The sequence below is a fragment of the Pseudomonas farsensis genome (genome assembly GCF_014268805.2).
Taxonomy (GTDB): Bacteria; Pseudomonadota; Gammaproteobacteria; order Pseudomonadales; family Pseudomonadaceae; genus Aquipseudomonas; species Aquipseudomonas farsensis.
Genome location: NZ_JABWRF020000004.1, coordinates 286,002 through 516,687 on the forward strand (window position 1 = coordinate 286,002; position 230,686 = coordinate 516,687).

A 230,686-nucleotide genomic window follows, 5' to 3' on the forward strand; every position below is an offset into this window, starting at 1 on the left:
GTGCGCTGCCAACTCATTTACACCCACCACCATGTGTTGCTGGACGGTTGGAGCAACGCTCAGTTGCTGGGCGAGGTGCTGCAACGTTACCAGGGCCAGGAGGTCGCGGCCGCTCCAGGACGTTTCCGGGACTACATTGCCTGGCTGCAAGCCCAAGGTACTGCTGGCAGCGAAGCGTTCTGGCGCACGCAGTTGGCCGTGCTCGACAGCCCAACCCGCCTGGCGCTGGCTTTGCCGCGTTGCGCACCGGGCGGGGGTTTTGGCGATCACTACCAGCGGCTGCCCGCTTCGGCGTTGCAGCGCCTCGAGCATGTTGCCCGGAACCACAAGGTGACCCTCAATACGCTGGTACAAGCTGCCTGGCTGCTGCTGTTGCAGCGCTATACCGGGCAGGCCGCTGTCTGCTTCGGCGCCACCGTGGCCGGGCGTCCGGCGCAGTTGGCGGGCGTCGAGCAGCAGATCGGACTGTTCATCAACACCTTGCCTGTGATCGCCAGGCCCGACGGCAGCCATACCGTTGCGCAGTGGTTGCAGCAGGTGCAGGCGTTGAACCTGAGCCTGCGCGAGCATGAGCACACACCGCTTGCCGAGGTGCAGCGCTGGCATGGCCAGGGTGGCGAGGCCCTGTTCGACACGTTGGTGGTGTTTGACAACTACCCGGTCGCCGAGGCCCTCGGCCAGGCGGGGTCGCAGGTGCGCTTCGCAGGCCTTGAGCATCGCGAGCACACGCACTACCCGCTGACCCTGGCGGTGGGGCAGGGCACTGGCCTGGAGCTTCACCTGAGCTACGACCGTGCCCAGTTCGATGACGCCGCCGTCGCGCGTCTGGCCGTTCATCTGCAGCAATTGCTGGACGCTTTTTGTGCGCAGCCGCTGCAACCGCTGGGCACCCTCAGCCTGCTGGCGACCGAGGAGATGCGCCAGTTGCGAGGCTTCAACGCCACAGCTACCGAATACCCGCTGGATACGCCAGTACAACGGCTGATCGAGGCGCAGGTCCAGCGCACACCGCAGGCCGAGGCGCTGGTCTTTGGCGATGTTCGCCTGAGCTACGCCGAGCTGGATGCCCGCGCCAACCAGCTTGCCCATCACCTCGTCGGGCAGGGCGTTGGCCCTGATGTACTGGTCGGCATCGCCGCCGAGCGCAGCATCGAAATGGTGGTTGGCTTGCTGGCAGTGCTCAAGGCCGGCGGTGCCTACGTGCCGCTTGACCCAGAGCTGCCAGCCGAGCGATTGGCGTACATGTTCGAAGACAGCGGTATCGAACTGCTGCTGACCCAGAGCCACCTGAGCCTGCCGATGCCGGCTGGCCTCAAGTTACTCGCCTTGGACCAGTTGGACCTGAGCGCCTACCCAACGACCAACCCAAACATCACCGTCGCCCCGGAAAACCTGGCCTACGTGATCTACACCTCCGGCTCCACCGGCAAGCCCAAGGGCGCCGGCAACCGCCACAGCGCGCTGACCAACCGCTTGTGCTGGATGCAGCAGGCCTACGGGCTGGATGGCAGTGACACCGTGCTGCAAAAGACCCCGTTCAGCTTCGACGTGTCGGTATGGGAATTCTTCTGGCCGCTGATGACCGGCGCACGCCTGGCCGTTGCCGGCCCAGGCGATCACCGCGACCCGGCGAGGCTCGTTGAGCTGATTCAGCAGTACCAGGTCACCACGCTGCACTTCGTACCTTCGATGCTGCAGGCCTTCCTGACCGACGCTGGGGTGAGCAACTGCACGGGCCTCAAACGCATCGTTTGCAGTGGTGAAGCGCTGCCGGTGGACGCCCAGCAACAGGTCTTCGCCAAGCTGCCGCAGGCAGGCCTGTACAACCTGTACGGCCCAACCGAGGCCGCCATCGACGTCACCCACTGGACCTGCCGCGAAGAAGGCGCCGACACCGTGCCGATTGGCCAGCCCATCGCCAACCTTGCCACCTACGTGCTGGACAGCGAGCTGAACCCAGTCCCAACCGGCGTGATTGGCGAGCTGTACCTGGGCGGTGAAGGCCTGGCGCGCGGTTACCACCGCCGCCCTGGGCTGACGGCCGAGCGCTTTGCCACCAGCCCGTTCGGTTGTGGCGAGCGCCTGTACCGCACGGGCGACCTGGCCCGCCAGCGTGCCGATGGGGTCATCGAATACGCGGGGCGCATCGACCATCAGGTGAAGATTCGCGGGTTGCGTATCGAGCTGGGTGAAATCGAAGCGCGGCTGATGGAACAGCCGCAGGTGCGTGAAGCGGTGGTGCTGGCCGTGGAGCTTGCCGGCAGCCTGCAACTGGTCGGTTACGTGGTACCGGTTGAGCAGGGCGCGGGCGAACCGGCGCTGCGCGACACCCTCAAGGCGCAACTCAGTGCCAGCTTGCCGGACTACATGGTGCCTAGCCACTGGGTCTGGCTTGCGCAGATGCCACTGAGCCCAAACGGCAAGCTTGAACGCCGCGCCCTGCCAGCGCCAGAGGCGGCAGCGGCACGTGGAACCTACCGCGCCCCTGCCAGCGATGTGCAAATCCGCCTGGCTGCGATCTGGCAGGAAGTGTTGCAGGTCGAGCAGGTTGGCCTGGACGACGATTTCTTCGAACTGGGTGGCCATTCGCTGCAGTTGGTGATGGTGCAGTCACGCCTGCGCGCAGCGTTCAGCTGCGAGATGCAGCTCAAGGACATTCAGGCATTGCGCACCCTCGATGCGCAGGCGAACTACATACAGGCAACGACGATCACCGACGATCGTGAAGCAGAGCTCGACCTGATTTTTGGCGTGCTCGACGAACTGGAGGAACACAATGCATAAGCAAGGGCCCGCTCGCACCGAAGAACTGGTCAGCCGGATCAGAGGGCTGGACAGCGGCAAGCGCCGGCTATTGTTCACTCGCCTGCAACAGATGGGCGTCGACGTCGCACGCTTGCCTATTGTGCCGGCCGTCGAGGGCAGCGCTACACCGTTGTCCTATGCCCAGCAGCGCCAGTGGTTTCTTTGGCAGCTTGAGCCAGAGGGCTGTGCCTACAATATTCCTGCAGCCTTGCGCCTGCGCGGAGCCCTTGATATTCAGGCGTTGAGCAACAGCCTGAAGTGGTTGAGCCAGCAACAGGCCAGCCTGCGCACACGCTTGGACGAGACTGACGGCGAAGTGCATCAGCGCTTCGACGAGGATGGCGTCGCAGTGCTGGAGTTTGAAGACTGCACATTGCCGCTGGCTGAGCGCGACGACAAGGTCAACGCGTGCCTTGGCGCGGAGCTTGCTATGCCCTTCGATCTGACCGCGGGCCCGCTGTGGCGGGTGCGCCTGGTGCGTCTGGGCGATGACGACCATCTGTTGCTGCTGTCTCTGCACCATCTGATCACCGATGGTTGGTCGATGAACGTGTTGGTCGAGCAATTGCTGGGCGGCTACAGCGCATTTGCCAACAATGCCAAACCTGAGCTTGTCGCACCCTGTATCCAGTACGGCGACTATGCCAGCTGGCAACGCGAGTGGATGGAATCAGGTGAGCGCGAGCGCCAACTGGCATGGTGGACGACGGCGTTGGGCCGAGAGCTCCCGGTGTTGGAGTTGCCAACCGACCACCCCCGCCCCCCGCGCCAGAGTTATCGGGGCGCACGGCTGGAGGTCGCACTGCCCGGCAAACTGAGCGAGGCGCTACGCCAGTTGGCGCAGGCCCGTGATGTGACGCCGTTCATGCTGCTACTGGCGTCCTTTCAGGTGCTGCTGCATCGCTACAGCGGCCATGACGACATTCGTGTTGGGGTGCCCAACGCCAACCGCAATCGTCTGGAAACCGAATCACTGATTGGCTTGTTCGTCAACACGCAGATCATGCGCGCACAAATCACCCAGGGCCTGCGCTTCGACGAATTTCTCGAACAGGTTCGGGAGATGGCCCTTGGCGCTCAGGCGCATCAGGACCTGCCGTTCGAACAACTGGTGGAGGCCCTGCAACCAGAGCGCAGCCTGGCCATAAACCCGTTGTTCCAGGTTATGTACAACCACCAGCATGCTAACGCCGACCGAGTAGGTCAGCAATTGCCAGGCCTGCAGGCCGAGGCGTTGCGTCTGGATAACCGCACCGCACAGCTTGACCTGGCGCTGGAAACCTATGACCTGCGCGACGGCTTCAGCGCGGTGCTGATTTATGCCACCGACCTGTTCGAGGCGAACCGTATCGAGCGGCTTGCAAGTCATTGGCTGAACCTGTTGCATAGCATTGTCGATAATCCGCATGGGCGTATAGATCAGTTGCCGATGCTTGATACCGATGAACGCCAGCAGGCATTGCTCGGCTGGAACGCCACCGCTACCGAATACCCGCTGGATACGCCAGTACAACGGCTGATCGAGGCACAGGTCCAGCGCACGCCGCAGGCCGAGGCGCTGGTCTTTGGCGATGTTCGTCTGAGCTACGCCGAGCTGGATGCCCGCGCCAACCAGCTTGCCCATCACCTCGTCGGGCAGGGCGTTGGCCCTGATGTACTGGTCGGCATCGCCGCCGAGCGCAGCATCGAAATGGTGGTTGGTTTGTTGGCAGTGCTCAAGGCCGGTGGTGCCTACGTGCCGCTTGACCCAGAGCTGCCAGCCGAGCGTTTGGCATACATGTTCGAAGACAGCGGGATCGGACTGCTGCTGACCCAGAGCCACCTGAGCCTGCCGATGCCGGCTGGCCTCAAGTTACTTGCTTTGGACCAGTTGGACCTGAGTACCTACCCAACGACCAACCCGAACATCACCGTAGCCCCGGAAAACCTGGCCTACGTGATCTACACCTCCGGCTCCACCGGTAAGCCCAAGGGCGCCGGCAACCGCCACAGCGCGCTGACCAACCGGCTGTGCTGGATGCAGCAGGCTTACGGGCTGGATAACAGTGACACCGTGCTGCAAAAGACCCCGTTCAGCTTCGACGTGTCGGTATGGGAATTCTTCTGGCCGCTGATGACCGGCGCCCGGCTGGCCGTTGCCGGCCCAGGCGATCACCGCGACCCGGCGAGGCTCGTTGAGCTGATTCAGCAGTACCAGGTCACCACGCTGCACTTCGTACCTTCGATGCTGCAGGCCTTCCTGACCGATGCTGGAGTGAGCAACTGCACGGGCCTCAAACGCATCGTTTGCAGTGGTGAAGCGCTGCCGGTGGACGCCCAGCAACAGGTCTTCGCCAAGCTGCCGCAGGCAGGCCTGTACAACCTGTACGGCCCAACCGAGGCCGCCATCGACGTCACCCACTGGACCTGCCGCGAAGAAGGCGCCGACACCGTGCCGATTGGCCAGCCCATCGCCAACCTTGCCACCTACGTGCTGGACAGCGAGCTGAACCCAGTCCCAACCGGCGTGATTGGCGAGCTGTACCTGGGCGGTGAAGGCCTGGCGCGCGGTTACCACCGCCGCCCTGGGCTGACGGCCGAGCGCTTTGCCACCAGCCCGTTCGGCCGTGGCGAGCGCCTGTACCGCACGGGCGACCTGGCGCGCCAGCGCGCCGATGGGGTCATCGAATACGCGGGGCGCATCGACCATCAGGTGAAGATTCGCGGGTTGCGTATCGAACTGGGTGAAATCGAAGCACGGCTGATGGAACAGCCGCAGGTGCGCGAAGCTGTAGTGTTGGCGGTCGAGATCCTGGGCAGCCAGCAGCTGGTGGCCTACCTGGTGCCGCAGCAAGGGGCCGACCCCGAAGGCCTGCGCGAGGTCCTCAGGGGCAGCCTGCTGACCCACCTGCCGGACTACATGGTGCCCAGCCACTGGGTGCTGCTTGACGCGCTGCCGCTGAGCCCGAACGGCAAGCTGGAGCGCAAGGCGCTGCCGCGCCCGGACGTCAGCCAGGCGCAAGCCAGCTATGTGGCGCCACAAAGTGAACTGGAGCAACGTATCGCGGCAGTCTGGGAAGAAGTTCTCAAGCGCGAACGCGTGAGCCTTGCCGATAACTTCTTCGAGCTGGGCGGCGACTCGATCATCTCCATGCAGTTGGTCAGCCGGGCACGTCAGGCCGGCATCCGCTTCACTCCAAAACAGTTGTTCCAGCACCAAACGGTGCAGGCACTTGCTGGGGTGGCACGCTTGGAAGAAGCGGCAGTACAGATTGACCAGCAACCGCTGAATGGGCCTGCGCACCTGCTGCCGTTGCAGGGCTGGTTCTTCGACACCGCTATCCCCGAGCGTCACCACTGGAACCAGTCGGTATTGCTCAAAACCACTCAACCCGTTGACGCGGCTCGCCTGGACGCTGCATTGCAGAAGTTGGTGCAGCACCACGATGCGCTGCGTCTGCGCTTCAGCGAAGCAGGCGATGGTTGGCACGCGCACTTTGCCACGGCGCAGGTCGACACCTCGCTATTGTGGCAGGCGCCGGTGGCCGATCTTGCTGCGTTGCAACAGTTGGCAGAGCGAGCACAAGCAAGCCTGGAGCTGGCTCAAGGGCCGCTGTTGCGGGCGGTGCTCGCCCACCTGCCAACAGGTGAGCAGCGCCTGCTGCTGGTCGTTCACCACCTGGCAATAGATGGGGTGTCTTGGCGCATCCTGCTTGAGGACCTGGAACAGCTTTATCGCGGCGCCACCTTGGCCCCGCGCAGTCATTCGGTTCAGACCTGGGCTGCACTGCTGCACGATCATGCCCGCGAAGTGCTGCCTACGCGCGAGCTTGACTATTGGCGCGCGCAGCTCGACGGCGTAGCTAGCGCCCTGCCCGGCGCCCGGCAGGGCGTCATCGGCTTGCGTCGTGATGCCTGTGTAGTACATACCCGCCTGGATGCAACACTGACTCGGCAATTGCTGCAGGAGGCGCCTGCGGCCTACCGGACCCAGGTCAACGACCTGCTGTTGACTGCGCTGGCACGCGTGCTGACGCGCTGGGCCGGCACCCCTTCGGCCCATGTGCAACTGGAAGGCCATGGACGCGAGGATATCTTCGACGGCATCGATCTCACCCGTACGGTGGGTTGGTTTACCAGCCTCTACCCGCTGAAATTGACGCCCCAGGCTGACCTCGGCTGCTCGATCAAAGCGATCAAGGAACAGCTACGCGCTGTGCCCGACAAGGGCGTGGGTTTTGCTGCACTGCGTTACCTGGGCGAGCCGAAGTTGCGCCAGCAACTGGCCACCCTGCCGATGCCGCGCATCACCTTCAACTACCTGGGCCAGTTCGACAACAGCTTCCAGGCGCAGGGTGAGGGGTTGTTTTTGCCCAGTGGCGAGGCAGCAGGCGCCGAACAGAGCCCGCAGGCGCCGCTTAGCAGTGACCTGAGCCTCGACGGCCAGGTGTATGGCGGTGAATTCGACATGGCCTGGACTTTCAGCGCCGCGCAGTTCGAACCGTCGACGATGCAAGCTTTGGCCGATGAGTACGGTGCGCAGTTGCGCTCGCTGGTCGAGCACTGCCTGGTGCCGGATAACCAGGGCCTGACGCCCTCTGACGTGCCTTTGGCCGAGCTTGACCAAGCCGCGCTGGATGCACTGCCGGTCGCGGCTGCGCAGCTTGAAGACCTCTATCCGCTATCCCCGATGCAGCACGGCATGCTGTTCCACAGCTTGTATGAGCCGGGAGGCGGTGACTATCTCAACCAGATGCGCGTTGATATCGCCGGGCTTGACCCTGAGCGCTTTGCCCAAGCCTGGCAATACGCCTGCCAGGATCAGGCTCTGCTGCGCACCGGTTTTCTTTGGGAAGGCTTGCCGCAGCCGCTGCAGGCGGTGCTCAAACGCGTGAAGGTGCCGTTTGACTGCTGCGAACTGCCGCTGCATACCGATCCCCAGCAGGCGCTCGACGCACTGGCTGCGGCCGAGTTGGAAAAAGGCTTCGACCTCGCCTGCCCGCCGCTTCTGCGTGTGCTGCTGGTACGAACCGGGGATGACCACCACCATTTGATATACACCCATCATCACCTGTTGATGGATGGCTGGAGCAATGCTCGACTGCTCGGCGAGGTGCTACAGCGCTATGCCGGCCAAGTACCTGAACGCACTGCCGGGCGCTATCGCGACTACATCGAATGGTTGCAGCGCCAGGATCAGCAGTCCAGCCAAACGTTCTGGCAGCAGCAATTGGCTGCCTTGAAGCAATCGACCTTGCTGGCCCGAGCCTTGCCAACGCGGCGCGGCGAGTTGCCGATGGGTCAGGGCGAATTGACTCAGGCCATCGACGCCGTGAGCACGCAACGTCTGGCCAGCATGGCCCGCGAACACAAGATAACCCTCAACACCCTGGCGCAAGGCGCCTGGCTGTTGCTGTTGCAGCGTTACACCGGGCAGGCCTGTGTTGCTTTTGGCGCGACTGTCGCTGGCCGCCCGCTCGAGCTCAGGGGGATCGAGCAGCAGGTCGGCCTGTTCATCAACACCTTGCCAGTGGTCGCCGAGGTTGACCTTGCCCAGCCAGTGGCGCAATGGCTACAGGCGCTGCAGGCTGCCAACCTAGCGTCCCGCGAGCACGAGTACACGCCACTTGCGGACATCCAGCGCTTGGCAGGGCAGGCCAATGAAGGGCTGTTCGATACGTTGCTGGTGTTCGAAAACTATCCGGTAGCTGACGCCCTGCGCGAAGCGCCTGCCGGGCTTGAGTTCGGCGAGGTCTACAATCACGAACAGACCAACTTCCCGTTGGCGCTCTCGGTAAGCCTGGCACAGACCCTGACTTTGCATTATCGCTTTGCCCACCAGGCCTTCGATGAGCAAGCCATCGTCCAGATAAACCGCCACATGACGCAATTGCTGGCCGCCTTAGCTGAGGCTCCTCAGGCCTGCTTGCGCGATGTCGTCATGCTGGCGGCCGATGAACGCCAGCAGGCATTGCTCGGCTGGAACGCCACCGCTACCGAATACCCGCTGGATACGCCAGTACAACGGCTGATCGAGGCACAGGTCCAGCGCACGCCACAGGCCGAGGCGCTGGTCTTTGGCGATGTTCGCCTGAGCTACGCCGAGCTGGATGCCCGCGCCAACCAGCTTGCCCATCACCTCGTCGGGCAGGGCGTTGGCCCTGATGTACTGGTCGGCATCGCCGCCGAGCGCAGCATCGAAATGGTGGTTGGCTTGCTGGCAGTGCTCAAGGCCGGCGGTGCCTACGTGCCGCTTGACCCAGAGCTGCCAGCCGAGCGATTGGCGTACATGTTCGAAGACAGCGGTATCGAACTGCTGCTGACCCAGAGCCACCTGAGCCTGCCGATGCCGGCTGGCCTCAAGTTACTTGCTTTGGACCAGTTGGACCTGAGCGCCTACCCAGCGACCAACCCGAACATCACCGTCGCCCCGGAAAACCTGGCCTACGTGATCTACACCTCCGGCTCCACCGGCAAGCCCAAGGGCGCCGGCAACCGCCACAGCGCGCTGACCAACCGCTTGTGCTGGATGCAGCAGGCCTACGGGCTGGATGGCAGTGACACCGTGCTGCAAAAGACCCCGTTCAGCTTCGACGTGTCGGTATGGGAATTCTTCTGGCCGCTGATGACCGGCGCACGCCTGGCCGTTGCCGGCCCAGGCGATCACCGCGACCCGGCGAGGCTCGTTGAGCTGATTCAGCAGTACCAGGTCACCACGCTGCACTTCGTACCTTCGATGCTGCAGGCCTTCCTGACCGACGCTGGGGTGAGCAACTGCACGGGCCTCAAACGCATCGTTTGCAGTGGTGAAGCGCTGCCGGTGGACGCCCAGCAACAGGTCTTCGCCAAGCTGCCGCAGGCAGGCCTGTACAACCTGTACGGCCCAACCGAGGCCGCCATCGACGTCACCCACTGGACCTGCCGCGAAGAAGGCGCCGACACCGTGCCGATTGGCCAGCCCATCGCCAACCTTGCCACCTACGTGCTGGACAGCGAGCTGAACCCGGTGCCGACCGGCGTGATTGGCGAGCTGTACCTGGGCGGTGAAGGTCTGGCGCGCGGTTACCACCGCCGCCCTGGGCTGACGGCCGAGCGCTTTGCCACCAGCCCGTTCGGCCGTGGCGAGCGGCTGTACCGCACGGGCGACCTGGCCCGCCAGCGCGCCGATGGGGTCATCGAATACGCAGGGCGCATCGACCATCAGGTGAAAATCCGCGGGTTGCGTATCGAGCTGGGCGAAATCGAAGCACGGCTGATGGAACAGCCGCAGGTGCGCGAAGCTGTAGTGTTGGCGGTCGAGATCCTGGGCAGCCAGCAGCTGGTGGCCTACCTGGTGCCGCAGCAAGGGGTCGACCCGGAAGGTCTGCGCGAGGTCCTCAGGGGCAGCCTGCTGACCCACCTGCCGGACTACATGGTGCCCAGCCACTGGGTGCTGCTTGACGCGCTGCCGCTGAGCCCGAACGGCAAGCTGGAGCGCAAGGCGCTGCCGCGCCCGGACGTCAGCCAGGCGCAAGCCAGCTATGTGGCGCCGCAAGACGATATGGAGCTGGACCTTGCTGCCATCTGGCAGGACGTTCTGCAAGTCGACTGCGTAGGCAGCCGCGACAACTTCTTTGAGCTCGGTGGTGATTCGATCGTATCCATTCAACTGGTCAGCCGGGCGCGTCAGCACGGGATACGCTTCTCTCCCAAGGCGCTGTTCGAATACCCCACGGTCCATGCGCTGGCACAGGTCGCGCTGCGTGACGGCAGCGTCACCCAGGTGGAGCAGGGGCCGCTGACGGGGGCCACGCCATTACTGCCGTTCCAGCAAGCCTTCTTTGACACTGCCATCCCTGAGCGCCATCACTGGAATCAGTCGGTGCTGCTCACCCCAGTCACTGCACTGCAATTGCCGGTGTTGCAACAGGCTCTGGATGTTTTGCTGCTACAGCATGACGCCTTGCGCCTGCGTTTCAGCGAAGCTGATGGCCAATGGCAGGCGCGTTGCGCCGCACCGGGCCCTGCCGCGAGCCTTGCTTGTGTGACGCTGGATGCGCCGGACGAACTGGCGTGCCATGCGGATGCGCTGCAACGCAGTCTCGACTTGGGCGAAGGGCCGTTGTTCAAGGCACTGCTGGCGAACCTGAAGGACGGTGAGCAGCGGCTGCTGCTGGTCGCGCACCATCTGGTAGTCGATGGCGTCTCCTGGCGTATCCTGTTGCAAGATCTGCAACTGCTCTGCCAGCAGCTGTCACGGGGCCAGGCGCCCGGCCTGCCGGCGCGCACCACCTCATTGCGTCAATGGGGCGAGCACCTGAAACAACATGCTCGGGATGCCCAACCCGCCGTTCTGAAGCATTGGCAAGGCTTGCTGGACGGTGTGGATGGCGACCTGCCACGCGACCACGCGGTAACCACCGCGCAGCGGCATCAGGCGCGGACCTGCGTGTCACGCTTCGATGCCCTGATTACCCGCAGCCTGTTGCAGGATGCGCCCGGCAGCTATCGCACCCAGGTCAATGACCTGCTGCTGACCGCATTGGCCCAGGTAATTGCGCGCTGGACCGGGCGCCAGGATGTGCTTGTGCAACTCGAAGGCCATGGCCGTGAAGCACCGGATGAGGCGCTCGACCTTTCTCGAACTGTCGGTTGGTTCACCAGCCTGTTTCCGGTACGGCTCAGCGTGGCGGAGCAACTGCCTGCCACGATCAAGCAAATCAAGCAGCAACTGCGTGCCTTGCCAGGCAATGGCCTGGACTTCGCTGCCGTACGCTACCTTGGCGATGCGCCTGCCCGTCAGGCACTGGCTGGGCTTGCCGTGCCACGCATTACCTTCAACTACCTGGGGCAGTTCGATGCTAGCTTCAACCGCGCCGACGGGATGTTCAACCTGGCGGTGGAGGGCCGAGGCGATGAGCTATCGGCTGCGGCACCGCTGGCCAATTGGCTGAATATCGAAGGCGGCGTGCAAGGTGCGGAACTGAGCCTGGCCTGGACCTTCAGTGCGGCGATGTTCGATGAGACGACCATCGCCGCACTGGCGGCCGATTACGAGCGCACGTTGACAGCGCTGGTCATGCATTGCCTGCAACCGGGTGTGCATGGAGTAACACCGTCTGACTTTCCACTGGCCGGGCTCGATCAGGCTGCCCTGGACCGTCTTGCCCTGCCATTGCCGCGCGTGGAGGATTTGTTCCCGCTTTCTCCAATGCAGCAAGGCATGCTGTTCCACACGCTGTACCAAAAGGCCGCCGGCGACTACATCAACCAGATGCGGCTCGATGTCGATGGCCTCGACCCCGAACGCTTCATCCAGGCATGGCAAGCTGCACTTGATAGCCATGAAAGCCTGCGCAGCGCTTTCCTGTGGCAGGGCGAGCTCGAACGGCCGCTGCAGATGGTGCTGCGGGGCTGCCCATTGCCGGTTCGCCAGCTTGATTGGCGTGGGCGTGCAGACCTGCTTGGCGAGCTTGATGCGCTCGCCGCCGAGGATCGCGCCCAGGGCTTTGCCTTGGACCAGGCGCCTTTGCTACGGCTGATGCTGGTGCGCACTGGCGACGATCGGCACCAGTTGATCTATACCTGCCATCACATACTCATGGACGGCTGGAGCGTTTCGCGCCTGTTCGCCGAAGTACTGCAACACTATGCTGGGCAACCGCCGCAGCGTAGCGCCGGGCGTTACCGGGACTACATCGCCTGGCTGCAAGGCCGCGATACGCAGGCCACCGAAGCGTTCTGGAAGGCTCAGTTACGTGCGTTGGAGTCGCCAACCCGCCTGGCCGATGCCTTTAGTGTGCCCCCAGCCACAACCCAAGGCGCTGCGCAGCAGAGCTTGATGGTAGAGCTGGACGCCGGTCACAGTGGCCGTCTACAGGCATTCGCCCGCAGCCAGCAGGTGACCGTCAACACGTTGATCCAGGCAGCCTGGCTGCTGTTGCTACAGCGCTACACCGGGCATGCCACGGTTTGCTTCGGCGCCACCGTGGCTGGACGCCCGGTGCAAGTGCGCGGAGCCATGGAGCAGATCGGTCTGTTCATCAACACCCTGCCGGTTATCGCCAGCCCCTCTGCACAGACGGGCGTGGGGGAGTTCCTGCGCGGATTGCAGGCCAGCAACCTGGACCTGCGCGAGCACGAGCACACACCGCTGTATGAAGTGCAGCGCTGGGCCGGGCAGGGCGCTCAGGCGCTGTTCGACAGCTTGCTTGTGTTCGAGAATTATCCAGTCTCCGCAGCCCTGGCCCAGGCCGGCTCGCAAGGCCCTCGTTTTACCCTGCTGGCCAACCATGAGCAGACCAACTACCCGCTGGTTCTTGCGCTGAACCTTGGGCAAACCCTGCACATGCAATACAGCCACGACCCGCGTCTGTTCGACAGTGCTACGGTCGAGCAACTCAACCGGCATTTACTGCACTTGCTGGCGCAGTTGTGCGAGGACGGCACGCGCGCCCTGGGCGAACTTGCTTTGCTGCCTGCAGGCGAGCGAGAGCAACTGCTGCAACGCTGGGCTCCGTGCGCGCCTGATCTGCCGCTGGTCCACGAACGCATAGCGCAATGGGCTGAGCGCACCCCGGATGCCATCGCCCTGCATGCGGCTGATGGAAGCGTTACCTATGCAGAGCTTGATGCCCGTGCCAACGCCCTGGCCCATGCATTGGTGGCCCGTGGTATCAAGGCCGAGGATCGAGTCGGCGTGGCCATGCCTCGCGGTGCCGGGCTGATTGTCTGCCTGCTTGCTGTGCACAAGGCCGGCGCCGCCTATGTGCCCTTGGACCCAGAGTACCCGGCGCAGCGGCTCGCCTACCTGATGGCAGACTCCAGCATGGTGCTGCTGTTGTGCGATTCCCGGCTTGAAGGCTTGCCGATACCGCAAGGCCTGGCGCTGCTGCATCCGGACCACCTCGACCTTGCTGCCCAGCCGCAGGGCCTACCTGCGGTCACAGTCCGTGCCGGGCAATTGGCCTACATCATTTATACCTCCGGTTCGACCGGCCAACCCAAGGGAGTCGCGGTTGAGCATGGGCCACTGGCCATGCACTGCCAGGCAATCGGTGAGCGCTACGAGATGACGGCAGAGGATTGCGAACTGCACTTCATGTCGTTCGCCTTCGACGGTGCCCATGAGCGCTGGCTGACTAGCCTGACCCACGGTGGCAGCTTGCTGATTCGCGACGATAGCCTGTGGACCCCGCAGAAAACCTACGAGCAGATGCACCGCTTTGGCGTCACCGTGGCAGCCTTCCCGCCGCTGTATCTGCTGCAGTTGGCCGAGCATGCCGAGCGCGATGGCAATCCGCCGCCGGTCAGGGTGTACTGCTTCGGTGGCGACGCGGTGCCCAATGCCAGCTTCGAACTGGCGCGGCGTGCGCTGCGTCCGCGCTTCATCATCAACGGCTACGGGCCTACCGAGACGGTGGTCACTCCACTGATCTGGAAAGCCGGTCGCGAGGCCTGCTGCGGCGCTGCCTATGCCCCTATCGGCACCCGCATTGGCGAGCGTAGCGCCCAAGTCCTGGATAGTGACCTCGACCTGCTGCCAGTCGGCGTACCCGGCGAGCTTTATCTGGGGGGTAGCGGCGTCGCACGCGGCTATCTGGACCGTCCGGGGCTGACTGCCGAGCGCTTCGTGCCAGACCCATTCGGCTGTGGCGCCCGCGTTTACCGCAGTGGAGACCTGGTGCGGCAGCGCGCTGATGGTGTGGTCGACTACCTGGGGCGCATCGATCACCAGGTGAAGATTCGCGGTTTCCGTATCGAATTGGGCGAGGTCGAGGCCAGCCTGCAGGGGCTTGCTGGTGTGCGAGAGGCCGTTGTGGTTGCGCGTGATGGTGGCAACGGGCCGCAGCTGGTCGGTTATCTGCTGTCCGAAGACCCGGCGGCGGCCCACCCCGGCCCGCTGCAGCAGCAACAGCGCGACGCCATCCGTGTTGCGCTCAAACGCCAGTTGCCGGGCTACATGGTACCCAGCCAGTTCGTGTTCCTCGAACGCTTCCCGCTGACCCCAAATGGCAAGCTCGACCGCAAGGCCCTGCCTGCACCCGACAGTCCGCAGGCTGGTGAGTCCTACGTGGCTGCGCAGACCGAGCTGCAACAGATAGTCGCTGCGGTGTGGCGTGAGGTGCTCAAGCTTGAGCGGGTAGGGCTGGGCGATAACTTCTTCGAATTGGGAGGGCACTCCCTGTTGGCCACCCAAGCCACCGCACAACTGCAATTGGCACTCGGCGGCGAGGTGGCCTTGGAGCTGCTGTTCGCCACGGGCTCCCTGGCCGAGTACGCCGAGGCTGTGGCCAACACCCTGACGACACATAGCGAGGACGATTTGAGCGAGATGTTCGATTTCATGGCCGAACTGGAGGCTGACTGAATGAGCGTGATGGACAACCTGGCGCTGGTACAGCGCTTCATCCGCCTGCCGGAGCACCAGCGCAAGGCGTTCTACGAAAAACTTGCCAGCAAGGGCATGAGCCTTGCGCAGCTGCCTATCCCGGCGATGCGCGCAGAGTTCACGCGGTTACCGTTGTCGTTCGCCCAGCAGCGCCAATGGTTCATCTGGCAGATGGAACCCGAAGGCGTCGCCTACAACTTGCCAGTGACCCTGCGGCTGCGAGGCCCCCTGCATATCGTAGCGCTGCAGCGCAGTGTCGAAGCTCTGGTAGGCCGGCATGAGAGTTTGCGCACGCTTTTCGATGAAGACAGCCAGGGTGCCTGGCAGATCGTAGGCCCCGCCGCAGTGGCGCCGATCGAGGTGCAGGCGGCGGTGTCGGGCGAGCAGAGTGCTCAGATCAGGGCGTTCGTCGAGGGTGAGGGGCTGCGCCCGTTCGATTTGCGTAGAGGCCCGCTGCTACGTTTGAAGTTGCTGCGCCTGAATGATGACGATCACGTGCTGGCCATGACCTTGCATCACATCGTCTCCGACGGCTGGTCGATGCAGGTCATGGTTGATGAGCTGATTCAGGGTTACGCGGCCTTCAGCGAAGGGCGCGAGCCGCTGTTCGCTGAGCTGGCGGTTCAGTACGCCGACTACGCATTGTGGCAACGCGCCTGGATGCAAGCGGGCGAGCAGGCTCGGCAGTTGGCTTACTGGACCGCGCGCCTGCGTGCCGACCAACCGCTGCTGGAGTTGCCCGGGGATCGCCCGCGCCCTGCGCTGAGAAGCAGTGCCGGGCGCCGGGTGGACATCGCGCTGCCACCGGCGACTGTAGCGGCGCTCGGAGAACTTGCCAGGCGCCAGGGGGCGACGCTGTTCATGGCGCTGCTGGCGTCCTTTGAGGTGCTGCTCTATCGCTACAGTGGCCAGCAAGATCTGTGCGTCGGAGTACCTGTAGCCAATCGTAACCGCAGCGAGACGCGCGGCTTGATCGGTTTTTTTGTCAATACTCAGGTGCACCGTGCCCAGCTCGACCCGGCGCAGGGCTTCGAGCTGCTGCTTAGCCAGGTCAAGGACGGTGCGCTGGGGGCTCAGGCCCATCAAGATCTGCCCTTCGAGCAGTTGGTCGAGGCTTTGCAACCCGAACGCAGCCTGAGCCATAGCCCGTTGTTCCAGGTGATGTTCAATCACCAGAGCCAGTCGCGCGGGAGTCAGTCCAGCCAGTCTTTGGCGGCGATCGCAGTGAGTGCCGTTGATTGGGAGGTGAAAAGCAGCCAATTCGACCTCACGCTGGAGACTTTCGAGGCCGATGAAGGCGTGACGGCTGCGCTGACCTACGCCTGCGATCTGTTCGATGAAGAACGCATCACGCGCATGGGCCGGCACTGGTGCAACCTGTTGGGCAGCATCGTTGCTGATCCTGCCCAGGCGTTGGCAGAGTTGCCGATGCTTGAGCCCGAAGAGCGCGAGCAGGCATTGCTCGGCTGGAACGCCACCGCTACCGAATACCCGCTGGATACGCCAGTACAACGGCTGATCGAGGCACAGGTCCAGCGCACGCCACAGGCCGAGGCGCTGGTCTTTGGCGATGTTCGCCTGAGCTACGCCGAGCTGGATGCCCGCGCCAACCAGCTCGCCCATCACCTCGTCGGGCAGGGCGTTGGCCCTGATGTACTGGTTGGCATCGCAGCCGAGCGCAGCATCGAAATGGTGGTTGGCTTGCTGGCAGTGCTCAAGGCCGGCGGTGCCTACGTGCCGCTTGACCCAGAGCTGCCAGCCGAGCGATTGGCGTACATGTTCGAAGACAGCGGTATCGAACTGCTGCTGACCCAGAGCCACCTGAGCCTGCCGATGCCGGCTGGCCTCAAGTTACTCGCCTTGGACCAGTTGGACCTGAGCGCCTACCCAACGACCAACCCAAACATCACCGTCGCCCCGGAAAACCTGGCCTACGTGATCTACACCTCCGGCTCCACCGGCAAGCCCAAGGGCGCCGGCAACCGCCACAGCGCGCTGACCAACCGCTTGTGCTGGATGCAGCAGGCCTACGGGCTGGATGGCAGTGACACCGTGCTGCAAAAGACCCCGTTCAGCTTCGACGTGTCGGTATGGGAATTCTTCTGGCCGCTGATGACCGGCGCACGCCTGGCCGTTGCCGGCCCAGGCGATCACCGCGACCCGGCGAGGCTCGTTGAGCTGATTCAGCAGTACCAGGTCACCACGCTGCACTTCGTACCTTCGATGCTGCAGGCCTTCCTGACCGACGCTGGGGTGAGCAACTGCACGGGCCTCAAACGCATCGTTTGCAGTGGTGAAGCGCTGCCGGTGGACGCCCAGCAACAGGTCTTCGCCAAGCTGCCGCAGGCAGGCCTGTACAACCTGTACGGCCCAACCGAGGCCGCCATCGACGTCACCCACTGGACCTGCCGCGAAGAAGGCGCCGACACCGTGCCGATTGGCCAGCCCATCGCCAACCTTGCCACCTACGTGCTGGACAGCGAGCTGAACCCAGTCCCAACCGGCGTGATTGGCGAGCTGTACCTGGGCGGTGAAGGCCTGGCGCGCGGTTACCACCGCCGCCCTGGGCTGACGGCCGAGCGCTTTGCCACCAGCCCGTTCGGTTGTGGCGAGCGCCTGTACCGCACGGGCGACCTGGCCCGCCAGCGTGCCGATGGGGTCATCGAATACGCGGGGCGCATCGACCATCAGGTGAAGATTCGCGGGTTGCGTATCGAGCTGGGTGAAATCGAAGCGCGGCTGATGGAACAGCCGCAGGTGCGTGAAGCGGTGGTGCTGGCGGTCGAGATCCTGGGCAGCCAGCAGCTGGTGGCCTACCTGGTGCCGCAGCAAGGGGTCGACCCGGAAGGTCTGCGCGAGGTCCTCAGGGGCAGCCTGCTGACCCACCTGCCGGACTACATGGTGCCCAGCCACTGGGTGCTGCTTGACGCGCTGCCGCTGAGCCCGAACGGCAAGCTGGAGCGCAAGGCGCTGCCGCGCCCGGACGTCAGCCAGGCACAGGCCAGCTATGTGGCGCCGCGAACTGAGCTGGAGCAGCGCATTGCAGCTATCTGGCAAGAGGTACTGCAAGTCGAGCGCGTTGGGCTTGACGATGACTTCTTCAGCCTTGGCGGTCATTCATTGCTCGCCACCCAGGTCATCGTACGCTTGCGTGAACGGCTTAACCTCGACATGCCACTCAAACAGCTGTTCACCGCAGTCAACCTCGCCACCTTCTGCGAGCAGGCCGCGCAGCTCAAGGCTGGCGGCCAGTCTATCGAAGACGAATTGGCTAAATCTTTAGAGGCCCTCAAACGTTTATCTGGAGGTGAGCTTGAAGAGCTAATTTCCTAGCGAGGAGTGTGGGTGTGCAAGAGTTGATCGGGGCGGTAGGGAAGCTTTCGCCAAAGGAACGCAAGGCTTTGGCGGTTTTGCTGAAAAACAAGGGGATCAACCTCTTCAGCGTCGCTCCGGTTTTCCAGCGCCATGGTGATGAGCCATTGCTGCTGTCCTACGCCCAGGAGCGGCAATGGTTCCTGTGGCAGCTTGACCCGCAAAGCACCGCCTATCATGTCCCCGCAGCCCTGACCTTGCACGGCGAACTGGACCTCACGGCCCTGAGGCAAAGCTTTCAGGCCTTGGTCCAGCGCCACGAATCCCTGCGTACCACGTTCGTGCACAATGGCCATCAAGCCCTGCAACACGTCGCCGCTGAGGCCGATGTGCAGATGTCGGTGGACGACCTACGCGCTGCCCGTCCAGACCCCTTGGCGCTCAAGGCCTTGGTCGAGAGCGAAACCCAACGGCTGTTCGATCTTGAGCGAGGCCCGTTGTTGCGTGTTCGCCTGCTACGTCTGGCCGACGAAGAGCAGGTGCTGGTGCTCACCCAGCATCACAGCGTCTGCGACGGCTGGTCGATGCAGATCATGATCCAGGAATTGATGCAGGCCTACGCGGCCTTCAGCCAGGGCCAGCAGCCGCAGTTCACCGCGCTGACCGTGCAGTATCCCGATTACGCGCTGTGGCAACGGCAATGGATGGACGCTGGCGAGCGACAGCGGCAGCTGGACTACTGGGTACGCCAGCTGGATGGGGAGCAGGCTGTGCTGGAACTGCCGCTGGACCGCCCGCGCCCGGCCGAGCGCAGCCATGCTGGGGCGCGGCTCGATATACCGTTGACCAGTAATTTGGTTGCCAGCCTGCGCGCCATGGCGCAACGCGAAGGCGTCACGCTGTTCATGCTGCTGCTCGCGTCGTTCCAGACCTTGCTGCACCGCTATAGCGGCCAGGCGTCGATTTGCGTCGGTGCGCCCACCGCCAACCGTAGCCGGGTTGAAACCGAAGGCCTCATCGGCTATTTCGTCAACACTCAGGTACTCAAGGCCGATTTCACCGTAATCGACAGCTTCCGTGCGTTGCTGGCCCAAGTTAAGCAGACCGTCCTTGATGCCCAGGAGCATCAGGACTTGCCGTTCGAGCAGTTGGTTGAAGCGTTGCAGCCCGAGCGCAACCTCAGTCACAGCCCGTTGTTCCAGGTCATGTTCAACCATCAGCGTGACAGCGCTGGCGAGCAATCGCTCGCCCTGGGCGGGCTGCGCATCGAGCAGATGCCACTGGAACGCACCACCGCGCAGTTCGACCTGACACTCGATACTCAAGAGGGCAGCAGCGGCCTTTATGCCAGCCTGACCTACGCCACCGACCTGTTCGACGCCAGCACCATCGCTCGCCTGGCCCGCCATTGGCAGCAGTTGCTGGCCTCGGTGGTGGCCGAGCCTGGCCAGCGCATTGGCGCCCTGGCACTGCTTGATGCCGAAGAGACCGCTGCCCAACTTGCGCAGTGGAACCCCAACCCTGCCCGTTTCGAGGTGGGGCAGTGTCTGCACCAGTTGATCGCCGCTCAGGCCGCAGCCCGCCCTGAGGCGATTGCGCTGACTTACCAGGGCGAACATTTGAGCTATGACCAGCTCAACCGCCGCGCCAATCAGTGGGCGCATCGCCTGATCGAGTTGGGTGTCGGCCCGGATGTACTGGTGGGTGTTGCCGTGCAGCGCAGCCTGGACATGGTGGTTGGTTTGCTGGCGGTGCTCAAGGCCGGTGGTGCCTACCTGCCGCTGGACCCGCAATATCCCGAAGACCGCCTGGCCTACATGATCGAGGACAGTGGCATCGAGCTGGTGCTCAGCCAGGGCGAAGTAGCTGGCCAGTTGCCGCTGCCGGCGACGATGCGCTGCCTGCTGCTCGAAGACGCCCCGCAGGGGCTGCCGGACAGCGACCCGCAGGTGGCTACTGGGCCTGACAACCTGGCCTATGTGATCTACACCTCAGGCTCTACTGGCAAGCCCAAGGGCACTTTGCTGGCACACCGTAACGTGCTGCGCCTGTTCAGTGCCACCGAGCACTGGTTCGGCTTTACTGGCGACGATGTGTGGAGCCTGTTCCACTCGTACGCCTTCGATTTCTCGGTGTGGGAGTTGTTTGGCGCGCTGCTGTACGGCGGGCGCGTGGTGGTGGTGGCCCAGGATGTGAGCCGTTCGCCTGAAGACTTCTACCAACTGCTGTGCGCTGAAGGCGTGACGGTGCTGAACCAGACGCCCTCGGCGTTCAAGGCGCTGATGCCTGTGGCCTGCGAGGCGGCTTCGGCCAGCAACGCGTTGCGTCATGTGGTGTTTGGCGGCGAAGCGCTGGATGTCTACAGCCTGCGGCCGTGGTTCGAGCGTTTTGGCGATTGCCAGCCGCAGTTGATCAACATGTACGGCATCACCGAGACCACGGTGCATGTGACCTACCGGCCAATCAGCCTGGCGGACCTGGGGCAGGCCGCTAGCAGTCCGATTGGCGAGCCGATAGCGGACCTGAGCTGGTACTTGCTGGATGCCGACCTGAACCCGGTGCCCAAGGGCTGTGTGGGGGAGTTGTACGTGGGTCAGGCGGGCTTGGCGCGGGGTTACCTGAACCGCGCAGCGCTGACCGCGACGCGGTTTGTTGCCGACCCGTTCGGCCCGGCGGGTGCTCGGCTGTACCGTACCGGCGACTTGGCGCGCAACCGCGCTGACGGGGTGATTGAGTACATCGGTCGGATCGACCATCAGGTGAAGATCCGAGGTTTCCGCATCGAGCTGGGTGAAATCGAAGCCCGTCTGCAACAGCAGCCAGAGGTGCGCGATGCGCTGGTGCTGGCAGAAGACGGCCAGTTGGTTGGCTACGTGGTAACGCAGGAAGTGGTGGTGTCAGAGCAGCAAGGCGCACTGCGCGATCACCTGCGCATGGCGCTACGCGGGCACCTGCCGGATTACATGGTGCCTGCGCACCTGTTGTTCCTGGCGAATTGGCCGTTGACGGCCAATGGCAAGCTGGACCGACGTGCGCTCCCCAAGCCTGATGCGAGCGTGTTGCAGCAAGACTATGTGGCACCACAAAGCGAGCTGGAGCAGCGTATTGCGGCTATCTGGCAGGATGTGCTCAAGCTTGAGCGGGTAGGGCTGGACGATAACTTCTTCGAGCTGGGCGGGGACTCGATCGTTTCCATCCAAGTAGTCAGCCGGGCGCGGCAGGCCGGCATCCGCTTCACCCCCAAGGCGCTGTTCCAGCAGCAGACCGTCCGCGGTCTTGCTCAGGTCGCTGAGCAAGGGGTGGGTGCCCGGGTCGCCGAGCAGGCGCCCAGCAGCGGTTCGCTGATTTTGCTGCCGATCCATCAACACTTTTTTGCCAGTGCTATCCCTGAGCGTCACCACTGGAACCAGTCTGTGTTGCTCAAGCCGACCCGTCGCCTTGAAGGCAGTCGCTTGGAGCAGGCATTGCAAGTGCTGGTCAAGCACCACGACGCCCTGCGTTTGCGCTTTAGCGAACAGCATGGCCAGTGGGCAGCACGCTTTGCCTCCGTTGATACCGCGCAGGCGCTGCTCTGGCAGGTTGACCTGGATGACCTTCAGGCGCTGGCTGCCGTTGGTGACCAGGCCCAGGCCAGCCTGGACCTGAGCAACGGCCCACTGTTGCGCGCGGTGCTGGCGACCTGTGCCGATGGCGAACAGCGCTTGCTGCTGGTCATCCATCACTTGGCAGTAGACGGGGTGTCCTGGCGAATCCTTGCTGACGACCTGCAGAATGCCTACGCCGGGCACGCCTTGCCGGCGCGCACCAGTTCACTGCAGCATTGGGCCGCGCGCCTTGCTGAGCATGCGCAAAGCCCGTCGGTGCAGGGCCAGTTGGGCTTCTGGCAGCAGCAATTACAAGGCTTGTGCCCTGATTTGCCGCAGGCGCGCTCTGGCGCATCGCTCAGCCAGCGCATGGCGCACAGCGTGCAGACCCGCCTTGATAAAGACCTCACCCGGCAGTTGCTGCAGCAGGCGCCCGCAGCCTATCGCACACGCATCAATGACCTGCTGCTCACCGCGCTAGCGCTGGTGATCACGCGCTGGACTGGCCAGTCATCGATGGCTGTGCAGTTGGAGGGCCATGGTCGAGAAGCGTTGTTCGACGACATTGACCTAACCCGCACCGTTGGCTGGTTCACCAGCCTCTACCCGTTGCGCCTGGTTCCCGCCGAAGGGCTGGGTGCGTCGCTCAAAGCGATCAAGGAGCAATTGCGCGCGGTCCCTGAAAATGGCCTGGGCTATGGGCTGTTGTGCCATCTGGGCGGCGCACCTGCGGCTGCGGCGCTGGCCGGTCAAGTGATGCCACGCATCACCTTCAACTACCTTGGGCAGTTCGATGCAGGGCACGATTCCGCGGACACATTGCTGCTGCCCGTTGGTGAAGACGGAGGTGCCGAGCGCAGCGCCGACGCGCCCCTGGACAACTGGCTGACGATCAACGGTCAGGTCTATGACGCAGAGCTGCGCCTGGGCTGGACCTTCAGTCGCGAAATGTTCGACATCGAACAGATGCAGGCACTGGCAGACGCCTACGGCGATACTCTGGCCGAACTGGTCCGGCACTGCTGTGATGGCCAATCGAGCGGCCTGACGCCTTCCGATTTCCCGTTGGCGCGCCTGACCCAGAAGCAGCTCGACCAGTTGCCCCTGGCCGTGAGCCAGGTCGAAGACCTGTATCCAATGGCGCCGATGCAGCAGGGCATGATGTTCCACACCCTGTTCGAGGACGCTGCCAGCGACTACATCAACCAGATGCGCCTGGATGCCGACGGCCTTGATCGCGAACGCTTCATGCAGGCCTGGCATGACACACTGGCCGCGCACGATATCCTGCGCACTGCGTTCCTCTGGGAAGGCGAGTTGGCCGAGCCGCTGCAGGTGGTGCACAAACAGGTGCTCATGCCGTTCCAGCAGCACGACTGGCGCGGCCGTGCCGACCTGGCGGCAGCGCTGGACGCGCTGGCCGTTGCTGACCGCGAGCAAGGCTTCGACCTGGCGCGCGCGCCGTTGCTGCGCATGGCGATGGTGCGCACGGGTGAGCAGTCCTACCACCTGATCTACACCAACCACCACATCCTCATGGACGGCTGGAGCAATTCGCGCCTGCTCGGCGAGGTGCTGCAGCGTTATGCGGGCCAGGCATTGCCGCCCGCCAAGGTGCGCTACAGCCAGTACATCGAGTGGCTGCAAGGCCAGAACATGGCCGCCAGCAAGGCATTCTGGGGCGCGCAGCTGGCGAGCTTGGAAGAGCCGACCCGGTTGGTGGACGCGTTGCCACGCCCTGGCGCAGGCCGACATGGTCAGGGCGAATGCCTGCGCAGCCTCGATGCTGCGCAGACCGCGCGGTTGAATGCCTTCGCGCGCGACATCAAGGTGACCCTCAATACGTTGGTGCAAGGCGCCTGGGGGCTGCTGCTGCAACGCAGCACCGGCCAGGATAGCGTGTGCTTTGGTGCGACCGTGGCCGGGCGTCCGGCCGACCTGAAGGGGGTCGAGGAGCAGATCGGGCTGTTCATCAATACTTTGCCGGTCGTGGTCGGGCCATCCCCGGCGCAGCCGTTGGACCAGTGGCTGCGGGCGCTGCAAGGGCAAAACCTGGCGTTGCGCGAGCATGAGCATACGCCGTTGTTCGAGATTCAGCGCTGGGCCGGGCAGGGCGGTGAAGCGTTGTTCGATAACATTCTGGTGTTCGAAAACTACCCCGTGGCCGAGGCCTTGCAGAATGCTGCACCGCCCGGGCTGAACTTCGGTGCCATTGCCAACCACGAGCAAACCAACTACCCCTTGACCCTGGCCGTAGGCCTGGGCGAGCACCTTGCCCTGCACTTGAGCTACGCCCGTAACCTGTTGCGTGACGATAGTGTCGAGCAGATGCTCGGCCAACTCTGTCGCTTGCTGCTGGCCATGGCCGAGCATGGCCAGGGCGCGGTGGGCGACCTGGTTCAGCTTGATGCGCAGCAGATTGCCCAGACCCTGGCGCTGGGTCAGGTCGCGTTCACCTGCCCGGACCCGCGGCCGCTGCATGAGCTGTTTGAAGCGCAGGTGGCGCGTCAGCCGCAGGCGACTGCGCTGATTCATGGCGAGCAACAACTCAGCTACGCCCAACTCGATGCGCGCGCCAACCGCCTGGCCCGGGCTTTGGTCGCCGGCGGCGCCGGCCCCGAAGTGTTGGTCGGGGTAGCGGTTGAGCGTAGCCTGGAGATGATTGTGGCTGTGCTTGCGGTGCTCAAGTCCGGTGCGGCCTATGTGCCCCTGGACCCGGAATACCCCGCCGAGCGCCTGCAATGCATGATGGAGGACAGTGGTATCCGGCTGTTACTGGCGCAGACCGCGCTGTTGCCGCGCCTGCCGGTAGCGGATGCTGTGCAGGTGTTGTGCCTGGACCAGGATCAAGCCTGGCGCGACGCTGACCCGACGCCCTTGGGGCGCACGGTGCATGGTGACAACCTTGCCTATGTGATGTTCACCTCGGGCTCCACCGGCCGCCCCAAGGGTGTTGGCATCAGCCAGTCCGCTCTAACTCGGCATGCCTGGGTGTCGGTGGAGTTCTTCGGCCTGCGAGCCGACGACTGCATGTTGCAGTTCGCGACTTTCAATTTCGATGGCTTTGTCGAACAACTCTACGCACCCCTGGTGTGCGGGGCTGCGGTAGTGCTGCGCGGCCCACAGATCTGGGACAGCGAAACCTTCTATGAGCAACTGATCAGCCACCGCATCAGTGTGGTCGACTTGACCACGGCTTACTGGCACATGCTTGCCAAGGATTTCGCTGCGGCAGGCCCGCGTGACTATGGGCGCCTCAAGCAGGTGCACAGCGGTGGTGAAGCTATGCCCGCCGAAGGCTTGGCGGCCTGGCGCGAGGCAGGGCTCGGGCATGTTCGCCTGCTCAATACCTATGGGCCGACCGAGGCCACAGTCACGGTCAGCAGCCATGACTGCAGTGACTACGTGAACGGTTTGCAGCCTTTACCGCTGACACTGCCGATAGGGCGCGTACTGCCCGAGCGCAGCTTGATGGTGCTGGACAGCAGCGCTGCGCTGGCCGCTCCGGGTGTGGTCGGTGAACTGATGATCGGCGGCGATCTTTTGGCACGGGGTTATTTCCAGCGTCCGGGCCTGACCGCCGAACGCTTCCTTCCCGACCCGTTTGCGCAACGCCCGGGCGGGCGCATGTACCGCAGTGGCGACCTGGTGCGTAATCGGGTTGATGGAGTAATCGACTACGTTGGCCGGGTCGATCACCAGGTCAAGATTCGCGGGTTGCGCATTGAATTGGGTGAAATCGAAGCGCGGTTGCTGGAACAGGCGGCGGTGCGTGATGCCGTGGTCTTGGCTCAGGAATCGACCAACGGCCTGCAATTGGTCGCATATGTGGTTGCCGATGGGCAGGCAGAAGCGGCATTGCAAGAGCGCCTTCGCGCACATCTTCGCCAGCATTTGCCTGACTACATGGTTCCCGGCTACTTGCTGCTGCTGGAGCACCTGCCGCTGAGCCCCAACGGCAAGCTTGATCGCAAAGCGCTGCCCAAGGTCGATGCGCAGGCGGCGCAGGCTGGTTTCGTTGAGCCGCGCACAGCGCTGCAGCGCCAGGTCGCGGGCATCTGGCAGGAGGTGCTCGGTGTCGAGCAGGTCGGCCTCAGCGACCGATTCTTTGCCTTGGGCGGCCACTCGCTGCTGGCCACCCAGGTGGTCTCGCGCCTACGTCATGCACTAGGCATGGAGGTTGCGCTGCGCAGCCTCTTTGAACACGACACGCTACAGGATTTTGTCGCCAGCCTGCAGCAGCCCGCCCAGGATACCGCGCCTGCGCTGGTGCCACGAAGCGAGCACATCCAGCCTGTGTTGTCCTACGCCCAGGAGCGGCAGTGGTTCTTGTGGCAGCTTGACCCGCACAGCGCGGCCTACAACGTACCTTGCGCTCTGCGACTGCGCGGCCCGTTGCAGGTAGAGGCTTTGCAACAGGCGCTCAATGCGCTTGTACAGCGCCACGAGAGCCTGCGCACGACCTTCGTTGCCGATAGCCTGCAACCGGCTCCTTTGATTGCCGCGCAGTCTTCGCTTGCGATCACCCACCACACGCTGCCGAGCCCCAGTGGCGAGGCTGCGCGTGACGCATGGCTGGAAGCATTCCTGCACACCCACATCAGTGAACTGTTCGACCTCAGTCAGGGGCCGCTGACGCGCGTGCATCTGCTGCAGCTTGCCCCCGACGAGCACATCCTGCTGCTGGTGCAACACCATATCGTCACCGACGGTGCCTCACAGCAAGTCATGGTCAATGACTTGGTGGCGATGTACACAGCCTTCACAACCGCGCAGCCGCTGCAGTTGGCCCCGCTGGCTTTGCAGTACGCCGACTTCGCGCTGTGGCAGCGCCAATGGATGGATGCCGGTGAGCGTGACCGTCAGTTGCGCTACTGGGTCGAACGTCTGGCCGGGGATCAGGCGCCCCTTGCGCTGCCCACCGATCGACCGCGTCCACCAGTACAAAGCCACCGTGGGGCGCGGCTGGACCTGCGACTGCCAGTCGGCCTGGGCCAGGCACTGCAGCGCCTGGCGATTGAGCACAATGTCACCGTGTACATGGTGCTGTTAGCCTCATTCCAGGCACTCCTGCACCGTTATAGCGGTCAGGACGAGGTGCGTGTCGGCGTCCCGGTTGCCAACCGCAGCCGTCTTGAAACCGAGGCTCTGGTGGGCTTTTTGACCAACACCCAGGTTCTGGATGCACGTTTTGCACCACGCCAGACTTTCAGCGAGCTGCTCAAACAAGTCCGCGCCACTGCGTTGGCGGCCCAGGCGCACCAGGATCTACCGTTCGAGCAGTTGGTCGAAGCCTTGCAACCGCAGCGCAGCCTGAGCCACAGCCCGTTGTTCCAGGTACTGTTCAACCACCAGCGCGAACCTGTGCAGAGCCGCGCCCCGCAGCGCGTGGCTGATTTGCAGGTTGAGACCCTGGCCTGGCAGACCCACACCGCGCAGTTCGACTTGGCTTTGGATACCGTAGAAGCCAGCGATGGCTTGAGTGCCTCGCTGACCTATGCCACCGATTTGTTCCAAGCGGCGACCGCAGCGCGTATTGGCCGCCACTGGTGCAACCTGTTGCAAGCGATTATCGCTAACCCGGCAGCGGTGGTTGATGAATTGCCGCTCCTTGATACCCAGGAGCGCCAGCAGGCATTGCTCGGTTGGAACGCCACCGCTACCGAATACCCGCTGGATACGCCAGTACAACGGCTGATCGAGGCACAGGTCCAGCGCACACCGCAGGCCGAGGCGCTGGTCTTTGGCGATGTTCGCCTGAGCTACGCCGAACTCGATGCCCGCGCCAACCAGCTTGCCCATCACCTCGTCGGGCAGGGCGTTGGCCCTGATGTGCTGGTCGGCATCGCCGCCGAGCGCAGCATCGAAATGGTGGTTGGCTTGCTGGCAGTGCTCAAGGCCGGCGGTGCCTACGTGCCGCTTGACCCAGAGCTGCCGGCGGAGCGGTTGGCGTACATGTTCGAAGACAGCGGTATCGAACTGCTGCTGACTCAGAGCCACCTGAGCCTGCCGATGCCGGCTGGCATCAAGTTACTCGCCTTGGACCAGTTGGACCTGAGCACCTACCCAACGACCAACCCGAACATCACCGTAGCCCCGGAAAACCTGGCCTACGTGATCTACACCTCCGGCTCCACCGGTAAGCCCAAGGGCGCCGGCAACCGCCACAGCGCGCTGACCAACCGGCTGTGCTGGATGCAGCAGGCTTACGGGCTGGATAACAGTGACACCGTGCTGCAAAAGACCCCGTTCAGCTTCGACGTGTCGGTATGGGAATTCTTCTGGCCGCTGATGACCGGCGCCCGGCTGGCCGTTGCCGGCCCAGGCGATCACCGCGACCCGGCGAGGCTCGTTGAGCTGATTCAGCAGTACCAGGTCACCACGCTGCACTTCGTACCTTCGATGCTGCAGGCCTTCCTGACCGATGCTGGAGTGAGCAACTGCACGGGCCTCAAACGCATCGTTTGCAGTGGTGAAGCGCTGCCGGTGGACGCCCAGCAACAGGTCTTCGCCAAGCTGCCGCAGGCAGGCCTGTACAACCTGTACGGCCCAACCGAGGCCGCCATCGACGTCACCCACTGGACCTGCCGCGAAGAAGGCGCCGACACCGTGCCGATTGGCCAGCCCATCGCCAACCTTGCCACCTACGTGCTGGACAGCGAGCTGAACCCGGTGCCGACCGGCGTGATTGGCGAGCTGTACCTGGGCGGTGAAGGTCTGGCGCGCGGTTACCACCGCCGCCCTGGGCTGACGGCCGAGCGCTTTGCCACCAGCCCGTTCGGCCGTGGCGAGCGGCTGTACCGCACGGGCGACCTGGCCCGCCAGCGCGCCGATGGGGTCATCGAATACGCAGGGCGCATCGACCATCAGGTGAAAATCCGCGGGTTGCGTATCGAGCTGGGCGAAATCGAAGCACGGCTGATGGAACAGCCGCAGGTGCGCGAAGCTGTAGTGTTGGCGGTCGAGATCCTGGGCAGCCAGCAGCTGGTGGCCTACCTGGTGCCGCAGCAAGGGGTCGACCCGGAAGGTCTGCGCGAGGTCCTCAGGGGCAGCCTGCTGACCCACCTGCCGGACTACATGGTGCCCAGCCACTGGGTGCTGCTTGACGCGCTGCCGCTGAGCCCGAACGGCAAGCTGGAGCGCAAGGCGCTGCCGCGCCCGGACGTCAGCCAGGCGCAAGCCAGCTATGTGGCGCCGCAAAGCCAACTGCAACAACAGGTCGCAAATATATGGCAGGACGTGCTGCAGGCTGAACGTGTCGGCCTTGGCGATAACTTCTTCGAGCTGGGCGGGCACTCGCTGTTGCTGGTGACCATCGTCTCGCGCATTCAACTTGAGCTTGGTATGAAACTGACTCCGCAAATGCTATTCCAACACCCGGTCCTGGGGGACTTCGTCGATCATCTGCAGCAGTCTGGCGAGCAACTCGATGATGCCAAGCTCGACAGGCTCGAGGCGCTGTTCGATGACATGGAGGAAGTGTAATGGACCAGACTACCGCCCAGCGTATCGCCAAGCGCTTCATCACGTTGCCACTCGACAAGCGCCGTCAGTTCCTCGAAAAGATGCTCCAGGAAGGCGTATCGCCTGCCAACCTGCCGATCCCGGTAACCCGCGATGCAGTGGCTCCGGTCCCGCTGTCCTATGCTCAGGAGCGTCAGTGGTTCCTTTGGCAGTTGGCCCCCGACAGCGCCAACTACAACCTGCCTACTGCCCTGAGGTTGCTCGGCACGTTGGATCTTGAGGCGCTGCAGGCAAGTTTCGATGCCTTGCTGGCCCGCCACGAGGTCCTGCGCACCACATTCACCGAGACGCCTGAGGGCGTTGTGCAAGTTGTGCATGAGGCTCGCCCGGTCGCCATTGTGCGCCACCAGTTGCCGGCACAAAGCGCAAGCGAGCAGCGTGAGCGCGCCGTGCAGGCGTTTCTGCAGGCTCAGGCGCAGCGCTGCTTCGACCTGAGCACAGGGCCGCTGCTAGAGGTTGAGCTCTTGCAAGTAGGGCCAGATGAGCATGTCCTTGCGCTGACCCAGCACCATATCGTCTCCGACGGTGCTTCGCTGAAGATCATGGTCGAAGAGCTTGTCCAGGGGTACGCAGCCCACGCTCTGGGCCTTGGTGAGGCACTCGTAGCGCTGCCTATCCAGTACGCCGACTATGCAATCTGGCAGCGCCACTGGATGCAAGCAGGCGAACGTGAGCGCCAGTTGGCGTATTGGACTCAGCAACTCGATGGCCAGCAGGCGGTGCTGGAACTGCCGTTGGATCGCCCGCGCCCGGTGGCGCAGAGCTACAGAGGCGCCCGCCACCACGTGGCGCTGGACTCAGGCCTGGGGCAGGCCTTGGGCGAACTGGCGCAACGCGAAGGCGTCACGCTGTTCATGCTGCTGCTGGCCTCGTTCCAGACCCTGTTGCACCGCTATAGCGGCCAGTCGTCGATCTGCGTCGGGGTGCCAAACGCCAACCGCAACCGAGTCGAAACCGAAGGGCTGATCGGCTTCTTCGTCAACACCCAGGTACTCAAGGCTGATTTCACCGAAATCGACAGCTTCCGTGCCTTGCTGGCCCAGGTGAAGCAGACCGTCCTTGATGCCCATGACCATCAGGAACTGCCATTCGAGCAGTTAGTTGAGGCGTTGCAGCCTGAGCGCAGCCTGAGCCATAACCCGCTGTTCCAGGTGATGCACAACCATCAGCGCGAGGCTGCCAATCAGCAGCACCAGCCCTTGACACTCCCGGGCCTGAGCGTTGAGGGGGTGTCGTGGGAGCAGCAGACTGCACAGTTCGACCTGACCCTTGATACGTTCGAAACCCCAGAGGGGTTGAGTGCCAGTCTGACCTACGCCACCGACCTGTTCGACGCCAGCACCATCGCTCGCCTGGCCCGCCATTGGCAGCAGTTGCTGGCCTCGGTGGTGGCCGAGCCTGGCCAGCGCATTGGCGCCCTGGCACTGCTTGATGCCGAAGAGACCGCTGCCCAACTTGCGCAGTGGAACCCCAACCCTGCCCGTTTCGAGGTGGGGCAGTGTCTGCACCAGTTGATCGCCGCTCAGGCCGCAGCCCGCCCTGAGGCGATTGCGCTGACTTACCAGGGCGAACATTTGAGCTATGACCAGCTCAACCGCCGCGCCAATCAGTGGGCGCATCGCCTGATCGAGTTGGGTGTCGGCCCGGATGTACTGGTGGGTGTTGCCGTGCAGCGCAGCCTGGACATGGTGGTTGGTTTGCTGGCGGTGCTCAAGGCCGGTGGTGCCTACCTGCCGCTGGACCCGCAATATCCCGAAGACCGCCTGGCCTACATGATCGAGGACAGTGGCATCGAGCTGGTGCTCAGCCAGGGCGAAGTAGCTGGCCAGTTGCCGCTGCCGGCGACGATGCGCTGCCTGCTGCTCGAAGACGCCCCGCAGGGGCTGCCGGACAGCGACCCGCAGGTGGCTACTGGGCCTGACAACCTGGCCTATGTGATCTACACCTCAGGCTCTACTGGCAAGCCCAAGGGCACTTTGCTGGCACACCGTAACGTGCTGCGCCTGTTCAGTGCCACCGAGCACTGGTTCGGCTTTACTGGCGACGATGTGTGGAGCCTGTTCCACTCGTACGCCTTCGATTTCTCGGTGTGGGAGTTGTTTGGCGCGCTGCTGTACGGCGGGCGCGTGGTGGTGGTGGCCCAGGATGTGAGCCGTTCGCCTGAAGACTTCTACCAACTGCTGTGCGCTGAAGGCGTGACGGTGCTGAACCAGACGCCCTCGGCGTTCAAGGCGCTGATGCCTGTGGCCTGCGAGGCGGCTTCGGCCAGCAACGCGTTGCGTCATGTGGTGTTTGGCGGCGAAGCGCTGGATGTCTACAGCCTGCGGCCGTGGTTCGAGCGTTTTGGCGATTGCCAGCCGCAGTTGATCAACATGTACGGCATCACCGAGACCACGGTGCATGTGACCTACCGGCCAATCAGCCTGGCGGACCTGGGGCAGGCCGCTAGCAGTCCGATTGGCGAGCCGATAGCGGACCTGAGCTGGTACTTGCTGGATGCCGACCTGAACCCGGTGCCCAAGGGCTGTGTGGGGGAGTTGTACGTGGGTCAGGCGGGCTTGGCGCGGGGTTACCTGAACCGCGCAGCGCTGACCGCGACGCGGTTTGTTGCCGACCCGTTCGGCCCGGCGGGTGCTCGGCTGTACCGTACCGGCGACTTGGCGCGCAACCGCGCTGACGGGGTGATTGAGTACATCGGTCGGATCGACCATCAGGTGAAGATCCGAGGTTTCCGCATCGAGCTGGGTGAAATCGAAGCCCGTCTGCAACAGCAGCCAGAGGTGCGCGATGCGCTGGTGCTGGCAGAAGACGGCCAGTTGGTTGGCTACGTGGTAACGCAGGAAGTGGTGGTGTCAGAGCAGCAAGGCGCACTGCGCGATCACCTGCGCATGGCGCTACGCGGGCACCTGCCGGATTACATGGTGCCTGCGCACCTGTTGTTCCTGGCGAATTGGCCGTTGACGGCCAATGGCAAGCTTGACCGACGTGCGCTCCCCAAGCCTGATGCGAGCGTGTTGCAGCAGGACTATGTGGCACCACAAAGCGAGCTGGAGCAGCGTATTGCGGCGATCTGGCAGGATGTGCTCAAGCTTGAGCGGGTAGGGCTTGACGATAACTTCTTTGGCTTGGGCGGCCACTCGTTGCTGGCGACACAGGTTGTGTCGAGGGTTCGTGCCCTGGGCATCGAAGTTTCGCTCAAGGCCCTGTTCGAGCAGCCCGATTTGCGCCGGTTCAGCGCCTCGCTGGGGGCTTCGGTCAAGGTTCAGAGCCGTATTCAGCCGGTCGGTCGCGGCCAGCCCTTGCCATTGTCGTTTGCCCAGGAGCGTCAATGGTTCCTCTGGCAGCTTGATCCGCAGAGCACGGCCTACAACATCCCGTTGGCACTGCGCCTGTGTGGTGAGCTTGACCTTGCTGCGCTGCAGCGCAGCTTCGACACCCTGGTTGCCCGTCACGAGAGTTTGCGCACGCGGTTCCTGCGCAACCCTGCCGGAAGTGCCTGGCAGGTGATCGACAGCCAGGCCCAGTTGGCCCTTGAACTCGATGAACTCCCTGGCGCGGACCAAGACCAGGTTCGCGCCTGGGTCGAACGTCATGCGGGCCAGGTATTCGACCTTGAACAGGGGCCGCTGGTGCAGCTGCGCGTGTTGCGTCTGGCTGCCGATGAACATGTTTTGCTGCTGGTGCAACACCACATCGTTTCTGATGGTTGGTCGATGCAATTGCTCATCGACGAACTGGTCCGGCTGTACGGCGCACAATGCCGTGGCGAGGCGCTGCGTTTGCCGGAATTGGCAATCCAGTACGCTGACTATGCGCAGTGGCAGCGCCAGGAACACAGTGAACACGCGCGCCAACTGGCGTGGTGGACCGCCCAGTTGGGCGAGGCCGATGCGCTGCTGCAATTGCCGTTGGACTTCGTGCGGCCGGCCGAGCAGAGCTTGCGTGGCGCGCAACTGGACCTGGCCTTGCCGCAGGCGCTGGTTGCACGTCTGCAGCAGCTGGCCGGGGCCCATAACGCCACCTTGTTCATGCTGCTGCTGGCCTCGTTCCAGGCCTTGCTCCACCGCTATAGCGGCCAAGCCCTGATTCCGGTCGGGGTGCCGGTGGCCAACCGCAACCGGGTCGAAACCGAAGGTGTGGTGGGTTTCTTCGTCAACACCCAAGTGCTGCAGGGGCGTTTTGACAATGAGCTGCGGTTCTCGCAATTGCTTGAGCAGGTTCGTGACTTGGCAATGGGCGCGCAGGACAACCAGGACCTGCCATTCGAGCAATTGGTCGAAGCCTTGCAACCGGAACGCAGCCTGAGTTTCAGCCCCTTGTTCCAGGTGATGTTCAACCACCAGAGCGAGCAACGCCAGGCAAACCAGCCGCTGCATCTACCTGGGCTGCAGGTGCAGGGCTTGAGTTGGAACGACCCGACTTCGCAGTTTGACCTGACCCTTAACACCTTCGAGTCAGGTGAGGGCTTAAGCGCCACCCTGACCTATGCCAGCGATCTGTTCCGTGCCGCTACGGTGGCGCGCATGGGTGAACACTGGCTGAACCTGTTACACGGCATCGTCGAGAATCCGCAGCTGCGCATCGACCAGTTGCCGTTGCTGGGCGACCGTGAGCGACAGCTAATCTGCCGCGACTGGAATGCCACCTTCAGTCCATATGAAAGTGAAGGCAGCATTCATCAGGCGATCCAGGTGCAGGCTGCGCTGCAACCTGAGGCGCTGGCCCTGGTCGACGGCCAGCGCCGCTACAGCTATGGCGCCATTAACGCCTGGGCCAACCGCCTGGCCCGTGAACTGGTGGCACAGGGCGTTGGCCCGGAAGTACGGGTTGGCGTGTGCATGCAGCGTAGTGCCGAGCTGCTGGTGGCATTGCTGGCTGTGCTCAAGGCAGGCGGCACTTATGTGCCGCTGGACCCCGACTACCCCGGCGAACGACTGGCCTACATGCTGCAGGACAGCCAGGCATGCCTGCTGTTGACGCAGGCACAATTGGCAGGCGAACTGCCCGCCAGCCAGGCGCGCGTGCTGCTGGTCGGCAACGATGGCGTTGGTCTTGAGCATTTCGATGATATTGATCTGCCACCGCGTGCGCTGGTTGATAACCTGGCGTACGTGATCTACACCTCCGGCTCTACTGGCAAGCCAAAAGGCGTGGCGATCGCCCACCGCAACGTATTGGCGCTCAGCCACTGGAGCCGCCAGGTCTACAGCCAGGCCGACATTCAGGGCGTGCTGGCTAGCACTTCGGTGTGCTTCGACCTGTCGGTATGGGAGCTGTTCGTCACGCTGGGCAATGGCGGTTCACTGGTGCTGGCGCGTAACGCCCTGGAGCTCCCGGAGCTGGCAGCACGTGATGAAGTCAGGTTGATCAACAGTGTGCCGTCGGCGGTGCTTGCGCTGCAGCGCAGCGGGCAGATCCCGTCTTCGGTGCGAATCATCAACATGGCGGGCGAGCCGCTCAAGCAAGGGCTGGTCGATGCGCTGTACCAGTCGAGCAGCGTGCAGCACGTCTACGACTTGTACGGGCCTTCGGAAGACACCACGTATTCCACCTGGACCCGGCGCGAAGCGGGTGGCACCGCCAATATTGGCCGACCGCTGCACAATACTCGTGCGTACATCCTGGATGGCCAGTTGCAACCAGTCCCTCAGGGCGCGGCAGGTGAACTGTACCTGGCGGGGGACGGCGTCACCCGTGGCTATCTGCTGCGGCCTGGCCTTAGTGCCGAGCGTTTTGTGCCCGACCCGTTTGGCGCCGATGGTTCGCGCTTGTACCGCACGGGCGACCTCACACGCTATGGCGCTGATGGTGCCATCGAATATGTCGGGCGCATCGATCACCAGGTGAAGATTCGCGGCTTCCGTATCGAATTGGGTGAAATCGAATCGCGCTTGCTGCAGCAACCGGAGGTGCGCGAAGGCGTGCTACTGGCAGTGGAGGGCGCCAATGGCCAGCAATTGGTCGGCTATGTGGTGAGCCATACCCCACCCACTGACTCGGCAGCGTTGCGCGACACCCTGCGGGCGCGGCTGCGGGCTGTGTTGCCCGAGTACATGGTGCCGACGCACCTGATACTACTCGACGCCCTGCCATTGACCCCCAATGGCAAACTGGACCGCAAGGCGCTACCTGCGCCACAGCTGTCTGAACAACCGCTCTACCTCAAGCCGTATAGCCCGCTGGAGCAGCGCATCGCGGCGATCTGGCAAGACGTGCTCAAACGCGAACAGATTGGTCTTACCGACAACTTCTTCGAGTTGGGCGGTGACTCCATCGTGTCCATGCAGGTGGTCAGTCGGGCGCGCCAAGAGGGTATCCGCTTCACCCCCAAACAGCTGTTCCAGCACCAAACCGTGCAGGGGTTGGCGGCAGTCGCCCGGCTAGAGGAGGGTGGCCCGGCAATCGATCAAGGGCCGGTGCAGGGTGCGCTGACATTGCTGCCCATTCACCAGCACTTCTTCGCCAGCGCCATTCCTGAACGCCATCATTGGAACCAGTCGGTGCTGCTCAAACCGGTGCAGCCCCTTGATGGCGCACGCCTTGAGGCCGCCTTGCAGCGTCTGCTGGAACAGCATGATGCGTTACGCCTGCGCTTCACCGAGGACCATGGTAATTGGCAGGCCAGCTTTGCTGCGCCCCAGGCGGGCACGTCGTTGTTGTGGCACCAGGCAATCCCAGACGTGGAGGCATTGCAGGCCTTGGGCCAGCGGGCTCAGGCCAGCCTCGACCTTGCGCAGGGCCCACTGCTGCGCGCCGTGCTGGCCGAGTTGCCCGGCGGCGAGCAACGTCTGCTGCTGGTGATCCATCACCTGGCCGTGGACGGGGTGTCCTGGCGCATTCTGTTCGAGGACCTGCAGCACGCCTACAACGGGTTGCCATTACCGGCCAAGACCAGCTCGCTGCAGGCTTGGGCCAAGCGCCTGCATCTGCACGCCAGCAACCCTGCGCTGCTGAAGCAGGCCGACTACTGGCTGGCTGCGGGTGCCAACGGCGCCGGCGAACTGCCCCGTGACGTACCGGTGCAGCAGGCGCTCAATCGCGATGCCAGTAGTATCAACAGCCACTTTGACAAGACCCTCACTCGGCAATTGCTGCAACAGGCCCCGGCGGCCTATCGCACCCAGGTCAATGACCTGCTGCTGGCTGCTCTGGCACAGGTGATCAGCGCCTGGACTGGGGATGCTGCCGTGCGTATCCAGCTTGAGGGTCATGGCCGTGAGGCATTGTTCGATGACATCGACCTGACCCGTACCGTTGGCTGGTTCACTAGCCTCTATCCGGTCAGCCTGAGCCCGGCGCATGACCCGGCTGCCACCATCAAGACGATCAAGGAGCAACTGCGCGCAGTCCCGGACAAGGGGCTGGGTTATGGCCTACTGCGTCATCTGGGCGAGCCGTCGCTGAGGGCACGACTGGCCGAGCAGCCTGCTGCGCGCATTACTTTCAACTACCTCGGCCAGTTCGACGCAAGCTTCGATCAGCCGGATGCGCTGCTGCGCCCGGCTGGCGAGGCCGCCGGCCAGGATCAGAGCGCCGAGGCGCCTTTGGGTAACTGGTTGATGGTCGATGGCCGGGTGTATGACGGCGAGTTGAGCCTGAGCTGGACCTTCAGCCAGGCGATGTTCGCTCCTGCCACCATCGAACGGTTGGCACGGGCTTACGAAGTTGCACTGGCGCAGCTGGTTGGCCACTGCCTTGAAGAGGGCGCGCAGGGCTTCACGCCGTCGGACTTCCCGCTGGCTGCGTTGGGCCAGACGCAATTGGACAACCTTGGCCTCGTGCCTGATGCGGTGGAGGATATCTACCCGCTATCACCGATGCAGCAGGGCATGCTGTTCCACACACTGTTCGAGCAGCGGGCCAGCGAGTACGTCAATCAGATGCGCCTGGACGTGGAGGGCCTGGAGCCCGAGCGCTTTGCCCAGGCGTGGCAAGCTGCCATCGATGGCCACGACATCCTGCGCAGTGGGTTCATCTGGCAGGGCGCAGTGGAACGCCCCCTGCAAGTGGTCTACCGCTCCGCCAGGCTGCCATTCCAGTTGCTCGACTGGCGCCAGCAAAGCGACCCTGAAACTGCTCTGAATACCCTCGCTGCCAGCGAGCTGGCATGCTGTACCGAACTCGCTTGCGCGCCGCTTCTGCGTATTGTGCTGGTGCGGCTGGGCGAAAGCAGTTATCAGCTGATCTACACCCATCACCATCTGCTGCTCGATGGCTGGAGCAACTCCCAACTGCTTGGCGAAGTACTGCAGCGCTACAATGGCCAACGCCCGCAACTGGGCAGTGGGCGCTTCCGTGACTACATTGCCTGGTTGCAGGAACGTGATGTTGAAGCCAGCCAGCGCTTCTGGCGCGAGCAATTGGTTACGTTGCAGGCGCCGACGCAACTGGCTACGGCACTGCCGGCTCCGACGCAGCCCAAGGCTGGCCAGCAGCATCTTCACAGCGGCCTGGACCACCAGCAGACCGCGCGGCTCGGTGAGTTCGCCCGGCAGCAGAAGATTACTGTCAACACCCTGGTGCAGGCCGCCTGGTTGCTCCTGCTGCAGCGTTACACCGGCCAACCCACGGTTTGTTTCGGCGCCACGGTCGCGGGGCGCCCGGCTGAGCTCGACAACATCGAGCAGCAGGTGGGCCTGTTCATCAATACCTTGCCGGTCATTGCCGGCCCAGTGCCGGAGCAACCCGTCGGCGGGTGGCTACAGGCCTTGCAAGAGCAGAACCTGGCGCTGCGTGAGCAGGAGCACACACCGCTTGCCGACATCCAGAGTTGGGCCGGCCAACGTGGCGAGGCGTTGTTTGACACCCTGTTGGTATTCGAGAACTACCCGGTTGCCGAGGCGCTGCAAGAGGCCTCACCGCAGACTGTGCGCTTCGGCGCGATTGTTCATCACGAGCAGACCAACTATCCGCTGACCGTGGCGGTCAACCTGGGCGAATGCCTGGAGTTGCACTTCAGTTACGACGCTGCCCGCTTCAGCGATGCCCAGTTGCAGCAGATCGACAGGCACCTGCAAACCCTGCTGCTGGCTCTCGCCGAGGATGCCCAGCGCTACGTCGGGCAGTTGGCTGTGCTGCAAACCCAGGAACGTCTGCAACTGACGCAGTGGAATGCCAGCGATGTGCGGTTTGAGCAGGCTCAGCCGGTACACCGGCTGGTGCAGGAGCAAGCCCTGCGTACACCGGATGCGGTGGCGGTTCGCGCCGGCGCCGAACAGCTGAGCTACGCCGAGCTGGAGGCCCGTGCCAATCGCCTTGCCCATCGTCTGCTGGCTGCCGGCCTTGGACGCGACCAACTGGTCGGGGTCGCCGCCGAGCGCAGCCTGGAGTTGGTCATCGGATTGCTGGCCGTGCTCAAGGCCGGCGCAGGCTACGTGCCGCTGGACCCGGCTTATCCGCGCGAGCGGCTTGCCTACATGATCGAGGACAGTGGGCTGAACCTGCTGCTTACCCAGGCTCATCTGCATGAGCGCCTGCCGTCCCTCGCCGGCCTGCAGGTGTTGGACCTGGCGGATGAATGCAGCGCGCAGCCGGCACACGACCCAGATGTGCCGGTCAATGATGAAAACCTGGCGTATGTGATCTACACCTCAGGTTCCACCGGCCAGCCTAAAGGTGTTGGCCTGCGCCATGGCGGCCTGACCAACCACATGCTGTGGATGCGTGGGCAATTGGCGCTACAACCCGATGACCGGGTGCTGCAAAAGACGGCCTACAGTTTCGACGCTTCGGTGTGGGAGTTTTGGGCTGCGCTGATTGATGGTGCGCAGTTGGTCATGGCGGCGCCTGGGCTCAACGATGATCTGACGCAACTGTGGTCGATCGTCGCCGAGCAGGGTATCAGCGTGTTGCAGATGGCCCCGTCGCTGCTTCAGGCCTTGTTGCCTCATGCCGATGCCGCTCAACTGCAAGGGCTCCGCCAGCTGTACATGGGCGGCGAAGCGTTGCCAGCGACGTTGGTCGAGCAACTGCGCAGCCGTTGGCAGGGCCGCTTGTACAACCTGTATGGCCCCACCGAGGCAACTATCGACAGCAGCATTCATGAGCTGGGCAGCGCCGCGGACGGCCTGGTCACGCCTATAGGCCGGCCGCTGTCCAACGTGCAGTTGTGGTTGTTGGATACGTCGCTGCAGCCGGTGGTGCCGGGCGTGGTCGCGGAGCTGTTCGTTGCAGGCCAATCCTTGGCCCGTGGTTACCACCGACGCCCCGGTTTGACCGCTGAGCGGTTCCTGCCCAACCCCTTCGGCGCGCCAGGCAGCCGCCTGTACCGCACCGGTGACCTGGCACGTCAACGTGCCGACGGTGTGATTGAGTATGCCGGGCGTATCGACCATCAGGTCAAGGTGCGCGGCTTGCGTATCGAACTGGGCGAAATCGAAGCTTGCCTAAACCGCCAGGCCGAGGTGCGCGATGCCTTGGTGGTGGCTCAGCCGTTGGAACAGGGCCAGCAACTGGTGGCCTATGTAGTGGCACAGCAGCACTGCGAACTGAACGTGCTGCGCGACAATCTGCGCAGTGCGCTGCTGGAGCAGTTGCCGGCGTACATGGTCCCTGGGCATTTAGTGTTCCTTGAAGCCTTGCCGCTGACCAGCAACGGCAAGCTTGACCGCAAGGCGCTGCCACTGCCGGACTGCCAGCCTGCAGCGCAGGCTTATGAAGCGCCACGCAATGCACTGGAACAACGCCTCGCAGAGCTTTGGCAGGATGTGCTCAAAGTCGATCAGGTAGGTTTGAACGACAACTTCTTTGAATTGGGCGGCGACTCCATCGTGTCCATTCAGTTGGTCAGTCGTGCCCGCCAGGCAGGCATCCGCTTTACCCCCAAACAGCTGTTCCAGCAGCAGACGGTGCAGGCTCTGGCAAGCGTGGTGCAATTAGGCGATGCGCCCGAACCCGCGGTTCAGGGGCCTGCCAGCGGGGCGCTGACCCTGCTACCCGTGCACCAGGTGTTCTTCGCCAGTGATATTCCCGAGCGCCAGCACTGGAACCAGTCGGTATTGCTTAAACCGGTCCACGCGCTGGATGGCGTGCAATTGCGCCGGGCGCTGGGTACGGTCCTTGCGCACCACGATGCCCTGCGGTTGCGCTTCAGTACCACTGATGGCGCCTGGCAAGCCGATTTTGCCGGCGCCGCTGACGAGGACGTGCTCTGGCAGGTTGAGCTGGAGTCGTCCGAAGCACTGGCCGCAGTTGCCGAACAGGCGCAACGGAGCCTGGACCTGGCCAATGGCCCGCTGTTGCGCGCAGTACTGGCCAGTTTTGCCGACGGCGAGCAGCGGTTGTTGCTGGTCATCCACCATCTGGCGGTGGATGGGGTGTCATGGCGAATCCTCTTCGAGGACCTGCAGCTGGCTTATCATGGCCAGGCGCTGCCTGCGCGAACCAGCTCGATTCAGCTTTGGGCCGAGCGGCTTCAGGCCCAGGCCCGCGGTGAGCGGCTGCTGGCTGAACGTGATTACTGGTTGGCCCAGCTCGATGGGGTGGTTGGCGAGTTGCCACGCGACCGCTTGGTAGCCCAAGGAGAAAACCGGCATGCGCAGACTGTGCATGTACGCCTGGACCCTGCGCGGACCCGACAGCTGTTGCAGGAGGCTCCCGCGGCCTATCGCACCCAGGTCAACGACCTGCTGCTGACTGCATTGGCTCAAGTGATCAGCCAATGGACCGGTGAGTCTTCGGCCCTTGTGCAGTTGGAAGGGCATGGTCGCGAGGCGCTGTTCGATGATATCGACCTGACCCGCACGGTGGGTTGGTTCACCAGCTTGTATCCGGTAAAACTAACCCCGGCGCAGGAACCAGGTGACAGCGTTCTGGCGATCAAGGAACAGCTTCGCGCAATCCCGGACAAAGGCATCGGCCATGGCTTGCTGCGCTTCCTCGGCGACGATGCGACGCGCGACGCATTGGCGGCGATGCCGGTGCCGCGCATCACCTTCAACTATTTGGGCCAGTTCGATGCAAGCTTCGATGCCGAGCAGGCACTGTTCCTGCCGGTTGCCGAAGACAAGGGCCAGGAGCAGTCGGCGCATGCGCCACTGGATAACTGGCTGACCATCAACAGCCAGGTTTTCGACGGTGAACTGGGCCTTGCCTGGAGCTTCAGTGGGGAAATGTTCGATGCCTGCACCATCGAGCGCCTGGCAGAGGCCTATGTGACCACGCTGACGGCGCTGGTGGAGCACTGCCTGCTGCCCTCCAGCGGCGGAGTCAGTGCCAGTGACTTCACCAATAGCGGCCTTGTCGGCAGCCAGTTGCGCACATTGCCGTTCCCTCCACGGGACATCGAAGATGTCTACCCGATGTCGCCGATGCAGCAAGGCATTCTCTTCCACAGCTTGGAGGCGGCGGGTAACAGCCTGTACGTCAACCAGCTCAGCGTGCCAGTGGAGCATCTTGACAGCGCGCGTTTTGTGGCCGCCTGGCAGCAGGTTGTCGAGCGTCACGAGATTTTGCGCAGCGCGTTCTGGACCAGCCCGGAGCTAAGCCAGCCCCTGCAAGTGGTCAAGCGGCGCGCGCCGCTGACCGTCGAGGTGCTTGACTGGCGGGGGCGCAGTATGGCCGCCGACGCCATCGACAGCCTGGTGCAGGCTGACTGCACGCGGGGCTTCGACTGGCTGGCACCGCCGTTGATGCGCCTGACGTTGGTCCGTCTGGACGAAACGCGCCATCACTTGATCTGGACCAGCCACCATATCCTGATGGATGGCTGGAGCAGTTCGCGACTGTTTGGCGAGGTGCTTGAACTCTATGCTGGCCGACCGCTGCCTGCCAAGCGCGGCCGTTACGGCGACTACATCGCCTGGCTGCAAGCGCAGCCGCAACAGGTCCTTGAGCAGTTCTGGAAGGCGCGCCTGGCATTGTGCGAGGGGCCGACTAGCCTGGCAGATGCGCTCCACCCCAAGCCCGAGCCGCACGTGCCGGGCCATGATGCGCTCTACCTGCGCTGGGATGCGACGCGCACTGCTGCGTTGCGTGAACGCGCACAGGCCCTTCGGGTGACCAGCAACACGTTGGTACAGGCGGCATGGCTGTTGCTGTTGCAGCGTTATACCGGGCAGCAGACTGTCTGCTTTGGCGCCACTGTTGCCGGACGCCCTGCGGGCTTGCCGGGCGCTGACGAGATGCTGGGGCTATTCATCAACACCTTGCCTATCATCCATCGGCCCGAGCCTCAGGTTCAGGTCAGTCAGTGGCTGCAGGCGTTGCAAGCGCACAACCTGGAAGTGCGTGACCACGAGCACGCATCACTGGCCGATATCCAGCGCTGGTCGGGGCAGGGCGGGCAGGCGCTGTTCGACAGCATTCTGGTGTTCGAGAACTACCCCGTGGATGAGCGCTTGCAACAGCCTGACGCCACGGGGCCGCGTTTTGGCAAGGTGCAGTCGCGTGATGTGACCAACTTTGCCATGGACCTTGCAATCAAGCTGGGTGATACCTTCGAGGTGGAGTTCCTGTATCTGCGCAACCGCTTTACCGTCGAGGCGGTGACGCAGCTTCGCGCAGACTTCGAGGCATTGCTGCAGGGCTTGCTGCAGCCCGGCGAGCGCGCTATTGGCGCCATGGCTGCGCTGCATGCGTGCGACGCCCAGCCGGAAAAGGCCCAGGCGCCGACCCAGCTGGTCGCGCAACGCATCGCCAGGCATGCTTTCGAGCAGGCAGATGCGGTGGCGGTGGCCTGCGCGGGCACACAACTTACCTACGCGCAGCTTGAACTGCGTGCCAACCAGCTGGCAGCTCGCCTGCTGGCACTTGGCGCGGGGCCTGAAACGTTCGTCGGCGTGGCGCTGGAGCGTTCGGTCGAGAGCGTGGTTGCGCTGTATGCAGTACTGAAGGCGGGCGCCGCCTTCGTGCCGCTGGATATCAGCTACCCGAGTGAGCGCTTGCAGTGGATCATGCAGGATTCGGGCATGAGCATCCTGCTCACGCAGCGTGCGTTGGCTCAGCGGCTACCGCAGGTCGAAGGTGCACTGCGGCTGTATATCGAAGATATCGATTCGCAGGCGCCAGGCCTTGCCGTGACGCCAGCGGTGCACGCCGAGCAGCTTGCCTACCTTATCTACACCTCTGGCTCCACCGGTGTGCCAAAGGGGGTGGCGGTCAGCCACGGCCCGATCACCCAGCACTGTGAGGCAATCATCGCCCGTTACGGTATGGACTGCATGACGCGCGAGCTGTTGTTCATGTCGTTCGCCTTCGATGGCGCCCAGGAACGCTGGTTGTCGACCCTTGCTGCGGGCGGGCGTCTGGTGCTGCGGGATGAACGCTTGTGGACCGCAGAGGAAACCTGGAATGCGCTGCACGAGCACGGCATTACCATCGCCTGCTTCCCACCTGCCTACCTGCAACAGCTTGCCGAGTATGGCCAAGGCCGTGAAAACCCACCTCCGGTGGATACCTACTGCTTTGGTGGCGATGCCGTGGCCAACAGCAACTTCGAATTGGTCAAGCGCACCTTGCGCCCACGCCAGTTCACCAATGGCTATGGGCCGACCGAGACGGTGGTTACCCCGTTGCTGTGGAACGCCGGCGCCGATGCAAGCTGCGAGGCAGCCTATGCCCCGATTGGTAGTGCAGTAGGGGCACGCAGCCTGCACATTCTCGATGCGCAGTTGAACCCTGTGCCCGACGGCGTGGCCGGTGAACTGTACATTGGCGGCTATGAGCTGGCGCGGGGCTATCACCGTCGCGCCGGGCTGACCGCCGAGCGGTTCGTCGCCGACCCGTTCAGCGCTGATGGCGGGCGTCTGTATCGCAGCGGCGACTTGGTGCGCCGTCGTGCCGACGGTATCGTTGACTACCTGGGCCGTCTGGATCATCAGGTGAAGGTGCGCGGCTTCCGGATCGAACTAGGCGAGATCGAAGCACGCCTGGCAGCGCAGCCTGGCATACGTGAATCGCTGGTAATCGCCCGAGACGGCGGCGCTGGCAAGCAATTGGTGGGTTATGTGGTAGCCGATGCGCAGGACGGACTGGGCGAGCAACTGCGCCGAGCGCTGGCCCAGGAGTTGCCGGACTATATGGTGCCCGCACACGTGGTGGTGTTGGCAGCGTTGCCGCTGAGCCCCAACGGCAAGCTAGACCGCAAGGCACTGCCGGAGCCGGACTTCCAAGGCCGCAGCTATGTGGCACCGCGCAATGCGGTGGAGCGTCGTCTGGTGCAGATCTGGCAGGAGGTGTTGGAACTGGATCAGGTGGGGGTCAGCGATAACTTCTTCGAGATCGGCGGCGACTCGCTGCGGATTCTCAAAGTGTTGGGCAAAGTTCGCGGCGAACCGCAGTTGGGGCTGGACCTGAAATTGCGCGACATCATCGGCAAGCCGACCATCGCCGAGTTGTCAGGCTATCAGGCCGGGCCTGACAGCCTGGACCCACTGTTGTTGCTCAATGCGCGCGTACCGGGTGTGGCGCCGTTGTTCTGCTTGCATGCAGGGTTTGGCACGGTATTCGACTACGAGCCGCTGGCCCGCCGCCTTGAAGGGGCGCGCAGTGTCTATGGCGTGCAATGCCGCATGTTGCTTGACCGCGGATGGAACGATGACTGCCTGCAGTCGATGGCCATCGATTATGCCCAGTACATCCGCCAGAAACAGGCCGAAGGGCCGTATCACCTGCTCGGATGGTCGCTTGGCGGTACGCTGGCGGCATTGGTCGCTCGCGAGCTGCGCGACCAGGGTCAGCAGGTGGCATTGGTGGGGCTGGTGGACAGTTTCGTGCCGCAGGCCGGCATTGATCGTTCTGCCGGCGGTTGGCAGGAAGACTTGCCGGGCTACCTGGCGGTTGTCTTCGACTGCCATGCCGACGCGTTGCCCGCGCTGGATGCCGTGGCCGAGGGGGATGTCGCGGCTTTGCAGGCGCTCATCGAGAGGCTCCAGGCAATGCACGGTGCAGCCGGCCATGCAGGCTTTGCGGCAGACGAGTTGGCTCATACCTTCGTTGTGGCGATGCGCCTCAAAGTGTTGGCCGAGCGCTTGCAAACCATGCCAACCCTGGACTGCTCGGTGCGCCTGTGGTGGGCCGAGGGCCAGGACAGCGTGCAGATCGCTGAATTCGAGCAGGCTTTGGGCGCTGTGAGGCAATCGCAGGTGATAAATGGGGTTTCCCATTATCAGATTCTGCGCAGCGAGACGTTGTTGCACGCCTTGGTGGGCCAGCTGAAGCTGGCGCAGAACGTCGACGGCTGATGGCGAGAGCCGGTTCCTGGATGGGAACCGGCCTTTTGCTTTATTGGCGTACGGCTTGTTCGTCTACACAGAGTCATCCTCAGCAAGGATTTATCCGATGCCATTGCATCCTGATCTGGCGGGCTTTCTGGAGCTCGTCGAACTTGGCCGCCTGACCGGCAAAAGCAAACCCATGCATGCGCTGGATGTGGTGCAGGCTCGCGTGGAATTTGAAAACGCATCGCAAATACTTGATGCCAGCCCGCCGCAGGCGGTGGATATACAAGCCTTGAGCATCCCGGGCCGCGATGGCCACAGTATCGCTGCACGGCTGTACCGTCGCCCGAACGGCGCCAGCACTGCGCAGCCGGTGCTGTTGTATCTGCACGGCGGTGGCTATGTGGTCGGCAGCCTGGATTCCCATGACGTAGTGTGTCGACGTCTGGCGCTGGCCGGCGACTTTGCCGTGCTCGCACCGGCCTATCGGCTGGCGCCGGAGCACCCGTTTCCGGCGGCTGTGCATGACTGCCTGGACACCGCCAACTGGCTGGCTGCGCAGGGTGTGACGCTGGGCCTGGATAGCGAGCGGGTGGCGGTGGGGGGCGACAGCGTTGGCGCAACTTTGGCCACGGTGCTGGCCATCGCTGCGGTGCACGAGCCTGAACTACAGCGGTTGCGGCCTAAGGCACAGCTATTGTTCTACCCGGTAGCCGAGGCCAGCACCACACGCGCATCGCATGCCCGCTATGGCGAAGGTTACCTGCTGGAAACCGCTACGCTGGATTGGTTCTACCGCCATTACGCGCCTGCCGCTGCTGACGACTGGCGCGTATCGCCGCTGCGCCTGGAAGGGCTGCGTGCACTGGCCCCGGCACTGGTGTCGCTTGCCGAATACGACCCTCTGTTCGACGAAGGCCAAGCCTGGGCCGAGCGCCTGGCTGCCAGCGGCACACAAACTACCTTGCAGGTGCAGGCAGGGCTGACGCATGACTTTTTGCGGATGCACGGTATGGTTGCAGAAGTGCAGGGCATCTATGCGCACCTGGGGCAGTGGTTGGCTGAACGGCTCTGACCCGCAGCGGCGGCATAAAAAAACGCCCCCGGACCGATGTTGGTCCGGGGGCGTTTTTTTGTGCGCTTAGTAGGTGGCGCGAACAGTCAGGGTGAAATTACGCGGTTCGCCATAGAAGTTGCCGTTGGCTGAGGTGCCGACGGTCTGATAGTACTTTTTGTCGAAGATGTTGTTGGCGTTGACCACTGCGGCCCAGTGCTCGTCGATCTTGTACTCGACGCTTGAGCTCCAGATGGCATAGCCGGCCTGGATAAACTTGAAATCCTCGGCCGCACCGTCGTACTGGCCGGTAACCGGATTGTAAGGCCTGATGGTGCCGCTGCGGCCATTGTTGCTCTGGGCGGTGACGCCAAGGCCGAGCTTCCACTTGTCCAGCTCGCCAGGCAGTTTGTAAGTGCTCCACACTTTGAGCAGGTGTTTGGGGGTGACATAGGCGAAGATATCGCGGCTGGAGTCCGAAGCCTTGTCCACCGTGTGGTTGTAGGTGTAGCCGGCGAACAGATCGAGCCCGGTCAGCACCTCACCGCTTATTTCGGCATCAAACCCTTCACTGACGACCTCACCTTGGTTCAGGTAGCAGCAGTTGGTTGCGCCAAACGTCTCTGGGTAGCGGGCATCCTGGATGGCAGCGCCCTCTTGCTCGATACGATAGATTGCAAAGCTGGTGTTGATCCTGTCGTCGAACAACTGCCCCTTGATGCCGACTTCGTAGTTTTTCGAGGTGGCAGCGTCAAGCGTCTTGTTGTCAGCTGCTACCTGCAGAAACTGCGGTTTGTAGGTCTCGGCATAACTGACATAGGCGGTCCATTCTGGCGTCAGGTCGTAGGTCAGGCCGGCGTATGGGGTGGTGACACCCTGTTCCTTGAGCGCCCGGTGGTAGGGCGCTGGGTTGTCCAGAACATTGCCAAAGTCGTCGAAGAAGACTTCGGTGTCACGGTACTTGTAAGTGGCTACGCGGGCGCCAAGGATGAGCTTGGTGCGGTCGTTCAACGACAGCCGGGTCATGCCGTAGTAGCCGTATTTTTCGGTGGTATTGTCGTGGGTCTTGTTTGGCGTGGTGCCTGGGTCGGCCGGCTGGGTTGGGTTGAATACATCCACCGGGGTGAAATTGAGCAAGCCCCAGCGTTGCACGGTGTAACCGTCCGAATGTGAGTAGTCGCCGCCAACCAGCACATCATGGTGCAGATCGAACAGGTCAAAGCCACCTTTGACGTAGCTGTTGATACCTTTGCGCTCAAGCCCCGTCTTGGCCGGGTAGTTCAACCAGCTGGTGCCTGCCCCGGTGATAGGGTCGACCGCACCGTTGGCGAACAGCGAGTTGGCGTCGCGGTCCATGTCCATCCAGGTCAGGTCAGTAGTCCAGACCCATTCTTCGCCGAGATTCTGGTCGAGCTTCAGATAAGCCTGCTTGGTTTTCTCAAGCGACGAACCCCAATTGGTCAGGTAGGCCGTCTTGCGCGACAGGCCTATGTCGGTGCCGTCCTTGTAGCGCGGCAGGCCGCCGAAGTTGGGCACGCCTTCGCCCTCCTGGTAGCTCGCACCGACGGTCAGCAGGGTGTCCGGGCTCAAGTCGAATTCCAGCGACCCGTAGAACAGGTGTTTTTCGTTGTTGGCCGTGTCGTAGAAGAAATCGTTGCTTTGATAGGCGGCGCCGGCGCGGCCGCGCACATTGCCGGTCTCGGTCAGCGGGCCGGTAACGTCAATCTCGGTGCGATAGGTATCCCAACTGCCAGCCGATGCAGAGAACTTCAGTTGGTTGTGGGCCAAGGCGCGCTTGCGTACCAGATTGATGGTGCCGCCAGGGTCGCCACTGCCGGAATACAGGCCGTCAACGCCACGCAGGAACTCGACATGGTCGTACTGTGCGAGGTCCAGCTGGCTGACCTTGCCGTAGCCGGAAATTGTGCTGTCCATTGGTGCGCCGCCATCGAACTGGATGTTCGAAACGGCAAAACCACGGGAAAAGAAGTTGGTGTCGTTGCCCAAAGACGAGCCAGAGGCTCCGTTCTTCTGCAAAGTCACGCCGGTGGTCTTGTCCAACGCATCACTGAGGGTCGTGAGGTTCTGGTCTTCGATACGCTGGCGGGTCACCACCGTTACCGAGTGCGGAACTTCCTTGATCGACTGGGCGACCTTGCTGCCAACCGTGGTGGCGCCGGTTGTGTAGGAACCGGTGTTTTCGGTGGTCTGGCCCAAGGCCGAGGCATTCACCGAGGTGGCGCCGAGGCTTATGGCCCCTTCGCCGGCATCGGAGGGTACTGAAAATATCACCGTGTTGCCGTCCAGCGTGTAGCTGATACCGGTACCGCGAACCATCTCAGCCAAGGCTTGCTCGGGCTCGTAGGTGCCCTTGACCGCGTGCGAGCGCAGGTGGGTGAGCATGTCGGGGCTGTACACGAACTGTAACTTGGTGCTTTTACTGATTGCCTGCAATGCGCCAGGTAGCGGTTGCGCAGGAATGTCGAAAGCTTGCGGTGCGGCCTGCAACTGGGCGCTGTAGCCCAGTACCAATGCGGCACTCAAGGCCAGAAGTGCTTGTGGTGGGCGTAACAAGGTCCGTTTTTTCAGCGCTGGTGAATGGCTCATGTGACTGCCTGTTGTAAAAAGGTGTTGTGGTAATTGCGAATGGTTATGGTTATGAGACGCAAGGCGAAAAAAAACCGGAAAAGGAATTTCCGGTTTCTAGTTCAGGCTCAGGCGTTGACGCGTTCGCTGATGACTTGGCCAGCCTCCATCCGCACCAACTGATCGGCGCAATCGAAGTAACGATCATCATGCGAGATCACGATGATGGTCTTGCCCAGGCGTTGCAGATCGGGCAGCAGTTCGGTGTAGAACACTCTGCGGAACGTCGGGTCCTGGTCGGCGGCCCATTCATCGAACACCAGCACTGGGCGCCCCTCGACCCAGGCGTTGACCAATGCCAGGCGCTTACGCTGGCCGGTCGACAGGTCGGTGGTGCTGAAGCGTCCGTTCTCCACGCTGACCTTGTGGGCGATTTCCAGGCGGCGCAGATACTGATCAGCTTGTGCCGGTAGCGCCTGGTCGGCCTGGATAACGTCGTCGAACAGGTAGTAGTCGGCAAAGATGGTGGTGAACAGTTGGCGATAGTCGTCGCGGCTGGCGTGATCGACGGCCTGGCCATCGAGCTGGATCACTCCCTGTTGCGGTGCGTACAGCCCGAGCAGCAGCTTGATCAGCGTGGTCTTGCCGCAGCCATTTTCGCCAACGATGAATACGATTTCGCCTTGAGCGATCGTCAGGTTCACTGGGCCCAGGCGAAACGGTAGTTGCTCGCCGACCGGCGGGAATGCGTAGGTCACATCGCGCAGCTCCAGCTCTCGGATGCTGCGTCCGGTCTGCACTGGGGCGTCCAGCACCAGGTGTGGCTCGGGCGATGAGAACCGCTGCGAAAGCTCGGCAATACGGGCAAACGCGATCCGGGCCTTGCTCACGATTGGCAGGGTGCCGATCAGGTGCTCCAGCGGGCCTTTCATGTACAGCAGCACCAGCACGAAACCGCTCATCACGCTTTTGTCGTTGCTCGGCCAGAACGCCTGCAATGCCAACGCCAGACCAATGACTACGAAGAACAGCATTGAGCCAAAGGCCTTGGCCACCACAAAGGTATTGATTGCCTTGACCTGGGTGCTGCAGATGAAATTGGCGGTGCCCACGATGCCTTGGTTGAACATACGCTTGCGCCGCGGGCGGTGGATGCGCAGTTCCTTGGCGCCTTCGGCGATGGCGCTATAGTTCTTCTGCAGCTCGTCCTCGGCTTCGCGCGCCGCCTCGAAACCGCGCAGCCCCCGCGATTGAGCGATGAACTGGGCGCTGCAGCCGATCACGATGGCTGCCAGCATCAACAGAAACATCGGCCAGGACAGCATTGCCAGGTAGCCCATGCAACCCAGTGTCACCGTCAGTGAAATCGCCAGCGGCGCGAAGGCGAAGGCGAAGTCGCTGATGGTGTCGACATCGTGGGTCAACACCGGGATAAGCCGGTGGGTACGGAAGCGCTCGATCTGTTCGATCGGGGCTGCCAGCACCTTCTCACCCAGTTCACGACGCAGTTTGGCAATGATGTTCTGGCCAACATGGTTAGTACCCATATCGGACAGGATGGTACTGAGCAGCGCCAGGGCACACAGCCCCGCGAAGCCCAGTACCAAACCCTGGCTCATGCCACCGTCGCTGTGCAGGCCGTTGTTGATGGTGGCCAGCAGGGCGGTGACACTCAGGCCACCGACCATGCCCAGCACTATCGACAGGGCGACCACCGGCCAGAACGGCCGCAGCAGCGCCAGCAGCTCGCGCATGGCGCCGCGGGGTTGATTGCTCATCGAAAGGTTTCCCGTGGTCAGGCGCTGGTTGCGCGCAGGGCGGTCGGGGCGTTGCTGGCCTGGTTGCCGAGGTGCTGGTACAGCGACTGGCCAATTTCCAGGGCGCGGGCCGGCAGTACCGAAAGCAGCGTGTCGGAAAGCCCGTGGGAGGCCTCGCAGAAGCCTTGCAGGTAAACGCCGGCAGCGAACTCGGGGCTGGCCAGGGCGCGGTAGTCGCGGTCCACCTCGAAGTCCTTGAGGTGCTGTTGCAGCGGCGCCAGCAGCTCGCGGTGCGAGCGGCGCTCGTAGCCGGTGGCCAGAATCACGGCGTCGTAGCGGTGGGTCTGGCGCACATCGGTGGCCAGGTCGCGCAGGGTCAGCTCGATACCTTCGGCAGTGTTGACCACTTGTTCGATATCGCGTCGGCACAGCACGTGGTGGCGATACTGATGGGCGACTTTCTGGCGATACAGAATGCCGTAGATGCGCTCGATCAGGTCGACGTCGACCACCGAATAGTTGGTGTTGTGGTACTCGTTGACCAACTTTGCCCGCTCGGCGTGGGGCTGGTTGAACACCAGGTCGGTGTATTCAGGGGCGAAAATTTCGTTGACGAACGGGCTGTCGTCGGCAGGCTTGAGTGCCGAGGCGCGCAGGATCATGTCGACCTTCACCGACGGGAAACTGTCGTTCAGGTCGATGAACGCTTCGGCGGCGCTCTGGCCCGAGCCGATGACGGCAATGCGCATGGGCTTGCCCTGGGTGCACGGCAGTTTTTGCAGGCCGGCCAGGTATTGCGAGTGGTGGAACACCCGCGGGTCATCCTTGAATGCGCGGAACGCCTCTGGGATTTTCGGCGTGCCGCCACTGCCGACTACTACGGAGCGGGCACGGCGGGTGTATTCGCGGCCTTGCTGGTCACGCGAGACCAGGCGCAGGTGGTCGACCTTGCCATCGTTGAGTGCCGGCTCGATGCGCAGCACTTCTTCGCCATACACCGCCTGGGTGGCGAAATGGTCGGCGGCCCAGCGCAGGTAGTCGTTGAACTCCAGGCGGCACGGGTAGAAGGTGCCCAGGTTGATGAAGTCGGCCAGGCGCTGCTTCTGGTGCAGGTAGTTGACGAAACTGTAGGGGCTGGTGGGGTTGCGCAGCGACACCAGGTCCTTGAGGAAGGAAATCTGCAGCTCGCTCTGGGTGGCCAGGGTGTTGCCGTGCCAGCGGTAGTCGGTCTGCTTGTCGATGAACAGCGCGTCGAGGGCGTGGCCGTTGGTTTCGGCAAGCTCTTCCAAGGCGATTGCCAGCGCCAGGTTGGAAGGGCCGAAGCCGACCCCGATGAGGTCGTGGATGGTATCGGGCGAAGAGGTCTGGCTCATGGTTGCGGTTCCTTGGATGGTGGGTGGGGGCGCCGTAGGGGCACCCCCGGTCCTCTGCAAGTACACCGATAGGAACGAGCCTGGGTTGGCAGAATTTACCGCCGTACGGCGCTCAAAGTTCGCGGGCCACGCGCAGCCCAATCCAGTCGCCGCGGTTGGCAGGGTCGGCCTCATTGCGATTGCCCGAGCGTGAGAAAATGGGTGCTTCGCCCCAGTCATTGCCGCGAATGCTCACCCGCTCGCAAGCGCCTTGCATCCAGGCGCTGCCGTCGCTGGGCGCGCCTTGGTAGGTGTCGTGGTAACAGTCGGCAACCCATTCGTAGACGTTGCCGTGCATGTCGTACATGCCGAAGGCGTTGGCCGGGAAACTGCCCACCGGAGAGCTGAAACTGAAACCGTCCTTGGGGCCGTAGACGTTGGCGTGCTGGCTGATTTCGAAGTTGGCGTCGGCTTCAAATGGGAACATGCCGGTACTACCTGCGCGGGCTGCGTACTCGCGCTGGGCTTCGCTGACCAGGCTGTAGCGCTGCCCGGTCGTTTTCGACAGCCATGCCGCGTAGTCCACGGCGTCGTGATAGCTCATGCACACTGCGGGTTGGCGTGGGCCCTGTTTGTAACTGGGCTTGCCATTGCGGCAGAGGCGTCCGGGGCGTTCGTCGCCGTCAGCGAGGGTGACGCCTGCCGCTTTCTGATAAGCCTCCCATTCCCCGGCAGTCACCTGGAAGCGGCTAATGGCAAAAGGCTTGGCGAAGGTCACCGGGTGCTGCGGGCTTTCGTCGTCCTGGCGGCCCATTTCATCGTCCGGTGTGCCCATGGTGAACGTGCCGGCGGGCAGCACGACCATTTCCGGGCATGCCTTGCTGCAATCGCGAAACACGGTGCCGGGTTTGCCGGCAGGTTGTGCAGCCAGGGCTGGCAGGCTGCATAAGGCCACTGCGGCGGCCAAGGTCAGTCGATACAACGGTGCGTTCATGATGCTGCCTTGTTCAAAGTTGTTGGGTGATCAGGGCCATGGCGCGGTCGATCTGCTGTTCATCGTTGAGCAGGCTCGGCGCCAGGCGGATGACCGGGCCGACATCGCGGTACACCGCATCGCACATCACCTTGTTGGCGGTGAGGTGGGCGGCGACGGCGTCGGGGTCACGGTCCTTGATACGGAAGAAACTGAAGCCTGCCGAGTAGCGTTCGCTGCGCGGCGTCACCACCTGGATCTGCCGGTGCTCGCTCAGGCGCTCCTTGAACAGGCTGTTGAGTTGGTGGATGCGCTGCTGCACGTCGGCCTTGCCCAGTTGCAGGTGCAGCTTGAACGCTTCGCCTGCGGCCCAGCGGTGCTCGAAGGCGTGGTAGCCGCCTGGGGTCATGATGGTGGCGAAGTCTTCGTCGCGGGAGAACGTGGCGATGGTCGGCGTAAGGTGTTCCATGCCGGTCGAGGCCGCGCAGATGATGCCGGTGCCGCGCGGGCCGAACATCCATTTGTGGGTGCCGGCAATGAAGTAGTCGCACTTGAAGTCGGCAAAGCGGGCGTTTTCGACCCCAAAGCCGTGCACGCCGTCGACCACATACAGAATACGCTCGGCTTCACTGCGGTTGCGGTTGTGCTGGCGCACCAGTTCGCCGATCTCGCCCACCGGCAGTTTGACGCCGCTGCCCGAATGCACCCAGGTCATGCCCAGCACCCGGGTGTGGGGTTTGATGGCTTTGTCCAAGGTGCTCAGCACCTGGTCGGTGGACACTGTCCAGGGGTCGTCGAACAGGCGGATGGTGCGCACTGCGGTGCCTTGGCGCTGGGTGCGGAAGGCCAGGGCCTTTTGCGCTGAATAATGCTCGTGCTCGGTGACCAGAATTTCCTGGCCAGCGCCGACTTGCAGGCCGCCGTAGATCAGCGCCAGGCCCTCGGTGGTGCTGCCGGTCAGCGCGATCTGCCGCGGACCGACTTCCAGGTAGCGCCCGGCCCACTCGCGCACCTCGTCTTCGCGCTGCCATTCGTACTGGCTTTCCCAGTCCATCAGCGCCGCCGGGTTGCGGTCCAGGTCGGCGCGGTGGCGGTCGATGGCCGCTTGCACCGGGCGCGGGTGAGCGGTGACCAGAAAGTTGGCGAAGTGGGCGATGCTTGGGTCCAGCGGGAACAGTTCACGCAGGTTGCGCCACTTCTCTGCACCACTCAGCGGTTTGCTGGCAGGGGTTTGCCCATGGGCCAGCAGTGGCAGGCTTGCGGCCAGTACGCTGGCCTGTTTGAGAAAGGTGCGGCGGTTGCTCATCGGGTAATGCTCAGCGGTTGGCGACGGGGCGGGCGGATTTTTGTACCTGTTCCCAGGTGCGCAGGAAGTTGCCTGCCCAGAGCTTGGCGATGTCGGTTTCGCTGTAGCCACGGGTCAGCAGCTCGGCGGTGACGTTGCGGATTTCGCTGACGTCCTTCCAGCCTTCCAGGCCGCCGCCGTCGTTGAAGTCCGAACTGATGCCGACGTGGTCGATACCGACTTTTTTTACGGTGTAGTCGATGGCATCGACGTATTGCTTGAGGGTGGCCTTGGGTTCTTCTTCAAGGATGCCGTACAGGGAGCCTGCGTATTCGCCAAAGCGCGCCTCGGGCCAGATGGCGATGACGGCATCGCCTGGCATCAAGGCATTGGCCAGGCCTTGCAGCGGTTGCAGGTCAAAACGCGCGCGCAGCGCGTCGAGTTTGTCCAGCACCGGCTTGCTCAGGGGCTTGAGGTACTGGCCGAAACCGACCACCTGGATCACGCCGCCGCTGTCGCGGATCAGCTGCATTTCCTTGTCGGACAGGTTGCGCGGGATGTCCACCAGGGCGCGGGGCGCCGAGTGCGAAGCCACCAGCGGCGCGCGCGACAGGCGGGCGACGTCTTCAAGGGCCAGCGTGGACATTTGCGAGACGTCGATGATCACCCCAAGGTCGTTCAGCCGCGCAACCGCCTGCTCGCCCAGCGGCGACAGCCCGCCCAAGGCGTCGGCGGTGTCGTTGAAGAACGGCAGCGGGCGCGACGAGTCGGCCCAGTCATTGTTGCCGGTGTAGCTGAAACCGAACATGCGCATGCCGCGCGCAGCCCACAGGTCGAGCTGGCTCAGGTCATGGCCCAGTGGGTAGGCGTTGAGCATACTGATGAAAATGGCGAACTTGCCTTCGCCATTGAGGCGGCGGAAATCTGCCGGGGTGTAGGCAATGCCGACCTGGTTGGGGAAGTCGCGGACCATGCCGGTGATGATCTTGTAGCGCACTTCCTGCTCGTGCCGGGCGGCGTCGACAAAGCCCGGGGTAGGGCGGTGCGGGGCGTTCTCGCCGTTCCAGATTTCCGGCCAGCCGAACACCGTCAGCGCGGCCCCCGACAGGCGACCCCGGCCAGCCTTGACCAGGTCGAACTGGCCTGCCCCGTCCTTGTCCAGCTCGTTGCCGGCGCTGCCCAGGTCCAGCGGCACGGTAACGTGGCTGTCGAACGACAGCATATGCTCATGCAGGGCTGTGGCCTGTTCGACGATCTTGTGCGGGTAGCCGGCGTCCTTTTGCTGCCAGTAGAGGTAGCCGGCGGCGCTGCCCAGGGCGACCGCCAGGGCCAGGGGCAGGCCGATGTACAGGGCTTTGCGGGAACGGGTCTTGGTCATTGCCATCTCGTGCTGGGCTGATCGGAGCGCCCGGCCGGGGCCTTGACGGCACCCGGGCAGGGCTTGGGTATCAGGTGGACGAATGGGCGGCTGGCAAATTTATCGCGCGCTGGCGCTCAAGCCTGGCGTGGCGCTGCCGATAGTGCGCTTATCGACACGTCCAATTTACGGAGATCAGGGGCATGGCAGGTATCAGTGGTATCAGCATCAGCAACCCGGCCGCCACCCAACCGCTCACCACAGCGGCTGCGGATGACAGCAGCGAAGGCAAGCAGACCTCGTTGCAGATCGACGGCACCGCGCTGGCGCTGGGGTCTTCGGTGACCGAGGCGCAAAAGAAGGCTGCGGCCAGCGAGCCGCAAAGCGACGAGCCTGCGCACATCAAGCAACTGCGCGAGATGATCAAAGAGTTGCAGAAACAGATGGCCGAAGAGCAGAAGCAACTGGCAGCGCTGATGGCGCAGAAGGTCGATGACAGTATCAAGCTGCCGCAGGTCATGGCTAAGCAGGCCAGCATCGCCACCTTGAGCGGCCAGATCCAGGCGGCCACCGCGCAGTTGCTGCAGGCCCTGGTCAAGCTCGGTAGCGGCAGCTCGGGCAGTATGGTCGACACCCAGGCCTGAACCCGCCTGGCGGCGCCAATGACCGGGTTCAGCAACTGGCCCGGTCAGGCCCGCCCGTCCGTGAGTATCAGCGCTGCAAACACCCAGCAACACTTCCCGGCAAAAATCCCGGATAATGCGCGGCATTTTCCGCCCCGCTTTCTGGTACCCCTTCGCATGGAAATCAAGGTCAATTTTCTCGACAACCTTCGTCTTGAAGCCAAGTTCGACGACTTCACGGTAATCGCCGACCAACCCATCCGCTACAAGGGCGATGGCTCGGCGCCTGGGCCGTTCGATTACTTCCTTGCCTCCTCGGCGCTGTGCGCGGCGTACTTCGTCAAGCTGTACTGCCAGACCCGCGATATCCCGACCGAGAATATTCGCCTGTCGCAGAACAACATCGTCGACCCGGAAAACCGCTACAACCAGATTTTCAAGATCCAGGTCGAGCTCCCCGAGGACATCAGCGACAAGGACCGCCAGGGCATCCTGCGCTCCATCGACCGCTGCACGGTGAAGAAGGTGGTGCAGACCGGCCCCGAGTTCATCATCGAGCAGGTCGACAACCTCGACGCCGATGCCCAGGCGCTGCTGATGCCGGTGTCCGACACGCGCACCTGCATCCCCGGCAAGGACCTGCCGCTGGAGCAGACCATCGCCAACATGTCGGCGATCCTGGCCGGCCTCGGGATGAAGATCGAGATCGCCTCGTGGCGCAATATCGTGCCCAACGTGTGGTCGCTGCATGTGCGCGACGCGCAGTCGCCGATGTGCTTCACCAACGGCAAGGGCGCGACCAAAGAAGCCGCGCTGGCCTCGGCGCTGGGCGAGTTCATCGAGCGGCTGAACTGCAACTTCTTCTACAACGACCAGTTCTGGGGTGAGGACATCGCCAATGCGGCGTTCGTGCATTACCCCAACGAGCAGTGGTTCAAGCCTGGCCCGAAAGACGCGCTGCCGGCAGAAATTCTCGATGCCTACTGCCTGGAAATCTTCAACCCCGACGGCGAGCTGCGCGGTTCGCACCTGTACGACACCAACTCCGGCAACAAGGAGCGCGGCATCTGCTCGCTGCCGTTCGTGCGCCAGTCGGACGGTGAGACGGTCTACTTCCCGTCCAACCTGATCGAAAACCTCTACCTGAGCAACGGCATGAGTGCCGGCAACACCCTGGCCGAGGCGCAGGTGCAGTGCCTGTCGGAGATCTTCGAGCGGGCGGTGAAGCGCGAAATCCTCGAAGGCGAGCTGTGCCTGCCGGATGTGCCGCAGGAGGTACTGGCCAAATACCCTGGCATCGTTGCCGGTATTCAGGGGCTGGAGGAGCAGGGCTTCCCGGTGCTGGTCAAGGATGCGTCGCTGGGCGGGGAATTCCCGGTCATGTGCGTGACCTTGATGAACCCGCGCACCGGTGGCGTATTCGCCTCGTTCGGCGCCCACCCAAGCCTTGAAGTGGCGCTTGAGCGCAGCCTCACCGAACTGCTGCAAGGGCGCAGTTTAGAAGGCCTCAACGACTTGCCACAGCCGACCTTCGAAAGCCACGCGCTGACCGAGCCGAACAACTTCGTCGAACACTTCATCGACTCCAGCGGTGTGGTGTCGTGGCGCTTCTTCAGCGCCAAGGCAGACTTCGAGTTCGTCGAGTGGGACTTCAGCGCCAGCGGCGAAAACGCCAATGCGCAGGAGGCCGCCACGCTGTTCGGCATCCTCGAGGAGCAGGGCAAGGAGGTGTACATGGCCGTCTACGACGACCTGGGGGCCACTGCGTGCCGCATTCTGGTGCCGGGCTATTCGGAAATCTACCCGGTCGAGGACCTGATCTGGGACAACACCAACCGCGCGCTGGGTTTCCGCAGTGACATTCTCAACCTGCACAAGCTCGACAACCGCTCGCTGAAGCTGTTGCTAAAGCGCCTGGACAACGCCGAGGTGGACGATTACACCACCATCACCACGCTGATTGGCGTCGAGTTCGACGACAACACGGTGTGGGGGCAACTGACCATTCTTGAGCTGAAGCTGCTCACGCACCTGGCCTTGCAGCGCTTTGACGATGCCAAGGAGCTGGTGGAGATGTTCCTGCAATTCAACGACAACACCGTCGAACGCGGCCTGTTCTACCAAGCGCTGAACGTGGTGCTGGAGGTGGTGCTGGACGACGATCTGGAAATGGCCGACTACGAAGCCAACCTGCGCCGCATGTTTGGTGATGTGCGCATGGACGCGGCGTTGGGTTCGGTCGATGGCAGCGTACGCTTCTATGGCCTGACCCCGACCAGCACCAAGCTTGAGGGCCTGGACCGCCACCTGCGCCTTGTAGAGAGCTACAAGAAACTGCATGCAGCGCGGGCCAGGGCTGCCGGTTTGCACAGCTCGCGCTGAGCTTGGCAAGCTCCCATAGGCCGCAGCCCGCTGCGACAGTGATGGATGGCGCAAAATCGCCATCATCTCTGTGTGGCGAGCGGGCTTGCCCCGCGTTGGGCTGCTAAGCAGCCCTGATGGCCTCCCGGTGGCTACCGTAACGTTACTGCCCGGTGCCCCACCCCAGCGATAAACTGTGCCCAGGCGCCAAGACTGCAACTGCGCACGCAGGTGGGTGCGGTTGCTTGCCGTTGCTGGGATGCCGTATGGCAACAACGCAGATACACGGATGTAGCGAATTCAGTCACACGGCATGCGCACCATTTTCCATGTAAGGACGCAGAGGAAATTCATGCCATGGCTGATGCACATCTAACGTGTATTGGACGCGATCGCGTTGCCGTTGAAGACATCCGTGCGGCCAGGGACGCGCTCTTGGCCAGTGATACGTTTCACAAGTCTCCGCGAATGAGCCGGTTGTTGGCGTATCTGGTCGAACGGGCCATTACCGATTGCGCCCGGGACACCAGCGAATACGCCATCGGCATCGGCGTTTTCGACCGCGATCCGCTGCACTACAGCCCCGGCGAAGACCCAGTCGTCAGGGTGCAGGTCGGGCGCCTGCGGACGAAACTGAAAAACCACTATGCAGCCCCTGAATGCCTGGCATGCATTGAAATCGTGGTGCCTCTGGGCTGCTACATGCCGGTTTTCCAGCGCAGGCGCGCCCCCGCGCTCAATCGGCCTGATGCGGGTGCATTCGCTGTCAGCCCGTTCAAATGCGTGTCCGCGGATGCCCATGGTGAGTATTTCGCCCTCGGGCTGCACGAGGAACTGACCCACCTGCTGTACAAGAATCTCGGCCGGCGAATCATCATCGAACACGGTAGCGAGCGGGCGTTGGAGGACAAGTCTTGCCACCGCCTTGAGGGCAGTGTGCATGTCGATGCCGAGCGGGTTCGGACCTGTGTGCGGGTGATCGAGGTGCAGTCCGGTTGCCTGGCCTGGTCAGAGCAGTTCGACGGCGCCGCGCACCTGGCGCTTACCCACCAGCAGGCCATGGCGTTGTCGATCTGCGACGCCTTGCAAGCGTTTCTCAACGCGCCCACCCACAGTGCGCAGGCGTTACGGTAACGCTACTTATCCCGCTGCATGACGCTTGTTAGGTTTGCTCTCGAACCCACCGGTCTGGCCAGGGAAGGATGTAGGCCAGGCGGTGGTTCGATCGTCAGCCAGGAGCAATCAAGGGCTGGCAAACCTCAATGTGTTAAGGATCGACAGGTGACGCCATGACTACATTCGCGATGAATTTCGACTTCAATTCGGCCCCGGAAATGGAGGTGCTGGAGCAGTTGCAGAAGCAGGGTTACTACTTGCTTGGCTTCAAAGGGGCAGAGGGACCCAACCAGCTCACTGCCGGTGTACCCACCTGGTTCTCGGTGCCCTTTGGCGATATCTTCGGCAAGGTCGCTATCGAATACACCCCCAAGTACAAGCTGTACGTGACCACTCAGCGTGATATCGCGGCCAATACCACCATCGAAATGGAGAAGACTTCCGGCGAACTGTCGCTCGGCAATGCCCAGACGTTCAATCCCAGCGGCGGCTTCGTTTCGGGTGGCGTGACGGGCGTACCGGCTGACAGCCTGGGGTTGTTCAACAACCGCCCGGCCGGCACTCCGCCACTGACCGTGGGGCTTGCAGGGTTGGTGGCGACTCCTCAGGGGGACAAGTACCTGCCGTTCTGTGCATTCACCTTGAACCCGCAAGGGTCCATTGTGATGAAACCACTGGATAACATTTTGCTCGTGGCCGCGCAGAGGTCCCTGAAGTCCGGCAATGTGCAGGCAAGCGTATCGGCGCCAGGCTGCACCTTCGCTTTCTCTGCCAGCGCCATCAAGTATGAGCTGCAGGTTCTGCCAAGCACCTATGCCATCAGCAACCGGCCTGGCGCTGCGTCGGTGAACCCGGTCAGTTCTGGGTCGACCATCGGCACCATCATCAACTCGCCGCGCTGATCGGCCTGTTGTGTTGCAACGACACCCGTATACGCCTGGGGCGCATACGGGTGTCTTTCTTTCGGGCAGAGGTGTGCATGTCTGTTTACCGGCTGCGGATTGCCTTGCTTGCCTGGTTTCTGCTGAGCCCGGCAGGCATGGCGGCGCCCCTGCAACTGACCTTGTCTGTCAACGATGAGGCCAGGCAGTTTCTCATCGATACAGGGCAGCAGATCATCGTGGTGCTGCCGGAACCGTCGTCGCCAACCGAGGCGATGGTGGTGGCGGTGGCACTGGAGTTGCCACTGGTGGACAGCGCCGAGCTGATACTGGAACTCGATCGCGAGCTGTACGTTTCCAACCAGTGGGTTTTGCCCCTTGGGGAGGTGGTCATGAGCGCCTCCCATAGCGCACAAACTGGCCGTGCCTACCGTTTCGATGGCCGAAGCATCAGTGAGGACGGGGCCGGCTTGCCTGGTTACCTGAGCCTGTACTTCGACGCGCCGCCCAATGCGCGGCCCGTGCAGGCTGGCCTTGCCGGTTTTGTCTACTGGAAAGCGGCGGGCCGGGCCGAGCACCCCTCGCCATTGCGCTACTTCACTGCCCAGCGGATGCAGACCCAGATCGTGGCCAGCACCGAGCCGCTGCTATGGGTGTTCGTGGGCAGCGGAATCGGTAATGGCAGCACGCTGCCACGGGCTCTGCTGAGGCCGGCCGCCCCCGTATTGACCAGCGCCCCGCGCGTGGCGGCAAGGCCGACAAGCCTGCAATTCGGCCGTTATGCCGCGGTGAAGCCGAGTGCCGGTAACACGACCATCCTGCATTTCGACCTGGCCCTTGGGGCGTTCGTTGAAGGCCCGTATCCCCAGACCCCCTGAGGGTTACGGTAACGCTACTTCACCGGGTTGCGGCAACTCGATAGCGTGAGGATGTGGGCCAGGGATGCGCGGGCGGAGTCAGCGCCAGACGGAGCTCCGGAGACCCACAGCTACCTAACTTGACTGGAAGGAAACCAACATGACGACTGAAATTTATGACTCGAGTGTGCCCGCTGTCATCGCCACAGGGCTAACTGGCCGCAAAAACAATGGGGTCTGGGAAGTGGATAACTGTGTGGCCGTGCCCCCACATGCCGGCGTTCAACCGAATGGGTGGTACATGCTGCGGATGCAGGATGGTTACTTGTCCATATCGGTGATATGCACCGGTGTGGGCATTCCCGGTGCCGTCCCGGCAACGTTCGTAGAACGCTGACCTGAGTGAAGGCTGGCTTGGTATGCCCGGTGGCAGGCCTACCAAGCCAGCTTATTTGGTTAGGCCTGGCGGGATTCGATTGAGGATGATTGATTCGCGTGAAGACCAGCTACCACCTCAGCTGCGGTAGTGACCTGGCCGAAATGGTGCTTCCAAAGTTCGATGCCGATCTGGCCGGAGCGGTCCAGCGACGAGCCCATGGTCAGGTCGGTCACCAGCGTGGGACACAGCCCTGCATCGAACAGGGCAAAACCTGCGGCGAGCACGCAGGTTTCGGTTTGCAGCCCGCACACCAGCACGCGCTCCACCCCCAACCCCTTCAGGTAGGCAATCGCTTCCGGGCTTTGCCCGTAGCCGTGTTTGACGAACACCTGGTCGGCTTCCACCAGCGCGATATCGTCGCTTGCCGGGTGCCAGCCAAGCTGGCGCTGGAACGGCGTGACCTGCTCGTCATGCAGCTCGATGGAGGCGATGGCGGGAATGTTGGCCGACAGTGCGCGGATGCCATCAACCAGTTTTTCCGAAGGGCTGAAGGTGGATTGCACGTCGACAATGAGCAGGGCTTGGCGCATGGAGAGGGCGGGTCCGGGTTGAAGAGGCCGCCGAGTATACCGTTGTCTGCGAGATCGAGCGCCGCTGCGCAGCGCATCGCAGGCTATCGCCAGCTCCCACAAATACTGCGCCAGCCCGAGATAGAGATATCTGACTGACATCCTGTGGGAGCTGGCGATAGCCTGCGATGCGCCGCACAGCGGCGCTGTGTCTCAACAACGCCTCAAGCAGCCAACCGGCCGCTGGCAATCGCTTCCGAAGCCGCCAGCATCGCCCGCAGCAACACCGCACAGCCTGCCGCCAGGTCCTGCGGTGTGGCGTTCTCGATTTCGTTGTGGCTGATACCCCCTTCACACGGCACGAAAATCATCCCCGCCGGCCCTAGCTCGGCCAGGAATATTGCGTCATGCCCTGCACCACTGACGATGTCCATGTGCCCCAGGCCCAGCGCGCTCGCCGACTCGCGCACCGCATCGACACACCCTCGGTCAAAGTACAGCGCCGGAAAATCAGCAGTGGGTACCAACTCGTAGCTCAACCCATGCTTGGCTGCAGTCGCCTCGATGACGGCTTGCACTTCGCTGATCATCGCTTGCAAGTGCTCGCTCTCGAGGTGGCGAAAATCGAGCGTCATGCGCACCTCGCCGGGGATCACGTTGCGCGAGCCTGGGTAGGCCTGCAGGCAGCCGACCGTGCCGCAGGCATGCGGCTGGTGGGCGAGGGCGGTGCGGTTGACTGCTTCCACCACGGCGGCAGCGCCAACCAGGGCGTCCTTGCGCAGGTGCATCGGGGTGGGGCCGGCGTGGGCCTCGACGCCGCGCAGGGTCAGGTCGAACCATTTCTGGCCGAGGGCGCCGAGCACCACGCCGATGGTTTTTGCCTGGTCTTCAAGAATCGGGCCCTGCTCGATATGCGCCTCGAAATACGCACCCACAGGGTGGCCCAGCACGGCGCGTTCGCCGGCATAGCCAATGGCGTTGAGCGCCTCGCCAACGCTCACGCCCTGGGCGTCGCGCTTGGCCAGGGTTTCTTCGAGGGTGAATTTACCGGCGAACACCCCCGAGCCCATCATGCAGGGCGCAAAACGTGACCCTTCTTCGTTGGTCCACACCACCACCTCCAGCGGTGCCTCGGTTTCCACGCCAAGGTCGTTGAGCGTGCGCAGCACCTCAAGCCCAGCCATTACCCCGAAGCAGCCGTCGAACTTGCCGCCGGTGGGTTGGGTGTCGATATGGCTGCCGGTCATCACCGGGGCCAGCTTGGGGTTGCGCCCCGGGCGGCGGGCAAAAATGTTGCCCACCGCATCGATGCTGACGCTGCAGCCGGCCTCAGTGCACCATCTCACGAAGAGGTCGCGGGCCTGGCGGTCGAGGTCGGTGAGTGCCAGTCGGCACACCCCGCCCTTGGGCGTGGCGCCCAGTTGCGCCAGGTCCATCAGCGATTGCCATAGCCGAGCGCTGTTGACGTGGTGTTCGGTGGACTGCAAGACGTGCTTGGCGGGAGTGCTCATGGGTGTCTCTCCTCAGGCTGTTTTTATCTGCAAAAGCAAATGCGCGTTAGGGTCGGCTGTTGATCAGGGCAGCGGCTTGGCCACTGGCACCGGCCCGCGTACTGCGAGGCGACCGAGGGCGTAGTACAACCCGCCACCGAGCAAGGAACCTGTGAACCAGCCGTAGTCGTAGAACCAGCTGAAACGGGCGTTGCCGATAGCCAGCACGGTCAGTGCCACCGGCACGGCAAAGGCGATAAACCCTGCGCGGTTCCAGGCTGGGTACACGTCGTCACGGTACAGCCCGGCCAGGTCCAGGCGCTGGCGGCGAATCAGGAAGTAGTCCACCACCATGATCCCGGCGATGGGCCCAAGCAGGCTCGAATAGCCCAGCAGCCAGTTGGAGTACACACTCTCAAGGCTCAGGTCGGAGACGATCCAGCCGAGTTTCTTGAGCAGCTCATGGCCCATCAGCGCCAGGCCGATGAAACCGGTCAGCCACACCGCACGGGTGCGGCCGATCAGGCGTGGGGCGATGTTCTGGAAGTCGTTGGTCGGCGAGACGATGTTGGCCGCGGTGTTGGTCGAAAGCGTGGCGATGACGATCAGCGCCATGGCCAGCGCCACCCAGCCTGGGCTCTGAATGCGGCCAATCAGGCTGACCGGGTCGGACACCGTTTCGCCCACCAGCGACGCCGAGGCGGCGGTCATGATGACCCCAAGTGCCGCGAACAAAAACATGGTCAGCGGCAAACCGAAAATCTGCCCCAGAATCTGGTCTTTCTGGCTTTTTGCGTAGCGGCTGAAGTCGGGGATGTTCAGCGAAAGCGTCGCCCAGAAGCCCACCATGGCGGTAAGCCCCGCGCAGAAGTAACTGACCACGCTGGCGCCTTCCGGGCGCTTGGGCGGCTGGGCCAGCAGTTCAGTCATCGACATGTGCGGCAATGCCCACACCAGCAGGCCAAAGCCCACCGCCACCAGCAGCGGTGCCGATAGCGTTTCGAGCCACTTGATCGACTCGGCGCCGCGCAGCACCACCCACAGGTTCAAGGCCCAGAACAGCATGAAGCCGATCACCTCGCCAGTGCCGCCCAAGGCCTTCCATTCCGGCGATATCGAGCCCAGGAACAGGTGAATGGCCAGCCCGCCGAACATCGTCTGGATACCGAACCAGCCGCACGCCACCACGGCGCGAATCAGGCACGGTACGTTGGAGCCGATGATGCCGAACGAAGAGCGCAGCAGCACCGGGAAGGGGATGCCGTACTTGGTGCCCGGGAAGGCGTTGAGGGTCAGCGGGATCAGTACGATCAGGTTGGCCAGCAGGATCGCCAGCAACGCCTCGCCCACGCTCAGCCCGAAGTAGGCCGTGAGCACGCCGCCCAGGGTGTAGGTGGGCACGCAGATGGACATGCCTACCCACAGCGCGGTGATGTGCCACTTGTTCCAAGTGCGCTGGTGCACCTTGGTGGGGGCGATATCGTGGTTGTACCGAGGGCTGTCGAGGACGTCGCCGGCGGCGTCGAGCTCGAACAGGCCGTGCTGCTCGATCACTTTCGATCTGCTCTGTTGCATGGGGCTCTCCAGGTTTTTTCTTATCGTTGTCGCTCATCGGGCTGTTGCGATGGCCGGAGTACACGCACCACAAATACTGCACCTCCAGTCCGGCCATGGCGGTTGGCCTGCGCCTTCAACAAACGTGCCGGGTTGGCAATGGCCTTCCCGGCGCACTGCCGCCGACCGGAGGTAACTCACTGACTTGCAATCAAATTCAGCATCGCTGGCAAACGCACCGGATCACGGGCCGGGTGCTTGCTGGCCGAATGGGCCGCCACGCTGTGGTTCAAAGCGGTGCGGCCGGTAAAACCTCAGGCGTGATCTGCGCCTTGCCGAAGGTTTTCAAACAGCTGAATTTGCGTAGAAAATCTTGCTCATTTTGGCTTCCTGTCAAGTGCGTCAAAATGGTGAGGGCCTGCTTCGTTTTGGTGATTTGTATAAATATTCCTTGTTTATCAGTTAGTTATCTAAATTGTAATTTGCTTATATTTTTTCTTGATCAATATCCGATCAGCAACTAGCCTCGAATCTTGTCAGGCCTGACAGGATTGCTTCGAGCCCCCAGGCACTGGCAGAAAATTCCAAGAACCGGCCAAGACCGGTCAGCCTGCGAGGAAGACGGCATGTCCCTGTTGATCCGTGGTGCCACCGTGGTCACCCACGAAGAAAGCTACCCCGCCGATGTTCTGTGTGCCGACGGGCTGATCCGTGCCATTGGTGCAAACCTCGACGCCCCTATCGGCTGCGAAGTGCTCGACGGCAGCGGCCAGTACCTGATGCCCGGCGGCATCGACCCGCACACCCACATGCAGTTGCCGTTCATGGGCACGGTGGCCAGCGAGGACTTTTTCAGCGGCACCGCTGCAGGCCTTGCCGGCGGCACTACCTCGATCATCGACTTCGTCATCCCCAACCCCCAGCAGTCGCTGCTCGAAGCCTTCCACACCTGGCGTGGCTGGGCGCAGAAAAGCGCCAGTGACTACGGATTCCACGTTGCCATCACCTGGTGGAGCGAGCAGGTCGCCGAAGAAATGGGCGAACTGGTGGCCAACCACGGGGTGAACAGCTTCAAGCACTTCATGGCCTACAAGAATGCCATCATGGCCGCCGACGACACCCTGGTGGCGAGCTTCGAGCGCTGCCTGCAACTGGGTGCGGTACCAACGGTGCATGCCGAGAACGGCGAGCTGGTCTACCACCTGCAGAAAAAACTGATCGCCCAAGGCATGACCGGCCCCGAAGCCCACCCGCTGTCGCGCCCGCCGCAGGTTGAAGGCGAGGCCGCCAGCCGCGCCATCCGTATTGCCGAAACCCTCGGTACGCCGCTGTACCTGGTGCATATTTCCAGCCGCGAGGCGCTGGATGAAATCGCCTATGCCCGGGCCAAGGGCCAGCCGGTATACGGCGAGGTGCTGCCAGGCCATCTGCTGCTCGATGACAGCGTGTACCGCGACCCCGACTGGGCCACTGCCGCCGGCTACGTGATGAGCCCACCGTTCCGCCCGCGCGAGCACCAGGAGGCGCTGTGGCGCGGCCTGCAATCGGGCAACCTGCACACCACCGCCACCGACCATTGCTGCTTCTGCGCTGAGCAAAAAGCCATGGGCCGCGATGACTTTAGCCGCATCCCCAATGGCACCGCAGGTATCGAGGACCGCATGGCGGTGCTGTGGGACGCAGGGGTGAACACCGGGCGGCTGTCGATGCACGAGTTCGTTGCACTGACCTCCACCAACACGGCGAAGATTTTCAACCTGTTCCCGCGCAAGGGCGCCATCCGCGTGGGCGCCGATGCCGACCTGGTGCTGTGGGACCCGCAGGGCACGCGCACCATCAGTGCCAGCACCCACCACCAAAAGGTCGACTTCAACATTTTCGAAGGCCGCACGGTACGCGGGGTGCCCAGCCACACCATCAGCCAGGGCAACCTGCTTTGGGCCGATGGCGATCTGCGTGCCACGCCCGGCGCTGGGCGTTACGTGCAGCGCCCAGCGTACCCCTCGGTGTACGAGGTGCTGGAGCGGCGCGCCGAGCAGCAGCGCGCCGTGCCGGTCAAGCGCTGACCAGGCACTGCGCCACCCCATAACAATAGAGCTACACCTGTTGACTGCCATCCCCCAACAACGGACGGGCGGGTAACCGCCGCCTGTACCCATAAAAAAGAGAGAGGCTAACAACCGTGATCGACGCCCTGAACCATTTGCCGCGCCCCCGGGCCGGCGCCGACCAGCTCGCCGAGGCCTTCAGCGACCTCGCGCCACCGCTTACCGCCCGCCAGGCCGCCGTCGAGAGCGCCCGCTGCCTGTACTGCTTCGACGCACCATGCGTCAACGCATGCCCCAGCGAGATCGATATCCCATCGTTCATCCACCGCATCAGCGATGACAACCTGCAAGGCGCTGCCGAACGCATCCTTTCGGCCAACATTCTGGGTGGCAGCTGCGCCCGGGTGTGCCCCACCGAGATTCTCTGCCAGCAAGCCTGCGTGCGTAACAACGCCCAGGAGTGCGCGCCGGTGCTGATCGGCCAGTTGCAGCGCTACGCCATCGACAACGCAGGCTTTACCCAACACCCATTCCAGCGCTCCCCGGCCACCGGCAAGCGCATTGCCGTGGTGGGTGCCGGCCCTGCCGGGTTGTCCTGTGCGCACCGGCTGGCCATGCACGGCCACGAGGTGGTGGTGTTCGAGGCGCAGGAGAAGCCAGGCGGCCTGAATGAATACGGCATCGCCCGCTACAAGCTGGTGGACGACTACGCCCAGCGTGAAGTGGAGTTTCTGCTGGGCATTGGCGGCATCGAAATACGCTACGCGCAGCGCCTGGGCGCCAACCTCACCCTGACCGAACTGCATCAGCAATACCATGCCGTGTTCCTCGGTCTGGGCCTGAACGCCGTGCGCCAACTGGGCCTGCCCGACGAAGATGCCCCGGGCTTGCTGGCGGCCACCGACTATATCCGTGAGTTGCGCCAGGCCGACGACCTCAGCCGCGTGCCGCTCGCCGACCGTTGCCTGGTGCTGGGCGCCGGCAATACCGCCATCGACATGGCCGTACAGATGAGCCGCCTTGGCGCCCGTGATGTGAATGTGGTGTACCGCCGTGGCATTGCCGAAATGGGCGCCACCGCCCACGAGCAGGATATCGCCAAGCATGACCAGGTGCGGCTGCACACCTGGGCGCGTCCAGACGCCGTGCTGCTGGATGACCAGGGCCGCGTGCGCGGTATGCGCTTTGCCCGCACGCAGCCGGTGGCGGGGGTTCTACACGACACCGGGGAAACCTTCGAGCTGGCGGCCGACGCGATCTTCAAAGCCATCGGCCAACGCTTCGACGAGGCCAGCCTCAGCGACCCGCTGGCGGCGCAACTGGCCCGCGATGGCGAGCGTATCCGCGTGGATGCGCAACTGCGCACCAGCCTTGCCGGCGTGTACGCCGGTGGCGACTGCACGGCGCTCGGCCAGGACCTCACCGTGCAGGCGGTGCAGCACGGCAAGCTGGCCGCCGAGGCCATTCATGCCCAACTCATGCTCAACGTGGAGGCTGCATAAATGGCCGATCTGTCCATCGTGTTCGCCGGCATCAAGGCCCCGAACCCATTCTGGCTGGCCTCCGCGCCACCGACCGACAAGGCGTACAACGTGGTCCGCGCATTCGAAGCGGGCTGGGGCGGGGTGGTGTGGAAAACCCTGGGCGAGGACCCGGCGGCGGTCAACGTGTCGTCGCGCTATTCGGCGCATTACGGCGCCAACCGCGTGGTGCAGGGCATCAACAACATCGAGCTGATCACCGACCGCTCGCTGGAGATCAACCTGCGCGAAATCACCCAGGTGAAAAAGGACTGGCCCGACCGCGCGCTGATCGTGTCGCTGATGGTGCCGTGCGTGGAGGCGTCGTGGAAGTTCATCCTGCCGCTTGTGGAAGCCACCGGCGCTGACGGCATCGAGCTCAATTTCGGCTGCCCCCACGGCATGCCCGAGCGCGGCATGGGCGCTGCCGTTGGCCAGGTGCCGGAATACGTGGAGCAGGTCACCCGCTGGTGCAAGACCTATTGCTCGCTGCCGGTGATCGTCAAGCTGACGCCCAACATCACCGACATCCGCCAGTCAGCCCGCGCCGCCCATCGCGGCGGTGCCGATGCGGTGTCGCTGATCAACACCATCAACTCGATCACCAGCGTCGACCTGGACCGCATGGTGGCCCACCCCATCGTCGGCGACCAGAGCACCCATGGCGGCTACTGCGGGTCGGCGGTCAAGCCGATTGCCTTGAACATGGTGGCTGAAATCGCCCGCGACCCGCAAACCCGGGGCTTGCCGATTTGCGGCATCGGCGGCATCGGCAACTGGCGCGACGCTGCCGAATTCATCGCCCTGGGCAGCGGCGCCGTGCAGGTATGCACCGCGGCGATGCTGCATGGGTTCCGCATCGTCGAAGACATGAAAGACGGCCTGTCACGCTGGATGGACCAGCACGGCCACAGCAGCCTCGAAGCGTTCCGCGGCCTGGCCGTGGGGCACACCACTGACTGGAAATACCTGGACATCAACTACAAGTCGATCGCCCACATCGACCAGGACGCCTGCATTGGCTGCGGCCGTTGCCACATCGCCTGTGAAGACACCTCGCACCAGGCCATTGCCAGCACCGTCAAACCCGACGGCACGCACCTCTACAGCGTGATCGAAGAGGAGTGCGTGGGTTGCAACCTGTGCCAGATCACCTGCCCGGTAGAAAACTGCATCGACATGCAAGCCCAGGACACCGGCAAGCCTTACCTGAACTGGACCCAGGACCCAAGAAACCCCTATAGAGAGGCGAGTTGACAAGCCGAAGAGGAATCTACGGCTCTACGCATGCAGGGATTTCAGCGTGGCCTGTGGGCGATTCCAGGGGGGGGCGTACAAGCCTGTGCCGGCCTCATCGCAGGCTATCGCCAGCTCCCACAGTGGCCCCGCACAGCCACATTATCGAGGTCTGGCCCGGAGCCCTGTGAGAGATTCTATGGTTCTGTACAACCCTGTCCTGGCCTAATCGCAGGCTGTCGCGAAGCCAGGTCAGGCCTCGATAGTGTGGCTGTGCGCAGTCTCTGTGGGAGCTGGCGCCAGCCTGCGATGAGGCCGGTACAGGCTTGCGCAAAACCATAGAATCTCCCTTGGTTTAGAACCCGCAAATGAGTACGTTGCCCGATCACCCCAGCCCTCAGCGAATTTCCAACACCCTCCCAGATCAGAATGCCTGCCGCGCTTTGCCAAGCCCAGGCGATTGGCCTAGTATCCCGCCATGGCCAGATGCTGCCAGCCGCTCGCGCCCCCAGGGTTCGGTGAAAGCATCGCCTCATCCCCGTCACTACACACCTCTATAGGTTGTCGAAGACTGGCAACGCGAGCACCTGCAGGCTTCGACCAATGGAGGCAACATGACGTCCATCGCCCAGGCCAAGCACATGGCCAAGCGCTTGCGTGCACACTACGCAACCCACAACCTCACCATCAGCCATAGCGCGGCACTGGAACAGGTGGCCGACCAGCTCGGCTACAAAGACTGGAACACCGCCGCCGCCGCGCTTGACGACACACCTGCCGTAACAGCCGTGAGCTTCGAGCGCTGCATCGCCATTCTGCGCATTTTCGATGAAGCCAAGGCGCGCGAGTTCTACTGCGATTTCCTGGGGTTCAGCGTTGAGTTCGAGCACCGGTTTGCGCCGGACCTGCCGCTGTACCTCGGTGTCGAGCGGGCCGGGTTGAAGGTGCATCTGTCCGAGCACCACGGCGATGCCAGCCCCGGCACCACGCTGTTTGTCCCGACCCTCAATATCCACGCGCTGCGCGATGAACTGCAGGCCAAGCGCTATGGCTATGGCCGCCCGGAGCTGGTGGAGCAGGGGTGGGGGCAAGTGCTTGAGGTGCATGATCCGTTTGGGAACCGGATACGGTTTTGTGAGGGGTGAGTCGCGATGGGCTGTATGCCTGGCTACCGCGTCTGGACTAAGGTTTCGCATGGCTAGACGCGCTGCTTATCGGCCTTCTTTCGACGAGGGCCGCGGCGCGTTAGGGCTGCATTGATATCAATCTCGTTGTTGCCCTCCGGCGCCGCCTCGAATGCTTCAGGCGGTGCCGGGGCGGCTTTTATATTGAACATCCGGCAGATTGCGTACCAGAAGACCGCGACCGATAGGTTGTAAGGAAACAGCACGGCCCACATCGGCAATAGCCAGAGTTTCTTGCCTTGCATTTCACCGGGCTCGCCGGTCCTCCAGGGTGCGTAATGCCGCCAGGCCTGGGCTGGAGTCAGGCAAATGGCGTTGAGAGGAACGTGCCACCAATTCGGCTCGCCGGGCGCCGGCAGTTGGTCAGGGCCGTGCGCCATGAATTGGCGAAGGTACTCCCAGACTTCAGCAACATAAGTGATGGAGGGGTCGCTGGGTTCGTTACTGTCTACCCATAGGCAGTCTTTTTTGTGCAGTGTGCCGTCCGGTCTAGGCACAGCAAGTGCGAGAGCATGGCTAGTGGTGTAGGAGCCATTAATGATTTCGGTAATCTTATAAACGCCGCCCACTGTTTGGCTCCATTCGAGTGTCGTCAGCTTGCCCCTGTACGTGTAGTGGATTTTTTGGGTCAATCTATTGAAATAGAAGTTGGACAGGGCTTTTATAAGCCAAATCCGATAGATTAGGAACGGCACGAAGAGTAAAGGCCCCAGGATTTTTGCTGCAAGCAAGAAAGAGCTGAAAGGAGGGGTGTTCCATGGCTGGTTAACGAATAAGGGAGGGTAAAAAGTTATAATTATAAATAGAATGCTTGCCGTGTATATTTTTCCCATAAAAACAGAGTCTGGTATCCATGGGTTTCGCAGTGTTAGCGTTCCATAAGATTGCTTCTCAAACTGTCCACAAATGGCGGGTCGGTTTGAAGATTGAGTCAGGGGGGCAAAGATCCAAGTTATTGACATTACTGTGGCTCCAGTTGGAACGTTGATAGTATTACGATGCTTTCGTCGATGCCTTGATTTGGGCGGTATGTAATTTCAACGTTCGCATAGTGTCGACTTCGGGTCTCGCTGTTGATGTAGATGATTAGGCCTGACTCTACGATGTAACACGCCGGTTCAATGCGGAGGATGGATTGTTTTTGGTCAGAACTCATGCGGACGAGATTCGCTGACCATGAACTGATTCCGACTATGAAATTGGGTAATAGCGTAGTGAATTTAAATGCCAAAATATTGTTTGGTGTCTTATCCACAAGATTGCTCCATCGTTGAAGCTCGGCGTGTTGTGCATTGTTGTAGTCCTTGTTAGCTTGTTCGACTACGCCTAATGCCAATGCTTGTTTAGTCGTGAGGAGCTGTGGTCGATAATGCTCAACGTACCAGGCTTCAATCTCATTACGCAACGTCGCAAACTTTGGCAACCTTTTATGCGCGTCCAGTATGATCCCATTTCGTATTTCACCATCATTCAATCGATTGCCGAAAATAGACCGCGCTGCCCATAATTCGATAGGTGAATGGATGCGTTCAGCTGACTTTGCATGGAGGGATAAACTTACAGCAATGATGGCTATGCCGGTGAGTATTAGTGCAGCGACAAACCAGCCCGTAACTGGCACGCCGGCAATAGTTGAGGCTATTCTCAGTCCCGCCGCAAGGGTTATAAAAGAGCCGGCGCTCATTGTAATTCCTGCCGCGGTCGTGTAATCGGCAGCGATTGTGTCTCCGTTCGCTTCTTGACGGTCCGCTTTAGCGAAGTCTGATCTCAAGCCTAAAAGAATTGAAGGGTAGGCGAATGCTCGCACAAATAGTTTTGAATTCAACGCCTTGATAATTCCGCTACCAAAAGCCACCCCCGGCACTGTTGGCCTCAGTTTCAACATTACAGCTGTATGCAGCGACCGAGTGCCGACTAACGCCGCTGCCGCCGCGCCAATCACTCCAAATATGGAAGCCGCAAAGCCCGCTGTATATTCCGGCGCATCACTCTTCTGTAGATTGTGATAAGCCACTTTCAACGAAATTATGTTGAACCATAATATCGCTATATTGGCGCCGGTACCGACGCCAGTACGTAGCATCCCAAGTGCAGTCGGCGCAGCGTGCAATCGAGTAGTCAACTCCAGAGCTATCGTCCGCGTGCCTTTGATGCTCAGCTCTCTGGTTTCAACAACACTCGCCATCCCTCGATCAAGGAAGCCTCTGACCTCCCGGCTGAACGGATCAATGCGAATGCTCTGGTTGGTAACGCTGTATCGGGCGGCCAACAACCCCAGCGCTTTTTGCGCATTGGCTTCACTTGCAGCCATCAGCACCTGCTGTTTCAGACCGTGACTCGCATTCCAACGTGTCTTCCCACGCAGCCGTTTGAGCACCACGGTAAACACTGTCTGCGCAGTAAAATCAGTGATTCCGACAATGGGTGGGAAGCGCGGCGCCAACTGTTCAATGACCTCATCCCCCGCACCCAGCAAGCTACCGACCGCATCCGCCTTGTCCTTGAACGGGTTGAACGGCGCCAAGGCGGTGTACAGCGGGCTGTCGTGCTGGTCCAGCCAGCGCTCCAGGCGCTTGAAGCGCAGGTCATCCGCCTCGGTGCCGGGGGTGGGCTGGCTCATTGGCTGAATCAGCAGTGCAAGGGATATCTCCAGGCCGCGCGCGGAGGTGATGTCGTCGCGGTCGTAGCTGGCCAGCGCTGCCGCGAGGCTGTACGGGTCATCGATCTGCGCAGGCTCCGCGCTGGCCAGCCAGATGTCGTGGTCGTCGCTGGCCTGCGAGGCACGTTCGCGCAAGGCGACGATGCGCTTTTCGAGCGCCTCGCGCTCAGTGAGAAATTGCAGGTACTTGTCGGTGTCCAGGCGCTGCCCGAGGCGGGCACCGTTGGGCGAGTAGTCTTTATGAGTGAACGCGCGAAACCTGGCTTGCGCCGCGCTGGGCGCAGGGCCGCGATGTTCAAGCCGATAGCCCACTGCCTCCGGCGGGGGACCGTTGGCTGGCCACATGCTCTCCAACGTTCTGTCGAGCAAAATGGCCGTCAGGTTGCGGTGATGGAAGTCGCGGCTTTTGTGGCTCATGCGCTCGGTGTCCAGCCGGTAGCACAGCGGCGTCTGCTCTTGTTCGGCATCCGGGGCCGATGCCTGCGGTTGCAACTGCTCGCTCGGGATCAGGTCGTTCAACTGATGCTGGTAAGCCGCGACCGACAGGCTCAGGTCCAGCGCCAAGCCTTCGGTATCGGCCAGCGCGACTACCACCGGGACTTTGGGGTGGGCGCCCGGGTAGTCCCTGGCCATGGCGATCAGCCTGCCGGTTGGCAGCCTTTCACTGACCGGGTGGCTGCTCCAGTCGAGGAACATGCGCCGGCCTTGGAGTTTGTAGTCTTCGACCCAGTCTTGCAGCGCGCTGACCGGCAGCACATGGGGTTGGCTTGAGGGCAATTGATTGCCAGCCAGCAACTCGGTCATGTCCAGCTGGCGCATATGCCGTTTGCGCTCATTGGCAGAACCGGTAATACGCGCCGTCACCGCATTGGTCCAAAGGTGCGGGCTATAGCCGATCCACACCTCCTTGGCGCTGGCCTGGCAGACGTCTGCCCACACCCAGCCCATGCTCTGGCCGGACAGATAGCGGTCGCGCTGGTTGTAGCGGTCCAGGCCTTGGTAGCGCAGTTCTTTGTACAGCCCTTGGCCGTCGTATTCATGGATGACCAGCTTCTGGCCCGAGTCGCCTTTCATGAACACGTAGATGTAGCCGGGGCGCAGCGCCCTTAGCGTGTAGGACGAATGCTGTAACGGGCTGAACCCTTGTTCCAGGTTGAAGCCCGAACTTGCATAGCGGCATGCAGGCATGGCGCCTGTGCGCGGCACGATGGCGTAGCGCACCGGCAACACAGGTACCCGCACGCTACAGGTGGGGGCAGCGATGGCGCTGCCGGGAGAGGTATCAGTCATGCAGTGATTCCTTGCGGCGCAGCAGCATCTGCAGTTCGTACAGGCGAGCCTGGGGCGGCTCTTGAAGGTCGGTGTAGATATCGACGGCGCGGTCGTCGCTCAGCAGCCACATGTGACGGGCTACCAGGCGGATGAACTGCCCGATGACTTCCTCACTGCGGAAGTTGAGCGCTTGCAGTTGCACGTGAAGGGTTTCGATCCATGTGCGCAGGTCGGCCAGGTTGTGGGTGTTGTGGTGTGGCATGGCCAAAACCTCATGGGCCAGGCTCAGCACGAAATGCTCGTGCAGGCCTTTGTTCAAACTGTCCAGTTCGCTGGGGCCAAGCGCCAAGGGTGCATCTGCGTACGAGCGTGCTTCGCTCGGGCTTTGCCGCAGGGTCTTCCACGCGTACGCAGGCCCCCAATTGACCCGCCACGCAAGGTGGCTTACCGGCCCAAGCCAGGTTGCGCGCTGGTCGTCGTCCAGCGCCTGCAGCCAGGCGGCAAGGTGGTCTGGCTTGATGTGATAAGTCGCGCTGCTTTGGTCGGGCAGGGTGATGGGCATCAGGCTGGTGAAATGCTCTGCAAGTGCTGCCAGGCTCACATTGGCGTCCAGCGCGACAGCGGCGCCGATTGGCATCCAAGTGGCGATTGCGTAGGCCAGCAGCTCCGGTGCTTGGGCAACGTCTACCAGCAGCGGGCCGAATTGGTATTGGTCGTCCAGTGTGCTGCGCTTCCATAGCCAGGCATGCCGGGTGTTGCGGCTTATTGGGTTGATCAGCTCCAGTACGGATGGGGCATAAGCTGGCACCGGCTCGCCTTCCTGGGGGATGGGGCGCAAGGCCCAGTGCTCAATTTCGATAGTCATCAGCAATAGAAAGCGGCACTGCTCGGCGAACCCGTGCTCAATGCCCGGCTGGTAGGTTGCCGCACTCATTGGCTGGGCCCTGCCATGCAGCGGCAATCTGCGAGGGCGCAACTGCCGTCGGGCTGCCGACCGCACTGGCGTTGCAGGGGTTTTGCGGCGCCTGGGGCGCTGGGCATGGGCAGTGGGTTGCTGCCGGCCGCGGCCGTGACCAGCAGCTCGCCGTTGATACGGACCAACAGCCCCTCCAGGGTGATGCCGGTCTCATCGATCCGGATCGAGCCGCCTGGGCCTTGGATCGTCACCGTTTGCGCCGCGCGAAGCTCATAGCGTTGTGTGCGCCTGCCGATGAGCGCGCCGGCTTCGAGTTCCGCTCGGCCCTGAACCTGCTGCTCCAGGTTCGCGCCGATGCTGATGTGGTAATCCGCGGCGATGGTTTCCTGCCGGTTATTGCCAGTAACGAGCACATGGTCGTTGGCGATGTTGACGGTGCGGTTTCGGCCAACCTCAAGGCGTGCGTCCTGGCCTACAGACACGTGCACATCGTTACCCACTTTGTCTGAGCGGTTACGGCCAATATTGCGCGCTTCATCCTGGCCGATTTGCTCGTTGCGATTTCGGCCAATGCTGGAGGTCTGGTCGTGCCTGACTTGCGTGTTGTGGTCTTTCTGGGCATGGACGAATACTTCTTCGCGCCCCAGCTCATCTTCGAAACGCAATTCATTGAAGCCCTCGCCCTTGTGGGTCTGGCTCTTGATGGTCATGCGGGTCTTGTGTTCAGGCAGGTCATAGGGTGGTAGCTGGTTGGCGCAGTAGGTGCGGCCCGTGATCACCGGCTGGTCGGGGTCGGCATTGAGAAACTGCACGATCACTTCCTGGCCGATCCTTGGGATTGCCATCGAGCCCCAGCTGCCACCGGCCCAACCCTGCGAAACGCGTACCCAGCAAGAACTGAACGCATCGTCGCGGCTTTCCCGGTCCCACGGGAAGCTCACCTTTACCCGGCCCCACTCATCGCAGTAGATCTCTTCGCCCGGTGGCCCGACCACAGTCGCCATCTGCGGGCCGTCGATATGCGGCTTGGGCAGCGGGGCAGGGCGCCATTCGGCCATGCCGGGCACCAATACCGCGCTTTGCTGATAATGCGAGCCGCGCTCGGCGCCAGCGGCTTCCTCGGCCAGGCATGCGTATTGGCTGCCCTCGTGGGTAACGCTGATCGCCCGCCAGTGCGTATTCAGGCTCTGGCGAGGATGCCCGGTCAGATTGAAACCAAGCCCTGGCTGCACGCGCACATCGTCGCCTTCAACGCAGGCTGTGCGCGCGTCGTGCTGCAGGGCTGCGGCGCGGGTGTTGACGAAGGCTTTGCCAACCACGTCGCGGTTGTAGCGGCCGGGGTAGTCGAAACGCTCATATTCGTTTCGGTGCCATTGGCTCAGGTGTGGCACGCCGACATGCTCTTGACGGTAAGCCGGCCTGAGGAAGGTGTAGTCGCGTTGCACTTGGCGTGTGCTGCGCACCTGCTCGCTGTAGTTCAGGCGCCGAAGGCAGGGCACATTTGACGTGCCATCGGGTATAGCGAGATAGAGCACGTCGTACGCGGTGTTTTGCTCCCGCTCCGCGTCAGTTTCTTCGGCTTTGATCGTACCCATCGATAACAGGCGGTCGGTAATCAGCAGCTTGTGGTGGCTAGGGGTGTGCTCGAAGCGGTAGACGAAGCCCTCTTCGGCTGCGAGGCGGGTGATGAAAGCCAGATCGGTTTCGCCGGCTTGTACGCAAAACTCGCGGGGCTGATGAGCAACGCTTGTGGTGAGTTCGAATTGGGTTATGCCTTGGCGCTTGAGCATCAACTCAAGAATTTGCGGGACGCTTTTGTGCTGGAAAATACGCCAGTTGGAACGCAGGCTAGCCCGGGCCAGTTGCGGTTCGACCCGCGCGTGGTAATAGGTACGGGCCAAGCCACTTTCAGCTTGGCTGAAGCGGCTGACCAAACCGTGCACATAACGCGTAGGCCGGTCGTTGTGGAGGATGGTAAAGAGTACGGGCTGGTCGAGCAGGTCGCTAAAGCCAATATCGTCTTCGTGACTGGCTAATTGAACTTGCAACTCGAAGACCTGGCTCAGCCCTTCATTGAGGCTGAATGCAATGACGTCAAACTGGGCGCCGCCCCGTAACGCGCTGAAGGTATAACGCAGGTGAGAATGTTCAGGCATGTGCAGCCTTTGTTAAACGTTGAGTTCATGCTGCGCGGGCAGCCGCACTGCCCGGAGCAATGAAGGGGCTGCGGATCAATCTTTTCTAGGCTTATTCCATGCGTGCGTTCCTTCCGTGGACGCAATGACATGGCGTTCATTGATTTTGTGGTAGGAGAACCAAAGCTCCATCTCTTGAGTTGCCGGTGTGGGGTCGTTATTTTGTACGTAAGGCTGAATCGTTTTCATTCTGACGAGGTAGGCGCCGGTCAGTGTCGTTTCGTAATAAAGTTGCTTGCCCTGGTCGGAGGTAAAGCGGTAGTGCTCGATAGAGACTTGCTCAAAGCGTGTCAGTTTGGATATTTCTTCCAGCAACAAAGGCTTGCAGCGATTTACCGCACAGATGATCTTGTAGGGGTTGAACAGGCATGCCCCGACGGGTTCGCCGCTCTGGGGGTTAGTATTGGTCAAGATTTCATGTTCGATTCTGAATATTCGGATCTTGTCCTTGTGCTCTTCTTGATACGCATTGCCCATGGAGGCTTCATCACTCGCGTTCTCGGTGAGGTTTTTTCCATCGGATGTAATAATCGTCATGTAGGCAGGTACATTCATCTGTGTGGCTCCATTTTGATGTGGTTTTCTCTGGCAATGGTGTCTGCTCATTGCCAGCGTAGAGGGCGGCGGTCAAGCGGCCTGCAATGCTCATTGTTGAAGTGTTAGATGTGCAATAAGTTTTCTAGTGACTGCAAAACTTCGGCGGTAATGAGTTGCAGGCGGTAGCTGTAAATGCTGTACGCCACTCCCATTACCCCCACACTTAGGGGCAGCGGGCTCCACCACGGCCACTTTCGCGCCATGCGAAAGTTGCGTTTAGCAACATGGGCCAGCGGTGTGCAAACTTCTACCGGCACCGGCCCGCGCAACTCACGAATCACGCTGTACACTTTCCTGATTAACGCATTCAGCGCTTCATCCCCCCTCGGCGCGATGGCGTACTTGCCTTTAAGGCCAAGGCACAGGCACAGGTGCATGAACTCAAGGACGTCCTGATAACGCTCGGGCTCGTGCATCAAGCGCGACAGCACGGTAAAAAACTTTTCTCCTCCCCAGGTTTCATGGTGAAAGATGCTCAGTAGTGGCTCATGGCTCCAGCGGCAGTTTCTGCCCCACGGCCTGTCCATGACCGCTTCATCGATGAACAGGCACAGCGCATACGAATAGGCCAACAACAGGGCGGGTTCATAGCTGTGCTGGCGCATTTCTTCGAGCACGGTGTCGATCTGGTTGCGCACCTGCCTGTGCACCTCGTCGATGTGGGGCAATTCATCCAGTGTGCGCAGGCGTATCACCAGGCCGAACAGCGGCATGGCGGCGTCGACCAGCGGGTTGGCATAGCCGCCGCGAAGCTGGAACTCCGGGTCCGCGGGGTACTGCTCGTGCTCCTCGCATTGGGTTTTGATGGGTGTTTGCGGGCGCGTGCGCAGCCCCGTCAGTTGCCCTGCGTCAGGGTGGGCAGGATCCATGTCATTGCCCCCTGACAGCCCAGAACTGCAGTTCCAGCCCCGGGAATTCGCCTGCTATGTGCAAGCCGAAGCCGTTGGCGTCTTGCATGGCCTGCCACCCAGGGCTGCGCCGGTCCAGTTCGAAATAGCTGAAGCCTGCATGAAAAGGCAGTTCCCGAGGCGCTACTGGCATGGGCACCAGCGTTATGCCAGGCAGTTGTAGCGGTACCAGTTCGTTCAACGCCTCCAGCGAGGTGACCTTGGCCTTCTGGATGAGCTGCTGCTGCAAGGCCTGGGCAGGCAGGTTGCTGCGCACGGCCAGTATGAAGTCGGCGTCTTCGAGCAGGCGTCGGTCTTCCAGCAACGCGGTCATCACGCCGAAATCCAGGTGGCTGAGCGGGATGGAAACCGCCCGAGGCTGCAACACGGTGCTCAAGGCGCGACGCAGAGTGACCTGCAACGGCCTGAAGGACGCATGTGGCGCGATGTGATGATAGGCGGGGTAATCGTCCGGCAGCCGGCTTGGCTCGGTGAAGGTGACCAACTCGCCGCATGCCTGGCTCATGCTCAGGTAGAGCTGTTCGGGGTGGGTATGTGCCTGGCGAGCCATGTGCTGAAACCCGGGCCACCAGCGGTTTAACGCTTGCAGCAGGTTGAAGTCGCGGATGTCTGCGATCCCCGACTGGCCGGCCGAGCCCAGGCGTGCTGCAAGGTTCTGTGCTCGTTCGCGCAAGGTGTGGGTGATTTCTTCAACAAACCTTTGCAGCGCGGGTACGGCGCGCACGGATACGCTGGTGGGGTAGAACGTCTCGTCCAGTTGCAGGCTGCCGTCGGGGCGGATTTGCTGGACCCGTGCCAGTGACAAGCAGGTGTAGGCGCCGGTGTTGTCGGCCTTGCGTTTGAGCTGCAGGTTAGGGGCTGCGACGTCTATGTGAACCAAGTCACCGTCGGTGCTATGGGTGTCCTTGGTTTCGTGCGTCTGGGCCAAGTAGCGATAATTGTCTGCACTTTCTGGCCAGCTCACCTCGCGCCCACCTGCGCTGCGCAAGGGCAGGCACAGGTAGACGTCGTTGTCGCCTGCGCCTGTGTTGTCGATCTGCAGCGGTGGTGGCGCGGGTAGATCCGCCGGAATGTCGAACACCGTGCCGTCCGGCATGATGCCCCGCGCTTTGGTGATGGCGATTTTGCCAAGGCTCAGGTATTCGTCGTTCAGTTGCAGTTCGCTGAAGCCGTAGAAGCTTGCATGCAGGCTTTCTATGCGCTGATGGATCGCCGCCTCGCTGGCTCGCGCTGCTTGCTGGAAATGTTGCGGCTTGACGAACAGCCCTTCGGGCCACAGAACCGGGTTGCGTGAACTCATGGGCGTTTTACCTTGGGTGCGAAAGCGTAAAAATGCAGGCAGTTGGTAGTTGGCATCAGTCTTCTTCCCTGAGCAGCAGTTGCCCTTCGTTGAGCAGCACAGACAATGCTATTTGCCGGCCGCGCGGCGGTATGCGCAGCACCTGCTGCCAGGTAGCGTCTTGCTGGTTTCGGTAGTCGCCGACCACTGCCACGAAGCGGGTGTCGGCATGAAGGGCGACGAAGGGGACGAACTTGAACTGGCCGGGGCGCAGCAGGTAGTCGTCGTGGCTTATGTAAGTGCTACGCAAGGCCTTGGCGGGGTTGTTGTCCAGCGACTGGTAAAGGCTGTTGCGCAGCAGCGAGTCGTCCCGTAGCTGCAGGATCTTGATGGCAATCGGCGCAGCGGCCTGCACCAGGTTTGCTGTGGTGGGGCGGGGTAGCGTAAGCAGCACTGCCGGGTCTTCGTAGCGGCCTGGCGTGCTTTCCTCCAAAGGCGAGCGCGGCAAATCCTCCTCGCCCTCTGTATCCGGGGGCACTGGCGACATGGCTGGGAATTGCTCGTGCATGAACGTCACCAGCGTGGTGAGTTTGTCGGTGAGCGCATAGGGGTCGCCGGCGCTGAGGGTTACTGCGTAAGGGCTCGGCTCCAGCGTCGATGGCTGTCCAGTCATGACATCGAGCTCATCGGGGGCGGCATAGAGCGCAGGGCTGGCGTTGATGCTGAAGGCAATCTGCGTCGGGTGGTCCGGCGGTGCGCCAATCGGCAGCGACGGGTCGAGCAACACTTGAGCCATACGGCTTACAGGTGTGCAGGCCGCCAGGCCTATGGCGGCCAGTAGCATTGCAGTGGCAGCGCATGCAGGGCGCGTCATCGGGCTTCCCTCGCCGCTTGGGTCTGCTGTGCCCCGTTTCCCAATGCAGCCAACGGGTCGGTTTCGATGCGCTGCGCGAAGACTTTGCAGATGTCCACTGCCTGCAGCGGGCGGCTTGGCGCTGCCGGTTCGGCAGGCACAAAACCGTCAGCGAGTAACGCATCCAGTACCGGCGGCCAGGCAGCAAAGCAGTCTTTCAGCGCGCCGCCCTGGGCATGCTCGCCAGGGAATCGAACCTGTACCAGGTAAGGGCCGATGCGCATGACATCGCCGTCGCGCAAGCTACGTGGCGAACGCTCCCCCACGCACAGCGGTTCTTCGTTCAAGTAAGTGCGGTTGCAGCGGTCAATGATGCAGAACCGGCCTTCGAGCCAGCGAATCTCGCAATGTACCGGGGCAACAAGGCCTGCGCTGTCGCTCAGTAACCAGTGCGCGCCTTCGCTGCCGATGGTGCCGCCGCGCCTGTCGAAGCGATGCCGGGCGATCACGCCGTGCTGCAGTTGTTGGAGGTTGCAGATGCTCAAGGTCAGCGTGTTCATGCGCGCCCCCTGACTCGCACGACCGGGCCCGACTCGCCGTCGCTATTGGGAACGAAGCTGGTCCAGCCCAGATGTGCGCCGTGCTCACAATGCAGGCAAAACGGCGCCAGGGCGTTGCGCTTGAGGTGCAGCTCCAGGTCGTAGGCAAGGCCATCGCGCAGCAGAAAATCGATCAGCGCACGCACGCGGCTGAAGTTCACCCCGCTGGGCAGCAGATCGCGCAGTTGTGCGTGGTCGAGATCGCTGATCACCAAGGTGAATTTGCTGCTGCGGGTACGGGTGCGGCTGCCAACCATGAATGTGCTGCCAAGCACGCCGTTGGCGCGCCCCAGGCACAGCAGTTGTGCGGCGGCGGTGGGCACCTGGCGGGTATCGAATTCGCGAATTCGCACATGCTTGAGGTCGAAGCAGTGGCCAATGATGCCGGCTACGGTTCCAGGCGCCCGGCTGCGCCCGGCGATCACACCGGCAAAGCTTAATAACCGGCTCCAGGGCAGCGCGGTATCGCCGCGCAGCTGTTGATCGTTGAGGCCGATGAGGGCGAATACGTATTGCGAGAACTGGTCGTTGGCGCCCGCCTGGAAGCGGATGTAGTAGCGGTATTTGCGCCAGATCCGATGCAGCAGGCTGAGCAGGTAGTGGTTGAAGAAGTCCAAGAACGCCGGGCGTAGCCCGATGCCGTGAGCATGCTCGTAAGCAAGCTGTTCCAGGTAGTAAGTCGGCAGGGGCGAATCAGTGCCGTGCAGCCCCATGAAGGTCGTGCACACGCGGTAACGTTCTGGGCTGCCCGGCATGCGCGTTGCGGCACGCACATCAGCGGCAGGGAAGGTCAGGCGTGGATCACAGGCCAGACGTATCCGTTGCCGTGTAGCGGGGGCTGGCCAGCGCGGTTCGAGGTCGTCACCGTGCAGGCCGTGCAGGGTTTCCAGCAACGGATAGAAGTTGTACTGATGGGCGTCGGCGAGCAGCGTGCCGACTAAATCAGCGGCTGCTTGCCGGTCTGTAGTGGCCATGTGTAGTGCTCGTTGTTGGTGGTGTTGATCACTTCCAGCATGTGGAAGGAATTGATGCTCGCGTACAGGCCAAAGAATTGCGCCAGCACACAACTGAACAGATACAGGTCGCCCTCGCCGAGAAAGCCGCTTTCGGCCAGTTGCAGTTGCGTGCGCAAGCCGCGAATGGGCTGCCCTGCGATCAGCCAGTCAAGCGGTGCGGTGTTTACCGCGTCGATGGCATCGAGGCGTTTGCGTGTGGTGCGTGCATGCTGAATGTCGTGCAGCGCGGCAAAGTCATACGCGCGCAGTACCGCTTTAAGGGGTTCTGTGGAAAGCAGCGACAGGTAGTTGAGCGACAGATTCGACACCAGCGCCCACTGCAACTGGCCGTCCAGCACAGGCCGATAGGGGCGAGTAGGGGCGCGTAGATTGCGGTAGGTCACCAGCGGCGGGGTGGTTTCGGTCAGCACATCGATATCACCAATGCCCAGGGCCAGCGGCAGGTCGCGATTGGTGCAGGTGAGTTCGATGGAGGCTGTCTCCAGCTCGCCTATATAAGCGCTAGCGTCGGCGCGGACGAAGGCGATGTTGTGGGTGACGCCATCACCGTGCAGCGACTCTTCGACAAGGCATCGGTAATACAGCGCGGTCCGGCCTTGGGCATGTTCGATTTCGTGGGCGAAGGACTCGAATGGGCGGAAGATGCGCAAGCCTTGTTCGGCGGCGCCCGCGGTGCCCGCCCGGGCGCTGCTGACCTGGTCGACACTGAATATTTCATAGGCAAATGGCTGCCTGCCGCTGGGTGTCACCCGTGCGTGCGTGTGCAGGCCATTCAGGTCGATGGGGTCGGCACTGTGCTTGAACAGGTTCACCGCCGGTGTGCAGAACAGCGCAAAGTCTTCGCTGCGGACACGCATCAAGGCGGGCAGTGGGCGGCTGCAATGAAACTCAAGCAGCACCTGCTTGCAACTGGCCGCAGGCCAGACCTGGCTCAGCCCATTAACTTTGAAAAAGTGAAAACGCTGCGGGAAGACGAAGTATTCCTGCAGGACGCGATAGCCATCGAACACGTTCTGCGGGTATGGCAACAGCGCCTCTTCAGGTTTGAACCCCGCAAATCCGATGCAACTGGCCGGCAAGCGCTGCGCCTGGCCATCGATGGTCACACTGACGTGCTGCAGATACTGCGCAAGCCACAGGTACAGGGTGCGAGCGCTGCGGTCATCTCCACTGAGGTGAAACTCCAGCGCATCGCACCCCAGCGTATCCAGAGGCCGCTCGACCAAAGGCTCGAGGCTGATGCGCACCACCGTGTGGTCGCGGGTCTGAGTGGCGCTTGCAGCCTGGATCGCGAAGGGGTGCAACGCCACTTCGGTACAGCTGCGGTATTCGCAGGCAACTCCATCCACGGGGCGCGAAAACAGCCGGGCACCCTTGGCGATGCGCTGCGATTCGCTTAGCGCCTGCTTGAGCGGGGTGAACTGGATGATCGTGGCGCTCGGCAGCGGCCGCAGGTAGTTCGGCCACAACAGTTGCAGCATTGGGTGGGTGAGTTCAGGCAGGTCGTCTTCAAGCTTCAGCCGTAGTTTGGCGGTGAGAAAGGCAAAGGCTTCGATCAGCCGCTCCACGTCAGGGTCGCTGCTGCTCTGGCCCAAAAATCGGGCCAGTTGCGGGTTGTCCTGGGCGAAGTCTGCGCCGAGCTCGCGCAGGTAGCGCAGTTCTTCACCGAATCGGTCTTTCAACGACATGGCTTACCTCACCTGCGTGTAGCGGCTGTGGCCGTTGATCAGCAGTTCGAGCTGCAACTGCTCGGCGCGGTCGTTGACCTGCACGTGGCACTCCAGCACTACGTGCAGCTCGAGCGGGCAATCGGCATCAGCCACGGCCCTCAGTGCGCTGACACTGATGCGCGGTTCGAAGCGCTGCAGGGTCTGGCGGATGTCGCGGCTGACCTGCTCAAGCAACTCGCCGCCGCTGAGGTCGTGCCCATTGAAGTCGCGCAGCCCCAGCGTAGGGCTGCTCTGTGAGCAGCCTTGGCGGGTGTTTAGCAAGGTTTCCAGATGGCGCTTGATGGCGGCGAACTTGTGCGCGGCGTTTTCGCGGCGCGTCGCCTGTCGGCTCATCTGCGGCGCCGTCAGGCGCTCGAAGAGGCTGTTCATTGGGCGTCAAGACGCCCGACCAGCGAGATCTCGAAGTTGGCGCCCATGTACTTGAAGTGCGGGCGCACAGCCAGCGAAACCTGATACCAGCCAGGGTCACCGGGCACATCCGATACCTCGACCCTGGCCGCGCGCAGGGGCCGCCGGCTACGCACGTCGGTGGATGGGTTTTCCTGATCGGCGATGTACTGCCTGAGCCATTTGTTGAGTTCGGACTCAAGGTCGCCGCGCTCTTTCCAACTGCCGATCTGCTCGCGTTGCAGCACCTTGATGTAGTGCGCCAGCCGGTTGACGATGAACAGGTAAGGCAGTTGCGTGCCCAGCTTGTAGTTGGTTTGTGCCTGCAAACCCTCTGGGGTTTTCGGGAATACCTTGGGTTTCTGTACCGAGTTGGCCGAGAAGAACGCGGCGTTGTCGCTGTCCTTGCGCATGGTCAGGGCAATGAAGCCTTCCTCGGCCAGTTCGAATTCCTTACGGTCGGAAATCAGCACTTCGGTGGGGATTTTCGCCTGCAATTGCCCCAGTGCCTCGAACAGATGCACTGGCAAGTCTTCGACGGCGCCACCTGATTGTGGGCCAATGATGTTCGGGCACCAGCGGTAGCGGGCAAAACTGTCGTTGATGCAACTGGCGAGCAAAAAGGCGGCGTTGCCCCACAGGTAGTTGTCGTGGCGCCCGTCGATGTTCTCGTCGTAGTTGAAGGCGCGAATGGGCTGTTGCTGGTGGTGGTAGGCCGAACGCAGCATGAACCGTGGCCCCACCAGCGCGGTGTAGCGTGAATCTTCACTCTCGCGGAACGAGCGCCACTTGGCATGGCGTGGCCCTGCGAAGAGGTCCTTGACCTCCTTGAGGTTGGGCAACTCTTCGAAACTTGCGAGGTTGAAAAACTCAGGGGAGGGCGCAGTCAGAAATGGCGCATGCGCCATGGCCCCGACCGACGCCATGTAACTTAACAGTTTGATGTCGGGTGACGAGGGGCCAAAGGTATAGTTACCGAGCATGGCCGCAATCGGTTCGCCGCCAAATTGGCCATAACCTGCGGTGTAGACATGCTTGTAGATACCGCTGCAGGTAATGTCGGTCGCGTTCTCGAAGTCCTCCAGCAAATCATCTTTGCTGATATGCAGCACATCGAGTTTTATGTTCTCGCGAAAGTCAGTTCGGTCGACCAGAAGTTTAAGTCCACGCCAGGACGACTCCAATTGCTGAAAGGCAGGCTGATGCAAAATGGCGTCCATTTGTTTGCCCAGTACCCGGTCGACTTCCGTGATCATCTGGTCAACACGGTGCTTGTTGATCAGTTGTTCCGGTTTGTCGCTTTTAAGCAGTTCGGCGATAAACGCTGATACGCCGTTGCGAGCAACTTGGTAACCCTCGTCAGCTGGCATCAGACGTGTTTCGGCCATTATCTGGTCGAGCAGCGTGGTGGTGCCGAGGGTTTTGCTGTCCGCCTTGGGTATGAGTTGCGGCATCAGGAGGCTCCGTGGCTCGGATTGGGTTCGGGGTCATCAATGGCCAGCTCCAGTTCATGCGCCAATTGCTGGCGCGTGTGCTTGTCATTGAGCAGGTGCTGCAGTTGCTGGCGGAACGCGGGCAGGTTGCCCAGAGGGCCTTTGAGCGCCACAAGCGCCTCGCGCAGTTGCAACAGCTTGTTCAGTTCCGGCACCTGGCGGGCGATGTGCTCTGGGCCGAAGTCGTTGATCGAACGGAGCTGCAGGCTGATGGCAAGCTCGGCGTCGGCGGCAGGGTTCAGCAAGGATGGTACGGTCATGTCCAAGCGCACGCCTGAGTCATTCAGTACGTTGTCGAAACTGTGCTTGTCGATGCGCATTGCCGGCCGGTCTTCAAGTGCTCGGCAATCTTCCAGACCGAAGTCACCGATCACTAGCATCTTGTGGGGGAGTTCGACCTCTGCCGTTTCGTCGCCGGTGGCAGGCCGATATCTGATGTTGATGCGCTCTTTTGGCGCAACGGAACCCAAGGTTTTTATCACTGTTGTATTGCCCCGTCTGCATGTGGGATTGCTATCGATTAGACGGTATTTATCGTGGCTTCGCCTGTAGGAGAAATCTCAGTGTGTGGCCCGAATTTTACGCTTCCCGTTAATTTGCCGGGGCTGAGCGTGAAAGGGTTTGGCTGGAAGCGAGCTCTGCTGTAAGTGCAATGTGTGAGCAAATATTTGTTTGTAGGTTTTAGTTTGTCTGTACTAGTCTCGGCTCGTTTTGGATTTCAGATAGCACCCAATAATTATTACAACTTTGCAGTCAGAAAATTCGTGCACTGTTTTGCCGAAATCAGAGTATTGAAAAGGACAAATCTCGACATGAATTACCGTTGCGCCTATGGCGCGAGTTTATTGTCTTTGCTTGTTGTCGATGTTGCACAGGCCGGCGCCGGGCGTGACTGTCGGCACATCGTATCGAGCCTTGAACGCCTGGCCTGTTTTGATCAAGTAGCAGGTACGCGCGGCCGCATGGCGCCGCCGCAACGCGCGGTTGCCGAACTCCATGCGCCCAGCTATTCGCGTGTAATAGCCAACGAGGGCAGCAGAGGCGAGTACGACCTGACCTTCGTCAGCAATGCAGCAGAGCCAGGCGCTACCGATGGCTTGATGATCTCGGCGCCCGCCATTGCTTCGGCAGCGCCTCACACTTATCTCGCCATTAGCTGCGTGCAGAACATTTCGAGGCTGCAACTGATCAGCGGGCGGCCGGTTGATGCAAGGTGGGTCAGGGTGCAACTGCAAGGGGAGCGCAACGCCACGACCGCTACCGCTTGGCAGGTGATGGAGAACGGGCAGGTGCTTGATGCTGGGCGTGGGCTGCCGGCCATCGAGCAGATCAAGCAACTGATTGGCGCTCATCGTATTCGGGTGCACAGCGACAACCCACAAGTAGATGGCCTCACGTTCGATGCACAGGGGCTGGACCCCTTGATCAACCAGGCGCGCTCAGCATGTCGCTGGTAATGGCGGTGCCGTCATCGCCCGTCGACCGATTGCTGCTCCCAATCGATCCGCGCGCCCCGGCCGGGCTGTTCGATTCTGAGAATGAAACCTTTCAAGCCATTGATCAGGAGATGGTCAAGCTTGGAGGGTTGCAGACTGCCAGCATTGATTGGAGCTTCGTGGAAGAGGCGTCATGCCAATATCTGGAGCGCAGTTGCAAGCACTTCAGGATCGCAGCCCACCTGAGCGCCGCCTGGTTGCGCAACCCAGGCTGGGGGGAATGGGGCAATACCGCTCGGTTATTGGCGGGCATGGTGCAGGCTTACTGGGAGCCCGGCTACCCCAAACCAGGGCCGACCGGGTTCATTGGCAAGCGCAGGCTGGTAGAGCGGGTGGCCAACCGGCTGGCTGAAACACTGCCAAAACTTGAGCGCGGCAGCTACAGCCCAGCGGCTGCGCAACTGGCGCAAAATGCATTGGCCCAGTTGCAGCAGGGTCCGGCGCAATTGGCGGACGCGGGTCTTGGCGAGTTGCAGAGGTTGCTGGCGCTGTATCTGGAGTGCGCCAACGAACCTCAGCGGTGCGCAGCCCCCATGGCTGCTGTTGAGGTTGAGCCTGCGCCCGTACAGGCGGTTATTTCCGCCGTCAGGCCGAGCAGTGCCAGCGACAACCCACGCGAAACCCGGCGCGCCCTGTTGAGCATGGCAGACCTGGCAAATCAGCATGATCCCTATGACCCCGTGGGGTATCAGCTTCGTCGTTTTGCCATGTGGGCCCATATCGATGCCGCGCCAAACTGCCAGCCCAACAACCGTACACAGCTGCTGGCCATTCCCCCTGAGCTTTCCAGTGGCTATGTCAACGCCATGGCCGGGAAGGCCGTCGAGCTCGGCTTGCTCAAACGGATCGAAACCAGTGTTGCAGCTTCTCCCTATTGGTTTCGCGGCAGCTTCATGGCTGCCAGCGTCGCGTCGCGTCTGGCCATGGACGAAGTGGCTGAAGGTATTCGCAGTGCCACCGCTCGCTTTGCCCAACGGTTACCTGCCCTGCAGCAACTGTGCTTCAGCGACGGCTCGGTGTTCATGGATGAGCAGACCTTTGCCTGGCTCAAGAGTACGCCAGAAGCCGCTAACGCTGGCGGGTGCGCACAAGCGTTCGCCGAGTTGCGCAAACAACTGCTCAGCCAGCTCGAAGCCGGTGGCGTGGAGCCCGTGCTGTTTCACCTGCAGTCGTTGCAACGCGATCTGCGTACCCCGCGTGAGCGCTGCCACACAACGCTTATCGCAGCCGAGCTGCTGGCTGCGCGCGGCATGCCGTGGCTTGCCCAAGACTTGTACGCCGGTATTGCCCGGCTGATGCAGGAAACCACCGCAGATGCCTGGGAGCCCGATGTATTTCGGCTACTCCAGCAGCCCGCTGCGCGCCCGGCTCAGGCCGACCATGACAAGGGGCAAAAACCTTGATGAATCAACTATGGACCTTGTTTCTGCGCTGGGGCCTGCCGCTGGCAGGACGCGTTGCAACGCTGATGCCTGTGCTGCTCGCGGCCTGTGCCGTGCTTGTGCTGGTAGCCATCTGGTGGCTCGGGCCACACTGGACCTGGCGCGGCCAGCAACCGCTGGCTGCACCTTCCCATCGTGCGGTGCTGAGCCTTGCGTTGGTATTGCTGGTATTGGCAGCGTGGCTCGGCGCATTGCGTTCAGGCATGCGGCGGTTGCAGGCGCAACGTCGGCGCGAATCCGAGCTTGATGACGACCCATGCCTTGAGTTCGTCCATGCTCAGGAGCGGGCGCTCAACCGCAATCTAGACCACTACCTTGACAATGCCGGCGGCGGCCGTGCGTTGTATCGCTTGCCATGGTACCTGGTGCTGGGTGATGCGCAGGCTGGCAAAAGCAGCCTTGTTGACCGTTCGGAGCAGTGTTTTTCGCTGACCCGGATAGGCCAAGACCAGGCCCGGGTGCGCGGCGCGGTCGAGCAGGGCCACTGCCCAGGTTGGTGGGTGAGCAGTGATGCCGTCATCATTGATCCGCCAGGCGAGTTCATCAGCCAGGGCCCGTCGCTGCCCGCATTACCTGAAGGCACTCAGGCCAGGCTGTGGGAGCATCTGCTGGGTTGGCTTTTGCGCAAGCGCAGCCGTAGAGCGTTGAACGGGCTGTTGCTGGTCGTTGATCTGCCGGCCTTGTTGCACGCAGCGCCCGAGCAACGCCTGGAACTTACCCGTGTGTTGCGCACCCGCTTGCATGAAGTCAGCAGCCAGTTGGGTTCACGCTTGCCGCTGTACGTAGTGCTGAGCAAATTCGATTTGCTCGACGGCTTTGAGCAGCTCTACGGGAGCATGGCCGCCGCGCAGCGGCGTCAGTTGCTCGGATTCACGTTCACGCTCGACGCCGTCAGTGCCCCAGATGTGTGGCTGGACGAGCTTGACGCGGCCTATGACAACTTTCTTCACCACTTGCATGAGCAGGTTCTGGAGCAAATGCAGGCAATCGACAACGCGCCGGGGCGTGCGCGGCTGTTGTCGCTGCACGTGCAACTGGTGGGTTTGCGCCCGGTGCTGGCGAACTTTCTGCGCGAAACCCTGGCCAGCGACAGTTTCACCACGCCAGCGCTGGTGCGTGGCGTGTATTGGTCTTCCGTTACCCAGCAGGGCGATATGCTCAATGCCTTCGCTCGCGAGGCTGCGCAGCCCTACGGCACGTTGGCGCCACTTCGCGAAGGTAAGGCGCAGGGCAAGGCACTGGTCTACTTCATCCAGCAGGTGTTCGACCAGGTGATCTACAAGGAGGCGGGGCTTGCCGGGGACAACGTACAGGTCGCGCGGGCCAAGCGGCGCCTGCTGTGGGCGAGTTGTGCGGTGGGCCTGCTGGCCTGCGCTGTCGCAGTGGCCAGCTGGCATCGCTATTTCGCCATCAACCAAGGCAAGGCCATCGGGGTATTGGCCAGAAGCCAGGAGTACAGCCGTCACCAGGTTGATCAGCGCCTGGACCCGACCGGGCGCAACCTGCTGGAACCGCTGGATCAGATCCGCGCAGCGGTGAGCGTGTTCGGCGACTACCGCGCAGCCTGGCCGTTGGTGGCTGACGTGGGCTTGTACCAAGGCCGGGTCATAGGGCCGCGGGTCGATGAGGCCTATCTGAATTTGCTGTCGCGCCGCTTTCTGCCTGCCCTGGCCAGTGGCGTCGTCGAACAGATGATGGCCGCAGCGCCCGGCAGTGAACAGCAGTTGGCAGCGCTTCGGGTCTATCGAATGATCGAAGACCGACGCAATCGACGAGCGCAGTGGGTGGAGGAATGGATGGCTACGCAATGGCAGGCCGCGTTTCCAGGCCAAGGGGCTTTGCAGCGTGATCTGATGCGCCATCTGAAATACGCCCTGGCTTATGCAGATGCCGACCTTGCGCAGTACCGCCAGCGGGTCGCGCAGGTGCAGCAGGTCCTGCGCCAGGTGCCGCTGCCTCAGCGTGTGTATGCCGGGCTCAAGCAGCAGGCTAGCGAGAAGCTGTACGGGGCGCTGAGCGTGCGCCAGCAGGTCGGCCCGGCGTTTGACGTGGTCTACCAGCCAGCCTCAGACATGGATCACATGGAAGGGGCTGTACTGCTGGCGCCCCTGCTGACGGGCAAGGGCTTGGCCAGTTATTTTGAATCGCGCAGCCAGCAATTTGCCGAGATGGCCATGCTCGACCAGTGGGTGCTGGGCGAGCGCGATGACCTGGATTATTCCGACGCCGATCGCGATGCTTTGGCCGAGCGGGTGCGCAGTATTTACAGCACCGATTATGTCGACAGCTGGCGGCGAGCCCTGAATGCGTTCGAGGTGGTGGATTTCCACGGGCTGGACCATGCCGTGGCGGTGCTGCAGCAGGTCACAGGGCCCGCGGCGCCGCTGCTGCGGTTGTTGGAGACGGTCAGGGACAACACGTCGCTACCGCGCCCCGCGTTGGCTGAAGCTGCGCCTAGCAGCAATGGCGTCAAGGCGACTGGCGCGCCAGAGGATGTGCATGCGATGAGCATTCGCCGCGCGTTCTCGGCGTTGAATGGCATGCTGCAGGCCAATGCCGAGCGCCCCAGTTACTACGATGAAACCCTGCAGGCAATCACTGCCGTGCACGACTACGTCAAAGCCGTGCAGGACAGCCCCGACCGGGGCAAAGCTGCGTTGCATCTGGTCCTGCAGCGCTTTTCCATGACCGCCCACGACCCTATCGGCAACTTGCAGCGGGTGGCCAGCGGGCTGCCTGACCCGGTCAACCGGCAGGTGCGCAAAATGGCCGACCAGACCGCCCAAATGCTCAATATCGAAGCGCTGCGTGAGTTGGAGCGGCGTTGGGACGTCGAGGTTTACAGCTTCTTCCAGCAGCGCCTGGCGGGCCGCTATCCCTTTGTGGTGCGGGCGCCGGATGCCTCGCTGGATGATTTCGAGGCGTTCTTCGGCCCGAAAGGGCGGTTGCAGCAGTTTCATGACAGCTACCTCAAGGTGTTCCTCAAGGACAACCTGGAGGCGCTGCAGGCCAGTCAGCAGGGGACTTCGTTAATCCGCAGTGATGTCATCGAGCAATTGGAACTTGCCGAGCAGATCCGCGAAACCTTCTTCGATCAGCGGGGCAACCTCAGCGTGCAGTTCAGCATCGAGCCGTTGGGCCTGAGCACCAATCAGCGCACCAGCCTTCTCGACCTGGACGGCCAACTGATCTCTTATACCCATGGCACTGGCCAGATTACCGGAGTGGTCTGGCCAAACACGCAGGGACAGCAAGTGCGTAGCAGCCTGACCCTGCTGCGGCTCAACGGTACCAGCAGCAACCTTGAATACCGTGGCCCCTGGTCGTTGTTTCGGCTGCTCAGCAGAGGCTCGTTGAATGGCCGCACGGCCAGCAGCGTCGATTTGAGCTTCCATACCGCAGATGGCGCGATGCGCTATCGATTGAGTTCGGAAAAGGCGTTCAACCCCATCACCCAGCAGCCCTTCAAGGGGTTCCGCCTGCCACGCGGGCTATTGCAGCAGCCGCCGGCATTGGCTGAGGCAGGCCAGCTGGACTTGTAAGCCACGCCCAGGGACGCCAACCGACCTCGGCGCCCCGCAATCCTTTGCTCAGCCCATTCGCTTCTATTAATAAACCCGCCTTATAGCCAAAACCAATCAGCAGCATCAGCTTTGCCAATGAGCCTTCAGCCGCCGCTGTCGGTAGGATTCACTCCATCAACTGATTCCAACCCCATGAAGGAGCGTCTCGCATGCCAATCATCAACAGCCAAGTCAAACCGTTCAACGCCACTGCCTACCACAAAGGCGAGTTCGTTCAGGTCAGCGACGCCGATCTGAAAGGCAAATGGTCGGTCGTGTTCTTCTACCCGGCAGACTTCACCTTCGTCTGCCCGACCGAACTGGGCGACCTGGCCGACAACTACGCCGAATTCCAGAAACTGGGCGTGGAAATCTACGGTGTGTCCACTGACACCCACTTCACCCACAAAGCCTGGCACGACACCTCGGACACCATCGGCAAGATCCAGTACCCACTGATCGGTGACCCGACCCACGTCATTTCGCGCAACTTCGACGTGCTGATCGAAGAAGCAGGCCTGGCTGACCGCGGTACCTTCGTGATCAACCCAGAAGGCCAGATCAAGATCGTCGAACTGAACGACGGTGGTGTAGGCCGCGATGCTGCCGAACTGCTGCGCAAGGTCAAGGCTGCCCAGTACGTCGCCGCTCACCCAGGCGAAGTATGCCCAGCCAAGTGGAAAGAAGGCGAAGCCACCCTGGCCCCGTCCCTGGACTTGGTCGGCAAGATCTAAGTGTCCAGCACCTTGTGGGCGGTAGACAGCCGCCAAAGCTGAAGTAGTTACCGCCCCGTAAAAGCGCCCGGGCGACCTCGCCTGGGCGTTTTTGTATCCGAGTTTTGAAAAAAGGAATCGCCCGTATGTTGGACGCCACGCTTAAATCGCAACTGAAAACCTACCTGGAGCGGGTCACCCAGCCGATCGAGATCGTTGCCTCCCTCGACGACGGCGCGAAGTCCCGCGAATTGCACGACTTGCTGGTGGAAATCGCCGGCCTGTCCAACCTCATTACCTTCAGCGCAGACGGCAACGATGCACGTCGCCCTTCGTTCTCGCTGAACCGCCCGGGGGCTGACATCAGCCTGCGCTTTGCCGGCATCCCCATGGGCCACGAATTCACCTCCCTGGTGCTGGCGCTGCTGCAAGTCGGCGGCCACCCCTCCAAGGCCAGCGCCGAAGTGATCGAGCAGATCCAGGGCCTGAAGGGCGAATTCACCTTCGAAACCTATTTCTCGCTGTCGTGCCAGAACTGCCCGGATGTGGTCCAGGCGCTGAACCTGATGGCGGTGCTCAACCCTAACGTGCGCCATGTGGCGATTGATGGCGCGCTGTTCCAGGACGAGGTCGAGCGGCGCAAGGTCATGGCGGTGCCGAGCATCTACCTCAACGGTGAAGTCTTCGGCCAGGGGCGCATGGGCCTTGAAGAGATTCTGGGCAAGATCGACACCGGCGCAGCCGACCGTCAGGCCGAGAAAATCAATGCCAAGGATGCCTTCGATGTGCTGGTAGTCGGCGGTGGCCCGGCCGGTGCTTCGGCGGCCATCTATGCGGCGCGTAAAGGTATCCGCACCGGTGTGGCTGCCGAGCGTTTCGGCGGCCAGGTGCTCGACACGCTGGCTATCGAGAACTTTGTCTCGGTGCAGGAAACCGAAGGGCCGAAGCTGGCCACGGCGCTTGAAGAGCACGTCAAGCAGTACGACGTCGACATCATGAACCTGCAGCGCGGCGAAGCGCTGATCCCGGCAGCCGACGGCGGCCTGCACGAAGTGCGCCTGGCCGGTGGTGCTGCGCTCAAGGCCAAGACCGTGATCCTGGCCACCGGTGCCCGCTGGCGCGAAATGAACGTGCCCGGTGAGCAGCAATACCGTGGCCGTGGCGTCGCCTACTGCCCGCACTGCGATGGCCCGTTGTTCAAGGGCAAGCGCGTGGCGGTGATTGGTGGCGGTAACTCGGGTGTGGAAGCGGCCATCGACCTTGCGGGTATCGTCGCCGAAGTGACGCTGATCGAGTTCGACAGCCAACTGCGCGCCGACGCCGTGTTGCAGCGCAAGCTGCTGAGCCTTGCCAACGTCAACGTGATCAAGAGCGCGTTGACCACCGAGGTGATCGGCAATGGCGAGAAGGTGTCTGGGCTGCGTTACAAGGACCGCACCACGGATAGCGAACATGAGATCGAGCTTGAAGGCATCTTCGTGCAGATCGGCCTGTTGCCGAACACCGATTGGCTCAAGGGCACTGTCGAGCTGTCGCCACGCGGCGAGATCATTGTCGATGCCAAGGGCCAGACCAGCATCCCGGGCGTGTTTGCCGCAGGTGACGTGACCACTGTGCCGTACAAGCAGATCGTTATCGCTGTGGGCGAGGGCGCCAAGGCTTCGCTGGCTGCATTCGACCACCTGATCCGTACCTCTGCGCCGGCCTGAGGCCTGGGGGGATGGTGGGGCGAGTGGGCAAGCCTGCTCGCCACGGGCCTGAGGGTGTCTACTATTACTGCTGACATCCTCGGGAACCACGCCAATGACCTTGATCAGCCGCGAACCTTGGTGGCTAGTGCCACCCCAGCCCGGCCAGCAAGAGCAAGACTTGCACTGGGGCTACCTGGAAATCTATGCCGACGGCCGTACCCTGTTCGTCGACCAGCGCCCCAGCGACCGGGAACTGGCTGAGCGCAAAAGCTGCCGCAACTTCCCCGAACCTGAACAACCCTGATATCGCCGGGGCCGCTTTGCGGCCCATCGCGGCGCAAGGCCGCTCCTACACAGGCCACACATATCCTGTAGGGGCGGCCTTGTGCCGCGATGGGCTGCAAAGCAGCCCTGGCTCTCAGCCAACCAGCTCGTCCAGGCGTGCCTCAAGCGCAGCAATGCGTGCTTCCAGCGCTTCGATACGTTCCTCCGACACGGCATTGCCTGCGCTGCGTGAACCCCCTTCATGCTGGCGCGCAGCAAGAATCGCCTCGATTTCTGCAGGGTCGCCCAGCGCATGGGTGTAGCGGTCTTCACGCTGGCCTGGCTGGCGCGGCAGGTGCAGGGCCAACCCTCGCGAAATCAAACGCTCCAGCTGGTGCTGCACCTGGTCGACATCTTCGAACTCGTGCAGGCGGTTGCTGCGGGTCAGCAGCTCATTGAGCGTCTGCGGGCCGCGCAGGAACATCAGGCCCATTAGCACCAGCTGCGCGGGCACCAGCTCCAGGGCCTTGCCTACCCGGTGCTCCCAGCGGTCAGCGCGGCTGCCCATTTGCAGGCGGGTCATGTCCTGGCCTTCGAGGCTGCGCAGGGCCTGGCCAACCTGGCCGGGGGAGAGATTCATCACTGGCTCACGGCTGGTTTTCTGGTTGCACGCCAGCACCAGGGCATTGAGGGTCAGGGGGTAGCTTTCAGGGCTGGTTGCCTGCTTCTCGATCAATGAACCGAGCACGCGGATTTCGATGCTGGTGAAACGGCCTTCGCCGGTGGTTTCTTGGTCTGACATGGCCCAGTCTCATTGCGAGGAAAAGGCCACTAGCCTAGGTAAAGCCTGATCGCGGGGCAAGCCTGCCCCGCAATCATTGCTTCAGGCGCTGCGCTGCTTCATGCCGCCGCAGGCCGCTGCGGTGAACAGTACGTCGGTCGAGGAGTTCAGTGCCGTCTCTGCCGAGTCTTGCAGTACGCCAATGATGAAGCCCACCGCAACCACCTGCATGGCCACTTCGCTGGGGATGCCGAACAGGCTGCAGGCCAACGGAATCAGCAGCAGCGAGCCGCCGGCCACGCCGGAAGCGCCACACGCGCAGATCGACGCCAACACGCTCAGTAGCACGGCAGTTGGCAGGTCCACCGGGATGCCCAGGGTGTGTACCGCGGCGAGGGTCAGCACGGTGATGGTGATCGATGCACCGGCCATGTTGATGGTCGCGCCCAGCGGGATCGAGACCGAATAGGTGTCTTCATGCAGGCCGAGTTTTTCGGCCAGCGCCAGGTTGACCGGGATATTGGCCGCCGAGCTGCGGGTGAAAAACGCCGTGATGCCGCTTTCGCGCAGGCACAACAGGGTCAGCGGGTACGGGTTGCTGCCGGTTTTGCAAAACACGATCAGCGGGTTCACCACCAGTGCGACGAACAGCATGCAACCAATCAGCACGCCCAGCAGGTGCAGGTAGCCAAGCAGCGCGTCGAGGCCGGACTGGGCGAGGGTCGAGGTGACCAGGCCGAAGATGCCCAGCGGCGCGAAGCGGATCACCAGGCGCACGATGCGGGTTACCGCATGGGACAGGTCATCGACCATGCCGCGGGTACTGTCGCTGGCGTGGCGCAGGGCGATGCCGAGGCCGATGGACCAACTGAGCACGCCAATGAAGTTGGCATTCACCAGGGCACTGACCGGGTTATCGACGGCGCTGAGCAGCAGGTTCTGCATCACTTCGGTGATGCCGCCGGGTGCGCTCAGCGAGGCCTGGCTGGCATTGAGCACCAGTTCCGAGGGGAACAGCATGCTTGCCCCGACCGCAACCACGGCTGCGGCGAAGGTGCTCAGCAGATACAGGGCGAGGATCGGGCGAATGTGGGTTTGCTGGCCATGGCGGTGGTTAGCGATCGACGCCATGACCAGCACGAACACCAGGATCGGCGCCACAGCCTTGAGCGCGCTGACGAACACTTTGCCGATAAAGGCCAGGTCCAGGGCGATTGCCGGGGCGAGCAGGGCGAGGGCGATGCCGGCCACCAGGCCGATGCAGATCTGCGTCACCAGGCCCGTACGGCCAATGAAGCGGAGGATGGAGGACATGTGCAACACGGTCTCTGATTCGTCGAAGGGCGCGACTTTAGCACATCCCGGCCGGGGCCTCGCGCAGCGGCGGGCTTGGCCTCAACCAGGGAACAGCGCCCGCCGCGCGCTTTCGGTAATGGCCACGATGCCGGGGTGGCTGACCTTGCGCTCTACCGAAATGGCATAGAACGATTCGCTGACCGCTTCGGTCTGCCCGATCAGTTGCACCGCATACTGGCGGCACACCTCTTCGGCGATCACGCTGGGTGCCACGAAGATACCGCTGCCCGATTGGCCGAAAGCCTGCATCAGGGCGCTGTCGTCGAACTCGCCGATGATGCGTGGGTGTACGTTCTGTTCGGCCAGCCAGCGCAGCAGGCGGCTGCGCAGGACGGTTTCGTGGCCGGGGATCAGCAGTGGGGCGTTGTCCAGGCAGGCGGGGAAGGGCGCGGACAGGCGCTCTGCAAGCGCACTGGCGGCAAAAAAACTCACCCCGCACTCACCGAGTTTCTGGCTGTAGCCCTTGATGTCCAGGTGGCTGGGCATGGGGCTGTCGGAAATCACCAGGTCCAGGCGCTGGATCGCCAGGTCTGCCAGCAGGCGCTCGAGCTTGTCTTCGCGGCAGTTGATACGCAGCGCGGCTTCCAGCTCCAGGGTTGGCGCCAGCAGGCTGTACACGATCGACTTGGGCACCACATCGGCCACGCCTACGCGGAACAGAATCTGCTCTTTGGGCCCGGCACGCAGCATGGCTTCCAGTTCGCCGCCGATCTGAAACATCTGCTCGGCATAAATCAGGGTCTGGCGGCCGGTTTCGGTCAGTTCCAGCTGGCGGCCCACCCGTTGGAACAGTTGGATGTTCCAGGTTTGCTCGAACAGGCTGATCTGCCCGCTGATGGTCTGCGGCGTGAGGTTGAGCTGTTCGCTTGCGCGCACGATGCTGCCGGTCTTGGCCACGGCCCAGAAATAGTGGAGCTGGCGATAATTGAGCATGTGCGTCTACCGATTCGTTAAAACCGAAGTATAACCACTGAAAATACGAATTTTCTGGATGTTTCAGCCTCACTAGAATGCCTCCCCATCAGGCGCACGACGCGCTGCCGCAATCGACAAGCGAGGCTCCCATGCTACAACTCAAATCCATTGGTACACCGTTGGTGCTGGTTTTCGCGCTGTTGGCCATGAGTGGTTGCGACCAGGCCGAGAAGTCTGCCCAGCAGGTGCTCGACCAGGCGGCCCAGTCGGCCAAGCAGGCCATCGACAAGACCAACGAAGCTGCCCAGCAGGCGCTGAGCGATGCGGTCGGTAGCGACGGCAAGGCCAAGGCCGAAGACGACAAGAAAGACACCCAGGACATCTGACCGGAGCACGACTGAACCATGGAATACTTACTGGAACTTGCCGCGAGCCCGACCGCCTGGGTCGCACTGGCCACCTTGGTGGCCATGGAAGTGGTGCTGGGCATCGACAACCTGATCTTTATTTCCATCCTCACCAACAAGCTGCCTGAAGCGTACCGCTCCAAGGCGCGGCGCATTGGTATCAGCATGGCGTTGATCATGCGCCTGGCCTTGCTCAGCACCGTAGCCTGGATCGTTCAGCTTACGGAGCCGGTGGTCGAGGTGTTCGGGCATGCGTTCTCGTGGAAGGACATGATCCTGATCGCCGGTGGCCTGTTCCTGCTGTGGAAGGCAACCAAGGAAATCCACGAAAGCGTCGACCCGCATGGTGCCAAGGAAGAGTCCAAGGTTGGCCGTACCGTGACCATTGGCTTTGGTGCGGCGATCTTCCAGATTCTGCTGCTGGACATTGTCTTCTCGATCGACAGCATCATTACCGCCGTGGGCATGACCGAGCACTTGCCGATCATGGTCATTGCCGTGATCACTGCTGTGATCGTGATGCTGGTGGCTGCCGACCCGCTGGCCAAGTTCATCAATGACAACCCGACCGTCGTGATGCTGGCCCTGGGCTTCCTGATCATGATCGGCATGACCCTGATCGCCGAAGGCTTCGGCGCCCATGTGCCGAAGGGTTATGTGTATGCCGCCATGGCGTTCTCGACGGCCATCGAGATGCTCAACATCATGGCCCGCCGGGCGCGGTTGAAGCGCGAAGCGGCAGAGGGGTAGTAGGGCTATCGGGCCAGGCAAGCCTGCGAGGCCCTCATCGCAGGCTAACGCCAGCTCTCATAGAACAAACGCTAACTAACTGATTTACATCGAAACGTGGGAGCGGGCTTGCCCCGCGATGGATGGCACCGGCGAGGCCGGTATCGCGGGGCAAGCCCGCTCCCACGTTGCCCAGTTCTCTGCGCGGCAGCGCAGCCCGGAAGGGCTGGGTAATCTCCCACAGGAATCTCGGCCAGACCTCAATATCGTGTCTGAGCACGTTCTCTGTGGGAGATTCTATGAAAGCGTACGGGCAAACCGTGTTGCACGACTAAGCCGGACGCCAACGATGCGGCAGCAGCTGCGCAATCTCCCTGGCCCGTTGCGTCGGCAGGCGCCTCAGCACATCTTTGAGATAGGCATACGGGTCATGCCCGTGGTTGCTCGGTGGTTTTCTGCGTGTGCAGGCGTATCCATTTATGCACGAGGTTGATATTGAGGCTGTAGCCCAAGGCGATGTTGGCGATGGAGGCGCCGGGCTCGGAGCACTCTTGATGACCTGGGCTTTGAAGGATTTGCTGTAGGTACGAGACTACCGCCGCCCCCTTCTCAGCCTTCACATAAACCCCATGAAGGCTAGCCCTACCGCGCAAACGGATTACGCAGTCGTACCCAAACCACCGCTGGCAGCGCCATCAACAGCCACTTGAAGTACTGGTTCACCGCCAGTTGCTCGCACACCACGCCGATGATGGTGCACAGCACAACCACCGCCAGAAACTCGATCATTTTGTGCATGCACAGCCTTCCATCATTGCCACTGAAGAGGGCGCGCACTTTATCACCTGATCGGCCCAGGCGGCCCTGGACCAACAGTTTGTTGCAACTTTCAGGCTATCCTTGCTCCATGACCACCCAGCCAGCCCAACGCCACCCATGCCCGCCGGGCGCCTGCGATTGCGGGCGCGAGCAGCTGCTCGAAAGCCCGGAGCAGTTGCAACGCATCCTGCTGCTGACCCGTGAGGAAGAAAAAAAGCTCATCGCCCGCCTGGAAAACCTCAAGGACTTCGACGACCTGCAGCATCTGCAGCAGCGCATGTACCAGAACCTCGGCCTGCGGGTGCACATCGCCCCAGGCTTCAACGAGGTACGCACCATGCGCGGCATCGTCATCGAGCTTGAGGCGCTACCGGGGTTGTGCCGCAAGACCCGGCAGTCGATCCCGGCTGCGATTCGCCGCGGGCTGGAACGCAACCCGCAGGTGGCGTTTAGCTTGCTGGATGCCCACGACTTGTTGGGCGGTGGCTAACGCATCGCGGCAAGCTTTATTCCAAACCCCACCAGGCAGGCCCCCGCCAGCCGCTCAAGCACGTTGCTGACCTTGGGGCTTGCACGCATGCGCTCGGCCAGGTGGTGCGTCAGCAGCACCGCCACCAGCCCATACAGGAACGTCACCGTAGCCACTGTCACCGCCATGAACGCAAAGGTGACCATGCCCTGATGCTTCACCGGGTCGATGAACAGCGGAAAGAACGCCATGTAGAACATGATCGCCTTGGGGTTGAGCAGGGTGATCATCATGGTCTGGCGCAGGTACCGGCCATTGTTCATGCCGCCTTCACGGGGCGCTGCGCCTGGTTTGCTCAGCACCATGCGCAGGCCCAGCCAGGCCAGGTACCCAGCCCCCGCCCACTGCACCACGTGAAACGCCGCAGGGTAGGCGGCCAGCAGCGCAGCAACCCCTGCCACGGCTAGCCACATCAATACCTGGTCGCCCAGGATCACCCCGCAGGTCGCAGCCAGCCCGCCCTTGATGCCGCCTTTGCCAGTGGCGGTAATCAGGGCGAAATTGCCCGGCCCCGGGATTGCCAGCAGCACGATAAAGGCAATCACGAAAGCGCCGTAGTCGGTCACGCCGAGCATGGGGGGTCTCCTGGTACGAGTTGGCGGGGAACGTTTGGTATATGCCATTATTCGCCGCACATGCAAATCCGCAGGTCACAAGGAGGTGATCATGGCGTTTTCCCCCGAAGCACGCAGCCAACTGCAGGCCGTCAAAGGCGTTGGCCCAACCGTGCTGCAGCGCCTGGAACAACTGGGCTACAACAACCTTGCGCAACTGGCCGCGGCCGACGCGCGCGATATCGTCGAAGGCGCCGCCAGCCTGGTTGGCTCCAGCTGCTGGAAGAACAGCCCCCAGGCCCGTGCCGCCATCCAGGCGGCCATCGCCCGCGCTCGGGAGCTGGCCTGCACGACGGAGTAATTTTTCCGCAGGCCGCTTCGTTTTCTTGATAGCCGCCCTGCGCCCGGCGCATCCGGCCCTCATCATTCAAGGAGACAGGCAATGACTTCCGTATTCGACCGCGACGACATCGTGTTCCAGGTAGTGGTCAACCACGAAGAGCAATATTCCATCTGGCCCGACTACAAGGCCATCCCGGACGGCTGGCGTGCAGTCGGTAAAAGTGGCCTGAAACAGGAGTGCCTGGCCTACATCGACGAAGTCTGGACCGACATGCGCCCGCTGAGCCTGCGCCAGCAGATGGCTGCAGCTGCGGCCCAGTGACAGTGACCACACTGAACCTGCTGTGCCTGCCGTACTCCGGGGCCAGTGCGATGGTCTACAGCCGCTGGCGGCGCAAGCTGCCAGCCTGGCTGCAGGTGCGCCCGGTCGAATTGCCTGGGCGTGGCGCACGGCTAGGCGAAACGCCGTTCACCGACATGCAGGCGCTGGCCCGGCAACTGGCAGGCGAGCAGCGGCTTGCCGCTGGGGCCCCGTATGCCTTGCTCGGGCACAGCCTGGGCGCTTTGGTAGCGTTCGAGCTGGCCCACGAACTGCAAGCCTTGGGCTGCCCGCCACCGGTGGCGTTGTTTGCCTGTGGCACGGCGGCGCCAACTCGGCGCGAAGACTACGACGGCGCAAATTGGCGTGAGCCGAAAAGCGACGCCGAGCTGCTGGCAGAGCTGCGCAAGTTGGGCGGAACCCCGGAAGAGGTGCTGGCCAACGAAGAATTGATGAGCCTGACACTGCCGGTGGTGCGCGCCGATTTTCTGCTGTGCGGGCGCTACGCCTACCGCCAGCGCGCGCCGCTGCGTTGCCCCTTGCATGTGCTCGGGGGGCAGAGCGACCGGGCCAACGCTGAGCAGTTGCAAGCCTGGGGCAACGAAACCCAGGGGCCGTTCAGCCTCGACATGTTCCCCGGTGGGCATTTCTTCATCCACGAACATGAAGACCGTGTGCTCGCCATGCTCAGCGCCACCCTGGAGCCCCTTCGGCTGTCTGCCTGATTGACGCCGCTGTGTGTCTGGGTAAGGCTGCAGGCTTTACCCAGGCAAGGGCCGGACCATGCTGATTGACCCATCCAACGCCACGCTGCTGGTGGTCGACATCCAGGACAAACTCATCGGCGCCATGAGCGACCCTGCAGGCACCGCCGCGCGCGCCCGCTGGCTGCTGGCAGCGAGCGCCGAACTGCAGCTACCCATCGTCATTTCCGAGCAGTACCCCAAAGGCCTTGGCCACACCCTTGAAGCGCTCAAGGCGACAGCGCCGGCTGCGCAAATCGTCGAAAAAGTGCATTTCTCCTGCGTGGCTGGCGACTGCCTGCCGGATAGCCTGCTGGCGCGCGACCAAGTGATCGTATGCGGCATGGAAACCCACGTCTGCGTGCTGCAAACCGTGTTTGGCCTGTTGGCGCAGGGCAAGCAGGTGTTCGTCGTCGAGGACGCTTGCGACAGCCGTACCCCGGCCAGCAAAGCCGCTGCGCTGGCGCGTATGGGGGCGGCGGGTGCGCAGATCGTGACCCGAGAAATGGTGGTGTTCGAGCTGATGGGCAGCGCCAGCCACCCGCTGTTCCGCCACATCAGCAAGACCTATCTGGTAGGCGAGCAGCCCTGATCGGAACATTGATGGCGTTATGCTACGTGGTGCTCTAAAGTGCAGGCGGATTTCTTACTGCCTACAGGAAGTTGCAATGAAAACCCGTCTCATGCTGATCGCCGCCATGTCCTTCTGCGCCGCTGTTCCACAGGCCTTTGCCGCACCTGCAAAGCTTGCCGATGTGTTCAACGGTGAAATGCTCGGCGCCAACCTGCGTTACTTCGAGTCGGTAGCCGGTATTGCGCGTACCAGCCTCGGCGATGACCACTCCTACAAGGTCCAAGGCTGCACTATCACCGCTACCGCAGCGGGCGGCACAGTCACGGCATTGCGCCTGGAGCTGTCGCCCACGTGCAAGGCCGACCTGCAAAGCTTTGTCGGGGATTTCGGGCCGAAGGCCGGCCAGCCATTGACCGTTGGTGCACTCGGCGAGTCCACCGGTGGCGGGCTTGAGTTCTACGCCGACTGCCTGCAGATGTGTGGCAACGCGGCCGACCCGTCCGTTTACGCGTATTGGCAAGGCCCGCATGCAGCGGACTACAAAGAGGTACTGCTGGAGGTTGTGCTGGTCGATGACGCCGCTATCCAGGCCTCTGATCGCTGGGCACAGGCGATGACCCAAGCGAAGGGCGAAGACTTCGTGTCTGAGACGAAGTTCAACTGCGAACGCAGCTTCGATGCCCAAGCATTGCAGGCGTTCGCCAAAGTGAAGGCCAGCGCCGTGACCATTGGCACGGGGTTGACCAAGCCGACCTGCAACTGATTGAAGCCTGCGCCCACTGCCGCTAGGCTCTGTCTGATCAAGGCAGAGGATGAGCATGATGAAGGTGCGGTATGCGGCAATGGCGGCGGCGATCCTTGGGTTGTTGCAAGGCTGTGCGGGGCAGGGCGAGCAAGCAGCCGATACTGACCCCGCCAAGGTCCGCGCGCAGTTGCTGCGCCTGTTGCCGGCACAGGTCAAGGACCGTGAGGGTTGGGCTGAAGATATCCAGGTGGCGTTCCAGGCCCAGGATATTGCGCCGAACAAAAGCAACCTGTGCGCGGTGCTTGCGGTGACCGAGCAGGAGTCGACGTTCAACGCCGACCCGCAAGTGCCCAACCTGGGCCGTATCGCCCGCGAAGAAATCGACCGCCGTGCCGCACGCGTGCACATCCCCAAGCTGCTGGTCGACGGTGCCCTGCAAACGCCGTCGAGCAATGGCAAGACCTACCAGCAGCGCTTGCAGGCAGTGCGCAGCGAAAAGCAGCTCAGCGAGCTTTATGACGAAGTGATTGGCCGGGTACCGCTGGGCCGCTCCCTGCTGGGCGGGCTCAACCCGGTCCACACTGGCGGGCCGATGCAGGTCAGCATCGAGTTTTCCGAGCAGCACGCCAGGGGCTACCCCTATGACCATCAGGGCACGGTGCGCGACGAAGTGTTCAGCCGCCGTGGCGGCATGTACTACGGCATCTATCACCTGCTCGGCTACCCCACGCACTATGAGCGCCCGCTGTACCGCTTCGCCGACTTCAATGCTGGCTGGTACGCCAGCCGCAACGCCGCGTTTCAGGCTGCCCTGAGCCGTGCCACGGGCGCGTCGTTGGCGCTGGATGGCGACCTGATCGCGCCAGGCGCGGTAATGCCCGGCAAGACCGAAACGGCCGCGCGCATGCTGGGGCCGAAACTGGGCCTGCGCAACCCGCAGATTCGCGCGCAACTGGAGCAGGAGAGCAGCCTCGACCTTGAGCAAACCGACCTTTACCAGGGCGTGTTCCGCCTGGCCGAGGCCAAGGCCGGCAAGGCCCTGCCCCGGGCGGTGCTGCCGGGCATCGAACTTAAAAGCCCGAAGATTACCCGTAAGCTGACCACGGCCTGGTTTGCCGGGCGGGTCGACGAGCGCTATCAGCGCTGCATGAAGCGCTGATGCACCCAGCCTCAGAAGTTGTAGGTCAGCCGCCCGAAGTAATACCCACCGGTAAAGCCATACGGTGAATACACCCCGTACCCCTTGACCATGGTCTTGCTGGTGGGTGCCTGCCGCTCGGGGTAGACATCGAACAGATTGCGCGCCCCGACCGCCAGCTCCAGGTCCTTGGTCAACTGGTAGCCCACATCCAGGTCGGTGATCCAGCGCGCCTTGTACTCCCGGTCCAGGCTCCGGTCATTGGCCGCGTTGACCTCGCGCCATGACCCATAGCGGGTCAAGCCCAGGTTGACCCGGTAACGGTCCAGCCGCCAGTTGCCACCCAGTATCAGCTTGGTGTGCGGCTGCACTTCGGTCAGCAGGTTACGCGCCTGGCGGTCCATCAACTGATACGGCGTGCCCAGAATGTTCACGCTCTCCTTGTAGTCGAGGATCTCGGTCTTGTTCCAGTTGAAGGCCGCCGTCCATTTCACGGAGCCGGCGCCGCCCAGGTCCTGGTCGTAACTGCTCACCAGGTCCAGGCCCTTGGTCCGCGTGTCGGCGCCATTGGTGAAGTACTGCCCGCCCGACGTCGAGTCGATGCCGTTGGCCAGCAACGCTGCGGTGACCTCCGGCCCCAGCAGTGTGCCGGTTAGGGTAATGCGGTCGCGCACATTGATCAGGTACGCATCGGCGGTAAACGCCAGGCGCTCCGAGGCCTGCCAGGTCAGCCCCAGGCTGTAATTGGTCGACTTCTCAGGCTTGAGCGACTCGGCGCCCAGCGCTTGGGCAGCCGCCGAGTCCACCGGCAGCACGCCGTAGTTGATCGACTGATACACGCCATTGACCACCCCATAAGTGGTCGAGCGCGCGCTGAACAGGCTGTTGGCCAGCGAAGGCGCACGGAACCCGTTGCTTACCGTGGCGCGCACCGCCAGTTGCGGGGTGAATTCATAGCGCGTGGTCAGCTTGCCACTGCGGGTGGCGCCAATGCCTCGGTCGTAGTGCTCGTAGCGCAGCGCCGCGCCCCAATACCACTGCGGCAGCGGGTTGAAGCCGACGTCGACGTAGCCTGCGTAGCTGTTGCGGCTGGCGCTGGTGGCCTCGGCCGGGGAGATGCCATTGGTCACCTGCGCGCCGGACGATGCGCAGTTGCCTGGCCCGGCGCAGTAGCCGCCATCGGCCCAACTGGCCCAGTCGCCGGCTTGCACCTGATAGGTATCGCGGCGCTGCTCCAGGCCCCAGGAAAAGTCCAGCGGCTTGGCCAGTCCCACCTCGAAGCTGCGCCGCAGATCGAGGTTGCTGGTCAACTGCGAGCTGACCCAGGTGCCAGATTCGAAGTGGTTGGGCGTGGCTTCGCCCAACGATGGGTTCTGGTTGTTCCAGGTGCCTTGTTCGGCCTGGTTGCGCCCGTAGGTACTGGACAGGTCCCAGTCCCATTCGCCCACCAGGCCCTTGGCGCCGAAAGCGGCCTGGTAGTCGTACTCCTCGATGTACCAGGTCGGCGTGTAGCCAGCCGGGCGGCCGTTAGGGCCGGTGGGGACGGTGTTGACGATGGTCGGCAGGCGGTAGTTCTGGCCCTGTTCGGCCTTGCGGTATGACCAGGTGCTGAACGAGTACAGCGTCAGGTCATTTTCAAGCGGCAGCTCGGCGTTGTAACCCAAGGTCAGCAGGTTGATCTTCGGCGTGCCGTAGCCGCCGTAGGTGACCTTGCCGGCGTGGTCCAGCGCTTCGGCCTGGCTGTAGCCGTTGGCGCTGGCCTTGTTATCGTCGTTCTGGCTGCGGGCATCGAGTGCCAGTTGCACAATGCCGTCGTGGCCAATCTCGAAGCCTTTGTTCAGGCTTTGCTGCACGGTCTGTTTCTTGCCGTCGTAGCCTTGGCCGACCGTGGATACGGCGGTGCCGCTGGTGTCGGCCTTGAGGATTACGTTGATCACCCCGGCAATGGCGTCCGAGCCATATTGCGCGGCCGCGCCGTCGCGCAGCACCTCGACGTGGTCGATGGCGCTGATCGGGATCAGGTCCAAGTCACTGGGCGCAGCGCCGGCATTGATGCCGCTGATGTTCAGGGTGGCGCTGGTGTGGCGGCGTTTGCCGTTCACCAGTACCAGCACCTGGGCTGCGTTGAGCCCACGCAGGTTAGGTGCGCGGGCCATGCCGCTGGCGTCCCAGCCGGTTTTCTCCGGCAGGGTCAGCGAGGGTACGGTGGCGCTCAGGGCTTCCATCAGGCCGGGCTTGCCGGTTTCCTGCAACTGCCTGGCGCTGATCACATCGATCGGCACCGGGCTTGAGGTCACGGTCCGTTTTTCGCTACCGCGGTTGCCGGTGACGATGACCGTGCCCAAGGCCTGGGCGGCAGGTTCGTCGGCGCTGGCCGGGGTGGTATGCAGCCCGGCAGCGAAGGCTACGGGGAGTAACGAGGCAGTGGTAAAAGCTGACTTCATGCACGCAGTTCCTTGTCTGGCGGGTTGGCGCGCTCAGGGCGCCTTGGCCGCGATAGCGTCGATTTCCACAAGTGCCCCCGGCAGCGGCAGCGCGACCACCTGAAGGGCGGTGCGGGTCGGCGTGCGCGGCTGTTCGGCGGTGGCGAAAAACTCGGTGTAGGCCGTTTGCAGCCCGGCAAAATCCAGGGCGCCGCCGTTGGCTGGGTCGCCGACCAGAAACACCCGCAGTTGCACAATGTCGCCCAGGTCCAGGCCTTGGCTTTGCAGGGCCGTGCGCAGCTTTTTCAGCACCGAACGGGTCTGGGTTTCGGTATTGCCCAAGGCGGCGATGCTGCCCTTAGGGGCGGTGCTGTCCGCGACATCGGGCAGGGTGCCGCTGACAAACGTCAGTTGCGCACCGGCCGGCACTGTCACCAGTTGCGAAATCGGGAAGTTCGAGCCAGGAGGGGCAACACGTTTGATGCTGTCGGCCTGGGCATTGAGGGTCAGCGACATGAGAACTCCGGCGAGCAGAAGAAGACGAGGCATGGGGTGGTTTCCTTGAGGGTCAGGCGGCGCGGATGGCCTGGGTAGCGTGTTGGGCGATCAGGCCGACAACCCGGCGCGCGGATTCAGCGGCGCTGTTCTGCCAGATGCCGACCCCGCCATGGGCGAGTGCATCACTGGCCAGCCAGGTCCGGCCCTGGGGCTGGTTGAGCAGGTCGTAACCGGGTTGGGCGACCTCGTCGTGGACGATCCACGGCGCTTTGCTGAAGGGCACTTTCGACCAGTTCACCACCAGTGGCCGGCCCAGCTTGTGGCTGTGGCCTGGGTGCAGCGATTCCACCGCCTGGCGTGACGAGGCGATCTGCGCCGGCAGTGATTTTTCAGCGAACTGCTGGGCCACGGCGCCGGTGTTGTAGGTGGCAACCAGCACCCCTTCGGCGCTGTTCAGGCGGTCGCTGGGGTACCACAGCGTGCGCGCCTCGTGGTTGATGTAGCTGAGGCCGCCGTAGATCTGGTAGTCGGTCTCCCAGAAGCGCGGCGACTGCCAGGCCACCTTGTTGGCCTTGTCGCCTTCGGCGCTGCCGATGGCCTGCTTGAACGCTGCGCTGAAGTTGTTCGGCAGCCGGGCCAGCAGTGGCAAGGGCAGGGTGACGATGGCGTAGTCGGCATGCTCGACATGCTGCTGACCGGTCTTGCGATCCCGCCACACCACCTTGCTTGCGTTGTCGCCGGTCTCGATGCCCAGTACCTCGGCGCCCAGGCGCACGCTGTCCTTGACCTGGCGGTAGAAGGCCTTGGGGATCTGGTCCATGCCGCCCACCGGCTGGAACATGGTCGAGGAAAATTCGGGGGTTTCGTCGAACACCAGCGGCAGCAGCAGGTTGCTATCGAGCAATTGCTCAAGCGGCACCGGCTGGCGTTGCACCGGGGTCTGGTCGCCGGCGCCGGCGAAGCGGGTGTAGCCGGCGCGCACCGAGCCGCGGTATTGCTGCTCGGTGTCGAGGTCGCCGTAGACCTTGAGGAAGTCCAGTAGCGCCTTGCGCTGGCCGCCGTCCAGTTCGGCATCCAGGCTGTTGCGCTTGACGCTGCGTGCCAGCAGTTCGCTGAAGTGGCCACGGGTGTCGTTGACTGCCTGGCGCAGCAGCAGTGGCGGGCGTGCCAGGTCGGGCTGGGCGAGGGCGTTGCGGCTGCTGTTGACCAGCACCTGCAACTCGACGCCCAGTTCGCGGCAGTAGCCGAGGATGGTCAGGTGGTGGCTGGGCAGGCGGGCGGCGCCGGCATTGAAGAACTGCCCTTGGTCAAACTCTACGGTTTGCGAGGTGCCGTCGTTGAGTTCGATACGGTCGCCCTTGCGCAGGGTCCAGACCCGTCCACCGACGCGGTCACGGGCTTCAAGAACGGTGACCGAAAAGCCGGCCTTGCGCAGTTCGTAGGCTGAGACCAGCCCGGAAATACCGGCACCGACAATCACTACGCGTTTGCCGTTGCCGCCGTTGGCGGCCAGTTGCAGGGGTTCGAAAGTGGCCGCCAGGGCGTTCTGCCCCAGCGCGCCGAGTGCTGCCGAGTAGCCGCCGATGGCAGCCATGCGGGCGATCAGGTCTCTACGGGACAATCCCATGTTGCGCTCTCCGTTCGGTGTCTTAAGCGGAAGGTGCGCCACAGGGCAGACGTTCCCGTGCGGGGAACGATGGCGGGAGGCGCACATCCATTTGCCTCCGCCAGGTCGGGGTCGGTTTACAGAACTTAATGATCTTTATGAGGGTTGTGAAAGGATTTTTTGATCTAAGGTAATTATGTAATTTTCTGATTTTTATTGTTTGATTTGATGCGTTAAATCTATTTTATGCTGGGCTTGGTGGTGAGGCGTACCGGTGGCCGCCGAGAGAGTTTCAGCGCCTATGAGATCGAGCGCCGCCCGCGCGGCGCATCGCAGGCTGTCGCCAGCTCCTACAGAAATCGGACCAGCCACCAATGTCGCAGCTGACGCGGGCCTGTGGGAGCGGGCTTGCCCCGCGATGCGCCGCGCAGGCGGCGCTCGATCTGAAAAGTATTCAAGCCTCCTCGGCAGGCACCTCGAGGCCCTGAGGCGAATGTCCTTTCAAGCCCTTTTCTGCCCTCCAACTCCGTCCCGCTGCGCCACCAACTGGCGAATCCGCGGTATCAACTCCTGCCCATACTCCACCGCATCGCGCAACTGATCGAACCCGCGGAACAAGAACGTACTCACCCCCAGCTCGTAATACGCCAGTGCAGCCTGCGCCACTTGCTCTGCGGTCCCCACCAGCGAGGTGGAGTTGCCGGCACCACCGCCCAGCGCTGCAATTTCGGTCCACAACCGGGTGTCATGCACCTTGCGCTGCCCGGCCAGTTCCACCAGCCTTTGCGAGCCGATGTTGCTCTTGCCGAAGTTCTTCTCCCGGCGGTTGCCCTGACGGATGCCGATGCGCTGCTTGGCATCCTCCAGAATGCGCTCGGCGCGGTCCCAGGCCTGCTCCTCGGTCGCGCCCAGAATCGGCCGCAGAGACAGGCTGAAACGGATGTGCTTTTCTCGCCCGTAGCGGGCTGCCGCCTTGCGTACCTGGGCAATGCGCTCACGCACCTGCTCAAGCGGCTCACCCCACATCATGTACACGTCTGCATGCTTGGCCGCGACTTCCACCGCCGCGGGCGATGCGCCAGAAAAATAGATCGGCAAATGGCCCACCGGCTTCACCAGCGTCAGGTTGTCTTCAACCTGGTAGTGCGCGCCGTGGTGGTCGAAGGGTTCAGTCTGGGTCCAGGTGTTGCGCAGCACTTGCAGGTATTCGTCGGTGCGCGCATAGCGGGCGTCCTTGTCCAGGAAGTCGCCGTCACGTTGCAGGTCGCCACTGTCGCCGCCGGTGATCACGTTGATCGAAGCACGGCCGCCACTGAGCTGGTCGAGGGTGGCAAACTGGCGGGCAGCGAAGGTGGGTGCCTGAAAGCCTGGGCGGTGCGCCACCAACAGGCCGATGCGCTCGGTCAGCGCGGCCACATAGGTGGCCAGTATCAACGAGTCCGGTGCGCTGGTGTTAACCGCCAGCAGCGCTTTGTCGAAGCCGCCGTACTCTTGCGCCTGGGCGAATGCCTTGATGAACGGCAGGTCTACCTGCGGGCCGCGTGGGGCCTGGGATTCGCTGGCTTCCTGGGGGCCGATAAGGCCGATGAATTCGAGGGGCATGCAACAAAACTCCTTTTCTGTGGTGTGCGGCGAAGCCTGTGGTCTCAAGCCACCGCGCCCTGGCTGCGGCGCAGGGTATTGCGGTTGGTGGGCACGGCCAGGCCGAAGTTGTCCCGCAGTGTCGAGCCTGTGTATTCGCGGCGCACCAGCCCCCGCGCCTGCAGCAGCGGCACCACCAGTTCGGTGAAGTACTGCAAGCCGTCAGGCAGCAACTGGTTGATGATGAAACCGTCGGCGGCGCCGTTTTCGAACCAGTCCTGCACAGCATTGGCAACCTGCTCAGGGGTGCCGGTGAAGTCGCGCCGTGGCCGCGAGAAACGCAGCGCCAGTTCGCGCAGGGTCAGTTGTTCCTCGCGGGCCAGCAGTTTGAGCTGGTCGGCGGTACCCTTGTGGCTGTTGTCGCCCAGGCTGCCGAGGTCGGGGAAGGGCGCGTCCAGGTCATGCTGGCTGAAGTCGTAGTCATTGAAGGGCCGGCCGAGGGCGACGATGGCGTCTTCGATGCTCACCAGCTCGACGGCTTGCTGGTAGCGGCGCTCAACCTCTGCTTCATCGCGCCCGACGATGGGCCGAATGCCGGGCAGGATGAACAACTGCTCGGGGTTACGGCCATGGCGGGCGGCGCGTTGCTTGAGGTCCTGGTAGTAGCTGCGTGCGTCACTGAACGACTCGGGGCTGACAAAAATGGCATCGGCGTTTTGCGCGGCAAAATTGCGCCCGTCGTCGGACACCCCGGCCTGAAAGATCAGTGGCTGGCCCTGGGGCGATCGCTGGATGTTCAGCGGCCCTTTGACCTTGAAGAACTCCCCCTGGTGGCCAAGGGTATGCAGCTTGTCCGGGGCGAAGTATTCGCCGGTTTGCTTGTTGCGGGTAAAGGCATCGTCTTCCCACGAGTCCCACAGCCCCTTGACCACCTCGACGTGTTCGCGGGCAATGCGATAGCGCACCGCATGCGGCGGGTGCTCGGCCTTGCCGAAGTTGTCGGCAGTGCCCGACAGCCACGAGGTGACCACGTTCCAGCCAGCGCGCCCGCCGCTGAGCAGGTCCAGCGAGGCAAACTGGCGCGCCACCTGGAACGGCTCGGTGTAGCTGACGGTGACGGTGGCCACCAGGCCGATGTGCTCGGTGACGGCCGCCAGCGCCGAAAGGATGGTCAATGGTTCAAAGCGGTTGAGGTAGTGGGGGCTTGAGCGGGCGTGGATGTGCAGGCTGTCGGCGATGAAGGCGAAGTCGAATTTACCGGCTTCGGCCAGTTGCGCCTGCTGCTTGTAGAAGCCGAAATTGACGCTGGCATCGGCCAGCGCATCAGGGTGACGCCACTCGCCCCAGCCGTGGCCAACGCCGTGAATCATTGCGCCGAGTTTGATCTGTCGTTTGCTCATGGGAGTACCTTTGCATTCGGATAGTTAAGGCCTCCGCCGGGCGTGGGGTCGGACTGGTGGAAGGGACGTTAGCGTGTAGGGGAGGGGGTTGTGAAAGGCTTTGTGGTTCTAAGCTAATTATGCGAATAACTGATAAAGATATTTTTATAATATGTCCAATTGTGTGCTGTCGTTCTGTAGGAGCGGCCTTGTGTCGCGAAAGGGTCGCAAAGCGGTCCCGGCGATTTCAGCTTGATGCACGTGTGCTGGGGGCGCTTCGCACCCCTTTCGCGACACAAGGCCGCTCCTACACCATCAAATAGTTGCTTGCCTGAAACCACGCAATCTCCCACGCATGAGGCCCTCTGAGTCTGAGGGTTGCCAGCCCAGGCGACCTAAACCGCCACCGGCAACACACTGCGCGAATACCCCGGTATCGCCGCAATCAGCTCGCGGGTGTAGCTACTCTGCGGCTGCGACAACACCTGCAGCGCCGCCCCTTGCTCCACCACTTCGCCGCGCCGCAGCACCAGCACCTGGTCCGCCATGCTCGCCACTACCGCCAAATCATGTGACACCAGCACATAGGCAATACCCAGGTCGCGCTGCAGCGCTTCGAGCAGCGCCAGAATCTGCGCTTGCACCGATACATCCAGCGCACTCACCGGCTCGTCGAGCAGCAATACCTCAGGCTCCAGCGCCAGCGCGCGGGCAATCGCCACGCGCTGGCGCTGGCCACCGGATAATTCCTTGGGCAGGCGGTCGAGAAACTGCACCGGCAACTGCACCCGGCTTATCAGATCGCGGGCCTTCTGTTCCAGCGCCTCGCCCTTGAGCAGCCCAAACGACACCAGCGGCTCGACAATGCTGTCGAACACGGTAAAGCGCGGGTCGAGGGCAGCGAACGGGTTCTGCTGCACCAGCTGGATACGCCGGCGCAGCGGCCTGAAGGCCCTCCAGCTGTAACCGGTAACATCTTCGCCGGCAAACTCAACCCGGCCCTCGCTGGGCGCTTCCAGCCCCAGGGCAATGCGCAGCGCCGTGCTTTTGCCCGAGCCCGACTCACCGACAATGGCCAGCGTTTGCCCGGCGTACACGTCAAGGCTCAAATCGTGCAGTGCGGTAAACGGCGCTGCCTGGCCAGGCAGCGCAAAGCGCTTGCCGACGTTGCTCAGGCGCAGCAACGGCGCCTGGCCGGCTGGCGGGCCGGGCCGGCGCCGAGGCACGAAGGCAGGCGCCGCGTTGAGCAGGTCACGCGTGTACGGCTGCTGTGAGCCCCACAGCACCTGGCGTGGCGAAGCATGCTCGACCAACTCGCCGTGTTTCATCACCAGCAGGCGGTCGGCGCGGTCGCAGGCCATGCCCAGGTCGTGAGTGATGATCAGCAACGAAATGCCACGCTCGGCCACCAGCCGCTGCAAGTGGTCAAGGATGCGCCGCTGGACTGTCACATCTAATGCGCTGGTGGGCTCGTCGGCGATGATCAGGCGCGGGTCGCCGGCCAGGGCGATGGCGATCAACACCCGCTGGCGCATGCCACCGGACAGCTCGTGGGGGTATTGGCGGGCACGCAGTGCTGGCTCGTCCAGGCCCACCTGGGCGAGCAGCTCCAGCACCTCGCTGTCCAGCGCCGGGTAGCGCCGGCGATGGGCGAGTTGCAGCGCTTCGGCGATCTGCTGGCCGACACGCAAGGTCGGGTTGAGGCTGACCATCGGGTCCTGCGGCACAAGCGCCACGGTGCGCCCGCGTAGCGCACGCCGGGCACGCTCGCCGGCCTTGGCCACATCGACACCGGCGACCCGCAGCTCGCCCTGGTCGATATGCGCGTTGCCCGGCAGCAGCCCAAGCAGGGCATTGGCCAAGGTCGATTTGCCCGAACCGGACTCGCCGACAATCGCCAGGGTTTCGCCCTGCTGCAGGCTGAAGGAAAGGCCGCGAATGGCCTGGGTCTGCTGCCCGGCAAAACGGTAGCTGACACTGAGGTCGCGGACCTCGATCAAAGGGGGCTGGCTCATCGGGCATGCTCCTCGGCGCTGCGCGCCAGGTGGTTGAGGCTGAACACCACTGCGACCACGAACAAGCCCGGCAGCAGCGATACCCAGGGGGCGGTGATCAGAAAGTGCCGGCCGCTGGCGATCAGCGTGCCCCATTCCGCCGCCGGTGGTGCGGCGCCAAAACCGAGAAAGCTCAAGCCTGCTGTAGCCAGAATGGCCGCCCCGAAGTCCAGCGTGGCCAGCACCGCCACCGGCCCCCAGGCGTTAGGTAGAACATGGCGCAGCAGCGTGCGTAGCCAGCTTGCACCGCCCAGGCGCGCTGCCTCTACATACGGCAGGGTCTTGATGCGCAACACCTCGGCACGGGTGGTGCGGGCAAAGCCTGGGATGATGCCGACGCCCACGGCAATCGCCACCGGCACCGTGCCAAAGCCGATGGCGGTAACGATGGCCAGCGCCAGCAGCAGGCCGGGCAAAGCCAGCAGTACGTCGACCAGGCGCATCAGCGCTGCATCCAGGCGCCCGCCGGCAAACCCTGCCAGCACGCCAATGCCAAGACCGCCCAGCAGGGCGATGGCCACCGCCAGCAGCGCGGCCTGTACTGACAGGCGTGCGCCGTAGACCACGCGGGTGTACAGGTCACGGCCCAGTTCGTCGGTGCCGAACCAGTGCACAGCGCTTGGGGCGCTGAGCTTGTCGGCGGGCGAGGTGGCGTAGGGGGCGAAGCTGCTCAGCCAGTGGGGAGCCAGCGCCGCCAGCAGGGCGAACAGCACCACCAGCAGCGCCAGGCTGAAGCCTGGGCGGCGCAGTAGTGGGGCCACTGCCTGTTGCAGGCGCTGCCAGCGGGTGCGGCGTTTCCAGGCGGGCACAGGTGCGGCGTCGCCGGCTGTGTATAGGCGGATATCAGTGGTCATCTCAGCTCACCTTGGCGGTATGGGCGATGCGTGGATCAAGCCACGGGTAAAGCAAATCGACGATCAGGTTCACCAGCACAAAGGCGGCGGCTGATACGGCAACCACCGCCAGCACCACCGGGATGTCCTGGCGCAGCACCGCTTCCTGGGCCAGGCGGCCCACGCCATTGCGCGAGAAGATGGTCTCGACCAGCACCGCGCCGGATACGGTATTGCCGACCTGCAGGCCGATCAGCGTCAGCAGCGGCAGCGCCGCGTTGCGCAGGCCGTGGCGGGCCTGCACCTGTGCGCGGCTAAGCCCCTTGGCGAAGGCGGTGGCGATGTAAGGCTCCTGCCACACGCCCTGGAAACCGCGTTGCAGCACCTGGGCATACACCGCAGCGCTGGGGATCGCAAGGGTCACGGCTGGCAATACCAGGCTGGCAAAGCCTTGGCTGCCGGTGGCCGGAAACCAGCCAAGGCCAAACGCGAACACCTGAATCAGCAGCAGCCCCATCCAGAACACCGGCACCGAAAAGCCCAGTGATGGCAAGCGGGTGAGGGCGGTTTTCAACGGACGCCATTGCAGGTAGGCGGTGAGGTAGGCAAGGCCCACCCCGCCCAAAAGCGAAAGCACGATGGCAAGCCCCGCCAGCGCCAGGGTTTGCGGCAGGCGCTCGGCCAGCAGCGCGGTGACTGGCCGGCCCAGCGACAGCGACTGGCCAAGGTCGCCGTGCACGGCGCGCCACAGCAGGTCGAAATACTGCTCGAACAGGCCACGGTCCAGGCCGTAATAGGCACGGGCCTTGGCCAGGTCTTCAGGCGACAGGCCGTCGGCTTCCATGCCTGAGGCGCTGAGCATGATCGCCAGGGTGTCGCCGGGCAGCAGGTAGAGGATGAAATAGGTGATGGTATAAGCGCCCCACAACACCAGCAGCGCCTGGCCGACCCGGCCAATCAGGTAGCGTTTCATGGCTGCCCGACCTGAATGTCACTGAGGAAGGCAAAGCCCTCGGCGGTCCAGCGGAAGTCCTTGACCCGTGGCGCGGTCGCCGCCTGCCACACCCGTTCGTACAGCGGGAATGCCGCTGCTTCATCGACCAGCAGGTCCTGCAACTGGCCGTAGGCGGCAGCGCGCTGCGGGTCGGCAGTGGCAGTGATGCCGCTGTCGAACAGCGCCTGCACCTTGGGCAAGGTCTGCGGCTCGTAGCTGTTGGTGGCCAGGGTGGCACTGTTGGCGGCGCGCGGGTCGAGGATGGTCTGCAGGATGATCGGATCGGCGCGGGTCATGTAGGTGGAGGTCAGGTCGTAGTTGCCCGAGGCGTTGCCGGCGACCCATTCGGCGCGGGTCAGTACGTTCAGCTTCAGGTCGATGCCGACTTTGCGCAGTTGGTCCTGCACCAGCACATCGCCTGCGCTTTCGGCCGGGGTGAGGTTGTAGCGCAAGGTCAGGCGCTGGCCGTCCTTGTGCCGGTAGCCGTCGGCGCCCTTGTGCCAACCAGCAGCTTCGAGCAGCTGTTCGGCGCCTTTGGGGTCGTAGGCAAGCTTGTCGGCCTGCGCCTTGAAATACGGCGTGGTCACGTCGTACACGCCGCTGACCACCGGGAACTCGGCGTTGTACACGGTGTGCGCGTAGCTGGTGCGGTCGATGGCCTTTTGCAGCGCCAGGCGCACCTGGCGGTCGCCGAGCAGGCGGTTGTTGCGGGTGTTGGGGTACAGGTTGAGCGCAGGCCCCGGCAGCGACCGGCTCTGGATGGTCGCGCCTTTGCTCTGGAACAATTTGAGGTCAACCTCGGAGAACGGGTTGCGCGGCCACAGGATATCGGCCTTGCCTTGCAAAAACAGGCCATTGCGCACGCTTTCTTCGGGGATGTAGCTGATTTCTACCGCGTCCAGGTGCGCCGCGCCCTTGTTGCTGACGTTGGCCGAGGCCCAGGCGTAGTCGGCGCGCTTGACCAGCCGTGCGCCCACTTCGGGGGTGTAGTGTTCCAGCACGAACGGGCCGGTGCCGATGATCTTGCCCTGCGAGCGCTCCTGGGCGCTTAGCTTGTAGGAGGCTGGCGCGAGGATCGCCAGGTTGGTGGTGGAGGTGGCTTGCAGGAAGCCGGCGTTAGGCCGCGCCAGCACCAGGCGCACGGTGAAATCGTCGACCACCTCGGCGTGGTCGTAGCCGGCCAGGTAAGTGGCGCCGAAGGTGGCCGGCAACTGCGTGGCAAACGCCTTGTTGCTATCGAAGGCGGCCTTGACGGCGTGGGCATCGAAGCGTTCGCCGTTGCTGAAGGTGACGTCCTGGCGCAAGTGGAAGGTGTAGCTCAGCGCATCGCTGCCCACCTCCCAGCTTTTCGCCAGCCACGGGATGATGCGGCCGGTCTGCGGGTCCTGGTCGGTGAGCGATTCGGCGACGTTGCGCAGCAAGACGCGGTGTTCGAGCCAGTAGACCTGGAACGGGTCGACGCTGACCAGCGTGGTATTGTCGCCCCAGAAGGCGATATTCAGGGTTTTGCTGGCGGCGTTGTTGTCTGCCGGCGAGCAGGCATTGAGCGCCAAGGCGAGGGCGCCGATGGCGAACAGGCGGTGCAGTGAGGGCATGGGGTGGGTCCTTCGAAAACCAGGCGATGGGGGTGGGCTTGCCGTAATGGCAGTCAATCAAGCCCTTCGGGGCCGCTTTGCGGCCAATCGCGGGGCATGCCCACTTCCACAAAGGCAGCATTCATGCACTCTGTAGGAGCGGGCTTGCCCCGCGATTGGCAACCGCTACCTTGCAATCAGTCTTGGTAATCCCGCCCCTCCCGGTCCAACTGGCGAATCAGTGCTTCCCAGTGGCGCTGGATGCCTTCACCCTTGCCATCGGAAAACCGCTTGGACTGCTCATGCACCTTGGCAATCGCAGCCGGCGATGCGTGCAGCAACTGGTCATTGCCGCCCGCCTGCGCCGCCACCTGGATGTTGCAGGCGCGCTCCAGCCCGTGCAGCTCGCGGAACGCATGCTCGACGCTGATGCCGCCGGTCAGCAGGCCATGGTTGCGCAGAATCAGGATGTTGCTCTGGCCCAGGTTGGCCACCAGCCGTTGCTGCTCGTCCAGGTCCAGCGCCACGCCTTCGTAGTCGTGGTACGCCACGCGGCTGTAGTAGGCCAGGCTGTGCTGGGAAATCGGCAGCAGCCCATCACGCTGGGCCGAGACCGCCGCGCCGTCGCGGGTGTGGGTATGCAGCACGGCCTTGAGGTCGGGGCGAGCGGCGTGGATGGCGCTGTGGATGACGTAGCCGGCCTGGTTGATGCCCAGCCCCAGCGGGTCGTCGATGAGGGTGCCGTCGACGTCAACCTTGACCAGGTTGGAGGCGGTGATTTCATCGAACAACAGGCCGAAGGCGTTGATCAGGAAATGCTCATCAGGGCCCGGCACTCGCGCCGAAAAGTGCGTGTAGATGTGGTCGGTCCAGCGAAACAGCGCGGCCAGGCGGTAGGCCGCGGCGAGCTTGACCCGCACCTCCCATTCTTCGGCGCTGACCCGTTGGCGCACGCTCGGGGTGCTGGTGGTGACGGCAGACAATGAGGTCATGGTGTGTTCTCCGGTAATCAGTAGCCGCGTGCGGTATCGACCAGGTTGGCCAGTGGCGCCTGCTCGCGGTAGCGGTGGAAGTTGGCGATGAAGGCGTCGAGCAAGGCCGGGTAGCCGTCTTCGGAAATGGCCGAGGTGTGCGGCGACAGGAACACCCGCGGGTGGTGGTACAACGGGTGCCCGGCAGGCAGCGGCTCAGGCTCGGTGACATCCAGGCTGGCGCGGCCGATCAGGCCGCTGTCCAGGGCATCGAGCAGGGCTTGTTGGTCAAGCAACCCGCCCCGGGCGATGTTGATCAGGTGCAGCCCCGGGCGGGCGTGGGCCAACACCTGACGGTTGATCAGGCCGCGGGTGGCGGCGGTGAGCGGGGCGGCGAGCACCAGGTGGTCACTGCCGGCGAACAGTTGTTGCAGGCTGTCGACGCGCTGCACGCCGGGCACCTCGGCGATGGCCTGGCCTGGGCGGCTCAGCGCCAGCACGTGCATGCCCAGCGCCACGGCCTTGCGCGCCAGGCTCTGGCCGATGCTGCCAAAGCCCAGAACCCCTAAGGTGCGGCCCCTTACTTGCGCAAGCGGGGTCAGGCGCCAGTCTGCATCCTTCACCCAAAGCCCCGGTAATTGCTTGGCTGCCGCGAACATCAGGGCCAAGGCGAACTCGGCTACCTGTTCGGCGTTGGCGCCTTTGCCGCTGGTGACCTGCGGGCCGTTGAATACCCAGTCGGGGTAGAAATCGATGCCAGAGGACACCAACTGCACCCACTTCAAGTTCCACGGCCAGCCGGCAGGCGGGCTGTCGACGCGCTGGCCGCGAATGTTGACCGGGCGCAGGAGCAGCACATCGGCGGGCACCTCGATGGCCAACTGGCTGGGGGCGATATCGATCACTTCGTGGTCGGCCAGTTGCTCGCGCAGCACCTGGTTGGCCTGGGCATCAAGCTGGCTGGCGATGATTGCATGGCTCATGGGGTTACCTCGGCAAGAGCGGTGCGCCCGACCTGGCTGAACACCACGTCGTCCTGTGGGGTGTGAATGCGGCTGCAGAGCACGTCGCGGTAATGCCGCTCCAGCGGATTGCGCCGTGACAGGCCGGGGTTGCCCGCCGCCTCTACTGCCAGCTGCACTGCCTGGATGGCGTTGGCGCTGACCAAGTGCTTGACCTGCCCGGCATGGCGCGGGTCGATGTGCCCGGAGCCTGCGGAGTCCAGCAGGCTCTGGTTGGCGAACAACAGGGTGTCGATGCGCCCAAGCACCTCTTGAAAACGCGGCAGGGTAGCCAACGGCGCGCCGAGGTTGGACGGCGCGCGCTGGTTTAGAAACCCGGCCAGCCAGTCGCGTGCGGCGCGGGCCACGCCGTCGTAGACCGCCGGCAGCAGCACGGCCATCCACAGCAGGCTTTCACCGTCAAGTTCCGCCTTTGGGGCGCTGGCGGGGCTGACGCTGACGGCGTGGTCGAGGGGGATCAACACGTCATCGAAGCGCACTTCGTGGCTGCATGTTGCGCGCATGCCAAGGTGGTCCCAGTCCTCGACGATGGTGATGCCGGGGGTATCGCGGTGCACTAGAAAGCCGCCTACCAGCGGGTCGCTGTCATCGCTGCGACCCCACACCAGGTACCAGCTCAGGCCGTGGCTGCCGGTGGAGTAGATCTTGCTGCCGCTAAGCCGCCAGCCCTCGGCCGTGCGCCGCGCGACGGTGGCCGGCAAGCCGCCACGGGCTGGCGTGCCAAGGGCTGGTTCCACGCGCAGGGCGTTGATCAGTGCGCCGTGCTGCACCGCATCGCGGGCCACGCGCTGGCGCAGGTGTTCGGGCCAGCGTGCTTCATCTTGCAGGCGAAAGTGTTGCAGGTACTGCATCACCAGAATCAGCGCGGTGGCGGGGTCCCCCTTGGCCACCGCGCTGATCACCCGGCGTGCGCCAGCCAGGTCGGCGCCGCCGCCGCCCAAGGTGCGGGGTACGGTCAGGGCGAGCAGGCCATGGCGATGCAGCAGGTCGAAGTTGTCTTTGGGGAACTGCGCGCTGCGGTCGTAGCGCTCGGCGTTGGCCCCCAGGGCCTGGGTCAGCTCGGCCAGGGCGCTGTCGGAAGGGTGACTCATGAGGGGTTCATCCCTGAATGACGGTAGGTTTGTTAAGACCGTATTCGTATGAATGAAGGCTGTAAAAGTCTTTTTGGTTCTAAGCTAATTATTTGTTTTTAGAATTTACTGGTTTTTGTTTTATGCGAAATATGCATTTAGAGGGGTGTCAGGGCTGCCAGGTGTTTGCCGAAAGAGTTGTGGCGCCTATCCGATCGAGCGCCGCCCGCGCGGCGCATCGCAGGCTGGCGCCAGCTCCCACATTTGTTTCGGGCCAGTCTGTCCTGTGCCATTGCCTGGTCCGCCTTGTTGGCAAGGCGCGGTTTCAGCGTGTGCGCCAAGGCAGCTCCATATGACTCAAGACAGGCACCAAGGCAGGCGCCGATGCTTTCACAGGCATAACTGGCCCGAAACAGATGTGGGAGCTGGCGCCAGCCTGCGATGCGCCGCGCGGGCGGCGCTCGATCTCACAGGCGCTGGAAGTCCCTCGGCGAACATTGGCAGCCTCCCCCAAAACTCACTCTTACCCCAACAACCGCCCCCCGGCCACCTCACCAAACAACTCCACCGGCCCTTGCAAATTACCCAGATACCGCGGATGAAACAGCCACAAATCCACCAGCGGCTTGAAGTCGGTAACATTCAGCACCTCAAGCTCATCACGGTGTCGGCTGGCGAGCAACAGCGGTTCCGGCACCAGCCCCAGCCCCTGACCATTGGCCACCAACCCTAGCTGCAACTCGGTCCCGAACGTTTCCAGATTGATCGACAAACTCAACCCCTGTTCGCTCAACGCCCGTTGCAGCCCCGCGCGGAACCCGCACCCGTCGGGGTTGAGCACCCAGCCGCGGGTATAACAGTCCCTGAGCTTGTAGCTGCGTTTGCCGGCACTGCCCTTGGCTGCCACTACCTTCAGCGGCATACGCGCGATCGACTGGCTGGCGATACCTTCGGGGAATATCTTGCCCGGTGGGAACAACGCCGCCGCCGCGTCCAGCTCGCCGTTTTCCATGCGCGCAATCAGGGTGCTGCCCCAGCCGCTGGTGACCTGCGTGCGCAGCGGCGGGTAGGCCTCGCGGATTTTCGCCAGTGCATCGAGCAACACCACATCGCCCAAGGTCTGCGGCACGCCCAGGCGCAGGGTGCCCGACGGCGCGCCGTCATTGGCTACCAGTTCACGCAATGAGTCGATCTCGCGCAGGATCGCCTTGCACTGCTCGTACACCCGCAAGCCCATGGGCGTGGGCTTGAGCGGCTTGGTGTTGCGGTCGAGCAGGGTAGCGCCGAGGTCTTCCTCGAAGTTCTGCACCCGGCGGGTAATGGCCGGCTGCGTGAGTTGCAAGGCCTCGGCAGCCAGGTTGGTCGACTGGCAACGAATGACCGCCACGAAGGCGTCCATGTCATCGATTTTCATATTCGGCGCTCGCAGGACAGAACGGGAAAAATAAGCCACTAGCATAATCGTGTAGACGGGTAATGCTATAGCAGTTGCTTAGCACGCGCGGTTTGTTCTGCAAAATGCATATTAGGTTATTCCTAAAATCAATTTAGTTTATTCAGATCTTGTCGTTACAGTCACTTCACAGGCCGCATCGAGCCGTCTGCTCTGACCCTGAGGAGTGCCATGTCCATTCGTTCGAAGTTGCTGACCCTTGCCGCAGCGGTGCTGCTGGCCAGCCAGGCCACCGCCAGTGAGCGCCTGACCCTGCGTATCGGCGATCAGAAGGGCAACATGCGCGCCCAGCTTGAGGCCGCCGACGCACTGCGCGATCTGCCCTATGACATTCGCTGGGCCGAGTTCCCGGCAGCCGCGCCCTTGGCCGAAGCGCTGAACGCCGGGGCCATCGATGCCGGCATCATTGGCGATGCGCCGTTGTTGTTCGTGCTGGCGTCGGGGGCGCCGGTCAAGGCGATTGCCGTGGACAAGTCCGACCCGTACGGCACCGCGTTGCTGGTGCGCCCGGACGCTGCGCTGCGCACTGCGGTGGACCTCAAGGGCAAACGCATTGCCACTGGCCGTGGCTCCATCGGCCATCACCTGGCGCTCAAGGCGCTGGACCAGGTGGGCCTGAGCGAAAAGGACGTCGATTTTCGTTTTCTCGGCCCGGTCGATGCCAAGATTGCCCTGGCCAACGGTTCGGTCGACGCCTGGTCCACCTGGGAACCCTACACCGCGCTGGCCGAGCTGAGCGGGCAGGGCAGGGTGCTGGTCAATGGACGAGGGCTGTCCAGCGGCAACAGTTTTCTGGCCGCCACCGACAGCGCGCTGAATGACAGCGCCCGGCGTGCGGCGCTGCAGGATTACCTCAACCGCCTGGCCGGCGCGCAAGTCTGGGCCAACCAGCACCTGGACAGCTACTCGAAAACCCTGGCGGCGATCATCGGCTTCCCCGAAGACGCTGCGCGCCTGCAATTCGAGCGGCGCCAGTTGCGCTGGCAGGTGATCGACCCGCAGACCGTCGCCCAGCAGCAGGACACGGCTGATTTCTATCACACCCACGGCCTGATGGCCGAACGCCTTGAAGTGGCACCGACCTTCGCCACCGGCTTCACCTTGCCCAGCGCTGCAAAACTTGCCGCGCAACCCTGACCCGGAGACTGCCCCATGCTGTTGAAACCTGCGCGCCAGATGGCCCTGGCGCTGTTGTTCGGCGCGTTGCTGCCGGGCCTTGCCAGCGCCGAACAGACCTTGCGCATCGGCTACCAGAAATCGTCCACGTTGCTGACTTTACTCAAAGCCCGAGGCACCCTCGAACAGAAGCTGGCCGCTGAAGGTATTCGTATTTCCTGGCATGAGTTTCCAAGCGGCCTGCCGTTGCTGGAGGCGCTGAACCTGGGCAATGTCGATGTATCGGCTGATGTTGCAGACACCGTGCCGGTATTCACCCAGGCCGCTGGCGCCAGGCTGACGTATTTTGCCCGCGAGACGCCATCGCCTACCGCCCAGGCGATTCTGGTGCCGGCAGATTCACCGCTCAAGACCTTGGCCGACCTCAAGGGCAAGCGTGTGGCGGTGACCAAGGCGGCTGGCAGCCACTACCTGCTGATTCAGGCCTTGGCCAAGGCGGGGCTGAGTTTCAAGGACATCACCCCGGCCTACCTGATCCCGGCGGACGGGCGCGCAGCCTTCGAGAACCGCAAGGTCGATGCCTGGGTAACCTGGGACCCGTATGTGGCCAGCGCCCAGCGCCAACAGAACGCGCGCATTCTGGCCGACGGCAGCGGCCTTGCCAGTTATCAGCGTTATTACCTGGCCGGCAGCGACTATGCCAAGGCGCACCCCGAGGTGTTGCAGCAGGTGTATCAGGCGTTGCGCGAGGCGGGCACCTGGGCCAAGGCCAACCCGGCGGCGGCGGCGCGGATTCTTGGGCCGTTGTGGGGCAACCTGGACGTGGCCACGGTGCAGCAAGCCAATGCTCGGCGCAGTTATGACGTGCAGCCTGTGCAGGTGGATAACCTGGCGGAGCAGCAACGCATTGCCGATGCGTTCTACCGCGAAGGGTTGCTGCCCAAGGCTGTGGATGCGCAGGCGGTAAGTGTGTTCGAGCCGCGGTGAGAGGGGCCGCGTTGCGGCCCATCGCAGCACAAGGCCGCGCCTCCAGGGGAACCCGGGTAGCTGCGGCCTTGCGTCGCAACAACCTAGCGCGAAGTCTCTACCCGCAGTACTTCGGTGTAGATCGCATCAACGGTCTGGTCGACCTTGAGGTTTTTCATCCGCCCCTGCAGCTCGGGGTCTTCCACCTTCACCACCTGCAACTTGCCCTCAGGCGGCAACAACGTGACCTCGTGGGCCTTGAGGTCGATCTTCTTGATCTGCGACGTCACCTTCACCTGGCGGAACGCCTCGCCGCCTGGGTTGGGGTTGGCTGCCGTCGCGCGCAGGGTGCCCGCTTCTTCCGAGGCCTTCGGGGCACCGCCGACCTCGGTGTTGAGCACGTAGGCGACCGCACGGGTGACGTAGATATCAACCTTGTCGCCAACCTTGAGGTTGGGCAGCGACTTGGCCTGTTCACTGAGCTGGAACGTCACGTCCTTGTCGTGCGGGCCCTTGACCGTGACCTGGCGGCTGGCCAGGTCAATGGCCGTGACCTCGGTGCTGACGTGGCTCTCCAAGGCTTCGCTGGCGATGGGCAACTGGGCGGCATGGGCGCTGAAGCTTGCGGCAGACACTAACGAGGCGAGAGCGATGGCGCGGGTAATGGGGTTCATTGCCTGTCTTCCTTGTGATCGATACCGGGTTGGGTTTAGCGAACACAAGCATAGCCACTGCCTGGCGTTTGTGACGCCAGCGCAGCTCAAACCGCCGATTCTTGCGCGCCCTTGGCCGCTGACACCTTCAGCGCGCCCGGCAAACTCACCGCATTCTTCGCCGCCAGCACCTCGGCCATCACACTCACGGCAATCTCTGCCGGGGTCTTGCTGCCGATATAGATACCGATTGGGCCATGCAGGCGCTCCAGCGAGCGTTCGGTTTCGCCGAAATGCTCGATCAGCCGCTCGCGGCGCAGTTGGCTGTTGCGCCTTGAACCGATAGCGCCAATGTAGAACGCAGGCCCGTGCAGGGCTTCGAGCAGTGCCAGGTCATCGAGCTTGGGGTCATGGCTGACGGCAATGATACAGGTGCGGGCATCGGCCCGGAAGGCCCGTACCACGTCGTCCGGCATCCCAGGTACGGCGTCCACCCCGGCCACGGCCCAACTGGCCATATGCTCTGGGCGCGGGTCGCACACTGCCACCTTGAAGCCGTTGAACAGCGCCATGGTGGCCAGGTATTCGGCCAGGGCACCGGCACCGATCAGCAGCATGCGGTAGCCGGGGCCGAGGGTGTTGGCCATGCGCTGGCTGTTGCAACTGAAGGGCAACGGCTTGGCTGTGGGGGCCAGGCTGACGGCGCCATCGGCCAGCGCCAGCGTGCGTTGTACCAGTTGGCCGTCGTCGAGCAGGCCGAGCAGTTGCTGCAGCGCGGCAGGGTCCGGGCTGAATTCCAGAACCAGTTCCAGCGTGCCGCCGCAGGGCAGGCCGAAGCGGTGCGCTTCATCGGCACTGACGCCATAGCGCACCCGCTGGGGTGGGCCGTCGGTGAAGGGTTGGCCGCCGTAGGCGCTGGTATGGCTGTGGATCAGGTCGTCCTCGATGCAGCCGCCCGACACGCTACCCACCACGCGGCCATCGCTGCGCAGGGCCATCATCGAACCCTCCGGGCGCGGCGACGAACCCCAGGTGTGGGCGACGGTGGCCAGTAGCACACGATGGCCGCTGGCGAGCCAGTCATGGGCTGTGCGCAAGACCAACAGGTCGATGCTTTCCATGATGTTTGCAACCTCTCGTTGAGTCTTGGCGCCGGGGCTTGAGTAACAATTCCCACTCAATCCTGTGATCCCTGTAGGAGCGGCCTTGTGCCGCGAAAGGGCTGCGCAGCAGCCCCGAGATCTAGGCATCATGCAAAATCGCCGGGGCTGCTGCGCAGCCCTTTCGCGGCACAAGACCGCTCCTACAAAGACCGCGTACAGCCTCGCCGGTCATTGTGCGGCGACAGGCTCCGTACCCCTTCAGCGCATATGCAAGATGATTGGGCTGCTGCTGGCCGGGTCGGTGTGCTCGCGCAGCTTGGCCACCGCTTTGGCATCCACCGCTGCGGCTTCATTGCCCCACGCACTTCGCGCAAAACTCAACACCTCGGCGATCTGCTGGTCCGACAACTGCTCACGGAATGCCGGCATGCGATAGGCATCCGGCACCCCGGCGGCGACGATGCGCTGCGAGCCATTGAGGGTGATGTTGATCGCCGAGGCGTTCTCCTTGGCCAGCATCGACGTGGCCCCGGCCAACGGCGGCATCCACTCGGGTTGGCCTTTGCCGTCCAAACCATGGCAACTGGCGCAACGGGTCACGTAGGTATGGGCGCCGGGCGCGTCAAGGCGTCCGGCGGCCGAAACCGCCTGGTACTGCCAGGGCTTGCCATCCCGGGCCGGGTCGCCTGGCAGCGACTTCAGGTAGCGGGCAATGGCGGCTAGGTCGTCGTCAGCCATGAACTGCGTGGAGTTGTTGAACGCCTCGGTCATCGAGCCATACACCACCGCGTGTTTGTTGCGCCCAGTCTTGAGGAACTGCACGATTTCAGGCTCGCTCCAACGGCCAAGGCCGGTGTTCGGGTCCTGACGCAGGCTCGGTGCGTACCAGCCGTCAAGCAAGGCGCCGGCGAGGAACGGCGTGCCGCTTTCATCCAAGGCCTTCTCGTTGAACGCAAGGCCGCGCGGGGTATGGCAACTGCCGCAGTGGCCGGGGCCCTGGACGATGTACGCACCCCGGTTCCACAGCGCATCCTGGCTGGGCTTTGCGGCATACGTGTGAGCCGGTGCGAACAGCCCGTTCCATAGCGCGATCGGCCAGCGCATGTTCAGCGGCCAGGGGATGCTGCTGGGGATATTGGCCTCGGCCGAAGGCTGCACCCCCTGCATGAAGAACGCATACAGCGCGCGCACATCATCGTCGCTCAGCTTGGCGTAGGACGGGTAGGGCATTGCCGGGTACAGCCGGCGAGCGCCCGGCGCCACGCCTTGGCGCACCGCACGGTCGAAGTCGGCCAGGCTGTAGGCGCCGATGCCGTGCTCGCGGTCAGGGGTGATGTTGGTGGCGTGGATCGCCCCCAGCGGGGTGGCCATTTCCAGGCCCCCGGCAAACGGCGTCTTGCCCGGCAGGCTGTGACAGGCCACGCAATCGCTCAGCCGGGCGACGTACTCGCCGCGGCTGACCAGTGCTGCGTCAACAGCGGTGTCGGTGGTGAACGGCGAGGCAGGCTCGCGGGTGACGTACCAGGCCAGCAGGCCAGCGGCGAGCAGGCATGGCACAGCCAGCCAGCGCGCAGTCGTTGCGAATCGGCGGTTACTCATGGGCGGCCCTCAGCTGAACGTATGGCGGTCAAGTGGCAGGCTGCGCACACGCTGCCCGGTCAAACGTGCCACTGCGTTGGCTACCGCCGGAGCGACGGCTGGCAGCGGCGGCTCACCAATACCGCCCATCTTCTCGCCGCTCTGGACGATACGCACATGCACCCGCGCCATGCGCTGCGGCGGCAGGATCGGGTACAGGTCATAGTTGCGGGCCCGTGGCGCGCCGTTTTGCCATACCGCCTCTTCCAGCAAGGTCTGCGACAGCCCTAAGGCGACTGCGCCATTGACCTGCGCCTCGATGATCGCCGGGTTGACGATGCTGCCCGGGTCGATGGCTTGCCAGATGTCATGCACCTTCACTTGGCCGTTTTCAATCGAGACCTCGGCAATTACCGCCGCATGCGAGCCGAACGGCGAGGCCATGGCCACACCACGGGCGCGCTTGCTGCCGTCCTCGGCGGTGAACGGCCCAGGTTTCCAACCGCCGGCAAGTTCCGCCACTGCCTGCAGCAGGGTGGTCAGCCGCGGGTTGCCGCGCAGCAGGTGCAGGCGCAGTTCATAAGGGTCCTTGCCGCCCTTGTCGGCGAGTTCGTCGAGGAAGCTTTCATAGAAGAAGTCATTCAGCGAATTGCCCACCGAACGCCAGTAACCGAGCATTGCCGGGCCTTTGACGTAGATCTGCGCGATGCGCTTGTTGGGGATGGCGTAGGCCTTGCCCGACAAGCCTTCAAGGGCCGTCGGGTCGATTTTCTCGCCCTGCTTGCCGGCCAAGGCTTCGGTGGGGCCTTCGGTGGCGCTGACCGCCTCGATGGCGACCGGCATGCCATCGGCATCGAGCCCTGCACGGAACTTGACCACCGCCACGGGGCGCAGCACATCGCGCAAGAATTCTTCCTCGCGGGTCCAGATCAGCTTGACCGGGCGGCCAACGGCCTTGGCCAAGGCTATCGCCTGCGGGTAGGGGTTGGCCGATTCGTACAAGAAGTGCCGGCCGAAGAACCCACCCAGCAGTGGCGAGTGCAGGGTGATTTGCTCCGGGGCCAGGCCTGTGCGCTTGGCAATGTCGGCGCGGAACATGTCTGGCGCCTGGTTGGGCAGCCACACCTCCAGGCTTCCGTCGGGGTTGAAGCGCGCCGTCGCCGAGGGGGGTTCCAGTTGGCCGTGGTTGACGTACTGGTTGCGGTAGCTGGCCTCGACGGTGGTCTTGGCGCTGGCCATGGCGGCGGCAAGGTCCCCTTCGTGTTCATCGTCACGGGCCGGGCCCGTCTGGGCGGCCAGGTGGTCGAGCCAGCCGGCGCTGGAAAAATCAGCCGGCATGACCCGCAAGGTGTTGTCGGCGCCAGGTTCTTGCCAGTCGACCTGCAATGCCTCGACCGCACGCTTGGCGTGCCACCAGCGCTCGGCCACCACGGCGACGGCGCCGGGCAACGTGTGTACCGAGTGCACGCCTTGCATGGCCTTGACCTGCGCTTCGTTGCGCATGTTGCCCACGGTCATGCCCAGGCGTGGCGCGTGCTGGACGGCAGCGTGGAGCATGTCGTCGACTTTGATGTCGATGCTGAACACGGCCTTGCCGGTGGACTTGTCGTAGGCGTCCAGGCGGCGCACGGGCTTGCCGATCCAGCGGAACTGGCCAGGGTCGCGCAGCTTGATGCTGGCCGGGTCCGGCACTGGCAGGTCCATGGCACGGCCGGCCAGTTGGCCATACGCCAGCGAACGGCCAGAGGCTGCGTGCAGCACCTTGCCAGGCTCGGTGCTCAGTTCACTCACTGGCACGCCCAGTTGTTCGGCCGCCGCCTGCAGCAGCATGGCGCGGGCCAGGCCGCCGAGGCGGCGCATGGTCGGGTAGCTCATGCGCACCGACATGCTGCCGCCGGTGATGCGCATGCCGTTTTCCATGACCACATAGGCTTCGCCGGGCGGCGCGCTGTCCACCACGAACTGGGCGGGGTCCATGTCCAGCTCTTCGCCGACAATCTGCGCCATGGCGGTGTAGGTGCCTTGGCCGCCTTCCATGAAGGGGCACAGCAGGCGCACGGTGTTGTCCGGGCGAATTTCGAGGAAGGCCGGCACCTGGGTGCCGCGCTCAGCCGTTGCCGCAGCAGCCTGTACCCGTGGCACGCCCACCGGCAGGCCAAAACCCAGCACTAATGCGCCGATGGCGGTACCGGCAACAAAGCGCCGGCGCGACAGGTTGATGGTTTCGCCGGCTGGCAGGTCAAGCAGGTCTTGCGGGGTTTCGATACGCCGCTTCATCAGGCTTTACCCCCCTCGGCCAGCTCATGCACGGCGGCATGGATGGCGTTGTAGGTGCCGCAGCGGCACAGGTTGACCATGGCGGCCTCGATCTGCGCGTCGCTGGGTTTGGGCGTGTGCTTGAGCAGCGCCGTGGCGGCCATCACCTGGCCGGACTGGCAATAGCCACACTGCGCCACCTGATGCTCGACCCAGGCCGCGACCACGCGCTTGCCGATGGCATCTTCTTCGATGGCCTCAATGGTGGTGATCTCGCGGCCAACCACACCGGCCACCGGGGTAACGCAGGCGCGCACGACGTTGCCGTCCACCAGCACCGAACAGGCGCCGCACTGGGCCAGGCCGCAGCCGTATTTGGTGCCGGTCATGCCGAGGTCGTCGCGGATAACCCAAAGCAACGGCGTGTCGGCCTCAGCCTCGACCTGGTAGGTCTTCTGGTTGATTCGTAGTTCCATGGCTCACCTGCTGATCATCGGTTGATGTGGCTTTGTCATATGTGCATCCCCGCATTGATGCGCAAGACGCCATGGGGCCTGTGGTCGGCTCCTTGTGCAGCAACTCTAGCGCGCAGGCGCGGGGTTTCCCATCTGTGGCCCTGCAGGTTCAGAGAATCAGGCAAGGATTCAAGCGGATTGCGCTAGAACGTGGGGCGAATTCAATCAGCGGGGGCAACACCCTCTCAGCGCGGCTTGATGGCGGTTTCGAACGCCCGCAGCAACTGATCGACCGAATAGGGTTTGCCAAGCAGCTCGAACCCCTGCGGGTCATCCCCAATCAGCGCCTGGCTGTAGCCACTGGTGAGTACCAGCGGCAGTTCGGGCCAGCGATGGCGCACAAAGCGCGCCAGTTCGATGCCGCTCATGCCCGGCATGACCACATCCGCGAGCACCACATCGATGTGCTCGCGCCCGGCCTCCAACAGCGCCAGGGCGGCCTCGGCGTTGTGCGCAAGGCTGGTGGTGTAGCCCATATCTTCAAGCAAGGTGGCGGTAAATTCGCGTATCTGAATATTGTCCTCGACCACCAGCACATGGCCGTTGGTGTGCGCCGGGGCTTGCGCGGGCAGCTCAGGCGTGACCACGCCCGGAGCACTTACCGCCGGCAGCGACGTAATAAAGGTTGAGCCCTTGCCGAGCGTGCTGCGCACCTGCAACGAGCCACCCGACTGATGCACGAAACCCTTCACTTGGGACAACCCCAGCCCAGTGCCTTTGCCCTGTGCCTTGGTGGTGTAGAACGGATCGAAGATGCGCTCAAGGTCAGTGGCGGCGATGCCATGACCGTCGTCGCCGACGGCAATCTCGATCCAGCCCTCGGCCTCGCTTGCAGGGCTCACGCAAATGGTGATGTTGCCTTGATCGTGCGTGGCGTCGCGGGCGTTGACCACCAGGTTCACCAGTGCGATTTCGAACTGGTTCAGGTCGGCTTCGACGTAACTGTCTTGCCCTGGCACCTGCACGTTTATCTGCACCCGCGCGCCGACCAGGCTGCGCAGCATGCCGGCGATCTGCTCGACCTGCGGGCCCACCGCGAAGACCTGCGGGCGCAGCGCCTGGCGCCGGGCGAAGGCGAGCAACTGGCTGGTCAGCTTGGCGGCGCGGTCGGCGGTGTCGAGGATGGCATCCAGATAGCGCTGCTGGCGCTCAGGGGCCAAGGTTTTGCGGCGCATCAGCTCGGCTGAGTTGCGAATCACGGTGAGCAGGTTGTTGAAATCGTGGGCTACGCCGCCGGTGAGCTGGCCGATGGCTTCGAGTTTTTGCATCTGGCGCATTTGCGCCTCGGCCGCCTGCAGCTCGCGCGAGCCGGCCTGAACCTGCACTTCGAGCTCTTCGTTGAAGCTGCGCAACCGCGCCTCGGTGCTGTGGCGGTCGTGGACATCGACCGCGGTACCGTACCAGCGCAGCAGGGCGCCGCTGTCGGGGTCGCGGTAGGGCTGGGCGCGCAGCATGAACCAGCGGTAGCTGCCGTCGTGCTGGCGCAGGCGGTATTCACCTTCATAGACCACACCGCTGGCCCTGGCCTGGGTAAACGCAGCTTCGGCGGCCAGGCTGTCGTCCGGGTGCAGGCAACCTTGGGCGAAGCTTGCAAAGTCCGCTACCTGCCCGGCAGGGCCAAAATAGTCGCGCCAACGCTGGTTGAAGAACGCGAATTGCCCGCCTTGGTCGGTCACCCAGACCAATTGCGGCACGGTGTCGGCGATGGTCTTGAACGCCACCTCGCTCTCGCGCAGCCGGGCCAGGGTTTCGTGCTGGCGGGTGACGTCCACGGCGGCGCCAAACCATTCAAGCACCTGGCCTTCTTCATCGAAGATCGGCACTGCCCGTGACAGCGTCCAGCCAAACTCGCCACCACGCAGGCGCACGCGGTGCTCCAGCTCGAAAATGCGCTGCTCGGCGATTGCTGTGGCGATGGCAGCCAGGACCTTGGGGCGGTCTTCTTCGGCGATGTACTTCTCGAGCCAGTTGCGGCTGGGGTGGGCGGTGTCTTCCAGAAAGCCTTGCCCGGAAAGCCCGCGCAGCTCTTGCCAGTCGGGGCTCATGCGGTACACCGAGGTGCTGCTGGCAGTCACCAGCGCGCGAAAACGCAGTTCGCTGTCGAATACCGCACCGCTTGAGCGCTGCGGGCCGCCTGAAGCCGAAACTGCATCGGGTTGCGATCGGCTGTTGGACATGGTTGCCGTCCCTGAGTTGTCTGGGCCGGCGGGCTCCTCAGGTGCGCCCGCCAAGGCGTGGAAATATCATGGTAGCCGCTGCAGGGGGCGCTGCAGCGGCGAGGTTACCAACGGAGCGAAGCGGGTTAGTCGATACGCGGGTGCTGTTGAGCGAGTTTTTCCCGTTTCGCTTCAAGTTCGGCGATTTGCGTGTCGATATCCTCGATTTTCTGCTCGATATTGTCGTGGTGCTCTTGCAGCAGTTCGCGGGCTTCTTCGATGTCCGAAGCAGCAGGCGCCGCGCCGCGCAGGGGGCGGTTGGCGGTCTCTTTCATGGTGAGCCCGGTCAGCAGCCCGATCAGCGCGATCACCATCAGGTAGTAAGCCGGCATGTACAGGTTGTTGGTCGTCTCAACCAGCCAGGCAGCCAGCGTTGGCGTGACACCTGCAATCAGCACCGAAATATTGAAAGCACTGGCCAGGGCGCTGTAGCGGATGTGCGTGGGGAACATCGCTGGCAGCGTCGACGCCATCACGCCGATGAAGAAGTTCAACAGCACGGCAATGATCAACAGGCCGGCGAAAATCACGGGTAGTTGGCCGCTGGTGATCAGCATGAATGCTGGAATGGCTAGCACGAACAGGCCGGCGCTACCGATGATGATGAACGGGCGGCGCCCCCATTTATCGCTCAGCAGGCCAATGATTGGCTGCACGAACAGCATGCCGACCATGATCGCGATGATGATCAGCACCCCGTGGTCTTCGCTGTAATGCAGGTTGTGGGTGAGGTAGCTGGGCATGTAGGTGAGCAGCATGTAGTAAGTGACGTTGGTCGAGATCACTACCCCGACGCAGGTCAGCAGGCTGCGCCAGTGCTTGGTGGCGACTTCCTTGAACGACACTTTCGGGCCGCTGGCCAGGCCTTCGCGGTCACCTTGTTCGAGTTTGTCGACGTGTTGTTGAAAGGCCGGGGTTTCTTCCAGTGCGTGACGCAGGTACAGGCCGATCAGGCCCAGCGGCAGGGCGAGGAAGAACGGCAGGCGCCAGCCCCATTCAAGGAATTTCTCCTCGCCGAGTACGGTCGAGATCAGCACCACCACGCCCGCACCGAGCACAAAGCCCGCAATCGAGCCGAAGTCCAGCCAACTGCCGAGGAAGCCGCGCTTGCGGTCTGGCGCATATTCGGCGACAAAAATGGAGGCCCCGGTGTACTCACCACCTACCGAGAAGCCTTGGGCCATCTTGGCCAGCAACAGCAGGATCGGCGCCCAGATGCCGATACTGGCGTAGGAGGGTATCAAGCCGATGGCAAAGGTGCTCAGGGACATGATCACGATGGTTGCCGCCAACACCTTCTGGCGGCCATAGCGGTCGCCCAGGGCGCCGAAGAACAGCCCGCCCAAGGGGCGAATCAGGAACGGCACCGAGAAGGTTGCCAGTGCTGCGATCATCTGTACGCCGGGGCTGGCGTTAGGGAAGAACACCTTGCCCAGGGCAAAGGCGACAAAACCGTAGACACCAAAGTCGAACCATTCCATGGCGTTACCCAGGGCGGCGGCGGTGATCGCCTTGCGCATCTTGGCGTCGTCGACGATGGTGATGTCTTTCAGGCCGATGGGTTTTACGGCTTTCTTGCGTGATTTCATGGTGGCATCCCGATGCTGATACGTTTCCTACGGCATCTGAACCTCGGGCGCGCAAAATAATTCCACACTGAATAATGTCTGTGGGCAGGGTTGGCGGGGTGCAGGGTACTGGGACGCCAAGCCTTTGCGCTCAGGGCTCCAGCCCGATCCCGCGCAGGATCACACTGGTGACGGTCTGCACCGCGCCTTCGAAGGCCAGGTCCGAAAGCGGCTCGCCGCCATTGAGCAAGGTCACTTGATAGCCAAAGTCGGCGTAATGCTGGGTCGCCGCCCAGATCATGTAGAGCAGCGCCGAAGGCTCTACTGCAAGGATGCGTTTATCTTCGACCCACGCCCGAATCTTGGCCTCCTTGAGGCGCGCCCAAGGCACCAGCGTGTCGTCCAGGCTCCCCGCCAACAGCGGCGCACCGTGCAGAATTTCTTCAGCCCAGACTTTCGACCCCAAAGGGCGCGACCGTGAATGCCCCATCTTGGCCCGGATATAACTGGTCAACACCACCCGCGGGTCGTCGAAGCGCTCGAAGCACAGCGCATCCTGCTTCCAGACATCTAGCAAGTCCTGCAGCACGGCCCGGTACAGCTCATCTTTGGTATTGAAGTAGTAATGCAGGTTGGAGCGTGGCAGTTGCGCCTGCTCGGCGATATCGCCCATGGAGGTCGCGCCGTAGCCTTTCTCGGCAAACACCCGCTCGGCGGCAAGCAGAATTTTTTCAACATTGCGCCGACGGATTTCAATTTTGTGGTTGGCCATGGGTTGTCCGAATTCACCTGAACAGCCCAAGGCTAACAGCTTTGCAAGGCGCAAGGCCAAGGCTGTGCTGATGACGCCCCGCAGCAGTCAGTGCAGCTTACAGATACGAAGCACCGAGCGAGCCAACAGCGCTATCGCTCACCACCTGTTCCTGCCCAGCGCGCAACACCCCGAGCCTGCGCCGCTCGTAGTCTTCCTGGCTCAAACCCTGGCGTTGCAGTGCTTCAAGCTGCAACTGGCGAGTTTCTTCGGCGCTGTAGGGCCGCAGCTCAGGGTGACTGGCGCAGCCGCTGAAGGCGGTGATGGCAAGGGCGGCGAGCAACAGGCGGGCGGGGAGGTTCATCGGCGTGCTTTCCATGATCGGGAGTCGATGAGCAAAGGTTATGGCGCGCCGCCGATGATTAGAAATTGCCGCGCTCGATAGTCACTATCGAGGCGGCCAGGCCCAGGCGAGTTACCGCACCAGGCGCTTGCGCATGGGCACGCAAGCCAGTTGCAGCCCGAATGGCGATTGATAGAGCGCTTGCTCATCCCCGGCATAGCCACAGCGCCGGTAGAAGGCTGCTGCGTTGAGGGTGGCGTCCAGGTGAATCTCATCCAGCCCGGCGTTGAGGGCGATCTGCTCCAGGTGCGCGACCATCGCCTGGGCGATGCCGCGGCACATGTACTCGGGCAGCACGAACAGCGCGCCGAGTTCGCCGCTGGCCAGGTCGATCATGCCCGTGGCAACCACGCAGCCGTCCACCCAGGCCAGGTGAAACTGCTCCGCGACCAAGGCGGTGTAGCCTTCGGTGTGGGGCACGTCGGCCCAGGCTTGTGCGAGCTCGTCGCCGTAATCGGGGCTGCATTTATGCACGATGGCAGCGCGGCGTATGGCGTATGCAGCCTCGGCGTCCTGGCGCGTGGCGCGGCGGATATCAAACATGGTGGGGCCTTTCCCAAGGTGTGGGGATGGATCATCGCGCAAATGGCGCGCCGACGCACCATTGGCCTGGAAGGCTTCATCGCAGGCTGGCGTCACACACAGATGAGTGCGTGGGAGCGGGCTTGACCCGCGATGAGGCCAGCAGGCCCAATTTAGCTGCAGGAGCTGGCGCTATCGCAGATTCGCCGGGAGCTGGCGAAAGCCTGCCAGGGGCCAAAAAAAGTGACGCTACAGCCAGTAAGTCACTGCCCACCAGCCCAGCCCACCCATGACCACCGTATACGGCAGCGCCATCCATACCATGCGCCCGTACGACAGCCGCACCAGCGGCGCAATGGCGGAGGTCAGCAGGAACAGAAACGCAGCCTGGCCATTGGGCGTCGCCACACTCGGCAGATTGGTGCCGGTGTTGATAGCCACCGCCAGCGTCTCGAAATGCTCGCGGCTCATGGCCCCATCGACGAACGCTTGCTTGACCTCGGTGATGTAAATGGTCGCCACGAACACGTTGTCACTGATGGCCGACAGCAAGCCATTGGCCAGATACAACATGCCCGGCTGTTGCTCGCTGGGCAGGGCCAGCACCCACGCAATCAGCGGGCTGAACAGTTGCTGCTGGTGAATGACCGCTACCACGGCGAAGAACACCACCAGCAGCGCGGTGAACGGCATGGCATCCTGAAACGCACGGCCCAGGCGGTGCTCGTCGGTAATACCGGTGAACGCCGTGATCAGCACGATCACCAACAGCCCGATCAGCCCTACCTCGGCAATGTGCAAGCCCAGGCACACGATCAGAATCAGTGCAGACAGCCCCTGCACCAGCAATGCCAGGCGCTGCGCCGGAGTGCGCGCCGCATCGTCCTCGGCGGCGCAGGCCGCCAGCACCTGGCGCACCGGCTCAGGCAACAAGGTGCCGTAACCGAACAGGCGCAGTTTTTCCAGCAGCACGCAGGTCACCAGGCCCGCGGCCAGCACCGGCATCGAAACCGGGGCGACTTTCAGGAAGAAATCGGCAAAATGCCAACCCATCTCATGGCCGATCAGCAAGTTCTGCGGCTCGCCCACCAGCGTGCAAACCCCGCCCAAGGCCGTGCCTACCGCGCCGTGCATCAGCAGGCTGCGCAGGAACGCGCGGAACTGATCGAGGTGTTCGCGGTGCAGTGCCGGGATGTGGTGGTCGCTGTCCAGGGCGCTGTCGGCGCGGGGGTCCTGGTCGGAGGCCACGCGGTGGTATACCGCGTAAAAACCCACTGCCGCACTGATGATCACCGCCGTTACCGTCAGCGCGTCGAGAAACGCCGACAAGAACGCTGACAACACGCAGAACAACAACGACAACAGCGCCTTGCTGCGCACACCCAGCAGAATGCGCGTGAACAGAAACAGCAGCAGCTCTTTCATGAAGTGGATGCCGGCCACCATGAACATCAGCAGCAATATCACTGGGAAGTTGTGCTGTAACTCCTCATAGAGTGCCTCGGGCGTGGTCATGCGCAGCACTAGCGCCTCGATCAGCAGCAGGCCACCAGGCATCAGTGGGTAGCACTTGAGCGCCATACCCAAGGTGAAGATGAACTGCACCACCAGCACCCAGCCAGTGACCACAGGGCCGAGGGTTGCCAGCAGCAGCGGGTTGAGCAGCAGAAACAGCACGATGGCCGCTTTGTACCAGCGCGGCGACTGGCCGAGGAAACCGTGGGTGAGGGCGTCGGTCAGTGAGTGGGGCATGAATTTGTATCCTTGTAATTCGGCTGTGCCGGAAGGTGCCGCATCGCGCTGCTGGCTGCAAGGCTTAAAGTCTTGCTTTTGGCACATGTGCGGCCTAGGTGCTGCGCTAAGATCCTGCGCAGTGAATTCCCTCTCCACAGGAGCGCCGCCCATGTCCGAATACACCGCTTTCAAGGTTGAGCTGGCCAACAACATTGCCCATGTGCAAATAAACCGCCCGGAAAAAATCAACAGCATGAACGCGGCGTTCTGGGAGGAGATCGTCGATATCTTCCAGTGGGTCGACGACACCGATGCGGTGCGCGCGGTGGTGATCAGCGGCGCCGGCAAACATTTTTCGTCAGGCATCGACCTGATGATGCTGGCTTCCCTGGCCGGGCAATTGGGCAAGGACGTCGGGCGCAACGCGCGCCTGTTGCGCGGCACCATCCTGCGCCTGCAACGCTCGTTCACCGCCGTGGACAACTGCCGCAAGCCTGTGTTGGCGGCCATTCAAGGCTACTGCATCGGCGGCGCCATCGACCTGGTATCGGCCTGTGATATGCGCTATTGCGCAAGCGATGCGCAGTTCTCGATCAAGGAAGTCGACATGGGCATGGCCGCCGACGTCGGCACCCTGCAACGTTTGCCGCGTATCATCGGCGACGGCATGCTGCGCGAACTGGCCTACACCGGGCGCATGGTCGATGCCCAGGAGGCGCTGCGCATCGGGCTGGTCAACCGGGTGTATGACGACCACGCAGCACTGCTGGACGGGGTCTTTGCCATTGCCGGTGAAATTGCCGCAAAATCACCGGTCGCGGTGGCCGGTACCAAGCACATGCTCAGCTACATGCGCGACCATCGCATCGACGATGGGTTGGACTATATCGCCACTTGGAACGCCGCCATGCTGCAGTCCGAAGACTTGCGCGTGGCAGTGGCCGCCCACATGAGCAAACAGCAACCGACGTTCGCCGACTGACCGGGTTGGCGAGCGCCTTTCAGGGATCGCAACGATGTCAGCACGCTGGACAACCGCAGTACTCGACCCGCAGACCGCCGGTGGCCTGGCCGTGGCCCGCAGCCCCGAGGGTTTTTTGTTCGACGCCAATGGCGCGCTGTTTGCCCGTGAGTGGCTCAAGCGCCAAGGCGTTGATGTGCTGTGCGAGCACGGCATCGGCCACTTCGATGGGCAGCCGGTGTTCCTGCTCGAACTGAATAGCGCCGTTGAAGTACCGGGCTGCGCTTGGCAGGGCCTGCGCCGCTTCATGCTCGAAGGCGACTTCGACACCTACAAGGTGCTGGGCTACGCCGCGCAGATCGGCACCTGGGCGCGCGAGCACCGCTTCTGCGGCAGCTGCGGCCAGCCGATGACGCAAATCCACTGGGAGCGGGCCATGCACTGCCAGGCTTGCGACCTGCGCAGCTACCCGCGTATCTCGCCGAGCATGATCGTGCTGGTCACCCGTGGTGATGAGGTGTTGCTGGCCCGTTCGCCGCGCTTTGTAACCGGTGTGTACAGCACCCTTGCTGGCTTCGCCGAGCCCGGCGAGTCGGCGGAGGACTGCCTGGTGCGCGAGGTGCGCGAGGAGGTCGCCGTAGAGGTCAAGAACATCCAGTACGTCGGCAGCCAGTGTTGGCCATTTCCGCACTCGATGATGCTGGGCTTCCATGCCGAATACGCGGGCGGCGAGATTGTCATGCAGCCGGATGAGATCGAGGATGCCCAATGGTTCAACGTGCACGACCTGCCGCCACTGCCGGCCGGGCGCTCGATTGCCCGGCATTTGATTGATCTGTACGTGGCGCGGCGCCTGGGTTTGCCGGAGCCTGTGCTGCAGGCGTGATACCGTTCAGGCCTGGCCGAACCAGTGCTGCCAGGCCAGGCGCACGGTCAGTGCCAGCACCACGGTGATGAACACCGGGCGGATGAATTTGCTGCCGCCGCTGATTGCCGTACGCGCGCCAAAGAAGGCACCGACCATGACCGCTAGGCCCATACACAGGCCGACGATGTAATCCACCTGCCCGGAAATCATGAACACGGTCAGCGCCGCGATGTTGCTGACGAAGTTCATGCTGCGCGCAACGCCGCTGGCGCGCACTAGGTCTATGGGGTAGAGCAGCAGGGTGCTGACGGTCCAGAATGCGCCGGTACCGGGGCCGGCGACGCCGTCATAGAAGCCCAGGGTAAAGCCCTGCGGCACCTGCCATTTCTTCTTGATGGGCGCGTCGGCATCCAGCGGCGCTTTTGGCGTACCGCCGAAAAGCAAATAGACGCCGCAGGCGAAGACGATTACCGGCAGCATCTTGTTCAGCCATTCGGCTGGCATGTAATGGGCTATTACCGCGCCGATCAGCGCACCGGCCAGCGTTGCGATCAACGCCGGGCGCCATTGTGCCGGGTGGAACAGCTTGCGCCGGTAGTAGGTGAACCCGGCGGTGGCCGAGCCGAAGGTCGAGCTGAGTTTGTTGGTACCCAGCACAAGGTGCGGCGGCATGCCAGCGGTGAGCAGCGCTGGCGTGGTCAACAGCCCGCCGCCGCCTGCAATGGCGTCGATGAAGCCGGCGACGAAGGCGACCAAGACGAGGATCAGCAGGGTGAGGGGTTCTACGGTGAGTTCGAAGGGCATGGAGTGTAGATAGGTAGGAATAAGGGCGGCAGAGAGCCGTGATTAGAGGTGCATACTAATACTGCCCGCGTGGTCTTGAAAGCTCAGGCGGCTGAAAACACGCGCTTCGGGAAATAATTAGGTAGGCACCGAAGAGAAGATGACTTAGTCATCAAATTTTTGCCACGTTTGAGATCTGGCAGTCTTCATTTCATTTGCTACTGAAGGAGTTATAGATTTGAGCACCTTGTCTAGTTTTTTGGTTGCGGAATGAAGTTTGTTCTGAAGTGATGCTAAGCGCAAATCAGTGTCAATATCGAAGTGTCCTCCCTTATTAACTATAGTATTGATATTCTCTTGGTAAAGCGGGATATTGCTCATTTTTCGAAGTTTGTGCTGGCTAGTATCGGGGTGGTTTGCAACTGGCCAGTATTTTTCGTAGCCCGTCCCAGACTGGGTGGCGAGTTTCGCGGCAGGTCGATAGTCCTTTAAGTTGAACAAAAGTTTCAAAGTAGATGGAATGTGCCCAGAGGGGTCTTGTTTGTTAACCGGGTCTCCATTGCAATATACATAGGCATTAAGCCCACCCTCACCGAAGGGGCTTAAATCGTCAGGGGAATGAAAACGTCTTAGCACAGGATTATAGGCTCTGTAGCCGTTGCCGAGTATATAGCATCCAGTATGACGGTCCTGCTGTTGCCCCGTGTAGCCAGTGATAAGGTCATTATTTTCGCTGCCCACGCCGTAGCAGCTGTACGTTAAATGCAGGCCTTTACCATCCTCGACCACGCTGAGCGGTGACCCTTGACTGTGCGTAGCGAGCTGCAAGCACTTAGTCCACCCCGGCAAAGTGTGTTGCTCGGCAAGCGCCAAACCTTCTGTACCGAATACCTGCTGCGCCCTGAACTGGCTGAGAATCAGCTGAAGCTGCTCTCCCCGATAGAACCTGCGTTCCGTAATGCGCTTGGACATAGCTTTGCCTCCGCTGATAGGGGTAAGCCGACATTCCGCTATTTATGGCATGGGCACAACTGACAGAAATATCAGGTGGGCGGGGAGGGGCCCGAGGAAAGTCGCTGGCACCTGACGGCAAGCGCCTACGCGGGTTTGGCTTTTGTGCTACGGGCGGCTTTGGGTTTGGTGTTGCTGCTTGCGCGGCGTTTTTTCTTCCAGGGCGTTGCCGCCTTGCCGGCAGCCGGCCCGCTGATGGTAAGGCGCATGCCGGCGCAGCGCTGCACCAGCTTGCCCATCCAGGCGGACTGGCGGCTGACGAATTCTTCAAGGCTCATTTCGCCGCTTTGCACCATGTCCAGCGCCTGTTCCCAAATGGCTGTGGTGCCTGGGTCGGCGATGGCGCGGGGTACCGCGTCGATCAAGCTGAAAGCGGCTGGGGTGGCGCTGAGGGCCTTGCCGTTTTTCACCAGATAGCCACGGTCGAGCAACCCCTGAATGATGCTGGCGCGAGTCGCTTCGGTGCCGATGCCGGTGGTTTCCTTGAGCTTTTGCTTGAGCCGTGGGTCGTCCACCAGCTTGGCGACGTTCTTCATCGCCTTGATCAGGTCGCCTTCGGTAAATGGCTTTGGCGGCTGGGTCCACATGTCTTTGAGGGTCAGGCCATGTACCGAGCAGTTTTGGCCCTTTTGCAGGGCAGGCAGTACTTGGGCCGGCGGTGCTTCACGCCCTTTGGCGGGAGTCAGCGCCTCGGGCAGGGCGCGGCGCCAGCCGGGCTCGACGATCTGCTTGCCGACCGCGCGTAGCGCATGGCCAGCGCAGTCTAAGTCGGCCTGGGTGCGGTCGTACTCGTGGTTAGGCAGAAATTGCGCCAGGTAGCGCGCCCGAACCAGGGTGTACACCGCTCTGTACTTGGGCGGCAGGCGCGCCGGGTCGCTGGCCGCAGCTGTGGGGATGATGCCGTGGTGAGCGCTGACCTTCTGGTCGTTCCAGGCGCGCGACCGGCGCCCAGGCTCAAGGTGCTGCTGTAGCGGTGCGAGGCTTGCGTCGGCGCGTTGCAAGGCTGCCAGGATGGCCGGTGCTTCGCTGTGCTGGCTAACAGGCAGGTAGCCACTGTCGCTGCGCGGGTAGGTGATCAGTTTGTGGGTTTCGTACAACGCCTGGGCGATGTCGAGGGTTTCCTGGGCGCCCAAGCCGAGCTTCTTCGAGCAGACCTCTTGCAGCGTGCCGAGGTCGAAGGGCAGGGGAGCGGCTTCGCGCACACGTTCGGTGGCGATTTTTGCCACCTGTGCTGTGCCGGCGGCCTGCATGTCGGCGGCGGCCTGTTGCGCCAACGCCTGGTTCAGGCAGCGGCCTTGATCGTCGCAGGCGTCATCGGGCGCGCGCCACTGGCTGTTGAACACCTGGCCGGCACTGTGCAACTGCACGTCGATGGCCCAGAACGGCACGGGCACGAAGTCGGCGATGCTACGGTCGCGGTCAACCACCAGGCGCAGCGTTGGAGTTTGCACGCGGCCTACTGGCAATACGCCCTGGTAGCCTGACTGGCGCCCGAGCAAGGTAAACAGCCGGCTCATGTTCATGCCGATCAGCCAGTCCGCCCGTGAGCGGCCCAAGGCTGAGTGGTAGAGGCTGAAGGTTTCCTGGCCGGGCAGCAGCCGTGCCAGGGCTTTGCGGATCGAGGCGTCGTCCAGCGCCGATAACCACAGGCGCTGGATCGGGCCCCGGTAGCGGCAGTGTTCGACCAGCTCGCGGGCGATCATTTCACCCTCGCGGTCGGCATCGGTGGCGATCACCAGTTCACGGGCCTCACCGAGCAAGCGCTTGACGGCCTTGTACTGGCTGGCGGTCTTGGGCTTTACGGTCATCTTCCATTTTTCGGGGATGATCGGCAGGTCGTCCAGCGACCAGCGTTTGTAGCGCTGGTCGTAGCTGTCGGGTGGGGCGGTTTCGAGCAGGTGGCCGATGCACCAGGTAACGCACACGTCAGTGCCTTGCCAGCAGCCGTCAGCGCGGCGGTTGGCGCCAAGCACTTTGGCGATGTCTTTGGCCTGGGAAGGCTTTTCGCAGAGAAACAGGCGCATGGCCGCAGGCTCATCGGTGGGGATGGGCACTAGAATGCGCAAAGCGCGGCGTGCAGGCAAGTTTTATCTGTATGGATATACAGCTTGGTGTTGCGGGGAATGTATTCTGCGGCAAGCCCGCCCCGCAAGAACGGCTGTCCTTGCGGGGCGGGCGCAGGCATCAGGCGGCGTCGCAGGAGTCGCGGACCATGTCCACATGCGGGATCCCCGCTTCGAGGAACTCTTCGCTGACCACCCGGAAGCCCAGGCGCTCGTAGAACGGCGTGGCGTGTACCTGGGCGCTGAGCATCTGCTGCTTGAGGTCGCGGTTCTGGGCTTCGCCGATGACCGCACGCATCAGCGCATCGCCGACGTTCAGCCCGCGCCAGTCCTTGAGCACCGATACCCGGCCAATGGTGCCGTCAGGCAGCAGGCGGGCGGTACCGATCGGGTAGTCGCCCTCCATGGCCAGAAAATGCACGGCGGTCGGGTCTTCGGCGTCGAACTCGAGCTCTGGCGGCACGTGCTGCTCGGCGACGAACACGGCGCTACGGATACGGTGGATGTCGGCGTTGTCCTTGTGCCAGTCGGCCAGGCGAACACTGATTTTATTCATCGTTGGCAAACCCCAGGCTTCCTTGCTTGACCAGCTGGCACACCAGCAGCAGGCCTTCTTCGTCTGCCAGCCACTTAGCCAGGTTTTCCTGGTGCAGCGCGTCGGCGGCGCAGATCAGTTTCAGCAGCGGGCGCAGATGCCCCGAGAGCAGGCGGCTTTGGCCGCTGGCGAACAGCAGCAGGTTGTCGTCCACTTCCGACCAAGCCAAGCGCGCGCTTGGGTTACGAACAAGGATAGCGCCCTGTTCGAGGCTGTCGAGCAGCTCGGCTTCGTTGAGCTCTTCGCCTGCGACCATTTCCGGGTAGCGCGGCTCGGTCATGAACTGGCCAAACCAGGTCAGCAACAGACGCTCGTCACCCATGTGCTCGGCCAGCAACGCCTTGAGGCGATCGAGGGCGTCGTGCTGGATCTGGTGCGGGTCGGCGACCGGCTGCGCGTCGGCATCGCTGTAACGCTCTTCGTCAGGCAGGAACTGGCTGAGGAAGTCGGTGAAGTGGGTCAGCACTTCGGCAGCGCTCGGGGCGCGGAAGCCCACCGAGTAGGTCAGGCACTCGTCTTCGGCGATGCCGTAGTGGGCCAGGCGTGGCGGCAGGTAGAGCATGTCGCCGGGCTCAAGGCTCCATTCTTCGCTGAGTTCGAAGTCGGCCAGGATACGCAGGTCGGCGTGCTCGATCAGCGGGCTGTCGCTGTTGCACATCTGGCCGATTTTCCAGTTGCGCGTGCCGTGGCCCTGCAGCAGGAACACGTCGTAGTTGTCGAAATGCGGGCCAACGCTGCCGCCAGGGGCTGCGTAGCTGATCATTACATCGTCGATACGCCAGCTTGGCAGGAAGCGGAATTCTTCGAGCAATTCGGCGACTTCCGGTACGAACTGGTCCACCGCTTGTACCAGCAGGGTCCAGTCACGCTCGGGCAGGTCGGCGAAGGCGTCTTCAGCGAACGGGCCGCGGCGCATTTCCCAGGGGCGCTCGCCGTGCTCGAGCACCAGGCGCGACTCGACTTCTTCTTCAAGTGCCAGGCCCGCCAGTTCGTCGGGGTCGATGGGGCTGACGAAGTCGGTGAACGCCTGACGCACCAGTAGCGGCTTCTTCTGCCAGTAGTCGCGCAGGAATTCACGGGCAGTAAGGCCGCCAAGCAGTTGCAGTGGAGTATCAGAATTCATGTTCAACCTATTGAAAAAACGCAATTTTTGTACGGGAATAAAAACGCCCGGCTAGGCCGGGCGTAGGAGGCGACGCTCAGCTTAGACGCGTTTGGCCTGGGCCACTGCGTTACCGATGTAGGTCGCAGGCGTGAGCAGCTTGAGCTCGGCCTTGGCGTCGGCTGGCATGTCCAGGCCGTCGATGAAGGTCAGCAGTGCTTCAGGGGTGATGCCCTTGCCACGGGTCAGCTCTTTGAGCTTCTCGTAGGGGTTCTCGATGTTGAAGCGGCGCATCACGGTCTGGATCGGCTCGGCGAGGACTTCCCAGCAGGCGTCCAGGTCGGCAGCGATACGGGCGTGGTTGACTTCCAGCTTGCCAATACCCTTGAGGCTGGCCTCGTAGGCGATGACGCTGTGGGCAAAACCAACGCCCAGGTTGCGCAGCACGGTGGAGTCGGTCAGGTCACGCTGCCAGCGCGAAACCGGCAGCTTGCTGGCCAAGTGCTGGAACAGTGCGTTGGCGATACCCAGGTTGCCTTCGGAGTTTTCGAAGTCGATTGGGTTGACCTTGTGCGGCATGGTCGAGGAGCCGATTTCGCCGGCAACGGTCTTCTGCTTGAAGTAGCCCAGCGAGATGTAGCCCCAGACGTCGCGGTCGAAGTCGATGAGGATGGTGTTGAAACGGGCGATGGCGTCGAACAGCTCGGCGATGTAGTCGTGCGGCTCGATTTGCGTGGTGTACGGGTTGAACTGCAGGCCCAGCTCGTCTTCGATGAAGGCGCGTGCGTTCTCTTCCCAGTCGATTTGCGAGTAAGCCGACAGGTGGGCGTTGTAGTTGCCTACGGCGCCGTTGATCTTGCCCAGCAGCGGCACGGCGGCCACTTGCGCGATCTGGCGCTCCAGGCGGTAGACCACGTTGGCCAGCTCTTTGCCCAAGGTAGTCGGCGAAGCCGGCTGGCCATGGGTGCGCGACAGCATCGGCACGTCGGCGTGGGCGTGGGCCAGGGCGCGGATCGACTCGGCGATCTGGCGCATCAGCGGCAGCAGCACGTCATCACGGCCAGCGCGCAGCATCAGGGCGTGGGACAGGTTGTTGATGTCCTCGCTGGTGCAGGCGAAGTGGATGAACTCGCTGACCTTGGCCAGTTCAGGCAACTGTGCCGCCTGCTCCTTGAGCAGGTACTCGATGGCCTTGACGTCGTGGTTGGTGGTGCGTTCGATTTCCTTGACGCGCTCGGCGTGCTCAAGCTTGAAATCGGTGGCCAGGCTGTCCAGCACGGCATTGGCTTGGGCGCTGAATGCTGGCACTTCGCCGACCTGCGGGTGAGCGGCCAGGCGTTGCAGCCAGCGCACTTCAACCAGAGCGCGGAAGCGGATCAGGCCGAACTCGCTGAAAATAGGGCGCAAGGCCTGGGTTTTGCCGGCATAACGGCCGTCTACAGGGGAAACCGCAGTGAGCGAAGAAAGCTGCATGGGGTGTTCTCGGACAGTCAGGCTTTTGGAGGGCGCATATCATACATGAAAAATGCGCCGGAGTCGGGTGGCTGACCAAAGGTCGGGCCGTTTTGAAGCGTGTAGGCGCGGCGTTCAGGATTCGGTGCGCATCAGGCCATACAGTTCGTTGAGCAGCTTGCGGCGGCTGAAGACCAGCTGCCAGCGGTGCCCGCCCAATTGGCGCCACAGGCGCGCGGCGCGGATGCCGGCCAGCAGGATGGCGCGGATCTTCGAGGCGTTGTTGGCCTGCTGCAGGAAGCGCATGTCGCCATGCACCTGGATCCGTTGGCGCAAGGTGCTCAGGGTGTCCTGGTAGAGCGCGCCACTGGAGGCGATGACGTTGTCGTGAACCAGGCCGAAGTGGTCGGCCTGGGACTGAATTTGTGGCAGGCGGTTGCCGATGGTGTCGAGCAGGTCGCCGCGCTTGTTCAGCTGGCGCTCAAGGCCGAGCATCGACAGCGCATAGCGCAGCGGTTCGCGCTGCAGGCTGCTGGGGTCGCGCTCCAGCGCCCCTACCAGTGCCCGGTAGCCGTCGCGCAGGTTCAGGTCGTCGCCGCCGAACACTTCAAGGGTGTCGTTGGGGTCGCGTACCAGCAGGCTGCCGAGCATGCAGCCGATATTGGCCTCGCTGGCCTGCCCGGTGCGGGCGATACGGTCGACCAGTACAGCGGCCTGGAACACGCCGCCCAGGGCGACCAGTTGCTCCTGCAGGTTGTTCATGCGCGCGGGCTCCATGGCTCGGCGGTTTCGATCACGCCGCCGCCCAGGCACACCTCACCGTCATAGAACACCACGGACTGGCCGGGGGTCACAGCGCGCTGGGGCTCGGCGAATACGGCGCGATAGCCGTCTGCTGTGCGTTCCAGGGTGCACTGTTGGTCACCCTGGCGGTAGCGGACCTTGGCGGTCAGCTGGCGCGGGCTGGACAGGTCGACCGGGTTGACCCAGAAGATTTCCGAAGCCAGCAGCGCACGCGAGAACAGCCAGGGGTGTTCGTTGCCTTGGCCCACCACCAGTACGTTACGCACCAAGTCCTTGTGCAGCACGTACCACGGCTCGTCGCCTGCGTCTTTGAGGCCGCCGATGCCAAGGCCCTGGCGCTGACCGATGGTGTGGTACATCAGGCCGTGATGGCGGCCGATCACGTCGCCTTCGGTGGTTTCGATATTGCCTGGCTGGGCCGGCAGGTACTGCTTGAGGAAGTCACTGAAGCGGCGCTCGCCTATGAAGCAGATGCCGGTCGAGTCCTTTTTCTTGGCGGTGGCCAGGCCGTGTTTTTCGGCGATGGCGCGCACTTCGGGCTTTTCCAGTTCGCCCACCGGGAACAGTGTGCGGGCAATTTCATTGCCGCCCACGGCGTGCAGGAAGTAGCTCTGGTCCTTGTTCGGGTCCAGGCCCTTGAGCAACTCGGTAAGGCTGCCGGTGTCGCGGCGGCGCACGTAGTGGCCGGTTGCGATCAGGTCGGCGCCAAGCGACAGGGCGTAGTCGAGGAACGCCTTGAACTTGATTTCGCGGTTGCAGAGGATGTCCGGGTTAGGCGTACGGCCGGCTTTGTATTCTTCGAGGAAATGCTCGAACACGTTATCCCAGTATTCGGCGGCGAAGTTGGCGGTATGCAGCTTGATGCCGATACGGTCGCACACGGCCTGGGCATCTGCCAGGTCTTCGCGGGCGGTGCAGTATTCGGTGCCGTCGTCCTCTTCCCAGTTTTTCATGAACAGCCCTTCCACCTGGTAGCCCTGCTCGATGAGCAGAAGGGCGGAGACGGATGAGTCCACGCCGCCGGACATGCCGACGATGACGCGGGTCTTGGCGGGGTCTTTGAGTGCTGGGTTGGTCATGGCTACCGGTGTGTTTCAGGGGGAAAAGCGCCGATTCTAGCAAACCCGTGAGCTGGCGTCAGTCGCGCAGCAATGCAAGGCTGTGCAGCGGCCCTGCCAGGTAGTCATCCAGGCAGCGCGGCACCAGCTCGCTGCGCCAGCGTTCCGGGGCGGCCAGTAGTTCGTCGCGGCTCAGCCAAACGGCGCGGACGATGTCGCTGTCCAGTGCGCGGTCGGGGTGGTGGCGCAGGGGGCGGGCGGCGAAGCAGATGCGCTGGTAGGTGACCCCGTTGCTCGGTGCGGTGTACAGGTAAATGCCCACCACGCCGGTTAGCTCCACGTCCCAGGCGGTTTCTTCGAGGGTTTCGCGCAGTGCGGCCTGGGCCAGGGTTTCATTGGCTTCGAGGTGGCCGGCGGGCTGATTGAAGACGTGCTGGCCGGCTTTGAATTCTTCGACGAACAGAAACTTGCCGTCACGTTCGACGACGGTGGCGACGGTGATGTGGGGTTGCCAGGACACGGTCGATACTCTCCCTAAAGTGGCAAGCTTTGAGCGGCAAGCGACAAGCCGACGCGGCACGCGGGCTGCTTCAGCTTGTAGCTGGCCGCTCAAAGCTTGCGGATCAAAAAGCACAAACCCCGGTGCGTGGCCGGGGTTTGTGGGGTTACTTCAAGCGAGCCTTACAGTGCGGCAATGGCGCTGTTCAGGGTCTTGCTTGGGCGCATCACCTTGGCGGTCAGCTCGGCATCCGGGGCGTAGTAGCCACCGATGTCGGCTGGCTTGCCCTGAACGGCGTTGAGCTCGGCGACGATAGTCTCCTCGTTCTCGGCCAGGGTTTTAGCCAGCGGCGCGAAGCGCGCTTGCAGCGCTGCATCGTCAGACTGTGCAGCCAGTGCTTCGGCCCAGTACAGGGTCAGGTAGAAGTGGCTGCCGCGGTTGTCGATGCCACCCACTTTGCGCGAAGGCGACTTGTTGGTGTCGAGGAACTTGCCGGTAGCCTGGTCCAGGGTATTGGCCAGAACCTTGGCGCGCGGGTTGTCGTAGGTGTTGCCCAAGTGCTCCAGCGATGCCGCCAGCGCCAGGAATTCACCCAGCGAGTCCCAGCGCAGGAAGTTTTCTTCGACCAGTTGCTGTACGTGCTTGGGTGCCGAACCGCCGGCGCCGGTTTCGAACAGGCCACCGCCGTTCATCAGCGGTACGATCGACAGCATCTTGGCGCTGGTGCCCAGCTCCATGATCGGGAACAGGTCGGTCAGGTAGTCGCGCAGCACGTTGCCGGTCACCGAAATGGTGTCCTTGCCTTCGCGAATACGGGCCAGGGAGAACTTGATGGCATCGACCGGGGCCATGACACGGATGTCCAGGCCAGTGGTGTCGTGGTCTTTCAGGTAGCGCTGTACCTTCTCGATCATGACGCCGTCGTGGGCGCGGGCCGGGTCCAGCCAGAACACCGCTGGGGTGTTGCTCAGGCGGGCGCGGTTGACGGCCAGCTTGACCCAGTCCTGGATCGGCGCGTCTTTGGTCTGGCACATACGGAAGATGTCGCCAGCTTCGACGTTCTGCTCCAGCACCACCTTGCCTTTGCTGTCGACAACGCGCACGACGCCGTCAGCCTGAACCTGGAAGGTCTTGTCGTGGGAGCCGTACTCTTCGGCTTTTTGGGCCATCAGGCCGACGTTCGGCACGCTACCCATGGTGGTCGGGTCCAGGGCGCCGTGCTGTTTGCAGTCTTCGATGGTGGCCTGGTAGATGCCGGCGTAGCAGCGGTCCGGGATGATTGCCTTGGCGTCCTGCAGTTCACCGGCGGTGTTCCACATTTTGCCCGAGTCGCGGATCATTGCAGGCATCGAGGCGTCGACGATAACGTCGCTCGGCACGTGCAGGTTGGTAATGCCTTTGTCCGAGTTGACCATGGCCAGGGCCGGGCGAACGGCGTACAGGGCCTGGATGTCGGCTTCGATCTCGGCCTGCTTGTCAGCTGGCAGGTCCTTGATGCGGGCGTACAGGTCGCCGATACCGTTGTTGGCGTTGAAGCCCACTTCGGCCAGGGCAGCTGCGTGCTTGTTCAGCACTTCGCCGTAGAAGGCTTCGACGATCACGCCGAACATGATCGGGTCGGAGACCTTCATCATGGTGGCTTTCAGGTGAACCGACAGCAGCACGCCGGAGGCCTTGGCATCAGCGATCTGCTCGGTGATGAAGGTTTTCAGGGCTTTGCGGCTCAAGGTGGCGCAGTCGACCACTTCGGCGGCTTTGACTGCGGTCTTTTCTTTCAGCACCGTGGTGCTGCCGTCTTTGCCGACCAGCTCGATGCGCAGGCTGTCGTCAGCTTCGATCAGGGCGGCCTTTTCGCTGCCGTAGAAGTCGCCGCTGTTCATGTGCGCAACGTGGGACTTCGAGTCTGCAGCCCAGGCGCCCATCTTGTGCGGGTGCTTGCGTGCGTAGTTCTTGACCGACAGCGGTGCGCGGCGGTCGGAGTTGCCTTCGCGCAGAACCGGGTTTACGGCGCTGCCCTTGATGCGGTCGTAGCGAGCGCGGGATTCTTTTTCCTCGGCGCTGGCTGGCTCGTCGGCGTAGTCAGGGATGTTGAAGCCTTTGGCTTGCAGCTCCTTGATGGCGGCCTTGAGCTGCGGAACCGATGCAGAAATGTTCGGCAGCTTGATGATGTTGGCTTCGGGGGTGGTTGCCAGTTGGCCCAGCTCCGCCAGGTGATCGCCTACCTGCTTCTCTGCGCCCAATTGCTCCGGGAACGACGCGAGGATACGGCCAGCCAGGGAGATATCGCGGGTTTCGACGGCGATGTCGGCCGAGGCGGTGAACGCTTCGACGATCGGCAGCAGCGAGTAGGTGGCGAGGGCGGGGGCTTCGTCGGTGAAGGTATAGATGATCTTGGAACGGGTGGGCATGCGGGTTAACTCTCTATGTGCTGAGCGTACTCGAGTCTCGAGGTGCGCAGGGTAGGCGCATCGCCCTGGCAGCGCCATGAGCGGAAAGTCGAGAGGCTGCGAGCGGTGATGGTGGATGCATCAGTCGAGCGTCAATTGCTGAGCTGCGGTAACAACCCAGACTTGGTGGCCGTTCGTGGCCTAGGGCGAGCCGCATTTCCAAGGGTTCGCCCCGATGACCTAGCGGTCAGCGCCGGAGTATACCAAACCCTTTGGGCTATTCAGCAAGGTCAAGTGCGTTCGCGCCATTTATAAGACCAAAGACGTAGGGGCAATGTGGCGGGTTGTCGCAGGTGGCAGGCGGGCTTGCAGGTCGACGGATGTGGTTTAGGCTCAGTGCAGCGCACGCTTTCCAACCCACCAGCAACGACGCGGAGTAGTGCAGCATGGGATACCAGAAAATCAAGGTTCCGGCTGACGGCAGCAAGATCACCGTCAATGCAGACCATTCGCTCAATGTGCCTGACAACCCGATCATTCCGTACATCGAAGGGGATGGCATCGGCGTGGATGTCTCGCCAGTCATGATCAAAGTCGTGGACGCCGCGGTGCTCAAGGCCTACGGCGGCAAGCGCAAGATCGCTTGGATGGAAGTCTACGCTGGCGAGAAGGCCACTCAGGTGTATGACCAGGACACCTGGCTGCCCGAGGAAACCCTACAGGCGGTCAAGGACTACGTGGTGTCGATCAAGGGGCCGCTGACCACGCCAGTGGGTGGCGGTATCCGTTCGCTGAACGTGGCCTTGCGCCAGCAACTGGACCTGTATGTATGCCTGCGCCCGGTGCTGTGGTTCGAAGGCGTGCCGAGCCCGGTCAAGAAGCCGGGTGATGTGGACATGGTGATCTTCCGCGAGAACTCCGAGGATATCTACGCCGGCATCGAGTGGAAGGCAGGGTCACCTGAGGCGGACAAGGTGATCAAGTTTCTCAAGGAGGAAATGGGCGTTACCAAGATTCGTTTCGACCAGGACTGTGGCATTGGTATCAAACCTGTGTCCAAGCAGGGCACTCAGCGCCTGGTGCGTAAAGCCTTGCAGTATGTGGTGGAAAACGATCGCGAGTCGCTGACCCTGGTGCACAAGGGCAACATCATGAAATTCACTGAAGGGGCGTTCAAGGACTGGGGCTATGAAGTGGCGCGCGACGAGTTTGGCGCCGAATTGCTCGATGGTGGCCCGTGGATGAAGTTCAAGAACCCGGTCAGCGGCCGCGAGGTGGTCGTCAAGGACGCCATCGCCGACGCCATGCTGCAGCAGATCCTGCTGCGCCCGGCCGAATACGACGTGATCGCGACCCTTAACCTCAACGGCGACTATCTGTCGGATGCGCTGGCCGCGGAGGTGGGCGGCATCGGCATTGCCCCTGGCGCCAACCTGTCGGACACGGTGGCGATGTTCGAGGCGACGCACGGTACTGCGCCCAAATATGCAGGCCAGGACAAGGTTAACCCCGGCTCGGCGATTCTTTCGGCGGAAATGATGTTGCGGCACATGGGCTGGACGCAAGCCGCTGACCTGATCATCAAGGGCACCAACGGGGCCATTGCCGCCAAAACTGTAACCTACGATTTCGAGCGCCTGATGGATGGCGCGACGCTGGTCGGCAGTTCGGGGTTTGGCGACGAAATGATCAAGCATATGTAAGCGCAGGGCATAAAAAACCGGTCAGCTGCTTTTCGCAGTGACCGGTCTGTTTCGGAAGGAGGACGGTTATCAGGTCTGGACGGTTTCACGTTCAAGCGGTGCGGCTTCAGCGAGCGGCTTGGCGCCACTGAGCGTCTTGGCCATTTCGGCATCGATGATATTTTTCGCCAGCAGCCCCTTCGGCCCCTGTACTACCTCAAACACCACCAACTGCCCGGCTTTGAGGGTTTTGTAGGCGCCGTCGGTACCCATGTTGATAGCTGAGAAGTGGGCGAACACGTCGGCATCGCTATCGTGTTCGTTGACGAATCCAAAACCCTTGGCGTTGTTGAACCACTTGACTTTACCGCTTGTCATCCCTATGTCCCTCTGCAAAGGACTCCATCACTGGAGTATCATCCACTTCATCCGCATACGAACCTTGCGTAAAAATCTGGTTGACTGCGCGGATCTTTATCGACCACGGTGGGTTCCTATTGGTTGTAACACCGTTTTGCCGATAGTCAAGGTCACCCGGCGCCCGCGCCGAGCGGGCTCCGTGCAGTCAACCGACAACCTTAACTTGTCGATCATGATGAAATTCTTTCCATGCATGTATTCAGTAAGATTCGACTAACATTCAATCAGGATCGCCCGTCACAGGATGACGGACACGAGGATGATGGTGCCGGCCTTGCGGTTCAGGAGGCCAAGCCGCTTTTGCAGGCGCCACCGATGTACAAGGTGGTTTTGTTCAACGATGACTACACACCGATGGATTTCGTCGTCGAAGTGCTCGAGACGTTCTTCAATCTGAACCGCGAGCTGGCGACCAAGATCATGCTGACCGTCCATACCGAGGGGCGGGCAGTGTGCGGATTGTTTACCCGGGACATCGCCGAAACGAAGGCCATGCAGGTCAACCAATACGCCAGGGAAAGCCAGCATCCGCTACTCTGTGAAATCGAGAAGGACGGTTAATCGCCGACCACTTGGGTATGAGGTGAAGCTATGTTAAACCGCGAGCTCGAAGTCACCCTCAATCTGGCCTTCAAGGAGGCCCGTTCGAAGCGTCATGAGTTCATGACCGTCGAACACCTGCTGCTGGCACTCCTTGACAATGAGGCTGCCGCGACCGTTCTGCGCGCCTGTGGCGCCAATCTCGACAAGCTCAAGCATGACCTGCAAGAGTTCATCGACTCCACCACGCCGCTGATCCCTGTGCACGACGAAGACCGTGAAACGCAACCGACGCTGGGCTTCCAGCGGGTGCTGCAGCGCGCGGTGTTCCACGTGCAAAGCTCCGGCAAGCGTGAGGTGACCGGCGCCAATGTGCTGGTGGCCATTTTCAGCGAACAGGAAAGCCAGGCTGTGTTTCTGCTCAAGCAGCAGAGCGTGGCCCGTATCGACGTGGTCAACTACATTGCCCACGGCATCAGCAAGGTGCCGGGGCATGGGCCACACACCGACAGCGACCAGGACATGCAGGACGAAGAGGGCGGCGAAACGTCGTCTTCCAGCAACCCGCTGGATGCCTACGCCAGCAACCTGAATGAACTGGCCCGTGCCGGGCGTATCGACCCGTTGGTCGGCCGCGAGCAGGAGGTCGAGCGCGTGGCGCAGATTCTTGCCCGTCGGCGCAAGAACAACCCGCTGCTGGTCGGCGAGGCTGGTGTGGGCAAAACGGCTATCGCCGAAGGCCTGGCCAAGCGTATTGTCGATGGTCAGGTGCCTGACCTGCTGGCGCAAAGCGTGGTCTACTCGCTCGACCTCGGCGCATTGCTTGCCGGTACCAAATATCGCGGCGATTTCGAGAAGCGTTTCAAGGCGCTGCTTGGCGAGCTGCGCAAGCGCCCGCAGGCAATTCTGTTCATCGATGAAATCCACACCATCATCGGTGCCGGGGCTGCCTCTGGCGGCGTCATGGATGCCTCCAACTTGCTCAAGCCACTGTTGTCGTCGGGTGATATCCGCTGCATTGGCTCGACCACCTTCCAGGAATTCCGTGGCATCTTCGAGAAGGACCGTGCTCTGGCCCGGCGCTTCCAGAAGGTTGACGTGTCGGAACCCTCCGTCGAGGACACAGTGGGCATTCTGCGTGGGCTCAAAGGCCGTTTCGAGAGCCACCACAACATCGAGTACAGCGACGAAGCCCTGCGCGCCGCGGCCGAGCTAGCCTCGCGCTACATCAACGACCGTCATATGCCCGACAAGGCAATTGACGTGATCGACGAAGCTGGCGCCTATCAGCGCCTGCAGCCTGAGGCAAATCGCGTCAAGCGTATCGATGTGCCGCAGGTAGAAGATATCGTCGCCAAGATTGCGCGCATTCCGCCAAAGCATGTCAGCAGCTCCGACAAAGAACTGCTGCGTAACCTTGAGCGGGACCTCAAGCTCACCGTGTTCGGCCAGGATGCCGCCATCGACTCGCTGTCGACGGCCATCAAGCTGTCCCGTGCGGGCTTGAAGGCGCCAGACAAGCCTGTGGGTTCGTTCCTGTTCGCCGGCCCTACCGGCGTGGGCAAGACCGAGGCCGCGCGGCAGTTGGCCAAGGCGCTGGGTGTCGAGTTGGTGCGCTTCGACATGTCGGAGTACATGGAACGGCACACTGTGTCGCGCCTGATCGGTGCGCCGCCGGGCTACGTCGGCTTTGATCAAGGCGGTCTGTTGACTGAGGCGATCACCAAGCAGCCGCACTGTGTATTGTTGCTCGATGAAATCGAGAAGGCGCACCCTGAAGTCTTCAACCTGCTGCTGCAGGTGATGGACCACGGCACCCTGACCGACAACAACGGGCGCAAGGCGGACTTCCGCAACGTGATCCTGATCATGACCACCAACGCCGGCGCCGAAACCGCTGCGCGGGCCTCGATCGGCTTCACCCATCAGGACCACTCGTCCGATGCCATGGAAGTCATTCGCAAGGCGTTCACACCGGAGTTCCGCAACCGTCTGGACACCATCATCCAGTTTGGTCGTCTGTCCCACGAGACCATCAAGAGCATCGTCGACAAGTTCCTCATCGAACTGCAGGCGCAGCTGGAGGACAAGCGTGTGTTGCTGGAAGTCAGCGACGACGCGCGCGGCTGGCTGGCGGCGTCGGGCTACGATGTGCAAATGGGCGCACGGCCAATGGCGCGGTTGATCCAGGACAAGATCAAGCGGCCGCTGGCCGAGGAGATCCTGTTCGGCGAGCTGGCCGAGCATGGCGGTGTGGTCCACATCGACCTGCGCGACGGCGAACTGGTGTTCGACTACGAAACCACGGCTGAGGTGGCGTAACGCACGTGCGGGGCTTGCCCCGCACTGTTTGCAAAACCCATGAAAAAGCCCGGCACATTGGCCGGGCTTTTTCATGGCTGAAGCTTAGCGGGCGCGGTAGGTGATGCGGCCCTTGCTCAGGTCGTAGGGCGTCAGCTCGACGCGGACCTTGTCGCCAGTGAGAATACGAATGTAGTTCTTGCGCATCTTTCCGGAGATGTGCGCGGTAACGACGTGCCCGTTTTCCAACTCCACGCGGAACATGGTGTTAGGTAGGGTGTCGACGACAGTGCCTTCCATTTCGAAGCTGTCTTCTTTCGACATGCAGTAAAGCCCTCGGTGTCCAGTGTTGGCCCGACGCGTGACTGCACCGGGCTAAAAAAGTGGCGTGGATTATGCCCGAAAATTGTGTTTCAAGCCAATGCTTTCAATTAAGGCTTACCCAGCGCTGATTGATCAGCAATTCGATAGGCCGGTACTGGGTCTTGTAGTTCATTTTCTTGCAGTTCTTGATCCAGTAGCCAAGATAAACCGCCTCAAGCTCCAGGCGCAGTGCCTCGCCGATTTGCCACAAGATGGCGTAGCGGCCGAGGCTGCGGCGCTCTTCGGCGGGTTCGTAGAAGGTGTACACCGCTGACAGGCCATTGGGCAGCAGGTCGCACACCGCGACCGCCAGCAGGCGGCCTTCGAGGCGGAATTCGTAGAACCAGCTGAACGGCAGGTCGCGCACCAGAAAAGTGGAAAACTGGTCGCGGCTTGGCGGATACATATCGCCATCGGCATGGCGCTGTTCGATGTAGCGCCGGTACAGGTCGAAATATTCTTCGGTGAACACCGGGCGCGTGGCGGTGACGACAAGGTCGGTATTGCGCTTGACGATGCGCCGCTGTTGGCGGTTGGGTATGAACCGTGCGGCTGGAATGCGCGCCGGCACGCAGGCGTTGCAATGCTGGCAGTGGGGGCGGTACAGGTGGTCGCCGCTGCGCCGAAAGCCCATTTCCGACAGGTCGGCATACACATGCACATCCATCGGCTGGCTGGGGTCGAGAAACAGCGTGGTAGCCTGCTCGCCAGGCAGGTAGCTGCAGGAGTGGGGTTGAGTGGCATAAAACTTCAACCGCGCCAGCTCTGTCATGATCCACCCCTTACCGGTGAGACTTTGTCTGTAAGTGTAAGCCAGCTGTGCAAACTCGCCTAGGCAACCCAGGTGGCGCTAGCGGGTTGGTCCAGGTACGTGGTCAGGTGTTCGGCGAAGCTGGCGCGGCTGATGGCGCGGGCGCCCAGGCTATGCAGGTGGTCGGTGGGCATCTGGCAGTCGATCAGGGCAAAGCCCGCTTGGCGCAGGTGCTCGACCAGCGTGGCAAAACCCACCTTCGAGGCGTTGTCGGCCCGGCTGAACATCGACTCGCCAAAGAACAAGCGGCCCATGGCCAGCCCATACAGGCCGCCGACCAGCTCGCCGTCCTTGCGGACTTCGACCGAGTGCGCGATGCCGCGCCGGTGCAGCTCAAGGTAAGCCGCCTGCATGCTGCCGGTGATCCAGGTGCCGTCGGCATAATCGCGAGGGGCGGCGCAGGCTGCTATTACCGCAGCGAAGTCGCCGTCGAAGCTCACTTGGTAACGGCCCTGGCGCATCAGCTTGGCCAGCGACCGCGAAACGTGCAGTTCGTCAGGAAACAGCACGGTGCGCGGGTCAGGCGACCACCACAGGATGGGCTGGCCGTCCTGGTACCAAGGAAAGCAGCCGTGCCGGTAGGCCGCTATCAGGCGGTCTGCAGACAGGTCGCCGCCCGCGGCGAGCAGGCCGTTGGGGTCTTGCAGGGCCTTTTCCAGTGGGGGGAAGCTCAGTGAGTCGCGGGTCAGCCAGGTCAGCATGAGGTTTTGGGCGGTGGAGTAGGGGAGGGCGGTCAGCATGGCGCGGCTTGGTGGCGAGGTCAACGGCGGGTGTCGCGCCCGTCAGTGCCCCTTGTACTGCTGGTATTTAGCCAGCTTTGGCACCATCTGGCGCATTTGCTGTCACACCTGTGCAAAAACACAGCATAAGCCTTTGTCACAAAAGACAATGCATGATCAAATTGCACCTATATGAACAAAGCCCCCGTTCGTGCCCCCACGGCGTACCGCCATGGCGGCGGGTGGGCAGTAATGTTAAAAGTAGTGATTTGTTGGCCAGTCACCGGCCAATCACTATTCGCGCAGGAATAGACGCGTTTTGAAGAAATCCACTGCAACTCCAGCTCCCTTGCCCGTGCCGTTATGGCGCCAGCAGCTGCAATACCGCCTCAAGGAAGGTGCGCTGATTGCCGTCGGTGCACTGTGCCTGTACCTGTGGATGGCATTGGTCACCTACGACACCTCCGACCCAGGCTTCAGCCACACCAGCAACGTCGAGCAGGTGCAGAACGCTGCCGGCCGCGCCGGGGCTTACTTTGCCGACATCCTGTTCATGGTGTTGGGCTACTTCGCCTACATATTCCCGCTGCTGCTGGGCATCAAAACCTGGCAGATTTTCCGCGAGCGCCACCAGCCGTGGCAGTGGAGTGGCTGGCTGTTTTCCTGGCGCCTGATCGGCCTGGTGTTCCTGGTGTTGTCCGGTGCGGCCCTGGCGCATATCCATTTCCATCAGTCTGCGACCTTGCCGTTTTCCTCGGGTGGCGCGCTGGGCGAGAGCCTTGGCGACCTGGCGCGCAGCCTGCTGAACGTGCAGGGCAGCACGCTGATGTTCATCGCCCTGTTCCTGTTCGGCCTGACCGTGTTCACCGATCTTTCCTGGTTCAAGGTCATGGACCTGACCGGCAAGATCACGCTCGACCTGTTGGAGCTGGTGCAGGGCGCAGCAACCCGCTGGTGGGAGGCGCGCAACGAGCGCAAGCGCCTGGTGGCGCAACTGCGTGAGGTAGACGAGCAGGTCGACGAAGTAGTCGCCCCTGTGGTGCCCGACAAGCGCGAGCAGATCAAGGCCCGCGAGCGCATCCTGGAACGCGATGAAGCGCTGACCAAGCATGTGGCCCAGCGCGAACAGCAACCTGCCCCGGTGATCAACATCCCCGCGGCCCCGGTCAAAGCGCCAGAGCCCAGCAAGCGGGTGATGAAAGAAAAACAGACGCCGCTGTTCGTCGATAGCGCTGTTGAAGGTACTTTGCCGCCCATTTCCATCCTCGACCCGGCTGAAGAAAAGAAAATCGAGTACTCGCCCGAATCGTTGGCAGGTGTCGGTCACCTGCTTGAAATCAAGCTCAAGGAGTTTGGGGTCGAGGTCTCGGTCGACTCGATCCACCCGGGCCCGGTGATTACCCGGTACGAAATCCAGCCGGCTGCCGGAGTGAAGGTCAGCCGTATCGCCAACCTGGCCAAGGACCTTGCGCGCTCTCTGGCCGTGACCAGCGTGCGGGTGGTCGAGGTAATCCCTGGCAAGACCACCGTGGGCATCGAGATCCCTAACGAGAACCGCCAGATGGTGCGCTTCTCCGAGGTGCTGTCGTCGGCACAGTATGACGAGGCCAAGTCGCCGGTCGCCTTGGCCCTGGGCCACGACATCGGTGGCAAACCGGTGATCACCGACCTTGCCAAGATGCCGCACCTGCTGGTGGCGGGCACCACCGGTTCCGGTAAGTCGGTGGGTGTCAACGCAATGATTCTGTCGATCCTGTTCAAGTCTGGCCCGGAAGACGCCCGGCTGATCATGATCGACCCGAAAATGCTCGAACTGTCGATCTACGAAGGCATTCCGCACCTGCTGTGCCCGGTGGTCACCGATATGAAGGACGCCGCCAACGCCCTGCGCTGGAGCGTTGCCGAGATGGAGCGCCGCTACAAGCTGATGGCGGCCATGGGCGTGCGTAACCTGGCAGGCTTCAACCGCAAGATCAAAGATGCCCAGGAGGCCGGCGAGGTCATCTACGACCCGCTGTACCGCCGCGAAAGCATGGACGACGAGGCGCCAACGCTGAAAACCCTGCCGACCATCGTTGTCGTGGTGGATGAATTCGCCGACATGATGATGATCGTCGGCAAGAAGGTCGAAGAGCTGATCGCACGGATTGCGCAAAAAGCCCGTGCTGCCGGTATTCACCTGATTCTGGCTACCCAACGCCCGTCGGTGGATGTCATCACTGGCTTGATCAAGGCCAACATTCCGACCCGTATGGCGTTCCAGGTGTCGAGCAAGATCGACTCGCGGACCATTATCGACCAGGGCGGCGCCGAGCAACTGCTGGGCCACGGCGACATGCTGTACATGCCGCCTGGCACCAGCCTGCCGATTCGCGTACACGGTGCGTTCGTTTCTGACGAAGAAGTGCACCGCGTGGTCGAGGCCTGGAAGCTGCGTGGCGCGCCAGACTACAACGACGACATTCTCAACGGTGTCGAAGAAGCCGGCAGCGGCTTTGAAAGTGGCGGCGGTGGCGACAGCGACGACTCGGAAAGCGACGCGCTGTACGACGAAGCCGTGCAGTTTGTGCTGGAAAGCCGCCGTGCTTCCATTTCGGCAGTGCAGCGCAAGCTGAAGATCGGTTACAACCGTGCCGCACGCATGATCGAAGCAATGGAAATGGCCGGTGTGGTCACTTCAATGAACAGTAACGGCTCGCGGGAAGTGATAGCCCCAGGCGGCCCGCGCGACTGACGTTTTCTTCCGCCGGGTGCCAACGACGGTGCCCGGCTCATTCAATGCTCTACGAGGATCCCCATGCGCATGATTCGCATGATGTTGGTTTCTGCCCTGGCTGCGGCCAGCCTGTCGGCCCATGCCGGTGAACAGGACGTCCAGCGCCTGACCCAGTTGCTCGAAAAGTCGCAGACCATCGAGGCCAACTTCTCCCAGCTGACCCTGGACGCCGGTGGCACAAGTCTGCAGGAAATGTCTGGCAAGATGACTGTCAAGCGCCCTGGTCTGTTCTACTGGCACACCGATGCGCCACAGGAGCAGGTCGTCGTATCCGACGGTAAGAATGTCACCCTCTGGGACCCCGATCTGGAGCAGGCCACCGTCAAGAAGCTCGACCAGCGCCTTAACCAGACTCCGGCACTGCTGTTGTCCGGTGATGTATCGAAGATCAGCCAGAGTTTCGACATCACCTCCAAGGAGCAGGGCGAAGTGATGGACTTCACCCTCAAGCCGAAGACCAAGGACACCTTGTTCGATTCGCTGCGGGTATCGTTCCGCAAAGGGCTGATCAATGACATGCAACTGATCGACAGCGTCGGCCAGCGCACAAACATCTTGTTCAATGGCGTGAAGGCCAACCAGGCGGTGCCGGACAGCAAGTTCACCTTCGACATCCCCAAAGGCGCGGATGTCATAAAGGAGTAAGCACAACCCGTGATGGATCTGTTTCGCAGTGAGCCCGTCGCCCAGCCTTTGGCTGCGCGGCTGCGCCCGTCCAACCTGGATGAGTACGTCGGCCAGGAGCACCTGCTCGCGCGGGGTAAACCGCTGCGCGAAGCGCTGGAGCAGGGTGCGCTGCATTCGATGATCTTCTGGGGCCCGCCCGGGGTCGGCAAGACCACCCTGGCGCGGCTGCTGGCGCAGTTTTGCGATGCCCACTTCGAAACCGTCTCGGCAGTACTGGCGGGGGTCAAGGAAATCCGCCAGGCCGTCGAGGTGGCCAAGCAGCAGGCCGGCCAGTACGGCAAGCGGACCATTCTATTTGTCGACGAAGTGCACCGCTTCAACAAGTCGCAACAGGACGCTTTCCTGCCTTATGTCGAGGATGGCACGCTGATTTTCATTGGTGCCACCACTGAAAACCCCTCGTTCGAACTGAACAACGCCTTGCTCTCGCGGGCCCGCGTCTATGTGCTCAAAAGCCTGGACGAAGCGGCGCTGCGCAAGCTGGTAGACCGTGCCCTTACCGAGGAGCGCGGCCTTGGCAAGCGCAACCTCAGCGTTGGCGACGAAGCCTTCAAGATGCTCATGGCCGCCGCCGATGGTGACGGCCGGCGCATGCTCAACTTCCTGGAAAACGCCTCTGACCTTGCCGAAGACGGTAGCGAAATCGGCGTCGAGCTGCTGCAAAGCCTGCTTGGCGACAGCCGCCGTCGTTTCGACAAGGGTGGCGAGGCGTTCTACGACCAGATTTCCGCACTGCACAAGTCGGTGCGCGGCTCCAACCCGGACGGTGCCTTGTACTGGTATGCGCGCATGCTCGACGGCGGTTGCGACCCGCTGTACATCGCCCGCCGTGTAGTACGCATGGCCAGCGAAGACATCGGCAACGCCGACCCGCGTGCACTGAGCCTGTGCCTGGCGGCCTGGGACGTACAGGAGCGCCTGGGGAGCCCCGAGGGCGAGCTGGCGGTGGCCCAGGCTATCACCTACATCGCCTGCGCGCCGAAGAGCAACGCCGTGTACGTGGGATTCAAGACCGCCCTGCGTGAAGCGGCCGAGCATGGCTCGCTGGAAGTGCCGCTGCACCTGCGCAATGCGCCGACCAAACTGATGAAGCAGCTCGGCTATGGCGAAGAGTACCGCTATGCCCATGACGAGCCCGATGCCTACGCCGCCGGTGAAGATTACTTTCCGGACCAGCTCGAACCGCGCCAGTATTACCAACCGGTGCCCCGTGGCCTTGAGCTTAAAATCGGTGAAAAACTGCGCCATTTGGCCGAACTCGACCGCATCAGCCCTCGGCAGCGGAGAAAACCGTGATTGCACTGATTGCGGCAGTCAGCGCCGGAGGCATTGCCGGCACGCTTTTGCGCTTTGCCACCGCCAGTTGGGTCAGCGCCCACTGGCCACGGCACTTCTATCTCGGTACGCTGGCGGTCAATCTGATTGGCTGCCTGCTGATCGGCCTGCTCTACGGCTTGTTCCTGCACAAACCCCTGGTGCCGGTCGAGCTGCGCGCAGGCCTGATTGTTGGGTTTCTCGGCGGCCTGACCACGTTTTCTTCATTTTCGCTCGACACCGTGCGCCTGCTCGAAAGTGGGCAAGTACCGCTGGCATTGGGCTACACCGGCGCCAGCGTAATGGGCGGGCTGCTCGCAACCTGGGCCGGCCTTGCTCTAACCCGTATCTGAACCAACACCTACCTATAACGAGAGAACGATATGCTCGATTCCAAACTGTTACGCGGCCAACTTCAGGAAGTGGCGGATCGCCTGGCCTCCCGTGGCTTCAGCCTGGATGTCGCGCGCATCGAATCACTGGAAGAACGCCGCAAGGCGGTGCAGACCCGCACCGAACAGCTGCAGGCCGAGCGTAACGCCCGTTCCAAGTCCATCGGCCAAGCCAAGGCCAAGGGCGAAGACATCGCCCCGTTGATGGCCGATGTCGAGCGCATGGCCAATGAGCTGGCGGCCGGCAAGCTGGAACTGGACGCTATCCAGGCCGAGCTCGACGGCATCTTGCTGACCATTCCCAACCTGCCGGACGCCAGCGTGCCGGTGGGTGCCAACGAAGATGACAACGTCGAAGTGCGCCGTTGGGGTACCCCGCCGGCATTCGATTTCGAGGTCAAGGACCACGTCGCGCTGGGCGAGGTCAGCGGTGGCCTGGACTTCGAAGCCGCTGCCAAGCTGTCCGGCGCGCGCTTTGCCGTGCTGCGCGGCCCGATTGCTCGCCTGCACCGCGCCTTGGCGCAGTTCATGATCAACCTGCACACCGGCGAACACGGTTACGAAGAGGCCTACACCCCGTACCTGGTACAGGCGCCAGCCCTGCAGGGCACCGGCCAGCTGCCGAAGTTCGAAGAAGACCTGTTCAAGATCAGCCGTGATGGCGAGGCAGACTTCTACCTCATCCCGACCGCTGAAGTGTCGCTGACCAACTTGGTTGCCGAGCAGATCCTCGACGCCAAGCAGTTGCCGATCAAGTATGTCGCGCACACCCCGTGCTTTCGCAGTGAAGCCGGTGCTTCGGGCCGTGACACCCGCGGCATGATCCGCCAGCACCAGTTCGACAAGGTCGAGATGGTGCAAGTGGTCGAGCCGGGCAAATCCATGGAAGCCCTCGAAGGCCTGACTGCCAACGCCGAGCGCGTGCTGCAGCTGCTCGAACTGCCGTACCGCGTACTGGCACTGTGCACCGGTGACATGGGCTTCAGCGCGGTGAAAACCTTCGACCTCGAGGTGTGGGTACCAAGCCAGGGCAAGTACCGCGAAATCAGCTCCTGCTCCAACTGCGGCGACTTCCAGGCGCGCCGCATGCAGGCGCGCTGGCGCAACCCGGAAACCGGCAAGCCAGAGCTGGTGCACACCCTCAACGGTTCGGGCCTGGCAGTGGGCCGTACCCTGGTTGCGGTGCTTGAAAACTACCAGCAGGCCGACGGTTCGATCCGTGTGCCTGAAGTGCTCAAGCCGTACATGGGCGGCGTAGAGGTGATTCGCTGATATGGACTACCTGCCGCTGTTCCACAAGCTGCAGGGGGCTCGCGCGCTGGTTGTCGGCGGTGGTGAAATCGCCTTGCGCAAGGCTCGCCTGCTGGCTGATGCCGGCGCCGTGCTGCGTGTCGTCGCACCTGATGTCGACAGCCAGCTCGCTGCGCTTGCGCGCGAGGGCGGTGGCGAGGTGCTGGTGCGCGGCTATGAAGCCCGCGACCTTGGCGGTTGCCGGCTGGTAATCGCCGCCACTGACGACCCTGGGCTCAATGCCCAGGTGTCGGCCGAGGCCCAAGCTCTGAGCGTGCCGGTCAACGTGGTAGATGCGCCTGCGCTGTGCACGGTGATCTTCCCAGCCATCGTCGACCGCTCCCCGTTGGTGGTTGCCGTGTCCAGTGGCGGCGATGCGCCGGTGCTGGCGCGGCTGATCCGGGCCAAGCTTGAAGCCTGGATTCCTGCAGCCTACGGCGAGTTGGCCGGGCTGGCTGCGCGTTTTCGCCATCAGGTCAAGGCGCTATACCCTGACGTCAACCAACGCCGTGGTTTCTGGGAAACCGTGTTCCAAGGTCCGATCGCCGAGCGCCAACTGGCCGGGCAGGGCGCCGAAGCCGAGCGCCTGTTGCGCGAAATGGTCGAGGGCGCGCCGGTACAGCAGGGTGGCGAGGTGTATCTGGTCGGTGCCGGCCCGGGTGATCCGGACCTGCTCACCTTCCGCGCCTTGCGCCTGATGCAGCAGGCCGACGTGGTGCTGTACGACCGCTTGGTGGCGCCGGCGATCATCGACATGTGCCGGCGTGACGCCGAGCGCATCTATGTGGGCAAGCGCCGCGCTGATCATGCAGTCCCTCAGGACCAGATCAACCGCCTGCTGGTGGACCTGGCCCAACAGGGCAAGCGTGTATTGCGCCTCAAAGGTGGCGACCCGTTCATCTTTGGCCGTGGCGGCGAAGAAATCGAAGAGCTGGCCGAGCATGGCATTGCGTTCCAGGTCGTGCCCGGCATTACGGCTGCCAGCGGCTGTTCGGCCTATGCCGGTATCCCGCTGACCCACCGTGACTACGCCCAGTCAGTGCGTTTTGTAACAGGCCACCTCAAGGATGGCACCAGCAATCTGCCTTGGAACGACCTGGTCGCGCCGGCGCAGACATTGGTGTTCTACATGGGGCTGGTGGGGTTGCCGACTATCTGCGCCGAATTGATCAAGCATGGCCGCGACGCCAGTACCCCGGCTGCATTGGTGCAGCAGGGTACTACGCGCAATCAACGGGTGTTCACCGGGACGTTAGCAGACTTGCCTGAAATGGTGGCGCGCCATGAGGTGCATGCCCCCACGCTGGTGATCGTCGGTGAGGTTGTGCAGTTGCGTGAGAAGCTGGCGTGGTTCGAAGGGGTTCAGGAGCAGAGCTGCTAGAGCCTCTTTGCGCTGGCGATGCTCCTTGAGGCGCAGATCCTAGGGCTGCTTTGCAGCCCATCGCGACACAAGGTCGCTCCTACCCAATAGAAAGCGATTTGCTTGAAACCACGCTTTCTTTACCCCGCCTGCCAGATCCCTTTGCCCGGCAGCCTTGCACGGTCGTGGGGCGCGCTGAAGTCCTGCAGCGGGCCCTTGGGCACGATCCCGTTCGGGTTGATGGTCTTGTGGCTCAGGTAATAGTGCTTCTGGATATGTTCCATGTTCACTGTACCCGCCACGCCCGGCCACTGATAAAGCTCGCGTAACCAGTTGGACAGGTTCGGGTAATCGCTCAGGCGGCGCAGGTTGCATTTGAAGTGGCCGTGGTAAACGGCGTCGAAGCGCACCAGGGTGGTGAACAGGCGCACATCGGCCTCGGTCAGGTATTCGCCGGCCAGGTAGCGTTTTTTGTCCAGCAACGCCTCCAGATGATCAAGCTCGTTGAACACCTCATCGAAAGCCGTCTCGTAGGCGTCTTGCGTGGTGGCGAAGCCTGCGCGGTATACGCCATTGTTGACGGCCGGGTAGATGCGTTCGTTGAGGGCGTCGACTGTGCTACGTAACGCTTGCGGGTAAAGGTCCAGCGTATTGCCCGTCAGCTCGTTGAACGCCGTGTTGAAGATGCGGATGATCTCGGCAGACTCGTTGTTGACGATGCGCTTCTCTTTCTTGTCCCAGAGTACCGGCACGGTTACCCGGCCAGTGTACTGCGGGTCGTCCTGGGTATAGCGTTGGTGCATGTACTGCAAGGCGTCGAGAAGGTCACCGGTGGAGCCGTTTTGCTGATCGAACGTCCAGCCCTGCTCACCCATCAGCCAGCTCACCACCGAGACATCGATCAGCGGCTCCAGGCCTTTGATGGCACGCAGTATGAGCGTGCGATGGGCCCAAGGGCACGCGAGGGATACGTACAAGTGGTAACGGCCAGCCTCGGGCGTGGGAAGCGGGTTACGGCGCTGGGCATTCTCACGCTTGAAGGCGCCGTCCTTGCCGTTTTCATACCACTGGTCGTGCCAGCGGCCATCGATCAAAAGGCCCATGATGCAGCTCCTCGGAACAAAGTTGTTTGTCGTTGGAGCTCAGTCTAGAGAAAATCGTTCGAATAAATAGCGCAAAGACTGGGGTGGTTTAATCGGGTTATTCGATGTTTGTGCGGGCCGCCCAGTAGCCTCGCGCCGTGCTAAACGCTTGTTCGCGGCCTTGGCCAAGGCCGCGCAACGCCAGGGCCATAGTCGCAACCACAGCCATTTCGCCGTAGCTGTCTTCAGCTTCACCGCGCCATACCGCCAGCAAGTGCTCGGGTTGCAAGCTGGCAGGCTTCACATGACGTTGGGCGCTCAGTGCTGGCCATTCTTCGTCCCACGCCTCGGCGTTGGAGGTGCCGTACAGGTGGCTGATGACGTCCGGGTTCACCTCGATTTCGCCGCCATCGCCTTTGATCACCAGCGAGTGGTCGCCCAGCAGCCGACTCGCTTCGCGGTGCACTGCCTGGTAGCCGGGGTGGAAGATGCTCTGCAGGCCGCAGCGCGCCGCCAGCGGGTTGAGCACCCGGGCGAGGGAATGAATAGGCGAGCGCAGGCCCAAGGTATTGCGCAGGTCGATCATCCGCTGCAATTGTGGCGCCCAGTCCTGCAGGGGGAAGAACGCCAGTTGGCCCTTGTCCAGCGTTTGCGCAACGCCAGCCCAGTCGCGGCACAGTGGGATATCCAGCAGGCCCAGCAGTTGCTCGGTATACAGCCGCCCGGCGGTGTGAGCGCCGCCACCGTGCATCAGGATGCGCACGCCATTGGCGGCCAGGCATTTGGCGGCGAGCAAGTACCACGGCAAATGGCGTTTTTTGCCCGCATAGCTCGGCCAGTCGAGGTCGACGCTGATGTTCGGGGCCTGCAACTGCGCGCGCAGCGCTTCGGTGAAGCCGGCAAGCTCCTCGGCGCTTTCTTCCTTGTGCCGCAGCAGCATCAGGAAGGCACCCAATTGGGTGTCCTCGACCTTGCCTTCAAGCAACAGGGTCATGGCGGCACGCGCCTCTTCACGGCTGAGGCCGCGCGCGCCGCGCTTGCCCTTGCCGAGAATGCGCACAAATTCAGCAAAAGGGTGTTCGGCTGGGGTTTCCAGGGTCAGCGGGTGTGGTTCGGTCATATGCAATTGGTCGGCTTGGGCAGGCCCGCCAGCTTGGCGGCAAGTTTGGCGGGGGTGCCGTTGAACAGGCGGTTCAGGTGCGGGCTGTTGCCCTTGTCGGCGCCCAGCTTGAGCGCTGTGTACTTGATCAGTGGGCGCGTGGCTGGCGACAGCTGGTATTGGGCGTAGAACTCGCGCAGCACGTTGAGAATTTCCCAATGCTCGTCGGTCAGGCTGATCTGCTCCTGCGCGGCCAGTGCTTGCGCGGCTTCGGGCGACCAGTCTTGCAGGTCGAGCAGAAAACCGTCTTTGTCCAGGGCGATGGTGCGATCGCCGACCGTCAGGGTACTCATAGCCAGCTGTTGACCTTGTCATAGTGCAGTGAGAGTTCAACGAACGCGGGGTAGTCCACCGCGATAACCTGCGTGCCGTCGAGGGCGCGGGCTTGCAGGTCTTCAGCGAGGGCGAAGAGGCGCGGGCCAAGGTTGGCGGCCTGGAGCATCTGTAGCGGCTCGCTGCCAGCCTTGAGTGCGTAGGTGGCATCGCCACATAGCAGCAGGCCGTCGTCGGCACCGAGCAGGCGCAGGCAACTGGCCAGGCGCTGGTCACCGAAGGGCGAATGGGCGATTACATGCAAGGTCGTCATCAGAGCGTTACCACTTGGTCAAAACGGGCAATCAGCGCCTTCAACGCTGCATCGTCGAGTACCTGCACTGGCAGGTTCAGCGCTTCATCTGCAAGGCCGCGCCGGGCCAGGCTGTGGGCGCAGGCAAACAGCTCTTCTACGCCAAACATCGGCAGTGCCTGCAGGTTGGCGGCAAGGTTCTTCTGCTGGAGGGCATCGGGCTGCTGCGCTGCGGCCAGCTGGAATACCCCGTCATCGAGAAACAACATGCCCAGCGGCAGATCGAACGCACCACCGGCCAGCGCAACATCCAGCGCTTCGCGTGCACAAGGCCCGCTCCACGGCGCCTGGCGGCTGATGATCAATAAAGATTTGGCCATTTCAATCGCCTCCAAAGCAGACCAGGCGGTCGGCCAGCTGCGCGGCTTCGTGCAACTGGCCAAGCCCGGAGAGCTCCCATGGTGCCGGCAGGTTCACGGCTGGGCGCTGATAGCGGTTGGCTTCGGTGTCATCCAGCACGCCACGGCGCAGCGCGGCGGCAATGCACACTACGGCGTCCAGGCTGTGCTCGGTGATAAAGGTGCGCCATTGCGCAGCCACGTCCAGTTCGTCCTGTGGCGCAACAATATTGGCCGACGCACTGTGCACGCCGTCCTGATAGAAAAACAGCCGGGCAATGTCATGCCCGCTGGCCAGCACCGCCTCGGCAAAGCGCAGCGCGCGGCGTGAGGAGGGCGCATGGGCAGGAGAAAAGACCGCAATGGCGAATTTCATGGAAAACCCGTGCAAAAGATTAACGCCATGATAAAGCAAAAAGCCCGCGCTGGTGGGCGCGGGCTCGTGGGTAAAGCGGCCGCGCAGCTCAGGCCTTGGCCTTGCTCTCGGGCAGGAACCAGTTCAACAGCAGCGCACAGAGCCCGCCGGTGGCAACCCCGGACTCCAGCACGTTGCGCACCGCAGCCGGCATGTGCGCCAGAAACTCCGGTACCTGCGCAACACCCAGGCCCAAGGCCAGGGAAACCGAAATGATCAGCAAGGCGCGACGGTCCAGCCGGGTGCTGGCCAAGATATTGATGCCCGACGCTGCCACCGCACCAAACATCACCATCGCCGCGCCCCCCAGCACCGGCTCAGGCACCGCCTGAATAACCCCGGCCACACTTGGGAACAGGCCCAGCAGTACCAGCATCAGGGCGATCCAGATACCGATATGGCGGCTGGCGATACCGGTCAGCTGAATAACGCCGTTGTTCTGCGCAAAGATCGAGCTGGGGAAGGTGTTGAACAGCCCTGCCAGGAGCGAATTCGCGCCATTCACCAGCACGCCGCCCTTGATGCGCTGCATCCACACCGGCCCTTCGACAGGCTGGCGCGAGACTTTACTGGTGGCAGTCACGTCACCGATGGCTTCGAGCGCAGTCACCAGGTAGATCACCAGCATCGGAATAAACAGCGCCCATGAGAACCCGAGCCCGAAGTGCAGCGGCGTCGGCACCTGGAACAATGCGGCCTGGTGCATGCCGGTAAAGTCCAGGCGGCCCAGGTAACCGGCCAGCGCGTAGCCCACAGCCAAGGCAATAACGATGGCGCAACTGCGCATCCACACCACCGGGATACGGTTCAGAATTACGATGATGGCCAGCACCACGCCCGACAGTAGCAGGTTTTCGCCGTTGGCAAAGGTGCCGTCTTTCATCGCGCCAAAGCCACCGCCCATGCTGATCAGGCCGACTTTGATGAGGGTCAGGCCGATCATCAGCACCACGATGCCGGTCACCAGCGGGGTGATCAGGCGCTTGACGAAGGGCAGGATGCGCGACACGCCCATCTCCACAAAGGAGCCGGCAATCACTACACCGAAAATCGCCGCCATCACCCCTTCGACTGGCGTGCCTTGCTGCACCATCAGTGCGCCACCTGCAATCAACGGCCCTACGAAGTTGAAGCTGGTGCCTTGCACGATCAACAGCCCGGCACCAAACGGCCCAAAGCGCTTGCACTGCACAAAGGTGGCGATACCAGAGATTACCAACGACATCGACACGATCAGGTTGGTGTCCCGCGCCGATACGCCAAGCGCTTGGCAAATCAGCAGCCCTGGGGTCACGATCGGCACAATAATCGCCAGCAGGTGCTGCAGGGCGGCGAGCAGGCCAATCAGTGGGCGCGGTTTGTCCTCCAGGCCCAGCACCAGTTCATTGGCAGGTGCTGCCGCATCTGGCTGGTGTTCGTTTGCACTCATGGAAAATGCTGCCCCGGCAGAAAAAAGGAGCGCATTCTACGGGCTGGAACAGCGTTGGGGTAGGGGCAAACATCAAGCCCGGGTGTATCGCATATAACCTGACTTTATGGTCAGTTGTTGTGCCCGCTCTGCGGCTATCTCCGAGCCACGAAAAAGCCCGCCGAAGCGGGCTTTTTGCTGGGGTGCGAAGTGTTTGAATCAGTCGTCGCGGCCCATGATGCCGAACAGCTGCAGCAGGCTGACAAACAGGTTGTAGATCGATACATACAGGCTGATGGTCGCCATGATGTAGTTACGCTCACCGCCCTGGATGATGGCGCTGGTCTGGAACAGGATGCACACCGACGAGAACAGCACGAAGCCTGCGCTGATCGCCAGTTGCAGGCCGCTGATCTGGAAGAAGAAGCTGGCAACCACGGCGCCCAGCAGCACGAAGAAGCCTGCGGTGATGAAGCCGCTGAGGAAGCTCATGTCCTTGCGGGTGATCAGCACATAGGCGGACAGGCCACCGAATACCAGTGCGGTCATGGCAAACGCCGAGCTGACCACTTCAGCGCCACCGGCCATGCCGAGGTAGCGGTTGAGGATCGGGCCGAGGATGAAGCCCATGAAACCGGTCAGGGCGAAGGTGGAAACCAGGCCCCACGCCGAGTTACGCAGTTTGGAGGTGAGGAAGAACAGGCCGTAGAAGCCGATCAGCACCACGAAAATGTTGGGGTAGCCGACGCGCATCTGCTGGGCGATGAACGCCATGACGCCGCTGAAGGCAAGGGTGAGTGCCAGCAGGCTGTACGTGTTGCGCAGGACCTTGCTGATCTCCTGCTGCTCGACCTGTTGGCCCTGGTGGAGGGTGTAATCCTGTTCGCGCATGGCGACACTCCTTAGACGGTTGAACCGGGGCGAACCCACGGCATTGGAACGTAAGTGGCTCGAAGCATACCAGAGCTGCTGCAAGCCGCGACACAGAGAGTTTGACAGCTTGTTTCATTGCGGTATTATTGCCGCCGCAAAACCTGCTGGAAGCGTGGCCGAGTGGTTTAAGGCAACGGTCTTGAAAACCGTCGATGGGCAACTATCCTAGAGTTCGAATCTCTACGCTTCCGCCATATTCAAGCCCTGATTATTCAGGGCTTTTCGCGTTTTTGGGGCATAGAAAAACCAGCCGGGGGAACACCCTTGGTGGTGGTTTATTTTGGAAGCGCTTCCGAAACTTCGCTACTTGGTGGGTTTCGCCAAGGCTCCAACTCGGCGATAGACTCGCTCGGTAATGTCGCCCTTTGTGTGGCCCAGTAGTAGGCTGGCTTGGTCGATATCGGTGATCTCCGAGGCCGCTTTCGGGCGAATGTCGCGGAACTGGAACTGACTGATTCGGCTTGCCAGAACCTGGTCACCCGCGGCGACTGCTTCCTTAACCGCCTCTTCCCTGGCGTCGTCCCAGCGATGGCGAAGCATAGGCGCCGTGACCCGTTTCCCGTTATCGGTCAGCAGCAGGTACGGCGAGCCATGCGGAGCGTTGCGCTCTAGAATCTTCCTGAGCAGGGCGCCCAGGCCGCTCTCCACTCCATCGACTTCAAGCATGATCCGCAGCTTCTTGTTGGTCTTCTTCTGCTTCACCCCGAGGGCCTTGCCCTCAATGTCATCCGTAAGCGTCCGGCGAACTCACCTTCCGAACTCCAGCTTTAAGGGCGATGGTATCCGCGTGTTTTTAAGCGGACGCGATCGCCCTTATCGCCAGGATTAGCATGCGCCAACGAAGCTCTTATCCGAAACCGTTCAAAGCCCAGGTCGTTCAGGAATGCCTGCAACCTGGCGCATTCATTTCCAGTGTCGCCATCAGCCACGGCATCAATGCCAACGTCATCCGCAAATGGATGCCGCTCTATCGAGACCAGCCCGCAGCGACTTCACTACCGGCATTCGTCCCGCTAAAAGCCGTACCTAAACGGCCAGCCGAAGCGTCAGTGATCATCGAGTTGCCCATGGCCGGCCAAGTGATCACGGTGAAATGGCCAACCTCAGATCCCGAGGGCTGTGCACAATTTATCCGGGCTGTCGCTCAATGATCCGCATCGATGCAATCTGGCTGACCACCGAGCCGAGGGATATGCGCGCCGGCACCGAAACCGCATTAGCCCGGGTGATAGCAGTGTTCGGTGCGGCGAAGCCGCACTGCGCTTATCTGTTCGCCAACCGCCGGGCTAACCGGATGAAAGTGCTGGTGCACGATGGCGTGGGCGTCTGGCTTGCCACACGGCGACTGAACCAAGGCAAGTTTCACTGACCCGGTATTCGCCATGGCTGTGAGATCGAACTCGACAGCGAACAACTCCAGGCGTTGGTACTGGGTTTGCCGTGGCAGCGAGTCGGTGCGGGTGGCGTGATCAGCATACTGTAATCGCCGGCCATTTGACCGGTCTGCTTGCCGTCGCTTCGGGCCTGCTCTGGCACAATCGGCGGCATGACTTCCTCACCCAACCTCGACCAGATGACCCCGGACCAGCTTGGTGCCTTGGCGGCACAGGCGTTGCAATTGCAGTCACAGGTCGAGGCGGTGAGCAGGAAGATCCAGAACGATGAAATCCTCATCGAACAGTTCAAGTTTGAAATCGCCTTGCTCAAACGCCAAAAGTTTGCCGATCACTTGCCGCTGTACCGGCAGGCGAAAATTTTTGGTCGCGCCGGGCTGGCAATCGCTCGCTCAACCTTGGCCCAGTGGGTCGGACAAACCGGTGTGCGGCTCCAGCCGCTTGTCGATGCACTGCGTGAAGCCGTGCTGAACCGAGGTGTGATTCACGCTGATGAAACACCGGTGCAAATGCTTGCGCCGGGTGAGAAGAAAACCCACCGAGCCTATGTATGGGCCTACAGCACGACGCCGTTTTCGGCGCTCAAAGCTGTGGTTTACGATTTCAGCCCAAGCCGTGCAGGCGAACATGCGCGCAACTTCCTGGGCGACTGGAGCGGCAAGTTGGTCTGCGATGACTTCGCTGGCTACAAAGCAGGTTTTGAGCAAGGCATCACTGAAATCGGCTGCATGGCCCACGCCCGTCGCAAGTTTTTCGATCTGCATGTGGCGAACAAAAGTCAGTTGGCCGAACAAGCGCTGCACTCGATCAGCGGCTTATACGAAGTCGAACGCCAAACGCGGGACATGAGTAATGAAGATCGTTGGCGAGAACGTCAGGAAATGGCGGTACCGATCCTCAAAAAACTGCATGACTGGATGTTGGCTCAACGCGGCCTGGTGCCCAACGGATCAGCCACGGCCAAAGCCCTCGACTACAGCCTGAAACGCTGGGTAGCGCTGACGCGCTACCTGGACGATGGAGCTGTGCCGATCGATAACAATCAGGTCGAGAACCAGATACGGCCATGGGCACTCGGGCGCTCGAACTGGCTGTTTGCCGGGTCGCTGCGCAGTGGTAAACGGCCGGCTGCCATCATGAGCTTGATCCAGTCGGCGCGTATGAATGGGCATGATCCGTATGCCTATCTCAAAGATGTGCTGACGCGGTTGCCGACGCAGCGGGCCAGTGAAAGCGGGCAACTACTGCCGCATCAGTGGGTACTGGCCTGACTTACGCAAGGTGAGTTGGGCGGACGCTTACGATCGATTAGCTAAAGATGCCGAGCAAAACTGTTGCGCCGATCACGGTAGCTGCACCGCCAATTCGGGTTGAAATCTGTGCGAAGGGCATCAGCTGCATTCGGTTGCATGCTGACAAGATGGCTACATCGCCTGTACCACCTAAGCCACTATGGCAGCAGGTGACGATCGCGGATTCAATCGGGAACATTTTCAACAGATTTCCAATCAGGAAGCCTGCAGCGGTCATTGCGATTACCACTGAAGCGCAAACCATCACGTAACCGACCGAAAACACGCTCGCGACGCTATCCAGAGGCACGTAAAGCATCCCAAGTCCGATCATTACAGGCCAAATGAAGGCTGTGGAAATGAGCTTGTAGAATTTTTTACTGCCTTTCTCAAGCTTCTCGGGCAGCACGCGGACGTATTTGAAGATCACCGCCACCAGAATCATCATCACCGGCCCTGGAATGTGTACCACCTTCTCTAGCAGCCCGCCTAAGACGAAGAAGGCGCAGATAAGCAATACACCTGCTCCCATGTATCGGAAGTCTATGGCGCTGTCGTCCTCGGCTTCTTCGCGGAAGGTGTCGTTCTCTTCGCGTGCACGAATTAGTTGGCCGTCACCGTTTAAGTCAGGCCTGCGTGCACCCCAGCGAGCCAGCGTACCCGCGCAGATGATGGCCACGATGTTGCCTACAACCGCAGCAGGTACCAACTGTGCGACATACTGCTCCGGTGATCCACCGAGGATGTGCGAATACGCCAGCGATAGTGGAAGGATGCCCTCACCAATGCCACCGCCGATAATCGGTACGATGATGTAGAAGAAGGTGTGGTGCACCGTGTAGCCGAAGCAAACACCTACCACTAATCCAGCAGCAACTGCGGCCATCGTACCGATCACGAGTGGAATGAACATCCTGATCATGCCTTGGACGAGAATAGTCCTGTTCATGCCCAATATGCTGCCGACGACCAAGCTTGCTATCACAAAGTAGAGAAAGTTCGCATCCTTCATTAGCATCTTGGTGGCATCAATGGTTGTGCTGCCAAAAAAGCCGTAGTACACCAACACTGATGGAAGCAGCAGGCAGAGGATCGCACCTCCGCCTATGTCACGGAGCACTGGCAGTTTCTGGCCGATCTGCCCTAGGAGCATGCCCAAGGTCATGATGACCGCTAGGCCCCCGATCATCGATTTCGGGAGATAACCGAGGTGAGCTGAGAGAAACACGATCAGCGCGATGCCTACAAAATAGGGCAGTGGGATAACGCCGATTTCGTATTCCATCAATGCGCTAAGCCGGCGCCGTGCCGGTAGAGCTTGAGTAGCAGGTGTCATTCTGAATTCCTCTCTTTATTATTGTGCGAGGAGGCTTTATGCCGGGTTCACGGGAATTTCCTTGGTGATAAAATGCTATCCTTCTCCTAATCGTAAATAAACAGCCCTTCTATGTACTCTATGAACACGAATCATGAAGTGACGCCGCGCCCTGACGACCTGCGAGTGTTTCTCACGGTGATCCGTGTGGGCAGCTTCTCGGGTGCAGCTCTGGAGTTAGACCAGTCACCCGCCTACGTGACGAAGCGCATTAAAATTCTGGAGGAGACCCTTGGCACGCGTTTGCTACACCGTAGCCCGCGTCGAATTGCCCTAACTGATTCAGGGGTGCGTGCCCAGCAGTGGGCCGTCCGGATACTGGATAACCTTGACGAGTTCATGGGCGATTTGAGCCAAGTGCGAAAAGCTCCCAGGGGCTTGCTGCACATTTGTAGCAGCTTCGGGTTTGGTCGAAATTATGTAGCTCCCGCGGTTGCTGAGCTTTCGAGTGCATATCCTGACTTAGAAGTTAAGCTTGATGTGTTCGACAGGGTGGTTGACATTGTTGGCGAAGGATTCGACTTAGAGATAAGGGTTGGTGACGACATTCCCGAAAATCATATCAGTCGACTGCTCGTTGCCAATAAACGTGTGATATGCGCTACGCCTGAATATCTCGCGCATCGGGGTACCCCAGAGAAGCTTACGGATTTGTCAGGCCACGATTGCCTGGTGCTGAAGGAGCGAAACAATCCTTACGGTGTATGGAAGCTTCTCCAATCAGAAAAAGAAGAAATAGTTCGGGTCAACGGACGGCTGTCATCCAACAATGGCGAAATTGTGCTGCAGTGGGCCTTGAATCACCGTGGTTTGTTGTTGAGATCGATGTGGGATGTTAAGCCACTCTTAGAGCAAGGTCGCTTAGTTCAAGTTCTACACGATTATAGCCAGAGTGCTAATGTCTGGGCGGTCTACCCCACACGCTTGGCGGATTCCGCCAAGCTGCGGGTATGTGTCGAGTTCCTTGAATCCAGTTTCAGTCGTCTGAGAGCTGACTGAATGAGCACATTAATCGTCAGATGGGACAGCCTTTGCCACGAAGCTGTTCATCAAAACGGTTGGGGTCGAGAGTACCGGCGGCGATGGACTTGATGATGTTTGCCTCTCTGTCGAGCAGTTCCGCGCACCGTGAGTAGACTCCTGGCAGTTCGTTCGCACCTACTGCCACCACTCCGTCGGCATCGCCTACTATCAGATCCCCAGGATTTACTATCATGCCAGCGCACGCGATCGGAACGTTTATTTCGCCGCCGCCGTCTGTACTTGGCCCTCGGTGTACGTATCCCAACGCAAACACGGGGAGTTCACCCCCATCCATTCCTCCCGGTCTCGGATAGCGCCGTTCACAACCACTCCGGCTATACCGGCTTTGATGGCCATAGCTCGCATGATGCCGCCGATCACGGCACGGCTGACATCTCCACTCCCGTCGACGACTAAAGCATCACCCGGACGCGCCATCTGAATGGCTTTGAGTAACAGCAGATTGTCCCCCGGTCGAATCCTGACAGTCAGGGCACTCCCGCAAAGATGACGGAATCCGTGATATGGCTTAAGTCCCAGGCCGCCTGTATTTCGTCCCAAACAGTCGCTGACGATTGCTGAAGGCATTCCTTCAAATGATTCTCGCCATTTTTCCTCGATAGGTGGAGGGGAGGGATTGATCCGATACCCTGTAGGCCAGTCCCCGTCATTTAATACGTTAAGCATTCGAGCATCTCCAGATGCCGACCCTCTGTGGGTCGGCTAACGACTGCGAGTTAGGCCAACCAAGGGTTAGTTTGCAGGTGACGCTCCTCAAACCTACGGATTTGCTCACTTCGGACGAGTGTGCTGCCAATTGCGTCAAGTCCTTGGAGAAGCGCATCCTTGCGCAGCGCGTCGATCTCGAATTTGATCCGGCGACCATCAGCCAGAAGAATGAACTGCTCTTCCAGCGCAACAGCGATTTTTGCGGTTTCCGGCTGACTGACCATGGCGCTGAGCTCTTTGAGTTCTGCGGTAGACAGCTGGATGGTGAGAACGCCATTGCGCTGGCAGTTGTCGTAAAAGATGCCTGCGAAGCTCGTCCCTACCAGAGCTCGAATCCCTAGCTGTTTCATGCCCCAGACGGCGTGTTCGCGGCTTGACCCACAACCAAAGTTAGGGCCCACCACTAGGAATTTGCTCTCGCGCCAAGGTGCTTGGTTGAGGACAAACTCGGGATTCGGCGAACCATCGGCCAAGAATCGCAAATCGAAGAACGCCCCACGGTCGAGGCCGTTACGATCAATCCCTTTGAGGAATTGCTTAGGCATGATTACGTCGGTATCGACGTTCGCAGCCAGGATCGGCGCGGCAATGCCTTCTACTTTGTTGAACGGCTGCATACTAGGCCTCCAGTACCAAGGAACGAACATCGACCAAGTGGCCAGTTACAGCCGCTGCTGCAACCATCGCTGGACTCATGAGGTGGGTGCGTGCACCTTGACCCTGTCTACCTTCAAAGTTGCGGTTGGTGCTTGAGGCGCAGCGATCACCTGGGCTCAGCACATCGTCATTCATGGCAAGACACATTGAGCACCCTGATTGTCGCCACTCGAAGCCTGCGTCGCGGAAGATCTGGGCGATCCCCTCGACTTCTGCTGTGTCACGCACCTGCGTGGAGCCTGGGACGATCATTGCACGTACGCCTTCTGCCACTTTCCGCCCTTTAACCACACGTGCGGCATCGCGAAGGTCTTCGATTCGAGCATTGGTGCAAGAACCAATGAAAGCATGGCTGATTTTAATGTTGCTAAGTGCCGTACCCGGTTGCAGATCCATGTAGCGGAGTGCTCGCTCTAGGTCACGGCGCAGGATCAAGTCTGGCTCTTCCATGGGGTCGGGAACTGTGTCAGAAATCGCAGCAGCCTGATCAGGGCTGGTACCCCAGGTAACCATCGGTTGGAGGTCTGCTACATCCATACGGACTTCTAAGTCGAATTCGGCACCGGGGTCGGTGAACAGTGACTTCCAGCTTTCGACTGCCTGATTCCATACGACCCCTTTCGGCGCACGTGGTTTATCAGCCAGGTAAGCGAACACTTTTTCATCCGGGGCCATGAAAGCTCCGCGAGCTCCGGCTTCGACTGCCATGTTGCAGATAGTCATTCGAGCTTCGACGCTCAAGGCGGTGATGGCAGGCCCACTGAACTCGATGGCATAGCCAGTCGCGCCCGAGGCGCCGATTTGGCGGATCAGTTCCATGATGATGTCCTTGGAAACCAGTCCAGGCCCCGGGGTGCCTTCGACAGTCACCCGCATGCTTTTCAGGCGCTTGTACACCAGAGTTTGGGTCGCCAAGAGATGCTCAATCTCGGAGGTGCCGATACCGAAGCCGAATGCACCCAGTGCACCGTATGTGGTTGTGTGGCTATCACCTGCCGCCACCACCATGCCAGGGAGGATGAATCCTTGTTCTGGCGCTACCACGTGTTCGATACCTTGGCGCTTGTCTAGGACGTCGAACAGTTCAATGCCGAAATCGCGGCAGTTTTCTTCGAAGTAATTGACTTGCAGGGTGCCACCTGCGTCAGGCATTGCAGAGATTCGATCAGGTGCAGTCGGGTTTACGTGGTCGACTACACAGAGAGTTGCCGAAGGGCGCCAAACCTTGCGACCTGCTTCCCTTAAGCCGCTGAATGCTTGAGGGCTTGTGTATTCATTCGCAACCTGACGATCAATGTAAAGGAGCACGTGTCCTTGATCATCCAGCTCACAAACGGTGTGGGAGTCGATGTGTTTCTGGTAAAGCGTCTTTGGGGTATTCATGGCAAATTTTTACCCGATATTGTTATTGATGCAGCCCGCAGGCATCACGATCACTGGCGAGCAGTGTGGTATCAGCTTATCGAGTCAGATTTCTAAATAAAGATGCCAAGTAAATACCTTTGATGCACGATTCGTGAATTAGCTGGTTTAGCCCTTGATGAACAGCAGGATTGCCGATAGCACCAGAAAAACGGCGAACCCAATCCGAATGTGACGCTCGTGCACCCTGTAGGCCATTTCACTCCCCAACCTACGCTCAACAGTCCTCCTGATGCCATGGCAAGGCCCATAGGCCAATCCACATGACCATTCCAGCAGTCGTTGCCAGGGTACTCATGGTGCTTGGAAGCGCGAGCGTAAGGGCCGTGCCCTGCGCAGCCAGTTGGCTGAGGCCGAAAACACCAGTGAGGACAGGAACTGCCACCACCGATGCACCCACTCCGAAAAAGCCATAGAACCCCACAGCAGACCCAAGTGCGCCTAATCGGAGGGGAGTTGGTTGACCCTTGGGTTTACTGTGCCGATGAGGGATGCGGTTTCTGAGCAGGGTGAGCGCTGCTAGGCCAACCATAAGCACTGCGAAGCCCATTCGGATGTAGAGAGGATCGAGGTGCACCGCTGCTCGGGCACCAATCCGTGCGGTAATGAAGCCCATGATCGCCAGAGGGAGTGCACGCGACCATCGGATGGGGCTTCTTTGCTGATACCGCCAAAGTGCAAGGGCGACGTTAGGAACCATCATGACTAAAGCAGTACCCTGAGCCATGGTTTGGCTCAAACCCAGGACTAAGGTCATCAGCGGGATTGCAACCAGGCCTCCCCCGATACCAAAGACCCCCCCTAGTGCACCCATAAGGGCCCCAAAAATAAAGTCCACTGTGAAGTTGATCATGCCGCCAGCCAAGTCAGTGAACGGGCGAACGAAATTAGGTTGCCCAAAGGGGGAACATGCCGGGATCCGCCTGTTTTTTGAACTCGTGTTACGTGAATAGCTAATTCACGATGTGAGAAGCAGGCGTTGGCGGCACGCACTTCTAACTGTAAGGGAGTTGCCAAATTTAGGCGGGTCTTATGATTAAATCCAAACTGCGCCCCTGTAATCGTGAAACTTATTTTCGCGACCTTTTCGTTGAATTGGTGTATGCGCAGATTCAATATATTTGTGTGAGCTTGGCATGGCCGCTATTTGATCGTGAAGACGACCAGGCTCTCAAAGTGACCGTCGAATGAGGCTTCCGGTGGTTCGGTGGCTCGTGCTGGCTTGTGTGAGCTTTCCTATCCTGGCTGCGATTTTTTATCCATTGCGCAAAGACCCTGGCGGCTCTAGCCTTCAGCGATCCAACAAGCCTTTGGCGATCATAACAAGAGAGGGTTTCGATGAAGTACGCAGACAAGAAAATCGCCGTGATTACAGGCGGTGCGATGGGTATCGGTGCTGAAGCTGCCGTTTCACTGGCAAAGGATGGGCATCATGTCGTCATTTGTGACATCAACGTAGACGCAGCTGAGCAATTTTCGCGACAGCTTCGTCAGCAGGGCTACACGGCTGATGCATGCCAGGTTGATGTGGCTTCGGTTGAGTCCGTAAAGGATGCATTTTCTTGGATCGATAGCGAGTTCGGGAGGTGCGATGTCCTGGTGAATTCCGCAGGTATCGCCAAGACCATGCCGTTCCTGGAATTTGATCTCGACGTTTTCAACAAAACCATGCACATCAACGTCACTGGCACGTTCATGTGCTGCCAGCTCGCCGCTCAAATCATGCGGAAAAATGGGTTCGGCAGAATCATCAACATCGCGTCGGTCGCTGGTATGCGTGCCGTGGGCAAGGGTCGAACCGCTTACGGAACCTCTAAAGGTGCAGTCATTGCGCTGACTCGGCAAATGGCTGTGGAACTCAGTGAATACGGTATCACTGCTAACGCCATTGCGCCGGGCCCAGTCGATACCCCAATGACCAAGGAATTGCACAGCGACACCTTCCGGCAGGCATATAGCAACGCTATTCCGGCCAAGCGCTACGGAACGACTCAAGAAATTGCCGGCGCAGTAAGCTATCTCGCATCTGACGTGGCCGCTTACGTGAATGGTGTTGTTCTGCCTGTGGATGGCGGGTTCCTGGCCTGGGGCGCAGGCGACCTGTAATCAGCAATATCGCAAGCGCCCAAGTGGGCGCTTGTTTAGCTTTGCGCCATCTCTTTTTTTATCCACTTTTCCAGATCTGCTGTGTCGGTGCGTAGCCTTGCATTGGGTGAAACCCACAGAACCAATTTTGAAGCCCCTTGCACAAAGCCAAATGGAGCCACCAAGGCACCACTCTCAAGCTCTGCTTCCACTAACATGCGCGGTACACAGGCGAATCCCAAGCCAAGCTTGGCTGCCTGAATGAGTAAGTAGAAGTGCTCGAAATACTCCATCTCAAGCAGCTCAACAGGTTGGTGCTCAATAGACGTGTACCAATCCTTCCATGCGTGGGGCCGCGTTTTCGTGGTCAGCAAGCGTTCTTTGGTTAAGTCGCTCACCTCCGTGACGCCGGACGCAGTCAGATAGCCAGGCGAACAGATCGCACCTACCCATTCACTGGTTAGGGGTATCGGCTCGATGCCAGGAGGTGGTTCGATGCTGTCCAAGCGTATCGCCACGCTGACGCCTTCGTGGGCGAAATCAATGGGGCCGTGACCCGTCTTCAAGCCTAATTCCATGGTGGGGAAGCTGCTGTGGAGCTTGGCGAGGCGAGGTAGCAGCCAATGCATCATGATCGAGGCCGAACAGGAGAGCTCAAGCGGGCGAGGGCGAACCTCATCAATGCTTTCTTGTATCAAGGCAAAAGCCCGTGCCAGGCCCGAGGCGAGGCGTGCTCCCTCTGGGGTGAGTCTGGTGCCATGCGCATTTCGGGTCAGCAAAATGACACCAAGGGAGTCTTCCAGGCTTCGGACATGACGGCTGATAGCTCCGTGAGTCACGCACAGGGCATCCGCTGCATCGCTGAACGATCCTTTGCGGGCAATCATTTCGAACGCTCGTAGAGCATTGAGCGAGGGCCTGACTGGGGACGTCATCTACACACCTCCGTAAGACCGAAGCCTCGGCCCTAGCTGAAATTCTAGTGTGAGTTTTTCTCACGCTCGGCGGAAATCATATCGGTTGGATTGGTACAGGGTCAATGTATATTGATTTGAAACTGCCTTGGGCATTTCGGGCAGATTCACAATAACAAATATAGATTTGAGGCACCCATCATGGTCGATCATAAGGCCGGGCGAGAGGAGTTTACCGCCCGATTTTTTGTAGAGAGCAGCTACCCAATTGAACGGGTTAGCGAGGTGATCGCAGGAGAGCAATCCAGCGGTACCTTCCTCTCACTTCCTGGCGAGTCGGCGGAGCTTAAAGAACGCTCCCGTGCTCGCGTAGTAGCTATCAAGCCGCTGCCATCCGTTTCTAGCCCTTCTCTGAACAGCGACTACCTGGCTCGACACAATCCCTCTGAGACCTACCATCGAGGTGAGGTCACTATCGCGTTCCCTACTGCCAATATCGGCACGAATATCCCAGCGTTGCTCACCACAATTGCCGGCAACCTCTTTGAGATTGGCGAGGTCAGTGGGTTGAGGGTGCTGGATCTGGAGCTTCCCGATCGCTTCGCATCCGGATTCATTGGCCCTCAATTCGGAATCGAAGGCACCAGGGCGCTAGCAGGTGTTCATGACAGACCGATTATTGGAACTATCGTCAAGCCCAGTATCGGCCTAACTCCGGAGCAGACAGCCTCCGTGGTCGATGAGCTCTGCGCCGGAGGTATCGATTTCATCAAAGATGATGAATTGCTAATCGACCCTACCTACGCTTCGTTTGACGCCCGCTTGAGTGCGGTGATGCCTGTCCTTCATAAGCATGCGGATCGCCTCGGGCGTATGCCCATGTACGCCATCAATATCTCGGGCAGCATCGACGAGATGATGCGCCGCCAAGATGCGGTGCTTGAGGCGGGTGGTACCTGCGTGATGCTTTGCCTGAATTGGGTAGGGCATTCGGCGGTTGAGCACATTCGAAAGCATGCCCAGTTGCCTATTCACGGTCATCGAAATGGCTGGGGAGCGCTGACCCGTTATCCCCAGCTAGGTTTCTCATTCGAGGTGTATCAGAAGATCTGGAGGTTGGCTGGGATCGACCATCTGCACGTTAATGGTCTTCAGGGCAAGTTCTATGAGGCGGACGATTCCGTAATCTCCTCTGCCAAGAGCTGTCTTGCTCCATTTGCCGGCATGCGTCCCTTGATGCCTGTGTTCTCCTCCGGTCAATGGGCGGGCCAGGCGCCTGAGCTTTTCAACAGGCTTCAATCTGTTGACCTGATGCACCTCGCTGGCGGCGGCATCATCGGTCATCCGATGGGGATCGAAGCAGGCGTTCAAAGCATGCGTGAAGGTTGGGAGGCTGCTGTACAGCATGTGCCTCTGGAGCGTTACGCAGAGGGTAGGCCAGCGCTGTCAGCTGCCCTCCAGAAGTTCGGAGGCAAATAAGTCATGAGCTCCCAGCACGTTACCAAGCTCCCTTTGGTCTTTTATGGCGATGACTTCACCGGCTCGACAGATGCTTTAGAGGTTCTGACGGCTGCTGGACTCAAGTGTGCCCTGTTCCTCGATCCTCCGACACCGGAGCTCTTGGCAGAACTCGGCGGTTTTGACGCTATTGGCATCGCTGGTGACAGCCGTGCTTTGTCCAATGCAGAAATGGATGTGGCGCTACCTGAGATTTTCGAGGGTATCAAACGTCTGTCGCCAGCGCTGATCCACTACAAGGTTTGCTCGACCTTTGACAGCGCCGACTCCGTAGGCAGCATCGGCCACGTTATTGAGTTGGCCTCCCGCATCTATGGTGTCAAAGGCGTTCCGATCATCGCAGGCAATCCTGCATTGGGCCGCTATTGTGTTTTCGGCAACCTCTACGCCTTGTCCAAGACGGATCACAAGGTTCACAGGATTGATCGGCACCCTATCATGCGTGCCCACCCTATCACCCCGATGCATGAAGCAGACTTGAGTATTCATATCGGCAAGCAAAAGAATTTGTCGATTGGTAAGGTTGATATTAGCCAGCTCGCAAGGAGTGCAGAGCTCAGCGGATTGGTCAACGAGCTGTCGCAGCAGCACGATGCAGTGTTGTTTGATGGTTCCGATGACTCCCATATGATCACAGCTGGCCAAGTATTGACCGAGCTCTCATCCGGCGCAGCTCCCGTATTCGTTGTCGGTTCTTCCGGCGTGGAGTATGGCCTCACACAATATTGGCGTACCGCTGGGGTGTTTCCGCCACGGGCGTCGCTGGCCACACCTCTGAAACCTGTAGACCAAGTCCTGGTTATCTCAGGCAGTGCTTCGCCGTTGAGTCAGGCCCAGATTGAAGCAGCAATCGATTACGGCTTTGTGGAGCTTGAAGTCGATGCTGCCGCATTGATTACTGAGTCCAGAAAAAGCGCCGCAATCCGAGATGTGGTAATGGCAGCTGTGTCCCACCTTGAAGAGGGTCGGTCGGTGCTGATTCACACTGCCAAAGGCCCTGGCGACTCTCGGATCGAGCAAATGATCGAGGCAATGCTGCAAAAAGGCCTGCCTCGGGATGAAGCGAGGGTTCAGGGTGGGAAGCAGCTAGCAATGGAAGTAGGCCAAGTTGCACTTGAAATCCTTAAGGCGTTCCCTTTGAAGAGATTGGTAGTTTCGGGGGGCGACACATCTAGCCAAGTTACCAAAGTGCTCGCGCCCGATGCACTGGTTATCAAATCTGATATTTCTCCTGGCGCTCCTTTGTGTGAAATGCGCTCCCGCGAGCCATACCTGAAGGATGTAGAGATTGCTCTCAAAGGTGGGCAGATGGGAAATCGAGATTACTTCGTAAAAGCACTCAGAGGTCTTGAATAATCTCTGAAAGTTTTCCAGCAAGAAAATACTTGCATATCTACAATAACAAAAGGTGAAACCATGCATACCTCTATATCGAGCCCTGTCGAAAGTGACCTCGATCACATGGATGATGGCGAGAAAAAGTCCATGAAAAATGTTGTGGCCGGAAGCCTGTTCGGAACAGCATTAGAGACCTACGACCTCTACCTGTATGGCACTGCAGCTGCCCTTATTTTTGGGCCTCTGTTTTTCCCTGGGACTGACGAAACAGTTTCCCGGCTTGCCTCTCTCGCATCATTTGCAATTTCTTTCGTCGCACGTCCGTTAGGATCGCTTGTTCTTGGTCATTTCGGGGATAGGATCGGACGCAAAAAGCTGCTGTATCTCACTCTCATTATCATGGGTTTGAGCACTGTCGGCATTGGTCTTTTGCCTACCTATGCCAGCATTGGTATATGGGCACCTATCATGCTCTGCGTGCTCCGCTTCATCCAGGGCTTCGCATTTGCGGGCGAATACAGTGGCGCTGTGCTGATGCTCTTAGAACATGCCCCAAAGAGAAGGAGGGGATTCTATGCGGCGATCAATAACATTGGCCCTGTCTTTGGTTTCATCGCATCCGCTGGCATGCTATTGATCGTCAGTGCCTTGCTCTCTAAAGAGGATTTCACTGCTTGGGGATGGCGTATCCCTTTCATCGCTAGCCTTGCATTGCTGATAGTAGGGGTGTTCGTCCGCTCCAAAGTACCCGAGTCTCCAGTGTTTGAAAAGACTGCTGAGAAGAGGGCTGCAACGCCTGGCGATTCGCAGTCTCCGGCGCTTCGCTTGTTCACTCGCTATCCTAAGCAACTGATGTTGGTTGCAGGCGCTAACATCTGCCACTTCTCGACCTTCTACCTCTTCACTGTCTTTGCCCTGAGCTATGGCCAGCGAGAGTTGGGCTTGTCCAATGCATTTGTACTGTCCGTGGCAATGGTTGCGATTTGTACTCACCTAGTGGTCGTACCTGTTGCAGGTGCGCTGGCAGATCGCATTGGCCGCCGTACCATGATGCTGATTGGTTTTGCCGTGACCGCGCTCGCAGCTTTTCCGTTCTGGCACCTCTTTTCAACCGGCGAGTTCTGGCCAATGGTCGCTGGGTCATGCATGTTCATGATCGGATATGGTTTGGTTTACGGTGCAGTGCCATCGTTTACTGGCGAAGCTTTCGGGCCTAGCGCTCGCTTCACGGGCTTCGCAATGTCCACTAACGTTGGTGGCATCGTAGGGGGCGGTACTGCTCCTATTGTAGGGGCATTCCTCCTCAGCCATTACGGTACACCTTACGCGATCTCGATGCTCACGATAGCTCTGGCAGCGCTTTCTGGACTATGTGTATACCTATCTGCCGAAACCAAAGACGTGGACATCATCGACGAGTGACTCAGGCATTTGCGTGCTTCCAAAGGAGCACGCCGCTTAGGTTGTGAATCTCATCCTGAATTGCTGAGTGCTAATCCAGCAATTAATTTTCGAACTTACTCAGTGAGATGAGGGGATCCTCGTCCCTGGAAGGTATCGGTATGACCATCCGTAGAACAAAAATTGTTGCGACTTTAGGCCCGGCCAGTAATTCGCCACAAGTGATTGAAGAGCTGATCTTGGCCGGATTAGATGTGGCGCGTTTGAATTTTTCTCATGGCACCCCAGGTGAACACATTGCCCGAGCTCGCCTGATTCGTGAGATTGCTGCCAAGCATGGTAGGCATGTAGCTTTATTGGGTGATTTGCAGGGCCCAAAAATTCGGATTGCGAAATTCACTAACAAACGGATCGAGTTAAAGGTCGGTGATACTTTCTCGTTCTCTACAAGCCATCCTCTCACGTCGGGAAATGAGCAAGTCGTAGGAATCGATTACCCTGATCTGGTGAAGGACTGTGGGGTCGGCGATGAACTCCTCCTTGATGATGGGCGAGTGGTTATGCGCGTAGAGTCGACTTCGCCAGAAGCCCTGAATTGTATCGTTACTGTGGGAGGGCCGCTGTCCGATCACAAGGGTATCAACCGTAAGGGGGGCGGGCTCACTGCGCCTGCCCTGACGGAGAAAGACAAAGCTGACATCAAACTGGCTGCGGAAATGGATCTCGACTATTTGGCCGTGTCATTCCCACGGGATGCCAAGGACATGGAGTACGCCCGCAAACTGCGTGATGAATCGGGAGGGACTGCCTGGCTCGTCTCAAAAATCGAGCGAGCCGAAGCCGTTGCCGATGATCAGACGCTTGATGAGTTGATCGCGGCTAGCGATGCGGTAATGGTCGCTAGGGGAGACCTTGGTGTGGAGATTGGAGATGCGGAGCTTATCGCTATCCAGAAGAAGATCATCTTGCATGCCCGGCGCAATAACAAAGCGGTGATCGTTGCTACCCAGATGATGGAGTCTATGATCTCCAGCCCGATGCCAACCCGCGCTGAAGTGTCAGACGTGGCCAATGCGGTGCTTGATAACACCGACGCCGTGATGTTGTCCGCTGAAAGCGCTGCAGGGTCATACCCTATTGAGGCAGTGCGCGCCATGGCTCGTATTTGTAGTGGGGCGGAAAAGCATCCAACCAACGTAAAGTCTAGCCATCGATTGCATACGACCTTTGGGCGTTGTGACGAGAGCATTGCACTGGCCGCGCTCTACACGGCGAACCATTTTCCAGGTGTTAAGGCAATTATCTCACTCACCGAGAGTGGCTTCACGCCTTTGATAATGTCTCGGCTACGTTCTCATGTTCCGATCTACGCGCTCTCGCCTCATCGTGCTACTCAGGCTCGCTCCTCCCTGTTCCGTGGTGTTTACCCTATAGCGTTTGATCCTGCCTCACTGCCATCTGAAACAGTAAGTGAAGCCGCGATCGGCGAATTGCTGAAGCGTGATTTGGTACAGCCCGGTGATTGGATTATTCTCACAAAGGGTGACAGCTATAATGTGGTGGGTGGTACGAATGGCATGAAAATTCTCCAAGTCTAACTCTCAGTAAATTGAAAAAATCCTAGAGGTAGAGGCAGCAGCTTTGATGTGCTTGAAGTTCTGCCTCTAATCCGTTTTGGATAAATACGGCGGCGCTACGTTAGCAGTAATCACCTAGGTGCAACTCCGAGGTGTAGCCGTCGTTACCAGGGAGTTTCCAAATGATTGCTCAACAGAAAGTATCTGATTCTGGTTTGGGTCGACTCGTGAAGTCTGATGAGTGGCCGCGCGATTTTGATATTCGCGCTGAGTGCGCCGAACAACAAGAACTGCTGGGCGCTAATTATCAATATGCTGGATATGCATCGCAGTTGGAGGAAGGTAGTGATGAGTGAGTTTACTCGCATCAAGAAGGTTTTCGCTCGTGAGATCCTAGATTCCCGAGGCAACCCTACCGTGGAGGCTGTCGTTACTTTGGGCTGTGGAGTGTCAGGTGAGGCAAGCGTGCCATCAGGCGCTTCCACTGGCTCCCGAGAAGCCCTTGAACTGCGTGATGGCTCATGGCGTTACAAGGGAAAAGGGGTAATGCGTGCCGTCGAGAATGTGAACGTTGCGATCCATGAGCGCATTCTAGATATGGACGCACTTGACCAGCGGGCGGTTGATCAGGCAATGATAACACTCGATGGTACGGATTCGAAATCTATTCTTGGGGCTAATGCAATTCTCGCTGTTTCCTTGGCTACGGCTAAAGCTGCCGCTGCCGCTCAAGGTATCCCGTTGTATGAGCACCTGGCTAAACTTTTTGGTGGAGACACCACTTACTCTATGCCTGTGCCGATGATGAATATCCTCAACGGTGGTGAGCATGCAGATAATAATATCGACATTCAGGAGTTCATGATTCAGCCGATTTCAGCTCCGAACTTTAGGGAGGGTTTGCGAATGGGTGCTGAAATATTTCATACCCTGAAGGCCGTGCTTTCAGAGCGTGGCCTAAGTACCTCAGTCGGTGATGAGGGCGGTTTTGCACCACACTTGGCCTCGAATGAAGAGGCGCTGGTAGTTATTGCCGAAGCTGTTAGCCGCGCAGGCTATCAACTGGGGCGAGACGTAACGCTAGCATTAGACTGCGCCGCCTCTGAATTTTACAAATCAGATAAATATACTTTGGCGGGGGAAGGGAAGTCCCTCACCTCTGAACAGTTTGTTGACTATCTAGCCGACCTCTGCAGTAAATATCCGATTGCGTCTATCGAAGATGGTTTGGATGAGAGTGACTGGGAAGGGTGGGCGTACCTAACCTCTCGATTGGGTCAGAAAGTTCAACTGGTAGGGGATGATCTCTTCGTCACCAATCCAAAAATTCTGCGCAAGGGTATCGAGCTAGGCGTTGCCAATTCCATCTTGATTAAGTTGAATCAAATCGGAACGCTCAGTGAGACCTTGGACGCCATACGTATGGCGCAAGAGGCTGGCTATGCTGCAGTGATTTCCCATCGGTCTGGGGAAACTGAAGATACAACGATTGCCGATTTGGCCGTAGCGACTAATGCAGGGCAGATTAAAACTGGGTCGCTGTGTCGTTCAGATCGTGTCGGGAAGTACAACCGTCTGCTTCGTATTGAGGAGGCTCTTGAAGGCCAAGCATCCTAAGGTGCTGGGACAATCCTCGCAGATGTCGACGGACCATTGCGCGCACGGTTAACCTCCAACTACGTATATTAATCGTGCGCGCCAGTATTATTATTCAGAGATTTTCACATGACAACCTGCACCCTAATTGTTTTGGATGGAATTGGACTGAGGTCTCAGCAGGAAGCCAATGCAGTGGCTGCTGCCAACACGCCAACCTTGGACTACCTATATAACAGTTACCCCTACAGTGAGATTGTGACGTCTGGATTGGCCGTAGGGCTTCCGGAGGGTCAAATGGGAAATTCCGAGGTTGGTCATATGAATCTCGGAGCAGGCCGTATCGTTTATCAAAATTTCTCTCGAATCAATAAGAGTATTGAGGATGGCTCGTTCTATGAGAACGATGCTTTTCTAGAGATATTGAAGCGCACAAGGCAGCGAGGGGGAGCGGCTCATCTGCTGGGCTTATTGTCACCTGGCGGGGTGCATAGTCATTTGGATCATTTTATAGCAGCGGCCAATTTAGTTGCGGCGAACGGCCTTGAGCAATGCTATGTTCATGCGTTCCTAGATGGGCGAGATACTCCACCCAAAAGCGCTTCAGAATCTATTTCAGCTCTTGAGATTGAGTTGGCCAACAATGGTGCTGGCAGGATCGCGTCATTAGTAGGCCGGTACTATGCGATGGATCGCGATAATCGCTGGGCTCGGGTAGAGGCGGCCTATAGGTTAATTGTTCAAGGGCAAAGCAGGTTTCACTATCCAACGGCGCAGGAGGCGCTCCAAGAAGCCTATGCACGTAACGAAAGCGATGAATTTGTACAGGCAACATCGATTGGTAGTCCTGTTGCCATTAGTGAAAATGATGCCGTCATACTGTTGAATTTCAGGCCTGACCGGTCTCGGCAAATTTGCAAAGCGCTCACTCATCCTGATTTTTCTGAGTTCAAGAGGCCTTTTGTCATAGGCAAAGAGCAGATCCTCACTATGACACGCTACGCAGAAGAGTTTGATGTATTATGTGCTTTCCCGCCGGAGCCTATTAGGAGCAGTCTAGGTGAGTACATGGCCTGGCTGGGACGGTCTCAACTTAGAATTGCCGAAACAGAAAAGTATGCCCATGTTACGTTTTTCTTTAACGGTGGGCAGGAAGAACCATTCTCACTGGAAAAAAGGATTCTTGTGAAATCTCCGCTGGTAGAGTCCTACGATCTTCAGCCTGAGATGAGTGCCTTTGAGTTGACGGATAATCTAGTTGCGGAAATTTTAAGTGCTAATCATGACTTGATTGTATGTAATTATGCAAATGGAGACATGGTAGGTCATAGTGGTGTTTTTGAAGCTGCCGTAAAAGCTGTGGAGGCTGTCGATCAATGCCTTAGGCGTGTTGTAGACGCAGTGCTTGTGTCGGGTGGCCATTGCCTGATAACTGCAGATCACGGCAACGTTGAGCAGATGTGGGATCCGGTGGCCGGGCAAGTTCACACTGCTCATACCCTTAATCCCGTTCCTTTGATCTACATTTCCGCTGGGAGTAAATTCGGTCTTAGTAATGGACGGCTGTGTGATATCGCTCCAACCATCCTGGAGATCCTGGATCTTCCGCAGCCCAAAGAGATGACCGGTGTTTCGTTATTGGATTCAAGAGGTAAATAATTGCTAAGTTGTCAGCATTCTGGTTATTAAGGCTTGGGGTACAAAGCTCCCAAGCCTTAGCGTTCAGATCACCACTTAGGGCTACCTTCAGCTAGCTGTAATTGGCCTTTACCAAACGAGAAGTTTTCGTTCGGTACGGGAATCAATGCCACGAAAATATCATCGGGGGATATTTCTACAGCCTGGCAAACTAGGCGGTTCAAGGTGCTAACAAGCGCTCTCTTGTCTTCTAGCGGCCTATGAGCTCCCAACAAAACGGTTACGATCATGGAGCTTTTAGGGTCACGATTCATATCCATGAATGTAGGGTGTATGAAGAGTTCGTCATCGCCATGCTCGCTCAAAACGACAAAATGATCCCCTTCAGGTATGCCCAGGCCCTGTACAAGAGTTTGGTTGAATGCATTAGCGATTGAGCGTTTCTCTTCTGAGGAGAAGCGACCTTTTGGCAGGTATGCAGTAAAGACTGGCATTTGAAGTTCCTCTAACGTAGCGTAGTGGCTGATGATCACTCTATCTGACTTGGAGAGATATTCCTTTGTCTCTGGTGGGGCATTCTAGGACGGCATGTGCGTTGTCGTCATGTCTAAGAGGAGCCGACCTTGATCGCTCTCTACAGTTGTACGGATGGTCGAAACCTTGCGGCCTTTCTTAACGAAGCGGGCTGTAGCAATCAATCTGCCTTCGCTTGAATTACTCAGCATATTTGCTGAAAGGTTGATGGCTAGAGGAAATCCTGCCATGCCTTCTTCAGGCGAAGCACCCTGCAGTGCGAGGGTGGTCGCTACGACATCAGCGAACCAGATCATCGCCCCAGCGTGTACAGTACCAAATGGGTTGCGAATGCCATCTGTGATCGGAGCTTGACCTTGAGCCTCGCTGTCCGATATGAGCGAAACATCAAATTCTATTGAACCTTTATAGTACTTGTTGAAGTCACTCATAATTCAGACAACCTCATGAAAAGTTCGTCCAAGCCTTTATCTAGCTCAATCTTGGTTCCACTTCCTAATAAGTCGGAAATCCTCTGCTGTGCATCACTCCAATAGGGAGTTGCTTCGCGGACTACCTCAAGACCCAGATCTGAGATTTCTACCAAGGTTGAGCGCTTGTCGCCGCCCTGGGTGAACATGACCCAGTCGTGACTCTTAAGGGTTGCTAGTGCCCGAGAAATGGAGGTGTGGTCTGAGGCGAGGTAATCAGCCAGGCTCGTCACCGTCATCGTCCCGTTTTTCTTAAGCGCTGAGAGCAGACTGAACTGCGTGACTCGCAGGCCTACGGGACGCAATGCGTCATCGTATAGCTGCGAAATATGTCTAGAAAGCCGCCTGACGCGGAAGCATGTGCAATCGAGGTTCATCTGTCCAAGGTACGTGCATATGCACGTAATGGTCAACGGATTTCTCGTGTTTGGCAGGCTTGACCCATCTCCAGCGCTTCGACGTGCTGCTTAGGGCTTGCTGTTGACGGCTAATCGCTTCGTCGATCGGGGGGTAGCTCGGAATTTCTGATTGAGGGCGCCAAGGAGTCAGCAGCCGTTGGCGGGATCGAAGGGCAGCAGACTCGTAGGCACTTTAGCTATCGTGAGGAATTGCATTCGTCAATGACGGGGCTGTTGGCAAATGCTTCCGCTATAAATTCCATGAATACCAGTGCTCTTTTAGGCATTAGCCGATCCGCAATGTATACAAACTGGATAGGTACGGGAGGCGGATAAAACTCTTGAAGTATCAGTTTAAGATTTCCATTGCGTAAGCCCGCTTCGTAGAGCCATTGGGGCCCTTGTGCTATGCCCACGCTCGCATTGACTAATTCTCGGGTAGCTTCCGGAGAGTTTACTCTCAGCCTCCCGGTGACAGGTATGTCCACATTACGAAAACGCCATGTGGCCCCGGTGCTTAGTAACGTATAAATTATACAGTCATGATTTTTGAGGTCTTGTGGTGTGGAAGGGGTGCCACGCTTGGCCAGATAATCTGAACTAGCGACGCATACGCGCTTGAATGACCCTAATGGTTTACTTCGTAGTGCCTTGTCATCGAAGTGCCCTATCCGCAGTGCCAGGTCAGCGCCTTCGTCCACAAGGTTTACGAAACGATCATTAATCTGCAGGTCTAGGGTCAATTCCGGATAAAGGCTTAGAAATCTGGGTATTTCGGGAACGATGAAGGTGTGTGCTAGTGCGGTTGGACAGGCTACCCTCAGTAGCCCTGATGGTAAAACGTCGTTCTTCAGTGCCGATTCCGATTCTGCCACGGCATCGAGAATTCGACGTGCATCCGCGTAGTACCTCTCTCCTTCCGGCGTAAGGGATAGTTTCCTGGTAGACCTGTGAAGCAACCGGGTCTTCAGATGGTCTTCCAAGGAGGCCACGTAGCGGCTGACGTTCGGTTGGCCAAGGCCTAAATCTCGACCTGCCGACGAGAAGCTACCCGTTTCCACAGTGCGTACAAAGCACGTCATCAGTAGCAGACGATCCACGTTCCATTCTCCGATTTATGCCTGTTTGGCATGAATGCTATTTAATTTCGCCATCTTATCAATCATCTGGCATAGGTACATAGTACTCCTAACCGGGGCATGAATGCCTCGCACACCAGGAGAATTTCCAATGGCAAGATTGCAAGGCAAACGCGCACTGATCACCGGTGGCACCAGCGGTATTGGGCTTGAGGCGGCTAAACATTTTTTGAAAGAGGGGGCCAGAGTTGTCGTTACAGGTGTGAATCCAGATTCAATCGCTAAAGCTAAGGATCAACTAGGAAGCGAGGTACTGGTGCTCCAGGCAGACTCCGCTGACGTGGAAGCCCAGAAAAAACTCGCTCTGGATATCCGTGATCATTTTGGACAGCTTGATATCGCTTTCCTTAATGCTGGTGTTTCGGTATGGATGCCTATGGAAGCGTGGACTGAAGAGATGTTTGATCGGTCTTTTGACATCAATGTCAAAGGCCCTTATTTCCTCATCCAGGCACTCTTGCCAGTGTTCGCAAATCCGGCTTCGGTAGTGTTGAACACTTCCGTGAGTGCTCACCTAGGAGATGCTAACTCTTCGGTTTACGCGGCTACCAAAGCAGCGCTGCTGAATATGTCGAAAACACTTTCAACAGAGCTGCTGGGGCGCGGGGTTCGTCTGAATGCTGTGAGTCCCGGCCCTGTGGATACCCCACTTTATGACAAGCTGGGTATTCCAGTTGAGTACAGGGCGCAGGTAAACGCTGAAATCATTTCCTCCATTCCTGCAGGTCGTTTCGGCACGCCTGAAGAGATCGCCAAAGCGGTAGTGTACCTAGCATCTGATGAGTCCAAATGGACGATTGGGTCTGAAATCATCGTAGACGGCGGGCGTCGGCTGTAAAAGGTTATTTCCTAACACTTCAGCGTTTGGGCGGGGCAGTGTATGGCTTAGCAGGCCTAGATTCATTCGCTGTCTCGCCTCCTTCAATATAGGCCTAAAAATGCCCAATAATCTCAAACTCGTGAGCCATGGTTTGTGTCCGTTTGTCCAGCGTGTCGCAATTGTGTTGCTCGAGAAGAGTATTGCCTTCGAGCGTGAAACCATTGATTTAACTAACAAGCCAGAATGGTTTCTCGCAATCTCTCCGTCCGGCAAGGTACCGCTGTTGATAGTAAGTGAGGGAGAGGAGAATCAAACTGTTTTATTTGAGAGCTTTCCGATATGTGAGTTTGTTGAAGACGAGTATCGCCAGGTGTCATTGCATCCGGCTGAGCCTTTGAAGCGGGCTAAACACCGGGCGTGGATGGAGTTTGCCACAGCGGCGATGGGGGATGCTTGGGGAATGATCAACTCTCCCGATAAAGAGGGTTTCGTTCATAAGGCCTCCGAGCTTCGTGGGAAACTAATAAAACTGGATTCTGCCTTGATTGCTGGGTCGTACTTTGAAGGGGCTGAATTCAGTATGGTCGATGTTGTTATGGCACCAATTTTCAGGTTTTTTGAAGTGCTTAACTCCTCAGCCCAGAATATCGTGCTGGATGGGCTCCCACGAGTTGAAGCCTGGAGGCAATCGCTAATGACTCGCCCAAGCGTGCGTCAGGCTGTATCTGCGGACTACTCTGAAAATTTGAGACAATTTCTGATTGGTAAAAGTGCGTTCGTGGTCAGTGATTTTCCCGCTTAACTTTTCTGCTCTAAAGGCGCTGCCTTGCTAGGTCAACTTTGCAAATGGCGCGCCAAGACCACTTTCGAGTTCTTCTATGGAAAACAACGCTATCCGGTTTGCCTGCAACGGATGTGGGATTTGCTGTAAAGGTCGGCTGATTCCACTTACGCTGCATGAAACGCGGCAGTGGCTCAAGAGAGGGCATGAGGTAGCAATTCTACTTGAGGCCTTTGATGAGCTTCATTGGAGTCCAAGCCAAGAGGAATTTGCTCATGCCAAAGGCAGGGCGGTTGAGGTCACCAGTGGTGATGCCTCTATCCGTGTCATTGCAGTATTCGCGGGCAATGCTCTAAATAGCTGTCAGAATCTGGGTGACAACAATCTTTGCGGCATTTATGACGAGCGCCCCTTGGTGTGTCGAATCTATCCTGCGGAAATTAATCCATTCATCACGCTGAATCCGGCTAGCAAAATTTGTCCGCCTGAGGTGTGGGAGGAAGGTGAAGTACTATTTACTGACCGAGTCATTGACCCCGTTCTGGTCAAGCATATTGAGCGCTCACGAAAGGCCGATAGGGACGATGCTCGGGCCAAAATTGCTCTGTGCGAAATCTTGGGGCTAAATGTTGTTGCGTGGAAAGGAAACGCATTTGCTGTATATTTGCCAGATCGACAGCAGCTGCTCGATGCCTTTGTTTTTTACGACACGCTCATGAGAGTTAGCCAGCTTCGAACGGATTGGAAAGTTCGGGTCGACACTCCGGTTCTGCGTCAAAAACTTCAACAGTCTGGTGTGGCATTGGATGACCAAGAGGGAGCTGGCTATATCTTTCATTCACTCTAACGCTTCAAAAATCTAGCCAACGTTTTGGCCTTCTCATGGAGAGTCTTAAGTGTCTACACCTAGGTCGAACTTACGTGCGAGTTTCGGTGAGATTTAAAAAGCTGGCGCGTCAGGTCGCTCTAATCGACGAGCGCGCTCCCCATGGTCCTGTGCAATCCACGACAGAGCCATGTCCTGCCATAGTTCTTGCACCTGCCTGTAGCCGTGGCGCTTGATCTCGGCAGCGAGCGCCTTCTTGATCCCCGCCGGCATCGTGATGGTTACATCCTCGATACCCAGCTTCTCGGCTTCCGCCTTCTGCTTTGCGCGGTAGTCCGCTGAGTGCTTCGCGCCGCCGGTCTTCTTCTCGCCCATGGCCGATACCTCCCAAGCCGCTGGCCGGCAGATTGATGTGTTGCTGGCGCCGGCCATGCCGGACGCGCGCGGTGATGCGTTTCAAGGTCTATCCCCCTATAGCGGAAAGTCGAGGCCGTTCTCCTCGATGATCTTTTTGAGGTGTCCGTCGCTGATGCCAAGACGGCCAGCGACGAAGTGGCGGCTCAAGCCTTTGCCGCTGTTGGCGCGCACCAGGTCTACTATCCGTGCCTTTCCATCGTAGATTGGATGGGGCTTACAGAGCGCTTGAAGAACAACAACGGAGTAATGGCCATGGAATACGACGATAGACTGCTTGAAGACGCGGTACTGGCCCTGTTGGCAGCCTACAGCTCCGACAATGGTAATGCGTGGAAAGGGTTCGATTTTGAGCTCATGAATCGACTGCATGAACAGGGTTTCATCAGTGATCCAGTGAACCGAAATAAATCCATCTGGTTGACAGCGGAGGGGCTGGGGCGAGGCCGACAGCTAGCGGGTCAGCTGTTTGGGGTAAGGGCTCAATCTGGGCAGGCGCCGGACTCGAACACCTGATTTTACTCTCACCTCATGTAACAGGCGGGGTTCATGAATCGCTTACAAAGCAGTGAGCCGAACGTTCCAATGTATGATCGAGGCTGGTGAGCCGCTGGAGAATCGCGAGGCCCGCCTTCTACCTATTGGGACCTTCAAAGCGAAAATTCGGCCAGTTCAGCTTTTGTGTAATCGCTCAGGACCCGCGTTATTCGCTCCGCCAAGCGTGCATCAGAGGATATCGACAATTCGACCGCAAGGCGTTCACGACGACTGCGCGCCTCGGTAGAGTTGCTCACGCAAAACCGGCTCATGCATCGGCTTTCCCCGCAACGCAGTTATATCCTGCTTAGGCGACAATCCAAACAGGCGACTGTACTCCCTGCTGAACTGCGAAGGGCTTTCGTAGCCTACCTTGAATGATGCCGTTGAAGCATCGTGATGCTCGTTGAGCATCAATCGTTTCGCTTCATTGAGACGCAACCATTTCTGGTACTGAAGCGGACTCATCCCTGTCAGTTGCCGAAAATGCTGATGGAACGAAGAGCTGCTCATCTGCACACGGCTGGCCAACTCATCAATTCGGAGCTGGGATGCAAAGTTGATCTTCAACCAGTTAATGGCTTTGCCAACTCGATAACCTTGGCTGTCAATTGCTGCAATGCGGCGCAACTTCTCCGCCTGGTCGCTGAGTAATAGTCGGTAGTGGATTTCGCGCTGAAGCATCGGCGCGAGCACTGGAATTGCCTCGGGTTCTTCCAACAAGGCGACTAAGCGGCAGAAGGGGTTCAGGATGGCATCGGTCAGCGTGCCAATGCCCACCCCTGCACCCGATTGGCGTTCCTTGCGCGGTGGTAGGCAGCCTTGCGCGATCAGTTCCGCCAGAATGCGTTGGTCGAGCTGAAATGCCAGTCCGAGGCATGGGCGTCCAGGGCTTGCCTCTGTGACTTCGGAGTTGGCAGGAAGGTCGACGGAGGTGACCAAAAATCGGGAGGTGTCGTAAGCGTATGCTTCACCTCCTACCCACATCTTTTTTGCGCCGTCTACGACCAGGACGATGCTGGGCGGCACCATGCAAACCACTGGCGGAGCAGGGGCGTCACGGCGAAACAAACCAAGCCCGGCGATGGCAGTGGCAAAATCTCCAGTACTGGGCGTTCGCTTGCCGATCCGTCTGATCAATCCATTCTGGCCGCCACTTTCTTGCTCGGTCAGTGTCATTTCAGCATTCATTTCAACTGTTCTCCTCTAGCCCTGGACTCTAATCCTGCGCGCTGTAAAAACCTACCAATACGCCTGAGGTTTGTCGGATTAGGCAAATAATCTAGAGGAACCCGCTACTGCTGCGTCGGGCGCACCGCACACAATTGTCAGCGTGAGCGAAGCCGCGTTTGGCTGCCGTTTTGCACGGCCAAGCGTGTCTTTCGCCCCCCAAGTGGACATTAGTGAGGATAGACGCCCGTGTTATCAAATGCTGCTTCCACCACGCCTCAAGGAGACAACCCCAAAGCCTGGGGAGCCGTGATGGCGATGTCATTGGCGGCGTTTGCCCTGGTTGCCTCCGAGTTCATGCCGGTCAGCTTGCTCACCCCAGTGGCAACGGACCTCCATCTCACCGAGGGGCAGGCTGGGATGGGCATATCGGTATCGGGACTCTTTGCACTGATCACCGCATTGTTCATCGCGCCCGTCGCCGCAAAGTTGGAGCGCAAGGGGCTATTGCTCTCGATGATCATCATCATGGTTATCTCAGGCACCGTGGTGGCCTTTGCCCCTAGCTACGTGGCGTTCATGGCTGGGCGCGCATTGATCGGTGTGGCCATCGGCGGCTTCTGGTCGTTGAGTGCTGCCACCTCCATGCGCCTGGTCCCGGCGGACCAAGTTCCGCGAGCGCTGGCCCTGGTCAATGGAGGCAATGCGCTCGCGACCGTGATTGCCGCTCCAGTGGGCAGCTATCTGGGCGAAGTCATTGGCTGGCGATGGGCATTTTTTACCGTGGTACCGGTAGCCATGATTGCCTTGGCCTGGTTGATGCTCAGCATGCCCAAATTATCTCTAAGCCAGACCGCGCAGGGCTCAGCCAATGTTCTGCTGCTTCTGAAAAAGCCTCCAATCGCATTTGGAATGCTTGCGGTCGTCGGTTTTTTCATGGGCCAGTTCATGCTTTTTACCTACCTGCGGCCGTTCCTTGAAACGATAACCGGCCTCGATGTTTCGATGGTTTCTTTCGTGCTGCTGTTGATAGGCATTGGCGGCCTTCTAGGCACATTCCTGATTGGGCCTTTCCTCAAAGGCAATGGGCTGTACCGCACGCTTGTCTGCGTGCCCATCATGATGGCGGGGATCGCCATAGCACTGGTAATAGTTGGCAAGTCACTGCTCGCCACCGCCGCGCTACTGGCCATCTGGGGCTTGATCGCTACCGCCACGCCTGTTGCATGGTTCACATGGATTGCACGCGTCGTGCCTGACGACGTCGAGGCGGGGGGAGGGTTGTTCGTCGCGATATGCCAGCTTGCGATTGCACTTGGAGGAACTGTCGGGGGAGTCATTTTCGATGCGCACGGCTATCGATCGACCTTTGCCACAAGTGCACTGCTACTTGCGGCCACTGCGGTTCTCGCCTTCCTCGCCAGCCAATCTGCGAATCGAGCCGCTGCCAACGAACTGAACTTCGCTTCCCAGGAGCGGTGGCGTGGGGCTGGTGATTCATTGCCATCCTCTGAGCGCTGAATCAGCCAGAAGCCGCCCGATAAGACAACCTTGATCACCATCACTCACAGGCACACCGTCATGACACATAACATCGCCCCCACGAACTCGTTCAAGGCCACCGTCCTTGCGTTTGCCGTCGCAATGATGGGTATGGAGTCGGCTACGGCTCAGTCCCCTGTCACCACCGCTGATCCTTCAATGAATCTGGTTCAGAGCTGGGACAAAACCTTCCCGAAAAGTGACAAAGTCGATCACCAGAAGGTCACCTTCAAAAACCGCTACGGCATCACCCTCGCGGCCGATGTTTATACCCCCAGGAGCCGTGGCAATCAGCGACTGGCCGCGATCGTCGTCAGTGGTCCTTTCGGTGCAGTCAAAGAGCAAGCGTCTGGTATGTACGCACAAACAATGGCCGAGCGCGGGTTCGTCACCCTGGCCTTCGATGCGTCCTATACCGGCGAAAGCAGCGGTGAGCCTCGCAACGTCGCCTCTCCTGATATCAACACCGAAGACTTCATGGCAGCAGTGGACTTCATTGGGTTGCAGCCCAACGTCGACCGGGAGCGCATTGGCGTGATCGGCATCTGCGGCATGGGCGGCATGGCGTTGAACGCCGTAGCGGTAGACAAGCGAGTCAAGGCGGTTGTTGCCAGCACCATGTACGACATGAGCCGGGTCATGTCCAAAGGCTACAACGACAGCGTGACGGCTGAGCAGCGCACGCAGGCTCTGGAGCAGTTGAGCAGGCAACGGTGGGAGGACGCCAGCAACGGAACCCCTGCTTATCAACCTGCTTACAACAAGCTAAAAGGCGGTGAGACACAATTCCTGGTCGAATACGCCGATTACTACATGACCCCTCGTGGCTATCACGCCAGAGCGGTCAACTCTGGCAATTCCTGGACTATCACGACACCGCAAGCGTTCATGAATATGCCGATCCTGACCTATATCAAGGAGATTTCGCCGCGCCCCATTCTGTTTGTGCATGGCGAAAAGGCCCACTCGCGCTATTTTTCTGAAACTGCCTACGCCGCAGCGCAACAGCCGAAGGAACTGCTGATCGTCAAAGGCGCCACACACGTCGACCTCTATGACAACCAGGACAAGATCCCCTTCGATGCGATGACCACATTCTTCAGTGAGCACCTGAAAATTTGAGTCGTTGCAGTTAGGTGCATGAGCATCAGTCATCCATTTCAGGAGCGAGTTGCGCGGGTTACCGGCCTGGCGGTGGATCACTGCGGGCCGCTCTGTCCGAAAGACGCAAGAGCACGACCGGCCGACAGGCGTTGCTCTATGGCAAACCCGCGTACCCGGTGATAATGGCCGCAACCAAAAGGGCCATTTCATGCTGACCATCTCCAACAACGTGCATCTCCCGGATGCCGAAATCGAGCTCACCTACATCCGCGCGCAAGGCGCCGGTGGGCAGAACGTCAACAAGGTGTCCAGCGCCGTTCACCTGCGCTTCAACATCCCAGCCTCGTCATTGCCCGAGTTCTACAAGGAGCGGCTACTGGCGCTGCGTGACAGCCGTATTACCAGCGACGGCGTGCTGATCATCAAGGCCCAGCAATACCGCACCCAGGAGCAGAACCGCACTGACGCCCTGGCGCGCCTTGCCGAGTTGATCATCGCTGCCGGCAAGACCGAAAAGAAACGCCGCCCCACCAAGCCGACCCTTGGCTCCAAGACCCGCCGCCTCGATGGCAAAGCCAGGCGCAGCACCGTCAAGGCGGGGCGGGGGAAGGTAGATTTCTAAGCGCGTCGGGCGCTGCGATCCGCCTTTCGCTCCTTGGTTAGCTATGACTCAACGAAAGGCCGCTGATCACGCAGATCGACCCATCCGCAGCAGGCGTCGAGTCGGTGTAATCAACCTGGTTGTAAACCCCCCCATGAAACTCGAACAGCCGAGTGCCCCAGGTAGCGTCAAGTTGCAGGGCGCCGGACGAACCTGATACGCCGTTGCATTTAGCCTCAACAGTCACTATGCCTTTGGCGGTAGCGTGGATGCTCACCGTGAATTCCGCCCCAAGCGGCACCCCCTTGAGCACTGTCGAGTTCACCGGCGTGGTCTGGTTGTACTTGGTGCGAAAGCCCATGGTGATGTTGCCCTTGTTCCAGAACACCTTCACCGGCGGGCTGTCATCACCCCTGACATGGATCTGCGAGATCACCACCTTCTGCGCCGAGTTGACCTTGGTGACGGTCATCCGTTGACGGTTCCAGTGATCGGCCGCACTGGCGAGGGTCCAGTTGCTCGGCTCGGACCATTCGCAACGGGTGCGGTGGGTGCTTTTGCTCGAGGCGCCCTTGGTGGGGGCAGAGAGCTTTACGGAGCCATCGGACAAAACGGTCACGTATTGCGGAAACCGTTCTATTGCCTGTGCGCCGCTGAGCTCCAGGGCGACAAGGTTTGTGGATGAAGTCGCTGCTGGGGTTGTGATGGTCAGTTTGTCGATATTGACGGTCATGGCACTTCTCCTAGTGGCGGGAGGGGTGAAATGTGGCAGCCCGGTTCGGGCTGCGGCTCGGTGGCCGTCTAACCGTTTGGTTTTTGCGTTTGCTACAGGCCTCGGCAGTTGACCAGAAGCTGCAAGGTGGTCATGTCTGGCGCGACGAGACGCGTTTGCTGTATGCCCATACAGTATGCATCGAATTTCGGGTGTGCGCAGGAAAAAGTAGCTCGGCCATTGAAACAGATCAGTTTCGCAGGCCTCTAGCCGTTGCCGATGGACTACTTTGGCATGTAGGTCCGTTGCCAGCGGCGCGGAATGATGAGCGAAGCGGTGCCAAGCCCTGCGGCAACCAAGCCATTGATCGCGAGAGCGGCAATACCGAACTTGTTCTGCAGGAGTGCCCCAACCACAGCACCGATCAGCATGCCGAGCCAAGGGACAAGCTGCACACGCCAGCCGGGTTTTCTCTCGCCCAGCAGCCAGCGCCCCAAACCCCGACCGAACCGGGAGAGTGCGCCGGTTACGTAGGTCAGTCCGATGGGCAGGCCATTAACTTCTTCCACGACCGCGTTGATCATGCCCATCGACAAGGCCGCGCAGAGCAGCACGATCAACTGGGTGGGCATTAGCGCCGCCAGGCAAAGTAGTAGTGCGACGCATAGAAGCAGCGGCCAAGACCGCCTATTGACCAGTCGGGCGACAATAACGCCCAGCGCATTGCCCAAGATAAACGCCACGATCAGCGCTGTGATGCCAAGCATGGCGTGGGTATCGCCGTGACTGATCGAAACTGCAAGCCGCGTTGTGTTGCCGCTCATGAAGGACACGAAATCGCCGGTAGCCGTAAAGCCGACGGCATCGGTCATGCCGGCGAGAAAAGAAAGTGCGGCCACGAAGCAAAGCCCGACCTTCCCTCGAATTTTGGCAATTCGCTTGCCTCGGGCTGTGTAAAGGCCTGGCTCAGGCAGCATTTGGATTATCCATGTCCGTGAATTCCGGCCATTTTGGGGCGCAGAATGACCCCTGCATAGTGGAACGTGTCGATCTCTTCCTGCGCCGCCTAAGTGACGGGCCTGTCGACGCAGGTTAACTTTCATGACGGACTAATTGAGAAGGAAGTGCGCATGCTGTGGTTCGGAACCGACAAGGCCAGGTTCAAGGTGCAACGGCTCATCATGAGCGCGGTACTGTTGTTGGCGCTGTTTTTCCTTGCTGTGCAGATCGAAGGCTACGTATCGGGAAGCGCCGGGTTGGGCGATGTTCTGGACGGCCTGTTCATCACAGGTTTTGCTGCTGGCATGTTCTACCTCGCAGGCAAATGGTGATCGGAAGCAGGCGGGTCACGCAATTGCGATGAACTGCCCGGCCACAGGGCTGCCGAAAAGAACATCACCCAAGGAGTTAGCGTCATGACCGAGCAGCGCAACGACCATAAGGAGCAAGAGGTGCCAGCGCACTCCACTGAAGAGGAGAGGGCGCGGCTAAAGGACAAGAACAAGGACGGCATCCCACCAGGGGCTGAGTAAAGGGCCACGCAGCGCTGGAGGGCCCAGGCTGCTTTGGCCTTGGGCAGCATGATATCGGCAAGTCACTCAACCCTGCCGATCTGCGCACATGCGTCGTAGTAATGCCCCGGTGCCCCAATAATCCTTAACGTGCCTGCACATGGTGCCTTTACCTGCGTCTCCATTTTCATCGCTTCCATCACCGCGATCACTTGCCCCGCCTCAACGCTGGCGCCGTGCTCGACGACCCACGCATGCAGGTTACCGGCGACCGGTGTCGTCACGCTGTGCTCATCCGCGGTTGCCGTTTCCAGCGCAGCCGCCGCAGTGCCATTGACCTTGATGCCGGTCAGTAACGCGGCAGGCAGGCCGAGTTGATGGCGCTTGCCATCGATCTCGACGAAGGTGCGCAGCACACTGGCGTCGACCGGGGTAGCGTTGCGTGGGGCGATGCTGATGCGTTCGGCAAACTCGGTTTCGATCCAGCGCGTATGCACGGCGAACCTGCCAGCGGCGGTGAAATCGTCGTGGTCCATGACCGCACGGTGGAACGGCAGCACGCTGGCCACACCTTCGATACGAAACTCGGCCAGCGCGCGACGGGCGCGGCGGATGGCTTGCTCGCGGGTGGCGCCGGTGACGATGAGCTTGGCGATCATCGAGTCGAAGTGTGCTGACACGCGCGAGCCTTCGATCACGCCGCTGTCCAGACGCACCCCGGGGCCGCTCGGCGGCTGGAAGGTTTCGAGAGTGCCGGGGGTCGGCAGAAAACCGTTGCCGGCATCTTCGGCGTTGATGCGGAATTCGAAGCTGTGCCCGCGTGGCGCCGGGGTGGTGTTGAACGAAAGCGCCAAGCCATCGGCAACGCGCAGTTGCTCAAGCACCAGGTCCACGCCGCTGGTTTCTTCGGTGACCGGGTGCTCCACCTGCAACCGGGTGTTGACTTCAAGAAACGACAGCGTGCCATCGGCGCTGAGCAAAAACTCGACGGTGCCGGCGCCGACGTAGCCGGCCTCGGCACATATATCATGGGCCGAGGTGTGGATGCGCTGGCGCAGGTCGTCGTCCAGGAACGGTGCAGGGGCTTCCTCGACCAGCTTCTGGTTGCGCCGTTGCAGCGAACAGTCGCGCGTGCCGACCACGACCACGCGGCCGTAGCGGTCGGCGATGATTTGCGCCTCGATGTGCCGGGGGCGGTCGAGAAAGCGTTCGACGAAGCATTCGCCACGGCCAAAGGCACTGACTGCTTCACGCACAGCTGAGGCGTACAGGTCGTCGATTTCATCGAGCTGCCAGGCCACCTTGAGGCCGCGTCCGCCGCCGCCGAAGGCGGCCTTGATGGCAATCGGCAGGCCGTGTCGCTCGGCGAATGCACGGACTTCGTTGGCATCGCGCACCGGGTCCTGGGTGCCGGCCACCAGCGGAGCACCCACCTTGAGTGCGATGCGCCGGGCTTGCACCTTGTCGCCGAGGGCGTCGATGGTTTGCGGGTCGGGCCCGATCCAGGTCAGCCCTGCGGCCAGTACGGCGCGGGCAAAATCGGCGCGTTCGGACAAAAACCCGTAACCGGGGTGTACGGCATCGGCGCCGGCGCGGGCGGCCACCGCCAGCAGTTTGTCGATGTTCAGGTAGGTGTCGGTGGGGCGCTGGCCTTCAAGGGCGTAGGCTTCGTCGGCCTGGCTGACGTGCAAGGCGTCGCTATCGGCATCGCTGTACACCGCCACGCAGGCTACCCCGTAGTCACGGCAGGCACGGGCGATACGCACGGCAATTTCGCCGCGGTTGGCTATCAGGACCTTTTGCATCAGGCAGGGCTCTCGCTGGAAGGGGCCGGGCGCACGGGCTCGAAGGCGCCCAGCGGGTTGAAACGGACGCGCGCATTGACCGGGATCTGCCCGGCCAGGTCCAGGTGGTGCGGTGCGACCACGGCGATCACCGGGTAACCCCCGGTCAGTGGGTGGTCGCGCAGAAACAGCACGGGCTGGCCGTTGGGTGGCACTTGAATAGCGCCAACGCGGGTGCCTTCGCTGGGCAGTTCGCCGTCGATGGCGCGTTGCAGAGATTGTTCGCCGGCCAGGCGGATGCCGATGCGGTTGGACTGTGCGGTGACCTGCCAGGCCTGCTGGCTGAGCAGTACCTGCGCCGCTTCGGTGAACCAGTCGCTGCGCGGCCCCATCAGCACGTCCAAGGTGATGACCTGGTCGCTGCGCGGCATGGCGAACGCTGGTTGTTCGTGCAATGACACCGCAGCGCCACCGACGGGCGCGTTGAAACCCAGGCGATCACCGGGTGCCAGTGGCGGCGGGCCGACGTGCGCCAGTGTATCGCTGGCCGCGCTGCCGAGTACCGGAGCATGGCTGAAGCCACCGCGGATGGCCAGGTAGCTGCGTAGCCCGGCCTTCGGCGATTGCAGGCTGACGCGGTCGCCATCGTGCAGCGCGAATGGTGCATACAGGGCAGGGCGCAGCACCTCGCCGCTGGCGCTGCGCACCTCTATCGGGGTATCGGCACCGGTAACAGCGGCCAGGCCGTGGCCGTGGCAGGTGAAGCTCAGCCCGCCCATCAGCACCTCCAGGCAGGCGCTGCCAGCTGGGTTGCCCACTGCGCGGTTGGCGGCGCGCAGGGCGCCCTGGTCCATTGCCCCGGAGGCCGAGACGCCTTGCCGGGCGCGGCCAGGGCGGCCGAGGTCCTGAAGGAGTGTCTGCAAGCCGGGCGAGCCGATTTCAAGGCAATCGCCGCGTGCGGTGAATGACTGGCGGGGGGCTGCGACCGACACCTGCGCCTGTGCCGCCGGGCCGGCATCAATGAACCTCACCCGATAACCCGGTTGCAATAGTGCCGGCTCCTCGCGCTGGAGGTCCCACATGCGTGTACCTGTCACGCCGATGATCTGCCAGCCACCGGGGCTGGCCTGCGGATAGATGCCGCTGAAGCCACCGGCCAATCCCACCGCGCCGGCTGGGATGCGTGTGCGCGGGTTGCTGCGACGCGGCACCACCAAGCCGGCGCCGCCGCTCAGGTAGGCAAAGCCTGGGGCAAAGCCGCAGAACGCCACGCTGTAGTCGCTGCTGGTGTGGCGGCGGATCACCTCGTCGGTCGTGATGCCCAGCGCCTGGGCCACGTCGTTGAGGTCTTCACCGTTGTAATGCACCGGGATTTCGATGAGCTTCCCGGCCTGGTGCTTCGGCGCACTGATATCGCGGGAGGCAATCTCGGCGGCGAGTGCTTCGCGGCTGACGGCGGTTGGGCGAAAGTGCACCAGCAGGGTTTGCGCGGCTGGCACGATCTGCTCCACCCCGGCCGCTGGCGCCCGCTCCAGGGCGTCGAACAGCGCCAGGGTCTGTGCAAGGTTCGCCAGCTCCACCAACAAGCCATCCAGCCCGACCGGGTAAAAGCGCATCAGCTGAACGCACGCAGTTCGGTGCCGGCCTCTAGCAGGCGGCGTTTGACGGTGCGGGCAATGTCGACGGCTTGCGGGTTGTCGCCGTGCACGCAGACCGAATCGGCCTGCAGCTTGATCAACTGGCCGTCTTCGGCCTCGATCACGCCATCGCGCACCAGGCGCAGCATGCGCTGGGCAATCAAATCTGCATCGTGCAGCACCGCACCTGGGTGGGTGCGCGGCACCAGCGTGCCGTGGGCGGTGTAGGCGCGGTCGGCAAACGCCTCGGCGACGCAGCTCAGCCCCGCCTGTCGGGCCCAGCCCAGCAGCGGCGAGTTGGCCAGGCACACCAGCTTGAGCTGCGGGTCGATGCGCAGCACCGCCTGGATTACCGCGCTTGCCTGCACGGGGTCCAGGGCGATGGTGTTATACAGCGCGCCATGCGGTTTGACGTAGCTCACCTGCGCCCCCACGCTGCGCGCCAGCCCTTGCAGGGCGCCAATCTGGTAGACCACATCGGCGCTCAACTGCGCGGCAGGCACCGCCATGTTGCGGCGGCCGAAGCCGACCAGGTCGGGGTATGACACGTGTGCGCCGATGGCAACGCCACGGGCGGCTGCGGCCTGCAACGTGGCGAGGATGCCGGCAGGATCACCGGCATGGAAGCCGCAGGCGACATTGGCGCTGGTCACGATGTCGAGCATCGCGGCGTCGTCGCCCATGCTCCAGGCACCGTAGCTTTCGCCCAGATCACTGTTGAGGTCGATGGCAGGCATTAACAAGTCTCCGTGGCGATTTCAGGCTGCTGGCCAGGTAGCCATCATCAGACTCGCGGCGCTGCAGAGCAACCACTGCAACCAAACCGTAGGGCTTTCTATTGCAGCGTGTGCGGCTTTACCTGGCCCGCAAGCCCTGTCAGCGCCCGCTCTATTTGTGCGATCAGTACGGCGAGGTGGTCAGCCTTTTCTTGCTGGGCCTGCACATCGAGCGACGCCAGTTCATGGCGCAGGTTAAACAAGCGCTTTTGCAAGGCGAGGGCGGAGGTGTGAAAGTCTTCCATAAAGATCTCGTGCAGGGTGGCGTCCATGCCGTTGTAGGAAAGCTGGCAAGTTAACAGCTCATATGGGCTGGCCCGCACTGATCATTCATACATGCGCGTTACTTGCTTCGCTATTTCCTACTGCTGATTCAGATTGGCCCTACAAGGCTTTCAGCCTCGACATTTAACAACCCCGCTGTGACTGGACCTGAACGCCAGCCAGGCCAGCGTGATCGGCCATAAACGAGTTGTTCTCTGCAGCCACACTTTTGTAGGGCAAGGGATTTTTCCCAGAAACCTTTTGTTGCAAAGGTGTTGGGGAAGCGTTTCAGCCTTACGCCCCAGCGTTTTGCGTGTGCCAGGGCCAAGGGGCGCGCAAGGCCAAGGTGTCTCAGCGCCGGTCGAGCTGTTAGCATCGCCGCTTTTCGCGGCCAGGGAGAGGCTTGTGAAGTACGTCGTCATCGAGCCGCACCGCAGCGAATACCCCGCGCCCATTCGCTTCGAGCCAGGTACCGTGCTGGATATCGGCCCCCGTTATGAGGGCGAAGCGCACTGGCAGGACTGGTACCTGTGCAGTTGCCCCGGACAGCAGCCGGGCTGGGTGCCGGGGCAGTTGATCGAGCGCATCGGCGTCGGCAAGGGCCGGGCGCTGCAGGCGTACTGTGCCCATGAACTGGATGTCGACGCCGGCCATCAGGTCGAGGGGCTATGGTCACTCAATGGCTGGCTGTGGTGCCGGCGGCTGCGCAATGGCGAACTAGGCTGGCTGCCCGAAGACAAGCTGCAGCCGCTCGACTGAATTCAACTGCCCGCCAGCACTGCGGCGCTCTCCAGAATGCGTGCATAGTCGGCAGCCAGGTTGGTGAGGGCCAGGGTGTGCACATCTTCGGCTGGCCACACGCGCCCGTTGCGGTCCTGCAGGTCGAAGGTGTAGCAAGCGTCGGCTACCACCCCGGTATCGAAGCCCAGATTGCCCGCCGTACGTGCGGTCGATTCCACCGAATTGTTGGTGCTCACCCCGACGATTACCAGTTCACTGATGCCGCGTACGTGGAGCCAGCGCTCCAACCCTGTGTGGCAGAACGCATCAGGCACATGTTTTTCGAACACCGCCTCGCTGGCCAGCGGCGTGAAGGCGGGCTGGAATTCGCAACCGCTCTGGCCCGGCCGGAACACCGAGTCGGGCTCGCGCGATATGTGCCGCACATGCACAACGGGTCGCCCATTCATACGCCATGCCGCCAGCAGCTCGCCCACCCGCAGCTCGGCCTCTGGGTTGTTGCGCGGGTCCAGGCGCGGGTGGTTGATGCCCACTTGCAGGTCGATTATCACTAAGGCTGCATTGCTGGCGAAGGCGGGCATGTGATGGCTCCTTATCCCGGTGGCTACTGTTAGCGTTTGTCGCCCGTAGGGCTGGGATGAGTTCAATTATTTCACCGGCAGCAGGTTAACGCGGTTGGTTATTTGCAGAGCTTGGGGTCTGCGCAGGGTCATCTGATATGCTTTTTTTCTATGAACCTGCATCTGTAACCGTATCAGCCAGAAGCCGACAATCTCTTCAGGCCCAGCGTAGTGAACCGGCGTACTGGGCAAGCTGAGCCGCAACCGGCCAGCCGCGCCGTTCTGCCATCACACTGTAGAGGTTCCGATGGGCAAGCTTGTGCTGTTTCTGGGTGGTTTTCTGGCTCTGACAATTCTCATTGGCCTGCTGGGGACGATTCCGCCGAGCTGAGTCTGGGGAAACCTTGTGGTTTCAGGCCATTCGCTTTTAGTAGTGTAGGAGCGGCCTTGTGCCGCGAAAGGCTGCATAGCCGCCCCCGCGATCTTGCATGGCTGAGATTTTGGGGCAGCTACGCTGCCCCTTCGCGACACAAGGTCGCTCCTACATTGACCGCGTGAAGGCTGGGTTCGCAGTTTCATGCCCCAGGCCATCAGTCGCCTGCCGCACTGCCCTCACGCCGCGGGTCCGCGCTGCCCAGCCACCCATCACCGTCACGCACGATCATCTGCGTTCCGCTGGTCATGTCGATTTCCGTCACCTTGTGGCCGCGTTCCTGCAACTGCCGGAGCAACGCCGGGCTGACCCGCCCGGCCTCGAACTCGGTGGCCAGGTTGCGGCTACCGAAGTTGGGCATATCGATTGCTGCCTGCGGGTCGAGTTTCCAGTCCAGCAAGCCGATCAGCGCCTTGTTGACGTACTGGATGATCTGCGAACCGCCGGGCGAGCCCAATGCCGCAACCAACTGCCCACTTCCCCGCTCGAACACCAAGGTCGGCGCCATTGATGAGCGCGGCCGCTTGCCAGGCTCAAGGCGGTTGGCCACAGGCTTGCCCTGTTCGTCTGGCACGAACGAAAAGTCAGTCAACTGATTGTTCAACAGGAAACCGCCGACCATCACATGCGCACCAAAGGCCGCCTCGATCGAGGTGGTCATCGACAGCGCGCCGCCGAAACGGTCCACCGCCACCACCTGTGAGGTCGAGGTGCGTAGCGGTGAGCGGTCGGGCGCCAGCGCCAGGTTCAGCCCCGGCGGCACGCCTGCCTGGGCGCGGCCCATGCTGCGCTCGCCGACCTGCTCTGCGCGGCTGGCAAGGTATGCCGGGCTGAGTAGCCCCTTGACGTTGACCTGGACAAAAGCCGGGTCGGCCAGGTATTGCGCCCGATCGGCGTAGGCCAGGCGTTCGGCTTCGGCAATCAGGTGCACAGCGCCGGCCTGCGGCGCAAGCCCGCTCGGCTGCAGCTTGGCAATATCCCACTGCCCATCACGCTTGCCTAGGGCTTCAAGTATGCCGAGGGTTTGCAGCACCGCTACGCCGCCCGAAGAAGGCGGCGGCATGCCGCAGACCTGCCACCGCTTGTAGGGCGCGCACACCGGGTCCCGCGCCTTGGCGCGGTAGCCGCTCAAGTCGGTCAGGCTAAGGCTGCCGGGGTTGGAATGTGCGTTCACCTGGGCGCTGATAGCGTGGGCAAGCGCCCCTTGGTACAGGGCATCGGCGCCCTCGGTGGCGATAGCCTCAAGGCTGGCTGCCAGCTCCGGGTTTCTCAACTGCGTGCCGACTGGCAACGGCTGGCCGTCAGGGGTCAGGAAGTAGCGGGCCAATTGCGGCGATTGGGTGATGAACCGGTCGGCGGCAATCAGTGCATGCAGGCGCGGCGATACCGGGAAACCGTCCCGTGCAAGGGTGATGGCCGGGCCGAACAGGGTTTTCCAGGCCAACCGGCCATGTTGTTGATGGGCCAGCTCCAGCGCCCGTAGCGCGCCCGGCACGCCGACCGACAGCCCGCCGATTTGCGCGTCGGCAAAGCGCATCGGTGCCCCGTTGGGCTGTAGGAACTGGCGCGTGCTTGCCCCTTGGGGTGCTGTTTCACGCCCATCGAAGGCCTGCGCACGTTTGCCGTCCCAATAAAGGATAAACGCGCCGCCGCCAATGCCGCTGGACTGCGGCTCGACCAAGGTGAGCACCGCCTGCATGGCGATGGCGGCATCGATGGCCGAGCCGCCCAGGCGCAGCATCTCAAGCCCGGCGGCCGTGGCCAGCGGGTTTGCCGCAGCCGCCATCTGCCGCTCGGCACGCACCGCGTGCAGGCCGCTGCGGTAACCGGAGGCTATTTCCGGGGCGGCCGGGGCGGGCAGGTCGCCATGGCTGCAGGCACTTCCCAGCAATGCCAAGGCGCAAAGTGCAGAACGAGGTGTGAGGCGCGGTTTCAACGGAGTCCTTCCCCAAGGTGAGTTCGGCCGCAAGCGTGGCAGGGGGAGGGTGGCGATGTCCAGAAACTGACCTTGTAGATGAATTTTTAGTTAGCACGCTAATCAAGGCTTGGCCATTCACTGCCTAAGCAGTAACATTTGTACACATTTACTCGAGCGGACCCTGATGGCTCATTTCACTCCGGAAAATTTCCAGACCTGCGCCATCGGCATGTTGCTCGGCCGCGCAGCCCTGTTGAAGGACCGCATCCTTGACTGGCACCTGGAAGCAGACGGCGTAACGGCCGCGCAGTTCAAGGTGTTGATCATCATTACCCAGTTCCAGGTCGATACCCCGGCCGAGCTGTGCCGCTACTTGGGTCTGGACAGCGGTTCGATGACCCGCATGCTCGATCGCCTTGCCCAGAAGGGCCTGCTCGAGCGCACCCGTTGCCCCGAGGACCGTCGCCAGGTGCGCCTGGCGCTCAGTGCCGACGGCCAGCGCCTGGCCGACCGCCTGCCCGAAGTGGGGGCGGCGGCCATGAACGAGCTGGTCGGCGTGCTTCAGCCCGAGGAGCTGAAAACCCTCGAAAGCCTGCTGGCCAAGGTGCTGCTCAGCGCCGGCGACCCGCTGACGACCCGCCGTTTCGGCGCTCGTTGATCCTATTCACGTCATTTCCAAGGTACTGTCATGGCCACTTCTTCAGACACCCCCAACCCGGCCACCGAGCCCGACAACACGCGCAAACGCAAGGCCTGGCTGCTCGGCCTGCTGTTGCTGCTGATCCTTGCCGGCGTGGGTGCCTGGGCTTGGTACAGCCTGGTCGGGCGCTGGCACGAGAGCACCGATGATGCCTACGTCAATGGCAACGTCGTCGAGATCACCCCGCTGGTAACCGGCACTGTCACCAGCATTGGTGCCGACGATGGCGACCTGGTGCACGCCGGCCAGGTGCTGCTGCAATTCGACCCCGCCGACAGCGAAGTGGCCTTGCAGGCTGCCCAGGCCAAGCTTGCGCGCACCGTGCGCCAGACCCGCGGCTTGTACAGCAATGTCGACTCGCTCAAGGCGCAGTTGCAGACCCGCCAGGCCGAGTTGCAAAAAGCCCAGCAGGACTACAACCGTCGCAAGCTGCTGGCCGACAGCGGCGCCATCGCCAAGGAAGAAGTGTCCCACGCGCGCGATGACCTGAGCGTGGCCCAGGCCGCTGTTGCCAGCGCCCGCCAGCAGCTCAACACCAGCACTGCATTGGTTGACGACACCGTGGTTTCGTCGCACCCCGAAGTCATGGCCGCAGCCGCTGAAGTGCGCCAGGCCTACCTGGACCACGCTCGCACCACGCTGGTGGCGCCGGTCACCGGCTACGTGGCCAAACGCACCGTGCAGTTGGGTCAGCGCCTGCAACCTGGCACTGCGACCATGGCGGTAATCCCGCTGGATGAAGTGTGGGTAGACGCCAACTTCAAGGAAACCCAGCTGCGCCAGATGCGCATCGGCCAACCAGTGGAAATCGTTGCCGACCTGTACGGTAGCGAGGTCAAGTACAACGGCACCGTCGACAGCCTTGGCGCCGGTACCGGCAGCGCGTTTGCCCTGTTACCGGCGCAAAACGCCACGGGCAACTGGATCAAGATTGTCCAGCGCGTACCGGTGCGGGTGCACCTGAACCCGGAGCAACTCAAAGAGCACCCGCTGCGCATCGGCCTGTCCACGGTTGCCGAAGTCGACCTGCACGACCAGAGCGGCCCGGCGCTGGCCCAGCAGCCACCCCAGCAGGCCAGCTACAGCACGCAGGTTTATGACCGCCAACTGGTCGAGGCCGATGCACTGATCGCACGTTTGATCCACGACAACAGTGCCAGCGCGAAGTCGGCCCAGCGATGAGCCAGGCAGCCCCCGCGCAGTTCACCCCGCCGAGCCTGCTGCTGACCACCATCGGGCTGTCGCTGGCGACCTTCATGCAGGTGCTCGACACCACCATCGCCAACGTGGCGCTGCCGACTATTTCCGGCAACCTTGGGGTGAGCTACGAGCAGGGCACCTGGGTGATTACCTCGTTTGCGGTCAGCAACGCCATCGCCTTGCCGCTGACCGGCTGGCTGAGCCGGCGCTTCGGTGAGGTGAAGCTGTTCATCTGGGCCACGCTGTTGTTCGTGCTGGCCTCGTTTCTGTGCGGTATCGCCCAGTCGATGCCGGAGTTGGTGGGCTTTCGTGTGCTGCAAGGGGTTGTCGCCGGCCCGCTGTATCCCATGACCCAAACCCTGCTGATTGCCGTGTACCCGCCTGCCAAAAGGGGGATGGCGCTGGCCTTGCTGGCCATGGTCACAGTAGTCGCACCGATTGCCGGGCCCATATTGGGCGGCTGGATCACCGACAGTTACAGCTGGCCGTGGATCTTCTTCATCAACATCCCCATTGGCCTGTTCGCCGCCGCCGTGGTGCGCCAGCAGATGCGCGCCCGCCCGGTGGTCACCAGCCGCCAGCCCATGGACTACATTGGCTTGTTGACCTTGATCGTCGGCGTCGGGGCGCTGCAAGTGGTGTTGGACAAAGGCAACGACATGGACTGGTTCGAGTCGTCGTTCATCATTACCGGCTCGATCATTTCTGTGGTGTTCCTGGCCATCTTCGTCATCTGGGAGCTCACCGACCGTCACCCGGTGGTCAACCTGCGCCTGTTCGTGCACCGCAACTTCCGGGTCGGCACCATTGTGTTGGTGGGCGGCTATTCGGGGTTCTTCGGCATCAACCTGATCCTGCCGCAATGGTTGCAGACACAAATGGGCTACACCGCCACCTGGGCAGGCCTTGCCGTCGCGCCGATTGGTTTGCTGCCGGTACTGATGTCGCCGTTCGTGGGCAAGTACGCGCACCGCTTTGACCTGCGGGTGCTGGCCGGCCTTGCGTTTCTGGCCATCGGCGCCAGTTGCTACATGCGCGCCGGTTTCACCAGCGAGGTGGACTTCACCCACATCGCCCTGGTGCAGTTGTTCATGGGTATTGGCGTTGCGCTGTTCTTCATGCCGACCCTGAGCATTCTGCTGTCTGACCTGCCACCGCACCAGATCGCCGACGGCTCTGGGCTGGCGACGTTCCTGCGTACCCTCGGCGGCAGCTTTGCTGCATCGCTGACCACCTGGATCTGGATTCGCCGGGCCGACCAGCACCATGCCTACCTCAGTGAGCATATCAGCACCTTCGACCCGGCAACCCGGCACACTTTGGAGCAACTGGGCGGCGCCAGCCCGCAGAGTTATGCGCAGTTGGAGCAGATTCTCAATAGCCAGGCGTACATGATGTCGACGGTGGATTACTTCACCTTGCTGACTTGGGTATTCGCCGGGTTGATCCTGCTGGTGTGGTTCGCCAAACCGCCGTTCACCGCCAAGGCGGCGCCTGCTTCGGCCGGCCACTGACCCCGCCCAGCGGCAATCGGCTCGGGATCGGGTGATTGCCGCTGGGCAGGGTTTTCCCCTAGTCTTGCAGTTCTCCCAGGCAGACTTGGCAGACACATGGACAAGGTCATCGTCATCACCGGCGCCAGCCGGGGCATCGGCGCTGCGACTGCACGATTGGCAGCGCAGCAGGGTTACCACATCTGTATCAATTACCACGCCGACGACCAGGCCGCGCAAGCGGTGCTGGCGCAGGTGCGTGAGCTGGGCGCCAAGGCCATTGCAGTGCGCGCTGACGCCAGCGTGGAAGATGAAGTGGCGCAGTTGTTCCAGCGCGTCGACCATGAACTCGGCCCGGTCACCGCGCTGGTCAACAACGCCGGCACCATCGCCACGCAAAGCCGCGTCGATGCAATGTCCGAGTTTCGCCTGCTCAAAGTGATGAAAACCAACGTGGTCGGGCCGATGCTCTGCGCCAAGTACGCCTTGCTGCGCATGGCGCGGCGCCACGGCGGGCAGGGCGGGGCGATCGTCAACGTGTCATCGGTGGCGGCGCGCCTGGGTTCACCTGACGAGTATGTCGACTACGCCGCCTCCAAAGGCGCGCTGGACACCTTCACCGTGGGCCTTGCCAAGGAAGTGGCGGGCGATGGCGTGCGGGTCAATGGCGTGCGCCCAGGGTATATCCACACCGGTTTCCATGCCCTGAGCGGCGACGCCGACCGGGTTGCCAAGCTTGAGCCTGGTTTGCCGATGGGGCGCGGTGGGCGGCCGGAAGAGGTTGCAGAGGCGATTTTGTGGCTGCTTTCGGACAAGGCCTCGTATTCCACTGGCAGCTTCATAGACCTGGGCGGTGGGCGCTGAGGCGCTGCCGCTCAGCCTTCGAGTAATTCGCGTACTTTCAGGGTCAGATCGTCGATGGCAAATGGCCTGCCCAAGCGTGCCGTGGCCGCACTAACTGGTATGTCCCCCAGCGCGCGGCTTGAATCGTAGCCGGTGATGAACAGCGCGCGCAGGCCAGGGTACAGCGCCATGGCTTCATCAATCAGCTCGGGCCCGTCGAGCCCACCGGCTGGGCTGAAATCGGTGATCAGCAGGTCGGGTGCCAGGCCTGCACGCAAGGCATGCAGCGCAGCTGCGCCGGTGTCGAAGGTGCTGACCTGGTAGCCCTGCTCGCGCAACACTTCGCTGATGATCTGGCGCATGGCCTGCTGGTCTTCTACCAGCACTACCCAGCGTAACGGGTTATTGGCCTGCGCTGGCAGCTGCTGCTCAGGTGGTTCAAGTGCGGCAGGCGCCTGATCGCGGGGAAGATAGATCTCGACCAGGGTACCGTGCTCCGGGCTCGACTGGATGCTGAGCTGGCCACCGGACTGGCGCACGAAACCATACGCCATCGACAACCCCAGGCCCGTGCCTTGGCCCAGCGGTTTGGTGGTGAAAAATGGGTCCAGGGCCCGCGCCGAGGTCTGCGGGCTCATGCCGGCACCATTGTCCTCAACCTGCAACTGCAGGTAGTCGCCGGCTGGCAGATCCAGCGCCTGGGCCTGGGCGCTAGTGAGGATGAGATTCGCGCAGGCCAGGGTCAGGCTGCCGCCGCCAGGCATGGCGTCGCGGGCGTTGATGCACAGGTTGAGCAGGGCGTTCTCAAGTTGCGAAGGGTCGACGCATGCTCGCCAGTACCCTGGCCGGGTCAGGTCCAGCAGGTGAATGTGCTTGCCAAGCGATGTGCTTATCAGCGGCTTCATGTCTTGAACCAAGGCATGGATGTCGACAGGGCGCGGGGCCAGGGTCTGGTGCCGGGCGAAGGCGAGCAGCCGTTGCACCAGATGAGCGGCGCGTGCAGCGTTGTCCTGGGCGGTCTCGATCAGTTGCTTGACGTCGGCAGTACGCGCCTGCCCAAGGCGTGTGTCGGCAAGCTCCAGCGCAGCGCTGATGCCGCCAAGCAGGTTGTTGAAGTCGTGGGCTATGCCGCCGGTCAACTGACCCACGGCTTCCATCTTTTGCGCATGCCGCAACGCGTCTTCTGTATCACGCAGCCGCTGTTGCTCGATCATGCGCTGCGTGATGTCGTAGGCGAACAGATAGGCGCCGAGTATATGGCCCTGAGTGTCGCGCAGCAGGTTGAAACGCATCTCGAAATGCCGCTCGGCGGGCGGTATTCTCACCAGGACGTTCTCGATGAACACTTCGCCAGCCAGTGCTCGCTCCCACAGTGCCAGCAACTGTGCGTGGGCTTCGGGGTAGGTTACCGGGTGGTCGCGTAATGATTTGCCCAGCGCCGGCACTGGCAGGTTCAGCATGTGCAAAGTGTGGCGTGCAGTGCGGTTTATCGCCTGCAGGCGCATGTTCGAATCGACCACCACCACGTTGGCCAGGCTGCTGTCGACCAGTTGCGCGTACCAACTGCGCTCCGCTACGGCCTGGTCCAATTGTCCGTCGCGGGGCCGCAGGCCTGAAGGGGGCTGCCAGTCGTCGCGGCATTCGTGAAACAGCACGCCCATGCGGCGGGCGCTAGCAGGCTCCAGGCGGTAGATGGAGACCCGCAGATCACGCCCGGTGGCCTCCAGGCGTTGCTCGATGTGCTTGGGTTCGCCGGTGTGCAGTACCGAAGCGTAATGCCGGATCCACGCGTCGGCCTCTGCGGGCAGGCTTTCACGCAGCGTGCGGCCGATAATCTTGCGCAAGCCTGAGTGGCGGGTGCAGGCGTCATTGGCATACACATAGCGGTAATCGCTGATGGGGCCGTGGGGCCCGTCGATCAGCTCGACAATGCAAAACCCTTCACGCATGCGCGCGCGCAGCCATTCGAAGCGCTGCGTATCGTCCCCTGGCTGGGCGTCGGGCATGGCCCAGAAGGGCGCGTCGTTGTCTGACATGAGTTGGATCCGAAATTGGTGAGGCCAACTATAGCTATTTGCCAGACCTCGCGCACGGCCCCGCTCAGAAAGATCTGATGATAGTGCCCAGGGTCGCCATGGCCTGTTCTGCGGCGTCGCCCCAAGGGCTGCCGTAATTGAGGCGAATACAGTTACCGAAACGCCGGGTCGGCGAGAAGATGGGCCCCGGTGCAATGCTGATACCTTGTGCCGAAGCCATATGGAACAGCTTCAACGCGTCCATCTGTTCGGGCAGTTCCAGCCACAGGAAGTAGCCGCCCGAAGGTTGGCTGACACGGGTTTGCGCCGGGAAGTGCCGGGTAATGGCGGCAAGCATGTTGGCCTGCTGGCCCTCCAGCGCATAGCGCAAGCGGCGCAGGTGGCGGTCGTAGCCGCCATGCTGCAGGTAGTCGGCAATCGCCGCTTGTGCTGGCATCGATGCACACAGCGAGGTCATCAGCTTGAGCCGTTCGATTTTCTGCGCAAAGCGCCCAGCCGCCACCCAGCCGATGCGGTAGCCCGGTGCCAGGCTCTTGGCGAACGAGCCGCAGTGCATCACCAGCCCTTCGGTGTCGAAGGCCTTGGCCGGTTTCGGCGCCTGCTGCGAGTAATACAGCTCGGCGTACACGTCGTCTTCGATCAGCGGCACTTGGTGGCGCTTGAGCAATTCCACCAGTTGTTGTTTCTTCGCCTCCGGCATGCTCGCGCCAACCGGGTTCTGGAAGTTGGTCATGCACCACACGGCCTTGACCGGGTGTTTGTCGAGGGTTTGTGCAAGCACTGCCAGGTCCATGCCTTCGCGCGGGTGCACCGGAATTTCCACCGCCTTGAGCTTGAGCCGCTCCAGTATCTGCAAACAGGCGTAGAAGGCCGGCGCCTCAATGGCCACCAGATCGCCCGGTTGGGTCACTGCCTGCAAGCACAAGTTCAAGGCTTCCAGGGCGCCGTTGGTGATCAACAGCTCTTCCATGGGCAGCATCAGGCCGCCAACCATGTAGCGCAGGGCAATTTGCCGGCGCAGTTGCGGGTTGCCAGGCGACAGGTCGGTCACCACTACCCGAGGGTCCATGGCCCGGCTGGCGCTGGCCAGCGAACGGGCCAGGCGCTGCAGCGGGAACAGCATGGGGCTGGGGAAGGCCGAGCCGAAGGGCACGGTGTGCGGGTCCTTGATCGAGTCGAGGATCGAAAACACCAGCCCGCTGACATCGACATCGGTGGACTCGCCCGCCGGCACCTGCACTTCAGGCTCGCTGAACGGGCGCGGGGTGTGGGCGTTGACGAAGTAGCCCGAACGCGGCCGGGCTCGGATCAGCCCGCGCCGCTCCAGCAGGTAATAAGCCTGGAACACCGTGGACGGGCTGACCCCGTGGGTCTGGCTGGCGTAGCGCACCGACGGCACCCGCTCCCCGGGGCCGAGCACCCCGGTGCGGATCAGTTCGGCGATGTCGTCGGCAAAGCGTTCGTAGCGTTTCATGTTGTTCTGCACAGGCAAGGTCATCCCAGTGTACCGGCTCAGCGATTCATCGGCGCAACGAAGCGGCTTTGCGCTGTGGTGCGGATGCCGGGTTGGTCGCTGTCCTGAAGTTCGAACGTCAGTGGTTGCGAGCTGCTGGTGGGGCGGTCGGCAAGCAGTGCTACCGACACGGCCTGCTCGCTCATTTCGCCTGCGGCCAGGGTGAAGGTGGTGCGACCGTGCAGCTCGAAGCCCTCGGCATCCGTCAGGCGCAGGTTGTACTGCTGAGGTTCGTTGGTCTTGTTGATGATCTTGAGCAGGTAGATGTTCTCGATCTGCCCCTGGGCGTTTTCGCGGAACAGGCCGCGGTCCTTGATCACGTCCATCGACACCATTGGGCGCCATTGCAGGGCCAGAATGAGCGCGCCGATCATCACCACCAGCGCGGTGGCGTAGCCCAACAGGCGCGGGCGCAGCCACTGGGTGGTACCGCCTTGCAGGTTGTGCTCGGACTTGTAGCCGACCAGGCCGCGGGCGTAGCCCATCTTGTCCATGACTTCGTCGCAGGCATCAATGCAGGCCGCGCAGCCGATGCAGGCCATTTGCAGGCCTTCGCGAATGTCGATGCCAGTAGGGCAAACCTGCACGCACAGGGTGCAGTCGATGCAGTCGCCCAAGCCTTGCTGGCGCGGGTCGCTGCCTTTCTTGCGCGGCCCGCGGGCTTCGCCACGGCTTGGGTCATAGGCCACCGCCAGGGTGTCCTTGTCGAACATCACCGCCTGAAAACGTGCGTACGGGCACATGTGCATGCACACCGCTTCACGCAACCAGCCTGCGTTGATGTAGGTAGCGGCGGTGAAGAACAGCACCCAGAACAACGCCACGCCGCCCAGCTCGAAGGTGAGCAGCTCCAGCGCCAGTGGGCGGATGGGGGTGAAGTAGCCGACAAAGGTCAGCCCGGTCAGTAGCCCGATGGCCAGCCACAGCGTGTGCTTGAGGCTGCGCCGGGCCAGCTTGGACAGGCTCCAGGGTGCGGCAGCCAGCTTGATGCGCTGGTTGCGGTCGCCTTCGCAGACCTTTTCGCACCACATGTACAGCCAGGTCCAGGTGCTTTGCGGGCAGCTGTAGCCGCACCACACCCTCCCGGCGAAGACGGTAATGGCGAACAGGCCGAACGCTGCGATGATCAGCAGCGCCGACAGCAGGATGAAATCCTGTGGCCAGAACGTCGCGCCGAAAATATGGAATTTGCTCTCGGCCAAGTCCCATAGCACGGCCTGGCGGCCATTCCACTGCAGCCAGGCAGTGCCGAAGAACAGCGCAAACAGGGCACCTGCGAAGCTTATGCGCAGGTTGCGGTAGAAGCCGGTGAAGCTTCGGGTATGAATGCCGCCGCCTGGCTGGCTTTTGCTCTTGTCGGCGGCGGCGGGGGCAATCTCGATCACACGGAAAGGGATACGGTCGCTCATGGTTCATCGCTCATCAGGCCTGGATCAGGCTTGGGCACTATGGCCGCCGAACTGTTTGCAGCACAGACTCAGCTAAGGCGATAAAAACCGGATCAGATTAACCCCTGTATAGACGCAGCCCTTAGATTATCGAGCCTGGCGAGGTGGTCTTCAGATGCCTGCGGCTATCTACCGCACCTGCAACAGTCAGCGCATCGGCCTCGGCTTCGGTAATCGGAATGCGTTCCCCAGCCAGAATCGCCACCGACATGCGCAGTTGCTCATCGGTCACGATCTCGACCTCAGGGCCGGTGCCTTCCAGGCGAATGTGGTCGCCGATCAGGGTGCAGTGGCGGGTTTGGGCATCAACTTCAACAGGCATGGCGCAATCCTCCAGCGGTGACAGTTACAGATTGCGACCGCAGCGTGGAGAGGGTTGTTGCATCGAACCGCTCGGTGGTGCCGATGGCACCCGCGCCGCAGGCTGTGGTCGGTGTTGTAAGAGGCTTCAGCGGTTAAAGGAGAACAGTCAATTGGAAACACTATGGGCAACCGTGGTTTCGGCGATCCAGGCCGAGTTTGCCGATATCACCGATGAACGCGAAGTGACCCGCGTGCTGGTGCGCCTGCTGATGGCAGCGGTGCTGGGTGCGGTACTGGGCTTTGAACGCGAGAGCAAAGGCAAGTCTGCCGGGGTACGCACCCACATGCTGGTATCGCTGGGGGCGGCCCTGTTCGTGCTGGCGCCGAGCATGGCCGGGGCCGATGAACAGGCGCTTAGCCGGGTGATTCAGGGCATCGTCGCTGGCATCGGCTTTTTGGGCGCTGGCACCATTCTCAAGGGTAATGGCCGCGACACCAGCCATGTCAAAGGCCTGACCACTGCTGCCGGGCTATGGATGACCGCGGCCATCGGCACGGCGGCGGGCATGGGGCGTGAGGCTACAGCGCTGATCAGCACCGTGTTGGCGCTACTGGTGCTGGGCACCATGCCAAAGCTTGTGGAGAAGGTTGAAGCGGACAACGAGGAAAAACGCCGCGAAGAAGAGGGCGGTGAGCGCTGATGCGGCGGGAGGTGGCGTTTTACGAAGGCCAGGAAGCACTGAGGGGAGCCTAAGCTCCCCTCAAAGTTGTTGCCTGCTCTTTTTTTATTATTGAGACCGGCCTTTTGTTGTTTTTGTCAGCCATCGCCTCGGTACCGCAGGGCCCCCAACCGGGGCCAAGAGCAAACATATTTTTTTGAGCGCTGACCTGCATTTATCCAGTGGATCCGACCTTGACTGCCGCTACCTTGCCGGTAGTTTTATTGTCCTGTGTCCGGTCGCGGGTTTGACTGCCAGGCAGCTCACCCTGAAAAGCACGTCTACTTCAAAAAAATCTGCTAGCTACGCTTCTGCCGTGTTGTTCTTGTTATGTCAGAACCGTTTCGTCTTGTTTTTATTGGGTGTCGCTGTTTTTTTGTTTTTGTTGTGCAAGAGATATAGCAGGTGCCGTGCCAACTTTATAAATCCTTTTAAAAACAATGACTTATCTATTTTGATCGAAAGTTGATCACCCGAAATTTTGTCGATTTGTTTCCCTGTTACCCGATTTTCTCTCGCCAGGTGTGGGCGAGGTAACACTTCACCCACACCTGTGTGACATTCGTGTGACTCAACCCGCGCTGCCCGCCCGTGCGACCCGCGAGCCAGTGGCGCGGCCCAGTACTGCACTGATGCGCAGGCCGGCGGCGATCAGCTTGTCCAGGTCTATGCCGGTTTCAATCCCCAGCCCTTGCAGCATGTACAGCACATCTTCAGTGGCAATGTTGCCGGTAGCGCCCTGGGCGTACGGGCAGCCGCCCAGGCCCGCCACGGAGCTGTCGAACACGGCGATGCCTTCGAGCAGGCTCGCGTAGACATTGGCCAGCGCCTGGCCGTAGGTGTCGTGGAAGTGCCCGGCCAACTGCTCGCGTGGCACCTGCTGGGCCACCACCTCGAATAGCCGTCGGGTATCACCGGCGGTGCCGGTGCCGAGGGTGTCGCCCAGCGACACCTCATAGCAGCCCATGTCGTGCAGCGCGCGGGCTACCGGGGCCACTTGCTCAGCGCTGACGCGCCCCTCGTACGGGCAGCCCAACACGCACGATACGTAGCCGCGCACCCGCACCCCATGCTGTTGCGCGGCCTGCATGATGGGCTCGAAACGCGTGAGGCTTTCGCTGACCGAGCAGTTGATGTTGCGCTGGGAGAACGCCTCAGTGGCGGCTGCGAACACCGCCACTTCCTTGACCCCGGCCGCCAGGGCATCCTCGAAGCCGCGCAGGTTGGGGGCGAGCGCCGCATAGGTAACACCTGCGCGCTGCTCGATGCCGGCGAATACTTCGGCAGAACCCGCCATTTGTGGCACCCACTTGGGCGAAACGAAACTGCCCACCTCGATGTAGCCGAGCCCGGCGTCGGTGAGGTCGTTCACCAGTTGTACCTTGTCGGTAACACTGATGGGCTGGGCTTCGTTCTGCAGGCCGTCGCGCGGGCCAACTTCGACCAGGCGCACTTTGCGGGGCAATGACATGGCGGGGTTCCTGTAGCGGATCAACGGTGATCAGGGCGGGTATCGAGGGTGGCAGCCAGTGCCTGTTCGCAGCGCTCCTGGGCGGTATCGAGCTCAAGGTGCATCTGCTGGATATCGAGCATCTGCTGCTCAAGCTGGGCACGGCGTTCAGCGATCTTGCCGAGCATGCTGTTGAGCTGCTTCTGATTGCCGCCGCTGGGGTCGTACAGCTCGATCAGTTCGCGGCACTCGGCCAGCGAGAAACCGATGCGCTTGCCGCGCAGAATGAGCTTCAAGGTGACCTTGTCCCGCGCCGAATAGATGCGCTCCATGCCACGACGCTCGGGGCTGAGCAGCCCTTGCTCTTCGTAAAAACGGATGGCCCGGGTGGTGATGTCCAGTTCACGGGACAAGTCGGAGATGCTGTAGGTCTGGCTGCTCATGGTGTGGCTCGAAGGGCTGGTGGGGCTAACCTAAGGCCAGCTTGACGTATGCGTCAAGCTTGGCTACTCCGTTTCATCGAGGGCCTTGTGCACCTGGTTGCGGCTGGCTTGCAGCACCTGTGCCTGTAGCGGCTCGCTGGCCAGCATGCGGCCGACCACCAGCGCCCCGACACATTGGCTGATCAGCGCCCAGGCCTGTTGCGTATCGCCCAAGGTCAGGCTCCAGGCGTCGTGCAATTGCACCAGCCAGTGCTCGGCTTCTTCGCGCACCGGGCGTTCGGCCCGGGCAATTTCGACACCCAACGGCGGCAGCGGGCATCCGCCTTCGGGGTTATGCAAGTGGGCCATCGAAAGGTATTGATCAAGCAGCCGTTTCAGCCGCTTGCGGTCAACCGTGCCCTGCGCCAGAGGGCTGTTGCACAGTTCGCGGCGCACCACTTCGGTAAACAGGTCGTCCTTGGATGGGAAGTGGTTGTAGAACGCGCCGCCGGTAAGACCGATAGCCTTCATCAGGCCGGCCACCCCGGTACTGGCAAAGCCGCCGCGCTTGGCCAGCGCGCCACTGCTGGCCAGCAGCTTGTCGCGGGTTTGTTGCTTGTGTTCGGTGGAGTAGCGCATGACAGCACCTGGCTTGACCAAGGCGTGATCGTAGCATAGCGTTCGTTTACTAAACGATAATTCACCAATGGAGCGTTGCATGGCAGACCAAGCGAAAGTGGTGCTGGTGGTGGGGGCGGGCGATGCTACCGGCGGTGAGATTGCCAAGCGCTTTGCCCGCGAGGGTTACATCGCTTGTGTGACACGCCGCCAGGCCGACAAACTACAGCCTTTGCTGGACCAGATTCGCGCCGCCGGTGGCCAGGCACACGGCTTTGGCTCGGATGCACGCAACGAGCATGAGGTGGCCGAGCTGGTCGAGACCATCGAGCGCGATATCGGCCCGATCGAGGCGTTCGTGTTCAATATCGGCGCCAATGTGCCCTGCAGCATTCTTGATGAGACCCCACGCAAGTATTTCAAAATCTGGGAAATGGCCTGCTTTGCCGGTTTTCTGACGGCGCAGGCCGTGGCCCGGCGCATGGTCCCGCGCGAGCGCGGCACGCTACTGTTCACCGGTGCCACCGCCGCTACCCGGGGTGCGTCAGGCTTCGCCGCCTTTGCCGGGGCCAAGCACGCGTTGCGCGCATTGGCCCAGAGCATGGCCCGTGAACTCGGCCCGCGGAACATTCATGTGGCCCATGTGGTGGTGGACGGCGCCATCGATACGGCATTCATTCGTGACAGCTTCCCCGAACGCTACGCGCTCAAGGGCCAGGACGGCATCCTTGACCCTGTGCACATCGCTGACAGCTATTGGTACCTGCACAGCCAGCCGCGCGATGCGTGGACATTCGAGCTGGACCTGCGGCCCTGGATGGAGCAGTGGTGAGCCGCGCTTGTTACCTGTTACCGGCAACCTTACCTGTGCAAGGACCACCACCATGAGCAAGACCGTAGCGTTCTACTTCGACCTGGGGAGCCCCGCCAGTTACCTGGCCTGGACCCAATTGCCTGCGCTGTGTGCCCGTAACGGCGCGCATTTGAGCTATCGGCCGATATTGCTTGGCGGTGTGTTCCAGGCCACCGGCAATGCTTCGCCAGCGATGGTGCCGGCCAAGGGGCGCTATATGTTCACCGACCTCAAGCGCTTCGCCGAGCGCTACGGCGTCGGCTTCGGCATGCCGGCGGGTTTTCCGATCAATACGCTCAACCTGATGCGCGGGGTGATTGGCACGCAACTGCATGCACCCGAGCGGTTCGAGGCGTTGCTAACGTTGCTGTTCGAGGGCCTTTGGGTGCGCCAGCGCAACCTCTCTGAGCCAGCAGTGCTGGCGCAGACCCTTGGCGAGGGCGGGTTTGATGCGCTGGATTTCCAGGCACTGGCGGCTGAGCCACAGGTCAAGGAAGCATTGAAGCTGGCAACCCAGGAGGCGGTAGGGAAGGGGGTATTCGGTGCGCCGACGTGTTTTGTCGGCGAGCAGATGTTCTTCGGCCAGGACCGTCTGGACTTCGTCGAGCAGGCCTTGGGCTGAGGCCCGCGATACCGGCGTAGGCGGTGCTATCAGTCTGGGTGGTTTGGCATTCCAAGCAAGCCCACGTCGATTATGTGCAACCCGCTACCGGCCTCATCGCAGGCTAGCGCCAGCTCCCACAGAGGCGGTGCTCAACCGCAATATTGCTGGTGGGACCCAATCCTGTGAGAAACGATAGAGAGCTGTGGCGAGCGGGCTTGTCCCGCGTTGGGCTGCGCAGCAGCCCTGAAAATCCCAGGGGCTGCTGCGCAGCCCAACGCGGGGCAAGCCCGCTCGCCACAAGGAGATATGCCTGGCGAAAACAGAGTTGTACAAAACCATGGAATCTCCAGCGCTGCCAGCCTCGCGGCTTCCGATTATGCAGTGATCAGAAGTTCGCCGGAGTGTTGGCGCTGATGATCTCGGCCTCGTCGGGGCCGATGTTCTTGAAGGTGTGCGGCAGGGTGGTGGGGATGTAATAACCGTCACCTGCGTTGAGGATGCTCACCTGGCCGTCGACCCACAGCTCCATGGTGCCACGGGTGACCAGGCCACATTCTTCGCCCACGGCATGCACGATAGGTTCGCCGGAGTCCGCGCCCGGCGCATACAGCTCGCGCAGCATGCGCATTTGCCGGCCTTCGACGCTGGCGCCGACCAGCAACATACGCAGGCCGTTACGGCCAAGGTCGGGCTGCTCGGGGCCACGGAATACAAAACGTTCTTCGCGCACGGGCTCGTCGAAACTGAAAAACTCTGCCAGCGACATGGGGATGCCTTCGAGCAGTTTTTTCAGCGAGCTGACCGACGGGCTGACACGGTTCTGTTCGATCTGCGAGATCGTCGAGTTGGTCAGGCCGCTGCGGCGGGCCAGTTCACGTTGCGAGAGGTTGTTGCGTTCACGCACCAGTTTGAGTCGTGTCCCCGTGTCCATAGCCGCCTTGTTTGCAGAGGTGTCAAAAATAATGGGCGACGCATTAAAACACACTCTGCCTCCCTTATCGCGCGCTGTACGTCAGGGCGCGCAGTGGTCAGCTGCGGCGGCCCAGCGGGCCGGGCCACATGCTGCGTAACACCCCGTCGCGGTGCACCAGCGCATGCATCAGCGCGGCGGCCAGGTGCAGCAGGACCGTGGCGAACAGCACGTAGCCGGCCCAGCCATGGGCCTGGCGCAAGATCGCGTACAGCTGCAGGTCGTGCGGCGCAATGACCGGTAGCTGCAACGGGCGCGGGTAGCCACCTGCCGACAGCATCGCCCAACCGAGCAGCGGCATAGCCAGCATCAGCAGATACAAAAGCACGTGCGAGGCGCCTGCGGCCAGGCGCTGCAAGGGCGGCAGGGTGCGCGGCAGTGGCGGGTGGGCAAGGCTCAGGCGCAGCGCAATGCGCAGCACCACCAGTACCAGCAGGGCTAGCCCTGTGGCCTTGTGCAGTTCCACCAGCAGCGGGTGGCGGGTGGACAGGTCGCCGACCATGCTCACACCGATGAACAGCATCGCCAGGATCAGCAGCGCCATTAGCCAGTGCAGCAGCCGGGCCAGGGGGTGGAAGGCGGTAACACTCATGGCTTGGCTCCTTGTTGCAGGGTTTCGGCACTGCGCCGGTTGAACGACACCGAATAGGCCGCCGAACGCGCCGCGAGGATGGGGTCGGCGGAGGGTTCGATGCCGTGGGGCAGAATCAGTGGGTCGAAATTCAGGTCGCGGCAGGCGCCTTGTTCGGGCCCGTCGACCTGTTCGAGCACCAGGGTGCCGGCATTGACGCTGCGCCGTTCGGCCGGCCACGGGCTGGCGGGGTCGTCCACAGCATCGCCGGGCTCGGCCAGGGTCAGGCGCAATGTCCAGCGCAGTGGGCCTTGTGCCAGGCGCTGCTTGAGGTCGTG

The 230,686-nt window shown here is 61.6% G+C and carries 175 protein-coding genes, 1 tRNA gene and 3 pseudogenes (2 of these 179 only partly in view); 73 read left to right on the forward strand and 106 right to left on the reverse strand.

Going from position 1 to position 230,686, the window contains the following annotated elements:
* From HU719_RS21090 to HU719_RS21115, 6 genes are all read left to right on the forward strand, one after another.
* On the forward strand, positions 1-2,784 hold the end of the coding sequence (locus tag HU719_RS21090; protein ID WP_217843721.1) for a non-ribosomal peptide synthetase. 5,007 nt of this gene lie to the left of the window's left edge; only the last 2,784 of its 7,791 coding nucleotides appear in the window; the start codon falls outside the window, past its left edge; it ends in the stop codon at positions 2,782-2,784.
* Complete coding sequence (locus tag HU719_RS21095; protein WP_217843722.1) at positions 2,777-15,133, forward strand: non-ribosomal peptide synthase/polyketide synthase; 12,357 nt, start codon at positions 2,777-2,779, stop codon at positions 15,131-15,133. Before HU719_RS21090 ends, HU719_RS21095 begins: the two co-directional genes overlap by 8 nt.
* Positions 15,134-18,487, forward strand: coding sequence for a non-ribosomal peptide synthetase (locus tag HU719_RS21100; RefSeq protein ID WP_217843723.1), 3,354 nt, complete (start codon positions 15,134-15,136; stop codon positions 18,485-18,487).
* A gap of 14 nt (positions 18,488-18,501) precedes the next feature.
* Positions 18,502-29,535 (forward strand): non-ribosomal peptide synthetase, encoded by an 11,034-nt coding sequence (locus tag HU719_RS21105; protein ID WP_367616520.1) that lies wholly within the window; start codon positions 18,502-18,504, stop codon positions 29,533-29,535.
* Complete coding sequence (locus tag HU719_RS21110) at positions 29,535-45,755, forward strand: non-ribosomal peptide synthase/polyketide synthase (RefSeq protein ID WP_217843725.1); 16,221 nt, start codon at positions 29,535-29,537, stop codon at positions 45,753-45,755. Before HU719_RS21105 ends, HU719_RS21110 begins: the two co-directional genes overlap by 1 nt.
* A 97-nt stretch (positions 45,756-45,852) precedes the next feature.
* Positions 45,853-46,806, forward strand: a complete 954-nt coding sequence (locus HU719_RS21115; RefSeq protein ID WP_186534456.1) for an alpha/beta hydrolase — start codon at positions 45,853-45,855, stop codon at positions 46,804-46,806.
* Between the two features lie 66 nt (positions 46,807-46,872).
* Here HU719_RS21115 and HU719_RS21120 read toward each other — a convergent pair whose 3' ends face one another.
* From HU719_RS21120 to pvdM, 6 genes are all read right to left on the reverse strand, one after another.
* Positions 46,873-49,392, reverse strand: coding sequence for a TonB-dependent siderophore receptor (locus tag HU719_RS21120; protein WP_186534457.1), 2,520 nt, complete (start codon positions 49,390-49,392; stop codon positions 46,873-46,875).
* 107 nt (positions 49,393-49,499) lie between these two features.
* Positions 49,500-51,149: a cyclic peptide export ABC transporter gene (locus HU719_RS21125; protein WP_186534458.1), complete on the reverse strand. Its 1,650-nt coding sequence runs from the start codon at positions 51,147-51,149 to the stop codon at positions 49,500-49,502.
* A gap of 17 nt (positions 51,150-51,166) precedes the next feature.
* Positions 51,167-52,501 carry a lysine N(6)-hydroxylase/L-ornithine N(5)-oxygenase family protein gene (locus HU719_RS21130; RefSeq protein ID WP_186534459.1) on the reverse strand — a complete coding sequence of 445 codons (1,335 nt, stop codon included), beginning with the start codon at positions 52,499-52,501 and terminating at the stop codon, positions 51,167-51,169.
* A 112-nt stretch (positions 52,502-52,613) separates the two neighbouring features.
* The gene (locus HU719_RS21135) at positions 52,614-53,474 is read right to left on the reverse strand and encodes a formylglycine-generating enzyme family protein (RefSeq protein ID WP_186534460.1); all 861 of its coding nucleotides are present in this window, start codon (positions 53,472-53,474) and stop codon (positions 52,614-52,616) included.
* Between the two features lie 13 nt (positions 53,475-53,487).
* Positions 53,488-54,759, reverse strand: coding sequence for a pyoverdine-tailoring periplasmic protein PvdN (pvdN, locus tag HU719_RS21140; protein WP_186534461.1), 1,272 nt, complete (start codon positions 54,757-54,759; stop codon positions 53,488-53,490).
* Positions 54,760-54,769: 10 nt separating this feature from the next.
* Complete coding sequence (gene pvdM, locus HU719_RS21145; RefSeq protein WP_186534462.1) at positions 54,770-56,116, reverse strand: pyoverdine-tailoring dipeptidase-like protein PvdM; 1,347 nt, start codon at positions 56,114-56,116, stop codon at positions 54,770-54,772.
* Between the two features lie 182 nt (positions 56,117-56,298).
* On the opposite strand from pvdM, the gene HU719_RS21150 reads away from it, so the two are divergent.
* The 6 genes from HU719_RS21150 (at position 56,299) to HU719_RS21175 (ending at position 62,330) form a co-directional block, all read left to right on the forward strand.
* Positions 56,299-56,739 (forward strand): hypothetical protein, encoded by a 441-nt coding sequence (locus HU719_RS21150; RefSeq protein WP_186534463.1) that lies wholly within the window; start codon positions 56,299-56,301, stop codon positions 56,737-56,739.
* Positions 56,740-56,895: 156 nt separating this feature from the next.
* Positions 56,896-59,100 (forward strand): OsmC domain/YcaO domain-containing protein, encoded by a 2,205-nt coding sequence (locus HU719_RS21155; protein WP_186534464.1) that lies wholly within the window; start codon positions 56,896-56,898, stop codon positions 59,098-59,100.
* A gap of 447 nt (positions 59,101-59,547) precedes the next feature.
* Positions 59,548-60,213, forward strand: a complete 666-nt coding sequence (locus HU719_RS21160; RefSeq protein WP_225917352.1) for a hypothetical protein — start codon at positions 59,548-59,550, stop codon at positions 60,211-60,213.
* A gap of 155 nt (positions 60,214-60,368) precedes the next feature.
* Entirely contained in the window at positions 60,369-61,097 is a 729-nt protein-coding gene (locus HU719_RS21165; protein ID WP_186516691.1) for a hypothetical protein, read from the forward strand.
* 77 nt (positions 61,098-61,174) lie between these two features.
* Positions 61,175-61,954: a hypothetical protein gene (locus HU719_RS21170; RefSeq protein WP_186534465.1), complete on the forward strand. Its 780-nt coding sequence runs from the start codon at positions 61,175-61,177 to the stop codon at positions 61,952-61,954.
* Positions 61,955-62,093: 139 nt separating this feature from the next.
* Positions 62,094-62,330, forward strand: coding sequence for a hypothetical protein (locus tag HU719_RS21175; protein WP_186516687.1), 237 nt, complete (start codon positions 62,094-62,096; stop codon positions 62,328-62,330).
* Between the two features lie 59 nt (positions 62,331-62,389).
* Here the strand turns inward: HU719_RS21175 and HU719_RS21180 are convergent, their stop codons facing one another.
* The 3 genes from HU719_RS21180 to HU719_RS21190 all read right to left on the reverse strand — a co-directional run bounded on the left by HU719_RS21180 (position 62,390) and on the right by HU719_RS21190 (position 65,946).
* The gene (locus tag HU719_RS21180; RefSeq protein WP_186534466.1) at positions 62,390-62,902 is read right to left on the reverse strand and encodes a cysteine hydrolase family protein; all 513 of its coding nucleotides are present in this window, start codon (positions 62,900-62,902) and stop codon (positions 62,390-62,392) included.
* Between the two features lie 203 nt (positions 62,903-63,105).
* Positions 63,106-64,392: a Zn-dependent hydrolase gene (locus tag HU719_RS21185; RefSeq protein ID WP_186534467.1), complete on the reverse strand. Its 1,287-nt coding sequence runs from the start codon at positions 64,390-64,392 to the stop codon at positions 63,106-63,108.
* Between the two features lie 63 nt (positions 64,393-64,455).
* On the reverse strand, positions 64,456-65,946 hold the full coding sequence (locus HU719_RS21190) for an NCS1 family nucleobase:cation symporter-1 (RefSeq protein WP_186516683.1): 1,491 nt from the start codon (positions 65,944-65,946) through the stop codon (positions 64,456-64,458).
* A gap of 605 nt (positions 65,947-66,551) precedes the next feature.
* On the opposite strand from HU719_RS21190, the gene hydA reads away from it, so the two are divergent.
* From hydA to HU719_RS21210, 4 genes are all read left to right on the forward strand, one after another.
* Entirely contained in the window at positions 66,552-67,991 is a 1,440-nt protein-coding gene (gene hydA, locus HU719_RS21195) for a dihydropyrimidinase (protein ID WP_186516682.1), read from the forward strand.
* 116 nt (positions 67,992-68,107) lie between these two features.
* The gene (locus HU719_RS21200; RefSeq protein WP_186534468.1) at positions 68,108-69,475 is read left to right on the forward strand and encodes an NAD(P)-dependent oxidoreductase; all 1,368 of its coding nucleotides are present in this window, start codon (positions 68,108-68,110) and stop codon (positions 69,473-69,475) included.
* Positions 69,476-70,750 carry an NAD-dependent dihydropyrimidine dehydrogenase subunit PreA gene (gene preA / locus HU719_RS21205; RefSeq protein WP_186534469.1) on the forward strand — a complete coding sequence of 425 codons (1,275 nt, stop codon included), beginning with the start codon at positions 69,476-69,478 and terminating at the stop codon, positions 70,748-70,750.
* Between the two features lie 593 nt (positions 70,751-71,343).
* Entirely contained in the window at positions 71,344-71,874 is a 531-nt protein-coding gene (locus HU719_RS21210; RefSeq protein ID WP_186534470.1) for a glyoxalase superfamily protein, read from the forward strand.
* Positions 71,875-71,927: 53 nt separating this feature from the next.
* Here the strand turns inward: HU719_RS21210 and HU719_RS21215 are convergent, their stop codons facing one another.
* From HU719_RS21215 to tssB, 14 genes are all read right to left on the reverse strand, one after another.
* Entirely contained in the window at positions 71,928-72,875 is a 948-nt protein-coding gene (locus HU719_RS21215; protein ID WP_225917354.1) for a hypothetical protein, read from the reverse strand.
* Entirely contained in the window at positions 72,875-75,862 is a 2,988-nt protein-coding gene (locus HU719_RS21220; protein WP_186534471.1) for a T6SS effector BTH_I2691 family protein, read from the reverse strand. Before HU719_RS21220 ends, HU719_RS21215 begins: the two co-directional genes overlap by 1 nt.
* The gene (locus tag HU719_RS21225) at positions 75,855-76,778 is read right to left on the reverse strand and encodes a DUF4123 domain-containing protein (RefSeq protein ID WP_225917356.1); all 924 of its coding nucleotides are present in this window, start codon (positions 76,776-76,778) and stop codon (positions 75,855-75,857) included. The genes HU719_RS21220 and HU719_RS21225 overlap by 8 nt, the downstream gene beginning before the upstream one ends.
* Positions 76,775-78,916, reverse strand: coding sequence for a type VI secretion system Vgr family protein (locus HU719_RS21230; protein WP_186534472.1), 2,142 nt, complete (start codon positions 78,914-78,916; stop codon positions 76,775-76,777). The genes HU719_RS21225 and HU719_RS21230 overlap by 4 nt, the downstream gene beginning before the upstream one ends.
* A 75-nt stretch (positions 78,917-78,991) precedes the next feature.
* Positions 78,992-79,510 (reverse strand): type VI secretion system tube protein TssD, encoded by a 519-nt coding sequence (tssD, locus tag HU719_RS21235; RefSeq protein WP_186534473.1) that lies wholly within the window; start codon positions 79,508-79,510, stop codon positions 78,992-78,994.
* A gap of 104 nt (positions 79,511-79,614) precedes the next feature.
* Positions 79,615-80,421: a type IVB secretion system protein IcmH/DotU gene (icmH, locus tag HU719_RS21240; protein WP_186534474.1), complete on the reverse strand. Its 807-nt coding sequence runs from the start codon at positions 80,419-80,421 to the stop codon at positions 79,615-79,617.
* A 1-nt stretch (position 80,422) separates the two neighbouring features.
* On the reverse strand, positions 80,423-81,760 hold the full coding sequence (tssK, locus tag HU719_RS21245) for a type VI secretion system baseplate subunit TssK (protein WP_186534475.1): 1,338 nt from the start codon (positions 81,758-81,760) through the stop codon (positions 80,423-80,425).
* A 55-nt stretch (positions 81,761-81,815) separates the two neighbouring features.
* Positions 81,816-82,613 carry a type VI secretion system lipoprotein TssJ gene (gene tssJ, locus HU719_RS21250; protein WP_186534476.1) on the reverse strand — a complete coding sequence of 266 codons (798 nt, stop codon included), beginning with the start codon at positions 82,611-82,613 and terminating at the stop codon, positions 81,816-81,818.
* Positions 82,610-83,152: an FHA domain-containing protein gene (locus HU719_RS21255; protein ID WP_186534477.1), complete on the reverse strand. Its 543-nt coding sequence runs from the start codon at positions 83,150-83,152 to the stop codon at positions 82,610-82,612. Before HU719_RS21255 ends, tssJ begins: the two co-directional genes overlap by 4 nt.
* Positions 83,149-84,165 (reverse strand): type VI secretion system baseplate subunit TssG, encoded by a 1,017-nt coding sequence (gene tssG, locus HU719_RS21260; RefSeq protein WP_186534478.1) that lies wholly within the window; start codon positions 84,163-84,165, stop codon positions 83,149-83,151. The genes HU719_RS21255 and tssG overlap by 4 nt, the downstream gene beginning before the upstream one ends.
* A complete protein-coding gene (tssF, locus tag HU719_RS21265) occupies positions 84,129-85,895 on the reverse strand; it encodes a type VI secretion system baseplate subunit TssF (protein WP_186534479.1) in 1,767 nt (588 codons plus the stop codon). The genes tssG and tssF overlap by 37 nt, the downstream gene beginning before the upstream one ends.
* A 3-nt stretch (positions 85,896-85,898) precedes the next feature.
* Complete coding sequence (gene tssE / locus HU719_RS21270; RefSeq protein ID WP_186516662.1) at positions 85,899-86,306, reverse strand: type VI secretion system baseplate subunit TssE; 408 nt, start codon at positions 86,304-86,306, stop codon at positions 85,899-85,901.
* Positions 86,303-87,778: a type VI secretion system contractile sheath large subunit gene (gene tssC / locus HU719_RS21275; protein WP_186516661.1), complete on the reverse strand. Its 1,476-nt coding sequence runs from the start codon at positions 87,776-87,778 to the stop codon at positions 86,303-86,305. Before tssC ends, tssE begins: the two co-directional genes overlap by 4 nt.
* Positions 87,778-88,299 (reverse strand): type VI secretion system contractile sheath small subunit, encoded by a 522-nt coding sequence (tssB, locus tag HU719_RS21280; protein ID WP_186516660.1) that lies wholly within the window; start codon positions 88,297-88,299, stop codon positions 87,778-87,780. The genes tssC and tssB overlap by 1 nt, the downstream gene beginning before the upstream one ends.
* Positions 88,300-88,473: 174 nt before the next feature.
* Between tssB and vasI the strand changes: the two genes are divergently transcribed.
* From vasI to HU719_RS21310, 6 genes are all read left to right on the forward strand, one after another.
* A complete protein-coding gene (vasI, locus tag HU719_RS21285; protein WP_367616522.1) occupies positions 88,474-89,274 on the forward strand; it encodes a type VI secretion system-associated protein VasI in 801 nt (266 codons plus the stop codon).
* The gene (gene tssA, locus HU719_RS21290; protein WP_186534480.1) at positions 89,262-90,716 is read left to right on the forward strand and encodes a type VI secretion system protein TssA; all 1,455 of its coding nucleotides are present in this window, start codon (positions 89,262-89,264) and stop codon (positions 90,714-90,716) included. The genes vasI and tssA overlap by 13 nt, the downstream gene beginning before the upstream one ends.
* Entirely contained in the window at positions 90,716-94,297 is a 3,582-nt protein-coding gene (gene tssM / locus HU719_RS21295; protein ID WP_186534481.1) for a type VI secretion system membrane subunit TssM, read from the forward strand. Before tssA ends, tssM begins: the two co-directional genes overlap by 1 nt.
* Positions 94,298-94,488: 191 nt before the next feature.
* Positions 94,489-95,052, forward strand: a complete 564-nt coding sequence (gene ahpC, locus HU719_RS21300) for an alkyl hydroperoxide reductase subunit C (protein WP_186516654.1) — start codon at positions 94,489-94,491, stop codon at positions 95,050-95,052.
* A 125-nt stretch (positions 95,053-95,177) separates the two neighbouring features.
* Entirely contained in the window at positions 95,178-96,740 is a 1,563-nt protein-coding gene (gene ahpF, locus HU719_RS21305; protein WP_186534482.1) for an alkyl hydroperoxide reductase subunit F, read from the forward strand.
* Positions 96,741-96,834: 94 nt separating this feature from the next.
* A complete protein-coding gene (locus HU719_RS21310; RefSeq protein WP_186534483.1) occupies positions 96,835-97,026 on the forward strand; it encodes a hypothetical protein in 192 nt (63 codons plus the stop codon).
* A gap of 114 nt (positions 97,027-97,140) precedes the next feature.
* Here the strand turns inward: HU719_RS21310 and HU719_RS21315 are convergent, their stop codons facing one another.
* From HU719_RS21315 to nhaR, 3 genes are all read right to left on the reverse strand, one after another.
* The gene (locus tag HU719_RS21315) at positions 97,141-97,788 is read right to left on the reverse strand and encodes a YceH family protein (RefSeq protein ID WP_186534484.1); all 648 of its coding nucleotides are present in this window, start codon (positions 97,786-97,788) and stop codon (positions 97,141-97,143) included.
* 81 nt (positions 97,789-97,869) lie between these two features.
* Entirely contained in the window at positions 97,870-99,081 is a 1,212-nt protein-coding gene (sstT, locus tag HU719_RS21320; RefSeq protein WP_186534485.1) for a serine/threonine transporter SstT, read from the reverse strand.
* Between the two features lie 81 nt (positions 99,082-99,162).
* Complete coding sequence (gene nhaR / locus HU719_RS21325; protein WP_186534486.1) at positions 99,163-100,056, reverse strand: transcriptional activator NhaR; 894 nt, start codon at positions 100,054-100,056, stop codon at positions 99,163-99,165.
* Positions 100,057-100,187: 131 nt separating this feature from the next.
* On the opposite strand from nhaR, the gene HU719_RS21330 reads away from it, so the two are divergent.
* Both HU719_RS21330 and HU719_RS21335 read left to right on the forward strand, forming a co-directional pair.
* Positions 100,188-100,424 carry a hypothetical protein gene (locus HU719_RS21330; protein WP_186534487.1) on the forward strand — a complete coding sequence of 79 codons (237 nt, stop codon included), beginning with the start codon at positions 100,188-100,190 and terminating at the stop codon, positions 100,422-100,424.
* A gap of 18 nt (positions 100,425-100,442) precedes the next feature.
* On the forward strand, positions 100,443-101,195 hold the full coding sequence (locus HU719_RS21335; protein WP_186516640.1) for a TerC family protein: 753 nt from the start codon (positions 100,443-100,445) through the stop codon (positions 101,193-101,195).
* A gap of 310 nt (positions 101,196-101,505) precedes the next feature.
* On the opposite strand, the pseudogene HU719_RS21340 reads toward HU719_RS21335, so the two are convergent.
* Positions 101,506-101,613 (reverse strand): annotated as a pseudogene (locus HU719_RS21340) (transposase domain-containing protein); the annotation flags it as partial.
* 203 nt (positions 101,614-101,816) lie between these two features.
* Complete coding sequence (locus HU719_RS21345; protein WP_186516639.1) at positions 101,817-101,972, reverse strand: hypothetical protein; 156 nt, start codon at positions 101,970-101,972, stop codon at positions 101,817-101,819.
* A 109-nt stretch (positions 101,973-102,081) separates the two neighbouring features.
* On the opposite strand from HU719_RS21345, the gene HU719_RS21350 reads away from it, so the two are divergent.
* Positions 102,082-102,483, forward strand: coding sequence for a hypothetical protein (locus HU719_RS21350; protein ID WP_186534488.1), 402 nt, complete (start codon positions 102,082-102,084; stop codon positions 102,481-102,483).
* On the opposite strand, the gene HU719_RS21355 is transcribed toward HU719_RS21350, so the two are convergent.
* Complete coding sequence (locus tag HU719_RS21355; RefSeq protein ID WP_186534489.1) at positions 102,480-103,097, reverse strand: LysE family transporter; 618 nt, start codon at positions 103,095-103,097, stop codon at positions 102,480-102,482. The two genes, HU719_RS21350 and HU719_RS21355, sit on opposite strands and share 4 nt — an antisense overlap.
* A 91-nt stretch (positions 103,098-103,188) precedes the next feature.
* Here HU719_RS21355 and HU719_RS21360 point away from each other — a divergent pair, with 91 nt between their 5' ends.
* From HU719_RS21360 to HU719_RS21385, 6 genes are all read left to right on the forward strand, one after another.
* Entirely contained in the window at positions 103,189-103,437 is a 249-nt protein-coding gene (locus HU719_RS21360; protein WP_186534490.1) for a helix-hairpin-helix domain-containing protein, read from the forward strand.
* An 81-nt stretch (positions 103,438-103,518) separates the two neighbouring features.
* Positions 103,519-103,740, forward strand: a complete 222-nt coding sequence (locus HU719_RS21365) for an MbtH family protein (RefSeq protein ID WP_186516634.1) — start codon at positions 103,519-103,521, stop codon at positions 103,738-103,740.
* A 2-nt stretch (positions 103,741-103,742) separates the two neighbouring features.
* Positions 103,743-104,462 (forward strand): alpha/beta fold hydrolase, encoded by a 720-nt coding sequence (locus HU719_RS21370; RefSeq protein WP_186534491.1) that lies wholly within the window; start codon positions 103,743-103,745, stop codon positions 104,460-104,462.
* A 58-nt stretch (positions 104,463-104,520) separates the two neighbouring features.
* Entirely contained in the window at positions 104,521-105,072 is a 552-nt protein-coding gene (locus HU719_RS21375) for an isochorismatase family protein (protein WP_186534492.1), read from the forward strand.
* A gap of 76 nt (positions 105,073-105,148) precedes the next feature.
* Positions 105,149-105,817 (forward strand): hypothetical protein, encoded by a 669-nt coding sequence (locus HU719_RS21380; protein ID WP_186534493.1) that lies wholly within the window; start codon positions 105,149-105,151, stop codon positions 105,815-105,817.
* Between the two features lie 55 nt (positions 105,818-105,872).
* Positions 105,873-106,958, forward strand: a complete 1,086-nt coding sequence (locus HU719_RS21385) for a DUF1615 domain-containing protein (RefSeq protein WP_424802665.1) — start codon at positions 105,873-105,875, stop codon at positions 106,956-106,958.
* Between the two features lie 11 nt (positions 106,959-106,969).
* On the opposite strand, the gene HU719_RS21390 is transcribed toward HU719_RS21385, so the two are convergent.
* The 13 genes from HU719_RS21390 to HU719_RS21450 all read right to left on the reverse strand — a co-directional run bounded on the left by HU719_RS21390 (position 106,970) and on the right by HU719_RS21450 (position 124,356).
* On the reverse strand, positions 106,970-109,381 hold the full coding sequence (locus HU719_RS21390; protein WP_186534494.1) for a TonB-dependent receptor plug domain-containing protein: 2,412 nt from the start codon (positions 109,379-109,381) through the stop codon (positions 106,970-106,972).
* Between the two features lie 33 nt (positions 109,382-109,414).
* Positions 109,415-109,909 (reverse strand): RidA family protein, encoded by a 495-nt coding sequence (locus tag HU719_RS21395; protein ID WP_186516628.1) that lies wholly within the window; start codon positions 109,907-109,909, stop codon positions 109,415-109,417.
* Between the two features lie 19 nt (positions 109,910-109,928).
* On the reverse strand, positions 109,929-111,485 hold the full coding sequence (locus HU719_RS21400; protein ID WP_186534495.1) for an NAD(P)/FAD-dependent oxidoreductase: 1,557 nt from the start codon (positions 111,483-111,485) through the stop codon (positions 109,929-109,931).
* A gap of 480 nt (positions 111,486-111,965) precedes the next feature.
* Entirely contained in the window at positions 111,966-113,066 is a 1,101-nt protein-coding gene (locus HU719_RS21405) for an LLM class flavin-dependent oxidoreductase (protein WP_186534496.1), read from the reverse strand.
* 44 nt (positions 113,067-113,110) lie between these two features.
* Positions 113,111-114,445: an LLM class flavin-dependent oxidoreductase gene (locus tag HU719_RS21410; RefSeq protein ID WP_186534497.1), complete on the reverse strand. Its 1,335-nt coding sequence runs from the start codon at positions 114,443-114,445 to the stop codon at positions 113,111-113,113.
* Between the two features lie 374 nt (positions 114,446-114,819).
* Entirely contained in the window at positions 114,820-116,439 is a 1,620-nt protein-coding gene (locus tag HU719_RS21415) for a dipeptide ABC transporter ATP-binding protein (RefSeq protein WP_186534498.1), read from the reverse strand.
* Positions 116,436-117,332 (reverse strand): ABC transporter permease, encoded by an 897-nt coding sequence (locus HU719_RS21420; protein WP_186534499.1) that lies wholly within the window; start codon positions 117,330-117,332, stop codon positions 116,436-116,438. Before HU719_RS21420 ends, HU719_RS21415 begins: the two co-directional genes overlap by 4 nt.
* A 1-nt stretch (position 117,333) precedes the next feature.
* Positions 117,334-118,284, reverse strand: coding sequence for an ABC transporter permease (locus HU719_RS21425; protein ID WP_186516622.1), 951 nt, complete (start codon positions 118,282-118,284; stop codon positions 117,334-117,336).
* On the reverse strand, positions 118,281-119,900 hold the full coding sequence (locus tag HU719_RS21430) for an ABC transporter substrate-binding protein (protein WP_186516620.1): 1,620 nt from the start codon (positions 119,898-119,900) through the stop codon (positions 118,281-118,283). The genes HU719_RS21425 and HU719_RS21430 overlap by 4 nt, the downstream gene beginning before the upstream one ends.
* Positions 119,901-120,076: 176 nt before the next feature.
* Complete coding sequence (locus tag HU719_RS21435) at positions 120,077-120,871, reverse strand: class II aldolase/adducin family protein (RefSeq protein WP_186534500.1); 795 nt, start codon at positions 120,869-120,871, stop codon at positions 120,077-120,079.
* A 17-nt stretch (positions 120,872-120,888) separates the two neighbouring features.
* The gene (locus HU719_RS21440) at positions 120,889-121,833 is read right to left on the reverse strand and encodes a D-isomer specific 2-hydroxyacid dehydrogenase family protein (RefSeq protein WP_186534501.1); all 945 of its coding nucleotides are present in this window, start codon (positions 121,831-121,833) and stop codon (positions 120,889-120,891) included.
* Positions 121,830-122,963, reverse strand: coding sequence for an acyl-CoA dehydrogenase family protein (locus HU719_RS21445; RefSeq protein WP_186516614.1), 1,134 nt, complete (start codon positions 122,961-122,963; stop codon positions 121,830-121,832). Before HU719_RS21445 ends, HU719_RS21440 begins: the two co-directional genes overlap by 4 nt.
* A 502-nt stretch (positions 122,964-123,465) precedes the next feature.
* Positions 123,466-124,356, reverse strand: a complete 891-nt coding sequence (locus HU719_RS21450; RefSeq protein WP_186516613.1) for a LysR family transcriptional regulator — start codon at positions 124,354-124,356, stop codon at positions 123,466-123,468.
* Between the two features lie 210 nt (positions 124,357-124,566).
* Between HU719_RS21450 and HU719_RS21455 the strand changes: the two genes are divergently transcribed.
* Positions 124,567-125,532 carry an ABC transporter substrate-binding protein gene (locus HU719_RS21455; RefSeq protein ID WP_186534502.1) on the forward strand — a complete coding sequence of 322 codons (966 nt, stop codon included), beginning with the start codon at positions 124,567-124,569 and terminating at the stop codon, positions 125,530-125,532.
* A gap of 39 nt (positions 125,533-125,571) precedes the next feature.
* Positions 125,572-126,498 (forward strand): aliphatic sulfonate ABC transporter substrate-binding protein, encoded by a 927-nt coding sequence (locus HU719_RS21460; protein WP_437179695.1) that lies wholly within the window; start codon positions 125,572-125,574, stop codon positions 126,496-126,498.
* An 83-nt stretch (positions 126,499-126,581) separates the two neighbouring features.
* Here the strand turns inward: HU719_RS21460 and HU719_RS21465 are convergent, their stop codons facing one another.
* The 11 genes from HU719_RS21465 to nhaB all read right to left on the reverse strand — a co-directional run bounded on the left by HU719_RS21465 (position 126,582) and on the right by nhaB (position 139,794).
* Complete coding sequence (locus HU719_RS21465; protein ID WP_186534504.1) at positions 126,582-127,151, reverse strand: hypothetical protein; 570 nt, start codon at positions 127,149-127,151, stop codon at positions 126,582-126,584.
* Positions 127,152-127,237: 86 nt separating this feature from the next.
* On the reverse strand, positions 127,238-128,251 hold the full coding sequence (locus HU719_RS21470; RefSeq protein ID WP_186534505.1) for an XdhC family protein: 1,014 nt from the start codon (positions 128,249-128,251) through the stop codon (positions 127,238-127,240).
* 240 nt (positions 128,252-128,491) lie between these two features.
* Positions 128,492-129,832, reverse strand: coding sequence for a c-type cytochrome (locus tag HU719_RS21475; protein ID WP_186534506.1), 1,341 nt, complete (start codon positions 129,830-129,832; stop codon positions 128,492-128,494).
* 9 nt (positions 129,833-129,841) lie between these two features.
* Positions 129,842-132,088 (reverse strand): xanthine dehydrogenase family protein molybdopterin-binding subunit, encoded by a 2,247-nt coding sequence (locus HU719_RS21480; RefSeq protein ID WP_186534507.1) that lies wholly within the window; start codon positions 132,086-132,088, stop codon positions 129,842-129,844.
* Positions 132,088-132,543: a (2Fe-2S)-binding protein gene (locus tag HU719_RS21485; protein WP_186516606.1), complete on the reverse strand. Its 456-nt coding sequence runs from the start codon at positions 132,541-132,543 to the stop codon at positions 132,088-132,090. Before HU719_RS21485 ends, HU719_RS21480 begins: the two co-directional genes overlap by 1 nt.
* A gap of 224 nt (positions 132,544-132,767) precedes the next feature.
* Complete coding sequence (locus HU719_RS21490; protein WP_186534508.1) at positions 132,768-134,759, reverse strand: hybrid sensor histidine kinase/response regulator; 1,992 nt, start codon at positions 134,757-134,759, stop codon at positions 132,768-132,770.
* A 125-nt stretch (positions 134,760-134,884) separates the two neighbouring features.
* Positions 134,885-136,387, reverse strand: a complete 1,503-nt coding sequence (proP, locus tag HU719_RS21495; protein ID WP_186516600.1) for a glycine betaine/L-proline transporter ProP — start codon at positions 136,385-136,387, stop codon at positions 134,885-134,887.
* A gap of 130 nt (positions 136,388-136,517) precedes the next feature.
* Positions 136,518-137,138: a TetR/AcrR family transcriptional regulator gene (locus HU719_RS21500; RefSeq protein ID WP_186516598.1), complete on the reverse strand. Its 621-nt coding sequence runs from the start codon at positions 137,136-137,138 to the stop codon at positions 136,518-136,520.
* A 97-nt stretch (positions 137,139-137,235) separates the two neighbouring features.
* Positions 137,236-137,481, reverse strand: coding sequence for a hypothetical protein (locus HU719_RS21505; protein ID WP_186516596.1), 246 nt, complete (start codon positions 137,479-137,481; stop codon positions 137,236-137,238).
* Positions 137,482-137,592: 111 nt separating this feature from the next.
* On the reverse strand, positions 137,593-138,063 hold the full coding sequence (locus HU719_RS21510; protein WP_186534509.1) for a GNAT family N-acetyltransferase: 471 nt from the start codon (positions 138,061-138,063) through the stop codon (positions 137,593-137,595).
* Positions 138,064-138,291: 228 nt separating this feature from the next.
* The gene (gene nhaB / locus HU719_RS21515) at positions 138,292-139,794 is read right to left on the reverse strand and encodes a sodium/proton antiporter NhaB (RefSeq protein ID WP_186534510.1); all 1,503 of its coding nucleotides are present in this window, start codon (positions 139,792-139,794) and stop codon (positions 138,292-138,294) included.
* 151 nt (positions 139,795-139,945) lie between these two features.
* Here nhaB and HU719_RS21520 point away from each other — a divergent pair, with 151 nt between their 5' ends.
* Both HU719_RS21520 and nudC read left to right on the forward strand, forming a co-directional pair.
* A complete protein-coding gene (locus HU719_RS21520; RefSeq protein ID WP_186534511.1) occupies positions 139,946-140,758 on the forward strand; it encodes a crotonase/enoyl-CoA hydratase family protein in 813 nt (270 codons plus the stop codon).
* 34 nt (positions 140,759-140,792) lie between these two features.
* On the forward strand, positions 140,793-141,623 hold the full coding sequence (nudC, locus tag HU719_RS21525; protein ID WP_186534512.1) for an NAD(+) diphosphatase: 831 nt from the start codon (positions 140,793-140,795) through the stop codon (positions 141,621-141,623).
* A 6-nt stretch (positions 141,624-141,629) separates the two neighbouring features.
* On the opposite strand, the gene HU719_RS21530 is transcribed toward nudC, so the two are convergent.
* The 10 genes from HU719_RS21530 to HU719_RS21575 form a co-directional block, all read right to left on the reverse strand.
* A complete protein-coding gene (locus tag HU719_RS21530; protein WP_186534513.1) occupies positions 141,630-142,409 on the reverse strand; it encodes a TSUP family transporter in 780 nt (259 codons plus the stop codon).
* 144 nt (positions 142,410-142,553) lie between these two features.
* The gene (locus HU719_RS21535) at positions 142,554-143,360 is read right to left on the reverse strand and encodes an RHS repeat-associated core domain-containing protein (protein ID WP_186534514.1); all 807 of its coding nucleotides are present in this window, start codon (positions 143,358-143,360) and stop codon (positions 142,554-142,556) included.
* A gap of 125 nt (positions 143,361-143,485) precedes the next feature.
* Entirely contained in the window at positions 143,486-145,423 is a 1,938-nt protein-coding gene (locus HU719_RS21540) for a DNA topoisomerase III (protein ID WP_186534515.1), read from the reverse strand.
* 160 nt (positions 145,424-145,583) lie between these two features.
* Positions 145,584-146,018, reverse strand: coding sequence for a GNAT family N-acetyltransferase (locus HU719_RS21545; RefSeq protein WP_186516577.1), 435 nt, complete (start codon positions 146,016-146,018; stop codon positions 145,584-145,586).
* Complete coding sequence (locus tag HU719_RS21550; protein WP_186516575.1) at positions 146,011-147,180, reverse strand: ribosomal protein uL16 3-hydroxylase; 1,170 nt, start codon at positions 147,178-147,180, stop codon at positions 146,011-146,013. Before HU719_RS21550 ends, HU719_RS21545 begins: the two co-directional genes overlap by 8 nt.
* A gap of 81 nt (positions 147,181-147,261) precedes the next feature.
* The gene (gene purB, locus HU719_RS21555; RefSeq protein ID WP_186516573.1) at positions 147,262-148,632 is read right to left on the reverse strand and encodes an adenylosuccinate lyase; all 1,371 of its coding nucleotides are present in this window, start codon (positions 148,630-148,632) and stop codon (positions 147,262-147,264) included.
* 114 nt (positions 148,633-148,746) lie between these two features.
* On the reverse strand, positions 148,747-149,373 hold the full coding sequence (gene hflD, locus HU719_RS21560; protein ID WP_186516571.1) for a high frequency lysogenization protein HflD: 627 nt from the start codon (positions 149,371-149,373) through the stop codon (positions 148,747-148,749).
* On the reverse strand, positions 149,370-150,494 hold the full coding sequence (gene mnmA, locus HU719_RS21565) for a tRNA 2-thiouridine(34) synthase MnmA (protein ID WP_186516569.1): 1,125 nt from the start codon (positions 150,492-150,494) through the stop codon (positions 149,370-149,372). Before mnmA ends, hflD begins: the two co-directional genes overlap by 4 nt.
* 58 nt (positions 150,495-150,552) lie before the next feature.
* A complete protein-coding gene (locus tag HU719_RS21570; protein WP_186516566.1) occupies positions 150,553-150,993 on the reverse strand; it encodes an NUDIX domain-containing protein in 441 nt (146 codons plus the stop codon).
* A 161-nt stretch (positions 150,994-151,154) separates the two neighbouring features.
* Positions 151,155-153,380, reverse strand: a complete 2,226-nt coding sequence (locus tag HU719_RS21575; protein ID WP_186534516.1) for an NADP-dependent isocitrate dehydrogenase — start codon at positions 153,378-153,380, stop codon at positions 151,155-151,157.
* 425 nt (positions 153,381-153,805) lie between these two features.
* On the opposite strand from HU719_RS21575, the gene icd reads away from it, so the two are divergent.
* The gene (gene icd, locus HU719_RS21580; RefSeq protein WP_186534517.1) at positions 153,806-155,062 is read left to right on the forward strand and encodes an NADP-dependent isocitrate dehydrogenase; all 1,257 of its coding nucleotides are present in this window, start codon (positions 153,806-153,808) and stop codon (positions 155,060-155,062) included.
* Positions 155,063-155,131: 69 nt separating this feature from the next.
* Here icd and HU719_RS21585 read toward each other — a convergent pair whose 3' ends face one another.
* Positions 155,132-155,419 (reverse strand): cold shock domain-containing protein, encoded by a 288-nt coding sequence (locus tag HU719_RS21585; RefSeq protein WP_186516560.1) that lies wholly within the window; start codon positions 155,417-155,419, stop codon positions 155,132-155,134.
* Positions 155,420-155,650: 231 nt separating this feature from the next.
* On the opposite strand from HU719_RS21585, the gene clpS reads away from it, so the two are divergent.
* A complete protein-coding gene (gene clpS, locus HU719_RS21590; protein WP_186516551.1) occupies positions 155,651-156,022 on the forward strand; it encodes an ATP-dependent Clp protease adapter ClpS in 372 nt (123 codons plus the stop codon).
* A gap of 30 nt (positions 156,023-156,052) precedes the next feature.
* A complete protein-coding gene (clpA, locus tag HU719_RS21595; RefSeq protein ID WP_186516549.1) occupies positions 156,053-158,323 on the forward strand; it encodes an ATP-dependent Clp protease ATP-binding subunit ClpA in 2,271 nt (756 codons plus the stop codon).
* Between the two features lie 84 nt (positions 158,324-158,407).
* On the opposite strand, the gene infA is transcribed toward clpA, so the two are convergent.
* The 3 genes from infA to aat all read right to left on the reverse strand — a co-directional run bounded on the left by infA (position 158,408) and on the right by aat (position 160,177).
* Positions 158,408-158,626 (reverse strand): translation initiation factor IF-1, encoded by a 219-nt coding sequence (infA, locus tag HU719_RS21600; RefSeq protein WP_002553999.1) that lies wholly within the window; start codon positions 158,624-158,626, stop codon positions 158,408-158,410.
* Between the two features lie 103 nt (positions 158,627-158,729).
* Positions 158,730-159,437 carry an arginyltransferase gene (locus HU719_RS21605; RefSeq protein WP_186516547.1) on the reverse strand — a complete coding sequence of 236 codons (708 nt, stop codon included), beginning with the start codon at positions 159,435-159,437 and terminating at the stop codon, positions 158,730-158,732.
* 59 nt (positions 159,438-159,496) lie between these two features.
* Positions 159,497-160,177 (reverse strand): leucyl/phenylalanyl-tRNA--protein transferase, encoded by a 681-nt coding sequence (gene aat, locus HU719_RS21610; RefSeq protein WP_186516714.1) that lies wholly within the window; start codon positions 160,175-160,177, stop codon positions 159,497-159,499.
* A gap of 337 nt (positions 160,178-160,514) precedes the next feature.
* Between aat and ftsK the strand changes: the two genes are divergently transcribed.
* From ftsK to cysG, 6 genes are all read left to right on the forward strand, one after another.
* Complete coding sequence (ftsK, locus tag HU719_RS21615; protein ID WP_186534518.1) at positions 160,515-162,929, forward strand: DNA translocase FtsK; 2,415 nt, start codon at positions 160,515-160,517, stop codon at positions 162,927-162,929.
* A 63-nt stretch (positions 162,930-162,992) separates the two neighbouring features.
* Complete coding sequence (gene lolA / locus HU719_RS21620) at positions 162,993-163,616, forward strand: outer membrane lipoprotein periplasmic chaperone LolA (protein ID WP_186516543.1); 624 nt, start codon at positions 162,993-162,995, stop codon at positions 163,614-163,616.
* A gap of 12 nt (positions 163,617-163,628) precedes the next feature.
* Positions 163,629-164,954 (forward strand): replication-associated recombination protein A, encoded by a 1,326-nt coding sequence (locus HU719_RS21625; RefSeq protein ID WP_186516713.1) that lies wholly within the window; start codon positions 163,629-163,631, stop codon positions 164,952-164,954.
* Entirely contained in the window at positions 164,951-165,325 is a 375-nt protein-coding gene (gene crcB, locus HU719_RS21630; protein WP_186516541.1) for a fluoride efflux transporter CrcB, read from the forward strand. The genes HU719_RS21625 and crcB overlap by 4 nt, the downstream gene beginning before the upstream one ends.
* A 30-nt stretch (positions 165,326-165,355) precedes the next feature.
* Positions 165,356-166,636 carry a serine--tRNA ligase gene (gene serS, locus HU719_RS21635; RefSeq protein WP_186516539.1) on the forward strand — a complete coding sequence of 427 codons (1,281 nt, stop codon included), beginning with the start codon at positions 165,356-165,358 and terminating at the stop codon, positions 166,634-166,636.
* 1 nt (position 166,637) lies between these two features.
* Positions 166,638-168,035, forward strand: a complete 1,398-nt coding sequence (gene cysG / locus HU719_RS21640) for a siroheme synthase CysG (protein WP_186516537.1) — start codon at positions 166,638-166,640, stop codon at positions 168,033-168,035.
* Positions 168,036-168,154: 119 nt separating this feature from the next.
* Here the strand turns inward: cysG and HU719_RS21645 are convergent, their stop codons facing one another.
* The 8 genes from HU719_RS21645 to HU719_RS21680 form a co-directional block, all read right to left on the reverse strand.
* The gene (locus HU719_RS21645; RefSeq protein ID WP_186516535.1) at positions 168,155-169,117 is read right to left on the reverse strand and encodes a glutathione S-transferase family protein; all 963 of its coding nucleotides are present in this window, start codon (positions 169,115-169,117) and stop codon (positions 168,155-168,157) included.
* Between the two features lie 97 nt (positions 169,118-169,214).
* Complete coding sequence (locus tag HU719_RS21650; protein WP_186534519.1) at positions 169,215-170,216, reverse strand: glycosyl transferase family protein; 1,002 nt, start codon at positions 170,214-170,216, stop codon at positions 169,215-169,217.
* Positions 170,213-170,548, reverse strand: coding sequence for a TusE/DsrC/DsvC family sulfur relay protein (locus HU719_RS21655; protein WP_186516531.1), 336 nt, complete (start codon positions 170,546-170,548; stop codon positions 170,213-170,215). Before HU719_RS21655 ends, HU719_RS21650 begins: the two co-directional genes overlap by 4 nt.
* Complete coding sequence (tusB, locus tag HU719_RS21660; protein ID WP_186534520.1) at positions 170,545-170,841, reverse strand: sulfurtransferase complex subunit TusB; 297 nt, start codon at positions 170,839-170,841, stop codon at positions 170,545-170,547. The genes HU719_RS21655 and tusB overlap by 4 nt, the downstream gene beginning before the upstream one ends.
* A complete protein-coding gene (tusC, locus tag HU719_RS21665; RefSeq protein WP_186516527.1) occupies positions 170,841-171,200 on the reverse strand; it encodes a sulfurtransferase complex subunit TusC in 360 nt (119 codons plus the stop codon). The genes tusB and tusC overlap by 1 nt, the downstream gene beginning before the upstream one ends.
* Position 171,201: 1 nt before the next feature.
* Positions 171,202-171,594 (reverse strand): sulfurtransferase complex subunit TusD, encoded by a 393-nt coding sequence (gene tusD, locus HU719_RS21670; protein WP_186534521.1) that lies wholly within the window; start codon positions 171,592-171,594, stop codon positions 171,202-171,204.
* 88 nt (positions 171,595-171,682) lie between these two features.
* On the reverse strand, positions 171,683-173,062 hold the full coding sequence (locus tag HU719_RS21675) for a nucleobase:cation symporter-2 family protein (RefSeq protein WP_186534522.1): 1,380 nt from the start codon (positions 173,060-173,062) through the stop codon (positions 171,683-171,685).
* Between the two features lie 198 nt (positions 173,063-173,260).
* On the reverse strand, positions 173,261-173,932 hold the full coding sequence (locus HU719_RS21680; protein ID WP_186516524.1) for a Bax inhibitor-1/YccA family protein: 672 nt from the start codon (positions 173,930-173,932) through the stop codon (positions 173,261-173,263).
* 148 nt (positions 173,933-174,080) lie between these two features.
* Between HU719_RS21680 and HU719_RS21685 the strand changes: the two genes are divergently transcribed.
* A tRNA-Ser gene (locus HU719_RS21685) sits at positions 174,081-174,168 on the forward strand.
* Positions 174,169-174,277: 109 nt separating this feature from the next.
* On the opposite strand, the gene HU719_RS21690 is transcribed toward HU719_RS21685, so the two are convergent.
* Positions 174,278-174,676: a site-specific integrase gene (locus tag HU719_RS21690; RefSeq protein WP_367616524.1), complete on the reverse strand. Its 399-nt coding sequence runs from the start codon at positions 174,674-174,676 to the stop codon at positions 174,278-174,280.
* A 128-nt stretch (positions 174,677-174,804) separates the two neighbouring features.
* Here HU719_RS21690 and tnpA point away from each other — a divergent pair, with 128 nt between their 5' ends.
* From tnpA to tnpC, 3 genes are all read left to right on the forward strand, one after another.
* Positions 174,805-175,125: an IS66-like element accessory protein TnpA gene (gene tnpA, locus HU719_RS21695; protein ID WP_186534523.1), complete on the forward strand. Its 321-nt coding sequence runs from the start codon at positions 174,805-174,807 to the stop codon at positions 175,123-175,125.
* A complete protein-coding gene (gene tnpB, locus HU719_RS21700) occupies positions 175,122-175,343 on the forward strand; it encodes an IS66 family insertion sequence element accessory protein TnpB (RefSeq protein WP_186534524.1) in 222 nt (73 codons plus the stop codon). The genes tnpA and tnpB overlap by 4 nt, the downstream gene beginning before the upstream one ends.
* A 204-nt stretch (positions 175,344-175,547) precedes the next feature.
* Entirely contained in the window at positions 175,548-176,639 is a 1,092-nt protein-coding gene (gene tnpC / locus HU719_RS21705) for an IS66 family transposase (protein WP_437179696.1), read from the forward strand.
* Between the two features lie 37 nt (positions 176,640-176,676).
* Here the strand turns inward: tnpC and HU719_RS21710 are convergent, their stop codons facing one another.
* Positions 176,677-177,945: a 2-hydroxycarboxylate transporter family protein gene (locus HU719_RS21710; protein ID WP_437179693.1), complete on the reverse strand. Its 1,269-nt coding sequence runs from the start codon at positions 177,943-177,945 to the stop codon at positions 176,677-176,679.
* Between the two features lie 171 nt (positions 177,946-178,116).
* Between HU719_RS21710 and HU719_RS21715 the strand changes: the two genes are divergently transcribed.
* Entirely contained in the window at positions 178,117-179,034 is a 918-nt protein-coding gene (locus HU719_RS21715) for a LysR substrate-binding domain-containing protein (protein WP_186534527.1), read from the forward strand.
* Between the two features lie 16 nt (positions 179,035-179,050).
* On the opposite strand, the pseudogene HU719_RS23705 reads toward HU719_RS21715, so the two are convergent.
* From HU719_RS23705 to HU719_RS21735, 4 genes and pseudogenes are all read right to left on the reverse strand, one after another.
* Positions 179,051-179,745, reverse strand: a pseudogene (locus HU719_RS23705) (RraA family protein).
* A gap of 50 nt (positions 179,746-179,795) precedes the next feature.
* Complete coding sequence (leuD, locus tag HU719_RS21725) at positions 179,796-180,404, reverse strand: 3-isopropylmalate dehydratase small subunit (RefSeq protein WP_186534528.1); 609 nt, start codon at positions 180,402-180,404, stop codon at positions 179,796-179,798.
* A gap of 1 nt (position 180,405) precedes the next feature.
* Positions 180,406-181,827: a 3-isopropylmalate dehydratase large subunit gene (gene leuC, locus HU719_RS21730; protein ID WP_186534529.1), complete on the reverse strand. Its 1,422-nt coding sequence runs from the start codon at positions 181,825-181,827 to the stop codon at positions 180,406-180,408.
* A 147-nt stretch (positions 181,828-181,974) separates the two neighbouring features.
* A pseudogene (locus HU719_RS21735) lies at positions 181,975-182,719 on the reverse strand (sulfite exporter TauE/SafE family protein).
* A gap of 485 nt (positions 182,720-183,204) precedes the next feature.
* On the opposite strand from HU719_RS21735, the gene HU719_RS21740 reads away from it, so the two are divergent.
* Positions 183,205-183,972 carry an SDR family NAD(P)-dependent oxidoreductase gene (locus tag HU719_RS21740; RefSeq protein ID WP_186534530.1) on the forward strand — a complete coding sequence of 256 codons (768 nt, stop codon included), beginning with the start codon at positions 183,205-183,207 and terminating at the stop codon, positions 183,970-183,972.
* A 35-nt stretch (positions 183,973-184,007) separates the two neighbouring features.
* Here HU719_RS21740 and HU719_RS21745 read toward each other — a convergent pair whose 3' ends face one another.
* Complete coding sequence (locus tag HU719_RS21745) at positions 184,008-184,886, reverse strand: LysR substrate-binding domain-containing protein (protein ID WP_186534531.1); 879 nt, start codon at positions 184,884-184,886, stop codon at positions 184,008-184,010.
* Between the two features lie 180 nt (positions 184,887-185,066).
* On the opposite strand from HU719_RS21745, the gene HU719_RS21750 reads away from it, so the two are divergent.
* The 7 genes from HU719_RS21750 (at position 185,067) to gpmI (ending at position 193,954) form a co-directional block, all read left to right on the forward strand.
* Positions 185,067-186,344: a ribulose-bisphosphate carboxylase large subunit family protein gene (locus tag HU719_RS21750; RefSeq protein WP_186534532.1), complete on the forward strand. Its 1,278-nt coding sequence runs from the start codon at positions 185,067-185,069 to the stop codon at positions 186,342-186,344.
* A gap of 3 nt (positions 186,345-186,347) precedes the next feature.
* Entirely contained in the window at positions 186,348-187,739 is a 1,392-nt protein-coding gene (locus tag HU719_RS21755) for a four-carbon acid sugar kinase family protein (protein ID WP_186534533.1), read from the forward strand.
* Between the two features lie 60 nt (positions 187,740-187,799).
* On the forward strand, positions 187,800-189,143 hold the full coding sequence (locus HU719_RS21760; RefSeq protein ID WP_186534534.1) for an MFS transporter: 1,344 nt from the start codon (positions 187,800-187,802) through the stop codon (positions 189,141-189,143).
* Positions 189,144-189,283: 140 nt separating this feature from the next.
* A complete protein-coding gene (gene pyk, locus HU719_RS21765) occupies positions 189,284-190,720 on the forward strand; it encodes a pyruvate kinase (RefSeq protein WP_186534535.1) in 1,437 nt (478 codons plus the stop codon).
* A gap of 161 nt (positions 190,721-190,881) precedes the next feature.
* Positions 190,882-191,055 (forward strand): hypothetical protein, encoded by a 174-nt coding sequence (locus HU719_RS21770; protein ID WP_186534536.1) that lies wholly within the window; start codon positions 190,882-190,884, stop codon positions 191,053-191,055.
* Positions 191,048-192,316 carry a phosphopyruvate hydratase gene (gene eno / locus HU719_RS21775; RefSeq protein WP_186534537.1) on the forward strand — a complete coding sequence of 423 codons (1,269 nt, stop codon included), beginning with the start codon at positions 191,048-191,050 and terminating at the stop codon, positions 192,314-192,316. The genes HU719_RS21770 and eno overlap by 8 nt, the downstream gene beginning before the upstream one ends.
* 108 nt (positions 192,317-192,424) lie before the next feature.
* Positions 192,425-193,954, forward strand: a complete 1,530-nt coding sequence (gpmI, locus tag HU719_RS21780; protein ID WP_186534538.1) for a 2,3-bisphosphoglycerate-independent phosphoglycerate mutase — start codon at positions 192,425-192,427, stop codon at positions 193,952-193,954.
* Positions 193,955-194,022: 68 nt separating this feature from the next.
* Here the strand turns inward: gpmI and HU719_RS21785 are convergent, their stop codons facing one another.
* The 4 genes from HU719_RS21785 to HU719_RS21800 all read right to left on the reverse strand — a co-directional run bounded on the left by HU719_RS21785 (position 194,023) and on the right by HU719_RS21800 (position 196,435).
* The gene (locus HU719_RS21785) at positions 194,023-194,427 is read right to left on the reverse strand and encodes a tautomerase family protein (RefSeq protein WP_186534539.1); all 405 of its coding nucleotides are present in this window, start codon (positions 194,425-194,427) and stop codon (positions 194,023-194,025) included.
* Between the two features lie 84 nt (positions 194,428-194,511).
* Complete coding sequence (locus HU719_RS21790; RefSeq protein ID WP_186534540.1) at positions 194,512-194,898, reverse strand: PaaI family thioesterase; 387 nt, start codon at positions 194,896-194,898, stop codon at positions 194,512-194,514.
* The gene (locus tag HU719_RS21795; RefSeq protein ID WP_186534541.1) at positions 194,895-195,314 is read right to left on the reverse strand and encodes a MarR family winged helix-turn-helix transcriptional regulator; all 420 of its coding nucleotides are present in this window, start codon (positions 195,312-195,314) and stop codon (positions 194,895-194,897) included. The genes HU719_RS21790 and HU719_RS21795 overlap by 4 nt, the downstream gene beginning before the upstream one ends.
* Before the next feature lie 218 nt (positions 195,315-195,532).
* Positions 195,533-196,435: a LysR family transcriptional regulator gene (locus tag HU719_RS21800; protein WP_186534542.1), complete on the reverse strand. Its 903-nt coding sequence runs from the start codon at positions 196,433-196,435 to the stop codon at positions 195,533-195,535.
* A gap of 130 nt (positions 196,436-196,565) precedes the next feature.
* On the opposite strand from HU719_RS21800, the gene HU719_RS21805 reads away from it, so the two are divergent.
* The 3 genes from HU719_RS21805 to HU719_RS21815 all read left to right on the forward strand — a co-directional run bounded on the left by HU719_RS21805 (position 196,566) and on the right by HU719_RS21815 (position 198,922).
* Positions 196,566-197,312 carry an SDR family oxidoreductase gene (locus tag HU719_RS21805; RefSeq protein WP_186534543.1) on the forward strand — a complete coding sequence of 249 codons (747 nt, stop codon included), beginning with the start codon at positions 196,566-196,568 and terminating at the stop codon, positions 197,310-197,312.
* Between the two features lie 100 nt (positions 197,313-197,412).
* Positions 197,413-198,096 (forward strand): glutathione S-transferase family protein, encoded by a 684-nt coding sequence (locus HU719_RS21810; RefSeq protein WP_186534544.1) that lies wholly within the window; start codon positions 197,413-197,415, stop codon positions 198,094-198,096.
* 76 nt (positions 198,097-198,172) lie between these two features.
* Positions 198,173-198,922: a YkgJ family cysteine cluster protein gene (locus HU719_RS21815; RefSeq protein WP_186534545.1), complete on the forward strand. Its 750-nt coding sequence runs from the start codon at positions 198,173-198,175 to the stop codon at positions 198,920-198,922.
* Between the two features lie 93 nt (positions 198,923-199,015).
* On the opposite strand, the gene HU719_RS21820 is transcribed toward HU719_RS21815, so the two are convergent.
* Positions 199,016-199,276 (reverse strand): hypothetical protein, encoded by a 261-nt coding sequence (locus HU719_RS21820; RefSeq protein WP_225917361.1) that lies wholly within the window; start codon positions 199,274-199,276, stop codon positions 199,016-199,018.
* A 141-nt stretch (positions 199,277-199,417) separates the two neighbouring features.
* Between HU719_RS21820 and HU719_RS23780 the strand changes: the two genes are divergently transcribed.
* Positions 199,418-199,831, forward strand: coding sequence for a DUF6429 family protein (locus HU719_RS23780; protein WP_367616526.1), 414 nt, complete (start codon positions 199,418-199,420; stop codon positions 199,829-199,831).
* Positions 199,832-200,074: 243 nt separating this feature from the next.
* On the opposite strand, the gene HU719_RS21830 is transcribed toward HU719_RS23780, so the two are convergent.
* A complete protein-coding gene (locus HU719_RS21830; RefSeq protein ID WP_186534546.1) occupies positions 200,075-201,043 on the reverse strand; it encodes an AraC family transcriptional regulator in 969 nt (322 codons plus the stop codon).
* A gap of 291 nt (positions 201,044-201,334) precedes the next feature.
* Here HU719_RS21830 and HU719_RS21835 point away from each other — a divergent pair, with 291 nt between their 5' ends.
* From HU719_RS21835 to arfB, 3 genes are all read left to right on the forward strand, one after another.
* Complete coding sequence (locus HU719_RS21835; RefSeq protein ID WP_186534547.1) at positions 201,335-202,543, forward strand: MFS transporter; 1,209 nt, start codon at positions 201,335-201,337, stop codon at positions 202,541-202,543.
* Between the two features lie 60 nt (positions 202,544-202,603).
* Positions 202,604-203,686, forward strand: coding sequence for an alpha/beta hydrolase (locus HU719_RS21840; RefSeq protein ID WP_186534548.1), 1,083 nt, complete (start codon positions 202,604-202,606; stop codon positions 203,684-203,686).
* 190 nt (positions 203,687-203,876) lie between these two features.
* Complete coding sequence (gene arfB, locus HU719_RS21845; protein ID WP_186534549.1) at positions 203,877-204,290, forward strand: alternative ribosome rescue aminoacyl-tRNA hydrolase ArfB; 414 nt, start codon at positions 203,877-203,879, stop codon at positions 204,288-204,290.
* Positions 204,291-204,327: 37 nt separating this feature from the next.
* Here arfB and HU719_RS21850 read toward each other — a convergent pair whose 3' ends face one another.
* On the reverse strand, positions 204,328-205,002 hold the full coding sequence (locus tag HU719_RS21850; protein WP_186534550.1) for a polysaccharide lyase family 7 protein: 675 nt from the start codon (positions 205,000-205,002) through the stop codon (positions 204,328-204,330).
* A 263-nt stretch (positions 205,003-205,265) separates the two neighbouring features.
* Entirely contained in the window at positions 205,266-205,958 is a 693-nt protein-coding gene (locus HU719_RS21855) for a YoaK family protein (protein ID WP_186534551.1), read from the reverse strand.
* A gap of 153 nt (positions 205,959-206,111) precedes the next feature.
* Here HU719_RS21855 and HU719_RS21860 point away from each other — a divergent pair, with 153 nt between their 5' ends.
* Positions 206,112-206,312 (forward strand): hypothetical protein, encoded by a 201-nt coding sequence (locus HU719_RS21860; protein WP_186534552.1) that lies wholly within the window; start codon positions 206,112-206,114, stop codon positions 206,310-206,312.
* Between the two features lie 263 nt (positions 206,313-206,575).
* Here the strand turns inward: HU719_RS21860 and HU719_RS21865 are convergent, their stop codons facing one another.
* The 4 genes from HU719_RS21865 to HU719_RS21880 all read right to left on the reverse strand — a co-directional run bounded on the left by HU719_RS21865 (position 206,576) and on the right by HU719_RS21880 (position 210,961).
* Positions 206,576-208,297: an acetyl/propionyl/methylcrotonyl-CoA carboxylase subunit alpha gene (locus HU719_RS21865; RefSeq protein ID WP_186534553.1), complete on the reverse strand. Its 1,722-nt coding sequence runs from the start codon at positions 208,295-208,297 to the stop codon at positions 206,576-206,578.
* Positions 208,297-209,892, reverse strand: coding sequence for a 5-oxoprolinase subunit B/C family protein (locus HU719_RS21870; RefSeq protein ID WP_186534554.1), 1,596 nt, complete (start codon positions 209,890-209,892; stop codon positions 208,297-208,299). Before HU719_RS21870 ends, HU719_RS21865 begins: the two co-directional genes overlap by 1 nt.
* Positions 209,892-210,650, reverse strand: coding sequence for a LamB/YcsF family protein (locus HU719_RS21875; RefSeq protein WP_186534555.1), 759 nt, complete (start codon positions 210,648-210,650; stop codon positions 209,892-209,894). Before HU719_RS21875 ends, HU719_RS21870 begins: the two co-directional genes overlap by 1 nt.
* 98 nt (positions 210,651-210,748) lie before the next feature.
* On the reverse strand, positions 210,749-210,961 hold the full coding sequence (locus HU719_RS21880) for a hypothetical protein (protein WP_186516509.1): 213 nt from the start codon (positions 210,959-210,961) through the stop codon (positions 210,749-210,751).
* A gap of 397 nt (positions 210,962-211,358) precedes the next feature.
* On the opposite strand from HU719_RS21880, the gene HU719_RS21885 reads away from it, so the two are divergent.
* Positions 211,359-211,712: an SH3 domain-containing protein gene (locus HU719_RS21885; protein WP_186516507.1), complete on the forward strand. Its 354-nt coding sequence runs from the start codon at positions 211,359-211,361 to the stop codon at positions 211,710-211,712.
* Between the two features lie 2 nt (positions 211,713-211,714).
* Here the strand turns inward: HU719_RS21885 and HU719_RS21890 are convergent, their stop codons facing one another.
* Positions 211,715-212,275 carry a cysteine hydrolase family protein gene (locus tag HU719_RS21890; RefSeq protein ID WP_186534556.1) on the reverse strand — a complete coding sequence of 187 codons (561 nt, stop codon included), beginning with the start codon at positions 212,273-212,275 and terminating at the stop codon, positions 211,715-211,717.
* A 569-nt stretch (positions 212,276-212,844) separates the two neighbouring features.
* The gene (ggt, locus tag HU719_RS21895; RefSeq protein WP_186534557.1) at positions 212,845-214,623 is read right to left on the reverse strand and encodes a gamma-glutamyltransferase; all 1,779 of its coding nucleotides are present in this window, start codon (positions 214,621-214,623) and stop codon (positions 212,845-212,847) included.
* Positions 214,624-214,789: 166 nt separating this feature from the next.
* Here ggt and HU719_RS21900 point away from each other — a divergent pair, with 166 nt between their 5' ends.
* From HU719_RS21900 to HU719_RS21915, 4 genes are all read left to right on the forward strand, one after another.
* A complete protein-coding gene (locus tag HU719_RS21900) occupies positions 214,790-215,263 on the forward strand; it encodes a MarR family winged helix-turn-helix transcriptional regulator (protein WP_186534558.1) in 474 nt (157 codons plus the stop codon).
* A 30-nt stretch (positions 215,264-215,293) separates the two neighbouring features.
* Positions 215,294-216,487, forward strand: coding sequence for an HlyD family secretion protein (locus HU719_RS21905; protein WP_186534559.1), 1,194 nt, complete (start codon positions 215,294-215,296; stop codon positions 216,485-216,487).
* Positions 216,484-218,019: a DHA2 family efflux MFS transporter permease subunit gene (locus tag HU719_RS21910; protein ID WP_186534560.1), complete on the forward strand. Its 1,536-nt coding sequence runs from the start codon at positions 216,484-216,486 to the stop codon at positions 218,017-218,019. Before HU719_RS21905 ends, HU719_RS21910 begins: the two co-directional genes overlap by 4 nt.
* A 96-nt stretch (positions 218,020-218,115) precedes the next feature.
* Positions 218,116-218,862: an SDR family oxidoreductase gene (locus HU719_RS21915; protein WP_186534561.1), complete on the forward strand. Its 747-nt coding sequence runs from the start codon at positions 218,116-218,118 to the stop codon at positions 218,860-218,862.
* Between the two features lie 11 nt (positions 218,863-218,873).
* On the opposite strand, the gene HU719_RS21920 is transcribed toward HU719_RS21915, so the two are convergent.
* The 4 genes from HU719_RS21920 to HU719_RS21935 all read right to left on the reverse strand — a co-directional run bounded on the left by HU719_RS21920 (position 218,874) and on the right by HU719_RS21935 (position 224,160).
* On the reverse strand, positions 218,874-220,877 hold the full coding sequence (locus HU719_RS21920) for a PAS domain-containing protein (protein WP_186534562.1): 2,004 nt from the start codon (positions 220,875-220,877) through the stop codon (positions 218,874-218,876).
* Between the two features lie 64 nt (positions 220,878-220,941).
* Entirely contained in the window at positions 220,942-222,351 is a 1,410-nt protein-coding gene (mapR, locus tag HU719_RS21925) for a GntR family transcriptional regulator MpaR (RefSeq protein ID WP_186516474.1), read from the reverse strand.
* A gap of 38 nt (positions 222,352-222,389) precedes the next feature.
* The gene (gene ccoG, locus HU719_RS21930) at positions 222,390-223,799 is read right to left on the reverse strand and encodes a cytochrome c oxidase accessory protein CcoG (protein ID WP_186516472.1); all 1,410 of its coding nucleotides are present in this window, start codon (positions 223,797-223,799) and stop codon (positions 222,390-222,392) included.
* 121 nt (positions 223,800-223,920) lie between these two features.
* Positions 223,921-224,160 (reverse strand): DUF3203 family protein, encoded by a 240-nt coding sequence (locus HU719_RS21935; RefSeq protein WP_186516467.1) that lies wholly within the window; start codon positions 224,158-224,160, stop codon positions 223,921-223,923.
* Positions 224,161-224,311: 151 nt separating this feature from the next.
* On the opposite strand from HU719_RS21935, the gene HU719_RS21940 reads away from it, so the two are divergent.
* Positions 224,312-224,842, forward strand: coding sequence for an MgtC/SapB family protein (locus HU719_RS21940; protein WP_189659735.1), 531 nt, complete (start codon positions 224,312-224,314; stop codon positions 224,840-224,842).
* A gap of 589 nt (positions 224,843-225,431) precedes the next feature.
* Here HU719_RS21940 and HU719_RS21945 read toward each other — a convergent pair.
* From HU719_RS21945 to HU719_RS21955, 3 genes are all read right to left on the reverse strand, one after another.
* Entirely contained in the window at positions 225,432-226,331 is a 900-nt protein-coding gene (locus HU719_RS21945; protein WP_186534563.1) for a hydroxymethylglutaryl-CoA lyase, read from the reverse strand.
* Positions 226,332-226,351: 20 nt separating this feature from the next.
* Entirely contained in the window at positions 226,352-226,753 is a 402-nt protein-coding gene (locus HU719_RS21950) for a MerR family transcriptional regulator (protein ID WP_186516463.1), read from the reverse strand.
* A gap of 63 nt (positions 226,754-226,816) precedes the next feature.
* On the reverse strand, positions 226,817-227,371 hold the full coding sequence (locus HU719_RS21955; RefSeq protein ID WP_186534564.1) for a TetR/AcrR family transcriptional regulator: 555 nt from the start codon (positions 227,369-227,371) through the stop codon (positions 226,817-226,819).
* 79 nt (positions 227,372-227,450) lie between these two features.
* On the opposite strand from HU719_RS21955, the gene HU719_RS21960 reads away from it, so the two are divergent.
* Entirely contained in the window at positions 227,451-228,182 is a 732-nt protein-coding gene (locus HU719_RS21960; RefSeq protein WP_186534565.1) for an SDR family oxidoreductase, read from the forward strand.
* 52 nt (positions 228,183-228,234) lie between these two features.
* The gene (locus tag HU719_RS21965; protein ID WP_186534566.1) at positions 228,235-228,825 is read left to right on the forward strand and encodes a 2-hydroxychromene-2-carboxylate isomerase; all 591 of its coding nucleotides are present in this window, start codon (positions 228,235-228,237) and stop codon (positions 228,823-228,825) included.
* 367 nt (positions 228,826-229,192) lie between these two features.
* Here the strand turns inward: HU719_RS21965 and HU719_RS21970 are convergent, their stop codons facing one another.
* The 3 genes from HU719_RS21970 to HU719_RS21980 all read right to left on the reverse strand — a co-directional run.
* On the reverse strand, positions 229,193-229,738 hold the full coding sequence (locus tag HU719_RS21970) for a cupin domain-containing protein (protein WP_186516454.1): 546 nt from the start codon (positions 229,736-229,738) through the stop codon (positions 229,193-229,195).
* A 97-nt stretch (positions 229,739-229,835) separates the two neighbouring features.
* Positions 229,836-230,369: a cytochrome b gene (locus tag HU719_RS21975; RefSeq protein WP_186534567.1), complete on the reverse strand. Its 534-nt coding sequence runs from the start codon at positions 230,367-230,369 to the stop codon at positions 229,836-229,838.
* Positions 230,366-230,686, reverse strand: the end of a protein-coding gene (locus HU719_RS21980) for a catalase family peroxidase (protein ID WP_186534568.1). 726 nt of this gene lie beyond the right edge of the window; 321 of the gene's 1,047 nt are visible here — the last part of the coding sequence; the start codon falls outside the window, past its right edge — the gene reads right to left on this strand; the stop codon is at positions 230,366-230,368. The genes HU719_RS21975 and HU719_RS21980 overlap by 4 nt, the downstream gene beginning before the upstream one ends.

Excerpts from the sequence above, each read along its gene's own strand:
- tusB (WP_186534520.1), bottom strand. The coding sequence starts at position 170,841 with ATGACGACCTTGCATGTAATCGCCCATTCGCCCTTCGGTGACCAGCGC.
- HU719_RS21970 (WP_186516454.1), bottom strand. The coding sequence starts at position 229,738 with ATGGACACGGGGACACGACTCAAACTGGTGCGTGAACGCAACAACCTC.
- icmH (WP_186534474.1), bottom strand. The coding sequence starts at position 80,421 with ATGGATCCTGCCCACCCTGACGCAGGGCAACTGACGGGGCTGCGCACG.
- HU719_RS21405 (WP_186534496.1), bottom strand. The coding sequence starts at position 113,066 with ATGCCCCTCGAATTCATCGGCCTTATCGGCCCCCAGGAAGCCAGCGAA.
- HU719_RS21820 (WP_225917361.1), bottom strand. The coding sequence starts at position 199,276 with ATGGGCGAGAAGAAGACCGGCGGCGCGAAGCACTCAGCGGACTACCGC.
- HU719_RS21710 (WP_437179693.1), bottom strand. The coding sequence starts at position 177,945 with ATGGAATACGAAATCGGCGTTATCCCACTGCCCTATTTTGTAGGCATC.
- HU719_RS21100 (WP_217843723.1), top strand. The coding sequence starts at position 15,134 with ATGAGCGTGATGGACAACCTGGCGCTGGTACAGCGCTTCATCCGCCTG.
- HU719_RS21450 (WP_186516613.1), bottom strand. The coding sequence starts at position 124,356 with ATGAAAATCGATGACATGGACGCCTTCGTGGCGGTCATTCGTTGCCAG.
- HU719_RS21535 (WP_186534514.1), bottom strand. The coding sequence starts at position 143,360 with ATGTCCAAGCGCATTACGGAACGCAGGTTCTATCGGGGAGAGCAGCTT.
- HU719_RS21375 (WP_186534492.1), top strand. The coding sequence starts at position 104,521 with ATGCTGATTGACCCATCCAACGCCACGCTGCTGGTGGTCGACATCCAG.
- HU719_RS21855 (WP_186534551.1), bottom strand. The coding sequence starts at position 205,958 with ATGCTGCCTGAGCCAGGCCTTTACACAGCCCGAGGCAAGCGAATTGCC.
- gpmI (WP_186534538.1), top strand. The coding sequence starts at position 192,425 with ATGACAACCTGCACCCTAATTGTTTTGGATGGAATTGGACTGAGGTCT.
- HU719_RS21150 (WP_186534463.1), top strand. The coding sequence starts at position 56,299 with ATGGCAGGTATCAGTGGTATCAGCATCAGCAACCCGGCCGCCACCCAA.
- icd (WP_186534517.1), top strand. The coding sequence starts at position 153,806 with ATGGGATACCAGAAAATCAAGGTTCCGGCTGACGGCAGCAAGATCACC.
- HU719_RS21415 (WP_186534498.1), bottom strand. The coding sequence starts at position 116,439 with ATGAGCCAGCCCCCTTTGATCGAGGTCCGCGACCTCAGTGTCAGCTAC.
- HU719_RS21835 (WP_186534547.1), top strand. The coding sequence starts at position 201,335 with ATGGCGATGTCATTGGCGGCGTTTGCCCTGGTTGCCTCCGAGTTCATG.
- HU719_RS21430 (WP_186516620.1), bottom strand. The coding sequence starts at position 119,900 with ATGCCCTCACTGCACCGCCTGTTCGCCATCGGCGCCCTCGCCTTGGCG.
- HU719_RS21715 (WP_186534527.1), top strand. The coding sequence starts at position 178,117 with ATGAACACGAATCATGAAGTGACGCCGCGCCCTGACGACCTGCGAGTG.
- serS (WP_186516539.1), top strand. The coding sequence starts at position 165,356 with ATGCTCGATTCCAAACTGTTACGCGGCCAACTTCAGGAAGTGGCGGAT.
- HU719_RS21795 (WP_186534541.1), bottom strand. The coding sequence starts at position 195,314 with ATGAACCTCGATTGCACATGCTTCCGCGTCAGGCGGCTTTCTAGACAT.
- HU719_RS21915 (WP_186534561.1), top strand. The coding sequence starts at position 218,116 with ATGGACAAGGTCATCGTCATCACCGGCGCCAGCCGGGGCATCGGCGCT.
- HU719_RS21365 (WP_186516634.1), top strand. The coding sequence starts at position 103,519 with ATGACTTCCGTATTCGACCGCGACGACATCGTGTTCCAGGTAGTGGTC.
- HU719_RS21540 (WP_186534515.1), bottom strand. The coding sequence starts at position 145,423 with ATGCGCCTGTTTCTCTGCGAAAAGCCTTCCCAGGCCAAAGACATCGCC.
- tssJ (WP_186534476.1), bottom strand. The coding sequence starts at position 82,613 with ATGACGCGCCCTGCATGCGCTGCCACTGCAATGCTACTGGCCGCCATA.
- HU719_RS21440 (WP_186534501.1), bottom strand. The coding sequence starts at position 121,833 with ATGAGCCATGCAATCATCGCCAGCCAGCTTGATGCCCAGGCCAACCAG.
- HU719_RS21500 (WP_186516598.1), bottom strand. The coding sequence starts at position 137,138 with ATGGCCAACCACAAAATTGAAATCCGTCGGCGCAATGTTGAAAAAATT.
- pvdM (WP_186534462.1), bottom strand. The coding sequence starts at position 56,116 with ATGACCAAGACCCGTTCCCGCAAAGCCCTGTACATCGGCCTGCCCCTG.
- HU719_RS21900 (WP_186534558.1), top strand. The coding sequence starts at position 214,790 with ATGGCTCATTTCACTCCGGAAAATTTCCAGACCTGCGCCATCGGCATG.
- tssD (WP_186534473.1), bottom strand. The coding sequence starts at position 79,510 with ATGAATGTACCTGCCTACATGACGATTATTACATCCGATGGAAAAAAC.
- HU719_RS21880 (WP_186516509.1), bottom strand. The coding sequence starts at position 210,961 with ATGGACGCCACCCTGCACGAGATCTTTATGGAAGACTTTCACACCTCC.
- HU719_RS21225 (WP_225917356.1), bottom strand. The coding sequence starts at position 76,778 with ATGAGTGCGGCAACCTACCAGCCGGGCATTGAGCACGGGTTCGCCGAG.
- HU719_RS21490 (WP_186534508.1), bottom strand. The coding sequence starts at position 134,759 with ATGTCCAACAGCCGATCGCAACCCGATGCAGTTTCGGCTTCAGGCGGC.
- HU719_RS21935 (WP_186516467.1), bottom strand. The coding sequence starts at position 224,160 with ATGCCTGTTGAAGTTGATGCCCAAACCCGCCACTGCACCCTGATCGGC.
- HU719_RS21755 (WP_186534533.1), top strand. The coding sequence starts at position 186,348 with ATGAGCTCCCAGCACGTTACCAAGCTCCCTTTGGTCTTTTATGGCGAT.
- HU719_RS21345 (WP_186516639.1), bottom strand. The coding sequence starts at position 101,972 with ATGCACAAAATGATCGAGTTTCTGGCGGTGGTTGTGCTGTGCACCATC.
- HU719_RS21920 (WP_186534562.1), bottom strand. The coding sequence starts at position 220,877 with ATGTCAGACAACGACGCGCCCTTCTGGGCCATGCCCGACGCCCAGCCA.
- HU719_RS21815 (WP_186534545.1), top strand. The coding sequence starts at position 198,173 with ATGGAAAACAACGCTATCCGGTTTGCCTGCAACGGATGTGGGATTTGC.
- HU719_RS21545 (WP_186516577.1), bottom strand. The coding sequence starts at position 146,018 with ATGAATAAAATCAGTGTTCGCCTGGCCGACTGGCACAAGGACAACGCC.
- HU719_RS21750 (WP_186534532.1), top strand. The coding sequence starts at position 185,067 with ATGGTCGATCATAAGGCCGGGCGAGAGGAGTTTACCGCCCGATTTTTT.
- tssA (WP_186534480.1), top strand. The coding sequence starts at position 89,262 with ATGTCGCTGGTAATGGCGGTGCCGTCATCGCCCGTCGACCGATTGCTG.
- mapR (WP_186516474.1), bottom strand. The coding sequence starts at position 222,351 with ATGAAACGCTACGAACGCTTTGCCGACGACATCGCCGAACTGATCCGC.
- HU719_RS21425 (WP_186516622.1), bottom strand. The coding sequence starts at position 118,284 with ATGAAACGCTACCTGATTGGCCGGGTCGGCCAGGCGCTGCTGGTGTTG.
- HU719_RS21470 (WP_186534505.1), bottom strand. The coding sequence starts at position 128,251 with ATGGAAAGCATCGACCTGTTGGTCTTGCGCACAGCCCATGACTGGCTC.
- HU719_RS21625 (WP_186516713.1), top strand. The coding sequence starts at position 163,629 with ATGGATCTGTTTCGCAGTGAGCCCGTCGCCCAGCCTTTGGCTGCGCGG.
- HU719_RS21125 (WP_186534458.1), bottom strand. The coding sequence starts at position 51,149 with ATGAGCAATCAACCCCGCGGCGCCATGCGCGAGCTGCTGGCGCTGCTG.
- HU719_RS21905 (WP_186534559.1), top strand. The coding sequence starts at position 215,294 with ATGGCCACTTCTTCAGACACCCCCAACCCGGCCACCGAGCCCGACAAC.
- ccoG (WP_186516472.1), bottom strand. The coding sequence starts at position 223,799 with ATGAGCGACCGTATCCCTTTCCGTGTGATCGAGATTGCCCCCGCCGCC.
- HU719_RS21785 (WP_186534539.1), bottom strand. The coding sequence starts at position 194,427 with ATGCCAGTCTTTACTGCATACCTGCCAAAAGGTCGCTTCTCCTCAGAA.
- clpA (WP_186516549.1), top strand. The coding sequence starts at position 156,053 with ATGTTAAACCGCGAGCTCGAAGTCACCCTCAATCTGGCCTTCAAGGAG.
- HU719_RS21220 (WP_186534471.1), bottom strand. The coding sequence starts at position 75,862 with ATGACTGATACCTCTCCCGGCAGCGCCATCGCTGCCCCCACCTGTAGC.
- HU719_RS21230 (WP_186534472.1), bottom strand. The coding sequence starts at position 78,916 with ATGCCTGAACATTCTCACCTGCGTTATACCTTCAGCGCGTTACGGGGC.
- HU719_RS21255 (WP_186534477.1), bottom strand. The coding sequence starts at position 83,152 with ATGAACACGCTGACCTTGAGCATCTGCAACCTCCAACAACTGCAGCAC.
- purB (WP_186516573.1), bottom strand. The coding sequence starts at position 148,632 with ATGCAGCTTTCTTCGCTCACTGCGGTTTCCCCTGTAGACGGCCGTTAT.
- HU719_RS21355 (WP_186534489.1), bottom strand. The coding sequence starts at position 103,097 with ATGCTCGGCGTGACCGACTACGGCGCTTTCGTGATTGCCTTTATCGTG.
- HU719_RS21605 (WP_186516547.1), bottom strand. The coding sequence starts at position 159,437 with ATGACAGAGCTGGCGCGGTTGAAGTTTTATGCCACTCAACCCCACTCC.
- HU719_RS21395 (WP_186516628.1), bottom strand. The coding sequence starts at position 109,909 with ATGCCTCGTCTTCTTCTGCTCGCCGGAGTTCTCATGTCGCTGACCCTC.
- nudC (WP_186534512.1), top strand. The coding sequence starts at position 140,793 with ATGTCAGCACGCTGGACAACCGCAGTACTCGACCCGCAGACCGCCGGT.
- tssG (WP_186534478.1), bottom strand. The coding sequence starts at position 84,165 with ATGGCCACTACAGACCGGCAAGCAGCCGCTGATTTAGTCGGCACGCTG.
- HU719_RS21445 (WP_186516614.1), bottom strand. The coding sequence starts at position 122,963 with ATGAGTCACCCTTCCGACAGCGCCCTGGCCGAGCTGACCCAGGCCCTG.
- HU719_RS21210 (WP_186534470.1), top strand. The coding sequence starts at position 71,344 with ATGACGTCCATCGCCCAGGCCAAGCACATGGCCAAGCGCTTGCGTGCA.
- HU719_RS21955 (WP_186534564.1), bottom strand. The coding sequence starts at position 227,371 with ATGCGCTACTCCACCGAACACAAGCAACAAACCCGCGACAAGCTGCTG.
- nhaB (WP_186534510.1), bottom strand. The coding sequence starts at position 139,794 with ATGCCCCACTCACTGACCGACGCCCTCACCCACGGTTTCCTCGGCCAG.
- HU719_RS21965 (WP_186534566.1), top strand. The coding sequence starts at position 228,235 with ATGAGCAAGACCGTAGCGTTCTACTTCGACCTGGGGAGCCCCGCCAGT.
- tssF (WP_186534479.1), bottom strand. The coding sequence starts at position 85,895 with ATGTCGTTGAAAGACCGATTCGGTGAAGAACTGCGCTACCTGCGCGAG.
- HU719_RS21115 (WP_186534456.1), top strand. The coding sequence starts at position 45,853 with ATGCCATTGCATCCTGATCTGGCGGGCTTTCTGGAGCTCGTCGAACTT.
- HU719_RS21950 (WP_186516463.1), bottom strand. The coding sequence starts at position 226,753 with ATGAGCAGCCAGACCTACAGCATCTCCGACTTGTCCCGTGAACTGGAC.
- proP (WP_186516600.1), bottom strand. The coding sequence starts at position 136,387 with ATGAAATCACGCAAGAAAGCCGTAAAACCCATCGGCCTGAAAGACATC.
- leuC (WP_186534529.1), bottom strand. The coding sequence starts at position 181,827 with ATGAATACCCCAAAGACGCTTTACCAGAAACACATCGACTCCCACACC.
- HU719_RS21675 (WP_186534522.1), bottom strand. The coding sequence starts at position 173,062 with ATGAGTGCAAACGAACACCAGCCAGATGCGGCAGCACCTGCCAATGAA.
- tnpC (WP_437179696.1), top strand. The coding sequence starts at position 175,548 with ATGACCCCGGACCAGCTTGGTGCCTTGGCGGCACAGGCGTTGCAATTG.
- HU719_RS21400 (WP_186534495.1), bottom strand. The coding sequence starts at position 111,485 with ATGGGATTGTCCCGTAGAGACCTGATCGCCCGCATGGCTGCCATCGGC.
- HU719_RS21475 (WP_186534506.1), bottom strand. The coding sequence starts at position 129,832 with ATGAGTAACCGCCGATTCGCAACGACTGCGCGCTGGCTGGCTGTGCCA.
- mnmA (WP_186516569.1), bottom strand. The coding sequence starts at position 150,494 with ATGACCAACCCAGCACTCAAAGACCCCGCCAAGACCCGCGTCATCGTC.
- HU719_RS21155 (WP_186534464.1), top strand. The coding sequence starts at position 56,896 with ATGGAAATCAAGGTCAATTTTCTCGACAACCTTCGTCTTGAAGCCAAG.
- HU719_RS21385 (WP_424802665.1), top strand. The coding sequence starts at position 105,873 with ATGATGAAGGTGCGGTATGCGGCAATGGCGGCGGCGATCCTTGGGTTG.
- HU719_RS21760 (WP_186534534.1), top strand. The coding sequence starts at position 187,800 with ATGCATACCTCTATATCGAGCCCTGTCGAAAGTGACCTCGATCACATG.
- HU719_RS21460 (WP_437179695.1), top strand. The coding sequence starts at position 125,572 with ATGGCCCTGGCGCTGTTGTTCGGCGCGTTGCTGCCGGGCCTTGCCAGC.
- HU719_RS21360 (WP_186534490.1), top strand. The coding sequence starts at position 103,189 with ATGGCGTTTTCCCCCGAAGCACGCAGCCAACTGCAGGCCGTCAAAGGC.
- HU719_RS21860 (WP_186534552.1), top strand. The coding sequence starts at position 206,112 with ATGCTGTGGTTCGGAACCGACAAGGCCAGGTTCAAGGTGCAACGGCTC.
- ahpC (WP_186516654.1), top strand. The coding sequence starts at position 94,489 with ATGCCAATCATCAACAGCCAAGTCAAACCGTTCAACGCCACTGCCTAC.
- pyk (WP_186534535.1), top strand. The coding sequence starts at position 189,284 with ATGACCATCCGTAGAACAAAAATTGTTGCGACTTTAGGCCCGGCCAGT.
- HU719_RS21530 (WP_186534513.1), bottom strand. The coding sequence starts at position 142,409 with ATGCCCTTCGAACTCACCGTAGAACCCCTCACCCTGCTGATCCTCGTC.
- aat (WP_186516714.1), bottom strand. The coding sequence starts at position 160,177 with ATGCTGACCTGGCTGACCCGCGACTCACTGAGCTTCCCCCCACTGGAA.
- nhaR (WP_186534486.1), bottom strand. The coding sequence starts at position 100,056 with ATGCTCAATTATCGCCAGCTCCACTATTTCTGGGCCGTGGCCAAGACC.
- preA (WP_186534469.1), top strand. The coding sequence starts at position 69,476 with ATGGCCGATCTGTCCATCGTGTTCGCCGGCATCAAGGCCCCGAACCCA.
- HU719_RS21830 (WP_186534546.1), bottom strand. The coding sequence starts at position 201,043 with ATGAATGCTGAAATGACACTGACCGAGCAAGAAAGTGGCGGCCAGAAT.
- sstT (WP_186534485.1), bottom strand. The coding sequence starts at position 99,081 with ATGTCCTCCATCCTCCGCTTCATTGGCCGTACGGGCCTGGTGACGCAG.
- HU719_RS21745 (WP_186534531.1), bottom strand. The coding sequence starts at position 184,886 with ATGACGTCCCCAGTCAGGCCCTCGCTCAATGCTCTACGAGCGTTCGAA.
- HU719_RS21585 (WP_186516560.1), bottom strand. The coding sequence starts at position 155,419 with ATGACAAGCGGTAAAGTCAAGTGGTTCAACAACGCCAAGGGTTTTGGA.
- HU719_RS21650 (WP_186534519.1), bottom strand. The coding sequence starts at position 170,216 with ATGACCGAACCACACCCGCTGACCCTGGAAACCCCAGCCGAACACCCT.
- HU719_RS21455 (WP_186534502.1), top strand. The coding sequence starts at position 124,567 with ATGTCCATTCGTTCGAAGTTGCTGACCCTTGCCGCAGCGGTGCTGCTG.
- HU719_RS21130 (WP_186534459.1), bottom strand. The coding sequence starts at position 52,501 with ATGAGCCAGACCTCTTCGCCCGATACCATCCACGACCTCATCGGGGTC.
- HU719_RS21185 (WP_186534467.1), bottom strand. The coding sequence starts at position 64,392 with ATGAGCACTCCCGCCAAGCACGTCTTGCAGTCCACCGAACACCACGTC.
- tssK (WP_186534475.1), bottom strand. The coding sequence starts at position 81,760 with ATGAGTTCACGCAACCCGGTTCTGTGGCCCGAAGGGCTGTTCGTCAAG.
- HU719_RS21190 (WP_186516683.1), bottom strand. The coding sequence starts at position 65,946 with ATGCAACAGAGCAGATCGAAAGTGATCGAGCAGCACGGCCTGTTCGAG.
- pvdN (WP_186534461.1), bottom strand. The coding sequence starts at position 54,759 with ATGAGCAACCGCCGCACCTTTCTCAAACAGGCCAGCGTACTGGCCGCA.
- HU719_RS21170 (WP_186534465.1), top strand. The coding sequence starts at position 61,175 with ATGTCTGTTTACCGGCTGCGGATTGCCTTGCTTGCCTGGTTTCTGCTG.
- HU719_RS21550 (WP_186516575.1), bottom strand. The coding sequence starts at position 147,180 with ATGAATTCTGATACTCCACTGCAACTGCTTGGCGGCCTTACTGCCCGT.
- HU719_RS21390 (WP_186534494.1), bottom strand. The coding sequence starts at position 109,381 with ATGAAGTCAGCTTTTACCACTGCCTCGTTACTCCCCGTAGCCTTCGCT.
- tusC (WP_186516527.1), bottom strand. The coding sequence starts at position 171,200 with ATGGCCAAATCTTTATTGATCATCAGCCGCCAGGCGCCGTGGAGCGGG.
- HU719_RS21110 (WP_217843725.1), top strand. The coding sequence starts at position 29,535 with ATGGACCAGACTACCGCCCAGCGTATCGCCAAGCGCTTCATCACGTTG.
- HU719_RS21865 (WP_186534553.1), bottom strand. The coding sequence starts at position 208,297 with ATGCAAAAGGTCCTGATAGCCAACCGCGGCGAAATTGCCGTGCGTATC.
- HU719_RS21975 (WP_186534567.1), bottom strand. The coding sequence starts at position 230,369 with ATGAGTGTTACCGCCTTCCACCCCCTGGCCCGGCTGCTGCACTGGCTA.
- HU719_RS21480 (WP_186534507.1), bottom strand. The coding sequence starts at position 132,088 with ATGAAGCGGCGTATCGAAACCCCGCAAGACCTGCTTGACCTGCCAGCC.
- HU719_RS21310 (WP_186534483.1), top strand. The coding sequence starts at position 96,835 with ATGACCTTGATCAGCCGCGAACCTTGGTGGCTAGTGCCACCCCAGCCC.
- HU719_RS21215 (WP_225917354.1), bottom strand. The coding sequence starts at position 72,875 with ATGTCAATAACTTGGATCTTTGCCCCCCTGACTCAATCTTCAAACCGA.
- HU719_RS21680 (WP_186516524.1), bottom strand. The coding sequence starts at position 173,932 with ATGCGCGAACAGGATTACACCCTCCACCAGGGCCAACAGGTCGAGCAG.
- HU719_RS21655 (WP_186516531.1), bottom strand. The coding sequence starts at position 170,548 with ATGAGTACCCTGACGGTCGGCGATCGCACCATCGCCCTGGACAAAGAC.
- HU719_RS21810 (WP_186534544.1), top strand. The coding sequence starts at position 197,413 with ATGCCCAATAATCTCAAACTCGTGAGCCATGGTTTGTGTCCGTTTGTC.
- HU719_RS21960 (WP_186534565.1), top strand. The coding sequence starts at position 227,451 with ATGGCAGACCAAGCGAAAGTGGTGCTGGTGGTGGGGGCGGGCGATGCT.
- tnpB (WP_186534524.1), top strand. The coding sequence starts at position 175,122 with ATGATCCGCATCGATGCAATCTGGCTGACCACCGAGCCGAGGGATATG.
- leuD (WP_186534528.1), bottom strand. The coding sequence starts at position 180,404 with ATGCAGCCGTTCAACAAAGTAGAAGGCATTGCCGCGCCGATCCTGGCT.
- HU719_RS21330 (WP_186534487.1), top strand. The coding sequence starts at position 100,188 with ATGCTACAACTCAAATCCATTGGTACACCGTTGGTGCTGGTTTTCGCG.
- HU719_RS21910 (WP_186534560.1), top strand. The coding sequence starts at position 216,484 with ATGAGCCAGGCAGCCCCCGCGCAGTTCACCCCGCCGAGCCTGCTGCTG.
- HU719_RS21805 (WP_186534543.1), top strand. The coding sequence starts at position 196,566 with ATGGCAAGATTGCAAGGCAAACGCGCACTGATCACCGGTGGCACCAGC.
- HU719_RS21945 (WP_186534563.1), bottom strand. The coding sequence starts at position 226,331 with ATGTCATTGCCCCGCAAAGTGCGCCTGGTCGAAGTTGGCCCGCGCGAC.
- HU719_RS21850 (WP_186534550.1), bottom strand. The coding sequence starts at position 205,002 with ATGACCGTCAATATCGACAAACTGACCATCACAACCCCAGCAGCGACT.
- HU719_RS21840 (WP_186534548.1), top strand. The coding sequence starts at position 202,604 with ATGACACATAACATCGCCCCCACGAACTCGTTCAAGGCCACCGTCCTT.
- eno (WP_186534537.1), top strand. The coding sequence starts at position 191,048 with ATGAGTGAGTTTACTCGCATCAAGAAGGTTTTCGCTCGTGAGATCCTA.
- HU719_RS21520 (WP_186534511.1), top strand. The coding sequence starts at position 139,946 with ATGTCCGAATACACCGCTTTCAAGGTTGAGCTGGCCAACAACATTGCC.
- hflD (WP_186516571.1), bottom strand. The coding sequence starts at position 149,373 with ATGAACAACCTGCAGGAGCAACTGGTCGCCCTGGGCGGCGTGTTCCAG.
- HU719_RS21315 (WP_186534484.1), bottom strand. The coding sequence starts at position 97,788 with ATGTCAGACCAAGAAACCACCGGCGAAGGCCGTTTCACCAGCATCGAA.
- HU719_RS21790 (WP_186534540.1), bottom strand. The coding sequence starts at position 194,898 with ATGAGTGACTTCAACAAGTACTATAAAGGTTCAATAGAATTTGATGTT.
- HU719_RS21465 (WP_186534504.1), bottom strand. The coding sequence starts at position 127,151 with ATGAACCCCATTACCCGCGCCATCGCTCTCGCCTCGTTAGTGTCTGCC.
- HU719_RS21180 (WP_186534466.1), bottom strand. The coding sequence starts at position 62,902 with ATGCGCCAAGCCCTGCTCATTGTCGACGTGCAATCCACCTTCAGCCCT.
- tssE (WP_186516662.1), bottom strand. The coding sequence starts at position 86,306 with ATGAACAGCCTCTTCGAGCGCCTGACGGCGCCGCAGATGAGCCGACAG.
- HU719_RS21160 (WP_225917352.1), top strand. The coding sequence starts at position 59,548 with ATGAGCCGGTTGTTGGCGTATCTGGTCGAACGGGCCATTACCGATTGC.
- HU719_RS21335 (WP_186516640.1), top strand. The coding sequence starts at position 100,443 with ATGGAATACTTACTGGAACTTGCCGCGAGCCCGACCGCCTGGGTCGCA.
- infA (WP_002553999.1), bottom strand. The coding sequence starts at position 158,626 with ATGTCGAAAGAAGACAGCTTCGAAATGGAAGGCACTGTCGTCGACACC.
- tusD (WP_186534521.1), bottom strand. The coding sequence starts at position 171,594 with ATGAAATTCGCCATTGCGGTCTTTTCTCCTGCCCATGCGCCCTCCTCA.
- ahpF (WP_186534482.1), top strand. The coding sequence starts at position 95,178 with ATGTTGGACGCCACGCTTAAATCGCAACTGAAAACCTACCTGGAGCGG.
- HU719_RS21380 (WP_186534493.1), top strand. The coding sequence starts at position 105,149 with ATGAAAACCCGTCTCATGCTGATCGCCGCCATGTCCTTCTGCGCCGCT.
- HU719_RS21510 (WP_186534509.1), bottom strand. The coding sequence starts at position 138,063 with ATGTTTGATATCCGCCGCGCCACGCGCCAGGACGCCGAGGCTGCATAC.
- clpS (WP_186516551.1), top strand. The coding sequence starts at position 155,651 with ATGCATGTATTCAGTAAGATTCGACTAACATTCAATCAGGATCGCCCG.
- HU719_RS21410 (WP_186534497.1), bottom strand. The coding sequence starts at position 114,445 with ATGAGCAAACGACAGATCAAACTCGGCGCAATGATTCACGGCGTTGGC.
- HU719_RS21350 (WP_186534488.1), top strand. The coding sequence starts at position 102,082 with ATGACCACCCAGCCAGCCCAACGCCACCCATGCCCGCCGGGCGCCTGC.
- HU719_RS21165 (WP_186516691.1), top strand. The coding sequence starts at position 60,369 with ATGACTACATTCGCGATGAATTTCGACTTCAATTCGGCCCCGGAAATG.
- HU719_RS21890 (WP_186534556.1), bottom strand. The coding sequence starts at position 212,275 with ATGCCCGCCTTCGCCAGCAATGCAGCCTTAGTGATAATCGACCTGCAA.
- HU719_RS21420 (WP_186534499.1), bottom strand. The coding sequence starts at position 117,332 with ATGACCACTGATATCCGCCTATACACAGCCGGCGACGCCGCACCTGTG.
- tssM (WP_186534481.1), top strand. The coding sequence starts at position 90,716 with ATGAATCAACTATGGACCTTGTTTCTGCGCTGGGGCCTGCCGCTGGCA.
- HU719_RS21120 (WP_186534457.1), bottom strand. The coding sequence starts at position 49,392 with ATGAGCCATTCACCAGCGCTGAAAAAACGGACCTTGTTACGCCCACCA.
- HU719_RS21095 (WP_217843722.1), top strand. The coding sequence starts at position 2,777 with ATGCATAAGCAAGGGCCCGCTCGCACCGAAGAACTGGTCAGCCGGATC.
- cysG (WP_186516537.1), top strand. The coding sequence starts at position 166,638 with ATGGACTACCTGCCGCTGTTCCACAAGCTGCAGGGGGCTCGCGCGCTG.
- HU719_RS21575 (WP_186534516.1), bottom strand. The coding sequence starts at position 153,380 with ATGCCCACCCGTTCCAAGATCATCTATACCTTCACCGACGAAGCCCCC.
- HU719_RS21875 (WP_186534555.1), bottom strand. The coding sequence starts at position 210,650 with ATGCCTGCCATCGACCTCAACAGTGATCTGGGCGAAAGCTACGGTGCC.
- HU719_RS21740 (WP_186534530.1), top strand. The coding sequence starts at position 183,205 with ATGAAGTACGCAGACAAGAAAATCGCCGTGATTACAGGCGGTGCGATG.
- HU719_RS21485 (WP_186516606.1), bottom strand. The coding sequence starts at position 132,543 with ATGGAACTACGAATCAACCAGAAGACCTACCAGGTCGAGGCTGAGGCC.
- HU719_RS21870 (WP_186534554.1), bottom strand. The coding sequence starts at position 209,892 with ATGCGCTTTTACCCGGTCGGGCTGGATGGCTTGTTGGTGGAGCTGGCG.
- HU719_RS21770 (WP_186534536.1), top strand. The coding sequence starts at position 190,882 with ATGATTGCTCAACAGAAAGTATCTGATTCTGGTTTGGGTCGACTCGTG.
- lolA (WP_186516543.1), top strand. The coding sequence starts at position 162,993 with ATGCGCATGATTCGCATGATGTTGGTTTCTGCCCTGGCTGCGGCCAGC.
- HU719_RS21175 (WP_186516687.1), top strand. The coding sequence starts at position 62,094 with ATGACGACTGAAATTTATGACTCGAGTGTGCCCGCTGTCATCGCCACA.
- tnpA (WP_186534523.1), top strand. The coding sequence starts at position 174,805 with ATGCGCCAACGAAGCTCTTATCCGAAACCGTTCAAAGCCCAGGTCGTT.
- HU719_RS21135 (WP_186534460.1), bottom strand. The coding sequence starts at position 53,474 with ATGAACGCACCGTTGTATCGACTGACCTTGGCCGCCGCAGTGGCCTTA.
- hydA (WP_186516682.1), top strand. The coding sequence starts at position 66,552 with ATGTCCCTGTTGATCCGTGGTGCCACCGTGGTCACCCACGAAGAAAGC.
- arfB (WP_186534549.1), top strand. The coding sequence starts at position 203,877 with ATGCTGACCATCTCCAACAACGTGCATCTCCCGGATGCCGAAATCGAG.
- HU719_RS21505 (WP_186516596.1), bottom strand. The coding sequence starts at position 137,481 with ATGAACCTCCCCGCCCGCCTGTTGCTCGCCGCCCTTGCCATCACCGCC.
- HU719_RS21435 (WP_186534500.1), bottom strand. The coding sequence starts at position 120,871 with ATGACCTCATTGTCTGCCGTCACCACCAGCACCCCGAGCGTGCGCCAA.
- HU719_RS21645 (WP_186516535.1), bottom strand. The coding sequence starts at position 169,117 with ATGGGCCTTTTGATCGATGGCCGCTGGCACGACCAGTGGTATGAAAAC.
- tssC (WP_186516661.1), bottom strand. The coding sequence starts at position 87,778 with ATGCCGCAACTCATACCCAAGGCGGACAGCAAAACCCTCGGCACCACC.